Source organism: Rhizobium sp. F40D2, from assembly GCF_051810745.2.
Taxonomy (GTDB): domain Bacteria; phylum Pseudomonadota; class Alphaproteobacteria; order Rhizobiales; family Rhizobiaceae; genus Rhizobium.
The window spans coordinates 575,306-802,181 of record NZ_JBPWQX020000002.1 but is presented as its reverse complement, the minus strand read 5'-3'; the positions used below and the strand labels follow the sequence as shown (position 1 = coordinate 802,181).

General features: G+C 62.1%; 207 protein-coding genes and 11 pseudogenes (2 of these 218 cut by a window edge). 101 read left to right on the top strand and 117 right to left on the bottom strand.

Annotated features, from left to right (window positions below):
* The 5 genes from ACS4RS_RS28495 to ACS4RS_RS28475 all read left to right on the top strand — a co-directional run.
* Nucleotides 1-26 carry the 3' end of a substrate-binding domain-containing protein gene (locus tag ACS4RS_RS28495; RefSeq protein WP_439012718.1) on the top strand. It extends 1,048 nt beyond the left edge of the window, so 26 of the gene's 1,074 nt are visible here — the last part of the coding sequence; its start codon lies off the left edge, out of view; the stop codon is at nt 24-26.
* A gap of 68 nt (nt 27-94) precedes the next feature.
* Complete coding sequence (locus tag ACS4RS_RS28490; protein WP_439012717.1) at nt 95-916, top strand: ATP-binding cassette domain-containing protein; 822 nt, start codon at nt 95-97, stop codon at nt 914-916.
* Nucleotides 913-2,172, top strand: coding sequence for an ABC transporter permease subunit (locus tag ACS4RS_RS28485; protein WP_439012716.1), 1,260 nt, complete (start codon nt 913-915; stop codon nt 2,170-2,172). Before ACS4RS_RS28490 ends, ACS4RS_RS28485 begins: the two co-directional genes overlap by 4 nt.
* Nucleotides 2,173-2,197: 25 nt before the next feature.
* Nucleotides 2,198-2,926: an SDR family NAD(P)-dependent oxidoreductase gene (locus ACS4RS_RS28480; protein ID WP_439012715.1), complete on the top strand. Its 729-nt coding sequence runs from the start codon at nt 2,198-2,200 to the stop codon at nt 2,924-2,926.
* Nucleotides 2,927-2,966: 40 nt separating this feature from the next.
* Complete coding sequence (locus ACS4RS_RS28475) at nt 2,967-3,731, top strand: glucose 1-dehydrogenase (RefSeq protein WP_439012714.1); 765 nt, start codon at nt 2,967-2,969, stop codon at nt 3,729-3,731.
* A 42-nt stretch (nt 3,732-3,773) separates the two neighbouring features.
* Here the strand turns inward: ACS4RS_RS28475 and ACS4RS_RS28470 are convergent, their stop codons facing one another.
* Nucleotides 3,774-4,169: a VOC family protein gene (locus tag ACS4RS_RS28470; protein ID WP_439012713.1), complete on the bottom strand. Its 396-nt coding sequence runs from the start codon at nt 4,167-4,169 to the stop codon at nt 3,774-3,776.
* Nucleotides 4,170-4,246: 77 nt separating this feature from the next.
* The gene (locus tag ACS4RS_RS28465; protein ID WP_449314066.1) at nt 4,247-4,675 is read right to left on the bottom strand and encodes a tautomerase family protein; all 429 of its coding nucleotides are present in this window, start codon (nt 4,673-4,675) and stop codon (nt 4,247-4,249) included.
* A 119-nt stretch (nt 4,676-4,794) separates the two neighbouring features.
* Here ACS4RS_RS28465 and ACS4RS_RS28460 point away from each other — a divergent pair, with 119 nt between their 5' ends.
* The gene (locus tag ACS4RS_RS28460) at nt 4,795-5,394 is read left to right on the top strand and encodes a TetR family transcriptional regulator (protein ID WP_439012712.1); all 600 of its coding nucleotides are present in this window, start codon (nt 4,795-4,797) and stop codon (nt 5,392-5,394) included.
* An 87-nt stretch (nt 5,395-5,481) separates the two neighbouring features.
* On the opposite strand, the gene ACS4RS_RS28455 is transcribed toward ACS4RS_RS28460, so the two are convergent.
* The 5 genes and pseudogenes from ACS4RS_RS28455 to ACS4RS_RS28435 form a co-directional block, all read right to left on the bottom strand.
* Nucleotides 5,482-6,501 carry an ATP-binding protein gene (locus ACS4RS_RS28455; RefSeq protein WP_439012711.1) on the bottom strand — a complete coding sequence of 340 codons (1,020 nt, stop codon included), beginning with the start codon at nt 6,499-6,501 and terminating at the stop codon, nt 5,482-5,484.
* Nucleotides 6,501-7,205 carry a response regulator gene (locus ACS4RS_RS28450; RefSeq protein ID WP_449314065.1) on the bottom strand — a complete coding sequence of 235 codons (705 nt, stop codon included), beginning with the start codon at nt 7,203-7,205 and terminating at the stop codon, nt 6,501-6,503. The genes ACS4RS_RS28455 and ACS4RS_RS28450 overlap by 1 nt, the downstream gene beginning before the upstream one ends.
* A pseudogene (locus tag ACS4RS_RS28445) lies at nt 7,205-8,747 on the bottom strand (DUF4153 domain-containing protein). Before ACS4RS_RS28445 ends, ACS4RS_RS28450 begins: the two are co-directional and overlap by 1 nt.
* 452 nt (nt 8,748-9,199) lie before the next feature.
* Complete coding sequence (locus ACS4RS_RS28440; RefSeq protein WP_003572146.1) at nt 9,200-9,388, bottom strand: hypothetical protein; 189 nt, start codon at nt 9,386-9,388, stop codon at nt 9,200-9,202.
* Nucleotides 9,389-9,537: 149 nt separating this feature from the next.
* Complete coding sequence (locus ACS4RS_RS28435) at nt 9,538-10,245, bottom strand: Ig-like domain-containing protein (protein ID WP_439012710.1); 708 nt, start codon at nt 10,243-10,245, stop codon at nt 9,538-9,540.
* Between the two features lie 449 nt (nt 10,246-10,694).
* Between ACS4RS_RS28435 and ACS4RS_RS28430 the strand changes: the two genes are divergently transcribed.
* The 4 genes from ACS4RS_RS28430 to ACS4RS_RS28415 all read left to right on the top strand — a co-directional run bounded on the left by ACS4RS_RS28430 (nt 10,695) and on the right by ACS4RS_RS28415 (nt 12,039).
* Nucleotides 10,695-10,835, top strand: coding sequence for a hypothetical protein (locus tag ACS4RS_RS28430; RefSeq protein WP_439012709.1), 141 nt, complete (start codon nt 10,695-10,697; stop codon nt 10,833-10,835).
* Between the two features lie 38 nt (nt 10,836-10,873).
* The gene (rpsU, locus tag ACS4RS_RS28425; RefSeq protein WP_439012708.1) at nt 10,874-11,107 is read left to right on the top strand and encodes a 30S ribosomal protein S21; all 234 of its coding nucleotides are present in this window, start codon (nt 10,874-10,876) and stop codon (nt 11,105-11,107) included.
* Between the two features lie 161 nt (nt 11,108-11,268).
* Complete coding sequence (locus tag ACS4RS_RS28420) at nt 11,269-11,463, top strand: hypothetical protein (protein WP_439012707.1); 195 nt, start codon at nt 11,269-11,271, stop codon at nt 11,461-11,463.
* 96 nt (nt 11,464-11,559) lie between these two features.
* Nucleotides 11,560-12,039: a pyridoxamine 5'-phosphate oxidase family protein gene (locus tag ACS4RS_RS28415; RefSeq protein ID WP_439012706.1), complete on the top strand. Its 480-nt coding sequence runs from the start codon at nt 11,560-11,562 to the stop codon at nt 12,037-12,039.
* A 15-nt stretch (nt 12,040-12,054) separates the two neighbouring features.
* Here ACS4RS_RS28415 and ACS4RS_RS28410 read toward each other — a convergent pair whose 3' ends face one another.
* Nucleotides 12,055-12,966 carry a LysR substrate-binding domain-containing protein gene (locus ACS4RS_RS28410; protein WP_439012705.1) on the bottom strand — a complete coding sequence of 304 codons (912 nt, stop codon included), beginning with the start codon at nt 12,964-12,966 and terminating at the stop codon, nt 12,055-12,057.
* Between the two features lie 96 nt (nt 12,967-13,062).
* Here ACS4RS_RS28410 and ACS4RS_RS28405 point away from each other — a divergent pair, with 96 nt between their 5' ends.
* Entirely contained in the window at nt 13,063-13,938 is an 876-nt protein-coding gene (locus tag ACS4RS_RS28405; protein ID WP_439012704.1) for an aldo/keto reductase family oxidoreductase, read from the top strand.
* Between the two features lie 115 nt (nt 13,939-14,053).
* On the opposite strand, the gene ppk2 is transcribed toward ACS4RS_RS28405, so the two are convergent.
* The 7 genes from ppk2 to ACS4RS_RS28370 form a co-directional block, all read right to left on the bottom strand.
* Nucleotides 14,054-14,968 (bottom strand): polyphosphate kinase 2, encoded by a 915-nt coding sequence (gene ppk2, locus ACS4RS_RS28400; protein WP_439012703.1) that lies wholly within the window; start codon nt 14,966-14,968, stop codon nt 14,054-14,056.
* Between the two features lie 117 nt (nt 14,969-15,085).
* Nucleotides 15,086-16,738: a GMC oxidoreductase gene (locus ACS4RS_RS28395; RefSeq protein ID WP_439012702.1), complete on the bottom strand. Its 1,653-nt coding sequence runs from the start codon at nt 16,736-16,738 to the stop codon at nt 15,086-15,088.
* An 84-nt stretch (nt 16,739-16,822) separates the two neighbouring features.
* The gene (locus tag ACS4RS_RS28390; RefSeq protein WP_439012701.1) at nt 16,823-17,905 is read right to left on the bottom strand and encodes an ATP-binding cassette domain-containing protein; all 1,083 of its coding nucleotides are present in this window, start codon (nt 17,903-17,905) and stop codon (nt 16,823-16,825) included.
* A gap of 7 nt (nt 17,906-17,912) precedes the next feature.
* On the bottom strand, nt 17,913-18,797 hold the full coding sequence (locus ACS4RS_RS28385) for an ABC transporter permease subunit (RefSeq protein ID WP_439012700.1): 885 nt from the start codon (nt 18,795-18,797) through the stop codon (nt 17,913-17,915).
* Nucleotides 18,797-19,684 (bottom strand): ABC transporter permease subunit, encoded by an 888-nt coding sequence (locus ACS4RS_RS28380; RefSeq protein ID WP_439012699.1) that lies wholly within the window; start codon nt 19,682-19,684, stop codon nt 18,797-18,799. Before ACS4RS_RS28380 ends, ACS4RS_RS28385 begins: the two co-directional genes overlap by 1 nt.
* Nucleotides 19,685-19,776: 92 nt before the next feature.
* Entirely contained in the window at nt 19,777-21,009 is a 1,233-nt protein-coding gene (locus ACS4RS_RS28375; RefSeq protein ID WP_439012698.1) for an extracellular solute-binding protein, read from the bottom strand.
* 57 nt (nt 21,010-21,066) lie between these two features.
* Nucleotides 21,067-22,020, bottom strand: a complete 954-nt coding sequence (locus ACS4RS_RS28370; RefSeq protein ID WP_439012697.1) for a TIM barrel protein — start codon at nt 22,018-22,020, stop codon at nt 21,067-21,069.
* 223 nt (nt 22,021-22,243) lie between these two features.
* On the opposite strand from ACS4RS_RS28370, the gene ACS4RS_RS28365 reads away from it, so the two are divergent.
* Nucleotides 22,244-23,314, top strand: a complete 1,071-nt coding sequence (locus tag ACS4RS_RS28365) for a substrate-binding domain-containing protein (RefSeq protein ID WP_439012696.1) — start codon at nt 22,244-22,246, stop codon at nt 23,312-23,314.
* A gap of 41 nt (nt 23,315-23,355) precedes the next feature.
* Here the strand turns inward: ACS4RS_RS28365 and ACS4RS_RS28360 are convergent.
* Nucleotides 23,356-23,606, bottom strand: a pseudogene (locus ACS4RS_RS28360) (type II toxin-antitoxin system prevent-host-death family antitoxin).
* 264 nt (nt 23,607-23,870) lie between these two features.
* Here ACS4RS_RS28360 and ACS4RS_RS28355 point away from each other — a divergent pair.
* The 11 genes and pseudogenes from ACS4RS_RS28355 (at nt 23,871) to ACS4RS_RS28305 (ending at nt 34,539) form a co-directional block, all read left to right on the top strand.
* Complete coding sequence (locus ACS4RS_RS28355; RefSeq protein ID WP_449314064.1) at nt 23,871-25,745, top strand: TPR end-of-group domain-containing protein; 1,875 nt, start codon at nt 23,871-23,873, stop codon at nt 25,743-25,745.
* Nucleotides 25,746-25,862: 117 nt separating this feature from the next.
* A pseudogene (locus tag ACS4RS_RS28350) lies at nt 25,863-27,196 on the top strand (hypothetical protein).
* A gap of 8 nt (nt 27,197-27,204) precedes the next feature.
* The gene (locus ACS4RS_RS28345) at nt 27,205-27,807 is read left to right on the top strand and encodes a hypothetical protein (RefSeq protein ID WP_439012693.1); all 603 of its coding nucleotides are present in this window, start codon (nt 27,205-27,207) and stop codon (nt 27,805-27,807) included.
* Between the two features lie 33 nt (nt 27,808-27,840).
* Nucleotides 27,841-28,179 (top strand): hypothetical protein, encoded by a 339-nt coding sequence (locus ACS4RS_RS28340; RefSeq protein WP_439012692.1) that lies wholly within the window; start codon nt 27,841-27,843, stop codon nt 28,177-28,179.
* 246 nt (nt 28,180-28,425) lie between these two features.
* Nucleotides 28,426-28,857: a biotin/lipoyl-containing protein gene (locus ACS4RS_RS28335; RefSeq protein ID WP_439012691.1), complete on the top strand. Its 432-nt coding sequence runs from the start codon at nt 28,426-28,428 to the stop codon at nt 28,855-28,857.
* Entirely contained in the window at nt 28,857-30,251 is a 1,395-nt protein-coding gene (accC, locus tag ACS4RS_RS28330; protein WP_439012690.1) for an acetyl-CoA carboxylase biotin carboxylase subunit, read from the top strand. The genes ACS4RS_RS28335 and accC overlap by 1 nt, the downstream gene beginning before the upstream one ends.
* The gene (locus ACS4RS_RS28325) at nt 30,248-30,670 is read left to right on the top strand and encodes an acetyl-CoA carboxylase biotin carboxyl carrier protein (RefSeq protein WP_449314063.1); all 423 of its coding nucleotides are present in this window, start codon (nt 30,248-30,250) and stop codon (nt 30,668-30,670) included. Before accC ends, ACS4RS_RS28325 begins: the two co-directional genes overlap by 4 nt.
* On the top strand, nt 30,667-31,374 hold the full coding sequence (gene pxpB / locus ACS4RS_RS28320; protein ID WP_439012689.1) for a 5-oxoprolinase subunit PxpB: 708 nt from the start codon (nt 30,667-30,669) through the stop codon (nt 31,372-31,374). The genes ACS4RS_RS28325 and pxpB overlap by 4 nt, the downstream gene beginning before the upstream one ends.
* On the top strand, nt 31,371-32,366 hold the full coding sequence (locus tag ACS4RS_RS28315; RefSeq protein ID WP_439012688.1) for a 5-oxoprolinase/urea amidolyase family protein: 996 nt from the start codon (nt 31,371-31,373) through the stop codon (nt 32,364-32,366). Before pxpB ends, ACS4RS_RS28315 begins: the two co-directional genes overlap by 4 nt.
* A gap of 142 nt (nt 32,367-32,508) precedes the next feature.
* Nucleotides 32,509-33,276 (top strand): 5-oxoprolinase subunit PxpA, encoded by a 768-nt coding sequence (locus ACS4RS_RS28310; RefSeq protein WP_439012687.1) that lies wholly within the window; start codon nt 32,509-32,511, stop codon nt 33,274-33,276.
* Nucleotides 33,277-33,336: 60 nt separating this feature from the next.
* Nucleotides 33,337-34,539, top strand: a complete 1,203-nt coding sequence (locus tag ACS4RS_RS28305) for an aminotransferase class I/II-fold pyridoxal phosphate-dependent enzyme (RefSeq protein WP_439012686.1) — start codon at nt 33,337-33,339, stop codon at nt 34,537-34,539.
* A gap of 6 nt (nt 34,540-34,545) precedes the next feature.
* On the opposite strand, the gene nac is transcribed toward ACS4RS_RS28305, so the two are convergent.
* On the bottom strand, nt 34,546-35,451 hold the full coding sequence (gene nac / locus ACS4RS_RS28300) for a nitrogen assimilation transcriptional regulator NAC (RefSeq protein WP_439012685.1): 906 nt from the start codon (nt 35,449-35,451) through the stop codon (nt 34,546-34,548).
* Nucleotides 35,452-35,683: 232 nt separating this feature from the next.
* On the opposite strand from nac, the gene ACS4RS_RS28295 reads away from it, so the two are divergent.
* From ACS4RS_RS28295 to ACS4RS_RS28265, 7 genes are all read left to right on the top strand, one after another.
* Complete coding sequence (locus ACS4RS_RS28295) at nt 35,684-36,457, top strand: SDR family oxidoreductase (protein ID WP_449314062.1); 774 nt, start codon at nt 35,684-35,686, stop codon at nt 36,455-36,457.
* Nucleotides 36,454-37,161 carry an amino acid ABC transporter permease gene (locus ACS4RS_RS28290; protein WP_116409558.1) on the top strand — a complete coding sequence of 236 codons (708 nt, stop codon included), beginning with the start codon at nt 36,454-36,456 and terminating at the stop codon, nt 37,159-37,161. The genes ACS4RS_RS28295 and ACS4RS_RS28290 overlap by 4 nt, the downstream gene beginning before the upstream one ends.
* Nucleotides 37,158-37,913, top strand: a complete 756-nt coding sequence (locus ACS4RS_RS28285; RefSeq protein ID WP_449314061.1) for an amino acid ABC transporter permease — start codon at nt 37,158-37,160, stop codon at nt 37,911-37,913. Before ACS4RS_RS28290 ends, ACS4RS_RS28285 begins: the two co-directional genes overlap by 4 nt.
* Nucleotides 37,910-38,674 (top strand): ATP-binding cassette domain-containing protein, encoded by a 765-nt coding sequence (locus ACS4RS_RS28280; RefSeq protein WP_439012684.1) that lies wholly within the window; start codon nt 37,910-37,912, stop codon nt 38,672-38,674. The genes ACS4RS_RS28285 and ACS4RS_RS28280 overlap by 4 nt, the downstream gene beginning before the upstream one ends.
* A 32-nt stretch (nt 38,675-38,706) precedes the next feature.
* The gene (locus tag ACS4RS_RS28275; RefSeq protein ID WP_439012683.1) at nt 38,707-39,543 is read left to right on the top strand and encodes an ABC transporter substrate-binding protein; all 837 of its coding nucleotides are present in this window, start codon (nt 38,707-38,709) and stop codon (nt 39,541-39,543) included.
* A 91-nt stretch (nt 39,544-39,634) separates the two neighbouring features.
* Nucleotides 39,635-40,309, top strand: coding sequence for a 4-carboxy-4-hydroxy-2-oxoadipate aldolase/oxaloacetate decarboxylase (locus ACS4RS_RS28270; protein ID WP_439012682.1), 675 nt, complete (start codon nt 39,635-39,637; stop codon nt 40,307-40,309).
* Nucleotides 40,310-40,401: 92 nt separating this feature from the next.
* Nucleotides 40,402-41,586: a hypothetical protein gene (locus ACS4RS_RS28265; RefSeq protein ID WP_439012681.1), complete on the top strand. Its 1,185-nt coding sequence runs from the start codon at nt 40,402-40,404 to the stop codon at nt 41,584-41,586.
* Nucleotides 41,587-41,684: 98 nt separating this feature from the next.
* Here ACS4RS_RS28265 and ACS4RS_RS28260 read toward each other — a convergent pair whose 3' ends face one another.
* From ACS4RS_RS28260 to ACS4RS_RS28225, 8 genes and pseudogenes are all read right to left on the bottom strand, one after another.
* Entirely contained in the window at nt 41,685-42,698 is a 1,014-nt protein-coding gene (locus tag ACS4RS_RS28260) for a succinylglutamate desuccinylase/aspartoacylase family protein (protein WP_439012680.1), read from the bottom strand.
* Nucleotides 42,699-42,729: 31 nt separating this feature from the next.
* Nucleotides 42,730-43,074: a RidA family protein gene (locus ACS4RS_RS28255; RefSeq protein ID WP_439012679.1), complete on the bottom strand. Its 345-nt coding sequence runs from the start codon at nt 43,072-43,074 to the stop codon at nt 42,730-42,732.
* 35 nt (nt 43,075-43,109) lie between these two features.
* Nucleotides 43,110-44,419 (bottom strand): annotated as a pseudogene (locus tag ACS4RS_RS28250) (alanine racemase).
* Nucleotides 44,412-45,368 (bottom strand): amidohydrolase family protein, encoded by a 957-nt coding sequence (locus ACS4RS_RS28245; RefSeq protein WP_439012678.1) that lies wholly within the window; start codon nt 45,366-45,368, stop codon nt 44,412-44,414. The pseudogene ACS4RS_RS28250 and the gene ACS4RS_RS28245 overlap by 8 nt, the downstream one beginning before the upstream one ends.
* Nucleotides 45,365-46,305 (bottom strand): annotated as a pseudogene (locus ACS4RS_RS28240) (ABC transporter permease). Before ACS4RS_RS28240 ends, ACS4RS_RS28245 begins: the two are co-directional and overlap by 4 nt.
* Nucleotides 46,302-47,264, bottom strand: a complete 963-nt coding sequence (locus ACS4RS_RS28235) for an ABC transporter permease subunit (RefSeq protein WP_439012677.1) — start codon at nt 47,262-47,264, stop codon at nt 46,302-46,304. Before ACS4RS_RS28235 ends, ACS4RS_RS28240 begins: the two are co-directional and overlap by 4 nt.
* A complete protein-coding gene (locus tag ACS4RS_RS28230) occupies nt 47,261-48,775 on the bottom strand; it encodes an ATP-binding cassette domain-containing protein (protein ID WP_439012676.1) in 1,515 nt (504 codons plus the stop codon). Before ACS4RS_RS28230 ends, ACS4RS_RS28235 begins: the two co-directional genes overlap by 4 nt.
* Before the next feature lie 21 nt (nt 48,776-48,796).
* Nucleotides 48,797-49,867: an ABC transporter substrate-binding protein gene (locus tag ACS4RS_RS28225; protein WP_439012675.1), complete on the bottom strand. Its 1,071-nt coding sequence runs from the start codon at nt 49,865-49,867 to the stop codon at nt 48,797-48,799.
* Nucleotides 49,868-50,087: 220 nt separating this feature from the next.
* On the opposite strand from ACS4RS_RS28225, the gene ACS4RS_RS28220 reads away from it, so the two are divergent.
* The 5 genes from ACS4RS_RS28220 (at nt 50,088) to ACS4RS_RS28200 (ending at nt 55,172) form a co-directional block, all read left to right on the top strand.
* Nucleotides 50,088-50,873, top strand: a complete 786-nt coding sequence (locus ACS4RS_RS28220) for an IclR family transcriptional regulator domain-containing protein (RefSeq protein ID WP_439012674.1) — start codon at nt 50,088-50,090, stop codon at nt 50,871-50,873.
* Nucleotides 50,874-51,153: 280 nt separating this feature from the next.
* Nucleotides 51,154-52,506: an NtaA/DmoA family FMN-dependent monooxygenase gene (locus ACS4RS_RS28215; protein ID WP_439012673.1), complete on the top strand. Its 1,353-nt coding sequence runs from the start codon at nt 51,154-51,156 to the stop codon at nt 52,504-52,506.
* 10 nt (nt 52,507-52,516) lie between these two features.
* On the top strand, nt 52,517-53,368 hold the full coding sequence (locus tag ACS4RS_RS28210; RefSeq protein WP_439012672.1) for an ABC transporter permease subunit: 852 nt from the start codon (nt 52,517-52,519) through the stop codon (nt 53,366-53,368).
* Between the two features lie 40 nt (nt 53,369-53,408).
* Nucleotides 53,409-54,392: an ABC transporter substrate-binding protein gene (locus ACS4RS_RS28205; protein WP_449314060.1), complete on the top strand. Its 984-nt coding sequence runs from the start codon at nt 53,409-53,411 to the stop codon at nt 54,390-54,392.
* 9 nt (nt 54,393-54,401) lie between these two features.
* Nucleotides 54,402-55,172 (top strand): ATP-binding cassette domain-containing protein, encoded by a 771-nt coding sequence (locus tag ACS4RS_RS28200; protein ID WP_439012671.1) that lies wholly within the window; start codon nt 54,402-54,404, stop codon nt 55,170-55,172.
* Between the two features lie 89 nt (nt 55,173-55,261).
* Here the strand turns inward: ACS4RS_RS28200 and ACS4RS_RS28195 are convergent, their stop codons facing one another.
* Nucleotides 55,262-57,076, bottom strand: coding sequence for a chloride channel protein (locus ACS4RS_RS28195; RefSeq protein ID WP_439012670.1), 1,815 nt, complete (start codon nt 57,074-57,076; stop codon nt 55,262-55,264).
* A 247-nt stretch (nt 57,077-57,323) separates the two neighbouring features.
* Here ACS4RS_RS28195 and ACS4RS_RS28190 point away from each other — a divergent pair, with 247 nt between their 5' ends.
* Nucleotides 57,324-57,764 (top strand): MarR family transcriptional regulator, encoded by a 441-nt coding sequence (locus tag ACS4RS_RS28190; RefSeq protein WP_439012669.1) that lies wholly within the window; start codon nt 57,324-57,326, stop codon nt 57,762-57,764.
* An 18-nt stretch (nt 57,765-57,782) separates the two neighbouring features.
* Here ACS4RS_RS28190 and ACS4RS_RS28185 read toward each other — a convergent pair whose 3' ends face one another.
* The 5 genes from ACS4RS_RS28185 to ACS4RS_RS28165 all read right to left on the bottom strand — a co-directional run bounded on the left by ACS4RS_RS28185 (nt 57,783) and on the right by ACS4RS_RS28165 (nt 61,844).
* Nucleotides 57,783-58,691, bottom strand: a complete 909-nt coding sequence (locus ACS4RS_RS28185) for a homocysteine S-methyltransferase family protein (RefSeq protein WP_439012668.1) — start codon at nt 58,689-58,691, stop codon at nt 57,783-57,785.
* A gap of 112 nt (nt 58,692-58,803) precedes the next feature.
* A complete protein-coding gene (locus ACS4RS_RS28180) occupies nt 58,804-59,493 on the bottom strand; it encodes an ABC transporter permease subunit (RefSeq protein WP_439012667.1) in 690 nt (229 codons plus the stop codon).
* Nucleotides 59,494-59,505: 12 nt separating this feature from the next.
* The gene (locus ACS4RS_RS28175) at nt 59,506-60,231 is read right to left on the bottom strand and encodes an ABC transporter permease (RefSeq protein ID WP_449314059.1); all 726 of its coding nucleotides are present in this window, start codon (nt 60,229-60,231) and stop codon (nt 59,506-59,508) included.
* Nucleotides 60,232-60,243: 12 nt separating this feature from the next.
* Nucleotides 60,244-61,017: a transporter substrate-binding domain-containing protein gene (locus tag ACS4RS_RS28170; RefSeq protein WP_439012666.1), complete on the bottom strand. Its 774-nt coding sequence runs from the start codon at nt 61,015-61,017 to the stop codon at nt 60,244-60,246.
* Between the two features lie 47 nt (nt 61,018-61,064).
* Nucleotides 61,065-61,844, bottom strand: coding sequence for an ATP-binding cassette domain-containing protein (locus ACS4RS_RS28165; protein ID WP_439012665.1), 780 nt, complete (start codon nt 61,842-61,844; stop codon nt 61,065-61,067).
* 162 nt (nt 61,845-62,006) lie between these two features.
* Between ACS4RS_RS28165 and ACS4RS_RS28160 the strand changes: the two genes are divergently transcribed.
* From ACS4RS_RS28160 to mctP, 5 genes are all read left to right on the top strand, one after another.
* Complete coding sequence (locus ACS4RS_RS28160) at nt 62,007-62,471, top strand: Lrp/AsnC family transcriptional regulator (RefSeq protein ID WP_010029817.1); 465 nt, start codon at nt 62,007-62,009, stop codon at nt 62,469-62,471.
* 87 nt (nt 62,472-62,558) lie between these two features.
* On the top strand, nt 62,559-63,944 hold the full coding sequence (locus tag ACS4RS_RS28155; RefSeq protein ID WP_439012664.1) for a two-component system sensor histidine kinase MctS: 1,386 nt from the start codon (nt 62,559-62,561) through the stop codon (nt 63,942-63,944).
* Nucleotides 63,941-64,612 carry a two-component system response regulator MctR gene (locus tag ACS4RS_RS28150; protein ID WP_439012663.1) on the top strand — a complete coding sequence of 224 codons (672 nt, stop codon included), beginning with the start codon at nt 63,941-63,943 and terminating at the stop codon, nt 64,610-64,612. The genes ACS4RS_RS28155 and ACS4RS_RS28150 overlap by 4 nt, the downstream gene beginning before the upstream one ends.
* A 248-nt stretch (nt 64,613-64,860) precedes the next feature.
* Nucleotides 64,861-65,058, top strand: coding sequence for a DUF3311 domain-containing protein (locus ACS4RS_RS28145; RefSeq protein WP_003591841.1), 198 nt, complete (start codon nt 64,861-64,863; stop codon nt 65,056-65,058).
* Nucleotides 65,048-66,523, top strand: coding sequence for a sodium:solute symporter family monocarboxylate transporter (gene mctP / locus ACS4RS_RS28140; RefSeq protein WP_439012662.1), 1,476 nt, complete (start codon nt 65,048-65,050; stop codon nt 66,521-66,523). The genes ACS4RS_RS28145 and mctP overlap by 11 nt, the downstream gene beginning before the upstream one ends.
* Before the next feature lie 78 nt (nt 66,524-66,601).
* Here the strand turns inward: mctP and ACS4RS_RS28135 are convergent, their stop codons facing one another.
* From ACS4RS_RS28135 to ACS4RS_RS28100, 8 genes and pseudogenes are all read right to left on the bottom strand, one after another.
* Nucleotides 66,602-68,584, bottom strand: coding sequence for a methyl-accepting chemotaxis protein (locus tag ACS4RS_RS28135; RefSeq protein ID WP_439012661.1), 1,983 nt, complete (start codon nt 68,582-68,584; stop codon nt 66,602-66,604).
* A 783-nt stretch (nt 68,585-69,367) separates the two neighbouring features.
* Nucleotides 69,368-69,706, bottom strand: coding sequence for a hypothetical protein (locus ACS4RS_RS28130; protein WP_439012660.1), 339 nt, complete (start codon nt 69,704-69,706; stop codon nt 69,368-69,370).
* Between the two features lie 88 nt (nt 69,707-69,794).
* A complete protein-coding gene (locus tag ACS4RS_RS28125; protein ID WP_439012659.1) occupies nt 69,795-70,892 on the bottom strand; it encodes a substrate-binding domain-containing protein in 1,098 nt (365 codons plus the stop codon).
* A gap of 49 nt (nt 70,893-70,941) precedes the next feature.
* Nucleotides 70,942-71,982 carry an ABC transporter permease subunit gene (locus ACS4RS_RS28120; RefSeq protein ID WP_439012658.1) on the bottom strand — a complete coding sequence of 347 codons (1,041 nt, stop codon included), beginning with the start codon at nt 71,980-71,982 and terminating at the stop codon, nt 70,942-70,944.
* 18 nt (nt 71,983-72,000) lie between these two features.
* A complete protein-coding gene (locus ACS4RS_RS28115; RefSeq protein ID WP_439012657.1) occupies nt 72,001-73,497 on the bottom strand; it encodes an ATP-binding cassette domain-containing protein in 1,497 nt (498 codons plus the stop codon).
* A 108-nt stretch (nt 73,498-73,605) separates the two neighbouring features.
* Nucleotides 73,606-74,498: pseudogene (locus tag ACS4RS_RS28110) on the bottom strand (NAD(P)-dependent oxidoreductase).
* Entirely contained in the window at nt 74,488-75,045 is a 558-nt protein-coding gene (locus ACS4RS_RS28105; protein WP_439012655.1) for a gluconokinase, GntK/IdnK-type, read from the bottom strand. The pseudogene ACS4RS_RS28110 and the gene ACS4RS_RS28105 overlap by 11 nt, the downstream one beginning before the upstream one ends.
* 13 nt (nt 75,046-75,058) lie before the next feature.
* Nucleotides 75,059-75,823 (bottom strand): SDR family oxidoreductase, encoded by a 765-nt coding sequence (locus tag ACS4RS_RS28100; protein ID WP_439012654.1) that lies wholly within the window; start codon nt 75,821-75,823, stop codon nt 75,059-75,061.
* Nucleotides 75,824-75,958: 135 nt separating this feature from the next.
* Here ACS4RS_RS28100 and ACS4RS_RS28095 point away from each other — a divergent pair, with 135 nt between their 5' ends.
* Together ACS4RS_RS28095 and ACS4RS_RS28090 are read left to right on the top strand one after the other, a co-directional pair.
* Nucleotides 75,959-76,900 (top strand): 2-hydroxyacid dehydrogenase, encoded by a 942-nt coding sequence (locus ACS4RS_RS28095; protein WP_439012653.1) that lies wholly within the window; start codon nt 75,959-75,961, stop codon nt 76,898-76,900.
* Between the two features lie 10 nt (nt 76,901-76,910).
* Nucleotides 76,911-77,942 (top strand): L-idonate 5-dehydrogenase, encoded by a 1,032-nt coding sequence (locus ACS4RS_RS28090; protein ID WP_449314058.1) that lies wholly within the window; start codon nt 76,911-76,913, stop codon nt 77,940-77,942.
* A 12-nt stretch (nt 77,943-77,954) separates the two neighbouring features.
* On the opposite strand, the gene ACS4RS_RS28085 is transcribed toward ACS4RS_RS28090, so the two are convergent.
* Complete coding sequence (locus ACS4RS_RS28085; RefSeq protein WP_439012652.1) at nt 77,955-79,025, bottom strand: LacI family DNA-binding transcriptional regulator; 1,071 nt, start codon at nt 79,023-79,025, stop codon at nt 77,955-77,957.
* Between the two features lie 181 nt (nt 79,026-79,206).
* Between ACS4RS_RS28085 and ACS4RS_RS28080 the strand changes: the two genes are divergently transcribed.
* The gene (locus ACS4RS_RS28080; protein ID WP_439012651.1) at nt 79,207-80,133 is read left to right on the top strand and encodes an SMP-30/gluconolactonase/LRE family protein; all 927 of its coding nucleotides are present in this window, start codon (nt 79,207-79,209) and stop codon (nt 80,131-80,133) included.
* A gap of 62 nt (nt 80,134-80,195) precedes the next feature.
* Here the strand turns inward: ACS4RS_RS28080 and ACS4RS_RS28075 are convergent, their stop codons facing one another.
* Together ACS4RS_RS28075 and ACS4RS_RS28070 are read right to left on the bottom strand one after the other, a co-directional pair.
* On the bottom strand, nt 80,196-82,292 hold the full coding sequence (locus tag ACS4RS_RS28075; protein WP_439012650.1) for a vWA domain-containing protein: 2,097 nt from the start codon (nt 82,290-82,292) through the stop codon (nt 80,196-80,198).
* Entirely contained in the window at nt 82,289-82,813 is a 525-nt protein-coding gene (locus ACS4RS_RS28070; RefSeq protein WP_439012649.1) for a sigma-70 family RNA polymerase sigma factor, read from the bottom strand. Before ACS4RS_RS28070 ends, ACS4RS_RS28075 begins: the two co-directional genes overlap by 4 nt.
* Before the next feature lie 262 nt (nt 82,814-83,075).
* On the opposite strand from ACS4RS_RS28070, the gene ACS4RS_RS28065 reads away from it, so the two are divergent.
* On the top strand, nt 83,076-83,987 hold the full coding sequence (locus ACS4RS_RS28065; protein ID WP_439012648.1) for an alpha/beta hydrolase fold domain-containing protein: 912 nt from the start codon (nt 83,076-83,078) through the stop codon (nt 83,985-83,987).
* 3 nt (nt 83,988-83,990) lie between these two features.
* On the opposite strand, the gene ACS4RS_RS28060 is transcribed toward ACS4RS_RS28065, so the two are convergent.
* The 10 genes and pseudogenes from ACS4RS_RS28060 to ACS4RS_RS28015 all read right to left on the bottom strand — a co-directional run bounded on the left by ACS4RS_RS28060 (nt 83,991) and on the right by ACS4RS_RS28015 (nt 97,677).
* The gene (locus ACS4RS_RS28060) at nt 83,991-85,994 is read right to left on the bottom strand and encodes a CocE/NonD family hydrolase (protein WP_439012647.1); all 2,004 of its coding nucleotides are present in this window, start codon (nt 85,992-85,994) and stop codon (nt 83,991-83,993) included.
* Between the two features lie 11 nt (nt 85,995-86,005).
* Nucleotides 86,006-87,638: pseudogene (locus ACS4RS_RS28055) on the bottom strand (ABC transporter ATP-binding protein).
* A complete protein-coding gene (locus tag ACS4RS_RS28050; RefSeq protein ID WP_439012646.1) occupies nt 87,631-88,458 on the bottom strand; it encodes an ABC transporter permease subunit in 828 nt (275 codons plus the stop codon). Before ACS4RS_RS28050 ends, ACS4RS_RS28055 begins: the two are co-directional and overlap by 8 nt.
* Nucleotides 88,455-89,462: an ABC transporter permease gene (locus tag ACS4RS_RS28045; protein ID WP_184377460.1), complete on the bottom strand. Its 1,008-nt coding sequence runs from the start codon at nt 89,460-89,462 to the stop codon at nt 88,455-88,457. Before ACS4RS_RS28045 ends, ACS4RS_RS28050 begins: the two co-directional genes overlap by 4 nt.
* 88 nt (nt 89,463-89,550) lie before the next feature.
* Nucleotides 89,551-91,140 (bottom strand): ABC transporter substrate-binding protein, encoded by a 1,590-nt coding sequence (locus ACS4RS_RS28040; protein WP_449314057.1) that lies wholly within the window; start codon nt 91,138-91,140, stop codon nt 89,551-89,553.
* Nucleotides 91,141-91,257: 117 nt separating this feature from the next.
* Entirely contained in the window at nt 91,258-92,040 is a 783-nt protein-coding gene (locus ACS4RS_RS28035; protein ID WP_439012645.1) for a carnitinyl-CoA dehydratase, read from the bottom strand.
* 6 nt (nt 92,041-92,046) lie between these two features.
* Complete coding sequence (locus ACS4RS_RS28030; RefSeq protein ID WP_439012644.1) at nt 92,047-94,101, bottom strand: acetate--CoA ligase family protein; 2,055 nt, start codon at nt 94,099-94,101, stop codon at nt 92,047-92,049.
* A gap of 4 nt (nt 94,102-94,105) precedes the next feature.
* Nucleotides 94,106-95,266 carry an acyl-CoA dehydrogenase family protein gene (locus ACS4RS_RS28025; RefSeq protein WP_439012643.1) on the bottom strand — a complete coding sequence of 387 codons (1,161 nt, stop codon included), beginning with the start codon at nt 95,264-95,266 and terminating at the stop codon, nt 94,106-94,108.
* Between the two features lie 10 nt (nt 95,267-95,276).
* Nucleotides 95,277-96,767: a carnitine 3-dehydrogenase gene (locus ACS4RS_RS28020; RefSeq protein WP_439012642.1), complete on the bottom strand. Its 1,491-nt coding sequence runs from the start codon at nt 96,765-96,767 to the stop codon at nt 95,277-95,279.
* A 7-nt stretch (nt 96,768-96,774) separates the two neighbouring features.
* Nucleotides 96,775-97,677, bottom strand: coding sequence for a 3-keto-5-aminohexanoate cleavage protein (locus ACS4RS_RS28015; RefSeq protein ID WP_439012641.1), 903 nt, complete (start codon nt 97,675-97,677; stop codon nt 96,775-96,777).
* A gap of 105 nt (nt 97,678-97,782) precedes the next feature.
* Between ACS4RS_RS28015 and ACS4RS_RS28010 the strand changes: the two genes are divergently transcribed.
* Nucleotides 97,783-98,775 (top strand): helix-turn-helix domain-containing protein, encoded by a 993-nt coding sequence (locus ACS4RS_RS28010; RefSeq protein WP_439012640.1) that lies wholly within the window; start codon nt 97,783-97,785, stop codon nt 98,773-98,775.
* Here ACS4RS_RS28010 and ACS4RS_RS28005 read toward each other — a convergent pair.
* Entirely contained in the window at nt 98,750-99,625 is an 876-nt protein-coding gene (locus ACS4RS_RS28005) for a LysR substrate-binding domain-containing protein (protein ID WP_041672096.1), read from the bottom strand. The two genes, ACS4RS_RS28010 and ACS4RS_RS28005, sit on opposite strands and share 26 nt — an antisense overlap.
* 112 nt (nt 99,626-99,737) lie before the next feature.
* Between ACS4RS_RS28005 and ACS4RS_RS28000 the strand changes: the two genes are divergently transcribed.
* Complete coding sequence (locus tag ACS4RS_RS28000; RefSeq protein WP_439012639.1) at nt 99,738-100,643, top strand: EamA family transporter; 906 nt, start codon at nt 99,738-99,740, stop codon at nt 100,641-100,643.
* A gap of 37 nt (nt 100,644-100,680) precedes the next feature.
* Here ACS4RS_RS28000 and ACS4RS_RS27995 read toward each other — a convergent pair whose 3' ends face one another.
* Nucleotides 100,681-101,115 carry a hypothetical protein gene (locus tag ACS4RS_RS27995; RefSeq protein ID WP_439012638.1) on the bottom strand — a complete coding sequence of 145 codons (435 nt, stop codon included), beginning with the start codon at nt 101,113-101,115 and terminating at the stop codon, nt 100,681-100,683.
* 631 nt (nt 101,116-101,746) lie between these two features.
* On the opposite strand from ACS4RS_RS27995, the gene fdhA reads away from it, so the two are divergent.
* Nucleotides 101,747-102,937, top strand: coding sequence for a formaldehyde dehydrogenase, glutathione-independent (gene fdhA, locus ACS4RS_RS27990; protein WP_439012637.1), 1,191 nt, complete (start codon nt 101,747-101,749; stop codon nt 102,935-102,937).
* A gap of 196 nt (nt 102,938-103,133) precedes the next feature.
* Here fdhA and ACS4RS_RS27985 read toward each other — a convergent pair whose 3' ends face one another.
* Nucleotides 103,134-103,940 (bottom strand): transporter substrate-binding domain-containing protein, encoded by an 807-nt coding sequence (locus tag ACS4RS_RS27985; RefSeq protein ID WP_449314056.1) that lies wholly within the window; start codon nt 103,938-103,940, stop codon nt 103,134-103,136.
* 124 nt (nt 103,941-104,064) lie between these two features.
* Between ACS4RS_RS27985 and ACS4RS_RS27980 the strand changes: the two genes are divergently transcribed.
* Nucleotides 104,065-106,431, top strand: a complete 2,367-nt coding sequence (locus ACS4RS_RS27980) for a putative bifunctional diguanylate cyclase/phosphodiesterase (RefSeq protein WP_449314055.1) — start codon at nt 104,065-104,067, stop codon at nt 106,429-106,431.
* A 74-nt stretch (nt 106,432-106,505) separates the two neighbouring features.
* Entirely contained in the window at nt 106,506-107,090 is a 585-nt protein-coding gene (locus ACS4RS_RS27975; RefSeq protein ID WP_439012635.1) for an isochorismatase family protein, read from the top strand.
* A gap of 258 nt (nt 107,091-107,348) precedes the next feature.
* Here the strand turns inward: ACS4RS_RS27975 and ACS4RS_RS27970 are convergent, their stop codons facing one another.
* The gene (locus tag ACS4RS_RS27970) at nt 107,349-108,536 is read right to left on the bottom strand and encodes an alpha-hydroxy-acid oxidizing protein (protein ID WP_439012634.1); all 1,188 of its coding nucleotides are present in this window, start codon (nt 108,534-108,536) and stop codon (nt 107,349-107,351) included.
* Between the two features lie 382 nt (nt 108,537-108,918).
* On the opposite strand from ACS4RS_RS27970, the gene hpaR reads away from it, so the two are divergent.
* The 10 genes from hpaR (at nt 108,919) to ACS4RS_RS27920 (ending at nt 119,287) form a co-directional block, all read left to right on the top strand.
* Nucleotides 108,919-109,422: a homoprotocatechuate degradation operon regulator HpaR gene (gene hpaR, locus ACS4RS_RS27965; protein ID WP_439012633.1), complete on the top strand. Its 504-nt coding sequence runs from the start codon at nt 108,919-108,921 to the stop codon at nt 109,420-109,422.
* 110 nt (nt 109,423-109,532) lie between these two features.
* Complete coding sequence (locus ACS4RS_RS27960; protein WP_439012632.1) at nt 109,533-110,519, top strand: helix-turn-helix domain-containing protein; 987 nt, start codon at nt 109,533-109,535, stop codon at nt 110,517-110,519.
* Nucleotides 110,520-110,621: 102 nt separating this feature from the next.
* Nucleotides 110,622-112,028: an aldehyde dehydrogenase family protein gene (locus ACS4RS_RS27955; protein ID WP_439012631.1), complete on the top strand. Its 1,407-nt coding sequence runs from the start codon at nt 110,622-110,624 to the stop codon at nt 112,026-112,028.
* 3 nt (nt 112,029-112,031) lie between these two features.
* Nucleotides 112,032-113,627, top strand: coding sequence for a GMC family oxidoreductase N-terminal domain-containing protein (locus ACS4RS_RS27950; protein ID WP_439012630.1), 1,596 nt, complete (start codon nt 112,032-112,034; stop codon nt 113,625-113,627).
* Between the two features lie 59 nt (nt 113,628-113,686).
* Nucleotides 113,687-114,940 carry an ABC transporter substrate-binding protein gene (locus tag ACS4RS_RS27945; RefSeq protein ID WP_439013256.1) on the top strand — a complete coding sequence of 418 codons (1,254 nt, stop codon included), beginning with the start codon at nt 113,687-113,689 and terminating at the stop codon, nt 114,938-114,940.
* 67 nt (nt 114,941-115,007) lie between these two features.
* Nucleotides 115,008-115,874, top strand: coding sequence for an ABC transporter permease subunit (locus ACS4RS_RS27940; protein ID WP_439012629.1), 867 nt, complete (start codon nt 115,008-115,010; stop codon nt 115,872-115,874).
* Nucleotides 115,871-116,908 (top strand): ABC transporter permease subunit, encoded by a 1,038-nt coding sequence (locus ACS4RS_RS27935; protein WP_439013255.1) that lies wholly within the window; start codon nt 115,871-115,873, stop codon nt 116,906-116,908. Before ACS4RS_RS27940 ends, ACS4RS_RS27935 begins: the two co-directional genes overlap by 4 nt.
* Nucleotides 116,905-117,609, top strand: coding sequence for an ATP-binding cassette domain-containing protein (locus tag ACS4RS_RS27930; protein WP_439013254.1), 705 nt, complete (start codon nt 116,905-116,907; stop codon nt 117,607-117,609). The genes ACS4RS_RS27935 and ACS4RS_RS27930 overlap by 4 nt, the downstream gene beginning before the upstream one ends.
* Nucleotide 117,610: 1 nt before the next feature.
* The gene (locus ACS4RS_RS27925; protein WP_439013253.1) at nt 117,611-118,327 is read left to right on the top strand and encodes an ATP-binding cassette domain-containing protein; all 717 of its coding nucleotides are present in this window, start codon (nt 117,611-117,613) and stop codon (nt 118,325-118,327) included.
* 15 nt (nt 118,328-118,342) lie between these two features.
* Nucleotides 118,343-119,287, top strand: coding sequence for an AraC-like ligand-binding domain-containing protein (locus ACS4RS_RS27920; protein WP_439013252.1), 945 nt, complete (start codon nt 118,343-118,345; stop codon nt 119,285-119,287).
* A gap of 33 nt (nt 119,288-119,320) precedes the next feature.
* Here ACS4RS_RS27920 and ACS4RS_RS27915 read toward each other — a convergent pair whose 3' ends face one another.
* The 16 genes from ACS4RS_RS27915 to ACS4RS_RS27840 all read right to left on the bottom strand — a co-directional run bounded on the left by ACS4RS_RS27915 (nt 119,321) and on the right by ACS4RS_RS27840 (nt 134,823).
* Entirely contained in the window at nt 119,321-119,710 is a 390-nt protein-coding gene (locus ACS4RS_RS27915; protein WP_439013251.1) for a nuclear transport factor 2 family protein, read from the bottom strand.
* Nucleotides 119,711-119,721: 11 nt separating this feature from the next.
* Nucleotides 119,722-120,501 (bottom strand): MoaF C-terminal domain-containing protein, encoded by a 780-nt coding sequence (locus ACS4RS_RS27910; protein ID WP_439013250.1) that lies wholly within the window; start codon nt 120,499-120,501, stop codon nt 119,722-119,724.
* Between the two features lie 15 nt (nt 120,502-120,516).
* Complete coding sequence (locus ACS4RS_RS27905; protein WP_449314054.1) at nt 120,517-121,305, bottom strand: SDR family NAD(P)-dependent oxidoreductase; 789 nt, start codon at nt 121,303-121,305, stop codon at nt 120,517-120,519.
* A gap of 104 nt (nt 121,306-121,409) precedes the next feature.
* Entirely contained in the window at nt 121,410-122,216 is an 807-nt protein-coding gene (gene hpaI, locus ACS4RS_RS27900) for a 4-hydroxy-2-oxoheptanedioate aldolase (RefSeq protein WP_439013248.1), read from the bottom strand.
* 12 nt (nt 122,217-122,228) lie between these two features.
* Nucleotides 122,229-123,032 (bottom strand): 2-oxo-hept-4-ene-1,7-dioate hydratase, encoded by an 804-nt coding sequence (hpaH, locus tag ACS4RS_RS27895; RefSeq protein WP_439013247.1) that lies wholly within the window; start codon nt 123,030-123,032, stop codon nt 122,229-122,231.
* Nucleotides 123,032-123,904 carry a fumarylacetoacetate hydrolase family protein gene (locus ACS4RS_RS27890; RefSeq protein WP_439013246.1) on the bottom strand — a complete coding sequence of 291 codons (873 nt, stop codon included), beginning with the start codon at nt 123,902-123,904 and terminating at the stop codon, nt 123,032-123,034. Before ACS4RS_RS27890 ends, hpaH begins: the two co-directional genes overlap by 1 nt.
* 25 nt (nt 123,905-123,929) lie before the next feature.
* On the bottom strand, nt 123,930-125,381 hold the full coding sequence (gene gabD, locus ACS4RS_RS27885; RefSeq protein WP_439013245.1) for an NADP-dependent succinate-semialdehyde dehydrogenase: 1,452 nt from the start codon (nt 125,379-125,381) through the stop codon (nt 123,930-123,932).
* 59 nt (nt 125,382-125,440) lie between these two features.
* Entirely contained in the window at nt 125,441-126,421 is a 981-nt protein-coding gene (hpaD, locus tag ACS4RS_RS27880; RefSeq protein WP_439013244.1) for a 3,4-dihydroxyphenylacetate 2,3-dioxygenase, read from the bottom strand.
* A gap of 30 nt (nt 126,422-126,451) precedes the next feature.
* On the bottom strand, nt 126,452-127,969 hold the full coding sequence (gene hpaE / locus ACS4RS_RS27875) for a 5-carboxymethyl-2-hydroxymuconate semialdehyde dehydrogenase (protein ID WP_439013243.1): 1,518 nt from the start codon (nt 127,967-127,969) through the stop codon (nt 126,452-126,454).
* Nucleotides 127,970-128,012: 43 nt separating this feature from the next.
* Complete coding sequence (locus tag ACS4RS_RS27870; protein ID WP_439013242.1) at nt 128,013-128,399, bottom strand: 5-carboxymethyl-2-hydroxymuconate Delta-isomerase; 387 nt, start codon at nt 128,397-128,399, stop codon at nt 128,013-128,015.
* Between the two features lie 52 nt (nt 128,400-128,451).
* Nucleotides 128,452-129,471, bottom strand: coding sequence for a phosphotransferase (locus ACS4RS_RS27865; RefSeq protein WP_439013241.1), 1,020 nt, complete (start codon nt 129,469-129,471; stop codon nt 128,452-128,454).
* Nucleotides 129,472-129,478: 7 nt separating this feature from the next.
* Nucleotides 129,479-130,762 (bottom strand): aminotransferase class III-fold pyridoxal phosphate-dependent enzyme, encoded by a 1,284-nt coding sequence (locus tag ACS4RS_RS27860; RefSeq protein ID WP_439013240.1) that lies wholly within the window; start codon nt 130,760-130,762, stop codon nt 129,479-129,481.
* Nucleotides 130,763-130,764: 2 nt separating this feature from the next.
* The gene (locus ACS4RS_RS27855) at nt 130,765-132,120 is read right to left on the bottom strand and encodes an aspartate aminotransferase family protein (protein ID WP_439013239.1); all 1,356 of its coding nucleotides are present in this window, start codon (nt 132,118-132,120) and stop codon (nt 130,765-130,767) included.
* Nucleotides 132,121-132,137: 17 nt separating this feature from the next.
* Complete coding sequence (locus tag ACS4RS_RS27850; RefSeq protein ID WP_449314053.1) at nt 132,138-132,788, bottom strand: HAD family hydrolase; 651 nt, start codon at nt 132,786-132,788, stop codon at nt 132,138-132,140.
* On the bottom strand, nt 132,785-134,038 hold the full coding sequence (locus ACS4RS_RS27845; RefSeq protein WP_439013238.1) for a Tm-1-like ATP-binding domain-containing protein: 1,254 nt from the start codon (nt 134,036-134,038) through the stop codon (nt 132,785-132,787). The genes ACS4RS_RS27850 and ACS4RS_RS27845 overlap by 4 nt, the downstream gene beginning before the upstream one ends.
* A complete protein-coding gene (locus ACS4RS_RS27840) occupies nt 134,038-134,823 on the bottom strand; it encodes an IclR family transcriptional regulator domain-containing protein (RefSeq protein ID WP_439013237.1) in 786 nt (261 codons plus the stop codon). The genes ACS4RS_RS27845 and ACS4RS_RS27840 overlap by 1 nt, the downstream gene beginning before the upstream one ends.
* Before the next feature lie 320 nt (nt 134,824-135,143).
* Here ACS4RS_RS27840 and ACS4RS_RS27835 point away from each other — a divergent pair, with 320 nt between their 5' ends.
* Both ACS4RS_RS27835 and ACS4RS_RS27830 read left to right on the top strand, forming a co-directional pair.
* Nucleotides 135,144-136,598: an amino acid permease gene (locus ACS4RS_RS27835; RefSeq protein WP_439013236.1), complete on the top strand. Its 1,455-nt coding sequence runs from the start codon at nt 135,144-135,146 to the stop codon at nt 136,596-136,598.
* Between the two features lie 59 nt (nt 136,599-136,657).
* Nucleotides 136,658-138,136, top strand: coding sequence for an aldehyde dehydrogenase (locus ACS4RS_RS27830; protein ID WP_439013235.1), 1,479 nt, complete (start codon nt 136,658-136,660; stop codon nt 138,134-138,136).
* A 117-nt stretch (nt 138,137-138,253) separates the two neighbouring features.
* Here ACS4RS_RS27830 and ACS4RS_RS27825 read toward each other — a convergent pair whose 3' ends face one another.
* Nucleotides 138,254-138,766, bottom strand: a complete 513-nt coding sequence (locus ACS4RS_RS27825; protein WP_439013234.1) for a flavin reductase — start codon at nt 138,764-138,766, stop codon at nt 138,254-138,256.
* Between the two features lie 10 nt (nt 138,767-138,776).
* Entirely contained in the window at nt 138,777-140,339 is a 1,563-nt protein-coding gene (locus ACS4RS_RS27820; protein ID WP_439013233.1) for a 4-hydroxyphenylacetate 3-hydroxylase N-terminal domain-containing protein, read from the bottom strand.
* Nucleotides 140,340-140,434: 95 nt separating this feature from the next.
* On the opposite strand from ACS4RS_RS27820, the gene ACS4RS_RS27815 reads away from it, so the two are divergent.
* Complete coding sequence (locus ACS4RS_RS27815; RefSeq protein ID WP_439013232.1) at nt 140,435-141,310, top strand: helix-turn-helix domain-containing protein; 876 nt, start codon at nt 140,435-140,437, stop codon at nt 141,308-141,310.
* 27 nt (nt 141,311-141,337) lie between these two features.
* Here ACS4RS_RS27815 and ACS4RS_RS27810 read toward each other — a convergent pair.
* Both ACS4RS_RS27810 and ACS4RS_RS27805 read right to left on the bottom strand, forming a co-directional pair.
* Nucleotides 141,338-141,646: pseudogene (locus ACS4RS_RS27810) on the bottom strand (EamA family transporter); the annotation flags it as partial.
* A gap of 313 nt (nt 141,647-141,959) precedes the next feature.
* Nucleotides 141,960-142,835, bottom strand: coding sequence for a GNAT family N-acetyltransferase (locus ACS4RS_RS27805; RefSeq protein ID WP_439013231.1), 876 nt, complete (start codon nt 142,833-142,835; stop codon nt 141,960-141,962).
* Nucleotides 142,836-143,075: 240 nt separating this feature from the next.
* Here ACS4RS_RS27805 and argE point away from each other — a divergent pair, with 240 nt between their 5' ends.
* From argE to ACS4RS_RS27790, 3 genes are read left to right on the top strand one after another with little or no spacing between them, the layout of a single operon-like run.
* Nucleotides 143,076-144,203: an acetylornithine deacetylase gene (argE, locus tag ACS4RS_RS27800; protein WP_439013230.1), complete on the top strand. Its 1,128-nt coding sequence runs from the start codon at nt 143,076-143,078 to the stop codon at nt 144,201-144,203.
* A gap of 16 nt (nt 144,204-144,219) precedes the next feature.
* A complete protein-coding gene (locus ACS4RS_RS27795; protein ID WP_439013229.1) occupies nt 144,220-145,143 on the top strand; it encodes an NAD(P)-dependent oxidoreductase in 924 nt (307 codons plus the stop codon).
* Nucleotides 145,144-145,157: 14 nt separating this feature from the next.
* Nucleotides 145,158-145,514: a cupin domain-containing protein gene (locus tag ACS4RS_RS27790; protein ID WP_003591738.1), complete on the top strand. Its 357-nt coding sequence runs from the start codon at nt 145,158-145,160 to the stop codon at nt 145,512-145,514.
* Between the two features lie 51 nt (nt 145,515-145,565).
* Here the strand turns inward: ACS4RS_RS27790 and ACS4RS_RS27785 are convergent, their stop codons facing one another.
* The 3 genes from ACS4RS_RS27785 to ACS4RS_RS27775 all read right to left on the bottom strand — a co-directional run bounded on the left by ACS4RS_RS27785 (nt 145,566) and on the right by ACS4RS_RS27775 (nt 147,321).
* Nucleotides 145,566-145,751, bottom strand: a complete 186-nt coding sequence (locus tag ACS4RS_RS27785) for a cupin domain-containing protein (RefSeq protein ID WP_439013282.1) — start codon at nt 145,749-145,751, stop codon at nt 145,566-145,568.
* Entirely contained in the window at nt 145,721-146,275 is a 555-nt protein-coding gene (locus ACS4RS_RS27780; RefSeq protein WP_439013286.1) for a hypothetical protein, read from the bottom strand. Before ACS4RS_RS27780 ends, ACS4RS_RS27785 begins: the two co-directional genes overlap by 31 nt.
* Nucleotides 146,276-146,349: 74 nt before the next feature.
* The gene (locus tag ACS4RS_RS27775; protein ID WP_439013228.1) at nt 146,350-147,321 is read right to left on the bottom strand and encodes an ornithine cyclodeaminase family protein; all 972 of its coding nucleotides are present in this window, start codon (nt 147,319-147,321) and stop codon (nt 146,350-146,352) included.
* Between the two features lie 222 nt (nt 147,322-147,543).
* Between ACS4RS_RS27775 and ACS4RS_RS27770 the strand changes: the two are divergent.
* The 6 genes and pseudogenes from ACS4RS_RS27770 to ACS4RS_RS27745 all read left to right on the top strand — a co-directional run bounded on the left by ACS4RS_RS27770 (nt 147,544) and on the right by ACS4RS_RS27745 (nt 156,155).
* A pseudogene (locus ACS4RS_RS27770) lies at nt 147,544-148,820 on the top strand (NAD(P)/FAD-dependent oxidoreductase).
* 141 nt (nt 148,821-148,961) lie between these two features.
* Nucleotides 148,962-150,131: an alanine racemase gene (locus tag ACS4RS_RS27765; protein ID WP_439013227.1), complete on the top strand. Its 1,170-nt coding sequence runs from the start codon at nt 148,962-148,964 to the stop codon at nt 150,129-150,131.
* A 158-nt stretch (nt 150,132-150,289) separates the two neighbouring features.
* On the top strand, nt 150,290-151,744 hold the full coding sequence (locus ACS4RS_RS27760; protein ID WP_439013226.1) for an aldehyde dehydrogenase family protein: 1,455 nt from the start codon (nt 150,290-150,292) through the stop codon (nt 151,742-151,744).
* Between the two features lie 556 nt (nt 151,745-152,300).
* The gene (locus ACS4RS_RS27755; protein ID WP_439013225.1) at nt 152,301-153,296 is read left to right on the top strand and encodes an ornithine cyclodeaminase family protein; all 996 of its coding nucleotides are present in this window, start codon (nt 152,301-152,303) and stop codon (nt 153,294-153,296) included.
* A gap of 138 nt (nt 153,297-153,434) precedes the next feature.
* A complete protein-coding gene (locus ACS4RS_RS27750) occupies nt 153,435-154,406 on the top strand; it encodes a threonine/serine dehydratase (protein ID WP_439013224.1) in 972 nt (323 codons plus the stop codon).
* 291 nt (nt 154,407-154,697) lie between these two features.
* Nucleotides 154,698-156,155 carry an NAD-dependent succinate-semialdehyde dehydrogenase gene (locus tag ACS4RS_RS27745; RefSeq protein ID WP_439013223.1) on the top strand — a complete coding sequence of 486 codons (1,458 nt, stop codon included), beginning with the start codon at nt 154,698-154,700 and terminating at the stop codon, nt 156,153-156,155.
* 312 nt (nt 156,156-156,467) lie between these two features.
* On the opposite strand, the gene ACS4RS_RS27740 is transcribed toward ACS4RS_RS27745, so the two are convergent.
* Nucleotides 156,468-157,136 carry a haloacid dehalogenase type II gene (locus tag ACS4RS_RS27740; protein ID WP_439013222.1) on the bottom strand — a complete coding sequence of 223 codons (669 nt, stop codon included), beginning with the start codon at nt 157,134-157,136 and terminating at the stop codon, nt 156,468-156,470.
* A 414-nt stretch (nt 157,137-157,550) separates the two neighbouring features.
* Here ACS4RS_RS27740 and ACS4RS_RS27735 point away from each other — a divergent pair, with 414 nt between their 5' ends.
* The gene (locus tag ACS4RS_RS27735) at nt 157,551-158,384 is read left to right on the top strand and encodes a GNAT family N-acetyltransferase (protein WP_439013221.1); all 834 of its coding nucleotides are present in this window, start codon (nt 157,551-157,553) and stop codon (nt 158,382-158,384) included.
* A 13-nt stretch (nt 158,385-158,397) separates the two neighbouring features.
* Entirely contained in the window at nt 158,398-159,774 is a 1,377-nt protein-coding gene (locus ACS4RS_RS27730) for an aspartate aminotransferase family protein (protein ID WP_439013220.1), read from the top strand.
* Nucleotides 159,775-159,919: 145 nt separating this feature from the next.
* On the opposite strand, the gene ACS4RS_RS27725 is transcribed toward ACS4RS_RS27730, so the two are convergent.
* Nucleotides 159,920-160,396, bottom strand: a complete 477-nt coding sequence (locus ACS4RS_RS27725; RefSeq protein WP_003577877.1) for an Lrp/AsnC family transcriptional regulator — start codon at nt 160,394-160,396, stop codon at nt 159,920-159,922.
* Nucleotides 160,397-160,594: 198 nt separating this feature from the next.
* The gene (locus ACS4RS_RS27720; RefSeq protein ID WP_439013219.1) at nt 160,595-161,668 is read right to left on the bottom strand and encodes a tartrate dehydrogenase; all 1,074 of its coding nucleotides are present in this window, start codon (nt 161,666-161,668) and stop codon (nt 160,595-160,597) included.
* A gap of 118 nt (nt 161,669-161,786) precedes the next feature.
* On the opposite strand from ACS4RS_RS27720, the gene ACS4RS_RS27715 reads away from it, so the two are divergent.
* Entirely contained in the window at nt 161,787-162,701 is a 915-nt protein-coding gene (locus ACS4RS_RS27715; protein WP_439013218.1) for a LysR substrate-binding domain-containing protein, read from the top strand.
* A 186-nt stretch (nt 162,702-162,887) separates the two neighbouring features.
* Here ACS4RS_RS27715 and repC read toward each other — a convergent pair whose 3' ends face one another.
* The 6 genes from repC to ACS4RS_RS27685 all read right to left on the bottom strand — a co-directional run bounded on the left by repC (nt 162,888) and on the right by ACS4RS_RS27685 (nt 169,727).
* Nucleotides 162,888-164,177, bottom strand: coding sequence for a plasmid replication protein RepC (gene repC / locus ACS4RS_RS27710; protein ID WP_439013217.1), 1,290 nt, complete (start codon nt 164,175-164,177; stop codon nt 162,888-162,890).
* A 149-nt stretch (nt 164,178-164,326) separates the two neighbouring features.
* Nucleotides 164,327-165,379, bottom strand: a complete 1,053-nt coding sequence (gene repB / locus ACS4RS_RS27705; protein WP_439013216.1) for a plasmid partitioning protein RepB — start codon at nt 165,377-165,379, stop codon at nt 164,327-164,329.
* A 21-nt stretch (nt 165,380-165,400) separates the two neighbouring features.
* Entirely contained in the window at nt 165,401-166,615 is a 1,215-nt protein-coding gene (repA, locus tag ACS4RS_RS27700; RefSeq protein ID WP_439013215.1) for a plasmid partitioning protein RepA, read from the bottom strand.
* Nucleotides 166,616-166,917: 302 nt separating this feature from the next.
* Nucleotides 166,918-167,157, bottom strand: coding sequence for a hypothetical protein (locus ACS4RS_RS27695; protein WP_439013214.1), 240 nt, complete (start codon nt 167,155-167,157; stop codon nt 166,918-166,920).
* Nucleotides 167,158-167,288: 131 nt separating this feature from the next.
* Entirely contained in the window at nt 167,289-169,241 is a 1,953-nt protein-coding gene (locus tag ACS4RS_RS27690; RefSeq protein ID WP_439013213.1) for an SARP family transcriptional regulator, read from the bottom strand.
* Nucleotides 169,242-169,268: 27 nt separating this feature from the next.
* Nucleotides 169,269-169,727, bottom strand: a complete 459-nt coding sequence (locus ACS4RS_RS27685; RefSeq protein WP_439013212.1) for a helix-turn-helix domain-containing protein — start codon at nt 169,725-169,727, stop codon at nt 169,269-169,271.
* Between the two features lie 353 nt (nt 169,728-170,080).
* On the opposite strand from ACS4RS_RS27685, the gene ACS4RS_RS27680 reads away from it, so the two are divergent.
* From ACS4RS_RS27680 to ACS4RS_RS27660, 5 genes are all read left to right on the top strand, one after another.
* Complete coding sequence (locus ACS4RS_RS27680; RefSeq protein WP_439013211.1) at nt 170,081-171,283, top strand: MFS transporter; 1,203 nt, start codon at nt 170,081-170,083, stop codon at nt 171,281-171,283.
* A 216-nt stretch (nt 171,284-171,499) separates the two neighbouring features.
* Nucleotides 171,500-172,060 carry an FMN reductase gene (gene msuE / locus ACS4RS_RS27675; protein ID WP_439013210.1) on the top strand — a complete coding sequence of 187 codons (561 nt, stop codon included), beginning with the start codon at nt 171,500-171,502 and terminating at the stop codon, nt 172,058-172,060.
* A 242-nt stretch (nt 172,061-172,302) separates the two neighbouring features.
* Nucleotides 172,303-173,142: a MetQ/NlpA family lipoprotein gene (locus tag ACS4RS_RS27670; protein WP_439013209.1), complete on the top strand. Its 840-nt coding sequence runs from the start codon at nt 172,303-172,305 to the stop codon at nt 173,140-173,142.
* An 88-nt stretch (nt 173,143-173,230) separates the two neighbouring features.
* Entirely contained in the window at nt 173,231-174,319 is a 1,089-nt protein-coding gene (locus tag ACS4RS_RS27665; RefSeq protein WP_439013208.1) for an ATP-binding cassette domain-containing protein, read from the top strand.
* Entirely contained in the window at nt 174,300-174,953 is a 654-nt protein-coding gene (locus ACS4RS_RS27660; protein WP_439013207.1) for a methionine ABC transporter permease MetI, read from the top strand. Before ACS4RS_RS27665 ends, ACS4RS_RS27660 begins: the two co-directional genes overlap by 20 nt.
* Nucleotide 174,954: 1 nt before the next feature.
* Here ACS4RS_RS27660 and ACS4RS_RS27655 read toward each other — a convergent pair whose 3' ends face one another.
* On the bottom strand, nt 174,955-176,313 hold the full coding sequence (locus ACS4RS_RS27655; protein ID WP_439013206.1) for an NtaA/DmoA family FMN-dependent monooxygenase: 1,359 nt from the start codon (nt 176,311-176,313) through the stop codon (nt 174,955-174,957).
* Between the two features lie 97 nt (nt 176,314-176,410).
* Between ACS4RS_RS27655 and scpA the strand changes: the two genes are divergently transcribed.
* The gene (gene scpA / locus ACS4RS_RS27650; RefSeq protein WP_449314052.1) at nt 176,411-178,549 is read left to right on the top strand and encodes a methylmalonyl-CoA mutase; all 2,139 of its coding nucleotides are present in this window, start codon (nt 176,411-176,413) and stop codon (nt 178,547-178,549) included.
* A gap of 62 nt (nt 178,550-178,611) precedes the next feature.
* Here the strand turns inward: scpA and ACS4RS_RS27645 are convergent, their stop codons facing one another.
* Nucleotides 178,612-179,772, bottom strand: a complete 1,161-nt coding sequence (locus tag ACS4RS_RS27645) for a fumarylacetoacetate hydrolase family protein (RefSeq protein WP_439013204.1) — start codon at nt 179,770-179,772, stop codon at nt 178,612-178,614.
* A gap of 368 nt (nt 179,773-180,140) precedes the next feature.
* On the opposite strand from ACS4RS_RS27645, the gene ACS4RS_RS27640 reads away from it, so the two are divergent.
* Genes ACS4RS_RS27640 through ACS4RS_RS27630 form a run of 3 tightly spaced genes read left to right on the top strand, consistent with a single transcriptional unit; the run spans nt 180,141 to nt 182,672 of the window.
* Complete coding sequence (locus ACS4RS_RS27640) at nt 180,141-181,151, top strand: Gfo/Idh/MocA family protein (protein ID WP_439013203.1); 1,011 nt, start codon at nt 180,141-180,143, stop codon at nt 181,149-181,151.
* A gap of 10 nt (nt 181,152-181,161) precedes the next feature.
* Nucleotides 181,162-182,256: a Gfo/Idh/MocA family oxidoreductase gene (locus ACS4RS_RS27635; protein WP_439013202.1), complete on the top strand. Its 1,095-nt coding sequence runs from the start codon at nt 181,162-181,164 to the stop codon at nt 182,254-182,256.
* 17 nt (nt 182,257-182,273) lie between these two features.
* Nucleotides 182,274-182,672 (top strand): VOC family protein, encoded by a 399-nt coding sequence (locus ACS4RS_RS27630; protein ID WP_439013201.1) that lies wholly within the window; start codon nt 182,274-182,276, stop codon nt 182,670-182,672.
* 163 nt (nt 182,673-182,835) lie between these two features.
* Here the strand turns inward: ACS4RS_RS27630 and ACS4RS_RS27625 are convergent, their stop codons facing one another.
* Nucleotides 182,836-183,477: a DsbA family protein gene (locus ACS4RS_RS27625; protein WP_439013200.1), complete on the bottom strand. Its 642-nt coding sequence runs from the start codon at nt 183,475-183,477 to the stop codon at nt 182,836-182,838.
* 13 nt (nt 183,478-183,490) lie between these two features.
* Nucleotides 183,491-184,216 (bottom strand): SDR family NAD(P)-dependent oxidoreductase, encoded by a 726-nt coding sequence (locus tag ACS4RS_RS27620; RefSeq protein ID WP_439013199.1) that lies wholly within the window; start codon nt 184,214-184,216, stop codon nt 183,491-183,493.
* A gap of 91 nt (nt 184,217-184,307) precedes the next feature.
* Between ACS4RS_RS27620 and ACS4RS_RS27615 the strand changes: the two genes are divergently transcribed.
* Nucleotides 184,308-184,712, top strand: a complete 405-nt coding sequence (locus ACS4RS_RS27615) for a winged helix-turn-helix transcriptional regulator (protein WP_439013198.1) — start codon at nt 184,308-184,310, stop codon at nt 184,710-184,712.
* A gap of 20 nt (nt 184,713-184,732) precedes the next feature.
* Here ACS4RS_RS27615 and ACS4RS_RS27610 read toward each other — a convergent pair whose 3' ends face one another.
* Complete coding sequence (locus ACS4RS_RS27610) at nt 184,733-185,650, bottom strand: helix-turn-helix domain-containing protein (RefSeq protein ID WP_449314051.1); 918 nt, start codon at nt 185,648-185,650, stop codon at nt 184,733-184,735.
* A gap of 86 nt (nt 185,651-185,736) precedes the next feature.
* Here ACS4RS_RS27610 and ACS4RS_RS27605 point away from each other — a divergent pair, with 86 nt between their 5' ends.
* From ACS4RS_RS27605 to ACS4RS_RS27585, 5 genes are all read left to right on the top strand, one after another.
* The gene (locus ACS4RS_RS27605; RefSeq protein WP_012560129.1) at nt 185,737-187,011 is read left to right on the top strand and encodes an extracellular solute-binding protein; all 1,275 of its coding nucleotides are present in this window, start codon (nt 185,737-185,739) and stop codon (nt 187,009-187,011) included.
* Nucleotides 187,012-187,093: 82 nt separating this feature from the next.
* Complete coding sequence (locus ACS4RS_RS27600) at nt 187,094-187,954, top strand: carbohydrate ABC transporter permease (RefSeq protein ID WP_088936888.1); 861 nt, start codon at nt 187,094-187,096, stop codon at nt 187,952-187,954.
* Nucleotides 187,951-188,787 carry an ABC transporter permease subunit gene (locus ACS4RS_RS27595; RefSeq protein WP_439013197.1) on the top strand — a complete coding sequence of 279 codons (837 nt, stop codon included), beginning with the start codon at nt 187,951-187,953 and terminating at the stop codon, nt 188,785-188,787. The genes ACS4RS_RS27600 and ACS4RS_RS27595 overlap by 4 nt, the downstream gene beginning before the upstream one ends.
* A gap of 12 nt (nt 188,788-188,799) precedes the next feature.
* Nucleotides 188,800-189,882 carry a sn-glycerol-3-phosphate ABC transporter ATP-binding protein UgpC gene (locus ACS4RS_RS27590; protein ID WP_439013196.1) on the top strand — a complete coding sequence of 361 codons (1,083 nt, stop codon included), beginning with the start codon at nt 188,800-188,802 and terminating at the stop codon, nt 189,880-189,882.
* Between the two features lie 38 nt (nt 189,883-189,920).
* Entirely contained in the window at nt 189,921-191,924 is a 2,004-nt protein-coding gene (locus ACS4RS_RS27585) for an aldo/keto reductase (RefSeq protein WP_439013195.1), read from the top strand.
* A gap of 99 nt (nt 191,925-192,023) precedes the next feature.
* On the opposite strand, the gene ACS4RS_RS27580 is transcribed toward ACS4RS_RS27585, so the two are convergent.
* Both ACS4RS_RS27580 and ACS4RS_RS27575 read right to left on the bottom strand, forming a co-directional pair.
* A complete protein-coding gene (locus ACS4RS_RS27580; RefSeq protein ID WP_449314050.1) occupies nt 192,024-192,887 on the bottom strand; it encodes a class I SAM-dependent methyltransferase in 864 nt (287 codons plus the stop codon).
* Between the two features lie 34 nt (nt 192,888-192,921).
* Nucleotides 192,922-193,572 carry a TetR family transcriptional regulator gene (locus ACS4RS_RS27575; protein WP_179612949.1) on the bottom strand — a complete coding sequence of 217 codons (651 nt, stop codon included), beginning with the start codon at nt 193,570-193,572 and terminating at the stop codon, nt 192,922-192,924.
* 125 nt (nt 193,573-193,697) lie between these two features.
* Between ACS4RS_RS27575 and ACS4RS_RS27570 the strand changes: the two genes are divergently transcribed.
* Nucleotides 193,698-194,591, top strand: a complete 894-nt coding sequence (locus ACS4RS_RS27570; protein WP_439013194.1) for an FAD-dependent oxidoreductase — start codon at nt 193,698-193,700, stop codon at nt 194,589-194,591.
* Nucleotides 194,592-194,777: 186 nt separating this feature from the next.
* On the opposite strand, the gene cydX is transcribed toward ACS4RS_RS27570, so the two are convergent.
* The 7 genes from cydX to ACS4RS_RS27535 all read right to left on the bottom strand — a co-directional run bounded on the left by cydX (nt 194,778) and on the right by ACS4RS_RS27535 (nt 202,618).
* Entirely contained in the window at nt 194,778-194,900 is a 123-nt protein-coding gene (cydX, locus tag ACS4RS_RS27565) for a cytochrome bd-I oxidase subunit CydX (protein ID WP_003595707.1), read from the bottom strand.
* A gap of 13 nt (nt 194,901-194,913) precedes the next feature.
* Complete coding sequence (cydB, locus tag ACS4RS_RS27560) at nt 194,914-196,068, bottom strand: cytochrome d ubiquinol oxidase subunit II (RefSeq protein WP_439013193.1); 1,155 nt, start codon at nt 196,066-196,068, stop codon at nt 194,914-194,916.
* Between the two features lie 6 nt (nt 196,069-196,074).
* Entirely contained in the window at nt 196,075-197,655 is a 1,581-nt protein-coding gene (locus ACS4RS_RS27555; protein ID WP_439013192.1) for a cytochrome ubiquinol oxidase subunit I, read from the bottom strand.
* Between the two features lie 77 nt (nt 197,656-197,732).
* Nucleotides 197,733-199,421, bottom strand: coding sequence for an ATP-binding cassette domain-containing protein (locus ACS4RS_RS27550; RefSeq protein ID WP_439013191.1), 1,689 nt, complete (start codon nt 199,419-199,421; stop codon nt 197,733-197,735).
* A complete protein-coding gene (gene cydD / locus ACS4RS_RS27545) occupies nt 199,418-201,148 on the bottom strand; it encodes a thiol reductant ABC exporter subunit CydD (protein ID WP_439013190.1) in 1,731 nt (576 codons plus the stop codon). Before cydD ends, ACS4RS_RS27550 begins: the two co-directional genes overlap by 4 nt.
* Before the next feature lie 4 nt (nt 201,149-201,152).
* Nucleotides 201,153-201,731 carry a MarR family transcriptional regulator gene (locus tag ACS4RS_RS27540; protein WP_439013189.1) on the bottom strand — a complete coding sequence of 193 codons (579 nt, stop codon included), beginning with the start codon at nt 201,729-201,731 and terminating at the stop codon, nt 201,153-201,155.
* 287 nt (nt 201,732-202,018) lie between these two features.
* The gene (locus ACS4RS_RS27535) at nt 202,019-202,618 is read right to left on the bottom strand and encodes a HupE/UreJ family protein (RefSeq protein WP_439013188.1); all 600 of its coding nucleotides are present in this window, start codon (nt 202,616-202,618) and stop codon (nt 202,019-202,021) included.
* 271 nt (nt 202,619-202,889) lie between these two features.
* Between ACS4RS_RS27535 and ACS4RS_RS27530 the strand changes: the two genes are divergently transcribed.
* The gene (locus ACS4RS_RS27530; RefSeq protein ID WP_439013187.1) at nt 202,890-203,921 is read left to right on the top strand and encodes a hydroxyacid dehydrogenase; all 1,032 of its coding nucleotides are present in this window, start codon (nt 202,890-202,892) and stop codon (nt 203,919-203,921) included.
* A 20-nt stretch (nt 203,922-203,941) separates the two neighbouring features.
* Here ACS4RS_RS27530 and ACS4RS_RS27525 read toward each other — a convergent pair whose 3' ends face one another.
* A complete protein-coding gene (locus ACS4RS_RS27525; protein ID WP_439013186.1) occupies nt 203,942-204,952 on the bottom strand; it encodes a TIM44-like domain-containing protein in 1,011 nt (336 codons plus the stop codon).
* An 83-nt stretch (nt 204,953-205,035) separates the two neighbouring features.
* Complete coding sequence (locus ACS4RS_RS27520) at nt 205,036-205,494, bottom strand: YbaK/EbsC family protein (RefSeq protein ID WP_439013185.1); 459 nt, start codon at nt 205,492-205,494, stop codon at nt 205,036-205,038.
* 337 nt (nt 205,495-205,831) lie between these two features.
* Between ACS4RS_RS27520 and ACS4RS_RS27515 the strand changes: the two genes are divergently transcribed.
* The 7 genes and pseudogenes from ACS4RS_RS27515 (at nt 205,832) to ACS4RS_RS27485 (ending at nt 213,026) form a co-directional block, all read left to right on the top strand.
* A complete protein-coding gene (locus tag ACS4RS_RS27515) occupies nt 205,832-207,178 on the top strand; it encodes an extracellular solute-binding protein (RefSeq protein WP_439013184.1) in 1,347 nt (448 codons plus the stop codon).
* A 59-nt stretch (nt 207,179-207,237) separates the two neighbouring features.
* Nucleotides 207,238-208,539, top strand: a complete 1,302-nt coding sequence (locus ACS4RS_RS27510; RefSeq protein WP_439013183.1) for an ABC transporter permease subunit — start codon at nt 207,238-207,240, stop codon at nt 208,537-208,539.
* Nucleotides 208,540-208,541: 2 nt separating this feature from the next.
* A complete protein-coding gene (locus ACS4RS_RS27505; RefSeq protein ID WP_439013182.1) occupies nt 208,542-209,384 on the top strand; it encodes an ABC transporter permease subunit in 843 nt (280 codons plus the stop codon).
* A complete protein-coding gene (locus ACS4RS_RS27500; protein ID WP_439013181.1) occupies nt 209,384-210,439 on the top strand; it encodes an ATP-binding cassette domain-containing protein in 1,056 nt (351 codons plus the stop codon). The genes ACS4RS_RS27505 and ACS4RS_RS27500 overlap by 1 nt, the downstream gene beginning before the upstream one ends.
* Nucleotides 210,439-211,217, top strand: a pseudogene (locus ACS4RS_RS27495) (glycerophosphodiester phosphodiesterase). Before ACS4RS_RS27500 ends, ACS4RS_RS27495 begins: the two are co-directional and overlap by 1 nt.
* Nucleotides 211,201-212,205: a LacI family DNA-binding transcriptional regulator gene (locus tag ACS4RS_RS27490; protein ID WP_439013179.1), complete on the top strand. Its 1,005-nt coding sequence runs from the start codon at nt 211,201-211,203 to the stop codon at nt 212,203-212,205. Before ACS4RS_RS27495 ends, ACS4RS_RS27490 begins: the two are co-directional and overlap by 17 nt.
* Nucleotides 212,205-213,026 carry an inositol monophosphatase family protein gene (locus tag ACS4RS_RS27485; RefSeq protein WP_439013178.1) on the top strand — a complete coding sequence of 274 codons (822 nt, stop codon included), beginning with the start codon at nt 212,205-212,207 and terminating at the stop codon, nt 213,024-213,026. The genes ACS4RS_RS27490 and ACS4RS_RS27485 overlap by 1 nt, the downstream gene beginning before the upstream one ends.
* Here ACS4RS_RS27485 and ACS4RS_RS27480 read toward each other — a convergent pair.
* The 7 genes from ACS4RS_RS27480 to ACS4RS_RS27450 all read right to left on the bottom strand — a co-directional run bounded on the left by ACS4RS_RS27480 (nt 213,023) and on the right by ACS4RS_RS27450 (nt 219,490).
* Nucleotides 213,023-213,886 (bottom strand): glycerophosphodiester phosphodiesterase family protein, encoded by an 864-nt coding sequence (locus tag ACS4RS_RS27480; RefSeq protein ID WP_439013177.1) that lies wholly within the window; start codon nt 213,884-213,886, stop codon nt 213,023-213,025. The genes ACS4RS_RS27485 and ACS4RS_RS27480 overlap by 4 nt on opposite strands.
* A 103-nt stretch (nt 213,887-213,989) precedes the next feature.
* Nucleotides 213,990-214,715: an ATP-binding cassette domain-containing protein gene (locus ACS4RS_RS27475; protein ID WP_439013176.1), complete on the bottom strand. Its 726-nt coding sequence runs from the start codon at nt 214,713-214,715 to the stop codon at nt 213,990-213,992.
* The gene (locus tag ACS4RS_RS27470) at nt 214,712-215,461 is read right to left on the bottom strand and encodes an ATP-binding cassette domain-containing protein (RefSeq protein WP_439013175.1); all 750 of its coding nucleotides are present in this window, start codon (nt 215,459-215,461) and stop codon (nt 214,712-214,714) included. Before ACS4RS_RS27470 ends, ACS4RS_RS27475 begins: the two co-directional genes overlap by 4 nt.
* A complete protein-coding gene (locus ACS4RS_RS27465) occupies nt 215,458-216,504 on the bottom strand; it encodes an ABC transporter permease subunit (RefSeq protein WP_439013174.1) in 1,047 nt (348 codons plus the stop codon). Before ACS4RS_RS27465 ends, ACS4RS_RS27470 begins: the two co-directional genes overlap by 4 nt.
* Nucleotides 216,501-217,361 carry an ABC transporter permease subunit gene (locus ACS4RS_RS27460; RefSeq protein WP_439013173.1) on the bottom strand — a complete coding sequence of 287 codons (861 nt, stop codon included), beginning with the start codon at nt 217,359-217,361 and terminating at the stop codon, nt 216,501-216,503. Before ACS4RS_RS27460 ends, ACS4RS_RS27465 begins: the two co-directional genes overlap by 4 nt.
* A gap of 79 nt (nt 217,362-217,440) precedes the next feature.
* Nucleotides 217,441-218,619 carry an ABC transporter substrate-binding protein gene (locus tag ACS4RS_RS27455; protein WP_439013172.1) on the bottom strand — a complete coding sequence of 393 codons (1,179 nt, stop codon included), beginning with the start codon at nt 218,617-218,619 and terminating at the stop codon, nt 217,441-217,443.
* A gap of 118 nt (nt 218,620-218,737) precedes the next feature.
* A complete protein-coding gene (locus tag ACS4RS_RS27450) occupies nt 218,738-219,490 on the bottom strand; it encodes an FCD domain-containing protein (protein WP_439013171.1) in 753 nt (250 codons plus the stop codon).
* A 255-nt stretch (nt 219,491-219,745) separates the two neighbouring features.
* On the opposite strand from ACS4RS_RS27450, the gene ACS4RS_RS27445 reads away from it, so the two are divergent.
* Complete coding sequence (locus ACS4RS_RS27445; RefSeq protein ID WP_439013170.1) at nt 219,746-220,621, top strand: methylenetetrahydrofolate reductase; 876 nt, start codon at nt 219,746-219,748, stop codon at nt 220,619-220,621.
* Nucleotides 220,622-220,670: 49 nt separating this feature from the next.
* Nucleotides 220,671-222,074: a vanillate/3-O-methylgallate O-demethylase gene (gene ligM / locus ACS4RS_RS27440; RefSeq protein WP_439013169.1), complete on the top strand. Its 1,404-nt coding sequence runs from the start codon at nt 220,671-220,673 to the stop codon at nt 222,072-222,074.
* 85 nt (nt 222,075-222,159) lie between these two features.
* Here the strand turns inward: ligM and ACS4RS_RS27435 are convergent.
* From ACS4RS_RS27435 to ACS4RS_RS27410, 6 genes and pseudogenes are all read right to left on the bottom strand, one after another.
* A pseudogene (locus tag ACS4RS_RS27435) lies at nt 222,160-222,493 on the bottom strand (alanine--glyoxylate aminotransferase family protein); the annotation flags it as partial.
* Between the two features lie 75 nt (nt 222,494-222,568).
* Nucleotides 222,569-223,348, bottom strand: coding sequence for an ATP-binding cassette domain-containing protein (locus ACS4RS_RS27430; protein WP_439013168.1), 780 nt, complete (start codon nt 223,346-223,348; stop codon nt 222,569-222,571).
* A complete protein-coding gene (locus ACS4RS_RS27425; RefSeq protein ID WP_439013167.1) occupies nt 223,345-224,139 on the bottom strand; it encodes an ATP-binding cassette domain-containing protein in 795 nt (264 codons plus the stop codon). The genes ACS4RS_RS27430 and ACS4RS_RS27425 overlap by 4 nt, the downstream gene beginning before the upstream one ends.
* The gene (locus ACS4RS_RS27420; RefSeq protein WP_439013165.1) at nt 224,136-224,969 is read right to left on the bottom strand and encodes an ABC transporter permease subunit; all 834 of its coding nucleotides are present in this window, start codon (nt 224,967-224,969) and stop codon (nt 224,136-224,138) included. Before ACS4RS_RS27420 ends, ACS4RS_RS27425 begins: the two co-directional genes overlap by 4 nt.
* Nucleotides 224,966-225,955 (bottom strand): ABC transporter permease subunit, encoded by a 990-nt coding sequence (locus ACS4RS_RS27415; RefSeq protein WP_439013164.1) that lies wholly within the window; start codon nt 225,953-225,955, stop codon nt 224,966-224,968. Before ACS4RS_RS27415 ends, ACS4RS_RS27420 begins: the two co-directional genes overlap by 4 nt.
* Nucleotides 225,956-225,995: 40 nt before the next feature.
* On the bottom strand, nt 225,996-226,876 hold the 3' portion of the coding sequence (locus ACS4RS_RS27410; protein ID WP_439013163.1) for an ABC transporter substrate-binding protein. 730 nt of this gene lie beyond the right edge of the window; only the last 881 of its 1,611 coding nucleotides appear in the window; the start codon falls outside the window, past its right edge; it ends in the stop codon at nt 225,996-225,998.

Sequence of the window (226,876 nt, the reverse complement as noted above, 5' to 3'; positions counted from 1 at the left end):
GCAAGAAACTCGGCATCACCAAGTAATCGCACCAAGGGGAAGCGCGGGCGGCCGCCGGTCGCGCTTCCGGTTTTCGCTTCGGAAAGGCCAGGCGATGTCTGAAACCGCTCATATTCCTGATGGCTCCCGCGGGCCTGTTCTCAGCCTGCGCGCAATATCGAAGAACTTCGGGGCCGTGTCGGCGCTCACCGATATCGAACTCGACGTGCATGCCGGCGAGGTCGTGGCACTCGTCGGCGACAATGGCGCCGGCAAATCGACGCTGGTCAAGATCCTGGCCGGCGTGCATCAGCCGAGCTCGGGCACCATCCTGTTCGAGGGAAAACAGGCGAATCTGTCGAGCCCAAGTGCTGCCCTCAACCTCGGCATTGCGACCGTCTTCCAGGATTTGGCCCTTTGCGAAAATCTCGACGTCGTCGCCAATATCTTTCTCGGAAAGGAGCTCAATCCCTTCCAGCTCGACGAGGTCGCGATGGAGATCCGAGCCTGGAAGCTGCTGAACGAGCTTTCGGCCCGAATCCCCAGCGTGCGCGAACCTGTCGCCTCGCTCTCCGGCGGACAGCGCCAGACCGTGGCGATCGCCCGGTCCCTGCTGCTCGAGCCGAAACTGATCATGCTCGACGAACCAACGGCAGCACTCGGTGTCGCCCAGACCGCCGAGGTGCTGGACCTGATCGAGCGCGTGCGTGAACGCGGCCTCGCCGTCATCATGATCAGCCACAATATGGAAGATGTGCGTGCGGTCGCCGACCGCATCGTCGTCCTTCGGCTGGGACGCAACAACGGCACCTTCATGCCCGACGCCTCCAACGAAGAGCTCGTCAGCGCGATCACCGGCGCATCCAACAATTCCGTCTCCCGTCGCGCCACGCGCCGCAAGGCGCAAAGCCGAGAGAACGAGGAGGGCAGGGCATGATAGAGACCTTGCAGAATGAACCGGCAGCACCCACGCTCCTCGACCGGCGCGACGAGAGGGTGCGCCATGACGATAGCCTTGCCGGCTCGATCCGCGCCTTTTGGGATCGCATCCGCTCCGGCGACCTCGGCTCGCTGCCGGTCATTGTCGGCCTGGCGATCATCTGGACGGTGTTCCAGGCGCTCAATCCGGTGTTTCTCTCCAGCGCCAATCTTGTCAACATGCTGTTCGACTGCTCGACGGTCGGCGTCATCTCGCTCGGAATCGTCTGCATCCTGATGGTGGGTGAGATCGATCTTTCCGTCGGCTCGGTCAGCGGCTTCGCCTCGGCGCTGGTCGGCGTCTTCTGGGTCAACCAGGGCTGGCCGGTGGTGCTCGCGGTTCTCGCCGCGATGATCGTCGGCGCCCTGATCGGCTCGCTCTATGCCTTCCTGTTCAACCGCTTCGGCATGCCGAGCTTCGTCTCCACCCTGTCAGGCCTGCTCGCGGTTCTTGGCCTGCAGCTCTATATTCTGGGAGCCACCGGCTCGATCAATCTCCCCTATGGCTCCTGGCTGGTGAATTTCGGCCAGATCATGGTCATGCCGGATCCGGTCGCCTATCTGCTGGTGGCGCTTGCCGGCATTGCCTTCTTCTTCGCGAGCCACCGCACATCGGCGCGCCGGCGGGCAGCCGGACTGTCGGCGAAATCGATGGGCGGATTGCTTCTGCGTGCCGTCATCATCACCGTCGCCCTGGAAGCGGTTGCTTTCTACCTCAACCAGTCGCGCGGCATTCCCTGGATGTTCGGTCTCTTCGTCGGTCTCGTCGTCGCCATGAATTATGCGCTGACGCGCACCAAATGGGGACGATCCATGCAAGCCGTCGGCGGCAACAGAGAGGCCGCCCGCCGCTCGGGCATCAATGTGTCGCGCATCTATGCGAGCGCCTTCATCACCTGCGCCCTGCTTGCGGCGACCGGCGGCGTGCTTTCGGCAGCGCGGCTGGCAACCGCAAGCCAGCAGGCCGGCACCGGCGACGTCAATCTCAACGCCATCGCCGCAGCGGTCATCGGCGGCACCAGCCTGTTCGGCGGGCGGGGCAGTGCCTATTCGGCGCTTCTCGGCATCATCGTCATCCAGTCGATCGCCAGCGGCCTGACGCTTCTCGATCTGTCGTCGTCGCTTCGATACATGATCACCGGCGCCGTCCTCGCCGTCGCCGTCATCGTCGACTCGCTGGCACGCCGATCGCGGATTTCGCACGGCCGCGCTTAACCACTTGAGAAAACAGAGGAAGAACATGAGACAGGATCTGTCTGGAAAAGTCGCGGCCGTCACCGGAGCGGCATCGGGTATCGGCCTGGAATGCGCCAGGGCCCTGCTTGCCGCCGGCGCCCGGGTGGTATTGGTCGACCGCAATGAGGAGGCCTTGCAGGAAATCTGCTCAAGGCTTGGCGCCAATGCCATTCCGCTGCTCATCGATCTCACCGATCCGGAAAGCGTGGCGCGGATGATGCCGGAGATCCTGGCGAAGGCCGGCCAACTGGATATTTTCCACGCCAATGCCGGCTCCTATATCGGCGGCGAGGTACTTGGCGGCGACCCCGACGCCTGGGACCGGATGCTCAATCTGAACGTCAACGCCGCATTCCGTTCGGTGCATGCCGTCTTGCCCCATATGGTCGAGCGCAAGACCGGGGATATCATCCTGACGAGCTCCGTCGCCGGTCTGGTTCCCGTGGTGTGGGAGCCGATCTACACAGCCTCCAAACATGCGGTGCAGGCCTTCGTCCATACGCTGCGGCGGCAGGTGTCAAAGCATGGCCTCCGCGTCGGGGCGGTCGCACCAGGCCCCGTGGTCACTGCCCTTTTGAGCGATTGGCCGCAGGAGAAGCTGGATGAGGCACTTGCCGCCGGCGGTTTGATGGAGCCGAAGGAAGTGGCCGAGGCGGTGCTCTTCATGCTGACGCGCCCGCGCAACGTTACAATCCGCGATCTCGTCATCCTGCCGCAGAGTACCGACATATGACGAGCGCTTGCCGCTTTCGCAAAACCAGAAAGGAACCGCCATGATCTTCGATAGATTTCGCCTGGGCGGGCAGGTGGCGCTGGTAACCGGCGGCACGCGCGGCATCGGGCTTGCGATAGCCGAAGCGCTCGGCGAGGCCGGCGCCAAAGTTGTCATCACGGGAAGGACCCGCAATGCGGCGGCGGAAGACCGGCTCGCCAAGGCCGGTGTCGATTGCGATTTCATCGCCGCCGACCTGACGAAAGACGATGCCGCCGACGCGCTCGTCACCGAGACGCTCTCAAGGGCGGGCCGGCTCGACATCCTCGTCAACAATGCCGGCATCGCCGTTCATGGCGACAGCGGCGAATTCTCCGATGCCATCTGGCGCGAGATCATGACCGTCAATGTCGACGCCGTCTTCCGCGCCTGCCGCGCGGCACTCGCCCCGATGCGGCGCCAGGGCGGCGGCGTTATCCTCAATATCGGCTCGATTTCGGGCATCGTCTCCAACATTCCGCAGAACCAGGTCGCCTACAACAGCTCCAAGGCGGCGGTTCATATGATGACCAAGAGCCTGGCAAGCGAAGTCGCCGCCGAGAATATCCGCGTCAACGCCATCGCGCCCGGCTATATCGAGACTGATCTGTCGCGCGGCGGCATCGATAATCCCGACTGGTTTCCGATCTGGCGCAACATGACCCCAATGGGACGCGTCGGGCAGCCGGAGGAGGTTGCCAGTGCTGCCCTGTTTCTCTGCTCGGCGGCGGCAAGCTACGTGACCGGCGAAGTGCTTGTCATTGATGGCGGCTATACCACGCGGTGATGACCGGACATTGAGCGGGAGGGCGCCCGCCGCTGCATATGCTCACGCCAGACAATCGAGCATCCACTGGACGCCAAAACGATCGGTGAGCTTGCCGTAATAGCTCCCCCATGGCTGGACCGCCAGCGTCGTCGTTATCCTGCCGCCGTCGGCAAGCCGGGCGAAAAGCCACTCGGTCTTGTCGCGGTGATCCATGATCAGCATATGGGCGGAGCCTCGCATCGGCTCGGCATCGTGATTGTCGGAGGCGAAGAACAGAATGCCTGGTCCTTCGAAACGCGCATGCATCACCTTGCCCCACATGGCTTCGCTGGCAACGGGCATTTCATCTGCGCCGTGGCGCTTCAATAGCGTGACCCGGCCAAGCCCGCATTCGGCATAAAAGGCGAGCGCCTCCTCGCAGCCAGTGGAAAAGAACAGATAGTTGGCAAGTTGCATGGGCTGGCTCCGTCGCGCCGCCGGATGGCGGCGCATTGCTGTGTCAGGTCTGAGGTTTCACAGATGCGCCGCAATCATTACAACGCGGTGGCCGCACCCTGGATGGCGCCGACGAAGTCGGCATTGCTGTAACTGTCGCCGGCAATTCCCCACGCACCCTCGGGGGCATAAACGATGTTCGACCATATATGCTCGCGCTTGAGCCGGCCTTCGGCGGCCTGCTCGACGACATCGGCGGCTTTTTCGATGAAGGCCTGCTTCGCTTCGGCGCTCGCCAGCGCGACCTCCGGCAATTTAAGTTCGACGAACGCTGCGGCGATCGGCTTTCCCGCCGCCAGCACGTGCTCGCGCGGCAGCACGTTGATGGTGCCAATGACATTGGCGGTCATGAAAGCGTTGCCGGTCAAACCGGCGACATCAAGCAAGGCGTCCGTCAATCCGGCAAAGGCTTGCGCCTGGGCCTCCGGCGAGAGCAGCCCTTCCGGCACGGTGAGTGTGATAGGCATCGGATATCTCCCTCTTTGAATCGTGACGGCTTCTGATATACCGATCACTCTTTATGAATACACACCGATCACTCTCTTAGCAAGCAATAAAGAGTGTTCACTCTCTAAATGGGGTTTTCATGCGTTATAGCGCCGAACACAAACTGGAAACCCGGGCTCGCGTCATCGCAGCCGCGGGACAGATCTTTCGCAAGGACGGTTATGGCGGCGCCGGAATCGACGCCCTGACGAAAGCCGCCGGCGTGACGAATGGCGCTTTCTACGGACATTTCAAATCGAAGGCCGAAGCCTTTCGCACAGCCGTGCTGGAGGGGCTCGAAGAGCTGCGGCACGGTATCGCCGCGCTGAAGACCAATCAGCCGAAAGACTGGCTGCCGACGTTCGTCAGCTACTATCTCGGCTATAAAAGAACCTGCGATTTAGGCGAGAGCTGTGCTCTGCCGAGCCTTTCACCCGACGTGATGCGCGCTGATGATGAAACGCGAAGCGCCTATACGGCAGAGATCAAACGCCTCGTCGAAGAAGTCGCCGCCGGCCTGCCGGAGCACAAGATGGAGGGCCGATCCGAAACAAGCCGGGAAGATCAGGCGATCCTGCTTCTCGCTATGCTGAGCGGCGGTGTCACTCTTGCGCGCGCCGTGTCCGACCCGGCGCTGTCCGAACGCATTGCAGATATCATCGCGCAGGCGGCGTTGACGGCAATAAAACCTCACGACTGATCCGCTTGCTTACGAGCCTGCGGTCGGCATCAGGTCCAGAAGGCCAACGTGGGAACAACCTTCGGACACAAGGGAATCTCTTCCCAATCATGCGAGAACTATACGGGGTATGGTGATTTCGAACTCGGCTCCTGCGCCGGCCGTCTGCAGCAGGCGGATCGTACCGCCATGGGCGCCCAGCATGGCGCGAACGATGCCGAGGCCCATGCCGGTGCCGCCTTGTTCGCGGCGGGTTGAAAAGAACGGCTGAAAGATACGTTGGCGATTTGCCTCGGAAATACCGCCGCCGTCGTCACGGACTAGGATAACGGTTGTCCGGTCATCGGCCGACACGCTCAGTTCCAACAGCGTGGCGCCTTGCTGAAGGGCATTCTCGGCGAGGTTGGCGAAGACGATACCGGCCGCTTCCCGGGGAAGAGCAACTGATATCTCCGTATCGCCTTTCCCGGAAATATTAAGGGCGGGGAATTGACCGCGCAGCGCGGGCAGGATGTCCATGATGCTGCTTTTGCCCTCGGCTACTGGGGTTTCCGCTTGCGCAAGTTCTCTCAACCGCTGCAACAGCGCATCGAGCCGGGCTGCATCGGCGACGATATTATCGAGAAAGTGCAAACGCTGCGCCTTCGTCATCGGCCTATCGACATCGTCGTCGCGCAAAAGCTCCGCCGCACCGCGAATGGCCGTCAGCGGCGATTTCAGTTCGTGGGAGACATGGGCGGCAAAGGAGCCGACATATTCGGTGCGATCGACCAGTTTTCCGGCAAGATCGAGGAAGCTTTGCGACAGCACTGCGATCTCGCGCGTTCCATAGCTTTCAAGCGGCCGGATTGCCCCCTTGCCGCCGCGGGCGATCTCTTCCGTGCGGGCGATCAAGGCGTCGATCGGGCCGGTGATCGTGCGCGTCAACACATAGGCAATGGCGAGCGTCAGCATGGCGACAACCGCGAGAGCGGCGATTTCCGCCGGCGCCATCCGGTGCGAACTCGCCTCGACGGCGCGAAACCAGATGACGATCAGGATCGGCAGCGCCATGACGGCGAGAAGTACGACATAGACGATCAGCGCCAGCGTCGGGCGCCATTTCGTCCTGACTTTCAGTGCCGGCATCAGGCCTTCCTCCCGTTTTCACTGCCGAGTTTGAAGCCGATGCCGTGAACCGTCGCGATGATCCCCTGGCCGCCGGCCGCCAGGAACTTGGCCCTGATGTTGCGGATATGGCTGTCGATCGTCCGGTCGGCGACATAGGTTCCGGTGCCATAGGCCGCCTCCATCAGTCGTTCGCGGCTGAAGACCATGTCGGGGCGTGACAACAATGCCTCCAGGATGGCGAATTCGAGCACCGTCATCGAGATGGCGCTGTCCCCGAACATGACCGTCCTGCCTTGGCGATCCAGGCTGAGTTCGCCGGCGACAAGGATGGCGCCGCGCCGCTCAGGCCCCGCTTCATTGCCGCTGCGCTTCAAGATCGCCTTGACCCTGGCGACGAGTTCGCGCGGGCTGAACGGCTTGGTGACATAATCATCCCCGCCGATTTCCAAACCCAGCACCCTGTCGATCTCCTCGTCGCGCGCAGAAAGAAACAGGATCGGCAATCCCGATGTCTTGCGGATCTGGCGGCAGACCTCAAGACCATCCATATCGGCCATGCCGATATCGAGAATGATTAGATCGATATTGCCCCGGCGGAAGGCCGCCATCGCGTCGGTGCCGTTGCGAACGGCTGTCGATATCAGACCGGCACGCTCAAGAGCGAAGCAGATCACATCGCGGATGTGAGGTTCGTCATCGACGACAAGAATGCGGGGCGCCATCAGCGGTCCTGTGTTGGTTTGTCCTGCTTGTTGTCATCGTTCTCGTTCCCTCTTGCAATGGCTGCAGGGGGTAGAAGATAGGTCTCAAGCCGTGCAGACCGAAAGGTCCAGCTCCGCCAGTCGCGCGGGTGCATCTCAAAATCCCTGACGAGGTAAAAGCGAACTGTCACCGCTTTGCTCCTTTGGTCGATCAGGTGGCTCGGCAGCTTCTGGAGATAGAGATCGAGGTCCGGAATGACGGAGGGACCGAGCGAGGAGAGATAAAAAAGGTCGAGCGGCGGACCTTCCTGGCTGATCTCCTGGCTGTGGGCGACATTGAAACGAGCGATGAAAGCCGAAAAATCGACGAAGGAACCGATGTAGAGAAACAAAAGGAGAGAGGCAAGGTTCGCAGCGACCAGCCACTCATTGGATCGGTTGAGCAGAATGCGCAGCAGGATCAAGACAAGGCCGATGGCGACGATACCCATCCAGAGACCGGCGGCGACACGCAGTTCGGTCAGCGAATAGACCTCGACATAAAGCCCGAGCCGCAGCATCGAGGACAGGCAGAGCAGGACATTCTGGCCGATCCAGGCGTGAACGAGCCCGCGGATCAGCGCGCTATGATCACCGGGGCCGCCGCGCCGCATGGCGACGAGGACGAAAGCTGCGGCAAGAAGCGCTGTGGCAATCAGCGGATAGGCGCCGCGATGAGCATATTCGGCATGGCTCATGTGCTCGGGCAGATCTGCGCCGCCCCAGAGATAGACGAGATCGAGAAGCGTCTGCACGGCAAAGATCGCGTTGAACAGGAAGAGCGACCGCAGGAGCGAGGCATGGCCGAACGGCGCATTCCTGGTGGGCACGGTCATCAACGTCCTGCCGGCCGGCGACCTCTTGGCGCGACGCTTCAGGCGCGGCCGCAACATCGCCCAGACGACAGCGGCTGTTATCATCCAGAAGCCGATCCGCCAAAGATCGAGATACTGCAGCAGAACGGCAAAATCAATACTGCGCAGCGCGACTTCAATAAGCGGGTTTGCCGTTGCAAAGAGAGATACGAAGACCGCCGCAAGGATGAGCGGCATGGTCCAGAGGCCGACGCCCTGTCGGACCACGGTGAAAGAGAAACGTTTGGCGGGTCTCGAAAGATATTGCCTGACATCCCCCGCAAGCCGCAGGGGAATGATGAGGGCGAAACGGAAGAAGACCAGGGGCAGGCGGGTGAGGCCGCGGCAGGAGCCTGGCTGCGGCGAGGGCAACCGACAGCAGAGCACCGAGGCAAAGGGCAACGCCCGTGAATGAGGGCGCTTCCAGCAACGGTGCCGAAGCCAGGATCGAAAAGCCGAGCAGCAGCGCCGCCGTCAAAGGCGGCGGCCTCTTCTTTGCCGAGAGCAGAATGCCGGCGCAGACGGCAAGTGCCAGGAGGAAAAGGCCTATGCCGGGCTGCCGGCCGAAGATCAGAAAATCTGCCAGTGCCATGATTGCAAACAACGTGGCAATGCGGCCGCTGCCACGCCTAGCGGGCATCGGTTCTATCAGGGTTTGGGTTGTGTCCATCGGCGCTCCTCTCGTGCATGCCGCTTTTCGATCACGACGAGCATGTTGACCAGCGCCGGCGCGGAAGGGTTCGCATGCGGCCCGCCCGTGGCCGTCAACCACCATCCGTCATTGCGGAGGCGATCCGGCAAAGCGGTTACTGTGACGCGAGGCGGGATGTCGTTCTTGCTCATGGCGGAAACATGCCGCGCCGGATTGCAGATTTTGTGCAGAGGGTGAGGAGCAATTCAGGAATCTTCGGGGACGTGAAGATACGGAAAGGCTCACGGCCGATCGTGAAGACGGCTTGTCATTCACGCTTCTCGCGGCAGGCGCTGCCCATTCGCGTGGAATGGCGCCGCGCTTTTTTCAGCAGTCGGAGTGGCCGGGCGTCACCCAGTCACGCGATGTCTGGCAGCCTCGTTCGCCGACGAGTTGGCGTGTGCGAGAAGATCAAATGGAATAGACAAGACTCATCTAAATCGTGGTGCGCGCTTGGCATTGTGAAGCAGTTCGCAGGCTGTAGCGAATGGCCCGAAGAGTTTGAGCAACAGCGCCTGTTCCTCGGCATCTATCCGATGGCGCGCGCAGTACTCGGTTACCGACCAGACTTTCGTCAAATCATCGGTCTCAATTTGCTTGGGTTCGATGTGTTCGGTCAAGGGCGTGTCCTCCGAACTTCGAGACTACGCTTCCCCGGCATTTATAAGAACTAGCTAAAAAGAATTATACCCGGCCGAATAAGCCAAGCATACGAAAACGCCCGCCGATTGCGCGGCAGGCGTCATGTCTACTGACCTATCGCCGCTGATCAGGCGATATGAGCGTCCGTGCCGGTGATGTTGAGCGTCACCTTGGCAGTGTCCGTGTGGCCTTCGCCGTCGGAGATCTTGTAGTAACGGAGAACTTCCGTGTAGGTCTGACCGTCATTCAGATCGGTGTTCAGATCGTAGGTGAACGTGCCATCCGACTTGACATGGAACGTGCCGTAGGTGCCGGCAACGTCTGTTACAGCGTCAGCCTTGGCGTCGACCTGGGTGGTCAGGAACTGACGGAGAAACATCTTGCCGTTGTCGCCGGCAATGTCGTTGTCCAGAACGTTGCCACCAATGGCATGGCCTTCGGTGAAGCTGTAGACATCATCAACCGCGATCGGCTTGACCTGGGTTACACCCTGGATGTTCAGGGTGAACAGGCCGACATCGGTGTGACCGCTGCCGTCGGAGATCTTGTAGGAGACCTTTTCCTGGTACGATTCGCCGTTGGCGAAGCCGATTTTGGCGGCGTCGCTCAGGACATAGGTATAGCTGCCGTCCGGCTTGACGAAGAACGTGCCGTAGTCGCCATGGATCTCGGTGATCTGGCTGTTGCCGCTCTTGGCCCCAACGGTCTCGCCGTCGAAGGCGCGCAGGAACAGGTGGCCATTATCGGATGTATCGTTGGAAAGCAGATTTCCGGAAATAACGTCTGTTTCTAGAAATGTTGCACTATCATCGGTTGCGTGTATCGGCGAAGCCATCGCTCTCTCCTAAAATTATTATAAACGCGTCAGTTTCGACCTCAGCGAGCGGCTCCTTTAACAACCTATTAATACTGCAAGTCAATGGGCTATTTAACGAAAGGTTAATTTCATCACCGATTTGGGCGTTGCTTAATTCGTGGGCGAATAATTTCGATTTCATGCCAAATTGAAGAAAAATCGAGCGAATCTATACCCGGCTAACTTGAACATCGGCAATGAATATATCTAAGGATGATTCCGGGCCCTGAAACCGAGCCGTTGGGTCAGCTGTTGCAATCGCACGCTCCGCCAACTATTTTAGGGCTAAAGCGGATATCGAAGCTGTCGCCGGCTTGTGAACGAGACGCTTGTACATCGGCTGAATCGGCGCACGCCCTTGAGGCAGCGCGATGGTCAAATCCACAACAATCGATGAAGCCCGGCAATGGCCCGTAAAGGATTTCTTTTTGAACGATACAAATATAGCCACCGCAATTGCGGCGGTGAAGTCGCGTGAGGGTGACGAGGCCGACCGCCGCGTTGCCAAGGCTTGGAAGCCATCTCCCTGCCTTCTCACCCGCCGCGAATTGCAGGCGCTTATCGCCTAGCAGCTCGGCTAAGCGTCCCTTACATAGGAGAATTCGAATTGCAGGTACTTGTCAGAGACAACAACGTCGATCAGGCCCTCAGGGTTTTGAAAAAGAAAATGCAGCGCGAAGGGCTGTTCCGCGAAATGAAGGAACGGCGCGCCTATGAGAAGCCCTCCGAACGGCGCGTCAGGGAAAAGGCGCAAGCCGTCAGCCGGCAGCGCAAGGCGGAACGCAAAAAGTTGCAGCGTGAAGGCCTGATCGCCGGGCCGAAGCGGAGGGCCGCCGGTTAGCGAAATTCCAGAAAGTGCGTAGCAGTTTTGCGTCCGGAGTTGCGTGAGAACAGAAAAATTAGAGCGTCTCCGTGATTCGGAGAAAAACGGAAATGCTCTAGCGGCCATCTTGGCCGGCCTTGCCGAGCTCCGACAGTTACATTCCCCGGAAAGGACAGACAATGGACGAATTGAATAGCCTCACCGTTTCAGAAGAGCGCCTCGAGGATTGCCGCGATGTCGTGGAGCCGGATCTGCAAGATCTTATTCAACGCGCATTGACCTCAGGCTTTTCCCGCGAGGAAATCCTCATCGCCGTCAGCGAACTGGTCGCTGAAGACTTCGCAATGGCCATGGAAACCCCAAGCGTGCATTGAGGAACAAGCGCAGGGACGGTGTCAGTGGCCGAGTAAGCGGAACATTGGCCCCGGCAAATGGTTACCTCGTCTCCTCTTGCACAAATGGAGATGACGATGGCCGAGCATAATGATGCGACACGGGTATGGGAACTGATCGACAGAATAGGGTTTTGCATGCTGACGACCCGCAGCGGTGACGATCTGCGTGCCCGCCCGATGTCCGCCTATACTGCACAGCTAGAGAACGCGGTCTATTTTCTGACCGATGTGGCTAGCCACAAAGACGAGGAGATTGCCCGCTGGCCAAATGTGGGCCTCGCCTTTGCCGACACCAAGGGGCAGAAATACGTTTCCGTGTCGGGTACTGCCGAGGTGCAAAACGACCGCGAGAAGATCAGGGAATTATGGGCGACGCCGGCCAAGGCGTGGTGGGACAATCCCGACGATCCCTCCATCCGCATCCTCAAGATTACTCCGTCCTCGGCGGAATATTGGGACAGCCCGGGCACCATCATCAGCTATATCAAAATGGCAGCTGCAGCGGTCTCGAACAGCAAGCCCGATATGGGCGATAACGCCGAGGTCAAGCTTTGACGGATCAAGCGCTGTTCAAGCCTGCTTGGCCGAGGCCTTGACGAAATCGATAAATGCCCTGAGTGGCGCTGGCACCAGCCGGCGTCCGGGGTAATAGAGGAACGGCCCGGAAAAGCGCTGCCACCATGGTTCGAGGATGGGCTCGAGAGCGCCGCTCTCGAAATACGGGCGCAGCCAGTCCTCGAAAACGCAGATGATTCCTGTGCCTGAGATCGCTGCGTCGATGGTCAGATCGGTCGCCCCGCCGACCCTGACGATCAGTGGTCCTGATGGCTCGACCCGCACTACCTCACCCTCTCGCTCGAACTCCCATGGCGTCGTCAGCGCGCCACTGCCAAAACGGCCCAACAGACAGGCATGGCCGAGCAGCTCGCTCGGATGCTGGGGCCGGCCATGGCGGTCGAGATAGACAGGAGAGGCGGCGGTGGCGAAGCGCTGGACACGCGGCCCGATCGGCACGGCAATCATATCCTGCTCCAGCCGCTCGTCGTAGCGGATGCCGGCATCGCACCCGGCAGCCAGCACGTCCACGAAACTTTCCTCGGTAATCACCTCGAGGCGAATGTCGGGATAGGCGGCAAGGAATGGCGAAACGATGGCGGGCAGCACCAGCCGCGCCGCGCTGACCGGCACATTGAGCCGCAACGAGCCAGCCGGCCTATCGCGAAATCCGTTGACCACGTCGAGCGCAGACTCCACCTCGGTCAGCGCAGGGCCGAGCCGCTCCAGCAAGCCTTTGCCCGCTTCGGTCGGAACGACGCTGCGTGTCGTGCGGTTGAAGAGCCTGACACCGAGCTCAGCCTCCAGACGGCGGACCGCCTCGCTGAGAAAGGAGGCGCTGTTGCCGCTTGCGCGCGCGCCCTCGCGAAAACCGCCGGCCCGCGCCACCGCAACGAAGGCATTGAGATCGCCCAAATCGACTTTCACTGTTCGCCACTCCGCACAGCCCGTGCGGATTGTAGCGAATTATCACGCGCGCCGACAACGCCTATCTTCGCGTCATCTCTTGAAAGGAGTGAGATCATGTCCATCATCGATCAGTCCGGAACCTTCAAACTCGGTGACCGCAACGTGAAGCGGCTCGGCTACGGCGCCATGCAGCTTGCCGGGCCCGGCGTCTTTGGCCCGCCCAAAGATCATGGCGCGGCCTTGGCCGTGTTGCGCGAGGCGTTTGAGAGCGGCGTAAACCACGTCGACACCAGCGATTTCTATGGTCCGCACGTCACCAACCAGCTCATCCGTGAAGCGTTGCACCCCTATCGCGACGACCTCGTCATCGTCACCAAGCTCGGCGCACGGCGCGGCGCGGATGGATCATGGATCCCTGCCTTTTCGCCGGAAGAGCTGACGGCGGCAGTCCACGACAATCTTCGCAATTTAGGGCTTGAGATGCTTGACGTCGTCAACCTCAGGATCATGTTCGACGTTCATGGGCCTGCCGAAGGCTCGATAGAAGCACCCCTGACGGTGCTTGCCGATCTCCAGCGGCAGGGCTTGGTCCGTCACGTGGGCTTGAGCAACGCCACATCGAAGCAGATCGCCGAAGGCCGCGGGATTACCGAGATCGTCTGCGTGCAGAACCAGTATAATCTTGCGCATCGGGCCGACGATCGCCTGATCGACGAGCTCGCCCGCGATGGCACCGCTTACGTGCCCTTCTTCCCGCTCGGCGGCTTCACCCCGCTGCAGTCCTCCACCCTGTCCGATGTCGCCGCACGCCTTGATGCCACGCCCATGCAGGTGGCACTCGCCTGGCTGCTACGCCGCGCGCCGAACATCCTGCTGATCCCCGGCACCTCGTCCGTCGGCCATCTGAAGGAGAACCTCGCCGCTCCCGCGCTTGTTCTGCCGGATGAGGCTATCGACGAACTCAACCAAATCGGAAACATCGCCGCCTGATCGCATTCAAACGCCGCGCGCTATCGCTACACGTGGTGTAGCGATAGCCGAAAGCATCGGCGAAGCTGGAATCCGCGCATCATCTCCGACCGTGAAGGCCGGTAGAGTTATACCTTCAATAGCGCTCCGGCACGAGCATTTCAGACGGAACCGGCGCCCTGTTGTAATCTGCATGGCGGATGCGATCCGGCAGCTCGATTTGCGGTTTGGGGACATCCTCGTAAGGGATCTGTTCGAGAAGATGGGCGATGCAATTCAACCGCGCCCGTTTCTTGTCCACCGCCTGTACCACCCACCAGGGTGCATCCTTGCTGTGCGTGCGGGTCAGCATTTCTTCCTTGGCCTTGGTGTATTCCTCCCAATGGACACGGCTTTCCATGTCCATCGGCGAAAGCTTCCATTGCTTCAGCGGGTCGTGGATGCGCATCTTGAAACGGAATTCCTGCTCCTCGTCGGTGATCGAAAACCAGTATTTGATCAGCACGATTCCGGAACGGACCAGCATCCGCTCGAATTCGGGCACCGAGCGGAAGAACTCCTCAAGTTCGTCAGGGGTGCAAAACCCCATCACGCGCTCGACGCCGGCGCGGTTGTACCAGCTTCGGTCGAAGAGCACGATCTCGCCGGCGGTCGGGAGATGCGGGACATAGCGCTGGAAATACCATTGATGGCGCTCGCGCTCCGTCGGGGCAGGCAGCGCAACCGTCCTGCAGACGCGCGGATTGAGCCTCTGGGTGACGCGTTTGATCGCGCCGCCCTTGCCAGCCGAATCCCGGCCCTCGAAAAGCACGACGACCTTCAGCTTCTTGTGCTGAACCCAATCCTGCAGCCGCACCAGTTCGTGCTGCAGCCGGAAAAGTTCGCGGAAGTAGATCTTTCGCTCGAGCGTCTGCTCGGCCGGTTCCGACATTCCTTCGGCGACCAGATCGTCCAGCCGGTCCTCCTCCAGCTGCATCTCCAGCTCCTCATCGAAGCTGTCGGCGATTTCGGCCTTTATCCGGTTGAGCTGGTCCTGATGTGATTGCGACATGAGTTTTTCCTTCCTGCTTCCGTTGACAGGAGCATGTCAGTGCGAAGGTTATATGACGACCACTGATCGAAGCTGAAACGATTACCCGCGTCTGTCGTTCCAAGCGTTCCAAGCGCCTTAGAGCTGCCCAGCCCGATACCGGTCGACAAGATTTCGGCACGCGCGGATCGTCAGGGCCATGACGGTGAGCGTCGTGCCGGCGATGCCGCTGCCGGGGAAGGCGCTGGCGTCGGTCACGATCAGGTTAGGGGCATCCCAGACCTGGCTGTAGGGGTTGAGCACCGACGCCTCCGGGTTTTCGCCCATGCGCGCACCGCCGGTTTCATGGATTGCCGCGCCCATGCACATGGTCTTGCGGAACCATGTGCGAAACACGAAGCGGCTGAAGGCATCGGCGTCGGGAAAGGCGCCCTTGCCCATCTCCTTGAGACCGGTGGGCGAGCCGATGAATTCGAGCTCGCCGCCGACGTCCCCGATCATGGCGATCAATGTCTCCTCCTGCCGGCGAAGCAGCGCCTGCTCCTCCGCATGCATGACGCAGCGGATATGCGGCACGGGAATGTTCCAGGCGTCCTTGCGCCTGCCATCCAGCGTGATGCGATTGTCGGCATAGGGCAGCATTCGGCCGAAGCCGAAAAAGGCGAGACGAGCATCGGCATTATCGGAGACCGGCGCCCGGCCAACGCTGCCCTGGTAATCGAAATCGCCGCGGGCGGCATCACCCTCGCCGAAGCGGGGGATGAAGATCCCGCCCGACGGATTGTAGAACGGGTCGATCGGAGCGGATTCATCGTGCGCCCAGCCCCTCGCCTTCGAAAAGGAACCGAAGGCGAGGCAGGGAAGCTGGTCCATGAAATAGCGGCCGAGGACGCCCGAGCTGTTTCCAAGCCCATCAGGATGTCTTGCCGAAGCCGAATTGAGGAGCAGCCGCACGCTCTCGATCGGCGATGCGGAGAGAACCACCGTCGCGGCACGGGCGGTCGATACTTGCCCCGTATTGCGATCGATGAATTCCGCGCCGGTGGCGCGGCCGGTTTTCTCGTCGGTGGTGATGCGGCGAACGACGGCGTCGTAGCGGACCGTCAGCCGGCCGGTGGCCTTGGCGTCCCTGAGCGAAAGCGGCATGCGTTCGGCGTCCGGCGCGATGTAGCGCCAGGAAACGACATGCCGCTCCGGCCAGCGGCTTTCGACCGCCTGCTTGAAGACCTCCTCGGCGGGCGTCAGGCCTGCAGGCCTAGCATAGATGCCATCCGGTAGGGTCGGCACATCATCCTTGTTGCCGTAGAGCCCGAGATAGGTTTCCACCTCGTCGTAAAAAGGCGTGAGCTCGTCATAGGAGAGCGGCCAGTCCACGCCCTTTCCGGAGCGCGACCGGATCTTGAAGTCGTCATCGGTCCAGCGCAGCAGCACGCGGCCGAAACTGTGCAGACGCCCGCCGCCCTGGCGACCGCGGATCCACAGGAAAGGCTCGCCCTTCGGCGTCGTATAGGGATTCTTGCGGTCGTTGACGAAGAAGTGGCTGAAGCGCTCGGTAAAAAAGGCGGCCCGCGCCTGGATCGGCTGGCCCTTGATGGTGGCCCGCGCGCGCTCCCAGATATTGATGCTGCTGGCGGGCGCCTTCTTGCGCGCAGGGTCGAAATCTTGAGGTCCGACGGCAGGCCCGGCCTCCAGAAGCAGCACCGAAAGTCCGTGCGCCGTCAGTTCTTTAACCGCGAAAGAACCCGCCGCGCCGGAGCCGATCACCAGCGCATCATAAACGATCTCAGACATGTCTTTCCAAATCCTGTCCTGGAGCAATTGCTCAAAACGGCGCGCAGCGCGGCGGCAATTGCGAGAAACCAAAGGCGCGGCGCATCAGAGCCGCGATCCATCGGCGCCGAAGAGCGACGCCTTGGCGATATCGAGCCCGGGAGCCACGGCGTCGCCCGGCTGCAGATCCACGTCGCCCATCAGCCTCAGCGAGAGGCTTTGATCGGCCCAGTCGAACCAGATGACGGCGTCCGACCCCATCGGCTCGACGACGGAAACGCGGCCGGGAATGATGGGCAGGCGGCTTGCTGCCCCATCGAGTACGAGGTGCTCAGGGCGAAAGCCGAGTGTGGCCGGTCCTTCCGCCGCGCCGGCGCTAAAGGCATAGCCGGAGAGCTCGACGGCGAGCCCCTTGCTCCGGAAGACCGGCGAGACGCCGCTGCCCTCGATCCGGCCCTCGACGAAATTCATCGCTGGCGCGCCGATGAAACCGGCGACGAAGAGATTGGCCGGGCGGCGGTAGATCTCGGCCGGCGAGGCGAGCTGCTGGATCAGGCCGTCGCGCATGATGGCGATACGGTCGGCAAGCGTCAGCGCCTCGACCTGGTCATGGGTCACGTAGATCATGGTGTTGCCGAGGCGCTGATGCAGCTTCTTGATCTCGACGCGCAATTCGTTGCGCAGCTTGGCGTCGAGGTTCGACAGCGGTTCGTCGAAGAGGAAGACATCGACTTCCCGCACCAGCGCCCGGCCGATGGCGACACGCTGTCGCTGGCCGCCGGAGAGCTCGGCGGGGCGCCTGTCGAGCAGCGCGTCGAGATGGAGGAGGGCGGCGGTGCGGGCGACACGCGCTTCGATCTCGGCCTTCGGGAGACCGGCGACACGAAGCCCGAAGGAAAGGTTCTTGCGGACCGACATGCGTGGGTAAAGCGCATAGGACTGGAAGACCATGCCGATGCCGCGGTCCTTCGGCTCCTCCCAGCTGACGTTCTTGCCTGAGATCCAAACCTCGCCTGATGTAATGTCCTGGAGGCCGGCAATTGCGCTCAGAAGCGTTGACTTTCCGCAGCCGGAAGGACCGAGCAGCACCAGGAATTCCTGCGGGGCGATATCGATCGACAGCTTCTCGATCACCGTATGGTCGCCATAGGCGATCTTCAGGTCCTTGACGGAGACGGCAGATTGCATGGAAGCGTTACCCCTTGACTGCGCCGGCGGCGATGCCGCGCACGAACCAGCGGCCGGACAGGAAATAGATGGCGAGCGGAACGACGGCGGTCAGGATCGTCGCCGCCATGTTCACGTTGTAGGTCCGCTCGCCCATCGTGGTGTTGACGATATTGTTGAGCTGCACGGTCATCGGCAGGTTGTCGCGCCCGGCAAAGACGAGCCCCAGCAGGAAGTCGTTCCAGATACCGGTGAACTGCAGCATGGAGACCACCACCACCATCGGCACGGCGATCGGCAGCATGATCTCGAAAAAGATGCGCCAGAAGCCCGCGCCATCGACGCGTGCGGCCTTGCAGAGCTCCTCCGGTACGCTGACGAAATAGTTGCGGAAGAGCAGCGTCACCAGCGGCAGGCCGAAGATGACATGCACGAGAATGATGCCGGCGAGCGAATTATAGAGGTCGATATTCGCCATCACCCGGACCATCGGATAGAGGAAGATCTGATAGGGGATGAGACCGCCGGCCATCAGCAGGCCGAAGAGCAGATTTGCCCCGCGCGGCCGCCAGAGCGACAGCGCATAGCCGTTGACGGCGCCGATGAAGACCGAGAGCGCCATCGCGGGAAGGGTGATCGCCACCGAATTCCAGAAGCCGCTGCGAATACCGACACAGACGGTTCCCATGCAGGCGCCCGACCAGGCGGTGGCCCAGGCAGAGAAATCTAGCCTCGCCGGCAGGGCAAAGATCTGACCGAGCCGGATTTCGTCCATCGATTTCAGCGAGGTGACGACCATCGTATAGAGCGGCAGCAGGAAGAAAAGTGCTGCGACGACCAGGAAGGCATAGAGGCCGATGCGCCCGGCCGTCAGGCGCGCAGGCTTCGGGCCGTTCGGATGGAGACCGGCCATCACGCGGCTCCCTTCGCTCTGGCGCGCATATGCATCGCGTAGCGGAACGGAGCGACGGCGATGATGACGCCGAGGACAAGCACCGTGGCGCCTGCCGTGGCGAGGCCGAGGTTCTGGCGCCCGAACAGATTGTCCATGATGAATTTTGCCGGCACCTCCGTCGCATTGCCGGGGCCGCCATTCGTCATGGCGACGACGATGTCGTAGGTCTTGATCACTCCCATGGCGAGCAGCATGCCGGCAGCCGCCAGCGCCGGCCCGAGCTGCGGCAGGATGATCGAGACATAGATGCGCCAGACGGGAATGCCGTCGATGCGCGCCGCCTTCCATTGCTCGGCCTCGATGCCGCGCATGCCGGCAAGCGCAATGACCATCACCAGTCCCGCACCCTGCCATACGCCGGCGAGCACCAGCGCATAGATCGCCATGTCGCGATTGACCACCCAGTCGAGGACGAAGCTTTCCCAACCAAGCGAACGCACGCTCGCCTGGATGCCGAGCGTCGGATTGAGCATCCATTGCCAGATCAGCCCGGTCACCACGAAGGACATGGCGTAGGGATAAAGAAATATGGTTCTGAAGGCGCTCTCAAAGCGGATCTTGCGATCCAGCGCCGCGGCCAGCAGAAAGCCGAGCAAAAGGCAGCCTGCGACGTAAAGCACGCCGAAGATCAACACGTTTTGCAACGATGCGAGCCACTTGGCGGAAGAGAACAGCTTCGAATACTGCGCAAATCCGACATAGGTCGAGGATGGAAAAAGCGTCGAGTTGGTGAAGGACAGGCGGATCGACCAGGCCATGGTGCCAATGAAGACCGCGACCGCGGCGAACCAAGTCGGCAGCAGGGCGATGGTGGCGGAAAGATTGGGTTTGCGTCTGATGGGCATCGGCCAGCTCGTTGACGGAAAGCGGGGCACACGGCGCGAGGCAGCGGCGGCGGCCGCGGCGCCGAGACTAGCCCGACGCCGCAGGCACTATTCTACTCGAAGACAGCGAAGAAATTCTCAGCCGCAGAGGCCGCATCGTTCGAGCCGCCGCTCCAGTATTCGTCAACGAAATCGTCGAGCGCGCCGACCTGTTGGGGGGTAAGCACGATTGCCTGATCCGGGACGATCGCACCGGAAGCCATCAGTTCGACACCCTTCTGGGCACAGACATCCAGCTTCGACTTGTCGACATCGGTGCGCATCGGAACCGAGCCCTTCTTCAAAGCGAATTCGACCTGGACCTCGGGATCCATGACGACTTCGGCGAGAAGTTTCTGCGCCTTGTCGGTCGCAGCATTGCCGGTCTTCGGGAACCAGAGGGAATCGGCGATGTACACCATGCCCTTGGACTCCGGCACGATCATGCAGCCATAATCCTTGCCCGGTTCCTTGCCGGCGACGGTGAATTCGCCCTTTGCCCAGTCGCCCATGAACTGGACGCCGGCCTTGGCGGTGATCAGCATGGCTGTTGCGTCGTTCCAGTTGCGGCCGGCAGCCCCCGCATCGACATAGCCGCGCAGCTTGCCGAGAATTTCGAGGGTGTTCTTGACGCCGTCAATGGAGGCCTGGCTCTTGTCCTTGTCGACGTAGATCTTCAGGAAGCCGTCGATCCCAACCTGCGAGAGCAGGATCATGTTGAAGACCTTGGTCTGCTGCCAGGGCTGGCCGCCCCAGGCAACGGGAACGATGCCGGCAGCCTTCAGCTTGTCGAAGTCGGCGAAGAACTCGTCCCAGGTTTTGGGCTCCTCGGCGATGCCGGCCTTGCCGAAGGCTTCCTTTGAATAAAAGACCCAGCTCTCGCCATGGGCGCCGGTCGGCGCGAGATAGACCTTGCCGTCATAAGAGATGAGATCATGGATCGATTTCGGCAACACGTCGGCCCATTTGCCGGCAGTGGCGACATCGTCGATCGGATTGAACAGTCCCTGGCCGAGGAAATCCGCAGCTGCAAGACCGATGACGCCCTGCTTGGCGCCGGGCGCGTCACCGGCGACAATACGGTTCTGGAACGCCGCATCGGCGGCGCCGAAGCCGGCGATCGAGGAATCCTTCCAGACGCCGCCGCGCTTTTCGAACTCGGTCTTGATGACATTGAGGGCCGCCGCTTCGCCGCCCGACGTCCAGGACGACATGATCTCGATCGTCGGCTTGTCTTCAGCATGCGCCGAAGCGAAGAGACCGGCGAATGCCACACCGGCAAGAAAAAGCTTCATCATTGTCTTCATTGTTCCACCTCTTGAAAATGCCCTCTTTGCGGGGCGTTCGTTGTCTTGGGAGTCTTATCAACGATAAATCGGCAGGAGAGCCTGCCGGACGAGCGTCAGCCCGTTGGCGATGTCGCGGACGGGATCCGGCGCGGCATCGAGTTCGAGGATCGCCCAGCCTTCATAGGCCCGGTCGCGCAGCAGCCGGATCCAGGCCGGCCAGTCGACTCGCCCGAGCCCGAATCCGCAGAAATAGGGACGGTGGCGATCGTGGATATGCTTGTCGATCGGCGTGTCGGCGGGCATGGGGCCGATCGCATCCTTCCAGTGGGCGATGATCATCCGCTCGTGATGGCGATCGACGAGTTGGACGGGATCGGAGCCGGCAACGATGATATGGGCCGTGTCAGGGCACATATGCACGTAGGCCGGGTCGGTCAGAAGCATCATCAGGTCGACGTCACGTGCAGCGGCAAAGATCGAATGTGCCTCGGTATGCAGCGCCAGCCGCACGCCCCTGGCGTAGAGGGTCGCACCGAGCCGGTTCAGAAAATCGGCAATCACCTTGGCGCGGTCGAAATCATAAAACTGCACCGGCTGGGCGCCGAGCGTCTGGCGAAGCGGGGCGCCGATCACCATGATGTCGCTGCCGCAGGCTTTCAGGAAGTCGGCATAGCGTTCCGCCTTGTCGATCAGCGCGCGCTGAGCCTCGGGGTCGGCAAAGTCGCCCGCCGCCTCCAGTTCCGCGAAGAAGCCGCTGCAGAGCGTCAGGCCGCGTTTTGCCAGCTCGGCTGCGAAAGCGTCGACCGAACCATAGGTCTTGATCGCATCCTGCCAGTTGAAGGGCGAAAAAGTCAGTTCTACGCCGGTTACGCCGGAGGCCTGGACGCTGTCGAGGATCTTGTTCCAGAAGGCGCGCGGTTCTTCGCGCGAATAGGCGACGATCGCATCATCGGTATCGACGCCCCAGAAGCCGGGATGAAAGAACGTCACGAGATCGACGCCGAAACGCAGCCTGTCGCCAGTAGCCATAATCTATCCCATTTCTCGAGGCACAACCCACCGGCGTGCGGAACAGCAGTTCCGCATCCAATAAGTCATGATTTTTCAACGCATTAAGAAATGGCAATCGTTTGCCATGCGAAGATGATAGCCAAGCTGGTTTTTTTGGCAAGCGTTTTTTGGCAAACGTTTGCTATCGTCCACTGCCTGTCTTAAAGTTGCAAATCGAAGCATCCGTGGGAACAAAATAAACGTGAATAAAAACAATGATGTGGTCGGCGAGGATCAATCGGGCGCGCTGATGGCCGATGTCGCGCGGCTCGCCGGCGTTGCGATATCGACGGTCAGCCGTGCGCTCGCCAACCCGGGGCGGGTCAACGAAAAGACACGCGCCAAGATCAACGCGGCGGCCAAGCAGCTCGGCTATACGCCGAATGCGATGGCGCGTGGCCTGAGGGTCGGCAAATCCAACATCATCATGATCATTCTGCCGGGATCGCTTTATTACGGCGTCTCCCAGATCATTCCGCAGGTCCTGCAGAGCATCAACAAATCGCTGATCCAGGGCGGCTACAATCTGATGATCGCCAACCTCGATCGCGACGAGATTTCCGAGCGGCACATTCTCGATCTCGCCTTCGGCGGCAGCGTCCGCGGCGCCATTATTCTGTCGTCGAAGCTTCCGGAGGTCGATGGGCGCTCGCTGGCAAATTCCGGCCTGCCGATCGTTTCGATGCTGCTCGACATGAGCGATGCAGGCCTGCAGAGCGTCGTGACCAACGACCGCGAAGCTGTGCGCGATGTCACCGCCGAACTGATCCGGCTCGGCCATCGGCGGTTCTTCTATCTTGCCGGACCTGAAGGCAACTATCACGACGTCGAGCGTTATGGCGGCGTGCTCGAGGCGCTTCAGGCAGCCGGCTTACCAAAGGAGTCCGTGCATCGCTCGGGTGGTCGCCTCGATTATCAGCACGGTTTCGATATCGGCGTGCAGGCGGCAGACGATTTCGCGGAGTTGGCCGAAAAGCCGACGGCGGTCATCGCCACCAGCGATGACATGGCCATTTCATTCGTCAGCCGCATCAAGCGCGCAGGCTTGAGCATTCCCGACGATCTATCCGTCGTCTCCTTCGACGGCTCCCCGGTCTGCGAATTCTCCGCGCCGCCGCTCTCAACGATCGAACAGCCGGTGGAAGAGATGGGCCGGGCCGCCGTGGAACTTCTGCTCGACGCCATCGGTCAGCGGCAAAACCCGGCCTCCGTGCGCACCATCATCCGCAGCAAGCTCATCTTGCGAGAGAGCGTCGCCCCTCCGAAGAGCTGACGAGGCCGGAACCGGCCGCGCATCCCAGATAGAAACGCCGCTCAAGACAGGTCAACTCCGCGGATCTTGATCTCGGCTCGCGTTGGCATGAAGTCAGTCTCCGATAGGCCGGGCATGGAAAGTCCGTCGACCAGGCTTTTGCGCTTGCCGGAAAGACGCTGAAACTCCTCATATGTCAGAAGGACATGGGAAGTTTGCCGCGGTCAGTGATGGTGACCGGCCCTTTTCTTGCAGCTTTCGCACTGTTGATACCGTGATTGAATTCACGGCTGGTAAGCGTGGTAATGGTCATGGCATGCCTCATGTCGATATTTACCTACGTGTAACACTGTCAGCCGTCAGAATAAGCATTGTTCCTTGGTTGAATTCCTTCATCGACAGCATCAGCCATATCTTTGACCCCATGGCATCGCCGGCCTTGCCGTGACCTTGCGGCTCCGGGAGTTCTTACAGCCGAGAGGGAGATTTTAGTTGTCAGTAATACAATCGTCCGGCAACATTACCGGCTAGCTTCTAGAATTAACTATATTGCCACCAGCACGTTGGGGAGACGGGCATGTGTGCAGAGCTTCTTGAACGTCGGCTGTCGGCCATCTTGGCTGCCGATGTGGTGGGCTACAGCCGTCTTTTGGAAGCAAACGAAGAGGAGACGCTCAACGCCCTTCGGCAACATCGCCGGGAGCTCTTCGATCCTGCCGTCGCAACCCATGGCGGGCATATCATCAAGATAATGGGCGACGGTTTCCTGGTCGAGTTCGGCAGCGTGCTGAGTGCTGCACGTTGTGCGGTCGAGATCCAGCGCGGCATGCTGGAGCGCAACATCGGCATTCCTGCGGACAGGCATTTTGCGTTCCGAATAGGCTTAAATCTGGGCGACATCGTCTTCGACGAGGACGACTTTCATGGGGACGGCATCAATGTGGCGGTCCGGCTGCAAGCCCTTGCGGCGCCTGGGGGTATTGCCTGTTCGGCCGCCGTGCGCCACGAAGTCGCAAACAAGCTCGGCCTCGATTTCGCAGACCAGGGCGAAAAGACCGTCAAGAACATCTCCCGTCCGGTGCACGTCTATTTTGCCGATTGGGGCAATGTTGCCTCCGGTGAAGGCGTGCCGCTTGCCACAAACGGCCACACGCAGGCGCCCCTCAACAAGCCATCCGTAGCAATCCTGCCCTTTGCCAACATAAGCGACGATCCCGCCCAGGAGTTTTTCAGCGACGGCATCACCGAGGACATCATCACTGATCTATCGAATGTTTCAGGCCTGTTTGTCCTGAGCCGCAACACCGTCTTCACATGGAAAGGCCGCAGCGAGAACCTGCAGCGCATCGCCAGGGAGCTCGGGGTTGCCTATGTCGTAGAGGGCAGCGTCCGCAAGGCCGGCAACCATGTGAGGATCAATGCCGAATTGATCGACGCAGCTAGCGACGGTCACGTCTGGGCCGCGCGTTACGACCGCGACCTCACCGATATCTTCGAAGTGCAGGACGAGATCACCAAGGCAATTGTCGAGCAACTAAAGGTCAAGCTGCTCCCGGAGGAAAAGGAGGCAATCGAGCAAGCGCCGACAGAGAGTGTCGAAGCTTATACGCACTTCCTCAGAGGGCGGGAATACTACCATATCGCCTCGCGCTCGAACCATCTGATGGCCAGGCAGAGCTTCGCCCGAGCCATCGAATTGGATCCCAATTATGCCCGCGCCTATGCGGGAATCGCGGTTTGCGATGCGCGCCTGCGGTCCCAGTTCGGCACCGAGATCCCGGTGGAGGACATTCTGGCGAATACGACGATGGCGCTCATTATCGATCCCAATCTGGCGGAGGCCCATGCGGCCAAGGGATTTGCGTTGGCGGTGGCCGGCAAACGCACCGAGGCAGTTTCTGCATTCGAGCAGGCTTTGTCGCTCGACGCCAATTGCCACGAGGCAAATCGGTACTATGCCGAATTCTGCGTCACCGAAGGTCAATTCGAACTCGCAGCTACGCACTTCCAGCGTGCGATGGAAATCAAGCCTGCCGATTATGGTGCGCCGATCATGCTTGTGAACGTCCTTCGTTCGCTCGGGCAAATAGACAAGGCCAGCAGCTATGCGCGGATCGCGTTGAAAAAGGCGGAGGAAGAACTGCGACTACATCCGGAGAATGCCAATGTTGCCTGCCTGGGAGCGACGGCGCTGGCCTTTCTCGGTGTCCGCGATCAGGCTCTGGAGTGGTTGGCTCGTTCTCTGGCGACGGATCCGGACGATATCAACATTCAGTACAACGCGGCTTGCACTTATGCACTGCTTGGCGAGATTGAGCGAGCGATAGACTTGCTCGAGGTCTGGATGCCTCAGGTCGGCATCGAGATGCGGCTGTGGTTCAAGAACGATTCCGACCTCGATCCGATCTGCAGTCACCCCCGCTATCTAGGCTTGGTTGAACTGTCAGAATAACGCCCCGTACATTATTGCAGGCTGCTTCTAATTCTATTTTACTACTTGCTAAAATTCTCACGAGCGCCGATCGTCAACTTAAACTGGCAGCATAAAAGTCTTTTGAGGGGGGAGCGGATGGGCACCCGGTTCAGACTTTTTGTACAGCCTCCATTTGAAGATCCCCGGTCTAGTCCCGAGATCGTCAAAGTTTCGCCTCCGTTGGGTAGCGTGACAGCCGGCCCGGCCGATGATCGCATGTTCGTCGTGGAGCCGGTCGGCAAGACCGGTCCTTACGGTGTGAACCGCGGGCCGCTCGGAACGCCTTACATTTATCTGCCGCCCTGGACCGGGAAAATCCTTGAGCCCGCCACCCCCGACGCGTGCGGCAATTTCGACTATCTCCGACCTTCGATGGCTGGCTTCGAAGCCGCGCATGTTTTTGGATGCGTGCGGTTCACACTGGATGTGTGGGAGCGCTATCTCGGCCAGCGGCTCACCTGGCATTTTCGTGATCATTATGACCGTCTGGAGATCTCGATTCTGCGGCGCTGGGACAACGCACAGTATGGCTATGGTTTCCTCGAAGTCGGCAGCCAGTTCGAGAGCGACGGCCGCGTCCTTCCTTTCAGCCTGGATTTCGACGTCATCGCGCATGAGGTGGGGCACGCAATCATCTTCAGCGTTTTGGGCGTGCCGCACCCCGAAGCTGAGTATCCCGAATATCTTGGTTTTCAGGAGGCCTTCTCCGACTGCGTGTCGCTGATCGCCGCCATGCATTTTCCGTCCGTGATCGACAATGTTCTCGCGGAGACGCGCGGGAACCTCTACCGGGCAAACCGCCTGTCACGCTTTTCGGAATTTTCGCCGCATCGCCAGATACGCTCGGCAAACAATAAACGGACGATGGCCGAGTTTGCGCGTCGGGGTGGAAGAACGAACATGAACTCTCGCAACCGCTGACCGGTGCGATATTCGACATCCTCGTCGACATCTTTCATGAGAGCCTGGTGGCGCGCGGCTTGATCTCCCATGCGGTAGAAGATCTGGCAGATATAGCCGAGTTCGATCCGACTGCCGAGGCGCCGGTTCAGCATGCTTTCGACCGTGCTTTCGCGCGGGACTCACATGGGTTTGTCGAAGCACTGCTCGACGCCCGCGATATCGTCGGAACGTATCTGGCGGAAACCTTGTGGGCTCTCGCTCCCGACTTTCTCGATTACGGCGACGCCGCGAGAACGATGCTTGCGATTGATCAGGACGAAAGTGGCGGTCAGTTCGCACGGATCATCAACAGGAACTTCAGGCGACGGGCGATTGGTGAGATGCACGCTGGCCCGCACATCAAAGGCGGCGAGCATCACAGTCACGTCCACTCTGCGCGGACGTTGCTGCCGATAGATTATCTGGAGCTTCCAAAAATGACCTTTCGCGAGAAAGTTTTGCTGTCGAGATCAGGCATCGGTCAATAACCAGATAGATGGAGGCGGACGTGGCAGACAACGAAACCTTATTAGGTGTATCAGCGGTGTATCTCTTCGGGCGCGAACTTAGTGACCTTCTTCTGAGAGGCGACGTTTATCAGCCCCTGATCGGAAATCCGTTAGGCGCGAACAGTTTTCTGAGGGGCCAGCTCAGCGCGAACGAAGCGACTCTCGCGCAGATCTATGCTTTCTCTTTCGAGGGAACTTTCGTTGAACTGAGCCCACCGGCTATTTTCGTTGTCCACGGCAGCGGCCTGAATCCCGACGATCCCCCTCCGCGGAACGTCGATGGTGACATCGAATACGACAGGCTGTCTCGGTCCCCAGGTTCGAGTGCACGAACAGGCCTCGGCTCCCAAATCGGAGCTCTCGCCAGGGATATGAAGGTCTGGATCTATGACAAGGACGATATCTCGATGAGGCTTGACGCCCAAACGGGAACCCTTGAGCAAATCCTGCTTTCGGCCGAGGCCACGGCTGATCCTCGAGGAATGGCGAGCGGCGGATTGTCCCGATCGGGCGGTGCCTTGTCCCGCTCCGGCGGTGTGATGTCGAGATCAGGCGGATTCATCCCGCGCAGATCGGGCGACGGTGACTAATTTTACGGATAAGGATGGACCAGGGAGGCTATCATGGCCGCGAAAACCACTCTCGAAATTGTGCGTTTGGACCCCAAGCCGGTGCAAGCTCCGTTACGCATACGGACGCCGTTTACACTCATCGGCCACGGCTTTGGTGAAGGTGTGGAGGTATATGTTTCTACTAAGGAGGACGGCAGCGACAGAGTTGACGTCGAAGTAGTCCCAGATGATTCGGCTACGAGCACTGACAAGGTATGGCCCGTCGTCGCCAAACCGGCGCTTGGCGCCAAGCTTACCGATACTACCAAAAAGCCACCCGACCCACCCTTGTGGGTTGTGATAAAACTGAATGGACAAAAGAGCGCCATCCAAGGATTTTTGATCGTCTGATTGTTGGAGAGCTCACATCAAACCGAGACGATGGTCCATGACTTGGCCGGCCGCTATCCTCATGCGCAGTCCGTCGCTGGCTGCAATCCGGGCCGTCCGGTGACATGTCCCGATGGGGCGCCGATTGCGCTCCATCAAAACTTCGTCTGACCCCATCAGCCCATACGTCGTGCTACGAAAATCACGACACCGGGCGATCTGAAACTTCAGGTCTACGCGGTGGAATTTGAAATTCCGAGCACCCACATGGACCTCTCGAAGATCAAGACGCTGATCGACTTTGTCGGACGATCGAATATTACCGAGCTGACCGTAACCGAAAAGGACGTGACGGTTCGGATTTTCCGCACGTCGCCGGGAGAGTCAGGTTCTGCCGAGTCCTGGCAAAAACCGGAATCGACCATAGGCCTCGTCTCCGATCCGCCTTCGAGCGCCAACAAAACCTCCCACGCGGTGAGGGCGCCCGTCTTCGGCGTTCTGCACCGGGCGTCGGCACCCGGCGAGCCGCCATTCGTCGCGATCGGCGATGCGGTGGAAGAGGGGCAAACCCTTTTCATCATCGAGGCGATGAAGGTCTTCAACACGATCGCTGCGCCGCGGTCCGGGCGCATCATCCACCTGACCGATATCGACAATGGCGAGGTCGAGACCGGCAACCTGCTGGCGGAGATCGCCTGATGCCGGAAACATCTGAGCAATCTGCCGCTTCAGGGCGCCGTTTCGACACCGTCCTCATCGCCAATCGCGGCGAGATCGCCGCCCGGATAGAGCGCGCCTGCCGCGAACTCGGCTTGAAGACGGTCGCCATCTGCTCCGAGGCGGACCGGCAGGCGCCCTACACCAAGACCGCCGACCATTTTCTCTGCATCGGCCCGTCGGCTGCGTGCAGGAGCTATCTCAATCAGGATGCCATTCTTCTCGCCGCCCGCCTGACCGGCGCGGGCGCCGTCCATCCCGGTTACGGCTTTCTGTCTGAGAACGCTGCATTCGCCGATGCCGTCGAAAAGGCCGGGCTCACCTTCATCGGCCCGACGGCTTCATCGATCGCGACCATGGGCGACAAGATCGCGGCAAAGCGGGCGATGATGGCGGCAGGCGTTCCCTGCGTTCCCGGTCCCGACAGCGCGCTGCCCGACGACCCGGCCGCAATCGAGCGCATTGCGCTGGAGATCGGCTATCCCGTCATCGTCAAGGCGTCAGGCGGCGGTGGCGGGCGCGGCATGCGCGTCGTGCTAAAGGCCGATCAGCTGCATGAAGCGATTGCGTTGACACGGGAAGAGGCGCGCAAGGCCTTCGGCTCGCCCGCGCTCTACATGGAGAAATTCTTAGAGCATCCGCGCCATATCGAGATCCAGGTCATTTGCGACGATCACGGCAATGCCGTGTGGCTCGGACATCGGGATTGCTCGATGCAGCGCCGCCATCAGAAAGTGGTGGAAGAGGCGCCGGCGCCCGGGATCGCGCCCGACATCATCCAACCGGTCGGCATGGCCTGCGTGCAGGCCTGCCGCCAGATCGGCTACCGCGGCGTCGGCACCTTCGAATTCCTCTATGAGGACGGCGCTTTCTATTTCATCGAAATGAACACGCGGCTTCAGGTCGAGCATCCCGTCACCGAACTGACGAGCGGGGTCGATATCGTCCAGGCGCAGATAAAGGCGGCCCAGGGCGACGTTCTGGATCTCGCCCAGGGCGATGTCACCTGCGAAGGCCACTCGTTTGAATGCCGGATCAACGCCGAGGATCCCGACACCTTCCTGCCGTCGGCAGGTGTCATCACGCATCTGGCTTTGCCGCAGGGGCCGGGCATCCGGGTCGATACGCATATTCATCCCGGTTACAGGGTCTCGCCCTATTACGACTCGCTGATCGCCAAGCTGATCGTCCACGCACCGACGCGTGCGAAAGCGATGGCCAGAATGTGCGAGGCGCTTGCCGGCATCGAGATCGAGGGCATCGCCACCAATGTCCCCTTCCTGCGCGCCCTGTTCGAGGACCACGCATTCGCGCGCGGTGAGACCGATATCCACTATCTCGAGCAATGGCTGAAGCTGAGGAGGACGGCGGCATGAGTGCCACCGATTTCAGCGATCCCGCAACGATTGCATTCCTCACCGACGCGCTGACGGCCGCCGGAGTGGCAGGCCTCGAAATCTCGCGGCCGGACGGGCAGATCCGCATCGTCATTTCAGGGGAGGGCGGCGCCCGGATCGGTTCGAGCGAAGCCACACCCCGCGCTTCGGGTTCTGCACCTGAAGTCGTGAAGGCGCCGCTGGCGGGGCATTTCTGCGCCGAACATCCGGCCGCAGTCACGCCCCAAACTCTGCCGCGCTCCGTATCCGCGGCCGACATCCTCGGCTTCGTCAGGGTGGGGCATGTGCTGCTTCCCCTTCGCGCCGGCCGTTCCGGTGTTTTGACCAGGCTGCTCGCCGAGCCCGGCGTGCTGGTCGGCTTCGGCGACCCTCTGTTCGAAATCGAGCTGCCATCATGATCGTCACGACGAACAGACATGCCTCGCAACACGAAATCGTTCCGGCCACCCAAAGCCGGGCGCGGGTTTCCTCGATCGGCGCCAGATCCTTTCTGCTCGAGGCGCCAGGCGATTTCGATCTCATCGCGCAGCGGCGGATCTGGGCACTGTCCCAGACGGTGAGAGGCTGGAGTGACCTTGCCGAAAATATTCCCGGGATGACCAACCTGCTGGTGATCTTCAAGGAGACGCCCGAAGATCCCGATGCGGTGGTCGCCCGGCTGCTGGAGGCATGGGAGAATGCGCAGAGCATCGATCTCGACGGCAAGACCATCGAGATCCCCGTCCATTACGGCGGCGAACATGCGACCGATCTTCCGGCTCTTTGCGATCTCTCGGGCTTAAGCGACCGCGAAGTCGTCCGCATCCATCATGAAGCCACCTATCGTGTCTTCGCCTTGGGCAGCGCGCCAGGTTTCGGCTATCTGCATGGCCTCGATCCGCGCATCTATATGCCGCGAAAGACCGTGCCGTCGCTGAAGATGGCGAAGGGCTGCGTGACCATCGGCGGCATGCAGACCGGCGTCGCCATGCTGACCGGCCCGAATGGCTGGAACTCCATCGGTTTCGCGACGCTTGACATGTTCGACCCAACCTCGCCGACCCCCGCGATGATGGCACCCGGAGATACGGTGCGGTTCCTGCCGGCAAGGATCGAGCTATGATCGAGATTTGCGAAAGCGGCCCTTTCAACACGGTGCAGGATCTCGGACGTCCCGGCTATCGCGACATCGGCGTATCGGCGAGCGGCGCGATGGACCCATTTGCGCTCAGGATCGGCAATATTCTCGTCGGCAATGACGAGAATGCGGCTGTGATCGAAGTGCAGACCTTTCCGTTCAGCGTACGTTTCGAGCGGCGCACCGTCTTTGCCGTGACCGGCGCCGACGGCCATATCAATCTCGACGGATCGGAACTCATTCCCTGGTGCGCCCATACGGCAGAGCCCGGACAGGTTCTCCAGTTGCAGCAGCCCCCGCGGCTGGCGCGCTCCTATATTTCGGTCGGAGGCGGGCTGGACATTCCTGTTGTCATGGGGTCGCGAAGCACGTCGCTGCGCGGCGGCTTCGGCGGCAATGCCGGCCGGCCTCTGGCGAAGGGCGATCGGATCGCAGTCGGCGAGGACGCGGAGATCGCCATGCTGCCGGCCATGGGCCTCGCCGTCGTCGAGCCGGCGGTGGCGCTGCGCGAGGTGTTCCCGGGACCCGTCGACGGCGCCTTGCCGATCCGCGCCCTGCCTGCCGGCGAGCATGATCTTTTCACCGGAGACGGCGAAGCCTTCTGGAGCCAGACCTGGAGGATTTCCTCCCGCAGCGACCGGACGGGTTACCGCCTGTCCGGCGAGTCGATCACGCCGACCGCCTCCATCGAGATGCGCTCCCATGGCGTCGTGCCCGGCGTCATTCAAGTTCCGCCGGGCGGCGAACCGATCGTGCAGATGAGCGAAGCGAACACCGCCGGCGGATATCCGAAGATTGCCGGCGTGATCGAGTGCGACCTCTGGCGGCTCGGGCAGGCCCGCATCGGCGCCCGCCTGAAATTCGTCCGGTCGACGCATGCGGAAGCGCGCGCGGTCGAACAGGCCGTCGCCCGCTATGTCGAGGATGTCAGGCAGACATCTCTCATGGTCAAGCGCGCCCTGAAGGCGATGGTCTAGAGCATGTCTCGCAAAAGTGTGCAGCGGTTTTGCGATAAAGACATGCGCAAACAAAGACCTAAAGCGTGACAAGCGGAATCTGAAAGATCGCGACACGCTTTAGATCGTGCCAGCAGAGAGCGGCCGTCAAAAGGAGGAACTGATGAAGATCGATCTGAATTCCGACATGGGCGAAGGATTTGGTCCCTACCGGCTGTGCGACGACGAAGCGATGATGAAAATCGTCTCGTCGGCCAATATCGCCTGCGGTTTCCACGGCGGCGACCCGGATACGATGGGGCGCATGGTGCGGCTGGCGAAACTGAACGGCGTCGGCATCGGCGCCCATCCCGGCCTGCCCGACCGGCTGGGTTTCGGCCGGCGCGAAATACCCTTTCAGGCAGACGAGCTTCGCCAGCAGATGCTCTACCAGCTCGGCGCCCTTGTGGCGATCGCCAGAGCCGAGCGCGTCGCCGTCTCCCATATCAGCTTCCATGCGGCCATGGGCAATATGGTCAACCGCGATCCTCTGCTGGCCAACCTGATGATGGATGCGATCGCCACCGTCGACGCCAATCTCGTCGTCTTCGTCACGTCAGGCAGCGAGATTGAGCAGGCGGCGAAACGCGCCCGCCTGAAGACACTGGCGCTTTTCCTTGCCGACCGGGCCTATGACGCCCACGGCAGGCTTGTCACGCGCGGCCTGCCGGGTGCGGTCATCAAGGATGAAGCCTCGGTGCGCGCCCGTGTTCGAAAATTCCTCCTCGACGGAAGCGTCGAGACCATCGACGGCGCCGTGATCGCCATGCCGGCGCGCTCCATCCTCGTTCACAGCGATACACCAGGCGCCCTCGAGATTGCCGGCATCGTGCGCGGCGAGATCGAAGCCACGGGCGCGACACTCGCTCCCGCCGCCGAACTCGCCGACTGACGCAATTCCGATCGCCTTCGGCGATCGACCACTTCAATCCCTTATCGAAGGACCATGCCGATGTCCGTCATCGCAGACCGCCTGAAAAATGTATCCATATCCGCCTCCGCCGCCATGACCCAGCGCGCCCGGGAATTGGCCGCCAAGGGGATCAAGGTCGTCAGCCTCTCCTCCGGCGAGCCGGATTTCCCCACCCCGGTACACGCGATCGAGGCGGCCCATGCCGCAGCGCTTGCCGGCGATACGAAATATCCGCCGATGGACGGCACGCCGGCGCTCAAATCCGCCATCATCAGGAAGTTCAAGCGCGACAACAATCTCGACTACGACGCCAGCCAGATCGTCGTCTCGGCCGGCGGCAAGCAGGTGATCTTCAACGCCATGCTGGCAACCTGCAATCCGGGCGACGAGGTCGTCATCCCCACGCCCTCCTGGGTCAGCTATGCCGACATCGTCAAATTCGCCGGCGGCGTCCCGGTTCCGGTCCCATGCCACGAGCAGGCCGGCTTCAAGCTGCGCGCCGAAGATCTGGAGGCGGCGATCACGCCGCGCACCAAATGGCTCTTCCTGAATTTTCCGAACAATCCGACTGGGGCAGCCTGCTCCCGGGCGGAGATGGCCGCCATTGTCGAAGTCATGCTGCGCCACCCCAATGTCTGGATCATGACCGACGACATCTACGAGCACCTCGTCTATGACGACTTCCAGTTCTGCACGATCGCGGAAGTCGAGCCGAGACTGTACGACCGCGTCCTGACGATGAACGGCGTCTCCAAGGCTTACGCGATGACCGGCTGGCGGCTCGGGTTTTGCGCCGGGCCGAAAGAGCTGATCTCCGCCGTCAGCAACGTCAACGGCCAAAACGGCGGCGGCATCGCGACGCTTACCCAGGCGGCGGCAACCGCGGCGCTCGACGGACCTCAGGACCTGCTGAAGGAGCGTGCGGCGATCTACAAGGAAAGACGCGACTTCGTCCTCGACAAATTGTCGGAGGTGGAAGGGCTGCGCTGCCATCGGCCCGAGGGCGCCTTCTATATCTATCCCAACATATCCGGGCTAATCGGCAAGACCAGCAAGGGCGGGCGCAAGATCGAGACCGACGTCGATTTCGTCATGGCGTTGGTGGACGAGCATCACGTCGCGACCGTGCAAGGCGCTGCTTACGGAATGAGCCCGTTCTTTCGCATTTCCTACGCGACAAGCATGGAAAAACTGGGCGAGGGCTGCGCGCGGATCGCCCAGTTCTGCAAGGATATGCACTGATCGATTTTAACCCTTCAGCCGCGCCGTCAGTTCGAGAAGGATGTCCCGGACGGCAAGCGCCGGCTCCGACAGGGGATTCTGGTCGGAAACGCAAAGCGACAGGGTTTCCTCGATCCGCGGCGAGACGAGCCGGCAAATCAGCGGCTCGCTCGATTCCGAGACGATGCGATCGGCGATGGCCTTCGGCATCATCGTCGCGCCGAGACCGCTGCCGACCGCGCGGGCGAGCGTGCGCACGATTTCGACTTCCGCCACGACCTTCAAATTGGTGCGCGTGCGGGTAAAGGCGGTATCGACCGCGCGGCGGACGAAATTATAGGCGGGCGGCAGGAGCAGCGGTATTCCGTCAAGCGTGTTGACCGGAACGGGTTTCGCATCGGCTTCGATGGCAAAGTCGCGATGGGCGACCAGGAAAAACTCTTCGCTGAGGATCGGTTCGAACCGCACGCCCTTGATCGGCCCGGTCCCATGCAGAAGCGCCATCTCCAGCCGGCCGTTCATGATCATCTGGCTATAGGTCTGTCCGACACTTTCGGTCAGATGCAGCAGAATACCGGGATGCCGTTTGCGGGTTTCCGCCAGCAGATCGACCGAGAGCGTCGCCGCGCTGCTGAACGGCACGAGGCCGACGGACACGCGCCCGGCAAGCGAATTGCCGGCTGCCGATGCATCGGCTTGCGCCTGCTCCATCTGCCGAAGGATGATCTGCGCATGGCGATATACCGCATGTCCGGCATCGGTCATGCTAACGCCCTGCTGGCTGCGGATCAGCAGCTTGTGGCCGAAATGTTCTTCCAGCGCCGCAAGCTGCTGGCTGAGAGCCGGCTGGGCGATATGCAAAAGATCCGCCGCTCGCGTGATGCTGCCGCTGTCGACGATCACGATGAAAGATTTGAGGCGTCTGATGTCCATGGGGATCGGGGTACCATTCTAATCTGCAGATGGCATGTTTGCAGAGGCGCATTGCTTTTGCAACGCGAGGCCGCCTGAAACGAGGCCGCGAGAGCATACCGGCATCGCCGCTTTCTCTTCTTCGGCAGACCGCGCCTGCTCCATAACCGTTGCTTATTGCTCCAGAGATAATCGGTCTTAGGCAAGGGGTTGAAGCTTCGCTACTGTCTCCATCAACAACAAGGGAACGACAATGCCATTCTCCGACTACAAGACCGCACTGGTGACCGGCGCATCCTCCGGGATCGGCGCAGCCGTGGTTGAGCGGCTCCGCCGGGAGAACATTGAGGTCCATGCCGTTGCCCGCAATGCCCAAGCCCTGCAGCAGTTGGCCGAGCGTACGGGCTGCATCGCCCACGCCATCGATGTGACCGACCGGCCGGCGATCGCCGAACTCGCGCGTCAGGTGGAATTCGACATTCTCGTCAACAATGCCGGCGTCGACCGGCCGAAGAAGTTCCTCGAAGCCGACGAGGGCGATATCGATCTCCTCGTCGACGTCAATCTCAGGGCGGTTCTGCACATCTGCCGCCTGGTCGTGCCGGGTATGGTGGCGCGCGACCGCGGCCACGTCATCAACATCTCGTCGATCGCCGGCGCCTATAATTTCGGCGGCAACTCCTCCTATCACGCCACCAAGGCCGGCGTGAGGATGCTGTCCAACCAGTTGCGCATCGACGCTTTCGGCAAGCGGGTGCGGGTCACCGAAATTTGCCCCGGCCGGGTCGCCACGGATATTTTCAATCACGTCCACGGCAATGATCCCAGCATCCGGGAACGGTTCATCGACGGTTTCGAACTGCCTGAAGCGACCGATATCGCCGACGCGATCGCCTTCGCCATCTCGGCTCCCGTCGCCGTCAACATCGGACATATGGAGATCACGCCGACGTTGCAGGTCATGGGCGGCCTGCAGACCGCAAGGCCGCAGCCGAAGACAGATCCATCCGGGGAGCCAACGCCGTGAGCGGTTTCGACCTTTCGGCAATTTTGGGAAATCCCGATTATGCCGCCATGCTGCTGCATGGCATCGAGATGACCTTCATCATCTATGCCGGATCCTGGTCGCTGGCGATGGCGCTGGCACTGCTGCTGCTCGGTATACGCCTGTCGCCCTTTCGCTTCGGCGATCCGTTGGTCGCCGCTTACGTATCCTATCACCGCAACGTCCCCACCCTGGTTCAGCTCATGCTGTGGTATTTCGGGATTTTCACCCTGATGCCGAACGGGGTGGCGACATGGCTCGCCAGCCACAATGCCGAGGCGATCTTCGCGGTGATCGGGCTCGGCCTCTGCCAGGCAGCCTATTTCAGCGAAGATCTTCGTTCGGGCGTGCGCTCGGTCGGTCCCGGCCAGATGGAGGCAGCCCGGGCGCTCGGCCACGGTTATGTCTCGGCGATGCGGTTCGTCATCATGCCGCAGGGGGTGCGCAACGCGCTGCCGCCGCTCATCAATCACAGCGTTTCCCTGTTCAAGAACAGCAGTCTCGCCGTCGTCATCGGCGCGTCGGAACTGACGCATGCCGTCAAGGAAATCGAAAATCTCAGCTTCCGCACCTTCGAGATCTACCTGATCGGCACGGTTCTCTATCTCTTCTTCTCGCTCGTGATCATGAGCATCGGCGCCTACCTCTCGATGCGCGCCGATCCTGCCAGGAGTGCGCGCGCATGATCCAGGACATGATCGCCATCGTCCGAGACTACTGGCTGCTGCTCTTGATCGGCCAATATCCGAACGGACCACTCGGCGGGCTCGCCAATACGCTGATCCTGTCGGCGCTCAGCATCACCCTCGCTTTTCCGGCCAGCATCCTCTTCGCCTTAGCGCGGCTTTCCAAGTCGCCGCTGCTGCGCTGGCCGGTCACGGCCCTTGTCTATTTCACCCGAGGCGTGCCGCTCCTGATGCTCATCCTGTGGAGCTACTTTCTGGTTCCGCTGCTGACCGGCGCCGACGTGCCGAGCTTCGTCACCATGCTGACGACGCTCGTGGTCTATCAAAGCGCCTTCCTCAGCGAAGTCGTTCGTGCCGGCATCGTCGCCCTCGGTCCCGGTCAGATGGATGCGGCACGCGCGCTCGGCCACGGTTACCTGGGCGCCATGCGCTACATCATCCTGCCGCAGGCGCTCTATAACATGATCCCGAGCATCCTCTCGACCTTCGTCTCGACGATCAAGGACACGACACTCGGCTATGTGATCAACGTGCCGGATCTGACCTTTGCGGCAAGCCAGGTCAACAATCGGCTGCTGACGCAGCCCTTCCAGGTCTTCCTTATCCTGGCGATCGTCTACTTCGCCATCTGCTGGACGCTGACCTACTTCGCAAATCGCCTCGAGCGGCGCATCACGCGGCGGCGCGCGGGACTTCTCAACGTCTCCGCCGCCGTGGTCACGCCGTCGAAAATCGTATCGGAGCAGCTATGACCATGTCCGTTTCAACGCAGGTATCGCAGATGATCCGGCTTTCGCAGGTCTGCAAGAGCTATGGCGACTATCCGGTTCTGAAGGACATCGACGCTGAGGTCGCCCGCGGCGAAGTCGTGGTCATCTGCGGACCGTCCGGTTCGGGGAAATCGACGCTGATCCGCACGATCAATCGCCTCGAGGAGATCAACAGCGGATCGATCACGCTCGACGGGCAGAACATTCACGCCTCCATGCGGGCAAAGGCCCTCAACGCGATGCGCAGCCGGATCGGCTTCGTATTTCAGAACTTCAACCTGTTTCCGCATCTCTCGGTGGCCGAAAACGTCTCGATGTCGCCGATCCGGGTGAAGGGCGTCGCGGCCGATGTCGCGCACGAAAAGGCGTTCAAGCTTCTCGACCGGGTCGGCCTTGCCGACAAGGCCCGCGCCTATCCCGGCCAGCTGTCGGGCGGCCAGCAGCAGCGGGTGGCGATCGCCCGGGCTCTTGCCATGGAACCGCCGGTGATGCTGTTCGACGAACCGACCAGCGCGCTCGATCCCGAAATGGTCGGCGAAGTGCTCGCCGTCATGAAGAGCCTGGCCTCCGAAGGCATGACGATGCTCTGCGTCACCCACGAAATGGGTTTCGCCCGCGATGTCGCCGATCGGATCTGGTTCATCGATGCCGGCCAGATCATCGAAACGGCGAGCCCCGAGGACTTCTTCAGCAATCCGACCCATCCCCGGGCTCAGCGTTTCCTCGCTGATCTCAGGCATTGATACCCAACCACCAAAAACAAAGGAGAACAGCAATGAACTGGAAATATCTAGGCCTCACCGTCGCGTTTGCCGGCCTGGCGGCCGCCTTGCCCGCGAAAGCCGATCAGCTCGACACCATCATGTCGGCAAAGACCCTGCGCTGCGCGACTTTCGCCGACGTTCCTCCCTTCGCTTCCCCGGATCCGAAGACCCGCGAAATGGCCGGTTTCGACGTCGATCTCTGCGGCGCCATCGCCAAGGAATTGGGCGTCAAGGCCGAGATCAAGCCGGTTTCCGTCGAGGCGCGCGTGCCCGAAGTCAAGCTCGGCCGCGTCGACATCACCGTTGCCAACCTTGCCTATACGCTGAGCCGCGCCGAGCAGATCCAGTTCAGCGATCCCTATTACCTCGCCAAGGAAATGCTGATCGTGCCGGCGGACGATGCCGGCAAGCAGAAGGCCGATTACGCCGGCCAGCGCCTCGCCTCGACCAAGGGCTCGACATCTGAGATGTCGATCAAGCTCAACAAATCCGACCCGCTGACATTCCAGGATACTGCTTCTGCCTATCTCGCCGTCCAGCAGGGCAAGGCGCGCGGCATGGTCGCCAACACCATGACGACGACCAAGTTCGTCAACGAATCGAAGAGCAAGGGCAAGGAAATGCGGATGATCGAGGAGCCGATGCTCTACCAGCCGATCGGCATCGGCATGGCCAAGGATCAGCCGGCCCTGACCGCCAAGGTCAACGAAATCCTCCACAAGCTCGACACCTCCGGCGAGATCAACAAGATCTGGGACAAGTGGCTCGGCCCGAATACCGAATACAAGATGACCCGTACCGATAAGGTCGTGCCGCTCACCGAGCTGAAGTTCGACCCGATCCCGTGAGGCCAGCCGGCCTCGACGTCCTCAAGTGACGATTTCCAACGAAATCAGACGGCGGGACATGCCCGCCGTCGACCAACGATGTGAGGCATCCATGATCCATATAAAAGATATCCCCGAACGGCCTGATAAAGCCGATATCGACGCCGTTTCCAAATTTTCCCCGGCGACGATCCACGAGGCTCAGGGCCGCCGAGGCGCGCTTTCCTCCCGCCTCAAGCCCGTCGACTACCGGATGAAACTGTGCGGTCCGGCCTTTACGGTCAAATGCGCGCCGCGCGACAACATCATGCTGCAGCTCGCCATCAACTATGCAAAGCCCGGCGATATCATCGTCGTCTCGGCGGGCGAGTACGAGGAGGCGGGGTCCTTCGGCGATGTGCTCGCCAATGCCTGCGTTGCCAAGGGCATCGGCGGCCTCGTCACCGACACCGGCGTGCGCGACACGCTGCAGCTTAGAGAACTCGGTTTCCCTGTCTTCTCGCTCAGCGTCTGCATCAAGGGCACGGTGAAGGAGACCATTGCGGCGGTGAACGACCCGATCATCGTCGGCGGCGAAACCATCAATCCAGGCGACATCATCGTCGGCGATGCCGACGGCCTGGTGGTCGTGCGCAGGGAGGAAGCGCAGGAAGCAGCCAGACTTTCGCAGGCCCGCGAAGATGCCGAAGCCGGCTATATCGCCGCCTACAAGGCAGGGAAATCGATCATCGAGGTCAGCAATCTGGCGCCGGTGCTGAAAGCCAAGGGTCTTGTCGTCGACATTTGACGGAGGAAGCAAAGGCACGCGCTCCAAGATCGGCCTGGACACTATTATGGACACATGTTCTATAAAGTGGACAGATTTGACGGGAGCGCGCCATGCATCTTTCCATGTGGACTTACCCTTGGGATATCCAGGATCAGGGGCTCGATACCTTTGCCGCCGAGCTGCGCGGTCGCGCCGGCCTCACGACGGTCAGCCTGGCAACCTCCTATCATGCCGGCCGCTTTCTCCAGCCGCGCAGTCCGCAGCAGAAGGCCTATTTTCCCGAAGACGGGACGGTCTATTTCAAGCCGGATGAAAGCCTGTGGCGGGACAAGCTGATTCGGCCGCTGATGGCCCGAAATGTGACCGAGCGCGGCGACATGCTGGAAGCGCTGATCCAGGCGCGGGAGGCGACGGGGCTCAAGGTTTCCTGCTGGACGGTCTGCCTCCACAATACCCGCCTCGGCATGCTGTATCCCGATCATGTGACGCGCAACGCCTTCGGCAATCCCAACTATTACAATCTCTGCCCCTCCAGCCCGGCGGCGCGCGCCTATGCCGTCACCCTTGTCCGCGACATCACCACGAACTATCGGCCCGACATGGTGGAACTCGAAAGCCCGAACTTCATGGGCTTCGCGCATGAATATCATCACGAGAAAGACGGCGTCGGCCTTAACCCCGAAGACGATTTCCTCCTGTCGCTCTGCTTCTGCGACCATTGCACGGCGCGCGCCGCAAAGGCCGGCGTGCCGGTCGAAGGTGCGCGCCGGACGGTGGCGCGCTTCATTGCGGAACTCTGCGAACGGGCCGTGCCGGAACGACAGTTCTCGGATTTCCCGGCAGCCGGCATCGATGCCTTCCGCGACCATCCCGATCTCTATGCCTATCTCGCCTGGCGCAGCGAACCGGTGACCAGCCTGATCGGCGAGATCGAGGCGGCGGCCGATCCGGCGACCCGCATCGTGCTCATCGATTTGAAGGACGGCTGGCTCGGCGGCGTCGATCTCTCGGCCGTCGGTGCGCTCTGCGACGGGGCGATCCTCTGCTGCTACGACATGGAGCCCAATGCCATCGGCGATGTCATCCGCGCCGGCCGGGCGGCACTCGGATCGGAAAAATTGCTCGGCATCGGCCTGCGCGTCTTCTATCCCGAGGTCGGTGAAGCCGCAGTGCTGGCGGCCCGCGCCAAGGCCGCCGTCGATGCCGGCGCCGATGGCGTGAACTTCTACAATTACGGCCTCATCCCGGCTAAGCGTCTCGACTGGGTCAAGGCGGCGGTCGGCGTCATCATCTAGAGCAATTCCAGGAAAAGTGCGAAGCGGTTTTCCGTCCGGAATTGCGTTAAAACAAAAGCTTAGAGCGGTTCTGCGCTTCCGTGAAAAGCTGAACCGCTCTAAGCAGCAATCGGTTCGGCGACCTGGATCAGGCAGTCCCCGGCCTGGCTGTCGCAATGCAGCCGGTGGGAAATGACGATGCCGTCCTCGGCAAAGCGCAGCTCTTCCTCCGGCTGCTCCAGCCGTTCCAGATCGTGATACCACCCGGCGAGATCGCCGGCCGAAACGGCGGCACCCAGGGGTGCGGCCGGCTCGAACCAGCCTCTACGGGTGGCATAGATGCCCTGGCTGTGCCGGGAGAGCGAGAGAAGCTGCAACGGCCCCGGCTCAGGCAGCGGTGCGCGGGAGAGGACCGGACGCCCGACGATGCCGAGCGTCACAAGCAGCCGGTCGATCGCCGCCGCCGTGAAGGCCATCGTCGCGGGCGTCACGGTTCCGCCGCCGCCGAACTCGCCGGAAAGACCGATGATGCCGGCCCTTGCCGCAGCCCCCATCGATGTCGGCGCCGCGGGGCCATTGTCGGCGATGAAGGCATGCGACGCGCCCATCGCCCGCATCAGCAAGACCGACCGCTCGAAGCGGGCGGCATGGGCCTGCCGCTCGATCAGCGTGCAGGGCAGATGCGCCATCGACGTGCCGCCCGAATGCAGGTCGAGCATGACGTCATGGCGCGGAAGGAGCTCGTATTCGAGGAAATGCGCCAGGCGCGCCGTCGGCGACCCCATGGGATCGCCGGGAAAGGCCCGGTTGAGGTTGCCGCCGTCGAAGGGCGAGCAGCGCTTGGCCGCCATCACCGCCGGCAGGTTCGCCATCGGCAAAATGGTGACGGCGCCGCGGATCTCAGTTATATCGAGCAGGCGCATCAACCGACCGAGCTGCAGTTCGCCCTCGTATTCGTCGCCATGATTGCCGGCCATCATCAGCAAGGACGGCCCGTCACCATTTCTGAGGCGAAGGATCGGAATGCGGATCTGATAGTAGGGCGAACGGTCGATCGAATAGGGGATGGCGAGATGGCCGGTCTGCCGGCCCTGGCGCGAAAAATCGATCGGATTGACGAGGCCGCTATGCATGATCTCTCCAGTGCGGGCGGTGGCCGCGCGGTTACAGCGCCGCGACCGCGGTCATTTCGACGCGCAGGTCCGGGTCGGCAAGGCGGGCTTCGGTGCAGGCGCGGGCCGGCGGGTTTTCGATATCGATCCAGCTGTCATAGACGCCGTTCATCGCCTCGAAATCGACGATCGCCGGCAGGAAGACGTTGACGGCGATGAGGCGCGAGCGATCGGTTCCGGCTTCCTTCAAAAGGGCGTCGATCTTGCCGAGCACGTCGCGGGTCTGCTCCTCGATATCCGCCTTGCGGTTTTCCGCGACCTGGCCGGCAATATAGACGAGACCGCCATAGCTGACGGCCTGGCTCATGCGCGAACCCTTCTGGTAACGCTGGATCATGCAGGTTTTCCTTTTCTCGCTCTTGAAGGGAAAATTCAGCCGAAGCTGGTCAGATAGGCCGCCGTCACCGAATGATCCGGGTCGAGGCCATAGAGGATCGCATGCCGGTCGAGGCAGGTGCAGGGATGCGAGATGCCGAACTCGATGACGTCGCCGACCGAGACGTCGCTGCCATCGGCAAGTCTTAGAAAGGCGTGCTGATCGTTGAGGCGGAAAACGTCGGCGGTTTCGAGATCGGTGAGATACGCGCCATTGCGATAGAGCGCCAAGGGCCGCGGCAGGCCCTGGTCCATCGCCACGTCGCGCATGCCCAGGCCTGCGATCGCAAGCCTTGGCTCCGGCCGGGAGAGAACCTCGGCCCAGGCCCTCAGCGCCGGGTGGAAACCGGCCGTCGCCGAAACCGTCTTATCGCCGATGCGCAAGCCGCCGCGCGCATCGAGGCCGGCAAGGCCGCGCTCATAGATGCCGTGATCATAAAGAAGATCGCGCCGCTGCGCAGCACGAGCCGGCAGGCTGGATCGGCGGCGACGGCAGCTGAGAGCCGCGCCACCACGATGTCGAAAAACACCGAACCGCCTGATGTAACGAGGAGCGGCCGTTCCCTGCCGATGCGGGCGCGGATCTTCGGCAGGAAATCGGCGGTCATCGCCATCAGCGCGTCGATGCGAAGCATCGTCTCTTCCGCATCGGCGGTGGCGGCCGCACCCTCATAGGCGGCGATGCCGGTCAGCCGGAAGGCCGGCGTCTCCACTGCCAGGATCGCGTCGAGAATTGCCGCCGCGGCTTCGGCGCTGCGGAGACCGGCGCGGCCGGCGCCGAATTCCACCATCAGGCCGAGAGGCGGCAGATCCGCACGCTCCTGCCATGCGGAGCGAAGCGCATCGACGAGCGCCGTCGAATCCACGAAGACATGGAACTCCGCATCCGGATAATGGCTGACGAGCGCCGCAAGCCGGCGGGCGGCGGCGGCCCCGCCGATTTCGTTGGCAAGGATCAGCCGGCGCTGCCCCGCCTTCAGCAGAACGGCGGCCTGGCGGATGTCGGCAACGGTCGTGCCCCAGGCGCCCGCCGCCAGAAGCGCCTCTGCCAGCGCCGTCGACATCGGGGTCTTGGCATGCGGCGCGATTTCGGCGCCATGGCTTTTCACATAAGCCATCATCAGTTCGACATTCCCGGCGAAGGCCTGCCGGTCGAGCGACATCAGCGGCAGCGCCATGCTGCCGTCATAGGGCTTCCACCCCTGCATTCCCACTACCGCAAGCGGCAGCGGCGGATGGCCCGGCGGAAAGCCGCGCACCCGCTCGTCGATCAGGACGTTTTCCGTCGCGCTATGAAGATCAGACATGGCGGCCTCTGGCGATCTCGGCCGGATCGGCCAAACCGAGGCGATAGGTGTCGTTGGCAGTGGCAAAGAACAAAGCGCGCTGCTCGTCGAGAGAGAGCTCGGCGGCAACCATACGGAAAACCCGATACACCTCGTCGAAAGAAGCGTGCAGGCCGGCGACCGGGAAGTCGCTCGCAAACATCGCACGTTCAGGGCCGAAACAATCGAGGCAATGTTCGATCACCGGCCGCAGGCTTTCGAGCGTCCATCCATGGTCATAGGCGACAAGGTCGGAAATCTTCACGCGCACGTTGGGCGCGCCGCCGAGCGCCCGCAGGCCGCGATGCCAGAGCGCCATGCCGTCCTCCGTCCGGTCGACGGGGCTGCCGCCGTGGTTGAGCACGAAAAGCGTTTCGGGAAAGGCCTGCACGAGATCGAGCGCCTCGGCCATCTGCCAGGGATAGAGCATCAGGTCGAAGACCAGCCCGAGCCGCGTGGCATGGGCAAGCCCCACGCGCCAGGCGGGATCGCCCATGCAATCCGGGCGCGGCGCAAAACGCTTCGCCGCATCGGGATGCCAGCTTAAAATATCGCGGATGCCGACGACGTTGCGGTTTTCCGCCTCCGCCTCGAGCAGGCGCGGGGCATCCGGCCCATCGAGGGGAACACGCGCGATATAACGATGCGCCACCCCGGAGCTGCGGTCGAGACCCTCCAGCCAGCGGCTCTCTTCCACCGGGTAGGCAACCGACCAGCCGGCCTCCACATGCACCGTCGCAACGACGTTCTGGCGCGCGGCATCGGCGCGATAATCGTCGATGCCGTAATCGCGCAGGATCGGCGCGAGGCTGCCGAACACCATCTCCCCGCCGGTAGCCCGCGCCTTTTGAAGCCAGGGATGGCGTTGCAGGCTGAGATCCCAGAGATGGTGATGCGGGTCGATCACCGGCCCGTTGTAGCGCTCGGTCATCTGCGCGCCTCGCGGCCCGAAACGAGCAGGAGGGCGAGGATCAGCGTGCCGAACATGATCGACCGCCAGCCGGGCGAGGCGTTGACGACGGTGATCAGCGCCGTCGTGGTGACGAGTAGGATCGCCCCCGGGATGGTGCCAGCATAGGTGCCGCGGCCGCCAAGGATGGAGGTGCCGCCGAGCACGACGGCGGCGATCGAGGTCAACAGATAGGGATCGCCGATGCCGACATAACCCTGCCGGTTCATGCCCAGCACCAGAATGCCCGCAAACCCGGCGAAGAAGCCGGACAGGGTATGGACGACCAGCGTATTGCGGGTGACGCTGACGCCGGAAAGCCGGGCGGCGAGCGGGTTTGCCCCGAGCGCCAGAAAGCGAGCGCCGATCGGCATGCGGTGGATCAGCAGCAAACGACGATCGAGACGGCGAGCCATAGCAGAATGCCCGAGGGAATGCCGAACGGCCGCGCCTGCCCGAGCAGGATGACGGCCGGATTGCTGACGGTGACGGCGCTGCCACCGGCGACGATGACGAGCAGCCCCTGCAGGAAGGTCGCCATGGCAAGTGTCATGATGATCGGCGGCACGCGAAGATAGGCAGCACCCGCGCCATTCATCAAGCCGATGCTGGTGGCGATGGCAAGGGCTGCCGCGATGCCGGCAAGGCCGGTCGGATCCCAGGCGGGCGAAATCAGCGGCAGCAGGATTGCCGTGACGGTGATGACAGCACCGACGGAAAGATCGATGCCGCCCATCAGGATGACGAGTGTCTGCCCTGCAGCGACGATGCCGATCACCGCGGCGAGTTCGAGCAGGTAGCGCAGATGGCCGTAGGCGCCGAACCCGCGCAGCGTGAAGCCTGCGACGATCCAGACGAGCGCGACCAGAAGAAAGGTCAGGAGCGGCGGATTGCGGAACGCGGATCGGATGATGTTCATCGCCTTGCCCTCCAACCCTTGAGAAGTTCCGGAACGGCGACCGCGCCGACAATGATCAATCCTTGAGCGACGTATTGCGCGACCGGCGGGAAGCCGAGGAAGAACATCACGTTGATCATCACCGAGAGCAGCAGGCTGCCGCAGATCGCGCCGCGCATCGTGCCCTTGCCGCCGAGGAAACCGACGCCGCCGAGCACGGCCGCAGCGATCGAGTTCAGCGTGAAGGGTGTGCCGATCACAGGATCGCCCGAGCCGGTCAGCGCCGCGACGAAAAGGCCGGTCAGCGCCGCAAGCAGACCGGAGAGCGCGAAGGCTGCAACCTTCACCCGTTCGACCGGAACACCGGAGCGGAATGCGCCGACCGGGTTGTCGCCGGCCGCATAGATGCCGAGGCCGAGCGGCGTTGCGAGAAAGGCTTTCCAGAGCGCCAGGATGACGAGAAGCAGCAGGAAGGCGACGGGCGTGTGGCCGGCAAGCGCCGTCGACAGCCAATCGGGAATGAATCCGCCCGGCCGCGGCAGCAGAATGAGCGCGACGCCGCTGATGATGAAGGAGCCGGCCAGCGTGACGATGATCGCCGGCAATCTCAGATGCGTCACGATGGCGCCGATGACGGCGCCGATCAAAAGGCCGGCGAGCGCGACAGCCAGAATGCCGCCCGGCACGCCGAGCACCCCTTGCATCGTCGTCGCCGCGATCACGGCGCCGAGGCTGACGAGCGGGCCGATCGCCAGCGTGATGCCGCCGTTCAGCATGAGCAGCGCCTGCGCCATGGTGACGAGCGCGAGCGGGAACCAGTTCTGCGTGAACTTGGAAAAGCCGCCGATCGAAAGAATGCCGGGAAAGAGCACCGCATAGAGGATGAGAAAGGCGGCGACGACGAGATATAGGCCGGCGAGGCCTCGGTTGCGGCGGAGCTGGATCGAGCCGTAGAGCCGGGATGATGAAATCGTGCTCATGCCGCCTCTCCCTGCGTCGCGGCCGCAATACCCATGGCCGCGCCGACGATCGCGCCTTCGCTGATCGTATCCTGCGACAGTGTTGCCGCGATGCGCCCCTCGCGCAGAACCACGACGCGGTCGCAGAGATGCACGAGTTCCGGCGTATCGGAACTGGCGAGAACGACGAGCCGTCCCTCGGCGGCGAAGGCGCGCAGCATCAGGTAAATCTCACGCTTGGTTTCGATGTCGACGCCGCGCGTCGGATCGTTGAGGAGCAGAATGGACGGATCGAGCGGCAGCCATTTAGCCAGCGCCACCTTCTGCTGGTTGCCGCCGGAAAGCGCCTGCACCGGGCGGGCCGTATCGCCCTTGATCGTCAGGCGACGCGCGAGATCGGCGACCAGGCTGCTTTCCGCCGTCAGCTCGCGCAATCCCTTGCGGGCAAGCCGTCCGAGCGAGGGCAGGATCAGATTGGAAGCGATGGAGTGGGGCAGCACCAGTCCCTCATGTTTGCGGTCGGCCGGCACATAGACGATGCCCGCCGCATTCGCCGCCCCGACATCTGCGGGCAGGCCGGGTTTTCCCGAGACCTCGGCCTGAGCGGCAGACGCGGCAATCGCGCCGTAGAGGCCGAGCAGCAGGTCTTCCTGGCCTTGCCCCACCAGCCCGCCGATGCCGACGATCTCGCCGGCGCGGGCGGAGAAGCCGATATGGCGCACCATGCCGGCGGAAAAATCTTCGACGCTGATGCGCATCACGCCGGGCCTGGCGGTTGGGCGCGGCGGGAACAGGTCGCCGGTCTCGCGGCCGACCATCAGGCGGACCAGCCCCTCGCCATCGATGCCGGAGAGCGACTGGTCGGCCGTGACGCCGCCATCCTTCAGCACCGTGACATGCGAGCAGAGCGCCTGCACCTCGTTGAGGCGGTGGGAAATATAAAGAAGTGCGGTGCCGCGGCCCTTGAGCGCCTCGATCAGCCGGGCAAGGATGCCGGCTTCGTGGGCGGAGAGCGACGAGGTCGGTTCGTCCAGAATGAGCACACGCGGATTGCGGAACAGCGCCTTGGCGATCTCCACCATCTGACGGCGACCGAGCGCGAGATCGGCGACCGGCATGTCGAGCGGTTCGGTGAGCCCGACCATGTCGCAGACCTCTCGCACGCCGCGATGCAGCGCTCGATAGTCGATGAGGCCGAACCGGCGCGGAAAGGCGCCGGTCCCGATGTTTTCGGCAATCGACAGGCTGGCCGTCAGGCTCAGCTCCTGTTGAACCACGGCGATGCCGGCCGCGCGCGCCGCCGCCGGGCTGAAACGCCCGACGGGCCTGTCGTCGACGAGGATGGAGCCGCTATCCGGCTGAAGGGCACCGGACAGGAGATTGATCAACGTCGACTTGCCGGCGCCGTTTTCGCCGAGCAGGGCGTGAACCCTGCCCGGCAGAAGGGCGATATCGACGCCCTTCAAAACGGGATTGCCGAAAAATCCCTTGAACACCTGCCGGGCTTGCAGCAGGGGCCTTTCTTCCGTCATGACGGTATCCTCAGCTAGGGATTACTTGGCCAGCAGCTTGTCGAAGAGCGCCTGGTCGTAATCCGAGTAGATATAGCCGTCGGCCGGGAACTTGTCGGCACGGGCGAGATAGCTGCCGATGGTGCTGTCGTCGATGACGGGCAGCGGCACCTTGACGAAAGCGGGCACGTCCTTGCCTTGCAGCGCCTGCACGGCGGTATAGACGGAAAGCGCACCGAGCCAGTTCGGCTGCATGGTCGCCCAGCCCTTCAGGCCTTTCTCCTTCCAGAGTTCCAGGAATTGCCGGGCGTTTTCGCCGGTCGTCGGCACCTGGTCGCGGCCCTGGCGCTCGAAGGCGAGGACGGAACCCGCAGACAGCGCGCCGCCGAGCGACAGCACGCCGTCGATTTCCGGATTGGCGAAGAGGAGGCTGGTCATCGCTTCCTGCGCGGGTGCGACGTTATATTCCGTGTTCGTCTCGGTGATCACCTTAAGACCCGGATTGGCATCGAGGACCGGCTGGGCGCCCTTGCGGCGATCATCGCTCACCGAAATGCCGGCCGGGCCGTTCATGATGATGATCTTGCCCTTGCCGCCGAGCTGGCTGACCATCCACTTGGCAGCGGTCGCGCCCCATTCGTTGGAATCGGTATTGATCTTCGCCGTCACCTTGTCGGTGTTGACCAGGCTGTCGAAATTGACGACGGCGATGCCCTTGTCGCAGGCATCCGAAATGACGCGATCGAGGGCGTTGGAGGAGCCGGCAATGACGACGATGGCGTCGACATTGGCGTCGATCATCGACTGAATATGCTGGATCTGCGTCTGGGCATTGCCCTGCGCGTCGGTAATCATCAGGTCCTTCACAAGACCCGCTTTCTTCAGCTCTTCCACCTCGGCCGTGATCGTGCCTTCGGTCTGCTTCATCCAGGTCGGCACCGAATAGATGTTCGCCCAGCCGATCGTATAGGGCGCTTTCCTGTCGCCCTTGATGCAATTGGCGGCGGCCGAAGCCGTGCCGGTGGAAAAGACGAGGAGGGCTGCCGCGGCGGCGGCACCCGCCAGAAGGCGGCGGCGCAGTGACGCGGAAATGCTGTTTTCAGAATTCTTCATGTCGATCCCCTTTTTTGTGCGGCAGCCTTGACGGCTTACCATCTATGTCCAATATATCGTACATGTGATCTATATACCGGACGAGGCGATCTTATGCCGATTTTTCTACCTCGCAAGTGGGGGAGAAAAATTTCATTCGCGATTGAATGACGGCGTCGATTGACAGATGCGGCAGACGGCTTGAAAAGCTTGGCCGGGCAAAGAATGAGGACCGATAGCGATGGATGCAGTTCAGGACGAAGCAGCCGGCAAGCGCGCCCGAGGGCTCGACCGCGCCTTCGAGATCCTCGATTTCCTGCGCCAGAAACGGCAGGCCTTGAAGCCGAACGAAATCGCCGCCCAGATCGGCGCGCCGCGCTCGTCGGTGTACGAGCTCGTCAACCTGCTGCTGAGCAATGGCATTCTCGAATTCACCGGCGGCGAGGGGCGCGTCTACCTCGGCCGCAAACTCTATTTCCTCGGCGCCGCCTATGAGAACCATTTCGATTTCACCCGCGAATGCGAGGCAACGCTGGAACAGCTTGCCGACGAGACGCGGGAGACGGCACAGTTCTGCATGCTGGATGGAAACAGATATACGGTCGTACGCATGCGCGAAGGCGCTCGGCCCTTCCGCATTTCGACGGATGTCGGCCAGTCGGTGCCGATCCCGTGGACGGCGTCGGGCCGCCTGCTCGTCGCGCATCTGTCGGATCAGGACATCCTGAATTTCATTCCGTCGCAGGATTTCCGTCTGCCGGGCGGTGAATGGCTGGAGCCTCAGACCTTCATCGCCGAGGTACGCCAGGCCGAGCGGGAAGGCTTCTTCACCTTCAACAGCATCGTCGACAGCTTCACCCATTGTTTTGCCGTGCCGGTGCGCGGCGAGGAAGGTCACGCCGCCGCAACGCTCTGCCTCGTCACTCCACGCGACGACGGCATCGCAAACCGGGAGCGCTATCTCGACTGTCTGAAGAAGGCCGCCGCCGGCCTGGAGCATGCCCCGGCCCGGCCCAAACGAGGCTGACGCCACAAATCATTGTCACGCTGAAGCAGGACACCGCTCGCCGACCTGTCCGACGTGAAAAGCATTAAGATCGCAGCGAGACATACTCTTGTTGGCCGCCGCGATCGCCGATTTCCAGATTCAAGCCAATCCCGCAAAACTATTCACGCTTCCTCCTAAATTATGAAATGCAGTTTCTCTATAAAATTTATGGATAACGTAGTTTAGCGTCCTGACAGCCGATCTATAGCTTGGCCTGGAAGAAGACCAGGCGATCAACGGCAAACGGAGAGGACGCGAAATGACACGGAAAATTAGGCTTGGAGCATTTCTTCCTGGTGGCGGACAGCATGTCGCCTCGTGGCGGCATCCGGACCAGCCGGCCGATGGCGCCACCAGTTTCGAGTTTCACAAGCAACTCGCTCTGACAGCCGAGCGCGGCCTTTTCGATGCTTATTTCCTGGCCGATGGACTTGCTGTCGGTTTTGGCGGCGCACGCGAAGGCGGTAATGCCCGCGTCGCCGGCTTCGAACCCGTCACATTGTTCTCCGCACTTGCGTCTCTGACCACCCATCTCGGTTTTATCGCGACCTCGTCGACCACCTACGAGGAGCCCTACACCACCGCCCGCAAATTCGCTTCGCTCGACCTGATCTCGAACGGCCGCGCCGGCTGGAATGTAGTCACCACCACGGGCGACCTCACCGCACAGAACTTCAACCGTGATACACAGCTTCCACATGCCGATCGCTATCGCCGCGCCGCCGAGCATGTCGATGTCGTCCGCAAACTCTGGGAAAGCTTCGAGGACGACGCGTTCATCCGCGATAAGGAATCCGGCGTGTTCTTCGATCCGGCGAAGCTGCACGACACCGACCACCGTGGCGAGCATTTCAGCGTGCGCGGTCCGCTTAACGTCTCACGCTCGCCTCAGGGCCATCCTGTTATCGTCCAGGCCGGGCAGTCGGACGACGGGCGCGGGCTTGCCGCAGCAACGGCGGAGGTGATTTTCACCGCCCATCAGCACATAGAAACTGCCCAGGAATTCTACCGGGATATCAAGGCACGCGCCCGCAGCCTCGGCCGCAACCCCGATCATATCCTCGTCATGCCCGGCGTCTCCGCCTTCGTCGGCAGGACCGAAGCGGAGGCGCGCGAAAAATACGACCGCCTGACGTCGCTGATTGTCGAAGAGGATGGGATCGGCCTCCTCAACGGCCTGACGGGTGGCACGCTCGACCTTCATGGCTACGACCTCGACGGGCCACTTCCGCCGGCGCCGCCGACGGAAGGCATGAAGAGCCGCCAGGCCCTCATCCGCCAGATCGCCGACGAAAACAACTTCACCATCCGCCAGCTCTATCAGTGGATCGCATCGGCCCGCGGTCACTACACCATCGTCGGCACGGCCGAGCAGATCGCCGATACGCTGCAGACCTGGTTCGAGAACGAAGCGGCCGACGGCTTCAACATTCTGCCGCCCTGGCTGCCGACGGCGCTCGACGATTTCGTCGATCTGGTCATTCCGGAACTGCAGCGCCGCGGCCTGTTCCGCACCGCCTATGAGGGCAGGACGCTTCGGGAAAACCTCGGCCTGCCTTTCCCCGCCAATCGCTGGGCCGCGGGACGCGCAGCTCTCCAGGCAGCAGAGTGAGGAGCAATCCATGGCCTATGAAGTCAACCAGACCCTCCCGAGAAGCTTCGGCCGCCTGAAGAGCAGCGAAAGCACGACTTCCACTCTCGGCTCCCATCTGCGCAGGCTGGTCGCATCGTTCTTGCCGCGCTATGGATTGCTTCTCGCCTTCCTCGCGTTCTGGCAGGTATCGAGCACCGAAGGCTGGATCAATCCGGCCATCTTTCCGCCGTTGAACGTGATCCTGTCTGCTCTTTGGACCAACCTTGCCAACGGCGCGCTGCTGGATGACATCGCCATCAGCCTGCAGCGAGCCGGAACCGCCTTTGCCTTTGCCGTGGTAATCGGCATTCCGCTTGGCCTGTTCATGGGCCAGGTTCGTGCGGTCGAGCAGGCGCTCGATCCGATCCTGCAGCTCTTCCGGCAAACCTCGGCGTTGGCGCTCTACCCGATCTTCATCCTGCTGCTCGGCCTCGGGGAAACCTCCAAGATCTTCGTGATTTTCTGGGCGACGCTTTTCCCGGTGCTGCTCGCGACGATCGGCGGCGTCAAGGAGGTGGACCAGAAGCTTATCGAGATGGCGCGAACCTATGGCGCGGGACCTCTGACCGTCTTTCGCCGCGTCATTCTGCCGGCGTCCGTCCCTGCAATCTTCGTCGGCCTGCGTCTCTCGGCGACGACCGCGCTGCTCCTTTTGATCGCCGCCGAGATGATCGGCGCCAACAAGGGCATCGGCTTCCAGGTCATGAACGCCCAGTACAATTTCCAGATCCCGCTGATGTTTGCGGCGATCCTGCTGCTCGCCTTTCTCGGGCTTGCCGCCAATGCCCTGCTGGTTCTCCTGCAGCACCGGCTCTGCCGCTGGTCTCAGCCGAGCGCCTGACCCGCTTCCACCGATTTTCCTCTTCCGAAAGGGACACCCCATGACCTTCCACCCCCGCAATCTCCTCCTGCCGGCCGTGCTCGCTCTCGGTCTTGCGACGCCGGCCGCCGCCGCCGACACGGTGAAGCTGCGCTACCTCGCAAGCCAGGGCGGCCTTGCCGCCCATGAGCTCGCAGACGCGCTCGGCTATTTCAAGGACACCGGCATCACGTTCGAAAATGTCGGCTATGCCCAAGGCGGCCCGGCCTCTCTGATCGCGCTGGCATCCGGTGATGTCGAGATCGGCAGTGCGGCCACCTCCGCGGTGCTGAATTCGATCATCGGCGGCAATGATTTCGTCGCCGCCTATCCGTCGAACGGCATCAATGACGAAGTGCAGTCGACCTTCTATGTGCTGGAAGACAGCCCGATCAAGAGCATCAAGGACATTGCCGGCAAGAGCATCGCGGTCAATACGCTCGGCGCGCATCTCGACTATACGATCCGCGAAGCCCTGCATTCGGTCGGCCTGCCGATCGACGCCGCCAATCAGATCGTCGTGCCCGGTCCGCAGCTCGAGCAGGTGCTGCGCTCCAAGCAGGTCGATATTGCCGCCTTCGGCTATTGGCAGACGACCTTCGAGGGTGCGGCGCTCAAGAACGGCGGTCTGCGCGCGGTCTTCGACGATACCGACGTGCTCGGCGACATCGCCGGCGGCTTTGTGGTCCTGCGTCGCGATTTTATTCAGCAGCATCCGGAAGCCGTAAAGATCTTCGTCGAGCAATCGGCCCGCGCCCTCGATTATGCCCGCGAACATCCTGAGGAAACCAAGAAGGTCCTGGCCAAGGCGCTCAGCGAGCGCGGAGAGAACCCGGATATCGCGCAGTATTTCCGCGGCTACGGCGTGCGCGCCGGCGGCCTGCCGGTCGAGCGCGACATCCAGTTCTGGATCGACGTCCTGGTTCGCGAGGGAAAGCTGAAGCAAGGTCAGCTGGCGGCCAAGGACATCATCTTCGCCGCCGATGCCAAGCCGGCAAGCAACTGAGGAGCCGTGATGAGCGTCGCTGAGGGCATTCGCCGCGGAGAGGTGACGATCCGTCACCTTTCAAAATCCTACACGCTGAACGGCAGCCATCTGCAGGTTCTCAAGGAGATCAATCTTCATATCCGCTCCGGCGAAAGCCTCGCCATCGTCGGCGCCAGCGGCTCGGGCAAGACGACCCTGCTCAGGGTTCTGGCCGGCCTTGAGGAATCCGACGCCGGAGAAGTGCTGGTCGACGGCAAGGCGATACGCGGCGTCGGCGTGGAACGCGCCGTCATCTTCCAGGAGCCACGTCTTCTTCCCTGGCTCGATGTGCTCGACAATGTCGCCTTCGGACTGGAAACGCGGGGCCTGTCGCGCGAGCAGGCGAGGGGGCGGGCACGCCACTATGTCAAGCTCGTTGGCCTGCAGCAGTTCGAGGCGGCCTATCCCCGCCAGCTCTCCGGCGGCATGGCGCAACGCGTCGGCATCGCCCGGGCGCTTGCCGTCCAGCCGGAAATCCTGCTGCTCGATGAGCCGCTCGGTGCGCTCGACGCGATGACCAAGATCGGAATGCAACAGGAGCTCGCCCGGATCTGGCGCGATGAAGATGTGACGACCATTCTGGTCACCCACGATCTCGAGGAGGCGATCTACCTCGCAGACCGGATCCTGATCCTGCCGCGGGAAAAGGGAGCCGAACTGCGCCTGATCGACATCGATCTGCCGCGCCCGCGCGACCGCAGCGCACCGGAATTCGTCAGGCATCGCGAAGAGCTGCTGAACCTGTTCGGGCTGCATTAACGGTGTCCAGACGTAAACACGCGCCGCATGGGACCTGACACATGCGACGCGCGGCAGTTGCGGCAGCGATGCGGAAGAACCGCAGAACGTTACTGCAACTTGCTCCTCGGACCAGCAGTCAGATAAGGCCGCCGATCGAGTTCCGCCGACCTCAAGGAACTGCGCAGCCGCAGCAGATCTTTGCGGGCGATCAGGCCGCACAGTTTGCCGGAAGCGGGCTCGACGATCGGAATGCGGCCGTCGCCGGTCGACAGCATCAGGTCGGCGATGAAGGCGACGGTATCGTCCGGATGCCCGACGGGAACGGAGCCGTCCGCGACGTTTTCGCCGAGCGTCTGGACGGCGAGATCCGCTTTCCCCTGCCAGAGCAGGGCATCCGCGCGCGAGACGATGCCGGCCAGCCTGCCTGAAGCATCGATCACCGGGTAGATCCGATGGGTTTTCTCTTGGGAGGCGAAGAAATCGCAGGCTTCTCCGACCGTCATGGTGACGGGAAGCGTGTCGACATCGCCGATCATGATCTCCCTTGCCCGGGAGAGTTCGAACGGATCGACGCCATATTCGCGGGTTATGTGCTGGCCGCGGCGCGCAATCTTCTCGGTGAGGATCGAGCGGCGCAGCAGCAGCACCGTGACGGCATAGGCCACGACCGTTGCGGCGAGCAGCGGAACAAGCGTGCCGATGTCGCCGGTGATCTCCATCGCAAAGAAGGTGCCGGTGAGCGGGGCACGCATGGTTCCGCCCATCATGGCGGCCATTCCGAGCAGCGCCCAGAAACCCGGATCGTTGCCCGGCATAACGAGCCCGACCAGCCATCCGAGAGCGCCGCCGAAGATGAGCAGCGGAGCGAGCACGCCGCCCGAAGTGCCCGACGACAAGGCAAACAGCCAGATGACGGTCTTCACCAGCAGGATCAACATGACAGCCGGTGCGAGCAGGCGGTTGTTGAGCAGGCCATCGATGATGTCGTAGCCGACGCCCATCGCCCGCGGTTCGACCAGTCCGCCGAGGCCGATGACGAGACCGCCGAGCATGGGCCACCACATCCAGTGGATCGGCAGCGCCTCGAACAGGTCCTCGATCCGATAGAGCAGCGTCGTCAGCAATCCCGATTGCAGCCCCGATATGATGCCCATCGCCGCACAGGCGAAAATCCCCCACCAAGGCAAATCAACCTGGAAATGGGTCGGGAACAGCGGGCCTGTGCCGAAGAACAGCGGACGCCAGTAGATCGACACGCAGGCGGCAACGGCGACGGGGATGAAGCTGCGCGGCTTCCATTCGAACAATAGGAGTTCGACCGCCAGCATGACCGCGGCGATCGGCGAGCCGAAGATTGCCGTCATGCCCGCGGCGGCACCCGCAACGAGCAGCGTCTTCCGCTCGGCCGCGCTCATGTGGAAGAATTGCGCAAAGAGCGATCCGATCGCCCCACCCGTCATGATGATCGGTCCTTCGGCGCCGAACGGGCCGCCGGTTCCGATCGAGATTGCCGAGGACAGCGGCTTCAGGACCGCGACCTTCGGCGACATCCGGCTGCCGCCGATCAGGATGGCTTCGATCGCCTCGGGAATGCCGTGGCCGCGGATCTTCTCCGATCCGAAGCGGGCCATCAGGCCGATCACCAGCCCGCCGAGCGGCGGCACCAGCACCACCCACAGCGAGCGCGGCACGGCGGCCAGAGAAGCGGACTGAATGCCGATCTGCCCGAACCAGATGACATTGGTCACAAGCGCGATCAGGCTGACGAGACACCAGGCCGCAAAGGCGCCCGCACTGCCGACGATGATGGACATCCCGACCAGCAGGAGAACCCGCCTGTCGGTGGTGAAATCGCCGGCCTCGCGCCGGGAAAGACCGCCGGTGAAATCATGCGGCCGGTTGCTGGGTTGATGCTGCGCCATGGAAGCCTCTGCTACGCGGGAGTGGGGTATACTTGAGCGGTGTCATTATATCGTGATACGATATAAATCAATGGACGAAAGCAGGACGGCGAAAATGTCTCAGATGATGCCTCACTTGACCGGCTGGCGGCTGCCCATCTATTCGGGATCGGCGAAGAGTTCGCGCGCAGAAGCTGGTTCCGCCCGTTACCTGGACAGCGAGACACGGCAGCCGAGCACCGTCGCTTCGCGCAAGCGGCAGAGGAGAATGAGTGTGAAGAAAATCCCCTCGCTGAGACAGGAGGATTACGAGGCGCTCGCCGATCTGAGGTTCGCGCTTCGCCAGTTCATGGACTTCAGCGCCTCCGCCGCCCAGTCGGAAGGACTGCCCGTGCAGCAGCATCAGGCGCTGCTGGCGATCAAGGGGCAACGCGACGGCGAAGCGATGACCATCGGCATGCTGGCCGAGCGGCTGATCATCGCGCCCCACACGGCGACCGAGCTCGTCGGACGGCTGTCGGATGCCGGGCTGGTCGAACGCCATGCAGACCCGGCCGACAGGCGGCGTCAGACGCTGCTCCTGACCGAAAAGGCCGACGAGCTTCTGACGCGGCTGAGCGCCGTCCATCTTTCTGAAATCAGGGTGATGGCGCCGAAGCTGATCGAGCTTCTGCTCGAGCTTCAGAAGACGGCTCTGAAAGCGCAATGAACGAAGCCGCGCCGCGGCTTATCTTGAAAGTGTCTTGCCGAGACGATGGATATGGGCGGCGCCGATGCCGCAGCAGCCGCCAATGATCGTCGCGCCGGCCTCGGCCCAGGAGCAGGCAAAACGCGAATAGGCATCGTCGTTCAGATCGTCGCGGGTTTCGTGCAGGCCTTCATTGGCGGCCGATGCGCCCTGCTCCCCTTCGAAGGCGTTGGCATAAACCCCGATTTCGATCCGAGCGTCCGCCTGGCGGAACACGCGCGCCGCCGTCTCGACGGCGCCTCGCATGACTTCAGGCTTGCTGCAGTTGAACAGAAAGGCTTCCGCACCTGACGAGATCGCCCAGGAGGCAGCCGCCTCGACACTTTCGCCGGAGCGGAGCTTCGCTTCGCCGCTTTCGATGTCCGCCTCGTCATCCGCCAATGTGAAGGAGATCCAGAACGGTTTGCCGGTTGTTGCCACGGCCTCGCGGACGGCCTCGCCCTCGGCGATCAGGCTCAGCGTCTCGCCGAGCCATATGTCGACGAAGGGCGCGAGGTTGTCGACAAGCACCTTCAGATAGTCCTGCACCCGCGCCGGCTGAAAATTCTGCGGCTCGTAGGAGCCGAAGATCGGCGGCAGCGAACCGGCGACCAGCACCTTGCGATCGGTGACACATTCGGCGGCCTCGCGCGCCAGGCGGCCGGCAAGACGGATCAGCGCCGCCCCCTCCTTCTCGAAACGGTCCTCGCCGATATGGAAAGGCACCAGCGCATAGCTGTTGGTCGTAATGACCTCAGAGCCGGCGGCGATGAATTCCTTATGCACCTCGCGGACGATATCCGGCGCATTGATCAGCGCCAGGGCCGACCATTCCGGTTGTTTCAATTCGGCGCCGAGCCGCAGCAGCTCGCGGCTCATGCCGCCATCGAGGATTCGTGTCGTGCTCATCAAGGGTCTCCATTCAGGCTGCCGCGCCGTTACCGGCGGCGGGCTTTTCATAACAAACGGGGTAAGGTGCGCGTCGATACGCGCCGGGGTTCATGGCGGGTCCATCTCTCGGCTACCGCCGCACCGGCACCTGCGCTTCGAGACCTCGAAAGACGCGGGCGATGACTGCGGTCAAAGCGAGATAGAAGAGGGTGACGACGAGCAAAGGTTCGTAGACGAGCAGCGTGTCCTGGCGGACCTTGTTCGCCACGGCATAGAGATCCATCACCGTCACCGTGAAGGCAAGCGGCGTCGCCTTGAGCTGCATGACGATTTCGCCGGCAATGGTCGGCAGGGCGATGCGGATGGCGCGCGGCAGCCAGATGCGCCGGACGAGCTTCCACGGCGACAGCCCAAAGGCCCGGCCGGCTTCGAGCTCGCCCTTGGGCACGGCAAGCAGGGCGCCGCGCAAAACCTCCGCCTCATAGGCAGCATAGTTCAGCGTAAAGCTGACGGCGGCAAAGAAGAAGCCTTCGCGCAGGATCGGCCAGAACAGGCTCTGGCGGATGCCGGGAACCATGGGCAGCAGCGAGCCGACGCCGTAATAGAGAAGCCAGAGCTGGATCAGCAGCGGCGTGCCGCGGAAGAAGGTGCAGTAGCCGCGGGCAAGCAGCCGCGTTACCCTGCCGCCGCTGACCTGCGCGAAGGCGAGACCGATGGCGATGATGAAACCGAACACCACCGAGATGACCAGCAGCGACACCGTCTGCCAGGCGCCGGTCAGAAGAAGCGGCCAGTAGGAAGAGATCCAGGTGAAACTCATGGGGCGCTTTCTTCAGGCATGGCGAGGCTGTCCCCGCCGCACCCGCCCCTCGATCACTTTGAAGGCGACGTTGGAAACGAGCGTGATGGCGAGATAGAGAAGGGCGGAAGCCAGGAAAAACACAAAGTAATGTTTGGTGCTTGCCCCGGCGAGGCGGGTGGCGAGCGCCAGTTCCTGGTAGCCGACGACCGCGACCAGCGCGCTGTCCTTGGTGACAGACATCCATAGATTGGCAAGCCCCGGCAGCGCGTTCGGCAAAAGCGCCGGCAGCAGGACACGGCGGAACCGCAGCATCGGTTCCATGCCGAAGGCCTTGGCCGCCTCGATCTGGCCGAGGGGAATGGCGAGGATCGCGCCGCGCAGCACCTCCGTCATATAGGCGCCCTGCACGAAGCCGAGCACGGCGACGGCCGCGACGAAGCCGTTGACGTTGACCGGCGGCAGCTCCAATGCCGCGAGCAGCCGATTGAGGCCGTCGGTGCCGGCATAATAGAGCCCGACGATCAGGATCAGCTCGGGAACCGCGCGGATGACGGTGGTGTAGCAATCGAGCAGCAGCCGGAGCAGGCGATTGCCGGAAAGCTTTCCAAGCGCGCCGCCGGTGCCGAGCAAAAGTCCGACCGCAAAGGCGCAGGCCGAGATGGCGACCGTGGAGACAGCGCCTGCCAGAAGAACGCCGCCCCATCCCGGAGGATAGGGAGACAGCAGGTCGAGAATGCCTTGTTGTGCGGTCGCCATCTTTTGGACTGCTTACTTCGCGCCGTAGATGTCGAAGTCGAAGTATTTCTTGGTGATGGCGTCATACTGGCCGTTGGCGCGAACCGCAGCGATCGCCGCATTCAGCTTGGCTTTCAGCTCCGTGTCTTCCTTGCGCAGACCACCCGAAACGCCGGCTCCGAGAATTTCCTTGTCGTCGGCGACATCGCCCATCTTGGCGCAGCAATCCATGCCGCCGTCGCTTTTCAGGAACGCGTCGAGCGCCAGCGAATCGCCGAAGACGTAGTCGATACGGCCGGATGCCAGATCCTGGAAAGCCTCGTCGAGCGTCTGGTAGGTCTTCTCCTCGGCAGCATTGGCAAAATACTTCTTGTAATATTCAGACTGGATCGTCGACACCTGGATGCCGATGGTCTTGCCCTTCACGTCTTCGGCAGTGGCGCCCGGCTTCTGGTCCTTGGGGCCGATCAGGGTGCTCGGCGTGTTGTAGTATTTGTCGGTGAAGTCGATCACCTTCGAGCGTTCTGCCGTGTTCGACATCGACGACCAGATCACGTCGAACTTCTTGCTCTGGAGAGCCGGAATGAGACCATCCCAGGAAATGTCGACGATCGAGCATTTCTCCTTCATCTCCGTGCAGACGGCGTTCATGAAGTCGATTTCCCATCCGTGCCACTCACCCGAGGCGTCCTTGGCAAAGAAGGGAGGATAGGATTCGTTCATGACACCGAAGCGGACTTCGGCCTGCGCGGTGACCGCGGAAAGCGCAAGGGCCGCGCCGGCAAAAAGCATGGGGAGCAGTTTCATTCGCAGGATTCTCCTGGTTCGTGGGTGTCGATGATGGCTGGTGTGGATCAATGGGCGCTGAGACGGGTGAATTCCCGGCAGCGGGCGCTGACCGGCGCCCCGAAAACCTGTTCCGGCGGCCCTTCCTCCTCGATCCGTCCCTGATGCAGAAAGAGGACGCGGCTCGAAACATCCCGGGCGAAGCGCATTTCATGGGTGACGATCAGCATGGTCCGGCCTTCTTCCGCGAGATCGCGGATGACTTTCAGGACCTCGCCGACCAGCTCCGGATCGAGCGCCGATGTCGGCTCGTCGAACAGCATGACGGCGGGATCGACGCAGAGGGCTCTAGCAATCGCCGCGCGCTGCTGCTGGCCGCCGGAGAGGAAGGCGGGATAGGTGTCGCGCTTGTCGAAGAGCCCGACCTTGTGGAGCAGGGCTTCGGCCTTTTCGATCGCCTCGCGCTTGGACATGCCCATGACATGCACCGGCGCCTCGATGACGTTTTCCAGCACGGTGCGATGAGCCCAGAGATTGAAGCTCTGAAAGACCATGCCGAGCCCCGCCCGCAGCCGCTCGATCTGCCGCCAGCTTTGCGGCTGCAGCCGCCCGCCGCGACCGGCTTTCAGCACGACGTCCTCACCGTTGACGGCAATGCGGCCGCGATCCGGCGTTTCCAGGAAATTGATGCATCTGAGAAACGTGCTCTTGCCGGAGCCTGACGAGCCGATGATCGAAATCACATCGGACTTGTGGGCCTCCGTCGAGATACCCTTGAGAACCTGTTGCGAGCCGAAGCTTTTATGGAGATCTTCGACGCGAAGAGCAGGAAAGGGCTGATCCGACATGCAGGGGTCCGGCTGAACTGAGTTTGCGAAGGATAATGATAAAACAACGCGGTTTTTTCGCGCAATTATCACCCATTTTGCATATTATGCGCAAAATAATCTTCCTCGCGCATCGAATGCGGCGAAATCTATTAAATGCCATAAGCGGAATTGGACTGGACAATGGAACAGCTGGATCGTTTTGACCGTGACATTCTCGATATCGTTCAGCGCGACTGCCAGCTGAAGGCCGAAACGATCGCCGAGCGGATCGGCCTGTCGGTCTCGGCCGTGCAGCGGCGGCTGAAACGCCTGCGCGAGGAGGGGATCATCAAGGCGGAGGTCGCCGTCGTCGACCGGAAGGCGACGGGGACATCGATGGTGTTCATCGTCGGGATGGAGATCGAGCGGGACAATTACGACGCGCTGGCGAAATTCCGCGTCTGGGCCGAGAAGCAGGATCATATCCAGCAGGTCTATTACGTCACCGGCGCGGTCGATCTGATCGCCATCGTCACCGCCCGCGACGTCGAACATTATGACGATATCGCCGCCCTGATCATGGCGGACAATCCGCAGATCCGTCGCATGCACACCAATGTCGTGCTGCGCGACGTCAAGCTCGGCCTGTTCGTGCCCCTGGAATAGCGATCATCCTGTCTCAGCGGCAAGCGACTGGACTCATATAGGACAAAGGGCATAATTCCGGGCGCAAATTCTCGGGAGGAACGAGCCTTGACGTTACGACACCAGATCATCGCATTGGCGATCGTCCCGCTCGTCATCTCGATCCTCGCGATCACCACCTTCATCACCTGGCAATCGGCAAACCTCGCCAAGAACAGCATCGATACCTTCGAGCAGAACATGCTGAAGACCAAGGAAGCCGAGATCCTCAACCTGACCAATCTTGCCCTCTCCGCCATCCAGACCATCTATGACAAGGCCGGCGCCGACGACGAAGCCGCCAAGCAGCAGGTGGCTGAGATTCTGACCTCGCTCGACTACGGCAAGGACGGATATTTCTTCGTCTACGATTATGACGGCAACAATATCGTCCATCCGCGCCAGAGTTTCCGGCATGGGCACAATTGGCTCGATCTCACTGATCCGGATGGCGACAAGGTCATTGCCGAGCTGATCGCCACGGCCCGCGCGGGCGGCGGCCTGCATCAGTACAAATGGCAGAAGCCGTCGACCGGGCAGATCGCCGACAAGCTCTCCTTCGTCGTCAGCCTCGACAAATGGCACTGGGTGGTGGGCACCGGCGTCTACCTGGATGACGTCTTTGCCCAAAGTGCGGCCGCCAACAAGGTGATGCGCGCCAACATCAGACGGACCTTCGTCATCGTTGCGCTGATCGCCGTGCCTTCGGTGCTCGTGGTGTTCACCACCTGCATGCTGCTGACGTTCCACGAGCGCCGCATGGCCGATGGCCGGCTCAAGGCGCTGACGCAGCGGGTGATCGACACCCAGGAAGAGGAGCGCACGCGGCTGGCTCGCGAGCTGCATGACGGCATCTCCCAAACTCTTCTCGGCGTGCGTTATGCAATGGACCTCGCCGGCCGCAAGGTCAGGACCAATGTCGATGAGGCTGCGTTGACCATCGAGCGCGGCGTCGAAGCGCTGAACGGCGCCATCAAGGAAATCCGGCTGCTCTCGCATGATCTGCGGCCCCGCGTGCTTGACGATCTCGGCCTCAAGGCCGCGCTCGAAGCGCTCTGTCACCATTTTGCCGAGCGAACGGGGATCGAGACGGAAATCGACGCTTCGGCGTTCACCGACACGCTGAAGGCCGAAGCCAACACCGCGCTTTATCGCGTGGCGCAGGAAGCCTTCAACAATGTCGAGCGGCATTCGGGCGCCTCGAAGCTTTCGGTCAAGCTCTGGAGTGACAGTGGCCGCGCCCGCATGACGATATCCGACAATGGCGCCGGCTTCGATGGCAGCAGGGACGGGGCATCCGGCAGGTCGGGCCTCGGCCTGCGCAACATGCAGGAGCGGATGGCCCACTTCCGCGGCCTGCTGCTGATCAACAGCAGCGAGGCCGGCACGACGCTGACGGCGATGATGCCGAGATCGGCCAATCTTGCCGCCGGCAAGCAGTCGGAAGCCGCATGACGAAACGACCCAAAATCAGGGTGCTCTTGATCGACAATCATCCGCTGGTGCTGGACGGGCTGAAAGCCGTGCTCGACACCTTCGACCATATCGAAGTCGCCGGCACCGCGGGCCTCGCGCAAACCGGGCTCGACATTGCCCGGCAGATCCAGCCGCAGGTGGTGCTGATGGACATCAACATGCCGAAGCTCAGCGGCATCGATGCGATCGAATTGTTTCGAAGCGAATTTCCTGAGGCCCGCGTCGTGATGCTCTCGATGCATGACATCCGCGAGTATATTTCCTCCTCCGTCATGCATGGCGCCGCCGGCTACGTCCTCAAGGACGTTTCGACGGACGAGATCGTCGCGGCCATCGAAACCGTCGCCGGCGGCGGCACCTATTTTTCCTCCGGCGTCTTCGATGCGCTGATGGGAGAACGCGCGGAGGAGGGGAGCGATCCCTTGACGCCGCGCGAGCGTGACATTCTCGGGCTGATCGTTGCCGGCAGGAGCAACCGCGAGATCGCCGAAATGCTCGGGATAAGCTCCGCCACCGCCGAAACCCATCGCAAAAACCTCAAGAAAAAGCTCGGCATCGCCACCACGGCTGGCCTTATCCGCTATGCCCTCGACCACGGCATCGCCTCGGGCGTCGGGGGAAATCCGCGCCTACCCACTTCTGGGTAGACCCTGGTATTTCGCCTCTGCGCCCATCTTGTGGGGATAAAACCAACGCCCTAGGACTCCAGTCACGGCTGGCCAAGCGCCAAGCCGTTGGGAGGAATTCACATGCGTTACATCAGCTTCCGATCCGCCGGAAAAGCTCGAGCGACCCGAACCGGGCCTGCTGCCGCCGCCGGCTGACAGACCTGCCTTCCACGCCCGACAACTGGAACATGGCGACCGCTATTGCGGCGCCTGAAAGGTATTCCGACATGGAAAAACCACGTAGCAAGGCAGCGCTCTGGCTGCTGATCATCCCGTATATAGGTCTGCTCTGGCCGGCATTTTACAATCTCCGCGAGCCATCGCTTTTCGGCTTTCCCTTCTTCTACTGGTATCAGCTTCTCTGGGTGCCGATCACGGCGACATTGACCTGGATCGCTTACCGGAGCGTTCGCCATGACGACTGACATCAATGGCACGGCGCTTGCCGTCTTCATCTTCTTTTTCGTCCTCGTCACGGTCATGGGTTTCGTCGCCAGCCGCTGGCGCAAGCCCGAGACGCTCGCCCACATCGATGAATGGGGTCTCGGCGGCCGCAACTTCGGCACCTGGATCACCTGGTTCCTCGTCGGCGGCGATTTCTATACCGCCTATACCGTGATCGCCGTCCCGGCGCTGGTCTATACGGTCGGCGCCTACGGCTTCTTCGCGCTGCCCTATACCATCGTCGTCTATCCCTTCGTCTTCATGGTCATGCCAGTCCTGTGGAAACGCGCCAAGGAGTTCGGCTATGTGACCGCCGCCGACGTCGTCCATGGCCAATACGGATCGCGCGGCCTCGAACTCGCGGTCGCAGCAACGGGCGTCATCGCCACCATGCCTTACATCGCCCTCCAGCTCGTCGGCATGACGGCGGTCCTGAAGGCACTCGGGCTGCATGGCGAACTGCCGCTTGCGATCGCCTTCATCGTGCTGGCGCTATACACTTACTCCGCGGGCCTGCGCGCCCCGGCTCTGATCGCCTTCGTCAAGGACATCATGATCTATATCGTGGTGATCGCAGCCGTCGCGCTCATCCCGTCGAAGCTCGGGGGCTATGCCAATGTCTTCGCCTCGGCCGATGCGGCCTTCCAGGCCAAGGGCTCCGGCAACCTGTTGCTCGGCGGCAATCAATATGTCGCCTATGCCACGCTCGCTCTTGGGTCGGCGCTTGCGGCCTTCATGTATCCGCATACGCTGACCGGCATCTTTGCCTCCAACAGCGGCAAGACGATCCGCAAGAATGCGATCATGCTGCCAGCCTATACGCTGCTGCTCGGCCTTCTGGCGCTGCTCGGCTATATGGGCCATGCCGCCAACCTGAAGCTCGACAGCGCCAATGACGTCGTTCCGACCCTGTTCAAGACGCTGTTTTCGGGCTGGTTCTCCGGCTTCGCCTTTGCGGCGATCGCCATCGGGGCATTGGTGCCGGCAGCTGTGATGAGCATTGGTGCCGCCAATCTCTTCACCCGCAATTTCTGGAAGGCCTATGTCGATCCGAAAGTCAGCGATGCCGGCGAAGCCAAGGTCGCAAAGGTGACGTCGCTGGTGGTGAAGGTCGGGGCACTGCTCGTCATCATCTTCCTGCCGACGCAGTTCGCACTCGACCTGCAGCTGCTCGGCGGCATCTGGATCCTGCAGACGCTTCCGGCCCTGGTCTTCGGCCTCTATACTAACTGGTTCCGTGCACCCGGGCTGCTCGCCGGCTGGTTCGTCGGCTTCTGCGGCGGCACCTTCCTCGTCTGGGATGCCGGCTGGAAGCCGCTGCACCTGATCAGCCTCGGCGGCGAACCCTTCACCGTCTATACCGGACTGCTGGCGCTTGCGGCAAATATCGGCGTTGCCGTCGTCGTCAACGCCCTGCTTCCGGCCAAGGCTCCGGCTCGGGCCTAGGACAGAAATACGAAGGGCAGCAAACGCTGCCCTTCGTGCTTTTACTTTTTCAGTAGAGGCTGAGGAGAGGTCGGGCGATCAAAATTCTTCCCAATCGCCGGCCAAAGCTGCATTACCTTGGGCCGCATTCTGGGTCGCATTCCCCTGGAACGACCTGCCCACCTTGGCGATCATCTGGCGTGCCGGCGAGGCCACGGGTTGAGCATGCTGTGCCACGGCGACCGGCTGCGATATGCGCTTGGATGCCGCCGCTCCGCCAATGTTGAACTGGCTGACCAACTGGAACAATGCATCGGCTTCCTTGGCGAGGTTATGAGAGGCGGCTGTGGCTTCTTCCACCATGGCGGCGTTCTGCTGTGTACCCTGGTCCATCCTGTTGACGGCGGTATTGATCTCTTTCAGTCCTGTCGCCTGCTCCTGGGAAGCACCGACGATGGCGCCGACATTACCATCGACCTGCTGCACCTGCGCTGCAATCTCCTGCAGGGCTTTTCCGGTCTCGCCAACCAGGGCGACGCCGTTTTTCACATGGCCGTTCGAAGCGTTGATCAGTTCCTTGATTTCCTTTGCCGCCTTGGCGGAACGCTGCGCCAGCTCGCGCACTTCCTGGGCGACGACGGCAAAACCCTTGCCTGCTTCACCGGCACGGGCGGCTTCGACGCCGGCATTCAGCGCCAGCAGGTTGGTCTGGAACGCGATCTCGTCGATGACGCCGATGATGCTGCCGATTTCGGTGGCGGAGGATTCGATCTTGCCCATGGCGTCGACCGCATCCCGGACGACGCTGCCCGAGCGTTCCGCATTGTCCTTGGTCTTGCGAACGAGTTGCCCTGCTTCCTGAGCCTTGTTGCTCGAGTCGGCGACGGTGGTGGTGATCTCTTCAAGGGCGGCGGCGGTTTCCTCGACGGAGGCGGCCTGCTGTTCGGTCCGCTTGGCGAGATCGTCCGAAGCGGAGCGGATCTCCTGCGCGCCGGCGGCGATGGCGCTGGCGTTCTGGGAAACCTTCTGCATGGCGGCGCGCAGCTTTTCGACCGCGGCATTGAAGTCGGCTCTGAGCTTTTCCAGGGACGGAATGAACGGCGTGCCGATCTGCTGCGTGAGATCGCCGTCGGCCAGCGCCTGCAATGCAGCGCCAAGCTGGCCGACCGCCCGGTCCGTCTGCTCGGCAAGGGTGCGGCGTTCATCGGCATCCTGTTCGAGCCGATGCCGTTCTGCGACCGCCCGCTTGGCTTCCGTGTCGGCTTCCCGCTCCGCCTTTGCCGAAATGGCGTCGCGCAGGCCGGCCACGGCTCGCGCAAGCTTGCCGATCTCATCGCCGCGTGCTTCGAGGCGACGGTCGCCGTCGAGATTGCCTTCCGCCATCGCCTTCAGCGAAAGCTGCAGTTTTGCCAGCGGGCCGACGATTGTGCGCGCGGTGATCGCCGCGGCAACGATCGAAAGAAGAGCCGCGATGCCGAGCGCCGTCAGGACCATCGGCTTGAAGCCGCTTGCCGTGCTGCGAACCTCACCGCCAATCGATTTGTTCAATGCTTCCTGGTAGTCGATGAATTTGTTGATGGCGCCGAGCCAGGCCACGAAGGCCGGCCTTGCCTGTTCGAGCAGGATCTTGCGGGCTGCCTCGCCATCGCCCTTCTCCTGCAGCGCAATGATCTGGGCGACCAGGGGATTGGTTTTCGCCTGGATGTCGGCGATTTCGCTCAGAATGGTCTTTTCCTGATCCGTGGCACCCGCCGGCGACGCAACCATCTCCGCCATGCGTTTTTCGTTTTCGGCGTAGGAAGCGGCGAGCTTTTCGATCAGTGCCTCGGCCGCCTTGCGTTCATCGGCGGAGGTCACCAGGGTCACGTCGCGAATGGCGATCGCCCGATCGTGCACGCTGCCGCGGTAGTTGATGGCAAAGCGCTGCTTGACGCTGTTGACGTCGTTGATCGTCCCCAGATTGTTGTTGATCTCCGCGACCTGCACCGCCGCGTAGATGCTGAGGCCGGCCATCAGCACGATCAGAAAGCTGAAACCAAGGGCGAGACGCATCGCGATCCCGAAACTCTTAATGCTGTTCATTCGCGCGCTCCGTCGTGCTGGCGAGGTTTAAAGGTGTCTGTGACCAGGATCTGTCCCCGAATGCGTCGCCGGGCACCACCGCGCACGTCGCGTCTAAGGCCCACGCGAGCGTCAGGGTAACAACGTCGATTTCATGCGGGATTTCGGGATACCTGGCCGGCCATCATGGCGTAGGTGACGATTCTTAGAACGTCACTCCGATATCCTTAAACGTAGAAGGAGATATTTTAGAGAGTGTAAACGAAGCCGACAGGGCGTTATTCTGCTGCGCTTTTTGGATATTTCTTCGCATTTTTGGTTTTAATGACACCAACGCCCGCGCCGGAAAGAGTACACCAAGTTGTTGGTTTGAGTTGGCACAAATTTCCTGTTGCAAACGGGCGGTTTGAATTCGCCTGCCAGCATCGATGTTCAGCGGTCAAGTTCGCCGTTAAGCGCAACTCTTTGAGAATAGTTAGAAGTTCTCGCAGACGATGCGGTGCGGAAAGCAATAGGGCAGAGGTGGCACAACAGGCGTCTTCCAAGTCAAGGCACGATCGGAACCTCGCAGCAAGCTGGCAGGAACTGCTGGACAGTGCCGTGCGCGTGGACTGGTAATGCCGCACCAGCGAAGCGCTCGAGGTGAGAGACTGCCTACGAGGTAGCACTCGAGCGTCGACGTTGCCGGAGCGTTGCGCGCCTCGCATCGGCTGGTGCTCATCCATTTCAACAAGGAGACGCTGGCTGAAGGCCTGAAATTCTACCCTCCAGCCCAGCCGTCGCCGAAGTTCGGGCCGCAGGATATCAGGCAGCGGCCGGCGGGTATTCGTTGGCCTGGAATACGTGATGATGCACCTTGCCGGTGAAGAGCTGCAGGAGCTCGCCGGTGACCTCGCGGCTCTCGAAGCGCACATCGGAGCTTAGCGCTGCGCTCACCGCATCCATATCGGGATAACGGATCGCCAGGGCCATGGCATAGACCGGCGCGCCGTCGTCGCGCTCAATCCCGTCCAGAACCCGGATTTCCTCGGCGCCTGGAAATTTCGTCCAGAGAGGGACGAGCCGCTCTCTGACAAAGGCGCGGAATTCCTCTTCTCTGCCGGGATGGATTTCGCCTTCAAACAAAGCATAACGAATGATCATAGGTTCTCTTTTCCAAAACTCGCCGGAGCCGGATCGATGTGATGCGGGGAGGTGAGGGCGTATCGATCGATACGCCCTGATTGGAGGCTTATTTGCCCCAGATTTTCTTATATTGATCGCGATAGCCGTTATCGGGATCGAAGCTGTTCTTCGGTCCGCCGTCGAACTCGACGTTCGCGCTGGTCACCACATGCAGCGGCGACACATAGCCCGACCACGGGGCGCCGGCGAAAGCGCGGTTCAGCTCATCGACGAGCTGCCATCCCTGGAGGTTGAGCGGCTCGGCAACGGTGACCGCCTGGAACTGCTTGGCGCGGATACGCTGATAGGCGCTCTCCGAACCGTCGCCGGCTGCGACGTTCACCGGCTTCCCGTCGCCGGCAATGCCGGCCGAGGCGAGCGACGGTCCCATGAAGTCGTAGTAGAGGTCGTTGATCGCCAGCGAATGCGTCCATTTGGCGCCATACTTCTGCAGCAGCGACGTGGTCAGCTGCGGCATGCGCTGGGAGGTTTCGGCGATGGGCGTGTCGACATATTCCAGCACGGTACCGCCGAGATCCTCGATCTCCTTCTTCATGCGGTCGGCCTTGGCAATTGCAATCGCGTAGGTCGAGTCGGTGAAGATGATGACCCCCGGCTTGCCGTTGGCATCGACGAAAGCCCAATCCGCTGCGGATTTCGAGACTTCCATCGCATCGGTGGTGACGTTGGCGAAAACGCCGACTTCGGGAACCGGACCGACGGCCGAGGCGGCGTGCCAGGAAACCATCGGAATGCCGGCCGCCTTTGCCGCTTCCATCGCCGGCTTCTGCTCGACCGCGTCGAAGCCGTTGATGATGATGCCGTCGGGCTTCAGCGCCATGGCCTGGCCGAAAGCCGCCGTCCGTCCGCCGATCGAGCCTGCGCCGTCAAGCGCCTTGACCGTCCAGCCCAGAGCACCTGCCGCTTCCTGAACGCCGTTGACCACGCCGAGAATGCCGCCGTTCTTCATATCGCCGGCAAGGATGACGATGTTCTTTCCGCTAGCGCCCTTGGGGCCGCTCGTCGGGCCATCCCATGCGCTCACCTTGGACGCATACTTGTCGACCACGGCCTTGGCGTCGGCCATGGAATCGGCCATTGCCGGCATGCTGAGCATAACGGCGACGGTTGCGACCGTTGCCTGCAATAAAGTCCTGCGCTTCATGTTCACTCCTCCATATTGTTTGTTGTGGAATGCCGGTGAGCCGGCATCCTCATTTGGATGCGGGTGTGATCCTCCTCACAGCTCCGCGCTTGCGCTGGGCATAACCTGCTATGCCGATGGCAATCAGCAGGGTCACGCCGTTGAACAGCGGTTCGACGAAGAACGACCCGCCGAATTGCTGAATTCCTGATATGCCGACCGCGAGGATGATGACGCCGATCAAAGTGCCCCAGACGTTCACGCGGCCCGGCTTGATCGTCGTCGATCCCAGAAATGCGCCGACCAGCGCCGGCAGCAGATATTCAAGACCGACGCTCGCCTGGCCGATGCGCAGCTTCGAGGCGAGAAGGACCCCGGTCAGAGCAGCCAGCAGGCCGGAGGTGACGAATGCGCCGATCACGAACTTGCGGACCGGAATGCCATTGAGGGCCGCAGCCTTGGGATTGGCGCCGATCGCGTAGAGATACCGGCCGATTGGCAGGTATTCGAGCACGATCCACATGCAGATGGCGATTAAGAGCACATAGAAGCCGGTGATCGGCAGGCCGAACAGCATGGTGCCGTTCAGCGCATAAAAACCTTCAGGCAGGACACCGACCACCTGCCGCCCGCCGGTGTGCCAAAGGGCAAGCGCGTAAAGAACCGTGCCGGTGCCGAGCGTGGCGATGAAGCTGTCGATCTTGGCGACTTCGACCAGCAGGCCGTTGATGAAGCCCGTGAGGACGCCAAGCGCGAGAACGATGAGGACGGCGACCGGCCAGGGCAGGCCGTAGGCCGTCTGCAAGCTGATGGCGAGGATGTGCCAGAGTACGATGCCGTAGCCGACTGTCAGATCGATGCGGCCCGATGCCATCGGGATCATTGCAGCCAGGGACAGAAGCGCGATGATCGCCTTGTCGGAGACGATCGAGCGAACGTTCAGCACGGTCGGGAACGTATCCGGCAGCAGGATCGAGAAGATCACGATCAGGCCGAGGGTCAGGATCACCAGTCCGTAGACCGGGATCAGGCGGCCGATCTTCTGGCCAATGGACAGGCCGGCCATTTCGCTCTTGGTCGGCTCCAGCGCGGTGGATTCAATGGATTGCATGGCTGTTCTCCCGATGGCTCAAGCCGCTTCCGATGCGGAGGCGGCTGTGATGACCGCCTCCGTCGTCAGAGCGCTTCCAGTCAGTTCGCTGACGATTTTGCCGCGCGAGAAAACCAGCGCGCGGTGGCAGATATGGGCGATTTCCTCGAAGTCCGTCGAGACGACGACAACCGCCAGACCGGCTTCCAGCGCCTGGGTGATCAGGCGGTAGATCTCGGCGCGTGCGCCGATGTCGACGCCGGCGGTCGGATCTTCGGCGACCAGCAGCTTGCGGCCGGTCGCCAGCCAGCGGCCGACGACGACTTTCTGCTGGTTGCCGCCCGACAGCGCCTCCACCGGCAGATCCGGGTCATTCGGACGCAAGCCGACGGTGTGGCCGATCGCATGGGCAAGATCGGCCTCGCCGCGCGGCGACAGAACGGAGAAAAGTCCGCGGCCGACGGCGCCTGGATTGAGGTAAGTGTTTTCCCGAATGGAAAGCGAGAGCGCAACGGATTCCTCCGTCCGATCACGGGCGATCAATCCGATACCCGAGGCCATGGCCTGCCGCGGGCTGGAAAGATCCGGTACCTGGCCACGCAGCAGAACCGAGCCGTTGAAAGGCTCGCAGCCGAACAGCGCCCGGCCGATCCGTTCCTGGCCGGCACCGCGCAATCCAACCAGCCCAAGCAGCTCACCCTCGCGGATATCGAAGGAAATCGGGCTTGTGCCGGCACAGACGAGGTCGCGAACCTCGACGATCGCCTTGCCGGGCCTGATCTCGCTTTTGGAGAAGAGACTGTCGCCGCTGCGGCCGATGATCATCGTCACCAGTTCGTCGGGCGTGGTCTCGCTGACAGGTTTCTGTCCCACCATGCATCCGTCGCGCAGCACGGCGACGCGATCGGCGATGCGGAAAATCTCGTCCAGCCTGTGGGAAACGTAGATCATGCCGACGCCGCGCTCCTTCAGGGGGCGGATGGCATTGAACAGCCGATCGACTTCGTCGGCGGGAAGGCTCGCCGTCGGCTCGTCGAGCACCAGAACGTCGGCCTCGACGGCAAGCGCGCGGGCAATGGCGACAAGCGATTTTTCGGTGCGCGACAGGGCCGAGACCCGCGTCGTCGGATCGAAATCGCAGCCGACCAGTTTCAAGGCTTCCTTGGCACGCGCCTGTGTCCTGTTCCAATCGATCACGCCGCGACGCATCGAGAAGCCCTGTGACAGGCCCATGTTCTCGCCGACCGTCATCCACTCGATCAAACCGAGATCCTGGTGGATGAAGGCAACCGGCTGCCGCTCGTTTGGCTTCGGCGGTCGATGATGGTAGCTCTGGCCGCGGAACAGGATGTCGCCGGTATCCGGCTTGTAAATGCCGGCGAGCGTCTTGATCAGCGTCGACTTGCCGGCGCCGTTTTCTCCCAGCAGCGCAAGAATCTCGCCCTCGCGCAGATCGATCGAGACGTCACGCAGGGCCTGCGTGCCGCCGAAGCTTTTGGTGATCGATTGGAACTCCAGCAGTCTCTTGGCTTCCACTGTGGCTCCTCCCAAAGCTGCGGTTGTCATTGGCTGTATGTTATCGATAACATTCGGGGATGGTCAAGCGGAAAGATGACAATCTCGAATTTGGAATGAAGATTGACGTCAGCCGGCCTGAAGCCCGTCGAGAAGGCGCATCATTTCGGCAGAGTCCTTCGGCCCAAGCCCGGCCGCGCAGAGCAGTCGGTGAATTTCGACCACCGCCCCGGTCATCGGCAGCGGCGTCTTCGTCTTCAGCGCAAACGCCTGGAGCGAATCCAGGTCCTTCAGCATGTTGTCAATCCGTCCGGTCGGGGAGAAATCCCGGGCGGCGAATTTTACCATAAATTCCTGCAATATCCGACTGTCCGCCCTGCCGCCGGCAAGGGCTGACGGAATGGCTGAGGGATCGACGCCACCGGCCTCGGCAAGTTTGACGGCTTCAGCGACGGCCTGAAACAGCACGGCGCAGAACAGCTGATTGATCAGCTTGGTGGTCTGCCCGGCGCCGGAGGCGCCCATCAGCGTGTAATTGGCGGCAAGATGCCGCATCACCACGCGCGCCCGCTCGAAATCCTCAGGGCTGCCGCCGGCCATGATCGTCAGCTTTCCGCCGAGAGCGCCCGGCACACCGCCGGACAACGGGCAATCCACCCATGCCATGCCCGTTTCCGCACGCAGCCGCTTCGCCATGTCGGCCGTCTCGGCCGGATCGATGGAGGACATGTCGATCAGCAGCTTGTCAGCGCTGGCCGCCGCCGCAACCCCCTTCTCGCCGAAGACGACGGCGCGCACGATGCTGGCGTGATTGAGGCTGAGAACGCAGAATTCTGACGCTGCGACGGCATTCTCCACGGAAGGCGCCGCGTGGGCACCCTGGCTGTGAGTGCCGCGACCTTTTCGGCATCGAGATCGAAGACCGATACTTTGTGCCCGGTTTCGATCAGTCGCGTGACGATCGCCGTTCCCATGATGCCCGCGCCGATGACGGCGACGTCTGCTCTATAGTCATCCTGCATGATTATCTCCTCCCTTGACCGCCACGCCGCTCAGCCCTTTGCAAGCCAGCGCCACAATATCCTCCAACACATTCTCGATCGCCACCGTCACGACGCCGGCTTCACCGGTCGGCGGCTCCAGCGTCTGCAACTGGCTGTCAAGCAGCGACGCCGGCATGAAGTGGCCCTGACGGGCCTGCATCCGCGACAGCAACAGATCGCGCGTCCCCTCCAGGAAAACGAAGGCCAGGCGCCCGCCCGCCGCCTGACGCAGCCTGTCCCGATAGGTTTTCTTCAGCGCCGAACAGGAAATCACCAATCCCTGCGACGCCTTTTGCGCGGTATTAATTTCCTCGCCGATCCGGTCGAGCCAGGGCAGCCGGTCGGCGTCGGTGAGCGGTATGCCCTCAGCCATCTTCTCGACATTGCGAGGCGGGTGGAGTTGGTCGCCCTCCACAAAACGCATGCCGTTTCGAGCGGCGATGCCCGCTCCGACTGAGGATTTGCCGCAACCGCTCACCCCCATGACCACGACGGCCAGAGGCAGCGCTTCTTTTTCGAGCTCCATCGGCGCGTCTCTGTCAGAGGCAGGTCGTGATGCCGCCGTCGACATACAGCGTGTGGCCGTTGATGAAGGACGAGCCGCGACCCGCCAGGAAAACGGCAGCACCCACCAATTCTTCGACATTGCCCCAGCGCCCGGCCGGCGTCCGCTTCTCGAGCCAGGACGAGAATTCTGGATTGTCGACAAGCGCCTGGTTGAGCGGCGTCTTGAAATAACCGGGCGCAATCGCGTTGATCTGCAGGCCGTGCTTGGCCCAGTCGGCGCACATGCCGCGCGTCAGATTGCGCACCGCACCCTTGGTCGCCGTATAGGGGGCGATGCCCGGGCGGGCGAGCTCGCTCTGAACCGAGGCAATGTTGATGATCTTGCCCTGACCGCGGGCAATCATGGCTTTGGCGGCTGCCTGGCCGACGTAAAACACGCTCGAAATATTGGTGGTCAGCAGCAGTTCCCATTTGTCCGCCGGAAAGTCTTCCAGCGGCGTGCGAAACTGCATGCCGGCATTGTTGATCAGGATGTCGAGCGGCCCGATATCGGCCTCGATCGCATCGATGCCCGCTTTGGCGTCATCCTTGCTGGTCACGTCGAAGATGGCGGCATGGGCAGACAGGCCTCGAGCCTTGAGACTTTCCACTGCGCGTTTGACGCTTTCGGGCGTGCGGCCGTTGATGATGACCTCGGCGCCGTGCTGCGCCAGACCCTCGGCCAGCGCATAACCGATCCCCTGGCTCGAGCCGGTGATCAGGGCAAGCTGCCCGGTCAGATCAAACAGGTTCTTCATGCAAATAACTCCTCCGGTGTCGCTGCGAATGACGGCTTATACCGCCACTCGCGGTGAAACTCACTTGACATCGCTTCTCCGGATTATATGTTATCGATAACATAATCAACTGCCAAAATGCGGGACGGAGACGGAATGCCTGACGTAGAGATCTTGATGACCGGAGCTTATCCGGAATGGGACATGGTCGATCTGGAGGCGAAGTATCGCGTTCACCGCCTGTGGGAAGCGGCAGACCGGCAGGAACTGATTGCAAGGATCGACAAGGATATTCGCGCCATCGCGACGCGTGGCGAACTCGGCGCCTCCGCCGAGCTGATGAAGCAATTGCCGAGGCTGGAGATCGTCTCCTGTTACGGCGTTGGCACCGACGCCATCGACCTCTCCTATGCCCGCGCCAACGGCATTCGCGTCACCAACACACCTGATGTGCTGACCGAAGATGTCGCCGATATCGCCATCGGACTGCTGCTTGCCACAGCGCGGCAGATCCCGCAGGCCGATGTCTTCGTCCGCGCCGGCCAGTGGGGCAATGTCGCCATGCCGTTGGTGACGCGGGTCTCCGGCAAGAAGGTCGGACTTGCCGGCATGGGTCGGATCGGCAAGGCGATCGCCAAGCGGGCTGCCGCTTTCGGCTGCGACATCTCCTATTTCGCCCGCAATGAGCACACGGATGTTGCTTATGCCTACCAGCCGGACCTGGTCGCACTTGCCGATTGGGCCGATTTTCTGATCGTCATCGTCCCCGGCGGGCAAGCGACCATGAAGATCATCAACGCCGATGTGCTGAAAGCGCTCGGTCCAAACGGCATGTTGATCAACGTTTCGCGCGGAACGACGGTCGATGAAGAGGCGCTGATCACAGCCCTTCAAGACGGCACCATCCAGGCCGCCGGCCTCGACGTCTTTTTGAACGAACCGAAGATCGATGCGCGTTTCCTGACGCTCCAGAACGTGGTGTTGCAGCCCCATCATGGCTCCGGTACGGTCGAAACTCGCAAGGCCATGGGCCAGCTGGTCAGAGACAACCTCGCAGCGCATTTTGCCGGCAGCCCGCTTCCAACTCCCGTCGTGTGAGGGTTTCGATATGAAAGCCATCGTCATTCATGCCGCCAAGGATCTCAGGATCGAGGAGCGCGAGCCGGAGGCTGCGGGAGAGGGGCAGGTGGAGATCGCCATCGAAGCCGGCGGCATTTGCGGCTCCGACCTGCATTATTACAATCATGGCGGCTTCGGCACGGTTCGCCTGCGCGAGCCGATGATCCTCGGCCACGAGATCGCCGGCACGGTCAAGGCGCTCGGTGCCGGTGTGAGCGACCTTGTCGTCGGCGACCGCGTTGCGGTTTCTCCGAGCCGGCCGTGCAATCATTGCCAATATTGCCTGAAGGGACAGCAGAACCACTGCCTCAACATGCGGTTTTACGGCAGCGCCATGCCGATGCCGCATATTCAGGGCGGCTTTCGCCAGCGGCTGGTGGCGGAGCGCTGGCAATGCCACAAGGTCGCCGACGGCGTTTCCATTCACGAGGCCGCCTTCGCCGAACCCTTTGCCGTGACGCTGCATGCGGCCAGCCGCGCAGGGTCGCTACTGGGCAAACGGGTGCTCGTCACCGGCTGCGGCCCGATCGGCATGCTGGCGATCGTTGCCGCGCGTGTTCTCGGCGCCCGCGAAATCGTCGCGACCGATGTGACCGACAGCGTTCTGGCGATCGCCCGCACCAGCGGCGCGGATCGGACGATCAATGTCGCCACGCATGCCGCCGATCTTGCCGCTTACGGCGCCGACAAGGGATATTTCGACGTCATGTTCGAGGCGTCGGGCAATGAGCGGGCGGTGCGCGCCGGCCTGGAGGCACTGAAGCCCCGCGCCGTTCTCGTGCAGCTCGGCCTTGGCGGCGATGTCTCCATCCCGCAGAACATGATCGTCGCCAAGGAAATCGAGATGCGCGGGACATTCCGCTTTCACGAGGAATTTGCCCTTGCCGTCGAACTGATCAACGCGCGCCGCGTCGATCTGAAGCCGCTGCTGACAGGTGTTTTTGCCATCGAAGAGGCCGTCGCCGCCTTCGAATTGGCCAGCGACCGCAGCAAGTCGATGAAGGTGCAGATCGCCTTCTGACATCGGCGCCCATTATTGGGCGCCGCGATCCGTGCTTTCGCGGAGGACGACCCTGTAGCCCGTCAATGTGATCTCGTCGCCGGTCGCCTCGCCGCTGCCCTGCAAGGCATCGAGCAGGCGGGCGGCGGCCTGGCGGCCGATGCCGTAACAGTCGACATTGATGGTGGTGATGCTGGGGTGACAGATCGACGAGATCTCGTAATCGCCGAAGCCGGCAATGGCGATATCCCCCGGCACGCGCATTCCCCGGCGTTTGCATTCCATGATCGCGCCGAAGGCGGACAGGTCGGAGACGCAGAGAACGACCTCGGTATCCGGCCAACGCTCCAGGAGGCTGACGATCGCCTGGCCGCCCTGTTCCATACTGATCGGCGGCACGCCGAAGGAAATCGCACGCCCCGGTCCCAAACCCAGTTCCTCGACGGTCCTCAGAAAACCGCTTCGTCGCTGGCTGCCGCGCGTATCGCGCGCCGTCGTACCTCCGATATAGCCGAACCTGCGATAGCCCTGGCCCGCTAGCGCCCGCACCAGCAGGGACATCGCCTCGCTGTTGGAAAAGCCGACGACATGATTGATCGGCTCTTCCGGAATTTCCCAGGTTTCAACCACCGGAATGCCGGCCTTATTAAGCATGCGCCGCGCCCGGTCGGTATGCGAACCGCCTGTCAGGATGATGCCTTCGGGGCGCCGGCGCAGCATCGCCTCGATCAGCTTTTCTTCTTTCTCGGCGGAATAGTCGGTATAGCCGAGAAGAAGCTGAAGGCCGGTATCTTCCAAGGCATCCGTGATGCCGCGGGCGGTGTCGGAAAAATTCGAATTGTTGATCGAGGGCACCAGAGCCGCGATGAACCCGCTGCGACGAGAGGAAAGACTGCCGGCCGACAAGTCGAGTACGTAACCGAGCGCATCGACGGCTTCCATGATGCGCTTTCGGGTCTCTTCGGAAACGCTCGCATCCTGCCGAAAGGCGCGCGAAACGGTCATGGCCGATACGCCGACATATTTGGCGACCTCAGCCATCGTCAGCTTTTGGGCGTCGCCTCCCTTGAGACGCTTGTCTTTTGGCTCATCCTCGTTTTTCACTGGGCTCCGCTTTCAAAACAGCTTCCGAGTTGGGCAACTCAGCACACGATAAAGTTATCGCTATCATCGCACAATCGATATTATTGCAGGAATGCCGCGTTCCACAGTTCGCCGATCTCTGTACGAAGAGCGAAAAACAGAGCATTATGATATCGATAACAAATTGAGGTGAGGAAGCATGATGTTCGGAGAGATCGAGGGGACGGGGTTCGAGGTTCTCGACCCGCGCTTTGAAAACTGTTTCGTCGGCCATGCCCGCGTCGAGCGGCTTTGGACGGGCGGGCGCTGGCTGGAAGGACCGGCCTGGTTTGCCGCCGGGCGCTATCTGGTCTTCTCGGATATCCCCAACAATCGCATGATGCGTTATGACGATACCAGCGGGCATACATCGGTCTTCCGCTCGCCCAGCAACAACTCGAACGGCAACACGGTCGACAATCAGGGACGGCTGATCACCTGCGAGCATCTGGCGCGCCGTGTCACGCGAACGAATTTCGACGGCGGGATCACCGTGCTGGCCGATCGCATTGCCGGCAAGCGGCTCAATTCGCCCAACGACGTCGCCGTCAAATCCGACGGGACGATCTGGTTCACCGACCCGAGCTACGGCATCCTCCACGATTATGAGGGCGACTACGGGGAAGAGGAAATCGGCGGATGCCATGTCTATCGGCACGATCCGGCGACAGGCGCAACCGAGCGGGTGGCCTCCGATTTCGTCAAGCCGAACGGCCTGGCTTTCTCCCCCGACGAAACGATGCTCTATATCGCCGATACCGGAGGGACGCATCTGCCCGGCGGCCCGCGTCATATTCGAAAGCTCGCCGTATCCGGCGACGGAACGCTGACCGACCTCGGCATCTTTGCCGAATGCACCTCGGGCTTTTTCGACGGCTTTCGTGTCGACCGGAAGGGCAGGATCTGGACGAGCGCCGGCGACGGTGTGCACGCCTACGATCCGGATGGCACGCTGCTCGGCAAGATCCATATTCCCGAGATCGTCTCCAATGTGGCTTTCGGCGGCGAGAAATTGAACCGCCTCTTTATCACTGCCACCACGTCGCTCTATGCCGTCTATCTCACGGCCAACGGGTCGAGAGCCGGGTAAGCGCTCTCCGCAGCAGCGGCCGCCTTCCCAGGCGGCCGCTGCTTTGCGATGCTCCTTCTTCATCACTGGCTAAGTCCGTCGGCCAACCTGACGAGACCGAGGAAATCCGACCTGTAGCCGAAGGGATCGGTTCCCCGCGATGCCGCGGCGAGATCGGCAATCGCCTGATAGGAATAGGCATCCAGCGCCGCGATCCGGCTCAGTTTCTGGCCGAAGGCGGCGACGGCCACCGAGAAGCGGACGTCCCCGGGCGCGGCGTCGACGGTGGTGACCGTGTTGCCGTCGCCGACCGGCGTGGTGATCAGGGCGCTCTTGTCCTCGCCCGGCCGCTTGTAACGCATCTTGACGAAGGCAAGCTCGCCCTGATGCGTGCCGTCCGATGTCTCGGCCGGCGCCTTGCCGGCTGCGCCGTAACGCAGGTCATCATTCATGACCGCGGGGCTTCCCTTGGGCGTGATCTCGTAGATCGCCGTGACGCTGTGGCCGGAGCCGATATCGCCGGCATCGACACGGTCATTGTTGAAATCCTCGCGGTTGAGGGCGCGCGTCTCGTAGCCGATCAGCCGGTATTCGGCGATCCGTTCCGGGTTGAACTCGACCTGGAACTTGACGTCCTTGGCGATCGGAAACAGCGTCGACCCGGCCTCTTCCACCAGCGCCTTCTGCGCCTCCGCCAGCGTGTCGATATAGGCGGCACTGCCATTGCCGTTCTGCGCCAGCGTCTGCATCAGGGAATCGTTGAGATTGCCGCGCCCGAAGCCGAGAACGGTGAGGAAGATGCCGTCCTTGCGCTTCTCTTCGATGATGCGCTTCAGATCCTCGTCGCTCGACGGGCCGACATTGAAGTCGCCGTCCGTCGCCAGCATCACCCGGTTGACGCCGTCCTTGACGAAGGCCTGTTTGGCAAGATTATAGGCCGCCTCGATGCCTTCGGCGCCGCCGGTCGAGCCTCCGGCCTCCAGCCTGTCGATGGCCGAGAGGATCTTCGGTTTCTCCGCCACCCGCGTCGGCTCGAGCACCGTGCCGGCATTGCCGGCATAGGTGACGATCGAGACTGTATCGTCGGCCTTCAGCTTGCTGACCAGAAGACGGAAGGCGCTCTTCAGCAGCGGCAGCTTGTCTGGCTCGTCCATCGAGCCCGAGACGTCGATCAGGAAGACGAGATTGGCATGCGGCGCGGTCGCCGGCGCAATGTCATAGCCCTTGATCGCCACATGCATCAGTTCCGTGTCGTGATTCCAGGGTGTCGGCATCACCGTCACGGTCGCCTTGAAGGGCTGATCGGCCTTCTCGGGAGCCGGCCAGTCATAGGGGAAATAATTGATCATCTCCTCGACACGAACCGATTGCGGATCCGGCATCACCCCGCCCGTCAACGACCGGCGGACGAAGGAATAAGAGGCGCTGTCGACATCGGCGGAGAAGGTCGAGACTGGATCGGTCGCCACACTCTTGATCGGATTTGCCGCGGCATTGGCAAACCGCTCGCGGCTGGGATCGAGCTGGATCTGCATACGCCCATCTGCAGGCAAAACAGGCGAGGGGGCAACGGCCATCGGTTCAGCCAATAGCTGGCCCTGAGCAACCACGCCGGGAGCAGCCGGCGCAGCCCGTTTTGCCATGCCAAGTGCCGCGGCGGATTCCTCCGACTTGTTCTTAAGACCGGCAATCTCGCCGGCATCGAATTCAGCGCGCAACTCCGCAGCGGACTTTGCGGCCTGAGGCTCCTTGTCCTGCAAGACTTGAGTGCTATCAGCCGCCGACGATTGAGCCGGCCGATTCTCTTCGGCTGGCGCTTCGGAAAGCCGAGGTTCGGTCGGTTTCGGCAATTCGTTTTTCGAAACAGTGCCGGCGATCTTTTCCTGGTCGACGATCGGTTGGTTGCGGGCCAGCTCGAGGGTGAGGTAACCGGCGGCGGGAATGACGAGCAGCGTCGCAAGGGCTGAACCGGCGAGGAATTTCTTATTCACAGCAGAGCTCCATATCCAGTTGATGATGGAGCTTGGACGCCAGTCTTTCGCATTTCCTTGGGCTGCCCCTGCATTATTTTCTGCGTTGTCGAAGGCCTGCATCGCCGCGGCAAGGGCGCGTGCACGCGCTTCCGGATCGGTTGCCGGCGGGGTGAGGCGGGAGAGTTTTTCGAGTTCCTTGTCCATCATACCTCTTCCTTGCCGAGCATGGCCTTCAACCGCTTGCGCGCCGCGTGGACCTGCCAGGACACGGTCGTTTCCGAGCAGCCCATAACATCGGCGGCGGCCGAATGGCTGAGGCCTTCGCCATAGACGAGCAGCACGGCGTCGCATTGGCGTTCCGGCAAAGCGCGCACGGCCGCCCATAATTCGCTCGACAGCTCGTCGTCGTTTCCGCCCGGTGCATCCTGCTGCGGTTCGGCGGCGTAAGCCCGGAATGTCTGCTCTTCCCGCGCAAGTTTGCGTCGATGGTCGCGGGCGGCGTTGAGCGTCAGCGTGTAGAGCCATGTCCTGAAGCGACTGGTGCCGCGAAAGCCGCGGATCGCCGCACCGAGCTTGACGCAGACCTCCTGGGCGATGTCGTCGGCGTCGGCGGAACTGCCCGACCATCGCCATGCCGTCGCGTGGACGAAATCATAATGGCGCGAGACCAGTTGCCCGAAGGCCTCCCGGTCGCCGCCCTGCGCTCGTTCTATGAGCTCCGCATCCAATGCGCACCTACCCCCAAGCTATCAAGCAAGATGCTATTTCGGGATTGAGACGTTTCTCCAGTGGCTTTCCTTGGGTCGACGACGAAAAAATATCGGATTTTTTGAAAAAGCGGCAAAGCCTTGAAATGCAGGATCAAAATAAGGAAGCATCGCGACATCCATGGGTCGCGGCCAGACAGATTGCCTCCGCCGCAAAGGCGCATGATGGGGTGAGAGTCGGCCAGGGACGTCAATCCGCAGTCCCAAATCGAAAGGACCCTGCATGTCCGCTCCACCGCCTGTCCCCACCGAAAAAGGCATTCTGCAGTTTCTCCAGATTTGCGATAGCTTCTATCCCACTGAGGCCGTCGAAGCGTCGGTCGAGCAGCAGCGGCGTTGGTACGATGCGCTTTGCGCCCGCTTCGACCGCCCGCTGCCCCCGGATTTGATCTTTGCGGACGGCATGGTCCAGCGCATACCGATCCGGCGCTACCGTCCGCGGAAAATCGTCACCCGGACCATCCTGCTCTATATCCATGGCGGCGGCTTCGTCGTCGGTTCGCTCGAGAGCCATCATGCCATCTGCGCCGAGATCGCCGATTTTGCCGGCGCCGAACTCGTTTCCGTCGATTACCGGCTGGCCCCTGAATATCGCTGGCCGGCACAGACGGATGACGGCTTCGCCGTGCTCAAACATCTGCTTGCCGCCAATAACAAGGTCGTGCTGATCGGCGACAGCGCCGGCGGCAACCTTGCGGCGGGGCTTGCATTGCGGGCGCGCGACGAGGACCTCTCCGGCGTCGTTGGCCAGGTGCTGATCTATCCCGCGCTCGGCGGCGACCTCAATGCAGGCTCCTATGTCGAAATGGCCGCCGCACCCGGCCTGACGACGGCCGATGTCGCCTATTATCGCGAGATTCTGCAGGCGCCAGAAGGAAATGGGATCGCCGAGCCACTCCAGGCGTCTTCGCTTTCCGGGCTGCCGCCGGCCTTCATCACGGTCGCGCATTTCGACCCTTTGAGAGATGACGGCCGGCATTATGCCGCCCGGCTTTCCGAAGCGGGCGGCGAAGTCTGGTTCCGGGAGGAGCCGCAGATGGTGCATGCCTGGCTGCGCGCCCGTCATATGAGCGATGGCGCTCGCGATGGCTTTCATGCCGTCTGCGAAGCCGTCCGGCATTTCGCCGCGCCCTGACGATCACATCAGGTCGCGTGAGATCCGCTTTTCCGCAAAGATCTTTTCGAAGATCTGCACGTCGTCCTCGAAAGCGGTAACGACGGCGCTGACGATCCAATGGGTGGCGGTGCAAGCAATCCGCGCCGTTGCCACGGTCCGCACGAACCAGCCGGGGCGGCGCATGTCGCAGGTCCAAGTCGACACACCGGTCATCGACAACGGATCATCGGGTGAAATCGACCAGACTTCCTCGCGCAATTGCCGGGTCGACAGGCCCGTCTCAGGATGTTCGTAGAGCCCGGTATCCTCGTGGATGCGATAGTCCGTCCGGTTGCCCGAGAGGTTGCGAACGACCTGGCGCTCCGTCGCCGCCGCGGCATGCTCGATATATCGAGGCAGGGGATCGGGATTGGCCGGCTCCTTGATTTCGATCCGGCGATGGTCGCCGAGCATCGGTAGCCCCAGGCCGAGCGATGCCATATCGATCTCGATTCCCTCATCCTCAGGCGGTGGAAGGATCATCGGCCAATAGGCGGTGGAAAGTGAAAGGCGGATGCGATGTCCCTTGCGGAAGCGATAGCCGCAGGCGTCGAGCACGAGACGGATCGACACCATCTCGCCCGGGATCAGCGGTTTCGGATCGGCATTGCCGTCGCGTTGGGTGAGATTGACGACGCCGAAGGCGACCCGCATTGCCGTACCATCAGGATGGACGTCGATCAGCCGGGCGCAGAGATTGCCGCCCGACGTCCGGGAGCGCAGCGCAAGCGTCAGCACCGGCCGGCCGAGATAGTCGCAATCGCCGGAAAGCGGCATGGTATCGAAGACTAGCGAACCGGCATCGTCCGAGCGCTGATCGATCGCCATTTCGGCGTCGGGCTTCAGCGTGAAATATTCACCGGATGCCGTGCCGGTATCAAGCGGAGAGTGGAGATAGACGGGATGTTCGGGCGCATGCGGGATCGGCATGCCTTCCGTCAGCCTGCCGAATTGCTCGACGTAAAAACACTGCATGCGCGGCGGCGTCCAAACGTCCCTGGCGATCCAGAAACCAGTGTCGCTGTCGCGGCGCGGAGCGGGCCTGATGGCATCGAGAATATAGGCGCGGGCCTGCGGCAGCCTTTCGATGCCATTGTCCTCGCCACGCAGCCATCTGTTCCACCAGGCGATCGCTTCGCCATGGAAATCCGCACGCGGTTTCGGCCAGGCGAAGTGCGGATATTTGTGCACCCAAGGGCCGATCAGCGCCTTGGCCTTATCGCCGAGGCCTTCGACCGCCATCAGCGGCGTGTTGCGGTAACCGTCGGCCCAGCCGGCAATGACCAGCGTTGGGATCTCGACGCTGGAAAAATCCTCCGAGATCGAGCCGTGGCGCCAGAAATCGTCTCGCCGCTGATGGCTCAGCCACTCCTCCATGAAAAAGGGTTCGCCCGCGAGACGCTCCAGCCACATCGCCTTCCAGCGCTCGCCGGCAAGCGCTGGATCGGGCGGGCGCGACTGGTAGCCGAGCATCGTCGCCGCCCATGAGAGCTGGGCGGAGAGATGGCAGCCGTTCTTATAATGGATGTCGTCATTGTAGCGGTCGACGGTCGAGGCGATCGAGATGACGGCCTTCAGGGCCGGCGGGCGCAGGGCTGCGACCTGCAGACTGTTGAAGCCGCCCCAGGAGATGCCCATCATGCCGACCGCGCCGTTCGACCACGGCTGCGCGGCAATCCAGGCGATCAGCTCACAGGCATCGGCAAGCTCCCGCTCGGTATATTCGCCGTCGATGACACCGTCGGATTCTCCCGATCCGCGGATATCGACGCGTACGCCGGCAATGCCGGCGGCGGCAAATACCGGATAGGTCGACTCGTCGCGGGGGCTGGTGCCGTCGCGCTTGCGATAGGGCAGGAATTCGAAGACGGTGGGAACCGGATCCTGCTCGGCGCCGTCGGGCATCCAGATGCGCGCGGCAAGCCGCGTCCCATCCTTCAGCGTGATCCATTCATTCTCGATGGTGGTGAAGCCGCGCGACGTCATGTCTGTTCCTTTCAATGACCGGCGCTTTCCATGCGCCGGGTCGCAAGCACGCGTTCCAGCCAGCCGATCTCCATCTCCGGCACCGATTTCAGAAGCAGATCGGTGTAATCGTCGAAAGGCGGCGACAGCGCCGTCGATTTCGGCCCGAACCGCACCAGCTTGCCGCGATGCATGACCGCCACGCTGTCGGCGATCGCCCGGACGATCGCGATATCATGGGTGATGAAGATATAGGACAGCTGCTCCTCCTCCTGCAGGCGAAGCAGCAGCTTGAGGATACCCTCCGCCACCAGCGGATCGAGCGCCGAAGTCGGCTCGTCGCAGAGGATGAGTTCGGGCTTGGCAGCAAGCGCTCTCGCGATCGCCACGCGTTGCTTCTGGCCGCCGGACAGTTCAGCCGGATAACGATCGACGAAGCCGTTGCCCATTTCGATCTGGTCGAGCAGCTCCTTCACCCGGGCGGTTTTTTGAGCGCCTCTCAGGCCATAATAGAAGGTCAGCGGCCGCCCGATGATGTCGCGAACCGTCTGCCGCGGGTTCATCGCCGTATCGGCCATCTGGTAGATCAGCTGGATGCGCCTCAGGTCGTCGTTCGCCCGGCTCTTCAAGCCGGGCATCAGCGGCTTGCCGTCAAAGACGATGCGTCCGCTGCTCGGCGGCAACAAACCGGTAATGACGCGCGCCAGGGTCGACTTGCCGGAACCCGATCTCGCCGACGACGGCGAGCGTCTGCCCCCTTGGCACATGCAGCGAGACATCGTGCAGCACCTTGAAGCCGTTAGAATATTCGGCGCTGACATGTTCCACCTTGAGCAGAGCCGCGGACTGGTCGGCGGCCTCCTCGCGATAGGCCTGCCTGACATTGACCAGCGCCCGGGTATAATCTTCCCGCGGCGCTTCGATGATCTGCCGCACGCTGCCATATTCCACCTGCTTGCCGTGGCGCAGCACCATGATGTCGTCGGAGACCTGGGCAACGACGGCAAGGTCATGGGTGATGTAGAGGGCGGCCGTGTGGGTTTCTTCGATGGCGTGCTTGATCGCCGCCAGCACGTCGATCTGGGTGGTGACGTCAAGGGCCGTGGTCGGCTCGTCGAAGACGATGAGTTCAGGGTTTGGGCAGAGCGCCATTGCCGTCATCGCGCGCTGCAGCTGGCCGCCGGAAACCTGATGGGCAAAGCGCTCGCCGAAGGTCTCCGGATTGGGCAGGCCGAGCACGCGGAACAGATAAAGCGCCCGTTTGCGCGCCTCCTCCCTGGTCATCAGACCATGTTTGAGCGAGGCTTCGATCACCTGATCGCCAAGCCTGTGCGCCGGGTTGAAGGCGGCGGCGGCCGATTGCGCGACATAGCAGACCCGGGCGCCGCGGATTTTCCGGATGCCGTTCTTCGAGAGCGTCAGGATGTCGGCGCCGTCGAGCCGCACCTCGCCGCCGGTGATTTCAGCGCCACCCCGGCCATAGGCCAGCGCGGAAAGGCCGATCGTCGACTTGCCGGCGCCCGATTCGCCGATCAGGCCGAGAACCTTGCCCTTCTGGAGATCGAAAGACACACCGTCGACGATCGTCACCCGCTTGGGCGGCTCGCCAGGCGGATAGCTGGTTGCTTCGATCTTCAGATTGCGGACGGAAAGAAGCTCAGGCATCGCCGCGCCCTCCCTTGAGGCTGGATGTGCGTTTCAGGAGCCAGTCGACGACGAGGTTGACACAGACGGCGAGCACCGCGATCGCCGTGCCCGGCACCAGCGCTGCCGATATGCCGAAGATGATGCCGTCCTTGTTGTCCTTGACCATGCCGCCCCAATCGGCCGCCGGCGGCTGAATGCCGAGGCCGAGGAAGGAAAGCGTCGACAGGAAGAGAATCGAGAAGGCGAAACGCAGCCCGAATTCGGCAAGCAGCGGCGACAGCGTGTTCGGCAGGATTTCGCGGAAGATGATCCAGAGCTTGCCTTCGCCGCGCAACTTAGCCGCCTCGACGAATTCCATCACCGCCACATCGAGCGCCACGGCACGGCCGAGACGGTAGACACGGGTGGAATCGAGGATCGCCATCACCAGGATCAGGACGACGATGTTTTGCGGCAGGACCGCAAGCACCACCAGCGCGAAGATCAGCGTCGGGATCGACATCATCAGATCGTTGAAGCGCGACAATGCCGTGTCGATGATGCCGCGCGAGACGGCGGCGGTAAAACTCAGGATGATGCCGAGCGAGAAGGAGATGATGGTGGCGGCTGATGAGACCAGGAGCGTCGTTCGCGCTCCGTAGATCAGGCGCGAGAGGATATCGCGGCCGAGATTGTCGAGCCCGAAAATATAGTGATCATCCGGCAGCTGCCAGACGTCGCCGACGACCTGCGTCTCGCCATAGGGGGCAATCCAGGGTGCGAAGAGCGCGAAGATGAAGGCTATGGCGATGCCGGTCATGCCGATCCATGCGGTGATGGGGATGTCTCTTGCTCTCATCGCGGATGCCTCAGCCGGGGATTGGCGACAATCGCGAGGATATCGGCCGTCATGTTGAGGAAGATGTAGACGGCCGCAAAGATCAGGCCGCAGGCCTGCACCACAGGCATGTCGCGCACGGTGACCGCGTCGACCATATATTGCCCCATGCCGGGATAGACGAAGACCACTTCGACGACGACGACGCCGACCACGAGATAGGCGAGGTTCAAGGCGACGACATTGATGATCGGCGCCAGCGCATTGGGGGCGGCGTGCTTCACGATCGAGCGGAAGCCGCTCAGGCCCTTCAGCTCTGCGGTCTCCATATAGGCCGACGACATGACCGATAGGATCGCGGCCCGGGTCATGCGCATCATATGCGCGAGGACGACGAGCACGAGCGTCGCGGTCGGCAGCGCGATCGCCTTCAGCCGCTCGACGAAACCCATGCTGTCATAAACGGTCGCCGGAAAGGTCGCCATGCCGAACTTCACGGCGAAGAAGAGGATCAGCAGATAGCCGATGAAGAATTCCGGCAGCGAGATCGCCGCAAGCGAGATCACATTGATGATCTTGTCCGGCATGCGGTTGCGGAAATGCACCGAGAACATGCCGAGACCGACGGCGAGCGGCACGGAAATCACTGCCGCAAAACCTGCCAGAAACAGCGAATTGCCGAGACGCTTGCCGATCTGTTCGCTCACCGAGTTCTTGCTTGCCCAGGAGGTGCCGAAATCCCCCTGAACGGCATTGCCGAGCCATTCGACGTAACGCGTCGTGACCGGACGGTTCAGCCCGAGATCCTGACGGATGTTGGCGACGGCCTGCGGTGTCGCCGACTGGCCGAGATAGGTGGTGGCGAAATCGCCGGGAAGGGCTTCCAGGCCGCCGAAGATCAGGATGGAGACAGCGAAAAGCAGGACGATACTGAGCACGAAGCGCTCGAGGATGAGGGCAAGCAGCGGAAAACGCTGCCGGAACCTCAAGCCGGGCAAGATATTGCTCGGGGCAGGATTGGTCATGGCGGAGGCCTCTCGTAAAACGTCGGGAGGACCGCGGGAGTTGATCCCACGGTCCCGGCTTCGTCGGAGATCGAAGGGCGTTGGCCCCTCAGGCGTCCAGCCAGACGCGGGTCGCGACATAACCGTTCGACATGTCGTTGCCGATGTCGTGGACGTAACCCTTCACCTGCTTGGTGGAGGCGTTCACGAAGTCGTTGAACATCGGCAGGATCACGCCGCCCTCGTCGCGCACCATCATCGCCATGGTCCGGTACATGTCCTTGCGCTTGGCTTCATCAAGCTCGGAGCGGGCCTGCAGCAGCAGCTTGTCGAAGTCGGGACGCTTAAACCGGGTATCGTTCCAGTCCGCCGTCGAGAGATAGGCGGTGGAATACATCTGGTCCTGCGTCGGCCGGCCGCCCCAGTAGGAGGTAGAGAAGGGCTGGACGTTCCAGACATTGGTCCAATAGCCGTCGCCCGGTTCGCGCTTGACCTCGATCTCGATCCCGGCCTTCTTGCAGCTTTCCTGATAGAGCACGGCCGCGTCGACGCCGCCGGGGAAGGCGACTTCGGACGTGCGCAGAAGAACCGAGCCGCTATGGCCTGATTTCTTGTAGTGGAAGGCGGCCTTGTCGGGATCGTAAACGCGCTGCTCGATGCCCTCGGGAAACAGCGCATAGGTGCTGTTGATCGGGAAGTCGTTGCCGACCTTGCCGTAACCGCCGAGGATCTTCTGCACCATGGTCTCGCGGTCCATGGCGTATTTGAGCGCCAGGCGCAGGTCGTTATTGTCGAACGGCGCCTTGTCGCAGTGCATGATGAAGACGTAATGGCCGCGGCCGGCGGTCGAGAGGATCTCGACATTGGGCGCGCGTTTCAGCAGATTGACGGTCTTCGGATCGACGCGGTTGATATAGTGCACCTGGCCGGACGAAAGTGCTGCGATGCGGGCGGTGGCGTCATTCATGCCGATAACTTCGATCGAATCGACGTAACCCCGGTCGCTGCGCCAGTCGTCCTTGTTCTTTTCGAAGGTGGCGCGAACGCCGGCCTCGAAGCTGGTGAGCTTATAGGGACCGGTGCCGATCGAGGCGAGCGGGTCGTCGACGCCGCCATTCGGCTGGATGACCAGGTGGTAGTCGGACAGCAAAAGCGGCATATCGGCATTGCCTTCGCTGAGCGTCAGGACGAGATTGCCGCCGTCGGCCTTGATCTCCTTGATCGAGCCAAGCACACCGAGCGCGCCGGATTCCGATTTTTTATCGGTGTGGCGCTTCAGCGTCGCAACGACGTCGTCGATCGTCAGTTCCTTGCCGTCGTGGAATTTGACGCCCTTGCGGATCTTGAAGGTCCAGGTGACCGCGTCTTTCGAGGCTTCCCAGGATTCGGCAAGCGCCGGCACGGCAGCACCGGTCAGCGGGTCGGATTCAACCAGCATGTCGCCCCAGCAGCGGCCGACGCAGAACATGAACTGCGACAGGAATTTCGCCGGGTCCTTGGAATCGGTTGCGGCACCGCCTTCGAGGCCGAGCTTCAGGTGGCCGCCGCGCTTCGGTTCGGCGGCTTCGGCACTTTCGGTGAAGAGCTTGTCGGCGACGGCAAGTGTGATGCCCGCCGCCATGGCGCGTCCCATGAATTCGCGGCGGCTGAGACCGCCCGCGGTGACGCGGCCTGCGAGATATTTGCTATAGTCGTTCATTCCCCAGTTCCTTCTTTGTGGTGCGTTGACAGAACTTCCGGGCAGGATCGCAGGCGGTTTCCTCTCCACCTCCGGTGCCCGCATCATGCGGGAAACATTGCGGTTGCTGCCGCCTCCTTATTGTCCTTTCCAGATAGGGCTTCGCTTCTCGGCAAAGGCCCGTGCGCCTTCCAATTGGTCTTCGCTCGAATAGAGCCTGTCGACGGTCGCAAACTGCCGCTTGGTGATCTTGTTCATGGCAGTCTGGAACGTCGAACCCTCCGCTTCGCGCACGATTTCCTTGATGGCCGCATAGACGAGCGGCGGCCCGCTTGCGAGCAGGCGGGCAAGCTCCCAGGCTCTCTCCATCAGCCTGTCGGCCGGCAGGATCTCGTTGACGAAGCCCCAGCGATGCGCCTCGTGAACGTCAAGCCAGCGTCCCGTCAAAAGCATGTCCATGGCGATGTGATAGGGGATGCGCTTCGGCAGCTTGATAGACGCCGCATCGGCAACCGTGCCCGAGCGGATTTCCGGCAGGGCGAAACTCGCATGTTCGGCGGCGATGATCAGATCGGCCGAAAGGGCGATCTCCAATCCCCCGCCGCAACAGATGCCGTTGACCGCTGCAATGACCGGCTTGTTGAGGTCGCGCAGTTCCTGCAGGCCGCCGAAGCCGCCGACACCGTAATCACCGTCGACCGCATCGCCTGATGCGGCCGCCTTGAGGTCCCATCCGGCGCAAAAGAACTTTTCGCCCCCACCCGTCACGATGGCGACGCGCAATTCCGGATCGTCGCGGAAATCCCGGAAGATCAATCCCATGGCACGGCTGGTCGCAAGGTCGATGGCGTTCGCCTTCGGCCGGTCGATGACGACTTCGAGCACCCCGCCGTTATGTCGTGTGCGAATGTGGTCGCTCAACCTATGCTACCTCCTCCGCCGTATAAGGGTATCGACCGCGGCAACACCTTGCCCTTCGGGAAGAACCATCAATGGATTAATGTCCAGTTCCTCCAGGCATGCCGCATTCTTTACGACATAATCTGCCGCTGCTGCGATAGCCGCAACCGCGGCGTCGAGATCGCCTCTCGGCCGCCCGCGATAGCCATAGATCAATTTTGCCTGTCTGAGGCGCGAGATCGCCGTGCGGATCTCGGTTTTCGTCGCCGGAAGCGGCAGGATGACGGAATCCTCGATCAATTCGACGAAGATTCCGCCCGCTCCCAAGGTGAGCGACAATCCGAAAACCGGGTCGCGGACGGCGCCGACAATGAGCTCAGCGACCGGCAGATCGATCATCTTTTCGACAAGATAGCCGGCATTCGGTGGCATTTCCGCCGCCGCGTTCGAGACCGCCTGACTATCCCTGAGGTTGAGTGCAACGGCACCGGCTTCGGTTTTGTGTGCAATGCCGAGACCCTTCAGCACGACGGGGAAACCGAGCCGTTCGGCCTGCTCGGCCGCCTGATGGGGAGAAAAAGCCTGCAGCCCCCGGGGAACGGGGAGGCCGCAGGCAGCAAGCTCCGCCTTTGCATCGGCTTCCGTCAAAGTCTCGATCTCACCGTCCATGGACGGCACGTCGAGCAGCGGCGGGGGAGGCGGGGCTTGCCAAGCTTGGCCGATGCCGGCTGCGACCACAGCTGCAACTATGGTTTCGTCGATGCCCGAGAAGGCGACGATGCCATTGGCCATCAGCCGATCGGCGACAAGTTCGGGCATATTCTCCGGAAGCGTCGCGAGAAGGCCGGCCAGCGCGCCGGTCGCAGAGGCAGCAGTGATGACCGCATCTGCCGTCATTGCCCATTCGGACGCATCGCAGCGGTCACTCCGCGGGAAGTCGAGGACGACCAGATTGAGGGCACAACCGCCTTCGAACATGGCGCTGAAGGCTTCGGTCTGGCGGGCGAAATCACCCCACACGAAAGTGTGGTAGTCGAGCGGATTGGAGAGTGTCACCATCTCGCCGAGAACCCGCCGCAGACGCGGCAGTTGCTGCGGCTGCAGCTCAGAGAATTCGACATTGCGGCCGACGGCGGCATCCGCCATCAGCGAAGCCTCGCCGCCCGAGCAGCTCATCGACGATATCGACCGGCTTGGCAGGGGGCCGGCGACATGCAGTAGCTTCAGGGTTTCGAGCAGCGCCGGCAGGCTCTGGACACGGCCGATGCCAAGGCGGGCGAGCACGGCATCCGCCACCGCATCGCTGCCGGCGAGCGAAGCGGTGTGCGACACCGCCGCCCGTTTTGCCTGTTCGGATCTGCCGACCTTCATCACGACCACCGGCTTCTTCGACCGGCGGGCAATGGCGGCAAGGCGTTCGAGGCCGGAGAGATCGCCGAAACCTTCGACATGAAGGCCGACCGCGGTGACGCGCGGATCCTCGATCAATGCGCAGGCGACATCGGCAAGCGATGTCTGCGCCTGGTTGCCTGCCGTGACCATATAGGCGATCGGTAGTCCACGGGTCTGCATGGTCAGGTTGATGGCGATATTGGAAGACTGCGTCAGGATCGCCACGCCGCATTCGATCCGCTTCATGCCGTGCTGATCGGGCCAGAGCAGCGCGCCGTCGAGACCGTTGATCAGCCCGTAGCAATTGGGGCCAAGGATCGGCATGTCGCCGGCCGCTGAAAGCAGCGCCTGCTGCAGGTCGGCGCCATCGGCAAGTTCCGCCGTCGCCTCGCTGAAGCCCGATGCATAACAGACCGCGCCGCCGGCCCCGGCTGCAGAAAGGTTGCGCACGATCTCGACGGTGAGCGTCCTGTTGACGCCGACGAAGGCGGCGTCCGGAACCGAAGGCAGATCGGCGACCGAGCGATAACACGGCCGTCCGAGCACCTCGTCGAGTTTGGGATGGACGGGCCAGATCTTGCCTGAAAAGCCCATGCGGTCGCACTGCTCGATCACCCTGCGCGCCTCGCGGCCGCCGAAGACGGCGATCGTTTGCGGTCTGAGCAGGCGGTCGAGCGGGCTGGATGTCATCGGCTCATGCTCCCAGAGGCCGAAGCAGGTCGCGGCTGATGATATGACGCTGTATTTCGGAGGTGCCGTCCCAGATGCGCTCGACGCGGGCATCGCGCCAGAAGCGGGCAAGCGGCAGGTCGTCCATCAGGCCCATGCCGCCGAAGATCTGGATCGCCTCATCCGTCACGCGTCCCAGCATTTCGGAGGCATAGAGCTTGGCAGAAGCGATCTGCCGGTCTGCCGGAAGGCCGGCATCGAGCCGCCAGGCGGCTGAAAGTGTCAGCCACTCGGCCGCGTCGATCTCGGTGATCATGTCGGCAAGCTTGAAAGACACACCCTGATTGGCGCCGATCGGCTTGCCGAACTGCTTGCGCTCGGCGGCATAGGGCAGAGCCATCTCGAAGACGCGCCGTGCTCGGCCGACGCAGGTGGCGGCCACCGTCAGCCGCGTGCCGTAAAGCCATTGATTGGCGATATCGAAACCGCGATGCACCTCGCCCAGCACCTGGGCTTGGGGTATCCGGCAATCTTCGAAGCTGAGCGTTGAGTTATGGTAACCGCGATGCGAAACGGAATCGTAGCCCTTGCGGATCTCGAAGCCCGGCGTGCCGCGATCGACGAGGAAGGCGGTGATCTTCTTCTTGATGCCCTTCGGCGTTTCCTCTTCGCCCGTCGCAGCAAAGACGATGACGAAATCGGCGACATCGGCATGGGAGATGAAGTGTTTCGTGCCGTTCAACACGAAGTCGCCGCCGTCGCGGCGGGCAGCACATTTCATGCCGCGCATATCGGAACCGGCATCCGGCTCGGTGATGGCGAGCGCGTCGATCTTGTCGCCGCGCACTGCCGGCAGCAGATAACGCTCGCGCTGCTCGCCCTCGCAGGCCATCAGGATGCCGGAGGGCCGGCCGAAGAAAACCGTCAGGCCGAGCGAACCGCGCCCGAGCTCCCGTTCGACCAGCGTGAAGGTGACATGGTCGAGCCCGGCGCCGCCGATCTCCTCCGGAAAATTGCAGGCGTAGAAACCGAGATCGATGCATTTGCGCTGGATCTCGCGGCCAAGCTCCGGCGGGACGATGCCGGTCCGCTCGACCTCGTTCTCATGCGGATAGATCTCGGCTTCGACGAAGGCGCGAACCGTCTTGACGATCATTTCCTGTTCTTGGCTGAGACCGAAATCCATGCCCTATCTCCTACCGCTTCTGGCCGACGTAACGGCCAGCACCTTCGGGCAGCGCCAACGCCGCGTGGGCGCTGGCGATCGCCTTCACCTTGTCGAGCACCGCGGCCGGCGCCGGCACCGCTTTGCCCGCCTTGCTGTCGACATGCAGCAGCATCTGCTCGGCGGTTGCGAGAGCTTCGCCCGTCGCCGTGTCGTAGAGAGTATGGAAGAGATGCAGCCGCTTTTCATCGACGGACAAAATCCGGCAGGTCGAATGGATCGCCTGGCCGAGCTTCGCCTCGCCGAGATGGCGGATGTGGCTTTCTACCGTATAGTAGCTCTGTCCCGCCTCGACATAGGCGAGATCGACGCCGATCAGGCGCAGCAATGCATCTGATGTATCGCCGAAAGCCTGCAGGTAGCGGTGCTCGGTCATATGGCCATTATAGTCGACCCAGGCGGGGCTGACCTTCGTCTCGACGAGCCTCAGCGGCTTCGACGGGTCGAACGACTTCGTCGCGCTGCCGCCCTCCGCCCAGAGCGATTGCTCGAAATCCTTCAACAGCTTGCCGGCGCCCCAGCCCTTGCCGCCGTCGCCGCCCTTCAGCGCCTGCAGGATGCCGACGAGGTTTTCGTCGCGGATGCGTTCGAGCGCGCGGATCGAGAGGCCCGCCGCCTGCTCGTCGGATTGCCGGCCGATCTTTTCGATCAGGGCGTCGTCGAGATCGACGACATCGGTGAGCTTGGTCCAGGGCCAGGCAAGGCAGGGACCGAACTGGGCGAGGAAGTGACGCATCCCGGCCTCGCCGCCGGCGATACGGTAGGTCTGGAACAGGCCCATCTGCGCCCAGCGCAGGCCGAAGGAGTAGCGGATGACATCATCGAGCGTCTCGACGGTGCAGATATCGTCATGGATGAGCCACAGGGCCTCGCGCCAGAGCGCTTCGAGCAGCCGGTCGCCGACGAAGGCTTCGATCTCCTTGGCGATGTGGACGCCCTTCATGCCGATCGGCAGCAGTCTTTCCATAGCCGCCTGGATGGTCGCAACCGAGGTCTTTGCGCCGCCGACGATTTCGACCAGCGGCAACAGATAGACGGGATTATAAGGGTGGGCGACGAAGAGGCGTTCGGGATGCGTCATGTCGCGCTGCAGATCGGTCGGCAGCAGCCCCGACGTGGACGAGCCGATCAGCGCGTCCGGGCGGGCCGCAGCATCGATCTCGGTCAGCACGCGGCGCTTGAGGTCGAGCCTCTCCGGCACGCTTTCCTGGATCCAGTCGGCAGCGGCGACGGCTTCCGCGAGCGTCGGGCAGAAGCGTAGCCTGCCTCGCGGCGGCAGCGGTGCACCGGTCAGCATGGCGTAGGCTTTTTCAGCATTGGCGATTACCTCGCCGACGATGCGGTCTGCTTCCGGATGCGGGTCGAACACATCGACGTCGATGCCGGCCAGCAGGAAACGGGCGATCCATCCGCCACCGATGACGCCGCCGCCGATACAAGCCGCCTTGCTGATCTTGGTCATGATATCCTCAGCGTTTCGTCAGCTTCAGCTTCTTGCGCACATCTTCCGGTCCGATGATGCGCGCGCCCATACCCTCGACCACCTGCACGGCCTTTTCGACGAGCTGCGCATTGGTAGCGAGCCGGCCCTTGCCGACGAAGAGGTTGTCCTCCAGGCCGACACGCACATTGCCGCCGGCCAGAACCGCCGCGGCCGGATACGCCATGGCGTTGCGGCCGATCGAAAAGGCCGAGAAAGTCCAGCTCTGGGGCAGGTTGTTGACCATCGCCATGAAGGTGTTGAGGTCGTCGGGCGCGCCCCATGGAATGCCCATGCAGAGCTGGATCAGCACCGGGTCTTCGATCAGGCCTTCCTCGGCAAGCTGCTTGGCGAACCAGAGATGGCCGGTGTCGAAGGCCTCGATCTCCGGCCGCACGCCGAGATCCGTCATCTTCCTCGCCATGGCCCGCAGCATCGCCGGCGTATTGGTCATGACATAGTCGCCGAGGTTGAAGTTCATCGTGCCGCAATCGAGCGTGCAGATCTCGGGCAGGCATTCGGCGAGATGGCTGACGCGCTCGCTGGCGCCCGCCATATCAGTGCCTCTCGGATTGAGGGGAAGGGGGCTTTCGACATTGCCGAAAACCAGGTCCCCGCCCATGCCAGCGGTGAGATTGAGGACGACATCGATATCGGCCGAGCGGATGCGCTCGGTGACTTCCCTGTAGAGATCGTTGCGGCGGCTGGCGGCCCCCGTTTCCGGATCGCGGACATGGCAGTGAACAACGGCCGCCCCAGCCTTGGCGGCGTCGATCGCGGAGTCCGCGATCTGCTTGGGAGTAATGGGAACATGGCTGGATTTGGAAACCGTATCGCCGGCGCCGGTGACGGCGCAGGTGATGAAGACATCGCGGTTCATCGCAAGAGGCATGATTTTGTTCTCCCCGTCTTGTCAGGCATTACGCGGCAGGATCGGCGAAGATGCTTTGCATTATCAGAAGTCTTTGATACATTATCGGAACTGGAGGAGGTGACCTTGCTGCAGCGATCAACGGAACGGCTCGATATCGACCTTCTCGTCCTGCCGGAGACGAACCTGATCCTGATCGCGTCTGTCATCGAGCCGCTGCGCGGCGCCAACCGCATCGCCGGCAGCGAACTCTATCGCTGGCGGTTGTTGACGCCGGACGGCGCGCCGGTGCCGACCACCAGCGCGATCGCCATCCCGGCCGAGGGCACCTTCCGGGCGACGACCGAGGAGACGCCGCTTTTCGTGCTGGCCAGTTACAACTGGCGCCGCAGCGCGACGCCGGCGCTGAAGATGCAGCTCTCGCAGGCGGCCCGTCACCGCACGATCGTTGCCGGCATCGAGTCCGGCACATGGCTGCTGGCCGAGGCAAGCCTGCTCGACGGGCTGCCGGCGACCGTCCACTGGGAGGATTACGAGGATTTTGCGTTGGCTTATCCCGAGGTCAGAGCCGTCAAGGATCGTTTCGTCATCGACGGCAAGCGGCTGACGACTTCAGGCTCACTGCCGACCGTCGACCTGATGCTGGAAGTGATCCGGCAGCGGCAGGGTTATTCGCTGGCGCTCGAGGTCAGCCGGCTGTTCCGTTATGAGCAGCCCTCCTTCCATGTCGACGAAGCGCTATCCGCGGCCTCGGCGGGACTGCGCATGCATGATCCCCGCGTGACACAGGCGGTGCGGCTGATGGAGGAGCATATCGAGCAGCCGCTGATTTTGGCGCGGCTCGCCCGCAGGGTGGGCGTCAGCGCCCGGCATCTACAGGATCTTTTCCAGCAGAGTATCGGCGCACCGCCGCATGTGCATTATCTGGCGCTGCGGCTGAATGCGGCGCGGCGCAAGGTGATCGAAACGACGGCCTCCTTCGCCGACATCGCGGCGGCGACCGGCTTCAATTCGGCCTCGGCCTTTGCAAGAAGCTACCGGGCGAGTTTTTCCGAGAGCCCATCCGAAACCCGGCGCCGCCTGCGCCGCCGCATCACGCCATTGCCGGCGCCGCCATAGGCTGGAAGGCCTCGCGCACCATTTCGGCGAGTTCCCGGACGGCCTCGCTGGAACGGAAGGTGCTCCGGCGAAGCACGACCTTCGAGGAATCGACCGGCGGAAAACCGTCTTCGGCCGTCAGTTCCCGGCAGCCGGGCGGAATGCTGCTGCGGGAAAGGGTGGTGACGGCAAGGCCTGCGGTCACGGCGTTCTTCAGCCCCGAGCCAGTATCGGCGATGAATGCGATCCGGTAGCTGCGGCCGATCTGTTCCAGCGAGCGGAGCGCAAAATCGCGTGACCAGGTGGAATTGCGATAGGTCGCAACGGGCAGGGGATCAATGTCGTGCAGCCGGTGGACCATCGATGTGACCCAGACTGTGGGATCAATGCAGAGAACCTCGCCCTTGTTCTGGTCGCTCCAGTCGAAAACGACGGCGAGATCGAGTTCGTCTCGTTCCAGGGCGGCGAGATTGCGGACCGTATAGTCGCAGGACACCGTGACCTCGACCGCCGGATGGCGCACGGCGAAAGCCGCAAGGGCTGCCGGCAGCACCGTCTGGCTGTATTCCTCGGGAATTCCGATCCGCACCGGCCCGTCGAGTGGCTTGCTGCGGATCGTCGCGGCAGCCTCGTTGAGGAGATCGATCACCCTACGGGCATAGGGCACCAGTTGGATGCCTTGGCGGGTGAGCAGCACGCCGCGGGCGCCGCGCTCGAAAAGGATCTCGCCGATCGCCGCCTCGAGCCTCTTGATCTGGGTGCTGACCGCCGACTGCGTCCGCCCGATGCGCTGGGCAGCCGCGGAGAAATTCGAGGTCTCGGCGACGACCAGGAAGGTCCTCAGAAGGTCGCTTTCGATTGGTTCATGCATGAGATAGCCATAGAAAAAATCGATAAGAGCTATCTCTACTATTCGTTTGTCTTATGTCAATTGCTGGCGCAGAAATGAGCGGCGTTCGACTTCCTTCTTTGAGACCATCTGCGTGACCATTGAAAATCCGACCACGCGCCTCGCAGGCAGCGAGCACGAGAAGGGTGTGCTTCTCATCGTTGCCGCGACGCTCGCCTGGAGTGCGAGCGGCGTTTACTCGCGGCTGCTCACGACCGACGTATGGACGGCGATCGCCTGGCGGTCGTTGTTCGGAGGCTTGTTCCTGCTGATCCCCTGCCTTTTCCTCGAAGGGGGCATCTCGCAGCGGCAATGGCGTTCCGTTTTCCATCCCTCCGGTCTTGCGATGATCGCATGCCAGACCTTCAGTCAGGGATGCTTCATCGGGGCGCTCTACATGACCACCGTCGCCAATGTGACGATGATCTATGCGACCACGCCCTTCATTGCGGCGCTATTCGGCTGGCTTATCCTCAAAGAGAGGGTCGCCAGGCGGACGCTGATCGCCGGCGCCGTGTCCCTCTTCGGCGTCGGCGTCATCGTCGCCTCGTCGATCGGCGGCGGCACCGGCTGGGGCGACCTCTTAGCGCTCGGCATGACCGCGTCCTTCGCGCTCGTCATCATCATTCCGCGCGTCAGTCCCGGCGTGCCGAGCCTGCCGCCGACCGTCGTCAGCGCTTTCCTGACCCTCGTCATCTTCGCGCCGTTCGGTTCGGTCGGCTCGCTCGACCTGCACAACTGGATCGTTCTTGCCGCCTTCGGCGCCACCAATTTCTCGCTGGCGCTTGTGCTCTTCCTCGCCGGCGCAAAGCGGATGCCGCCGGCAGAAGCCGCGCTGATCGGTACGATGGAAATCGTGCTGACGCCCTTCTGGGTCTGGCTGCTGTTTTCCGAGCAGCCGCCAGTCGCCACCTATTTCGGCGGCGCGATCATCCTTGGCGCCGTGCTCTGGCACACGGCAATCGACTTCAACCGCAGCCAGCGGTCACGCGACCGCTAGACCCGGCTTTACAGCGTCATGTGCTCTTTAGCCTCGATTAGCCGAAGAACGCACGAATCTGCGCGAAAAATCCGCTTGGTTTGGGATCTGCCATCTTCCGCACGCGACGAGCGACTGTTGCCGCGCTGACGCGTTCACCAAAATGACAGAAGCAGACAAGCTCGTGCAATTCCCCGTCGCTGAGTTCGAAGAACCGTTTGGCTTCTCCGTAACTATCATTTTCCATTCCTGCCGCCCGCAGAATGGGATCAGCGAATGCAACCGAGATCGGCGTGTCGTCATCCCGCATGGCAATGCGATCTGCGATCGGCTGATATTCTGTTTCGTGAAGCGTCTTAAGAAACGGCCTGGGGCTGCGTTCGAGACTTTCGGCCCACCGTTCAATCCGTTCGCGCCGCGTTAATTCAAGGCGCTTGCAGGTCGTGCTGACCTTCGCAATCGTTTTCAATTGCTCGAGTGCATACTGTTCCATTTCGGCCTCCTATCTCCGAGAAAAATAGATGGTCCGCTCCCAAAAATAGCGTGGCTCAGGTCGCAGCCGATGTCCAATCACGATTGGCAACGGCATCTGCCGCGGGCAGGCAGAGAAACCCTGCTATTTGATCGGAGAGTTGCAATCAAATCTTCTAAACCGATCCGGAAAACCGCCCTATTCCGGGGATCAACTACTACCCGCCAGCGGTATGCTATCGCGACTTTCCGACTGTCGTCTTTGAGTTGCGCCCATGTCGTTTTTTCGGGCGCTGTTTTCCGCCGGGCGTGGTTTGCTTGTGGCGTTCAAGGCGCTCGTCACTGGCGACAGAACCGTTGGAACGCCGACCGAAGATTCCAAGATGAATCGAAAGGAGGTTCTGGAGCCCGAAACCAGCTCTTTGCGCAGCAAATCGGCGGATTGCGGCGGTGATGACGAGCGGAAACGACAGGCCAGACCTATCGTCTTCACTCTTCCCCTCCATCCAATCTGTCCCCGCCTATTTGCGAAATTCGAATATCGCCCGGTGCGGCGTTGTGAATACCGGGCTGCAGAGGAGGCAGGCCGGAGGAAAAATTGCCATCGATTGCATCGGTTGCAGATCGAGGCATTCAACGAATGGGAGGAATCCATGAGCAAGAATAGAGGCGTCGTTTATCTGAGGCCGGGCAAGGTCGAAGTTCGCGACATCGACGACCCGAAGCTGGAAGCGCCCGACGGTCGCCGCATCGAGCACGGTGTCATCCTGAAGGTGATCTCCACCAATATCTGCGGCTCCGACCAGCATATGGTCCGCGGCCGCACGACGGCGATGCCGGGCCTGGTCCTCGGTCATGAAATCACCGGCGAGATCATCGAGAAAGGCGTCGACGTCGAGATGCTCGACATCGGCGATATCGTCTCGGTGCCGTTCAATGTCGCCTGCGGCCGTTGCCGCTGCTGCAAGTCCCAGGATACCGGCGTCTGCCTGACAGTCAATCCGGCCCGCGCCGGCGGCGCTTACGGTTATGTCGACATGGGCGGCTGGATCGGTGGGCAGGCGCGCTACGTCACCATTCCCTACGCCGATTTCAACCTGCTCAAAATCCCCGATCGGGACAAGGCAATGGCGAAGATCCGCGATCTGACCATGCTCTCCGACATTCTGCCCACCGGCTTCCATGGCGCGGTGCGTGCAGGCGTCGGGGTCGGATCGACCGTCTACGTCGCAGGCGCCGGCCCTGTCGGGCTTGCGGCTGCCGCTTCGGCGCGCATCCTCGGCGCCGCGGTCGTGATGATCGGCGACTTCAACAAAGATCGCCTGGCGCATGCGGCAAGGGTCGGTTTCGAACCGATCGATCTCTCGAAGAGCGACCGCCTTGGCGACATGATCGCCCAGGTCGTCGGCACCAACGAAGTGGACAGCGCCATCGACGCGGTCGGCTTCGAAGCGCGCGGCCATTCGGGCGGCGAACAGCCGGCGATCGTGCTCAATCAGATGATGGAGATCACCCGCGCCGCAGGCTCGATCGGTATTCCCGGCCTTTACGTCACCGAGGATCCGGGCGCCGTCGACAATGCCGCCAAACACGGCAATCTGTCGCTCCGCTTCGGCCTCGGCTGGGCCAAGGCGCAGTCTTTCCATACTGGCCAGACGCCGGTGCTCAAATACAATCGGCAGCTCATGCAGGCGATCCTGCACGACCGGCTGCCGATTGCCGATATCGTCAACGCCAAGGTCATTCCGCTCGACGAGGCCGCCGCCGGATATGAGAGCTTCGACCACGGAGCGGCGACGAAATTCGTCCTCGATCCGCATGGGGACGTCGCGAAAGCCGCCTAGAACAGGATGATTTTAGGCCGGATCGGCCTAAAATCTGAATCCTGTTCTAAATTAAAGAGTTAGAGCATGATGTCGTCCGAAAACCGCTCACACTTTTCGGCATCATGCTTTAGCGGTTACGATCGAACACTCGACGTGATGGGATGGCCGGCCGCAAGCCGGCCATCCTGCATTCATCAGGAATTTACCGGCGGAATTACTGGATGCTGAACGGGAAATATTTTGCGTTGATCATGTCATAGGTCCCGTCCGCCTTGATGCTCTTCAACGCTTCGTTCAAGCGTGTAAGACGCTCCTTGTCGTCCAGGCGCAGCGCGATGCCGGCACCCTCACCGAAGTATGTGACGTCGACCAGATCCGGCCCTTTGAACTCGCAGCAGGTTCCTGCCTTGGTGTTGGCGATCCAGTCGTAGATGGCGAGTTTGTCCTCCAGGATGATATCGACGCTGCCGTCCGACAACCCCTTGTACAATTCAGGCGAGGACCGGAAGACCTTCTTTTTCATCTCCGGATAGAGATGGTTGGCGTAGGATTCCTGCGCCGTCGACGACGTCACCCCGAGAATCTTGCCGCTGAGGCCAGCGGGGCTGATATCGCTAATCGGCGAATCCTTCCGAGCGATGAACACGGAGGGGCTGTTGTAGTATTTCTCAGTGAAGGCAACCTTTTGGCGCCGCTCGAGGCTCATGGACATGGACGAGATGATCGCGTCGTATTTATCGGCAACGAGATCGGGAATTATGTCGTCCCATTTCTCGATGATGAACTGGCATTCGAACTTGCCGACCTCGCAAAGCGCATTGGCAATATCGATGTCGAAGCCCTGAAGCTTGTTGTTTGCATCGAGATAGTTGAAGGGCGGAAACGCGCCTTCGACGGCAATTCGCATCGGGATGCGATCTTGCGCGGCCGCCTGGATTGGCGCCGCCGCGGCCAACACCATACCCAAGCCCCCCGCCACCAGCGCTCCGCGCAACATAGTCTGAAGAGATATGCGCAGCATCGTCGTGAGCTCCTTGGGGCTATTCGATCCTGCCAATAATACGCCTTAGCCTTTAATTCTACGTGAACGCTTCTTTGGTAGCGTCGACGCATGCGCCCATGTCGCGGTGTTCAGGGGTCTAGGCTTGCACATCATTGTTCCTTCCAGCTCCAATACGTTTCAGAAATCCTGGATCGCCTCGGGAAGGATTCTCTTTCTGATCGCCGTGAGCGGGCTTGGAGCGATTGGACTCGTCGTGCTTTCGGCGCTCTGGGCAGGAACCGAGAGTGACGCTGCTGCCCTCGATCGCCAGCGCCAGCTTGTGAATGCGCGGCTGCGCGAGCAGGTCGATCAAGTCGCACATGTTATCGGCCAGTTCGGCAACGGCTACCTCACACGCGTTTATCCTGCCGCCCGGTCAACCGGAGGTTCCTCCAGCCTCGACGCCGTCCTGACGGCGGCGGCCGGCAGTGCGATCAGCCAGACCGCAATGTCCGCCTTCGGTTACGACCAGGCTTTCGTCGTCGACGAGAAGGCCCAACTGCTCATGCTGGCGGATGCCCAGACAGAAAAACGTTATCGCTGGATGAAGCCCCTGTTTGCGCCTCTCCTTCGGGATGCCCGCCTGGGGGTGAGACAAGGGACGGCGTCCGAACGAACGCCGTCTTCGATGGAAAGCCGCCTTGCGAGCGCGGCCCAGTCCAACCGTGCGTTGGCCAATCTGATGCGTTTGGAAGGTCGCCCGACGATCGTCGGCGTCGTCGCCATCAACGACGCCGCCCAGGGACGGCAGCAGCCGATGCGGCAATTCCTGATCGTCGTTCGGTTCATCGATGGTGCTGCGCTCGACGAATTGAGCCGGCAGCAGGGGCTCAACGGCGCGCGCTTCGCGCGCACCGCCGATGCCGACGAGAACGAGGTCGCGTTTCAGATCGACGCGACGGCAAACGGCGAACCGATCGGCTTCATCGTCTGGCGGCCAGATCTTCCCGGGTCGCGGGTCATCGGGCGCTTGATGCCGGCGCTTTCGATCGCGGCCCTGTTGATCGCGGTCCTGTTCTCGGTTCTGCTGGTGCGCCTGCGAAGCAGTCTCGGCGAGTTGAAGAAGAGCGAGCTGCATGCACGGCAGCTTGCCTTGCATGATGTGCTGACCGACCTTCCCAATCGCGCCTTGTTCGCGATGCGGTTCGACGAGTGCCTGGCCGAGACGCGCAATTCGGTCGAACGCTCGGCCGTTGCGCTTCTCGACCTCGACCGTTTTAAAGCCGTGAACGACACGTTCGGCCATGCAGCCGGCGATGAACTCATCAGGATGGCTGCGGAGCGGATCCGCGCCATACTGCGTCCAGGCGACACCCTTGCCCGGCTCGGAGGCGACGAATTTGCCCTGCTTCTGCGGGACATCAAAGATCATGACCAAGTTTTGCCGGCGATCTGCGAAGCGATCGTTGCAGAACTTGGCAAGCCCTTCCCGCTTTTGCGCGGCGAGGCGGTCGCCCGCGTCGGCGGCTCGATCGGCGTGACCGTCGTGCCGGATGCCGGCCGGAATGCCGACGACATCATGCGCTACGCCGATGTCGCGCTTTACGAGGCAAAAATGGGCGGCAGAGGTCAATGGCGCCTCTATTCGCCGTCCATGGACGGCGGCAGGAACGCACGCGACATTCTCAAGAACGAATTGCGCGAAGTTCTGGCCAGAGGCATGGCTTCATCGGCTGGCCCACATTCGGATCCCATTGCAACCAGGCCGGACTTCGGATCGCTCGAGGTTCATTACCAAACGGTGCACCGCGCCGAGGGCGGATACGCGGCCTCGGGCGCAGAGGCCCTCGTGCGCTGGCGTCACAGCCAGCGCGGCCTGTTGACGCCCGCCGGCTTCATCCCTGTCGCCGAGGAGGGCGGCCTCATCGACGCTCTCGGTTTCTGGGTGCTGCGCGAAGCCTGTCGAGCCGCCTGCAAATGGCCAGACGATACGTTTGTTGCCGTCAACGTGTCTCCCGCCCAGTTGCGGCGGCCGAATTTTGCCGAGGAAGTCTTCGCCGTGCTTGAAGAGAGCAGACTGCCGCCATCCCGGCTGGAGCTCGAGCTTACCGAGTCCTCGCTCATCGAGGATAATTCGGACGTCTATTCTGTGTTGAAGTCGCTGCGCGGCGGAGGTGTTCAGATTTCGCTCGATGATTTCGGAACCGGCTTTTCATGCCTCAGCCACCTGATGCGCTTCGACATCGACCGCATCAAGATCGATCGGTCGTTCGTGTCGCTGCTCGGCACGAAGGCTAACGGGGCAGCGATCATCGGCGCCATCGTCACGCTCAGCCGCAACCTCGGCATCTCGACGACGGCAGAAGGCGTTGAGACCGAATATCAACGTGACCTCCTGGCCGCCCTCGGCTGCACCGACCTCCAAGGCTATTTCTTCTCCAAACCGGTTCCTCTTCGCGAACTTGATTGTTTCCGGGAAGCTGAGAGCGCCGCCGGATTGCTGACGATCGCTCCAGACGCCGTCGCCTGAGGTTTCCGATCTTCCACAGGTCACGGGAACTTTCGCCGCAGGCGGCGGTTGACGCCCGGAGAACGGAGGATGGGATGGGCGAGATCGGCGAGTGGCGGCACCTCTGCGTCGACATGCAGCGGATGTTTGCCGAAGACACACCCTGGCACGTTCCCTGGATGGCGCGGGTCTCTCCGCAGATCGAGGAACTCGCCGGACGGCACCCGTCTCGAACGATCTTCACCCGCTTCCTGCCACCCGAGCATGCCGACGAGATGCCGGGGAAATGGCGTGATTATTATCGGAAATGGTGGATGATGACCGGCGAGCACCTTCCCCGCGACCTCGTCGATCTGGCCTCGTCGCTGGCGTCGCTGGTTCCGCCGGCAAGGCACTTCGACAAACGCACCTATTCCCCCTGGATCGACGGCCGCCTTCATCCTATCCTTCAATCGGAGCGGGTCGATACTCTGGTCATCACCGGCGGAGAAACCGATGTCTGCGTGCTTGCCACCACGCTCGGCGCCATCGATCTCGGCTATCGCGTCATCGTGCTGAAAGACGCCGTCTGCAGCGGCGCCGACGATACGCACGACGCCTCGCTGGAACTTCTGCACGATCGGTTTTCCGTGCAGGTCGAACTTATGCAAACCGACGAATTTTTGCGGGTTTCTGGCTGAACCAGTTGTCCCTCAGCGCACGCCCAGTTCGCGATGCGATCTGCGGAGTTTTGCAGGCGCGACCTGATCGGCGTATCCGGCGCCAATATTCGCCGGGAGCGAAAGGCGGATTGTAGATCGCCATGCTGATGCCCGGTACAGTCATCGGCATGTGCACCAGTCGCTCAGAATGGCTTCTCAGAGAGCAAAAGAAGGCGTTGGCCAGCTAGCCGCATCCAGGGGCACCATTGCGCTGGCGAGAGATCACGGCTTGTCACGTCAAGTCGGAATGAGGTGGCCGCTTGAAATCTGCTCGATTGTTGTAACACCGAGCAGGGCCATATCGCTATGGAGCTCGGCCTTCAGGATGTCTGCCGCCCGCAATACGCCAGGCAGACCGGCTACAGCAGCCGCGTAGAGAAACGGCCGGCCGACGAACACGAAACGTGCCCCGAGCGCCAAGGCCTTGATAACATCGGTTCCGCGGCGAAAGCCGCCATCGATCATGATTGGGATCCTGTCGCCCAGACGTTCGACGATCTCGGGAAGCGCCGCGATGGGAGAGATGGCGCCATCCAGCTGGCGGCCACCGTGGTTGGAGACGATCACCCCGTCAGCCCCTGTCTCAGCCGCACGCGCCGCATCGTCCGGATGAAGAATGCCCTTGACGATCAGCTTGCCGCTCCAGCGGTTGCGAATGCGCTCGAGATGGCTCCAGTTCAGATGGTCTCTTCGGCCAAAGTCCCGCATGACGTTCGAGGCGATGATGGGTGCGCCTCTGGTTGCGTAGGAGTTTTCAAAATGCGGGATGCCGTGGCGCGCGATCGTGCGCAGAAACGTCCTGATGGTCCATTGCGGGTGCGAAACACCCTGCCAGGCCAAAGCAAGGCTGGGCCGCAGAGGCGTCGAGAAGCCGGCCCGGATATTGTTTTCCCGGTTCGCGAGAACAGCCGTATCGACGGTAAGCAACAAGGTGGTGAAGCCCGCCGCAGCAACGCGGTCCACCAGCGCATCGATGCGCTCGGGCTCTCCGGGCAGGTAGGCTTGGAACCAGGTCGCGGGCGCGGTGGCAACAACCTCTTCGAGCCGAATGAGCGAGGATCCGCTCATGATCATCGGAATCCCGACCTGCGCTGCGCCAGCGGCAAGAACAATGTCGCCGCGATAGGCCATGAGCGCGCTGATTCCCATTGGGGCGATACCGAAGGGTGCGGCATAAGTCTGGCCGAATAAGGTGGTTTGCGTGCTTCGCGTCGATACGTCCTGCAGAATACGCGGTCGCAACGCATAGGTCTGAAAGGCTTCGAGATTATTTCGCAGCGATGCGTTGGTTTCAGTGCCACCGGAAATATAGGCGTAGAGCGGCTTTGGCAGATGCCGCTTTGCCTTTGGCTCGAAGTCATCGAGGCAGAGCATAGCCTGCGCCAGCCGGGTCGAACGGCGGGAGTCGAGGCTGCTTACTTTCATGGCTTGCTCCGTTCAATTACAGACGAATTTGTTTCTGGGAGAGGGCGGTGAAGCCATTGCATCCATCGCTACCGACTGCTTCAAATCTTCGCTTGCCTCGAATGCTTCCTTGCGACCCATTCCGAATGGACGGAAGTATCAAGGTTACCAGCATACCGGCGGTAATCAACAGCGGGGCGGCGCTGATCGGGCGTTCCAGGAATCCCAGCGGATCGCCTTGGGAAAGACGCAGAGCCCGGCGGAGGGCAATCAGCCCAGATGTCGTCCCGGATGGGCTTGTGGTTGGTCGTTGCTGTGTTAACTAGCTGTCTTGCGATTTTCAGCCGGCTGCTCAAGGCCAACGGAAAATCCCGCATTCAACAGCTGCGCGATCGGAACCCGCATGAAGAATGGACAGCAGGATAAACGTGAAATACCCTCGTCGCCGGCCAGCCGGTCGCCGCATGAGCGCCAGCGGTCCCTGGCGATCGGGCTTTTGCGTGCGCGCGAAGCAGTGATGAGCCATTTTCGGCCGATCCTGGCGGCGCATGATGTAACCGAGCAGCAGTGGCGGGTCATCCGTGTGCTCTCGGAAGCGGGAACGCTCGATGCGAGCGAAGTGGCGGACAAGGCCTCGATCCTGGCGCCAAGCCTGACGCGCATGATCCGCTCGCTCGAGGAGCGCGGCTTCATCACCAAACATAAGGACAAGGCCGACGGCCGGCGGGTGCTGCTGCGGATTACGCCCACAGGGCGGGCAATGGTCGACGAAGTCATGCCGGAGAGCCTGAAGGTCTACGCCGACATAGGTGCGCGCTTCGGTGGGGAGCGGGTCGAGCAACTCTTGGACATGCTTGACGAACTGACGGCGCTGAGGCTCGAAGGCGCGACCAGCGGTGAAGAGTGACGGCTTTCGGGCCCCCGCAAAGCCTCTTTATTAATGTGTTAAATATATAATTGACGGCCGGCCCGGTCTGCGGCAGTCTTCAGCGGTATTGACACTGTTGGGAGGCAGAGTTGGACCTGTTGCAGAACCGCAGCCTCGTCGATCGCGCCTGGGCGCCGACACCTTACGATCAATGGGCGGACGACCTTTATAACATCTGCGGGAATTTCAACCCGCACACGATGGAACGCGGCGACAAGGTGGTCGGCACGGCAAGCCGCATCGACGTCTGCGGCATGGAATTTGCTCATGTCTCCAACGATCTGGATTATGTCCATCGCGGCTGGGAGGATATTCGCCGCGACGCTCACGAACATCTGTTTCTGATCCTGCAGCTCGAGGGGGCCTGCGGGGTGGAGCATTCCGGCCAGCAGAATATCCTCGACGTCGGTGAATGCATTCTGGTCGATTCCACGCGGCCGACCACTCTCTATTTTCGCGGACACTTCTCCAATCATCTCTCCCTGCATTTGCCGCGGCAATTGATGTATTCGGACAGCAAGGTGGATTTCGACGTGGCCCGCAAGCTTTCGGCCGGCGATCCGATGGCGGTGATGCTGCGCGCGCTGATCGCCAAGATGATGACGGCTCCGGAAAGCGAGGCGGCCTCGCCGCATCTGCGCCAGCTGATGTTCGATGCGACGCGCCAGGCATTTCTGTCGACCGACATCCAGACGCCAAGCCTGAATTCGTTGCATGACAGTGCCGGCAGGCGCCTGCAGATGGTCGATATCCTGATCGACAAACACCTGACCGAAAGCGATCTCAGCGCCAGATGGCTGGCGACGAGGCTCGGCGTATCGATCCGCACGCTGCAGCAGGATTTCCAGGGATTGGGCATGACCTGCACTACCGTCATCCGCGACAAGCGCCTGCGCTTCGCCCGGCAAAAAATTGAGCAGATCAAGGAGCAGCGCCACGCCGGAACGATCGCCGAAGTCGCGTATTCGGCCGGCTTCAACGACATTTCCTATTTCAACCGCAGCTTCAAGGAACTGTTCGATTGTGCGCCGAGCGAACTGCTTCGCGCCGGCGAACCGGTGCCAAAGATGGTCTGACGCGCAATTTGCGCTTCCGTCCAAGACGAGGCGCGTTTCTCCCCAAGACGGTTTTTCCGGCGAAAGTCATAGTCCTCCCTGATGTCACGGGAGGAGAATATCGTGAAGCAGTCTACCCTGCTCATTGGTGGCGAAACTGTCGCCACGACCCAATATGCGCCGGTTACAAATCCGTCGAACGGCGAAATCGTCGGCTATATGCCGCTTGCCGGGCAAGCCGATCTCGACCAGGCCGTTGCCGCCGCAGCCGCGGCTTTCAAAAGCTGGTCGGTGACGTCAAACGAAGAGCGCGCGGCCGCTTGCCGGGCCATCGCCGAAAAAATCAACGAACACGCCGAGGAATTGGCGCATCTCCTGACCCGGGAGCAGGGTAAGCCGCTCAATGGCCTCGGGTCGCGTTTTGAAATCGGCGGCGCGCTCGCCTGGACGCGCCATACGGCGGAACTCGATCTGCCGGTCGAGATCCTGCAGGATGACAATGAAGGCCGCGTCGAGCTGCATCGCAAGCCGATCGGTGTCGTCGGCTCGATCACACCCTGGAACTGGCCTGTCATGATCGCTTGCTGGCACATCGTTCCAGCGGTGCGGGCCGGCAATACCGTGGTCATCAAGCCGTCGCCCCTGACGCCGCTCTCGACCATCCGCCTGGTCGAGATCATCAACGAGGTGCTGCCCCCCGGCGTCGTCAATGTGATCACCGGCGAAAACAGCATTGGGGCCGCGCTTTCGGCCCATCCCGGTATTGCCAAGATGACCTTCACCGGTTCCACCGAGACCGGCAAAAAAATTATGGCCTCGGCCGTCGCCACCTTGAAACGGCTGACGCTGGAACTCGGCGGCAACGATGCGGGCATCGTGCTGCCCGACGTCGATCCGAAAGGCATTGTCGAGGGCCTGTTCTGGGGCGCCTTCATCAATAACGGCCAGACCTGCGCGGCGCTGAAACGCCTCTATGTGCATGACAGCATCTATGAGGAGGTCTGCAGCGCACTTGCCGATTATGCCGGCAAGATCACTGTCGGCGACGGCCTGGATGAGGCCAGCATCCTCGGCCCGATACAAAACGAAATGCAGTTCAACAAGGTGCGCGATCTGGTCGATGATGCGCGCACACAAGGCGGCCGCATTCTGACCGGCGGCACGCCGATGGACCGGCCCGGCTATTTCTATCCGATCACGCTGGTTGCCGATGTCGATCATGGTGTCCGGCTGGTCGATGAGGAGCAGTTCGGTCCGGCCCTGCCGATCATCCGTTACAGTGATCTCGACGAGGTGATCGCCCGCGCCAACCAGAATCCGGCGGGTCTCGGCGGTTCGGTCTGGTCTGCCGATGTCGAGAAGGCCAAGCGCTATGCAAGGCAGCTCGAATGCGGCTCGGTCTGGATCAACAAGCACGGCACGATTCAACCCAATGCACCCTTCGGGGGCGTCAAACAATCCGGCATCGGCGTCGAATTCGGCGCCGAAGGACTGAAGGAATTCACCACGATCCAGACGGTGTTGAGCTGAGCCATGACGACTTACGATTATATCATCGTCGGAGGCGGATCCTCGGGCTGCGTGCTGGCGAACCGCCTGTCGGAAAATCCGGCGCATAAGGTCCTGCTGATCGAGTCCGGCCGTCGCGACGCCGATCCGTGGATCCATATACCCGCGACCTTCTTCAAGGTGCTGGGCAAGGGCATCGACATCCATCCCTACGCATCGAACCCCGACAAGGGCCTGAACGGCCGGCCGTGCATCGTGCCGCAGGGAAATGTGCTCGGCGGCGGCAGCTCGGTGAATGCGATGATCTATATTCGCGGCCATCGCAACGACTACGATACCTGGTCGCAAATGGGCTGCCAGGGGTGGTCCTATGACGACGTGCTTCCAGCCTTCCGCTCGCTGGAACAGAACGAGCGGCTGAACGGCCATTTCCACGGCAAGAGGGGTGGGCTGCACGTCTCCGACCCGCGCCACCGCCACCCGCTGAGCGAGGCCTTCGTCAAGGCGGCGACTGAAATCGGCATTCCCCAGAACGACGATTTCAACGGCGCCGATCAGGCAGGTGCCGGCTTCTATCAGAGTACCACCCGTGGCGGCCGGCGCTGGAGCTCTGCCCAGGCCTTCCTGCGCGAGGCGGAGAAGCGGCCGAACCTCACCGTGCTGACCGAGCGCAAGGTGGCGCGTGTCCTGTTCGAGGGGCGGAGGGCGGCCGGCGTCGAACTGCTCGACGGCACGACTTTCAAGGCCTCGCGCGAAATCGCCCTCACATCAGGGGCTATCGCCACGCCGAAGATCCTGCAATTGTCCGGGATCGGCGACGGCGCGCTTCTTTCCTCGCTTGGCATCCAGGTGGTTGCCGACCTGCCGGGCGTCGGCGCCAACTATCAGGATCATCTCGAGGTGCCGGTGCAGGGCGAAACGCGCGAGCCGATCTCGATCCTCGGCCAAGACAAGGGTCTGCGGGCTGCCGGCCATATGCTGCGTTATCTGACATCACGTCGCGGGCTGCTGTCATCCAACGTCGTCGAATGCGGCGGCTTCGTCGATACCGCAGGCACCGGCCAGCCGGATGTGCAGTTCCATGTCCTGCCCGTTCTGATCGGTTTCGTCGATCGCGAACCGGAGCCCGGCCATGGTATCAGCATCGGGCCGTGTTATCTCCGGCCGCGGTCGCGTGGCTGGATCAGGCTGAAGAGCGCCGATCCCCGGGAGCAGACGGATTTCAACGCCAATCTGCTCTCCGATCCCGCCGACATCGAGACCCTGGTGCGCGGTGTCGAAACGGCGATCCGCATTCTCGATGCGCCGGCACTCGCCAAACTGGTGAAGCGCCGCGTGCTGCCGAAGCCCGGCGTCGAGAAAGATCCGGAGGCCCTGCACGACTACATCAGGCAATCGGCCAAGACCGTATTCCATCCGGCGGGAACGGCCCGCATGGGCCGCGCCGACGATCGCATGGCGGTCGTCGGACCGGACCTGAAGGTGCGCGGCATCGAGGGACTGCGCGTCTGCGACGCCTCGGTGATGCCGACTCTGGTGTCGGGCAATACCAACGCGCCGACGATGATGATTGCGGCAAAGGCTGCCGCGTTCATGACAGGGAAGGTGATTTCCGGCTGAGCCTGATATCGCCGATCGCAATATCCCGTGGGGAGCGGGACAACACACTGGAGGAGACAATGCCTATCAATCCAAAAGGGCTGGTAATCGGCCTTTTCCTGACGCTCGTTTCGGCGTTCAGCGCACATGCCGCAGCATCCTGCGGCGACAATAGCGGCAGGCCGGCAACCGGCGAACCAATTGTGATCGGCGCGATTACCGGCAAGACGGGACCGGACGATTTTTCCAATTCCACCAAGGCGGCCAAGGCGTATTTCGATTGCCTGAACGCCAACGGCGGGATCAAGGGACGGCCAGTGAGATATCTGGTCGAGGACGACCAGTGGAACCCCGAGATAGCAGCACAGCTCGCCGCCAAGCTCGTCAATGACGAGAAGTCCGTGCTGATGGTCGGCAATTCGAGTTTCGTCGAATGCGGCGCCAATGCCGATTTCTACAAGAAGTCAGGCATTCTCGTCGTCGCCGGCGTCGGTGTTCCCCGCGAATGTTTCTTCGCGGCAAACTACGCGCCGACCAATGCCGGTCCTCGCGTCTCGATGCTCGGCGCCATGGGTTATGCGCTCGATCAACTGAAGGCAAAGTCGGTCGTCTGCATCGGGCCGAATATCCCGAATGTCGGCACCTGGTCGTGCGATGGCGTTGTTCAGCTCGCCAAGGAAAAAGGCCTGACGGCCGAGACGATCTTGATGGATCCCGGGACCGCCGATTCCACGTCGACCATCCTGCAGGCGGCAGCTTCCAGACCGGATGTGATCATCCTCGGCCTGCCAAAGGGCGTCACCGTGCCGCTCTTGACCGCCGCGGAAGAACAGGGGCTGAACCAGAGCATCAAGTTCCTGAGCGCCGCCTCGGCCTATGATCTCTCCATGCCCGGCACGATCGGCGTCGGCTGGGATGGCAATTTCATCGTCAATATGGAATTCAACGACCTCGAGGCGACGACGCCTGATAATCAGAACTGGCTCGCCGTCATGGATCAATACGGCCAGAAATCCGATCCGCGTGACACCTTCGCCCAGGCCGGCTATCTCGCGGCACGGATCGCCGAGACGGCACTGATGACGCTCGATCCCGCCAATATCAATCGCGACACGGCATCGGCCGCCGTGCGGGGGATAAAGGGTTTCAAGAGCGATATTTTCTGCGCGCCCTGGTACTTCGGCGACGGCCAGACCCGCCACAACGCCAATTCGACCACGCGCATGGCGGTCAGCGAAGGCGGCAAATGGAAAGTCGTCTCCGACTGCGCGCCGTCGCCGGATCCGGAGCTGAAGGACATTCGCGCCTTCGAAAAGTCCGCCGGCATCAACTGAGCCTGCGTCTGACATCGTGCTCCGCGGCATCACCCGCGGAGCCGGGCAAGCCCCGGAGGATCGGCTTATGAACATACTTCCTTTCATCATATCAGGGTTCGGGATCGGCGCCGTCTATGCCCTATCGGGCGTCGGCCTCGTCGTGCTGTTTCGCGCGACCGGCGTTCTCAATTTCGCTTTCGGTGCTTTTGGTGCGATGGGCGCGCATTGCGCCTGGCAGCTTCTCGAGTGGAAGATGCCGCTCGCCATCGCCATCCTTGCCGCCGTTGCCGTCTCGACGGCGATCAGCTTTCTCTACGGGCGGATCTTCGCTCCGATGCTGTCGCATCGCGACACCGTCGTGCGCGCCGTCGGAACGCTGGCGCCGGCGCTCGTCCTGATCGCTGTCATGGGTGTCACATGGGGCGAGCTGCCGCGCCGTCTGCAGTTTCCGACCGACCAGATATTCGTCTCGCTCTTTGCCGTCCGCCTGACCTATACGCGCATCATCGCCCTTCTTCTTGCCGTCGCCATGGTCGTCGCGATCACCTTGCTGCTTTCCCGCACGCGGCTTGGCCTCGATATGCGGGCGCTTGCCAACGACCGCGATCTCAGCGCCGTGCTCGGCGTGCGCGTCCTCCACACCGAAACGGCAGCCTGGATCATCACCGGCATCTTCTCAGGCCTCGCCGGCCTGCTGCTGGCCGATCTCGTGCGACTGCAGGGTACGTTTCTGACCCTGCTGGTCATTCCCGCCATTGCCGCGGCGATCCTCGGCCAGTTGCGCTCGCTCTGGGAAACCGCGGCTGCCGGCATTCTGATCGGTATTGCCGAGGCGGCGCTGACGCCGATTGCCTGGATATCGCCCTATCGCGCGGCCGCACCCTTCATCATCGCGCTTGCCGCCGTCACGATCCTCGGAGGCACGGCGAAAGCCGCGTTGAAAGACCGATGAGCGTTCAGCAGCAAACAATCGCCTCCAACGCCGAAGGCCTGTCGATGATGCGCCTGCCGAAACAGATTCTGCATGTCCCCGTGACGATGGCGCTCTTCGCAGCAGTGGTCGCTTTCCTCGCAAATTCCTTCTGGCTTTCGGCGGCAACCTCCGCCGTCGCCCTGTCATTATCGGTTGCCGGCCTTGCCATTCTCTATGGCCAGCTCGGCCTGGTTTCGCTCTGCCAGTTCGCCCTCGTCGGCGTCGGCGGCTGGGTGACGCTGCGCATCGGGCACGCCTTTCATTCGCCCTTCGAGGTGAGCCTTCTTGCCGGCGGTATCGTCGCCTCGGCGGTCGGGCTCGCCTTCGGCGTGCCGGCGCTGCGGCTGCGCGGTCTCTACCTCGCGCTCGTCACCCTGATGCTCGCCGGCGGCTTCCAGATCGTCATCAGCGCCTGGGGCTTTCCCGATGGCGGTCCTGGTTTCCTCGGCCGAGCGGACGGTTCCGGCCGGGAGATGCTGGCGAGACCTGCCGTGGCCGACGGCGAGGTCGCCTATTTTCTCTATGTCTGCACGGCAGCTGCGATCGGCCTCTCGATCGCGCAATGGCATAAGCTTGCGCGTCCCGGCAGGGCCTGGGCGCTAATCCGCAAGGGTGAGACCGTGGCGGTTGCAAGCGGCGTCAACGTTCTCATCTACAAGGCCTGGGCCTTTGCGCTCAGCGGCCTGCTTGCCGGCCTTGCCGGCGGGCTGCTGGCCGGCAATGTCGGCCAGCTCGACGGGCGCGCCTTCGGCGCCTTCGAGAGCCTCAACCTCTTTGCGCTCGCCATCGTCGGCGGTGTGTTCAACTGGTATGGCGCCCTGATCGCCGGCCTTCTGTTGCGCGCGGTGCCGGCGCTGCTGACCGATCTCGGTATCGACGGTTATGTCACGATCGGCATTTTCGGCGTCGCGCTGTTCCATGCGCTGGCAACGGCGCCGACCGGCATCGCCGGCCAGATCGCCACCTTGCTCGCCCGTCTGAACAGCGGCCTATCAAGGGGGAGGGCACGATGATCACCATCGACAATCTCGTCGTTCAGTTCGGTGGGGTGAAGCCGATCAACGAACTCAGCGCCGTGCTTGCGGCGCCGGTCGCGGGCCTCATCGGCCCGAATGGAGCCGGCAAGACGACGTTGCTCAACGTGCTCTCCGGCTTCGTTCGGCCGGCTCAGGGGACCGTGTCGCTCGGCGCTCAGGCGCTGTTGCCGATGACGCCGCTGCAGCGCGTGCGCGCCGGCCTGCGCCGCTCGTTCCAGACCGAGCAGGTGGTCGAGGACCTGACCGTCGCCGGCAATATCGCGGCGATCGCCGATCATGTGGTTGGCGCGCCGCATCGCTCCGAAGCCGTGGACGAGGCGCTTTCCTTCGTCGGTCTCAGCGCGGTTGCCGACCGGCTGGGGCAATCGCTCAATCTCTTCCAGCGCCGCTTGGTCGAACTGGCGAAATGTGTTGTCGGCAAGCCGAAGCTGATCCTGCTGGACGAGCCGGCCGCCGGTCTGACCGAGGAAGAGGGAAAGGCGTTTCGCGAGTTGGTGCTGCGCATCCCCGCGGAATTCCGAGCGCAGGTTCTGGTCATCGATCACGACGTCGATCTTATCCGCTCCATGTGCAGCGAAACCATGGTGCTCGACTACGGCAAGCTGCTGGCGCTCGGCCCGACGCAGACCGTGCTTGCCGATCCGAACGTGCGGCGCGCCTATCTGGGGGAGTTCTGAGATGAGCGGGAATTCCGAGGTCCGCGTCGAAAACATGGTCGTCGAACGCGGTGGCAAACGCGTCATCCACGACATTTCCTTTTCGGTCGCAGCCGGCAAGGTGACGACCCTGCTCGGCGCCAATGGGGCGGGAAAATCGAGCACGGTCATGGCCATGGCAGGTGTTCTGCCGCGCGGCGGCGCGGTGCGGCTGGGAGACATCGCACTCGAAGGATTTGTGCCCGATCGCATCCGCCGGGCAGGCCTTGCGCTCGTTCCGGAAGGGCACCGCGTGCTGGGGCAATTGTCGGTGGAGGACAATATCCTCGTCGCCGCGCTCGATCCTGCGGCAGCGGCCCGCCGGCAGGGGCTGGAGCGCGCCTATGAGATCTTTCCCGAGCTTGCCGAGCGCCGACGTCAGTCGGCTTCCGATCTCTCCGGCGGCCAGAAGCAGATGGTGGCGATGGCGCAGGCTTTCGTCGCAAAGCCACGTTTCATGATCGTCGACGAGCTTTCGCTCGGCTTGGCGCCTGCCGTCGTCAAGCGTCTGGCCGAGGCGCTGAAGATTGCCGCTGCCGGCGGCATCGGCGTGCTGCTGATCGAGCAATTCGCCAATCTCGCGCTGGATCTTGCCGAGAGGGCGCTCGTGCTGGAGCGCGGCCGCCTCGTCTTCGACGGTCCCGCCGCGACGCTGAAAGCCCAGCCGGACATCCTCCATGGCGCCTATCTGGCGAGCTGAAGCGAGGAGGTTGTCGTGCGTTTTTCCGCTGGTCACCGCCCTATCGAGACGGCCCGGGGCCAGGAATTTGCCGGGCTTGTCCGCACGCTGTTCGGCAATGTCAGGCTCGATTTCACCGCGGCCGACGAAGAGAAGAGTTCGATGCTCTCCGCCATGTTGGGAGCCTGCCGGCTGACCCGGCTGGAAGCCGATCGGCATGTGGTTTTCGGCGAGCGCGTGACGGTGGGACCTGACGATCCCGACGCAATCAAGCTGATCCTGCAGACCGAAGGCAGCGCCTCGATCACCCAGGGTGGCTTGCACGCCCCCGTCTCCACCAATGCGCTTGTGATCTATGATCCGCGCCGGCCCTATGTGCTGACCAACAGCACGCCGGTCCGCCAATTGCTGCTGCAACTGCCGCGGCAGGCATTGCCGCAGGCCGCGGTTGAGCGGCTGGCAGCACCCTTCACTGCGCATGCCGAGTATGACGGCATGTGCGGCATTCTACTGTCGCTGATGGAAACGACCATGCGCGAGATCGGCCATCTCGACGAAGCGCGGCGTTCGAGCGTCGGCCAGACGATGATCGATCTCGTTCGCACCATGATCGGCGGGGGGCGGCCGGAGAAACTGGTCGCCAATCCGCTCGATCTGCTGCTGGCGCGCATCAAGGATTTCATCGCCGGGAATATCGCCCGGCCGGATCTGACCGTGGCCATGATCGCGCGGCGCATGGGCTGCTCGGTGCGTTACGTCTATCGCGCCTTCGAGGCCGAACGGCTGACACCGTCCGATTATATCTGGGATTTGCGCCTGCAGCGGGCAGCGGCCAAGCTGCGCGAAGCCGGCGGCCATAGCGGCGAGATATCGGAGATCGCCTTTGCGCTCGGCTTTTCCTCCAGCGCGCATTTTTCGCGCGCTTTCCGCGCCCGCTACGCCGTTTCACCGTCGCAATGGCGCAAGGCTGCGCTTTCGTAGGGCGGCCCGGTCTGCGCCGAGCCGCCCAGATTCTTATCGCATCGATTCCGCGACGCGCAGCGTATCGGTAAACTGCTCGAAGCGCCGGATCTTGCCGTCCGCGACACGCCAGGCATGGACGACGCGGGCCTTGAAAGATTTACCGGTCTGCCGGTGGGTGCCGCTATAGTCGCCGATGGCGATGACGTCGTCGCCGGCGTGGAGAAGACGTTCCAGCTTGAAGGTGTAGTCATCGAATGCCTCACCGAGCGCCTGGAAAACGTGTCTGAAGACCTCCTGCGGGCCGACATAGGTGCCGGCGCAGGGAAAGCCGTCCATCTCCGTCCAGCGGCAGTCGGGGGCGATGTCGGCCAGCATGCCGTCTATATCGCGGCGGCCGTTGGCGTCGTAATGCGCCTTGACGATGTCGAAAGCTGTTTTCATGGTTTTGTCCCTCAAACCGGTTCCTGGCCCGGCAGGTAATAGGTTATCGAGGCCTTGCGGATGAAAGCGCCGGCCGGGCTGTTCTGGATGCGTCCGTCGCCGGTGATGCCGAGGAATTTGCCGGTCGAGCGCATATCGTCGAAATTGTAGAAGAAGGTGGAGGCGACCGCGATTTTGAACTCCCGGAAGGTGAAGACGTACTGGTTCTCGTCGAACTTGTAGGTGGTTGTCAGGTCGACATCGCCATGGCCGCGCTGGACGCCGACCAGGCACTGCCAGGCGTAGCGCTCAGCGGAAAGGTAAGTGTGTTCGTAGACATGGTTGGGGCTGTAGGTGAAATGCGCCCTAAGCCCGATGAGATCGCGGCTTTCGGCCGGCGCCGGCCCGCCGGCAGCACCGCCCTCGATGACGCCGGGCCGGAAGATTTGCGCCACCTGCGGTTCGCCGACGGCGTCGCTCGCATCGCGGACGATCGAATAGATCGAAAGCGCTCGGCGGGTCGCAACATTGAGGATCAACGTTTCGGCTTCTCTCGGGCGGCCGGCGAAGACGATCTCGATGAAATAGGTGTTCGGCGCGACCTCGATCACCTCAGCCTTGTCGGTTGCGCTTTCCTTGCCGTCGGACCATCTGGCCTCGCCTCTGCCGAAGGCAAGGTCGAGCAGGCGGCCGTCGTCGAAGCCGATCTTATAGGACGAGCCGGAAAGCGCCTCCGTCGCCGGCAGGCGGTTCGTGGCGATGCCATAGGCGAATTCGTCGTAGGTTTTCCAATCCTTCGGATTTTCGTTCATCGTTGTCTCCTCCTATCATTCTGCAAAGGCGAGGGTCGGCAGATCGACCGTGCCGGCTCCGCCGTCGACGGTCAGGATCGCGCCGTTGATCATCGAGGCGTCCGACGAGGCCAGGAAGCAGACGGCGTTGGCGACATCCTCGGCGCTCGCGGGCCGACCGAGCGGCACGTCCCTGGTGACGAGCGCATAAGCCTCCTCGATGCCCTTCAGCCTGAACTTCTCGACGATCATCTGCATCTGCTCGTCGGCCATCGCCGTCGTCACCCATCCCGGGCAGACGGTATTCGTGCGCACGCCCTTGCGGCCGTAGTCGCGCGCCAGCGATTTTGCGAGCCCGATGCAGGCATGCTTCATGGTGACGTAGCCCGCCGCATCCGGCCCGGCGAACAGCCCGGCAATCGAGGCGAGAACGACGATGTTGCCCTTGCTCCGGATCAGATGCGGCAGAGATCTGCGGGCGCTGACGAAGGCGGTGTTCAAATTGAGCCGAACCGCGAGATCCCAGGTCTCATCGGACATGCTGATCGTCGGCCCGACGCCGTGGCCGCCGGCATTGGCAATCAGGATATCGAGCCCGCCAAAAGTTTCGGCGACCGTTTCGATTGCTTTCCGCATCGCAACGCCGTCGGCCGCATCGGCGGCGATGACGGTGGCGCCGATCTCATCGGCAACAGCTCGAAGCGGCTCGGGGCGCCGTCCGACGAGCGCGACATTACCGCCTTCCTCCCGGATGCGGCGGGCGACCGCGGCGCCGATGCCGGTGCCGCCGCCCGTGATCAGGGCTGTCTTCTTGTTGAAGCGCATACTTCTTTCTCCTGGGCTTTCGATCATCATGATCGAAAGCCCAGGAGGCGTCCTGTCCAGCTCTGCAGTCCGTTTTGACTGAGCGTGCAAAACAACGCAGGAGATCAGTAGACCTTCACGTCGCCCGCCGGCCTGGCGGCTTCGGTCTTGTGAAAATCTTCAAGCAGCTTGGCCGTGGCATTGGCGAGCAGCATGACGTCGTTGCCGATCGCGACGAAGGTGGTGCCGAGTTCGAGGTAGCGCTTGGAGAGGGCGAGATCGCCGATCAGGATGCCGGCGGCCTTGCCGTGCGACTGGATCCTGGCAAGCGCCTTTTCGACTTCGGCCTGCACTTCGGGCGCGCCCGGCCTGCCGAGATAACCCATGTCGGCGGCGAGATCGGACGGGCCGATGAAAACGCCGTCGACGCCTTCGGTCGTTGCGATCGCGTCGAGCGCTGCGAGCCCCGCCCGGCTTTCCACCTGCAGCAGCAGGCAGATCTCGTCATTGGCGGTCTGGAGATAATCGGGGATGCGGTTGAAATCGGAAGCGCGGGCAAGGGCAGCACCAACGCCGCGCACACCCTGCGGCGGATAACGCACGGCGCGGACGATGGCTTCTGCCATCTCCTTGCTGTCGACCATCGGAATGAGCAGCGTCTGCGCGCCGATATCGAGCATCTGCTTGATGATCCAGGTCTCGCCGACCGGCGGACGGATCACCGCATGACTTGCCGATCCCTTCATCGCCTGCAGCTGCGAGGCGAGCAGCGGCACGTCGTTCGGCGCATGTTCGGCATCGAGCAGCAGCCAGTCGTAACCGGCGCCGGCGCAGATTTCGACCGTGTAAGGGCTGGCGAGCGCCTGCCAGAGACCGATCTGGGCCCGCCCCTCTTTCAGGGCTTGCTTGAAGAGGTTCTTTGGCGCCGGCATGGTTTTACTCCTTCATGCAAAATAGAGGCTGGCCGAGCCGTAAGGGCCGAAATCGGCGTTGATGGTATCGCCGTGCCGCGCCTCGATCGGACGGATGAATGAACCAGCCAGCACGATCTGTCCAGCCTCGATGCCATCGCCATATTGCGCCAGCCGATTGGCGAGCCAGGCAACGCCGCGGGCAGGCTGGTTGAGGACGCCGGCCCCAAGCCCCGTTTCCTCGACCTCGGCATTGCGGCTGACGATCGCCCCCATCCAGCGCATGTCGATTTCACCGGGCCGCACGGCGCGGCCGCCGGTGACGATGCCGGCATTGGCGGCATTGTCGGAGATGGTGTCGACGATGGTGCGCGGCTTCTTCGTCTCCGGATCAACGCGCAGGATGCGGGTGTCGAGGATTTCGAGCGCCGGCGTCACATAATCGGTGGCGTTCAGTACGTCGAAGATCGAGATGCCGGGCCCGCGCAAAGGCGCCTTCATGACGAAGGCGATTTCCGCCTCGATGCGCGGCTGGATGAAGCGGTCCGCCGGCACGGTCGCGCCGTCTTCGAAGACCATATCATCGAAGAGCACACCGGAATCAGGAATGTCGATGTTGAGCGCATATTGCATCGCCTTCGACGTCAGCCCGATCTTCCAGCCGATCGGTTTGCGGCCGTCCGCAATCTTCTTCTTCACCCAGGCGCTTTGGACGGCATAGGCGTCGTCCATGTTCATCTGGGGATGTCTCAGCGACAGGAGCCCGGTCTGGATGCGGGTGCGCTCGGCCTGGTCGAGGCTTTCGGCGGCCGCCTGGATTTCATCCTCAGACAGCATCAGAACACCTCGTCGGCGATGGTGTTTTTCAGGATGCCGAGGCCGTCGGCCTCGACTTCGACGACATCCCCTGGTCTCAGCCAGATCGGCGGATCGAAGCGCGCACCGGCGCCGGTCGGCGTGCCGGTGATGATGACGTCGCCGGGAACGAGGGTGGTGAAGGTCGAGATGTAATTGATGATCTTGCGGAAGGAGAAGATCATCCGGCTGGTGCGGTCGCTCTGGCGGACCTCGCCGTTGACGCGGGATTCGAGCTTGATGTCCTCGAGCTGGGCGGCGTCGGTGAAGGGGATCAGCCAGGGGCCGATCGCGCCGGTGCGATCGAAGTTCTTGCCCTGGGTGACGTTGAACTTCGCATGGCGCACCCAGTCGCGGATCGTGCCCTCGTTGCAGAGCGACAGGGCGGCGATGTGGGAGAAGGCATCCGCCTCGGCAATCCGCCGGCCGCCCTTGCCGATGACGATGACGATCTCGCCTTCATAGTCGAGCTGCGGGCTTTCCGGCGGCCGGATCAGCGCTTCGCCATGGCCGGTGAAGGAACGGGGAAAACGGATGAACAGCGAGGGGTTGGAGGGGGCTGCCTGGCCGTCCTTGTATTCCTCGTTGCGGTCGGGGAAGTTGACCCCGACGCAGATGATCTTTTCCGGCGACGGAATGGGAATTTCGAAGCGGATTTCGTCGAGCGCAAAATCCGGCTTCAATGCTTTGCTTTCCTCGGCGAGGTGAACGAGGCGGCCCGCCTCGATCACGTCGCTGAGGTTCGCCCAGCTTGCGCCGTGGCGAGCCGACAGGTCGATGACGCCGCCCTCGACAGCAAGCCCATAGCCATGATGGCCGTTTCTGGAAAAAGACAGGAATCGTGGATGGGTCATGCTTGTCTCGGGCCTTCTCTTGGCCTCAGGCGATGCCGCCGAGGCAGACATATTTGATTTCGGTGAATTCCTCGATGCCGTATTTCGAACCCTCGCGGCCGAGGCCGGAAAGCTTGACGCCGCCGAAGGGGGCTTCGGCCGTCGAGATCAGCCCGGTATTGACGCCGACCATGCCGTATTCCAGCGCCTCGGCGACCCGGAAGACCCGGGCGAGATCCTTGGCGTAGAAATAGGAGGCAAGACCGAACTCGGTGTCGTTGGCCTGGGCGATCACATCGGCTTCGTCCTTGAAGCGGAAGAGCGGCGCCACCGGTCCGAAAGTCTCTTCCTTGGCGACAGCCATGGCAGGGGTGACGTCGGCCAGCACGGTCGCTTCGTAGAAGCGTCCGCCGAGTGGGTGGCGGTGGCCGCCGGCAACGACACGGCCGCCCTTGGACAGCGCATCGGCGACATGCTCCTCGACCTTGGCAAGGGCGGACTCGTCTATCAGCGGGCCGAGATTGATGCCCTCGTCGAAGCCGTTGCCGGTCTTCAACGTGGCCACGGCCTTCGAGAGCTTCTCGGCAAAGGCGTCATAAACGCCCTCCTGCACATAGAGGCGGTTGGCGCAGACGCAGGTCTGGCCGTTGTTGCGGAATTTGGCGATCAGCGCGCCTTCCACGGCCGCATCGAGATCGGCGTCGTCGAAGACGATGAAGGGCGCATTGCCGCCGAGCTCCAGCCCAAGTTTCTTGATGGTCGGGGCACTCTGCCGGTAGAGTTCGGCGCCGACTTCGGTCGAACCGGTAAAGGTCAGCTTGCGCACGACGGGGCTTGCTGTCATCTCGCCGCCGATTGCGCGCGCCGAACCTGTGAGAACGCTGAAGAGGCCCTTGGGAAAACCGGCACGCTCGGCGAGGATGGCGATGGCGATCGCCGAAAACGGCGTCTGCGAGGCCGGCTTCAGCACCATGGCGCAGCCGGCGGCAAAGGCGGGTCCTGCCTTGCGGGTGATCATCGCATTGGGGAAATTCCACGGAGTGATGGCGGCAACGACGCCGATCGGCTGCTTCATCACCAGGATGCGCTTATCCTTCTGATGACCGGGAACGATGTCGCCATAGACGCGCCGCGCCTCCTCGGCAAACCATTCGATGAAGCTCGCGCCGTAGGCGATCTCGCCCTTGGCCTCGGCGAGCGGCTTGCCCTGTTCCGCCGTCAGGATGCGGCCAAGATCGTCCTGATTGTCCATCATCAGCTGGAACCAGCGCCTGAGAATGACCGACCGTTCCTTGGCGGTGCGAGCGGCCCATTCCTTCTGCGCAATCTCGGCAGCGGCAATTGCCGCCTTGGTCTCGGCTGCGCCGAGATTGGGAACGCGGCCGATGATCTCGCCGGTCGCGGGGTTGTCCACCGCGATCCCATTGTCCCCCGCCTCGATCCAATCGCCGCCAACCAATGCGGCCTGCCGGAACAATGTTGCGTCTTTCAATTCCATGACTCTATCCTCGCCAACGTTGAAAAGCGGGCGATTTCGCCCGCTTTCGGGGTAAACGTTCAAGGCGCGATGATCGGCTGTGCCTTCAGATCAGGCTCGGCCACGTCGGCGCCGGCAAACAGGCTACCATGTTCGAACCAGGATTTGGGAGCCGGTGCGCCCCAAAGTGTCTGGCGCTGCGGATCCTTGAGGTCCCACTTGATCGGCTCCAGGTCGGGATCGACCGTCTGGTAGTCCGAGCAGTAGATCTCGATGCGGTGGCCGTCGGGATCGAGGATGTAGAGGAAGAAGGCGTTGGAGATGCCGTGGCGGCCGGGGCCGCGCTCGATGTTGGAGACCCAGCCGGTGGTCGCCATCAGATCCAGCAGGTCGATGATGTTGAGGGGCGTCGGCACCCAGAAGGCGGTGTGGTGCAGGCGCGGGCCGCGGCCGTTGGTGAAGGCGATGTCGTGCACGCCGCCCTTGCGGTGCGTCCAGGCGGCCCAGAGACGGCCGGTCTCGGCATCCTCGGTATATTCGGCGACGCGGAAGCCGAGCTCGTTATAGAAGGCGACACTTTCATCGACATTGGGCGAGAAGCAGTTGAAGTGGTCGATGCGCAGCGGCTTGACGCCCTTGTAGAGCGCATATTTCTGGTGGATCGGCGGCAGGCGGTCCATCTTCGAATAGAATTCGAGCGGAATGCCGTGGGGATCGCGGGTGCGGAAGGTGCGCGCCTGATAGGGGCGCTCGACCCATTCGACCGGCAGGCCCTTGTCCCTGAAGAAGTGGGCGGCCTTCTCGAGATCCTCGTCGCCGAAGACCTTGAAACCAAGGTCGCGGGCTTCGGCCTTGCCGGATTTCTTCAGCACGATGCAGTGATGGCCGCGTTCTTCGAGCGCCCTGAGATAGATGGTATCGGCGGTCTCATCCGTCACCTGCAGGCCGAGCGTGTCGACATAGAAGGCGCGGGACTTGGCGAGATCGGTAACGCCGAGTTCGACATGGCTGAGACGCACGATGTTGAAGGGCGGATAGAGATTGGGTGTCGGCAGGGGCATGGGTTCCTCCTCTTTATCAGTGCGGTCGGCTCAGCCGCCGAGTTTCTGGATGGCGTGCGGCTTGGTGGCGAAGGCGACGTTCTTGGTTTCCATGTAGAAATCGAAGGACCAGTCGCCGCCGTCGCGGCCGATACCGGAATTCTTGACGCCGCCGAAAGGCGTCGGCAGGTGGCGGACGTTTTCCGAGTTCACCCAGATCATGCCGGCATCGAGATGGTCGGTGAAACGGAAGGCGCGGGTGACGTCGGAGGTCCAAAGATAGCCGGTGAGCCCGTACTGGACGTCGTTGGCAAGAGCGAGCGCGTCGGCTTCGTCCTTGAAGGGGATGGCTGTCAGCACCGGCCCGAAGATTTCCTCCTGGGCGATGCGCATCGTGTTGTCGGCGCCGGTAAAGAGAGTAGGGGAGACATAGCAGCCGCCGCCCGGACCATCGAATTTCTCTCCGCCGGCGGCAAGCGTTGCGCCTTCGGAGCGGCCGATCGCGATATATTCCAGCACCTTCTTTTCGTGCACGGGGTGGATGAGCGGGCCGATGACCGTCTCGGGATCGAGGGGGTGGCCGACCTTGATGCGTCTTGCCTTTTCGGCGACGAGGGCGGTGAACCTGTCATAGACGCTGTCTTCGACCAGCAGGCGCGAGGACGAGGTGCAGCGCTCGCCGTTCAGTGAGTAGATCATGAAGACGGCGGCATCGGCGGCACGCTCGATATCGGCATCGGCAAAGACGACGACCGGGTTCTTGCCGCCAAGTTCGAAATGCACCCGCTTCAGCGTGTCAGCGCCCTGTTTCATGATCATCGAGCCGGTGCGGCTCTCGCCGACGAAGCCGATCGCCTTGATCAGCGGATGTTCGGTCAGCGCCTTGCCGGCGTCCTCGCCGAAGCCGTTGACGAGGTTCCACACACCCTTGGGCAGGCCGGCCTCTTCGGCGATTTCGACGAGCAGGCGGGCCGTCAGCGGCGAGAATTCGGCCGGCTTGTGGACGATGGTGCAGCCGGCGGCAAGGGCGGGCGCGATCTTCCAAGTCGACAGCATGAAGGGCGTGTTCCACGGCGTGATGATGCCGACCGGGCCGATCGGCACACGCGTCGTCAGGTTCACCTGACCGTCGGCGCGCAGCGCCTTGCCGTCACGGGCCTCCGGCGCGCGATCTGCGAAGAAGCGGAAATTTTCCGCACCGCGCAGCGCCGCCTTCGCCATGAACTTCAGCGACTGGCCGGTGTCCATGCATTCGACGAAGGCGATCTCTTCGGCGCGCGCGACGATCGCGTCGGCTATTCTGTGCAGGAGCTTCTTGCGCGCATCGCCCGGCATGGCGGCCCATTCGCCAAAGGCTGATTTGGCGGCCCTGACCGCGCGGTCGATATCGGCGGCATTGCCGCGGGCGACGCTGGCGAGCGGCTTCAGATCGACCGGCGAGAGTGTCTCGAAGGTCGCGCCGTCACCGCCTCCCACATCCTCGCCGCCGATGCGGTTGAGGACGCCGCGCTCCTTGAAGCGGGCAAGGTAGGTTTCCGCCTTCGCGATGTTTTCCTGCAGTTTGGACATCGTCTATTTCCTTTGGTGTTCTGTCGTCCCGCGAAGGGAGGTGTCACTTGCCGCGAAGCCGCGGATGGATGGCGTTCTTCTTCCAGCTCAGCTCCGCATCGATCTCGCGGATCTCCAGCGACAGCGCAAAATGCGGCGTCTCGAAGAGCGGGCCGAGGACGCCCGCTGCCGCCGCAAAGATCGCTTCACCGGTGCGCTTCTTCTCCTCAGCCGTGCGGCCCTTGCCGATGCGGAAGTTCAGATCGACGAAAGCGTTTTCCGGGAGCCGGTCGGCAATCGCATAGTGATCGGCGCAAAGGGCACGTACGCGCACCGCGCCGAGTTCGAAAAGGCCCGTCTCCAGCACGGTCTTCAGCAGCGTCTCGCAGAGCGCGCCGATGTCGGCCCGGCCATCGAGATTAGCCGAATATTCGATGGTGAGATGTGGCATCGATCCTCCCGATCCGTATTTACTTAACACGTTAATAAATTTGCCGTGGATGTCAAGCGCCGATATCGAGCTTTCTTGCGAGCTCCAGACTTTCGGCGACATAGCGCGACAGGCGCTCGCCGGCGTTTGGGATTTCGGGCCGCTCGGCAAGCCAGCCGATATAGGTGAGGCTCCTCAGCACCATGAACAACGGCAGGCTTTGCAGCGCCGCATCGGAAAGACCGCGCCGACTGCGATAACCTGCGATCAAGGCGTTCTCGATGTCGGCATAGGCAGGCTCCTGGCGGTTCTTGAGCAGGGCCGTGGCGAGATCGAACAGGCGGAAGCCATATCCCGCATCGTCGAAGTCGATAAAGGCGACACGATCTTCATTTCCCGTCAGGAAGATGTTTTCGCGGACGAGATCGGCATGGATCAGGCCATAGTCGAGGCCGTGTATCTGCGCATCGGCGAGGCGATGCAGCAAGTCGTCGCGCAGCACCGAGAGCGCCGAGGTCTCATCGTCTGAAATCCCCGGGCAATCCCAGAAGCGGCCCCAGAGGGGTTTTTCTCCGAGCAGGCCTTCAGCGTCCCATGCCGGGCGACGGAAATCTGCCGGCAGAGCCCACGCGTCGGCAAGATCATGCATGGTCGCCATGGCGTGGCCGATGCGAAAGAAGATATCGGCCTGTGTTTCGGACGATTGCGACAGCGGGGTTCCGCTATGCCCGAGCGCCGCGCCGTCGATCCAGCTTACGACGTCGGCATATTGCTCGGGAAACCGGCCGCTCTCGGGGAGGCAAATGAGGTTTTTCCCGTTTCCGGTCGGCACGGGGCTCGGCACACTGAGGCCGCCAAGCCGTAGTGCTGCCATGAGATCCAGTTCCGAGCGCAGGCTCGTCGCGTCATGATAGCCCGGCCGATGCAGCCGCAGGGCGGCGGATTGTCCATCGGCAAGGGTGATGCGGAAGACGGCGTTTTCCCGGTATTTCAGCAGAACGGGTTCGTCCGCAAGAGCCGCCCAGTGGCCGAGCCCTTCCAGCGCCCGTTCCTGCAGCCCATCCCGGATGGTTTGCGGCAGTTGATCGCCCATATCTGCCTCACAGGCCCGACAGCACGTCGTCGAAGACCGACAACATCAGATCGGCATTTTCCAGCGAGAAGGGCATCGGCGGCCGGATCTTCGTGGCGCATTGGTGGAGGCCGATCTTGCCCATCAGCACGCCGCGTTCGCGCATTTCGTTGACGATCCGGCTTGCCTCAGCGGTGGCCGGTTCCTTCGTCGCCCGGTGCAGCACGAATTCCATACCCATGAAAAGGCCGCTGCCGCGCACGTCGCCGATGATCGCATGTTTTTGCGCGAGCCGCTTGAAGGCGTCGCGCGCATATTCGCCGACGTCGCGGGCGTTCTCGACGAGCTTCTCATCCTCGATCACGTCGAGGACCGCCATGGCCGCGGCGCAGGAGACCGGATTGCCGCCGAAGGTATTGAAATAGCGGAAGGCCTTGCGGAAGGCGTTCACCACATCGGCATTGGCAACGACGCCGCCGACGGGATGGCCGTTCGCCATCGGCTTGCCGAGCGTCACGATGTCGGGAACGATGCCGGCGCGCTGATGGCCCCACATATGCGAGCCGGTGCGGCCGAATCCCGGCTGCACTTCGTCGGTGATGATGAGGCCGCCGGCCTTGCGCACTGAAGCCACCGTCTTGTCCAGGAAGCCCGGCGGCAGATCCGGAAAGCCTTCATTGGCAAAGAACGGATCGATGATCAGTGCGGAAAACCCATGCGGGCTTTCCTGCAGCGAGGCGATCGCCGCCTCGACTTCGGCCGCGAAGGCCTCAGCAAAAGCCTCGCCGCTTTCACCCCCGAGCGGCCGGTAGCTGTCGGGCGCCGGCACGTGCCTGACATGGCCGCCGAAGCCGCCGACCGGCGGCATGCGGGTCGAGAGCTGCGACACGGCAGCGGTATTGCCGTGATAGGTATGGTTGGTGGCGATCACGCCGGTCTTGCCGGTCACGGCCTGGGCCATGCGCAATGCCACGTCGTTCGCCTCGCTGCCGGTACAGGTGAGGATCGCCGCGTTAAGGCTCCTGTCGAAAGTTGCGGTCAGGCGTTCGACATAATCGAGAATGCCCTCGTGCAGATAACGCGTGTGCGTATTGAGCGTCGAAGCCTGCCGGGTGATCGCCTCGACCACGCGCGGATGACAATGGCCGACATGCGGCACATTGTTGTAACAATCGAGATATCGCCGGCCTTCGGCATCCCAGAGCCAGACGCCTTCGCCGCGCACCAGATGGACCGGGTCGTCATAGAAAAGCGACATATTGTGGCCGAGAAGCCGCTCGCGGCGCGCGATAAGGGCTGCGTGATCGGCCATGATCATGCTCCCGCCGCGGCTAGGCCGGCGTCGAGCGCCGTCAGGATCGTCTGCACATCCCCCGCCGTGACGATCAGCGGCGGCGACATAATGACGTTGGCGCCGGAGGTACGCACGAGCGCGCCGGCGTCAAAGGCGGCATCCTGCACTTTCTGCAGGACGTCCTTCGATGCCGCGCTCTTCTTCTTCCGATCGCTGACGAGTTCGAGCGCACACATCAGGCCCTTGCCGCGCACGTCGCCGATCAGCTCATGTTTGTCCTGCAGCTTCCTCAGGCCGGCAATCAGTTCTTCTCCGCGAGCCGCAGCATTGTCGGCGACGTTCAGCCGCTTTGTTTCCTTGAGCGTCGCAAGGGCGGCAGCCGCGCCGGCCGGATGGCCGGAATAGGTGTAGCCGTGGCCGATGCTGCCGAATGCGCCCTTGCTGCTTTCGAAGACCTCCGCCACCTTGTCGGCGATCATGACGGCGCCGAATGGGAAATAGCCGTTGGTGATTGCCTTGGCGGTCGACATCAGATCCGGCTTGACGTCCCACAGGCGCGACCCTGTCCAGGCGCCGGTCCGGCCGAAGGCGGTGATCACCTCGTCGGCGATCAGCAGGATGCCGTGACGGTCGCAGATCTCGCGCATCAGCGGCAGGAAGGTCTCATGGGGAACGATGACGCCGCCGGCGCCGAGCACCGGTTCGACGATCAGGGCGGCGATGGTATCAGCACCCTGGAAAGCGATCTCATCCTCGAAGAGCCGGCCGATGGCGGCAGCGATCTCCGCACCGTCATTGGTGCCGAACGGATTACGATACGAGAATGGCGCCGGCAGATGGATGACGCCCGGAAGCAGCGGCTCGTAATTGCGGCGGAAATTCTGGTTGCCGTTGACGGAGGCGCCGCCGAAATGCGTGCCGTGATACCCCTTCTTAAGCGCAACGAATTTGGTGCGCTCCGGCTGCCCGGCGATCTTGTGGTATTGCCGGGCAAGCCGCAGACAGGTCTCGACCGAATCCGAGCCGCCCGAGGTGAAAAAGGAGCGGCTCAATCCATCCGGCCTGAACCATTCGGCAAGCTCGTAGGACAGCTCGATCAGCGGTGAGTTCGTCGTGCCGCGGAATGTCGAATAATAGGGCAGCTCGTCGAGCTGGTCGCGGATCGCCTTCTTCACCGGCTCGCAGGAATAGCCGAGATTGACGTTCCACAGGCCGCCCACCGCATCCAGCACCTTCTTTCCCTGAATGTCGACGATTTCGACGCCTTCGCCCGCAGTGATGATGCGCGGCGGCTGAGCCTGCATTTCGGCCGGATGGGCCATCGGGTGCCACATGTGGCGGGCGTTGTTTTCGATTATGAAGTTGGTTTCACGCATCTCAATTCCTCTCGGGTTCAGAGGCCCAGCATCGCAAGTGCGCGGGCATAACTTTCGGCAGGGCTGGTGACGTCGAAATGCACATGCGGCAATCCGACGGCTTCGGCGCCTTCAATGTTCTTCTTCTGGTCGTCGACGAAAACGCAGGCTTCGCGCGGCAGCCCTAGCTCGGAAAGCACCTGCTCATAGGCGCGCGGATCGGGTTTGAGGATCTTGGTGTAGGTGGCGTCGACGATGATGTCGAAGAGCTCGATCAGCGGGAAGCGCTTGCGGAATTCGGCTCCGTAAAAAAGGTCGAGTTCGTTCGACAGGATCGCAAGCTTCAAGCCTGCCTCCTTGGCCCGCAGGATGGCGTCGCGGGCTTCCGGCCGCAGCACCAGCTCGGGTTCGGCGCCGCGGGCGCGGCGCACGAAGGTCTGCATGTCGCCCCAGCTCTCGCCGACCTTTCGGCCGACCTCGCCGGCCCGCGTCAACCAGTAATCGCGCTCGGTGATCTCGCGATTCTGCATCGCCACCCAGAGCGGGTCGGTCGCCGTGTCGAACGGCCCGAGCCAAGTGAGCGAGCCTTTGGGAAGGCCGAGCGTGCGCTCGGTGATCTCATGCGTCTCGAACAGGGTGCGGGTGACCACGCCGCCGAAATCGAGAATGAGGGCGCGTTCGCTTGTCATGGCCGTCCTTCCGGAATGATGCCTTCGGCCACCCATGTGTCGAAAACGGCAAGGGCTGCGGCCGAAAAAGAGGGAGCATTGATGTGAGCGTCGACCTCCTGGAAGGTGACGGACGCAGGCACGGCGCGGCGCATCTCGTCGAGGAAGGCGGCGAGGCCTTCTGGATCATGCAGCGGCTCGTCCGGCTTGTCCCATTCCTGCAGCCCTTCGGTCGGCAGCAGGAAGGCGACCTTGGCGTCGGCCTGCGCCAGTTTCTGCCCGATCAGCCGGGCGACTTCCCGCCGACCTTCAGGCGATGTCGTCACCGATCCAATCAACCTGTTATGGGCATGGTACGGACGGTCGACGAAAATTTCAGGCAGCGTCTGCCATGCCTGGAGATCGACCATGTCGATGGCGCCTGGTGCGACGATCTGCGGAATGCCGGCGCGGCCGGCATTTTCGAGCCTGTCTGGGCCCGAGGTTACCACCGTGCCGTAATAGTGATTGCTGACCTCCTGCATGCAGAAGTCGAAGACGGCGGCAAAGCCTGACTGCGCGGCGATGGCTTCGAAGGCGCGGCCGCCCATGCCGGTGGAATGGAAGACGGCGACGTCATAGCCGCGCTTTTCCAGTTCGGGCCGCAGATGCTTCATGTATTTCAGGCAGGAGGAGCCGAGCGAGGTCATGCCGATCAACGGACGGGCCCGATCGGGTTTGGTTCCGTGCCTGGCGGCGCCGACGACGGCGCCGCAGGCCTGCGATAGCACCGAACGGCAGATGCTGTTGAGGCCGTAGAGGCCGCCGGCCCAGAGGATCATCATCAGGTCGGGCGCGATGCGTTCGGGCGGGATCAGGTGGGAATAGGCGATGGTCGAAACCACGAATTTCGGCACGCCGAGCGGCAGGACGGCGGCGACGTCGAGGGCCAGATCCGTGCCCATCGAGCCGCCGAGCACGATGATGCCGTCGACGAGCCCGTCCTTGTATAGCCGGAGGGTCAGCGCCGCCGCACCCTGGGCCATCGCCGCCATGGCGCTGTTTTCATCGCCTCTTTCTGTAATGGCCGCAATCGAGGTGGCAGCGGCCTTGGCGATGTCGTGCTTGGAATAGTCGGGAACATAGGGCGGGTCGCCGAGAATGCTGACATCGACCATAACAGGCCGGCCGCCAGCTTGCGCGATGACGGACGCCATGAATTGCAGTTCGTCGCATTTGGTGTCACCGGTTCCGATGACGAGGATCCTTGGCAGGGGAGCCGCAGGGCTCATCAATCTCTCCTCCTGATGTTTGGACTGGTTCCCGTGAGCCTTTCCGACCCGTAGTATTTTTCTGAAATTCCATCGGCGGCGACGATGGCCTGCGCGCCGAATTCGTGAATGGCCGTCTTCGTCGTGCGCGAGAGCGGGGCGGCGATCGCCACGCAGCCGACCGGCCGTCCATCCGGCGCGCGCACCGGTGCCGCGGCACTGATGACGCCGGCTTCGAAACCCTGATGGCTGATCGAAAAGCCGCGCGCGGCCGTCTCGTCGAGCAGTCCGCGGATCAGCTTGGGATCGACGACGGTATTGTCGGTGAATTTTTCGAGCGGCTTTTGCAGCGCTGCGTCGATCTCCTTGGGCGGGCAGAAGGCGAGGAAGGCAAGCCCGGATGCGGTGGCGTGAAAGGGCAGGACGCTGCCGACATCGACGGTGATGCGGTGCGCCCGCGGCGGATCTTCCACATGAATGGTCGACAGCCTACCGCCGGAGAATTCCGAGAGATGCACCGTCTCTGCCGATGATTCGGCAAGCGTCTTGATGAAGGGAACGGCGACCCGCAGAAACGGATAGCGGGCCTCGCGGATGCGGGCGAGCCGAACCGGCGCCGATCCGATCCGGTAGCGGCGGCTATCGGCATCCTGCTCGACGAAACCGTGTTTTTCCAGTTCCACCAGAAAGCGTCGTGCCGTCGCCTTGTCGAGCGAACACAGGCGGGCGATGTCCGTCAGACCTACATCCTTGTCCAGCCGTGACAGGGTATCCAGCAATGAAAGCGCCTTTCCGATCGTGCTCATCGTTCTTCCTCTTGGGGTGGGTTCATGTCCCGGATTGTCGCATCCGGTTTTACGCCAGCCGCCAAATCAGCCCGCAAACCCGGTACCGCGGCACGATAGCAGCGACCCAAGATACTTAACATGCGAATTAACTTGACAGAGGCCGGCAATGTTTGCAAGTCTATATTTGAAGCTGAGGTTCAAATATTGAACCATAAGCGCTGACGGCGGCAAAATCAACAAAAGCCAAAAACACCGTTTGTCAGTCCGGTTCTGGTGGAGGTCGCTTGCGCACATCGCAGCGATGATCGGATGTTCTTAAACAAGGGGAACGAAGGCAGATGAATACGCAAAATTCGCAAGGCCCGGCTGAGAACCAGCTGCGCAAGAACAGTCTCGGCGTCGGCGCCGTGACCTTCCTGGTGGTTTCGGCCGCCGCACCGCTGACGGCGGTTGCCGGCGGCGTGCCGCTGTCGATGATGCTCGGCAACGGAGCGGGCATTCCGCTGACCTTCCTGCTGGTGACCGGCATTCTCCTGCTGTTTGCCGTCGGCTACGTCGCCATGGCGCGTCATATTCGCAATGCCGGCGCCTTCTATGCCTATACGGCCCAAGGGCTCGGCGGCCTCATGGGCGGGGCGGCGGCGCTGATCGCAATCCTCGCCTATAACGCCATGCAGGTCGGCGTTCTCGGCCTCTTCGGCGCGGCGACCAGGGGCTTTTTCGCCGAGCAGCTCGGCCTCGATCTTCCCTGGTGGGTCTGGAGCTATGTCGGCATCGCCTTCGTCGCCGTTTTCGGCTATCGCCGGGTCGATCTCTCGGCCAAGGTGCTGATGGTGCTCGTCATTCTCGAATATCTCGTCGTCCTCGTCATCGACGCTGCGATCTTCGCCAAGGGTGGCGACAGCGGCCTATCCGCCGCACCCTTCACGCCCACCGCCTTCTGGAGCGGAACGCCGGCGATCGGCATCCTGTTCTGCTTTGCCGCCTTCATTGGCTTCGAGGCGACCACCATCTACAGCGAGGAAGCCCGTGAGCCGCACAAGACCGTGCCCCGCGCCACCTATATTTCCGTGCTGATCATCGGCCTCTTCTACATGCTGACATCATGGCTGATGGTAAATGGCGCAGGCGCCGACAAGCTCGTTCCCGAGCTGCAGGGGCTCGCCGATCCCACGACCTTCCTCTTCGGTCTCGCCGAGCGCTATGTCGGCCACTGGATCACCGTCGTGATGAGTGTGCTTTTCATCACCAGCCTGTTTGCCGGCGTGCTTGCCTTCCACAACGGTGTCGCCCGCTACATGTATGTCGCCGGCCGCGAAGGCCTGCTGCCGAAGTCCGTTGGCGTGACGCATCCGGTTTTCCAGAGCCCGCATGTCGGCTCGATCATCCAGACCGTCATTGCCGTGCTCGTGATCGCGCTCTTTGCAGCGACGGGTCAGGATCCGGTGCTGGCGCTCTTCTCCTGGCTCACCAATGTCGCGACGCTCGCCATCATTCTGCTGATGGCGTTCACGGCCTTCTCGATCGTCGTCTTCTTCAGCCGCAATCCGGGGCTTGAGCAGAATGTGCTGGCCGTCAAGGTGCTGCCTGTCGTCACCGGGCTGATCCTGCTGGCGCTGGTCTATTACATCTCGGCGAATTTCGGCGCGATTGCCGGGGCCAACGGCGTGCTCGGCGTGTTCCTGCCGGGTCTCGTTCTGATTGCCGGGATCATCGGATTGCTCGCTGCGGCTCGCCTGAAGTCGGCGGATGCCATCGGCTTTGCCCGGCTGGGCGCCGGGCAGGAAGCCTGACACGAACCCTATCAACGGTGGCGGAACATATATCCGCCACCCTTTTCGTGAGAGCTGATATGCAGGACAAGATCGATCATTTGCGAACACTGCCCGTTCCCTCCCAATCGCTGTTCATCGACGGAGCGTGGCGACCGGCGGTGGACGGCGGCGCGATGGATGTCATTTCGCCGATCGACGGCGTGAGGCTGACGACGATCGCCGATGCCGGCGCCGAAGATGTCGACCAGGCGGTCAAGGCGGCGCAGCGCGCCTTCGAAAAAGGCAGCTGGTCGCGGGCGGCACCGGCCGAACGCAAGAAGGTGCTGCTGACGATCGCCGAGCTGATCGAGAAGAACGCGCTCGAACTCGCCGTGCTCGGCGTGCGCGACAACGGCACGGAAATCTCCATGGCGCTGAAGGCCGAGCCGGGAAGCGCCGCCGGCACCTTCCGCTACTATGCCGAGGCGATCGACAAGGTCTATGGCGAGATTGCTCCGACGGCCGATAATATTCTCGGTCTCGTTCACCGGGAGCCCGTCGGCGTCGTCGCCGCCATCGTGCCGTGGAATTTCCCGATGATGATTGGCGCCTGGAAGATTGCGCCGGCACTGGCGGCCGGCAATTCGGTGGTGCTGAAACCCGCCGAGGGCGCGTCGCTGACGCTGTTGAGGCTCGCCGAACTTTGCGCCGAGGCGGGATTGCCGGACGGCGTGCTCAACGTCGTCACCGGGCGCGGCGCCGTCAGCGGCGAAGCACTCGCGCTGCACATGGATATCGATGTGCTCGCCTTCACCGGTTCCGGTCCGGTCGGGCGCCGGCTGCTGGAATATTCGGCGCGCTCCAACCTGAAGCGCGTCTATCTCGAACTCGGCGGCAAATCCCCGAACATCGTCTTTGCCGATGCGCCGGATCTCGATCAGGCCGCCAAGATCTCGGCCTACGGCATCTTCCGCAACTCCGGCCAGGTCTGCGTCGCAGGCTCCCGCCTGCTTGTGGAAAAATCGATCCACGCTGAATTTTCGGAAAAAGTCGCCGGCATCGCCGCCGCCATGAGGGTCGGAGACCCGCTGCAGCTTTCCACCGAGGCCGGTGCGATCTCAAGCGAGATCCAGCTGCAGAAAGACCTCGGCCATGTCGCAGACGCTCTGTCTGAAGGTGCTTTGCTGCGCACCGGCGGCGCCCGCATCCTGGAGGAGACCGGCGGCTATTACATGCGGCCGGCAGTCTTCGACGTGACGCCATCGATGACGCTTGCCCGCGAGGAGGTCTTCGGGCCGATCCTGTCGATCATTCCGTTCGAGACGGAGGCAGAAGCCCTGCAGATCGCCAACGCCACGGAATACGGCCTTGCGTCTGCCGTCTGGACCTCGAACCTTTCGCGCGCCCACCGAATGGTGCGCGGCATCCGCGCCGGCGTCGTGCACGTCAACACCTATGGCGGCGCCGACAACAGCGTGCCGCTCGGGGGCGTTAAGCAATCGGGCAACGGCCACGACAAATCGCTGCATGCGCTCGACAAATATGTCGATCTGAAAACCGCGTGGATCCAGCTCTGAGGGAACTTCCTGCGCGCCGACGGGAAGATTTTCGTCGGTGAACACACTACAAAGAATGCCGTCCGAAGACGGCATCCTTTGTAGTCGTTTGTGCCGTGTCGAAGGGAGGCTGACCGCCTATCCGCCGAAGCTCCCGGCCTGTGTCGGGACATGCACATAATTCCGGTCGAAGTAGAGCAGCGCGTGCCCGTCCACGCGGCTGCGGATATCGATGACCTCGCCGATGAAGATATTATGCGTGCCGACGAGGCGGACTTCGATCAGGCGGCAATCGAAAGAGACGATGGCATCGCTGAGCGCCTGGCTGCCGGAGCGGAACTCGATCCATTCGGCGGCGGCGTAACGCTCGTCCATATCGGCCCGCTGGCCGGCGAAATAGCCGGCGAGATCCTTGTGCTCCTGTGTCAGCACGTTGACGCAGAAGCGCCGGTTTTCGAAAAACAGGTCCGTCTGCGCCGAACGGCTGTTCATGCAGACCAGCAGCGTCGGCGGTTCGTCGGTGACGCTGCACATGGCGGTGGCGGTGAACCCGCCGCGCCCGGCAGGTCCGTTGGTGGTGATGACGTTGACCGGCGCGCAGACCCTGGCCATCGCATTGCGGAACTCGGTTTTCGAGACTTGCTCCTCCATGGCCCTGTCCTCATTCGGCCGCGTTGCGGACGGCGGATATCTCATCGAGCGGCGGCAGCCAGGTATCGCCGGTCCAGCCGGTTTCGTCGTAGTCGCTCATGCATTGGTCGACGAGCGCTTCCATCTCCTTCAGCCGACCGCCGCGCTCGGCGCCCTTCAGCACCTGCAGCCGGACTTCCTCGGGCGCGCCGGCATAGTTGAGTTCGTAGAGCGCGTGACGCCCGCCGAATTCGGTGCCGGTCGCATCCCAAAGCAGTTTCATGATCTTGATGCGCTCGATATGGCCCATGTCGTTGGAGCCGCGCACATATTGGGCAAGATAGCGGTCGATCTCGGGATTGCCGAAATCCTTCGTCGAGGAAGGGAGATAGATCAGCCCCGAGGCCACGACCTTGCGCACCGTCTCGATGACGCGCGGATAGGCCTCCGACATGAAGGTGCGGTAGGAAAGCGCTGCCTCCATATTGGGTAGCACGGCGCCGTTTGCCCATGGCTGCGGATTGTGGGCCATGGCGTTGGAAAAGGACCAGAACATGTGCCGCAGCGCAATGACCTCGCCGAGTGCTGCCTGATTGCCGCGGAAGGCGTCGCCGCCGGTGGCGCGCAGCGCCTTGGCCAGCAGCCCCGCCATAAAGTCAAGCTTGACGGCAAAGCGCGTGCAGCCCTGGAAGCAATAGCCGTGCATGAAGCCGGAGGCCGGATGGAAGGACAGGATCTTGGCCGCATCGCGCAGAACCAGCACGTCCTCCCAGGGGACGAAGACGTTGTCGAGCACGAGGATCGCATCGTTCTCGTCAAAGCGCGACGACAAGGGATAGTCGAAGGGCTGGCCGACGGTATTGGCGGTCTGCTCGTAGGAGACACGGCAGAACATCTTGATCCCCGGCGCATTCATCGGGACGATGAACATAACCGAGAGCGAGGGATCTTCCGTCACCGTCGCCGAGCTCTGGGCAAGGAAGTTGTAATGCGTCAGCGCCGACGAGGTGGCGACCACCTTGGCACCCGAGACGTAGATGCCGGCATCCGTTTCCTTGGTGATGTGAACGAAGACATCCTTGACGGCATCGGCCGGCTTGTGCCGGTCGATCGGCGGATTGACGATCGCATGGTTCATGAACAGCGCTGCTTCCTGGGCGCGTTTGTGCCAGGCAAGTGCATTGTCCTTGAACGGTCCATACCAGTCGGCATTGGCGCCGAGAGTGTTCATCAGCGCCGCCTTGTAGTCGGCGGTGCGGCCCATCCAGCCATAGGACATGCGGGCCCAATCGGCGATGGCGCCTTGCTGGGCGACGAGCTCAGCCGAGGATTTCGCCACCCGGAAATATTTATGGGTATAGCCGCCATTGCCGGTATCGGTCGGCGACGTCAGCCGATCTTTGGTCTTTTCGTCATGCAGCGCATCATACATCCGCGCGATCGAGCGCGCCGAATTGCGCATGGAGGGATGTGTGGTGACATCGGCGATGCGTTCGCCATTGATATAGACCTCGCGCCCGTCGCGCAGGCTGGCGAGATATTCGGCGCCGGTAAACGGACGGGTCTTGTCGCTGCGGTGATCTTCAGCTCGCATGTCAGGTTCCTCCCTTGGAATATTGTCAGAATCTAAAACGGGAGCCGCAGACAAACCATGGACAAAGAAGGGAATTCGCTGGTACTTTTTCCGGTATGGCGACACGAGGCGACGTTCCGAATTTTTTCGTCTATGGCGAGCCGAGCCGCTCGCTCGACGTGGGATTTCTGCACGTCGAAACGGTCATGAAACGAAAAACCCTGCATTTCGGCCATGTTTCGCCGCACAAACATCCGCTGATGGGCCAGATCACCTATTGGTTTCAAGGCAGCGGGACCTATCGGATCGAAGAGGAGACTTGGAATTTTTCCGCCCCCGCCGTAAGCTTCGTGCCGAGCAATGTCGTGCATGGTTTCGATGTCGACGAAGAGTCCGACGCCATCGTCGTGTCGGTCTCCGATGACATGCTGAAGGCGATGGTGCCGCAGGTCGCGCTCAATCTCGATCTCCCGATCTTCCTGACCGGTCAGCCTGCAGATCCGGTATGGACCAGGCTCAAAACACTCCTCGACATGGCCGCCGAGGATTATCGCGATCGGGGCGCGGACGGCGAACAGGTGCTCAGCGGCCTGATATCGGTCGTGCTGTCGCTGATGGGCCGCATCGGCGGCCGGATGGCCTTGCCGTCGACCTCGCCGACGGTCTCGCTCGGCCTGGCGCTACGTCGTCTCGTCGATCTCCACTACAGAAAGGATTGGCCCGTCGGCGCCTATGTCAATCTGCTTGCGACCACACCGCATCTGCTCGACAAGGCCGCCCGCGAAGTCTTCGGATTATCGGTCAAGGAATTGCTGCTGGAGCGGCGCCTGCTGGAGGCCAAACGCCTGCTGATGTTCACCGTCCGCTCGGTGGAAGACATCGCACGCGAAATCGGATTCGAGGATCCAGCCTATTTCTCCCGCTTCTTCCGCAAACGCACCGGCGAGGCGCCGGCCGCCTGGCGCCGGCGGCATTCGCAGGCGATATTGTGACAAGCGACAGAACACTGTCGCTATCGATTACCGAAGAAAAATCAAAGCCATCCCGACGACAACGAGAGCAGCACCGGCCCAGGCGCCGCCGGCTGGGCGTTCGCCGGTCTTCAACCACAGCAGCGGCAGAATGATCGCAGGTGAGGTTGTCGACAATGTCGAGACGATACCGACCTAACCGCCGGCGAGCGCAAAGAGCAGGAGTGTCATGCCAATGACGAGGGCTGTGATGCCGGTCAGGGCGGTCAATGCCGCGACCTTGAAGGTGAGCGGTCCTTTCGGTTTGAGCGACTGGACAGGCAACTGGATCAGGATGCTCAGGCAAAGGGCCGCCATGCGCCGCGATTAGACCGGTGAAGGCCCAGCACGTTGCCGCTCTGAGCGCGGCAAGTTCATGAATTGGCATCGTGCTTCCATCCTCAATGCATGTCGCCCGAAAATGTGCAGCTGTTTCGGGCGACATGCATAAAACACAAGGACCAAAGCGCGGCGCATGCAGCAAGTTTGATGCGACGCGCTTTGGAATCCGGGCGCGGAGCGTTTAAACTTGATCGAAGAGCAACTGTCGAGGGCTGCTCGAAGCGACGCCACGGATGGCTCCTCAGCCACCGTTATCGACAGGACATCACGCAATATTTGTCAGTATTCTCTAACTGACGGCATGGCCGGCCAAGCCATAAACCGCCGGTTCGCCGTTCTTCCTATTCAGGAAGCGCCGCCCCTTGGACATGGTCGTCACGGTTTCCGAGACGGCCAGGCGACTTTGTTGAAGGAACTCGGCGAACAGGCCCTTCTCCCGCGTATCGACGCGCGCGAACCGACCTGCCAAATCCTTGAGGTGCACGGCTGCGAGATGGATCGCGTCCTGATCGTTGCTCGCCACGATCGGACCGACGACATGACCGCGTCCGAACTCGCGACACATGGAATAGCCGACGATTTCGTCGCCCCGCCGGAGTGTGCAAATGGCGGCACCCTCCGCAAGCAAAGCAAGCAATTTGCCGCGATCGGTGCCGAAAGCGCGCGCATCGAGAGCGTTGATCTCCTCGACATTGTCATTTGACAATTCGTGCAACTGCCCGTTCAGCTCCGGCAGGGGAGGGAGCTTGGGCGCGACATCTCCCTGGTATTGATAGACAATCGCTTCCTTGGTGAAGCCGAGCGAAACATAGAGTCTGTAAGCCGCATGGGTTGAATTCAGGCTCAGATCGCGGTCGCCGCACTGCTCGAACACCTGTTCCATCAGCCATCGGCCGGTCCCTTGCGCCTGCGTGCGCGGCGATGTGATCACCAGCCCGATCGTGGCGAAGTCATCCCCATGCGGAAACCACATCGCGCTTCCGAACACGCGTCCGATCCCATCGACGGCGACGATGCCAAGCCCAGCACGCCGCAGGATATCCCAGTCCTTCGGCCGGTGCGGCCAGCCGACGCCGATCGATAATGCGTGAAGCAGGCTGACATCGACACTGTTGATATCCTGCGCAATCAATTCGAACGATTTCAGCCGCACTGATTTTTGCATTTTCGGGTATCCGCTCCGTTCGCCAGATCACCAGACTCCCCTGGAGGTAGACAGCGTCTTTGATCCTGCGCCGATTGCAACCAAGTCACAATATCGCACACCAAGGCCGGCAGGATTGGCTTGTTCGCCGCAACAATTCGAAATCTTCAGCTGAACCGAGGCCCCACTCAGCAGGCAAAACTCCTGCCGTTGCTTAGGCTAGTTAGCATCTCGCCCACTCCAAAGGCAACTTGGTCACCCATGAACGTCATAGATATTCTCGCGAGGCTGATCGCGTTCCCTTCCGTTGTCGGAACGCCGAATGGCGCGATTGCCGACTGGATAGGCGACTATTGCCGAAAGGCGGGAGCAGAGGTGACGGTCCATCCCGGCCCGGAAGGTGACCGATACAATCTTTTCGCGACTATGGGACCGAGGGAAAGCCGAGGTTACATTCTGTCCGGGCACATGGATGTCGTGCCGGCCGGCGAACGGGAATGGAGTTCGAATCCTTTCGTCCTGCGCGCTGCGGCAGACAGGCTTTACGGACGCGGCGCCACCGATATGAAAGGTTTTCTCGCCTGCGCGCTCGCCGCATTGCCGACGCTTGCCGCCATGAACCTACGGCGGCCGATCCACCTTGCCTTCTCCTATGACGAGGAAGCAGGCAGCCGCGGCGTGCCGCATCTGATCGCAGCACTGCCGAAGCTGTGCAATGCGCCGCTCGGTGCAATCATCGGCGAACCGAGCCGGATGCAGGCGGTGCGGGGGCATAAGGGCAAGGCAGCCGTCCGGCTTGAAGTGATCGGGCGATCAGGTCACTCCTCGCGCCCCGATCTCGGACTAAACGCTATTCATGCCATGGCCAATCTGATCACAAAGGTCGCCGAATACGGCAACTCCCTGACGAGCGGGCCTTTCCACCATGATTTCGCGCCTCCCTATTCGTCATTGCAGGTTGGCGTCATTGCCGGCGGCCAGTCGGTCAACATCATTCCGGATCGCTGCACCGCCGATATCGAGGTTCGCGCCGTGCCGGGTATCTCGCCGTCATCGCTGCTCGAGCCGGTAAAGGCCAGGCTCGCTGCCCTCAGGGACCAGGGATTCGAGGTCGGCTGGCATGAGCTGAGCGCTTACCCCGGACTTGCGCTCCCCGAAGACAGCGGACTCGCAGCGCTGCTGAAGGGATTGACGGGGCAGGAGCCGCTGACCGCCGTGAGCTACGGCACGGAGGCCGGGCTTTATCAGCAAGCCGGCATCGAATCCATTATCTGCGGACCAGGGGATATCGCCCGTGCGCACCGGCCCGACGAGTATATCGAAGTTGGCGAGCTCGCCGCATGCCAGACGATGATCGAGAAGCTCGGCGCCTCCCTTGCCGAAGGCTGAAAGAAGGCGATTTTCCATGGCGTTTCTCTTCAACTCCGATGCCACGCGCGGCGCGACGTTCCAGGAGGCTTTTGCCCGCGCGCTTCCGGATCTGGAGTTCGTCGGGCAGGGCCAACCGGTGGATCCGGACAAGGTGCGCTATCTCCTGACCTGGACCGTCCCCGGCGACATCTCGCGCTACCGCAACTTGGAAGTCTTGTTTTGTATCGGCGCCGGCGTCGATCAGCTCAAACAAGACAGCCTGCCGGACCATGTCGCGCTCGTCCGTATGGTCGAGGACGGCATTATCCGGATGATGCAGGAATACGTCACGCTTGGCGTCCTGACGCTCCACCGGGAGATGCTCGCCTACCGGGAGCTGCAGAAACAGTCGGCCTGGCAGCCGCTGGCCGCACCGCAGGCTGCCCGGCGCAGAATAGGCTTTCTCGGCCTCGGCATCCTGGCGCAGGCGGCAATCGAGCGCTTGAAGCCATTCCAATTTCCCCTCGCAGGCTGGAGCCGCAGCAAAAAACAAATCGATGGCGTCACCTGCCATCATGGGCCGGATGGACTTGCCGATTTTCTGGCCGAGACGGACATTCTGGTCTGCCTGCTGCCGCTGACCGATGAGACGCGCGGCATTCTCAATGCCGAACTCTTCTCTCAGCTGCCGGCCGGTGCCAGGCTGCTGCATGTGGGCCGCGGGGCGCATCTCGACCAGACGGCGCTGATCGAGGCGCTCGATAGCGGTCGTCTTGCCGCCGCAATGCTCGACGTCACCGATCCCGAGCCGCTGCCGGCAGACCATCCGCTCTGGCAACATCCAAAAGTGGCGATCACGCCGCACATCGCCTCCGTTACCCAGCCGGAAACGGCGGCGCACTCGGTCATCGAAAACATCAGGCGCCACCGCGCCGGCGAAACACTGATCGGCCTGGTCGATCGGACACGTGGTTATTAAACGAGGAAAAAGAAATGTCGCTTCTGCTGACCATCGACACCGATCCGAACTTTACGCCAAAGCAGGCCGTGCCGGACGCGGAACGGCTGATTTCAGGCAATCCGGCCTACAAGACCTGGGCACAGGATGCCTCAAAAGGCGAAAAGGTGCTCACCGGCATCTGGGAAGCGACGCCCGGCGAGCACCATTCCATCAAGGGCACGGTCTACGAATTCTGCCACATCATTTCCGGTGTCGTTGAGATCGACGAAAAAGACGGCGAGACAAAGACGTATCGCGCCGGCGACAGTTTCGTGATGAAGCCTGGTTTTGTCGGCGTCTGGCGCACCATCGAAACCGTGCGCAAGATCTACGTCTGTGTTTACGACTGAGAAGCCGCCGCGTCGCATGGTTCATGCGACGCGCTTTTGGAGCGGCATGCATTAGCCTTCGGCGATGACAAAGATCTTCTTGAGGTCGCCGTGAATTGAAAGACGGTTCACCGTCCCGCGGCCGACGAAGATCGCGTCCCCTGGCCCGACGGATGTTTGCGTCCCGTCGCCATCGGTCACATCAGCCTGCCCCTCCAGGATGTACATCAATTCATGGGCGGGATGAGGGCGCGACAGCCGGATGTGCGGCGTCGTTGCCCAGACACCAGCCCGAAAGCCGACCGCTTCATCGGAAAATGCCCTGAAGAGACGGCACTGAGGCGTGCCGCCTTCCAGGAACTGCGCCGGAGGCGGCGGGGAGGGGCAAGCGTCACATCCCTGTCGATTGCCACGACGCCCTGCGTGCTCGAAGTCGCCGCGGTCGTTGCGCAGTAGATCCACTGCGTGCCTTCATCCGCTTGCGCCGTGACGTCCTGGCCGTGGCCGATGGCCACGCTGTCGCCGGAGGCGAGATCAAACGTCAGGCCGTCCGAATGCAGAACGAGACGCCCTGCCACGACGACCAAGCATTCCGTATGAGGAAAGCTGGCGATCGAGGCTTTTCCGTTCCAATCGACCGATCCGGCAAAAACCCCGCCCGAAGCGCTCCAGACGATATCGCGGCCGGCCGCGAATATGTCGTCTGACCCCAAGCCACTTCGTCTGCCTTCCGGGGCGGATCCGCTTTTCGCCTCGAAGAGAAAAATGATCTTGCCGGTCATCGTCTGACTCCAATTTATGCTATAGGATCAGTTGCTTGTTGCTTGTTGCTTGTGTCCATCGGCCACAAGCCGATTTACCAGGACCAAGCCAGGCTCGATCCCTGGCCTTTGGCCTCAGCCAGTTGCAGCAGCATTTCGGCAACCACAAGATCCTGAAGGGCCAATCCGGTCATATCGAAAACGGTGATATCTTCGGGATCACGTGTCAGCTGTACCTTGGCCGTCAATACGTCTCCGATCTCCGTCGCGAGGCATTCGACATCCCATTGTCCTTCGCCTATAGAACGCGATTGCGCGCGATCGTCTGTAAAGACCCGGGATCGCCGAAGAAGGCCCTCGGGAAGCTCGCGCTTGCCTTTCGTGTCGGCGCCAACGCAATTGATGTGCGTGCCGGCGCGGACAGCGGCCGGCGAAAATAATGGACCAAACCCTGGCGTTGCAGTCACGACGATGTCGCTCGCGCTGACGGCCGCATCGGCGTCTCGCGCGTGGGCGAGGGCGCATAAACCCCCGAACTCCTCCTCGAACGGCTCATCCGGCTGTCCAAGCGCTGTCAAATACCTAACCCGATCAATTTTTGGCATGTAGCGCAAGGCAAAGCTGAGCTGTATGCGCGCCTGCGTACCGGTGCCGAAAATGCACAAGGATGTGCTCTGCGGACGCGCAAGCAGCGTCAGCCCGAGCGCGCCCGCGGCGCCGGTGCGAACGGTGGTTATGGTGTTTCCGTCGATCAGGCAAACGGGTCTGCCTGTGTGCGGGTCGATCAAGAGGATGGTTGCCTGATGCGGTTCTTTTCCTACCGAGCGATTGTTTGGCCAAAACCCGGCGGCCTTGAATCCGAGCAAGTCCGCCCTCGGTATGTCTCCCGATTTGATGCCGAACACGCCGCCTGTATGGAGCTGCTCGCGGACGACCGGAAAGACCCGGCCTTCACGCTGGCTATGCAGCGTGAAGGCCCGCTTCATCGCCTCGAAGACTTTTGCCGGCTCCATGAGCTGCGCGACGTTACCGGCATCAAGCAGAAGAAGCTGAGCATCAGTGGGCATGGACTACTCCTAGAAATACCGCAGGACCGAAATCTGCATGGATCCTAGTCTGTGGCTTCAAGGGGCGCGGTGCGGAGTTGGCGCATAAACAGAATATCCTGTGGTTTGCTGCCCTCAACACAGGCAATTGTTGCGAAACAAGGTCACCTGCGCCGCACCTCTCCAGCGCAAGCAGGCCTATACTTCATGCATCGGATCAGACGAGCATAAGGGCCTGCAGCAATGAAATTTGCTTCCTACTGGCATGATACCTCGATCCCTTTCGCCGGAGGTATCGGTGAACCCGTCTCGGGGGATTTCGAGGTTGTGGTGATCGGTGCCGGCTTCACGGGGCTCAACGCCGCGCGCACACTGGCGCAATCCGGTGCGAAGATCGCTCTGTTGGAAGCCGAGCACGTCGGGTATGGTGCGTCCGGCCGCAATGGTGGGCACCTCAACAGCGGTCATTTCGCAAGCTTCGGCGCCGCCAAGCAGCATCTCGGGGAAGACCGGGCACGTCGCCTGTGGCGAGCTTACGATGACTCGATCGACATGATCGAACGGATCATCGAGGAAGAAAAGATCGCTTGCGACTTCCGCAGGGGAGGCAAGCTCAAACTTGCCTCGAAGTCCTCCCATGTCGGCAAGCTGCAGGCGATGTCCGAAGAAATCCGTCGTGAGGTTGACCCGTCAGTCGAATGGCTCACGCGTGAGGACCTCCGCAAGGAGGTGCTATCGGATGGCTTCCATGGCGGGATTCTTTATCCGAAATCTGCCATGATGCACATGGGGCGCTACGCCAACGGTGTGGCGGAGGCGGCCCGCCGCCATGGCGCTGCGATCTGGGAGCGGAACCCGGTTACCGGCCGCGAACGCGTGCCGAATGGATGGCGGCTAACCACGCCGACCGGCTCGCTGACCGCGCGCCAGATCATCCTGGCGACCGATGCTTATACGCCAAGCGTCTTCAATTATTTCCGCCGAAGGCTGATGCCGATCGCTTCCTTCATCATTGCGACACGCCCGCTCACCGCCCAGGAGGTCGCCGCCACGGTTCCGGGCAACCGCAACTTCACCAACTCCCTCAACATCGCCAACTATTTCCGCCTGACGCCCGACAACCGCATGCTGTTCGGGGGAGAGCGAGATTTTCGGCTGTGTCGAACCAGAAAACCGACGTCAGCTCTGGCCAGCTTCTGCGCCAGCAAATGGTCGGCATGTTTCCGCAGCTTGCAGACGTCGGGATCGACTATTGTTGGGGCGGCCTCGTCGGGTGCACACAAGACCGTTATCCCCGCGCGGGCAGCGCCGAGGGTGTCATCTACAGCATGGGCTATTCCGGGCACGGCGCCCAGTTGTCGACCTTCATGGGTAACGCGCTGGCCAATATGGCGATGGGGCGCAAGGACGCCAATCCCCTCGACGGCTTCGCGTGGCCGGCCGTTCCGATGCACACCGGAAACCCATGGTTCCTGCCCATGGTGGGCACCTATTACCGCGTCAAGGACCTGCTGCCCTGACCGATCTTCGCGCCGCGAGCCGGTCGCCGCTTGGAGGACCTCGCCCACGTACCGCCGCATTTCCGGCTCCGCACGTGGGTGGACAAGCCAAATCAAAAATTTGGCAATCAGTCGTTCGGTTAGGAAATGAGGAACGGGCAGATGGAGACAAAACTGGATATGCGTAGAGCGGCGAAAGTGATCGACACCCTCATAACGCCCTCGCTGCTTCTGGATCGTGGAAAATTAGAGCGCAACGTTCGGCGTCTGGCCGAGCACGCCAAGAAACTGGGTGTGGTATTACGCCCCCACATGAAAACGGCGAAGAGTATCGAGGTTGCTCGACGCTTGTTTCCCGGCGAACCCGGCCCGATCACGGTTTCAACCATCGCCGAGGCGGAATATTTCGCGGGCCACGGCTTTCGAGACATGACTTATGCAGTTGGCATGTCGCCGGCTGCGGCCAATCGTGCCATGGAGCTTTGTCGCCGCACGGGTGTGGATCTGAAGCTGCTGCTTGATACTGTCGAGCAGGCCGATGCTTTGGCCGTTGTGCGCGAGACCACCGGCGTGACGCCGTCCGTCTTTATCGAACTCGACTGCGATGAGCATCGCGGTGGATTGAAGCCGGATGATCCCAAGCTGATAGAGGTGGCCGACAGGATCGTCGCAGCGGGCGCCAATCTCGTCGGCGTCCTCGCCCATGCCGGAGAATCCTATGGTTTGACCACGTCCGATGCACTGATCGAAGCCGCTGAGAATGAACGTTCGGCCACCGTGGGCGCCGCCGAAATTCTGCGCGCTCACGGCCATGCTTGTCCGATCGTCAGCCTCGGCTCTACGCCAACGGCGCACTTCGCCGCAAACCTCGAAGGCGTTACAGAATTGCGCGCCGGGGTCTACATGTTCTTCGATCTCGTTCAACACGGGGTAGGGGTTTGTGCCATCGACGATATCGCAATTTCCGTGTTGGCTACCGTGATCGGCGCCAAGCCGGAAAAGGGATGGGTGCTGGTGGACGCCGGGTGGATGGCGCTTTCCCGCGATCGCGGGACCGCAAATCAGCGGCTCGACCAGGGCTACGGCGTGGTTTGCGACGAACAGGGGCGGGTGCTCGAAGACGTCGTCGTTTCACAGGCCAGCCAAGAGCACGGCATCCTCGCCATTCGCCCCGGTTCAAGCAGGGCGATGCCTGAGCTTCCGGTCGGTACGCAGATCCGGATCCTGCCAAACCATGCCTGTGCGATGGGTGCTCAGCATGACTTCTATAGCGTCATCAATGGTCAGAGCCCTGAGATTGAAGCGCGGTGGGAGCGGATACGCGGCTGGTAGGCGTCGACGCTTTGCATGGCGCCCATGCAATACCCTGGTGGCGCAAAATGAAGTTTACCCGACCTGAACCCGCGGAAGGTTTCAATCGGCCGGCGACCCCCTGATATTTCGGTCCCTGCCGATCCTCACGCCTATTATCGTATGAAAGGCCTTGTAAGATGATCACGCCTCTCGAACACCTGTCCTCCAGCGGTCGTCTGGACAAGTTCTTTATTGACGGTCGATGGCTGGAACCCAGCGGCACCGCCAAGGGCGTTTTGGTGAATCCTGCCACGGAAGACGTGGTGACCCACTTTGCGCTCGGAAACGTCGAGGATGTCGATGCGGCTGTTTCCGCCGCCCGACGGGCCTTCGCCACCTGGAGCCGCACCAAACAGGAATACCGCGCGGGCCTGCTTGAGCGCCTGCAGGCGCTACTCGAAGCCCGGAGCGAACTGTTTGCGCAATGCCTCAGTCTCGAAATGGGCGCGGCGATCGGATATTCGCGCACCGCGCAGGTGCCGCTGGCGATCGCCCATGTCAAAGTCGCTCGTGAGGTCCTGGAAGCATTCCCCTTCGTCAAGCAGCGCGGCCACACCGCGGTCACCCACGAACCGATCGGTGTCTGCGCGCTGATCACGCCATGGAACTGGCCGCTCTACCAGATCACCGCCAAAGTTTCGCCGGCGCTCGCCGCGGGCTGCACGGTCGTGCTGAAGCCGAGCGAGCTTTCTCCTCTCTGCTCGCTGCTGTTTGCAGAGACGATTGAGGAAGCCGGCTTCCCTGCCGGCGTCTTCAACCTCGTCAATGGTGACGGCCCGTCCGTCGGGTCGGTTCTCGCGTCGCATCCGGATGTCGACATGATTTCCATTACCGGCTCCACCCGTGCGGGTATCGCGGTGGCTCAAGCAGCCGCACCGACTGTCAAGCGCGTCGCGCAGGAGCTTGGCGGCAAGTCGCCGAACGTGATCCTGCCGGACGCCGATCTCCACCGCGCCGTTTCCATCGGCGTCGCGGCTGCGTTCCGCAATCTCGGCCAATCATGCAGCGCGCCGACGCGTATGATTGTGCCGCGCGCGCTGTTGTCCGAAAGTGAGTCCATTGCCAGGAGAGCCGCAGGTGAGATCGTGGTCGGTGATCCCTTTTCAGAAGCCAGCACGCATGGCGCGATCGCCAACCGCGCCCAGTTCGATCGGATCCAAACCATGATCGACGTCGGGATTGCCGAAGGCGCGACGCTCGTCGCCGGCGGCGCGGGGCGCCCCGCCGGTCAGAATGCCGGATTCTACGTTAAACCGACGATTTTCTCGGAGGTGCGCACGGACATGCGCATCGCCCAGGAGGAAATCTTCGGCCCGGTTCTGTGCCTCATTCCCTACGATGCGGTGGACGAAGCCATCACCATCGCCAACGACACTGTCTACGGCCTGGGTGCGCATGTGCAGGGGAAAAACATGGACGTCGTCAAAAATGTCGCATCACAGATCCGCTGCGGTCAAGTGCATCTCAACTACCCTGCCTGGGATCCACACGCGCCTTTTGGCGGCTTCAAACAATCTGGAAATGGACGCGAGTATGGCATTGAGGGCATGCTGGAATACCTCGAGGTCAAATCCATTCTCGGCTATTTCTAGCATCACGCCGTGGCGCCATCCCGGATGGATTTGGCATTGCCAACGGCACCCTCGAGGTTTCGCTCAATAGTCGACATGACGAAATAACAGATGCAGAGCGAGTGCGATGGAAGAGCCCAGAATTGCGGCCGCCGGCTTCCATTCCGTTCTACACCGGCAATCCCTAAATCATGCCGGCTGTCATCCAGACCTACAGGATGCAGGACCGCATCGCGCTCTGCCGCGCCAGCCGCTAATACTCGCACCCATCAATAAACCCGGTGCGAAGTGCTTGTGCGTGGATCTGGAAATCGATGCCACGAGTATTTCTACAATTCTTGCTTTGTGGATGTTCCCGGCGACAGTCGGTCACCGAAGCTGCAAAAACAAGATGTGCTGTTGAGATGCGGAAAACGGTATCTCCGACCGCGCCGGCAGGGACCGTCGATGCATGCTGCTTTTCCCGTTCCACTAAATTTAAATGTACCGTGGGCACCGATAGCGGCACCAAAACGGCATGCATCATAACGGCTGCAATAGCACCGCCAGGTATGCTCCAGCTCGAGAGATAGCGATCATGAAAACACTCCTGCTTACGAAAGAAGAAGTAGACGGGCTGATCTGTATGCACGAAGTCATTGGTGCAGTGGAAGAAGCGTACAAAGCCTTCAACAGCGATCAGGTGGTGCAGCCCGATTATATGGGGATACATCTCCCGTCACCTCGTGGGGAAGTGGACTTCAAGCTTGGCTATAACAAAGCCAATGAAGTGATTTCCATGAAAGCTTCTTCCGGAGGTTTCATCGACAACCCGACCGCCCATGGGGTTCCTAACGGCATGGGCACGATCCTCCTGTTCGATGCCAGAAGCTGCGCGCTGACCTGCGTCATGGACGGAAGCCTGATCACCGGCCTCAGAACCGGAGCGGCTGGAGCTGTTTCCGTGAAAGCATTGGCACGGAAAAACGCCAGGACAGTCTCTTCGATGGGCACAGGAAACCAGGCGAGAATGCAGATCCGGGCAATCAACGAGATCATGACGATCGAAGAGGTCCGCGCCTGGGATAGTCATCCGGATACGCTTGCCAGATACAAGACGGATATCGAGAGCGAGTTCGGTATTCCCGTCGTCACGGCAAATTCCAAAAGGGAGGCCGTTGAGCAGGCCGATATCCTGGTTACGACGACCCGCGGGAAAGGGTCGCTTGTGGAAGCGGATTGGGTGAAAGCCGGCACGCACATCGTGGCCATCGGCACCGATCAGCAGGGTAAACAGGAACTGGACCCGGAGATATTCAGGAACGCCAAGGTGGTCGTCGATTCAATGGCGCAGTGTGCCGAGAAGGGTGAGACCTGGCATCCGCTGAATAAAAAAATCATCGCCAAAGACGACATTCATGGAGAGATCGGCGAGATTTTGGTGGGCAAAAAACCGGGCAGAGAAAACGATCATGAGGTTACCATTTTTGACTCCACGGGAATGGCTATCCAAGACAATGTTGCAGCGAGCAGGATTTACCAGAACGCAATAGATAAGGGCGTCGGAACGTTCTTTGAATTCTTCAGATCATGACCTGCGGGTCGTGCGCTGTTCCAGTCGCCTTGTGAGCCGATCAAAGGCTTGGCGCACAATATCAAACAACCATCGATCAGCGCTCTGCACCCATGTTCAGAAGAATATCGGCCTGGAAGCGGAAACCCGAGGAGCACCATGCGCAACCATCCCACCATTCAGGACATACGCGAAGCCCAGGAAAGGCTTAAGCCCCACATCAGGCACACGCCGCTGCTTCGTGCGGAAAAAATCGAGAAGGCCGTTGGCTGCCAGCTCTACCTCAAACCTGAGACCCTGCAGATCACTGGCGCGTTCAAAATTCGCGGCGCTCTCAACAAGGTGCTTTCGCTTCCGCGAGAAGAGATTGCAAACGGCGTCATCGCCAGTTCTTCGGGCAACCACGCCCAAGGGCTTTCCTACGTGGCGAGGATGCTTGGTGTGAAAGTGATCCTGGTGCTCCCGGTCACCACGCCGAAAATCAAGATCGCCAACACGAGAGCGCTCGGCGCGGAAGTCATTCTGTTTGACGGTGATACCGCAGCCAGATGGAAAAAGGTCTATGAAATCGCCGAGGAAAATAACTACGCGACCATTCACGGGTTTGAGGATCCCCTGGTCATGGCCGGCCAAGGCACGATCGGATGCGAAATACTGGAGGATCTGGATGATGTGGATACGGTTATCGTGCCCGTGGGTGGCGGAGGGCTTATCTCAGGCATCGCCACCGCTATCAAAGAAACGAAACCCTCGGTGCGGGTTGTTGGTGCCGAGCCAGCCTTAACACCGAAGTATTTCCACAGCCGGATCAACAAGGAACGCACCTCGTTGCCGTTGAAGAATACCATCGCCGACGGCTTGAGAATAAGCGTGCCAGGTCAGAACCCGTATCCGATTATCGAAAAATATGTAGACGAGATCGTCCTCGTTGATGACGAAGATATCATTGCAGGCATGCGTAGCCTGGCAAGAGATGCGAAGCTGATCACTGAACCGGCCGCGTCGATCGGTATCGGAGCCTTGCTCGCCGGCTCGATAGAAGTCAGGCCGGATGAAAAGGTCTGTGCGGTTTTGACTGGAGGAAACTGGGACCTGTGCGATCTTGCCGAGATATACAAGGTTTTTCAATAATCGTTTCATCTGGCCATTACCCCGACGTTCCGGAATGACGATCCCATTCTTGCTTTGATGCTGCGACCGATGGCGCAAAGCGCCCAAGCACCCACGGTCGAAGATGGCTGTCAGGTCGCCCAAAACGTTATTTTCCACCGCGCCGCCCCCCGCAGTCGATGCATGCTGCTTCCTCTGTTTCGCTAGGCTTGGCCTAGGAACACGTCGAGGCCAGCGATGACGACGCAAGACGGAATCCATGCAACGCGGTGGCTTTTGCGGCCAGCGACTGATGGTTAGAGAGGAAACGATATGCTCGAGTTGAACGACAAAGACCTTTTCCAGCAGGCCGGCCTGATCGACGGGATCTGGTCGCGTGCGGCGTCGGGCAAGACGGTGAACGTCGTCAATCCCGCCACCCAGGAGAACCTCGGCACCGTTCCGGATATGGGAACTGCCGAGACCCGAGCGGCGATCGATGCAGCCCAGGCCGCTTTCACCCCATGGAAGAAGAGGACGCATGCCGAGCGTGCGCTTCTGCTTGAGCGCTGGTATGCGCTGATGATCGAAAATCTAGAGGATCTGGCGCTGCTCATCACCCTTGAACAGGGCAAGCCTCTCGATGAATCGCGCGCCGAAATCCGTTACGGTGCTTCCTTCGTCAAATGGTTTGCCGAAGAAGCCCGCCGCATCGGCGGCCATACCATTCCCTCGCCGACGCCGGATCGCCGCATCGTCGTGCTCAAGGAAGCGGTCGGCGTCTGCGCCATCGTGACACCCTGGAATTTCCCGATCGCCATGATCACCCGAAAGGTGGCGCCCGCCCTGGCGGCCGGCTGTACGGTTGTCGTCAAGCCTTCGGAGTTCACCCCCTATTCGGCGCTCGCCATGGGTGTCCTTGCCGCGCGCGCCGGTATCCCGGCAGGTGTGATCAATATTGTCACCGGCATGCCGACGGAGATCGGCAACGAGTTCATGGCAAACGCGACGGTGCGCAAGATCTCCTTCACCGGCTCGACCCGGATCGGATCGCTTCTGATGCGCGGCGCCGCCGACAGCGTCAAGCGGCTCTCCCTCGAACTCGGCGGCAATGCGCCGTTCATCGTTTTTAACGACGCCGATCTCGATCTGGCGGTCGAGGGCGCAATCCTGTCCAAGTTCCGCAACGGCGGCCAGACCTGCGTCTGCGCCAACCGCATCCTGGTGCAGGCCGGAGTCTATGAGGCCTTCGCCGAAAAGCTTGGCGCCCGCGTCAACGCCATGAAGGTCGGCCCCGGCATGGAGCCGGGCAATGTCATCGGCCCGATGATCAACATGGCGGCGATCGAGAAGATCAACCGACATGTCGACGACGCTCTGGCCAGAGGCGCCAAGATCGCCGCGCGCGGCAGCTCCGTGGCGGAGGGCTCGCAATACGCTGCGCCGATGGTGCTGACCGGCGCGACGACCGACATGCTGCTCGCCAGTGAAGAAACCTTCGGCCCGGTTGCTCCGCTCTTCCGCTTCGAGACCGAGGACGAGGCGATCGCCATCGCCAACGGCACGCCTTTCGGTCTTGCCGCCTATTTCTACACCGAAAACCTGAAGCGCTCCTGGCGGGTTGGCGAAGCCCTAGAATTCGGCATGATCGGGCTCAATACCGGCGCAATCTCCACCGAAGTCGCCCCTTTCGGCGGCGTCAAGCAATCCGGCCTCGGGCGCGAAGGTGCACAAGTGGGCATTGAGGAATATCTCGAGATGAAGAGCTTCCACATTGGTGGGCTGAGCTGAGCCTGAAGCGATTATGAGATGATGACCGAGCAATGTGGCGTACGGGCGTGCGCCATTTGTTCATAGCCATCGCGACACACGAGCGTTGGCAAGCCTTCGGCTTCGGTCGATCCGGCAGCAGGGCGCGCCCTTAAACGCTAGGTCTCTGGAGAGTTCGCCCGGTCAGAGAAGCCGTTAAGCAGGCTTAAAGCGTTGGGGGAGGGCAATCCATTGCGGGGCACTATGGCTGGAATTGACTGCTGGTCCGCGAACACGGCGGACCACTTCAAAAAAGCGCGGGCGGACACGCGCGCGCTTTCCTTCGTCCCCCTTTTAGAGACCAAATACGCCGGGGAGGCCGGAGATGTCGGGTATCTCGACGTAGCCATAGAATGGGTTGGCGGGTTCATGGCGGCGGTTCACCCACACCTTGTTCTTGATGCCGATATCGTTGGCCGACATATGGTCATAGCGGAACGACGAGGAGCAGTGCACGACATCCTCAGGCGCGCAGCCGAGCATGTCGAACATATATTCAAAGGCCTGCAGGCGCGGCTTGTAGGCCTGTGCCTGTTCAGCCGTGTAGACCGCATGGAAGGGCGCGCCGAGCTTTTCGACATTCGACATGATCTGCGAATTCATCGCGTTCGACAGGATCACCAGCGGGATCTCCTTGGCGACCTTCGCGAGGCCAGCCGGCACGTCGGCGTGCGGCCCCCAGGTTGGCACCCGTTCATAGACCGTGCGGGCGTCTTCGTCCCTGAATTTGATGCCGTTACGTTTGCAGCTGCGCTCGATCGAATTGTAAACGACCTCGGCATAGGGCTTCCAGTCACCCAGAACCTCATCGAGGCGATAGGCGGCGAAGTTGCGGACGAACTCGGCCATGCGCGGCTCGTCGAGCTGGTCGCCGTAAAGGTCGCGGGCCGCCTCCGCCATCTGGAAATTGGTCAGCGTGCCGTAGCAGTCGAAAGTGATGTATTTCGGACGCGAGAAGGTCATGGACATATCCTTTGGAGGGTGGACCGGGGCATTTGACGTCATGATAGACGCGGCCCGCCCCCCGCCTCGCCTGAATGTGGCGGCTATCGAAGCAGATTATTTCGTATCGAAAGGTGGCTTTGGCAGATGGTTGTGGATGCCCCACCGGCTGGCGGCGGCTGAACGACGGGGAGGATGGCTGTGTCGCCCTCCATTATACCCCTCGATTTGATCAGTTCGCCGCACTCATTCACCCGCCTTGCCCCCGGGTGCAGCCAATGTTGCTCGCGATCCGCCCGGCGACGCCCACATGCCAGCATAAGATGCGGCGAGCGACAAAGGGAAAACGATAAGATACTGCACAGGGCGTAGCCTTCAGACGATCATCCAACCCGCACTCCTTCACACTTCCAGATACGAAACGAAGGAAGTGTCATGCAGACAAGTCAGATCGACTTTGCCGCGTTCGGCCACGAACACCTGGGTGCCGCCCTCAAGCTGTCGCGGCAGGCGGGCTGGCCCCATCGACCTGAAGACTGGGAGATGGCGCTCGCCTTGAGCGAGGGTGTCGTCGCGATCGAGGGCGACCGGGTGGTGGGCACCGTGCTCGTCACCCCCTACAAGCAAGATTGCGCGACGATCAACATGGTCATCGTCGATGAAGCCATGCGCGGCCGCGGTCTCGGCCGCAAGCTCATGCATGCCGCAATAGAGCTTGCCGGCGATCGCCCGCTCCGGCTTGTGGCGACCGTCGATGGCCTTCCGCTTTACGAGAAGCTCGGCTTCCGCCAGACCGGCCGCATTCTGCAACATCAAGGCATCGCAGCAGAACGCGCCGCGCCGACGGCAACGTCAGCCGCCGCCACGACCGACTTCTCGGCGATCACAGAACTCGATCGGCAGGCCTTCGGCGCCGATCGCGCCGATCTGATCGCATATCTCGCCAAGGTCGGTGAACTCGCCGTGGTCCGCCGCAGCGGACGCGTCACCGGTTTTGGGGTTATTCGCAGCTTCGGCCGGGGCGAGGTCATCGGCCCCGTCATTGCCGGCAACGTGGAGGACGCCAAAGCGCTCGTCACGCATTTCATCGCACGGCGCCCCGGCATGTTCCTCAGGGTCGATACCACGGCTGCCGCCGGCCTGTCCGACTGGCTGGCCGAACAGGGCTTCGCCCATGTCGGCGGCGGCATCGCGATGATGAAGCCATCGATCCCAGCTGCCGATTCCGTCGCCACCATCTTCGCCCTCGCCAACCAGGCGCTCGGCTGATCCGGAGAGCATCATGTACAGCAATTCCCTTGTCGAACTCGACCGCGCCCATCTCGTGCACCCCGTCGCCTCCTACCGCAACCACGAAAAGCTCGGTGTCCGTGTCCTCGCTTCGGCCAAAGGGGCGACGGTGACCGATGCTTCGGGCAAGCAGCTGGTCGATGGCTTCGCCGGTCTGTGGTGCGTCAATGCCGGCTACGGTCATGAATCGATCGTCGAGGCGGCGGCGCGGCAGATGCGCGAACTGCCCTATGCCACAACCTATTTCGGTCTCGGCTCGGAACCGGCGATCCGGCTTGCCGCGGCATTGGCCGAACGGGCGCCGGGCGATCTCAACCATGTTTATTTCACCCTGGGCGGATCCGATGCAGTCGACAGCACGATCCGGTTCATCCGCTATTACTGGATCGCCCGCGGTCAGCCGCAGCGCGACCAGTTCATCTCCATCGAGCAAGGCTATCACGGTTCATCGACTGTGGGGGCAGGACTGACGGCACTTCCATTGTTCCACGCTGGCTTCGGCATCCCCTTCGACTGGCAGCATAAAATCCCTTCCCACTACGCTTACCGCAACCCGGTCGGCCAGGATCCGCAGGCGATCATCAACGCCTCCCTCGCGGCCCTGCGGCGCAAGGTCGAAGAGATCGGCCCCGAGCGCGTCGCCGCCTTTTATGCCGAACCCATCCAGGGTTCGGGCGGCGTGCTGGTGCCACCGAAGGGCTGGATGAAGGCGATGCGCGCGCTCTGCCGCGATCTCGGAATCCTCTTTGTCGCCGACGAAGTCATCACCGCTTTCGGCCGCACCGGCCCGCTCTTTGCGTGCGAAGAGGACGAGATCGTTCCCGATTTCATCACCACCGCAAAGGGTCTGACGTCGGGCTATGTGCCGATGGGCGCGGTTTTCATGGCCGATCATGTCTATCAGGCCATCGCGGATGGCGCCGGAGGTGCGGCCGTCGGTCACGGCTATACCTATTCGGCCCATCCCGTCAGCGCAGCCGTCGGTCTCGAAGTGCTGAACCTTTACGAAACCGGCCTCCTTGAAAACGGCCGGAAAGCCGGTGCACGGCTGATGCAGGGGCTTGAAAGCCTCAAGGACCATCCGCTCGTCGGCGACGTGCGCGGCCGCGGCATGTTGGCCGCCGTCGAACTGGTGGTCGACAAGGAAAAGAAAACCCCGCTGCCGGCAGCCGCCGAGCCGGCGCGCCGGGTCTTCGACCGCGCCTGGGAAAACGGCCTGGTCATCCGTGCCTTCGCCAACGGCGTCCTCGGCTATGCGCCACCGCTCTGCTGCACCGACGCCGACATCGATGCGATCATCGAGCGCACGCGCAAAACGCTTGATGATACCCTGGCTGACCCGGATGTACGCGCGGCCCTGAAGGGCTGACCGCGTCCGGCTGAGGCTTCGTAGGAACGCTAAACAAATTTGTGCCGCACCGCCTCCTGGAGCTGGTGCGGCCCTAAGGGCTCAATCGATCGCGCCGGGCAAACCTTCTGACCTTGTTGCTGCCGCGGTCGGGCCGACGACCGAACTAAAGCGGAAACAGGCTCGTCAACGGCATGTGCGATTTGACGATGGGCGACTTGAGGACGACGAAGCTGAAATACTTGTCGATGCCGATCTCCATGTCGGACAGTCGTTCCATGATCGTCTGGTATTCGCCGATCCCGGCCGTCACGAATTTCAAGAGATAGTCATAGCCGCCGGAGACAAGATGGCATTCGATCACCTGGTCGATCTTCTCGACCGTCGTCAAAAACCGGGCGAAATCGATCTGCCGGTGGTTTTTCAGGGTGATCTCCGTGAAAACCGTCAGCGTCTGGCCGAGTTTGGCGACGTTGATCTGAGCGGAATAACCCTCGATATAACCTTCCGACTGCAGCTTCTTCACCCGCATCAGGCAGGGGCTTGGCGACAGGTTGACGAGCTCGGCGAGCTCGACATTGGTAACGCGGCCGTTCTTCTGCAACTCATGCAGAATTTTTATATCGATCCGGTCGAGTTTCATCGCTTCACTCCGCCTGTCGAACCTGCCAGCGTCGCAGCATATTGTGCCGCCACCCTTGCAACACTAGCACATCGAAAGCGCGAGTCGATCGCGTTTTGCGGGCTCTGGCAGAGACGAACAGGATGCTGCCACGCCTGCAACAGAATTTTATGCCGTTCGCGGGCGACACGATGATGTGTGAGGCCGCGCAGCCCTGTTCTAGACATTGGAGGAATGGATCGCGTCGCAAACCGCATCCGTGACCTCTTTGGTCGTGGCGGTGCCGCCGACGTCGGGGGTGAGGATGCCCGCGCCTGTGACCGTTTCGACGGCGCGCATGAGACGGGCAGACGCCTCCTGCTCGCCGAGATGGTCGAGCATCTGCGCGGCGGTCCAGAAGGTCGCGATCGGGTTGGCGATGCCCTTGCCGGCGATATCGAAGGCCGAGCCATGGATCGGTTCGAACATCGAGGGAAACCGGCGCTGCGGGTCGATATTCGCGGTGGGCGCGACCCCGATGCTGCCGGCGAGGGCGCCGGCAAGGTCGGAGAGGATGTCGGCATGCAGGTTGGTCGCGACGATGGTGTCGAGGCTCTGCGGTTTCAGCGTCATCCGCACCGTCATGGCGTCGACCAGCATCTTGTCCCAGGTGACGTCAGGGAATTCTGCGGCCACCTCGGCGGCGATCTCGTCCCACATGACCATGCCGTGCCGTTGGGCATTCGACTTCGTCACGACCGTCAGCAATTTGCGCGGCCGCGCCCGCGCCAGTTTGAAGGCGTAACGCATGATGCGGGTGACGCCGACGCGCGTGAAGATGGCAACCTCGGTTCCGACTTCCTCGGGCAGGCCGCGATGGGCGCGACCGCCATGGCCGGAATATTCTCCTTCGGAATTCTCGCGGACGATCACCCAGTCGAGATCGCCGACGCCGCAATTGCGCAGCGGAGGGGTAATGCCCGGAAGGATCTTGGTCGGCCGAACATTGGCATATTGGTCGAAGCCCTGGCAGATCGGCAGCCTGAGTCCCCAGAGGGTGATATGATCGGGAACATCCGGCGCGCCGACGGCACCGAAATAAATCGCGTCGAAATTCTTCAGCCGCTCAAGCCCGTCGGACGGCATCATCACGCCGTGGCTTTTGTAGTAGTCGGACCCCCAGTCGAAGTGTTCGATGGCAAATCTCACATCACCGAGACGTTTTTCCAGACTTGCGAGCACCGTTCGCCCGGCAGCAATGACCTCAGGTCCGATCCCGTCGGCGGGGATCGCTGCAATAGAATATTCACGCATTGATTTGCTCCAGTGCCCGATGCGGCCTACGCCTTCTTCCGGAAGCGTAATGCCGCGCTCCCGGTTTACTCAATGGCAAAAGAATTATATAAATTATGAATATAATAGGGGGCTGCCTGTGGAACTGGAGCAATTGAGATGCTTCGTTGCCGTTGCCGAGGAGCTTCACTTCGGAAGGGCGGCGCAAAGGATCGGGTTGCTTCCGGCATCGCTCGGGCGCCATGTGCGCCTGCTGGAAGAGTCGGTCGGAAGTCAGCTGTTGAGCCGGACGACCCGGAGCGTCTCGTTGACCGACGACGGCGTGGCTTTGCTGGAAGAGGTCAGACCGCTTCTCACCCGGCTCGATGAGCTCGGTCGAAAATTTCGCGCCAGGCAGCACCGGCGCAACCGCATCCTTCGGATCGGCGCGATCGACAGCGCCGCCGCCGGCTTCCTTCCGACATTGATCCACGACTTTCGAGCCATCGCCCCCGATGTCAAAACCCAGCTGATGGAGGGCAAATCCATTCGGCTCGTGCCCAAACTGCTGGCCGGCGGGTTGGACCTGGCCTTCATCAGGCCGCATCCGGGGCTGAGCCGTCATCTTGCGGTCGAGAATCTGTTTTCCGAGACGACCGTCGTCGCAGTCCCGGCCTCTCACGAACTCGCTGACCATACCAGTGTCTCTGTCCTCGATCTGGCGAATGCGCCGCTGATCGTACCGGATAGACGATCCCGGCCCCATAGCTACGATTTGACGATGAACCTGTTTGCCGCAGCCGGCCTGCACCCTGATATCACCCAGGTGGCAGACGAAAAACAAACCATCGTCAGCATGGTCGCCGCCGGCCTCGGCCTTGCCATCGTCCCGCGATGGACGTCCTCTCTTTCCTCTGCCGGCGTTCGCTTTCTGCCGGTGCAGGAGGGGGCAGGGCATAAGACGCCGAAACTGCCGCTGGCTGTGGCCTGGATGAAAGCAGTCCGTGATCCGGAGCGAGATGGGCTGCTTGATCTTCTGAGGCGGAATCTCGAACGATATTCGTTGCAGGCCTGACCCTCCGACGTGCCGTGAATGCGCGGATGAGGTGTAGATCAGCTGATCTACCGGCAGTTTCGTTCGATCGCAGTCTCCTATTGTGAACGCATCGGGATGCTTGTTGCCGATATGATCCTGGAGGATAGTCTATCGGTGCGCCGACGCGATTATCCTCCTCGCCCTATGAAACGATGAAGCGGATATTCACCCCATCTTCCCTCCGATTGGCGAATTGGCGCGGACAAGTGCCATCAACATCGGACCGATGGCGAATTCCCCTCTCTCTGCGCGCCGTGTCAGATCACGCAAATACCCCCCGGCGGAATTGATATGCCCTCCCTTTTCCAGGACGCACGCCATGACGGTCGCAGCATTTTCCGGGCCCATGATTTCGCAGGCGTTCTCATAGGCCGACGGGCTGACGCCGAGCATCGAGCGAACGACGACAGCCGCCGCCATCAGATCGCGCCACGTGCCGACCGTCCCCTGGGGTCCGTAGGCCGCAATCTCAGGGCAGGCCTGCAGCACCAGCCCCAGCGGGAAGGATTTGAGTCCACCATTAGCGGAGGCAGCGCGCGCCCTGAAGACATGCTCGTTCTTCCCTTCGCTTTTGTGTGTTTCGGCTATCGGTTCGGCCCGACCTGCCGATCGATCATCCGACGTCGCGCCCTGCTTCGGTTCGAAGCTTGGTTCAAGTTCAGAATTGGAGTGTGGGTTTGAATTCTGTATGTGCCGCTCAGTCTGTTGGGCATTGCCGCCTTGATTGTCAGTTTTAACCTGCATTTCCAACCGATTGACGATCTCTTCGCGCAACAGCTCCAATTCGTCGAGCGTGTCGGCGACCTGTTCGGCGGATGGCGACCGCGGCAGGCGCTCGACGGCATTGCGAAAATGCGAATGGACCGCGCTCCAATCGCCGGCAGCCCCTTCCTCCAACGCCATTTCGATAAGCTTGGCGACGTCGCGTCGGCAAAGCGTCAGACGTTCTCTGAGCCGCTGCAGGTGCAATCGTTCCGCAACCACTTGCGCTGCCAGCCGCTCGATCTCCTCCGCGCGCGCGAGCAGCGGCGCCAGCGAGAAGCCGAATGCCTCACGCAGCTCCCCGCCCTGCTCCTTGCGGGCGTAACGCTTGCCGTTGGGGCTATCCTTGCGGATCAGCAGGCCGGCCTCGATCAAGCTCGCCAGATGCCGGCGGATCGTCTGCTCAGCCATTCCATGCGCGCGCAGGGAGAGCTGTGCATTGGAAGGAAACACGACAAGCCCGTTGTCCTCGGAGATCTCTCCTTTTGGATAGAAGCTCAGCAAGGCGTTCAGAATAGCAAGCGCCCGGTCGGTGACGCCGAGCAAGGGCCTCGCCTCGCATAACGCACGGTAGAGTTTCCACTTATCAATTGATTGGCCGGGCTCGATTTTTCGAGCCGCCGTTTGGCTTGCCAGCATGCCAAACGTCATCGACCGCCGCCCGAAGGGCGTCGTCACACTTCCGCTTTCCATTGTCTTCGCCTTCTTCAAGGCAAAAGATCGCAGCTCACCAAATTCGGTGCCGAGGACTCTTGACTATGATTCGCGGAAATGTGATTCTCTGGGTGTCTAGATCAGAGAGGGCTTCCGCGACGGCAACGTTCGGGGGCCTTTTCTTTTGCTTATTGATCTCCGTTTTTCGTCGAATTCTGTGTCTTCTCGAACGCCTCGTAAAGACGATCCAGATTGCTGGCGATATAGGCTCCAAAGGCAGACGCCTTTTCCGCCTTCAGCGCGATGGTGAACTGTTTCCCGTCATCCTTGATCTTCGCCTTGACCGCGCCGTCCTTGCGCTGCCAGGCGTGAGCCGCGGGCTGAAGCGTCGCTGCCGATGACGACGGTTGTTGCCTCCTGCTGATGAAGGCAACCAGCATATCGAAGCGGGCATCCGGCTCCGCTGTCTCGAATTCCGCCGACCTGCTGAACTCGATCGCCCGGGCAGAGATGTTTTCGGCCTCGAATTTTGCCGATAAATCGTGCCAGCGGTCGCGGCCGGTGGTCTTTGCCGCGCCGATTGCAGTCAGGACTTCGGCTGGGATCCGCTTGGCGACGGACAACATCTTGGAAACCGTCGTCTTGTCGGCGCTGAGCGCCGACATGATCGTTCCCCTGTCGAAACCCAAACTGTCGAGCTTGGAGGCGAACATCGTCCTCTCGATGAATGAGAGATCGGTACGTGCCGAGTTCTCCTGGCCCTGCGCGATGACATGGTTGCGATCGTCCAGTTTCTTAACGATCGCGCGGACGGGTATGCCGAGTTCTTCGGCGGCACGGGCACGGCGATGGCCGAAGGCCATCTGATAACGGCCGTCGATCTCCGGATGCGGGCGAACCAGGATCGGCGAATCCTGGCCGCGCAGGCGGATCGCCTCAACCAGTTCGCGAAACTGTTCGTCGGGATGCGACAGCCGGTCCCTCACGAACGAATCGTCGATCAGGGTAGGGTCTAGATCGATCACCGCCTCGCCGGTCGCCAGCTTCTCCTCGATCGCCTTGGCCGCATTCGCCTTGGCAGCCAGCGCATCGATACTTCGCGTGACGGCTCCGAGCGCGCCGATCCCCTTATAGGTGATCTGCTGTTTCTCGTCCCTCTGAAGCGGCTCGGCCTCATTGTTTACCGCAGTAAACTTCTTGGATTCGTCCATCAGAGCGGAGAGGAGATTCTTACGCGCCATCAGCCCGCTCCTTGTGCTCGATCATTTCCGCCTCCAGGCCTTGTGAATGAGATTGGCGATCTCCTGGTTGACGGCATCCATCGCCTCCATGGCGCGGTCATAGGTCGCGCGTGTGAACTGGCTCCGCTCTACCTCGTAGAGCGTCTGATTGGTCAAGGCTGCATCCGAGATTGCGACGCTGCGCAACATCGGATTGGTCAGCACATGGTTCTTGAACATCGAACGCATGAAGGCGACCATCTGCGTCTGCGGCCCGTCCTGCGGATCGTAACGGGTCACGAGGTAACGCAGCCAGTCGAGGTTCATATTGCCGCCGGCTCTTTTCAACGTATTCAGCACTTCGCCAAGCATCTGCAGAAACTGGCACATCGACATGACATCGAGCATCTGAGGATGCACGGTGATCAGAACCGCCGTCGCGCCGCAAATCGCGCTCATCGTCAAAAACCCGAGTTGGGGAGGGCAGTCGATGATGACGACATCGTAATCGTCTGCGACCGAAGACAGCGCCTCGTCCAGCCGTGCGAAGAAGACACGCCCATAGTCGCCCGCCGTGCCCTGAGCAAGCACACGCGGCGTATCATGCTCGAATTCCATCAGCTCGAGATTTCCCGGCACCAGATGCAGGTTCGGGAAATTCGTCGGCCGGATGATCTCCCTCAGCGGTCTCCGCTGATCGTCATAGCGAATGGCACCGTAGAGCGTCTCATTCTCATTGACGTCGAACTCAGGCTGGAAGCCGTGGATGGCGGAGAGAGACGCCTGTGGGTCGAGATCGACGGCAAGCACGCGGTGGCCGGTCAGGGCAAGGTGCTGGGCAAGATGCGCGGCGCTCGTGGTTTTGCCGCTGCCGCCTTTGAAATTGACGACCGCGACAACCTGCAAATGTTCGTTACCTCGGCGATGACTAAGGTAATGGGTTCCAGCGCGGGCATTCTGTTCAAGGAAGCTGCGCATCTCTTCCATCTGCCCCGCCGTATAAGACCGGCGCCCGGACGGGGTGACCTTCGGAAGAGGGCCCTTGCCCTCCAGCGACAGATTGCGGAGATAGCCGCTGGTTACGCCGAGAAAGCGCGCCACTTCAGCCAGCTGAAATGCCCTGAGCCCCTTCAGGTCGCGCGGCGGGAACATTTCGAGTCTATGCTGCTTCAGCTTGTCGGATAGCTCCTGCGCCTGACCAATAATCAGCTGGTCGACATCGCAAATTGCTTTCTCTACCTGCGGTGCCATATTCATTAAAATCTCGAAAATGCGATTTGAAAGCCCTGCGGGCCTTTAAAGCGCATTTAGTTCCGATTCTCGGAAAGTGGCAAGGCAAATAGGGTTAACAAGACCCTATCGCGACGTTATCCAATCTTTTTCGGAGGGTCTGGACATGGTGCCGGTAGCGCTGCCGGCGCAGCAATCACCTCTTTACAACCGAATAGAGAACAAGACCGCACCGGGATCATAACCGATCGACCTGTGGGAAACGCAATATTGAGTCTTGCGGCGCGTGGAAGCAAGCCAGCAACGGCAGGCACGTCGACAAAAGGCGGTTAGTGCCGCGTACCGAGCAGGTTTCCATCCGGGCCGCCTTCGTGGGAAAGGGCCACGCCGCTTCTGTCGAGGTCCTGCATCAGCGCGCCGAGCGCAAGATCCAGGCAATAGGCGGAGAATTCGGCGTTCAGGTCTCTGGCGTTCTCGCGCGCGTAGGCAACGAGCCGGGCGAGCGATACGAGTTCCTTGAGCTCTTCGTCACTTTTCGGTTTGATCGTTACTTCGGCTGCGTCATGCATTTGAGAATTCTCCTGCTTCCACTTGCCAGCACATGCCGACAGAGCAAAGGCAGCTTACTCCTCTTGAACGAAAGACGCGCGTGACACGGGCGTGACAGGAATTGCCGGCTTACACGTTTCGGCGCCAGACTTCAGAAGCCGGCCCTGCGTAACGCCTCGCGATACTGTTCCTTCTGCCATTGCTCCTTGAAGGGAACGACCGAAAGCCATTTGTCGACATCGAAATCCGGATAGATCTCGCGCACCTTGCGCATATAGATACGCGCGTTTTTCATATCGCCGAGCATCGCCCAGCAGGCCGCCGAAAGCCGGTCGGCCGGTGTGCGGTCGTCCATCATGGAAATCTGCTCGAGCGCCTCGGCATAATGGCCAAGAGCAAAATTCGCGCCGGCAGCCGTCCATAGATAATCGGTCGGGCTCAGCGGATTGAGGGAGATGGCCCGTTCGATCTTGGCCAATGCATCGGCAGGGCGCGACGCATGAACGAGCGTATCGGCATAACTTGCAATGCCGTCGGCATAATGCGGGCTCAGTTCTTCCGCAAGCTTCAACGCCACGACGCTTTCGTCAAGGTCTCCGAGATAAAGTTTGGCAACGCCGAGCTCGCGAAAGCCGGCCGCAAACGACGGATCGGCAACGATCGCCCGGTTCGCATAGTCCTCCGCAAGTCCGAGCAACTCGCTGTCGCCCCGTGCCGTCAGCAGCCATTCGACAAGAAACGTGCGCGACAATCCGCTGAGCGCAGGGGCGAAATGTGCGCTGTGCTGAAGCGCCTCGCGGAAGGCCTTCCGGGAGCGGCGCACGTCGGGAAGGGCAAGCCGCTTGATATCCCGCAGACCGAGAAGGTAGCTGTGATAGGCGGCCGAATTGCCCTCGAAGGAATCGCGCATGGTTTCATGCTGGCGGACCTGCCCGGCAAGCTCTCTGGCAATCTGCCGCGCGATGTCGCGCCGGTGGCTTATCAATTCGTATTTATCGAGGCTGAAACGCTCGGCCCAGATGACTTCATCGCTACCGGCATAAATCAGCTGGACAAAGAGCGCAGGGCTGCCTGCTCGATCGGTCAGCCTCGTGTCGAGCACATAGGAAATCGAATGGCGCAGGATCAGCTGGGCCTTGTCGGCATTCCGTGCGATAAGAGCGGCCGTGTGGGGCGCCACCACCGAAACCGTATTCAGCGCGCAAAGGCCGATGGTCACATCCTCGATCAGCGCCTCGCAGGGCACCGGCAAGGCACCGATGGCATCCGACCCGCTCGGCGGCAACAGCACCAGACGGGGGAGGGGACCGGGAAGAACTCGAACGCCGCCATCGCTGAGTGACACAGCAACGCTCTGCGATGGTTGACTGCCGGCGAAGATTTTGCGGACCTCTCCCAGTGCCTGGACGTCAAGGCCGATATCGAATGCGCTTTCCAGCTGATGCCTGCTCGTCTCGAAAAGGCGGCGCGCTTTCTCCACCTGTCCTTCGGACTCATAAGCCTCGAGAAGGATGCGACGAATGTTCTCGTCGTCCGGTGCCTCGCGGAAAATCCTGAGCGCCGCCTCCTTGATCAGGCTGACATCCTCTCGCGACCGGGCCGCCGGCAGCGCCGTCTTCAGCGCATCCACCAGCATGGCCATGTGCCGGTCGCGCTGGCCGGCGATCCATTGCCGCGTACTGGCGCTTTGATCGGCGAGCCCGGCGAGGAAATCCTGGCGAAGGATGGCAACCAGCCGCCGCAGCCTGGCAAGGGCGTCATCGCCTTCGGGATTGGCAAGCTCGAAGAGATCACCTGAAAACGCATCCGACCTGACCCGCACGCCGGTTGCCGTGAAGGCCAGAAGCTCGGCACCGAGCTCGGTCTGACGCTTCTGAATGCGGGATATGGTTTTTCGCAGGTTGGCCATGATGTCCGAATTGTCATGGCTGTCCCACAAGAATCGTGCCAGCGCCGAGCGCGGATATTCGCTCCCAGCTCCGTCGCGCAGATCACGGTCGCGCAGATAACAAATCGCCAGCAGGCCTTTTTCCGGGAACGCCGCCGGTCGCCCGGCCGGGTCGATCAGCCGCAACTCACCAAATGATTCGAGCCTGAGCTTCATGCGGATGATGCCTGCCGGTATGCCTGACTATTCGCCGAGCGGAAGGGTGATATCCGCGACAGAGGCACCCAATGTTACACCGCCGCTATCCGCCTGCGCCATCGCCTTCACCAATGCGATGATCGTTTCCCGGATATTCCGGTCGGCGATCTTCAGAAAGGCGCGATTGAGCACCAATCCCTCTTTCGATCGCAAGAATTCAGCAACCGGATCGCTATTTGCGGCCAAATCCAACCCTTGCAACGTCAACGGCTCGGAATTTTCCTGTTCGAAGAAGAAGCTCGGCGACGTGTGAAGCACATCGGCGATTCTCTGCAGACGGCTCGCGCCTATGCGGTTGATGCCCTTCTCGTATTTCTGAACCTGCTGAAAGGTCACGCCGATTTGCTCGGCAAGCCGTTCCTGGCTCATTCCAAGCAATTGCCGGCGCATTCTGATGCGCGCTCCGACATAGCCGTCTATTGCATTCGGTGTTTTGACATTCATCGCGTGTTTTCAGCCTCGATCGCATTTTAATCGGTGCAGCTGTAATATCCCCCGTCCCGGTTTTCCATGGTTGTTTTCACATCGCATGCTATATATGCGATGATCGCAACCGAGTGTGGTAGGAAAGCCCCCGTTCGGCAAGGGGTAAAGCAGCGCAGGATAGGCTTCAAATCTGCAAATCGAACAAAAGCCGTACCGATCCTGATGAAACTGGGCTGTAACTGCCCTCCGGCTTACGCTAAATGCACTCCAGCGACCGCCGCTCGATCATCTTACCTAGCCCCGATCGCCCGAAATCCATCGAATAAAGCGACGCGGCACGGCAACCAACCGGGCCGTCCAGGAGGAATCCCATGGCAACTGTTGCCGAGAGCGCGCCCCGTTTCCAGAAAACAACGATGTCCATCCTGGTGGCTGTCAGCTTCTGCCACATGCTGAATGACATCATGCAGTCGCTGCTCGCCTCGCTCTATCCGCTGTTCAAGGCGAATTACGATCTCGATTTTGTGCAGATCGGCCTGCTCACCATGACGTTCCAGGTCACGGCGTCGCTGCTGCAGCCGCTGGTCGGCATCGTCACCGACCGCTGGCCGATGCCTTATTCGCTGCCGGTCGGCATGGCCAGCACCTTTTGCGGCCTCGTCCTGCTCGGCAATGCCGGCAGTTTCGCCCTGCTGCTGGTTGCTGCCAGCCTGATCGGCTTCGGCTCGGCGGTCTTCCACCCGGAATCCTCGCGCGTCGCCCGTCTTGCCTCCGGCGGTCGCCACGGTTTTGCGCAATCCTTCTTCCAGGTCGGCGGAAATGCCGGCCAGGCGATCGGTCCGCTGCTTGCCGCCTTTATCGTGCTGCCGCTCGGCCAGCACAGCGTCTCCTGGTTTGCCGCCATCGCCATGGTCGGCATGGTCGTGCTGAGCTGGGTCGGCAACTGGTATATTGGCCATCGTCGCCAGAACGCCAGCAAGCCCGCGGTAAGCCGCGCCCTGCCGCTGCCGCAAAACAGGGTGGTCTGGGCGCTGCTGATCCTCGTGCTGCTGACGGCGACGAAAAACGTCTACATGGCCAGCGTGTCGAGCTACTTCACCTTCTATGTCATCGACAGGTTTGCGCTCAGCGTCCAGCAGGCACAGCTGATGCTCTTCCTCTTCCTCGGCTCGGTTGCCGTCGGCACCTTTCTCGGCGGGCCGATCGGCGATCGCTTCGGTGCTCGTTTCGTCATCTGGTTCTCGATCCTCGGCGTCATTCCTTTCGCGCTTCTTCTGCCCTATGCAAACCTGTTCTGGACGGGCCTACTCAGCGTCGCCATCGGGCTGATTTTTGCTTCGGCCTTCTCGGCAATCGTCGTCTTCGCGCAGGAACTGGTGCCCGGACGCGTCGGGCTGATTGCCGGCGTTTTCTTCGGTTTTGCGTTCGGGGCAGGGGGGCTCGGGGCAGCACTGCTCGGCAGTTTCGCCGATACCCACGGCATCGACTTCGTCTACCGCATCTGCTCCTACCTGCCGCTTCTCGGGCTGCTGACGATCTTCCTGCCGCGCATCCCGAAGCCAAAGCCAGTCTGAGGCGATATCGCGCTTCGACACCGCATCGACCCGGAATATCCGCCATATTCCGGGCTCCATGACTGATGCGGTGTCGCAAGCAGGCGATCACCCGCAGATGAGAATGTATTTTTCTCCTCATCATGATGAAGAGGGACAGGCTTCCTTTAATCCACTATTTTCATAGATAATATCTGTCCAATAATCGGTCGCGGCACGATATCGGAAGGAAATGGCATGTCTGCTTACAAACTGGTCGGCCTGGCGGGTAGCTTCAACCGTCCCTCGAAGACCTTCACGCTGGTCGAAAACATCGCCGGCCTTGCCGGTGAAAAATACGGCTTCGACAACACCCTCTACGATCTGACCGATGTCGGTCCGTCGCTCGGCCAGGCGCTACGCCGCGACGATCTCGACAGTCGCGCCAGGCAAGTCATCGACGATATCGTCAACGCCGATCTCCTGGTCATTGGTGCGCCGACCTATAAGGGCAGCTATCCCGGCCTGTTCAAGCACCTGATCGACATGATCGACCCGCATGAACTGCGCGCCAAGCCGATCATCATCACCGCGACAGGCGGCGGCGATCGGCATGCGCTGATGGTCGAGCATCAGCTGCGCCCGCTCTTCGGCTTCTTCATGTCTTATACGCTGCCGACGGCCGTCTACGCATCCGATCGCGACTTCACTGATTACCATGTCTCATCCGAACCGCTGTCCAAGCGGATCGGCGAGGTCATCGGCGAGCTTTCGGCCTTCTTTCCCGCCCAAAAGCAGGCTCTTATCGCTGCCGAGTGAGAAATCTCGGCACCGACTTGCAACGGCGCCCTCGAGGCGCCGTTTCCAGTTCGGGCCAATCTTGCAAGGCATTTTAATCCATCAATTTGGTGGAAATTTATCCTGCCGACATCGATGGCGGAGACAAGAGTTTTTCCAAGCCTTCCTCGACATCGGACATTCGTGCTTCGCTCGCGACGGGCGCATTTGCCATGATCGGTGCTCGGGGCGCTTGGCCTCATTCAGTCAGACGGGATAAAACAATGACCAAGAACAACAATCTTCACGGCTTCCCCCTTTCGCTCCGCGCGGCTCTTGCCGCCGTCGCCGTTTCCGCTGCCACGCTCTTTGCCTTTGCAGCACCCGCTCCTTCCTTTGCCGGGGACAAGTCGATCAAGGTCGGCATTATGGCCGGCGAGGAGGAGGACATCTGGCGCGTGGTCACCAGCGAGGCGGCCAAGAAGGGCCTCAAGATCGAAACGATCACCTTCAACGATTATACGCAGCCCAATGAAGCGCTGGAGCGCGGCGAACTTGACGCCAACGCCTTCCAGCATCAGCCCTATCTCGACAACCAGATCAAGCAGCACGGCTACCACATCACGCGCGTCGGTTACACCGGCGTTTGGCCGATCGGCCTTTACACCAAGAAGTACAAATCCGTCGCAGAGATTCCGGAAGGCGCCGTCATCGGCGTGCCGAACGATCCTTCGAACGAAGGCCGGGCGCTGCGCGTTCTTCAGAGCGAAGGGCTGATCAAACTGAAGGACGGCACCGGCATTCTCGCAACCGTCGCCGACGTCACCGACAATCCGAAGAAGATCGACATCAAGGAGCTCGACGCAGGCATCGTCGGCCGTTCGATCGACGATCTGGATGCCGGTGTCGTCAACACCGACTGGGCGCTGAAGAGCGGTCTTTCTCCGGCCGAACGCATTGCGCAGGAGCCGATTGCCGACAATCCCTATCGCAACTTCATCGCCGTGAAAGACGACAACAAAGATGCCGACTGGGTCAAGACGCTCACATCTTCCTATCAGAACGACACCGTCAAAGCCGAATTCGACAAGGTCTACAAGGGCACGGGTCTTAGCGCCTATTGATCCGAACAGGGCCGGGGTTAAGGCCTGCCGAGAGGCGGTCCGGGCGTTTCTTGCCCGGGCCGCTTTCAGTATTTGTAAGGAAAAGCACATGAATTCCGTTTTTTCCACCACAGCGATCGAGGCACAGCCGCAAGTAGCGGCAGGCGAAGAGGTGGTGAGGCTGACCGACGTGAAGCGGCGGTTCGGAACCACGCCCGCCCTCGACGGTATTTCGTTGACGGTGAGGAAAGGCGAGGTCCTTGGCATCATCGGCCGCAGCGGCGCCGGCAAATCGACGCTGATCCGCTGCCTGAACGGCCTGGAGCGCGCCGACAGCGGCCAGATCCTGATCGAAGGCCGCGAGATCACGGCGCTTGCCGAACAGGAATTGCAGCCGCTGCGCCGCCGCATCGGCATGATCTTCCAGCATTTCAACCTGCTGTCCGCCAAATCAGTCGAAGAGAATGTCGCGCTGCCGCTGAAGATCGAGGGCGTCGCCAGGAACGAACGTTTGCGAAGGGCACATGAGCTGCTCCATCTCGTCGGGCTTGCCGACAAGGCGAAGGCCTACCCCTCATCGCTCTCCGGCGGCCAGAAACAGCGTGTCGGCATCGCCCGGGCGCTCGCGGCGCGTCCGGCGCTGCTCTTGTCCGACGAGGCGACATCGGCGCTCGACCCTGAAACGACCCGGTCGATCCTGGCATTGCTCAAGGACATCAACCGCAAGCTCGGCCTGACCATTCTACTGATCACCCACGAAATGGAAGTGGTGCGCGGCATTGCCGATCGCGTGGCCGTCATCGATGCCGGGCGGATCGTCGAGGAGGGGCAGGTCTGGTCGGTCTTTGCCGATCCGCAGGAGACGATCACCAGGAGCCTGCTCGGCGGCATCCGTCCCCAGCTTCCCGATCACATCGCCGGCCGGCTGTCGGCGACGGCGGGCAGCGAAGCGATCCTCAGCGTCGATCTCGCCGGGCCGCAAGCGCAGGGTGCGCTGTTTGCCGAACTCTCGGCGGCGCTGCCGCATTCCTTCCGCCTCGTCCATGGCGGCATCGACCACATCCAGAACCAGCCCGTGGCGCGGTTCTTCATTGCCGTTCCCGCACGCGACCCCGCGCTTGCCGGAAAGGTCGAACAATTTCTGACTGCCCGGTCCGCCCTGGTGGAGGTGCTTGGTTATGACACCGATCATGCTTGAACTGCTTCTTCGCTCGCTGTGGGAGACGGTGCTGATGACCGTCGCCTCGGGCGTGATCTCGCTCGTTGCCGGCCTGCCGCTCGGTCTTGCTCTTGTCGTCACCGCACGTGGCGGCATCGCTGAAAACCTCTGGATCAGTCGCGGGCTCGGCGCCGTCATCAACGGCTTCCGGTCGGTGCCCTTCATCATCCTGCTGGTGGCGCTGATCCCGCTGACGCGGCTGATCGTCGGCACGGCGCTCGGCACTTGGGCGGCCATCGTGCCGCTCGCCATCGCAGCAACACCCTATTATGCCCGCATCGCCGAAGTGTCGCTGCGCGAAGTCGACCGCGGGCTGATCGATGCCGTGCGCGCCATGGGCGGAAACCGCTGGACGATCATCCGCGAAGTGCTGGTGCCCGAAGCGCTGCCCGGCATCGTCGCCGGTTTCACCGTCACGCTGGTGACGCTGATCGGCGCCTCGGCGATGGCCGGCGCAATCGGGGCCGGCGGCCTTGGCGACCTCGCCATCCGTTATGGTTATCAGCGCTTCGAAACCAGCGTGATGATCGCGGTGGTGGCCGTCCTCATCGTCCTCGTCTGCGGCATCCAGTGGATTGGCGACAGGCTCGTCGCCAGGCTGGACCGGAGATAAGTCAGCGACGGAAGCGCGCGGCGGGATGGGCCGCGGGCAATCTGCCGTTCCCGCCGCCGAAGAGCTTCTGCCGCAACGGTCCTTCAGAATAGTCCGCTTTGAAGACGCCGCGCTCCTGCAGCACCGGCACCACCAGCTCGACAAAATCGCGCAGGCTCTCGGGCGCCACCGTCCGCGCCAGGTTGAAACCGTCGATGTCGCCTTCCTCGATCCATGTCTGCAGACGATCGGCGATCTGTTCCGGCGAGCCCACCATCGGCTTCATCCTGCTGCCGAGTACCATCTGATCGACGATCTGTCGTTTGGTCACCGGCTTTGCCGCCTGCTTGGTGATTGCGGCAAGCGCCGATTGATTGGCATTGGTCGAACTCTGGTCGATGACCTCATCCAATTCATACTTCGACAAGTCGATGCCGATGGAAGCGGAGTAGTGCGCGAGCGAGGCTTCAACGCTAGCATGGCGGCGATAATCCTCCAGCCTGTCCTGCGCTTGGCTCTCCGTCCGCCCGACGACAACGGTGATCAGGTTCAGGATCTTCAATGCGGCTCTGCCGCGGCCGAATGCCTCCGCCTTCGCCCGGAGCGCATCGACGGTCGGCCGGGCCGCCCCAGGGTTCGAACTGGCGATGAAGACACATTCGGCGTGGCGGGCGGCGAAATCCTGCCCGCGGGCCGAAGCGCCGGCCTGGAAGAGAAGGGGCGTGCGCTGCGGCGAAGGCTCGGCAAGATGAATGCCCTCCATCCGGTAATATTTGCCCTCGTGACGGACAGCGCGCACCATCGAGGGATCGGCATAGATGCCCGATGCCTTGTCGCGCTGAACCGCATCGTCGTCCCAGCTGCCCTCCCACAGCTTGTAGAGGATCTCGAGATATTCTTCGGCTGCGTCGTAACGCGTATCATGTTCCGGCAGCTTGTCGAAACCCATGCTGCGGGCGGCGCTGTCGAGGTAACCGGTGACGATGTTCCAGCCGATCCGCCCCTTGGTCAGGTGATCGAGCGTCGACATGCGCCGCGCCAGCAGGAAGGGCGGCTCGTAAGTGGTGTTGACGGTAACGGCGAAACCCAGATGTTTCGTGACATAGGCCATCGCCGAAATCGGGATCAGCGGGTCGTTGACGGGGACCTGCGCCGCCGTCTCGATCACCGGCGCCGGACTGCCCTTGTAGACATCATAGATGCCGACGATATCGGCGAGGAAGATGCCGTCGAGCTTGCCTTGCTCGGCTGTCCTGGCGAATTCCGTCCAGTAGTCGAGATCGGTATAACGCACCGATTGGTCGCGCGGATGCGTCCACAGGCCGTGGTTGATATGCCCGACGCAATTCATGTCGAAAGCATAGATCTGCATTGTCTTCATAAGACGAGTCCTAAGCCCGGAATAAAAATCAAGGATTGGTATCGCACGGCGATCCGGTGAAATGGTAGGGTGCGGATGTAAAAGCCGGAGGAAAGGCATGACGAAGAAGACATTGTCGGATTGGGCGGAGCTGGCGCAAGAGGAGTTGCGCGCCGCGCCTGAGACGCTGACCTGGCAAACGCCTGAGGGTATTGCCGTCAAGCCGCTCTATACGGCCGAAGATCTCGAGAGCGCCGAGCATCTCGGCTCGCTTCCCGGTTTTTCGCCTTTCACCCGCGGCCCGCGCGCGACGATGTATGCCGGCCGGCCGTGGACGATCCGCCAATATGCCGGCTTTTCGACGGCGGAAGCGTCGAACGCTTTTTACCGGAAAAATCTGGCCGCCGGCCAGAAGGGCCTGTCGGTGGCCTTCGATCTTGCCACGCATCGCGGATATGACAGCGATCATCCGCGCGTCGAGGGCGATGTCGGCAAGGCCGGTGTGGCGATCGACAGCGTCGAGGACATGAAGATCCTGTTCGACGGAATCCCGCTCGGCGACATGTCCGTATCGATGACCATGAACGGCGCTGTCATCCCGATCCTCGCCTCCTTCATCGTTGCCGGCGAAGAGCAGGGCGTCTCGAAGGCCGATCTGTCGGGGACCATCCAGAACGACATCCTCAAGGAGTTCATGGTCCGCAACACCTATATCTATCCACCCGAACCCTCAATGCGGATCGTTGCCGACATCATCGAATATACGGCAAGGGAGATGCCGAAATTCAACTCGATTTCGATCTCCGGCTACCACATGCAGGAAGCCGGCGCGACGCTGGTGCAGGAGCTCGCCTTCACACTGGCCGACGGCCGCGAATATGTGCGCGCCGCGATCGCCAAGGGCCTGAACGTCGACGACTTCGCAGGAAGGCTCTCCTTCTTCTTTGCCATCGGCATGAACTTCTTCATGGAGGCGGCGAAACTGCGCGCCGCCCGGCTACTCTGGAGCCGGATCATGGAGGAGTTCCAGCCGAAAAAGGCGTCTTCGCTGATGCTGCGCACCCATTGCCAGACCTCCGGCGTCTCGCTGCAGGAGCAGGATCCCTATAACAACATCATCCGCACCGCCTTCGAGGCGATGTCGGCCGTGCTCGGCGGCACGCAGTCGCTGCACACCAATTCCTTCGACGAGGCGATTGCGCTGCCGACGGAATTTTCCGCCCGCATCGCCCGCAACACCCAGCTGATCCTGCAGCATGAAACCGGCGTCACCAAGGTGGTCGATCCACTGGCCGGCTCTTACTACGTCGAGAGCCTGACGAAGGAGCTTGCCGACACGGCCTGGGCGCTGATCGAAGAGGTGGAGGCGCTCGGCGGCATGACCAAGGCTGTCAATGACGGCCTGCCGAAACGGCTGATCGAAGAGGCCGCCGCGCGCCGCCAGGCTGCCGTCGATAAGGGCGAGGAGGTCATCGTCGGCGTCAATCGCTACAGACTCGACAGCGAGCAGCCGATCGACATTCTGGAGATCGACAACAGCGCGGTGCGCACCGCGCAGATCAAACGCATCGAGGAAACGAAGCGCCGCCGCGACGGCAACGCCGTGCGCGAGACGCTGGCCGCCCTGGTCGAGACCGCACGCAGCGGCCGCGGCAACCTGCTCGAAGCCGCCATAGAAGCGGCGCGGGCCCGCGCCACCGTCGGCGAAATATCCGATGCCATGCGCGAGGCCTTCGGCGATCATGCCGCAACGCCTGAGGTCATCGCAGGCGTCTACGGCGAGGCCTATAACGACGAGCCGGAACTCGCCGTTCTCAAGGAGCGCATGACGGAGGTTACGGAAGCGATGGGGCGCCGCCCGAAAATCATGGTCGCCAAGCTCGGGCAGGACGGGCACGACCGCGGCGCCAAGGTGATCGCCTCGGCCTTCGGCGATATCGGCTTCGATGTGCTCGCCGGCCCGCTGTTCCAGACGCCCGACGAGGCTGTCGCGTTGGCGCTTAATGAAAAGGTCAATGTCGTCGGCGTCTCGTCACTCGCGGCAGGCCACAGGACGCTGCTGCCGCAGCTGATCGACAGGCTGAGGGAAAAGGGCGGTGACGATATCATCGTCGTCTGCGGCGGCGTCATCCCGCGGCAGGATTATGAATTCCTGCACGAACACGGCGTTGCGGCCGTGTTCGGTCCGGGCACCAATGTCCTTGAGGCGGCAAACTCCGTCCTCGATTTGCTGCAGGGCAGGCGGCGAAACCAGTAGCTTAAGCATTTCAGGAAAAGTGCGAAGCGGTTTTCCGCCCGGAAATGCGCAAAATCAAAGAGTCAGAGCAATCCGCGCTTCGCCAGATTGCGCATCAGCGCCGAAATGCCGAAGGTCCAGGGCGGGCATTCGGTGGAAAGCCGTACGGTATTGACGAGCGCGCCGAGCCCGGCCGAGGAAATTTCGACGACATCGCCGAGCTTGTGGGTGAAGCCCTGCTTCGGCGCGTCGCGATCCTGGGTCGGCGCAAACAGCGTGCCGAGAAAGAGCATGAAACCGTCGGGATATTGATGATGGGTCCCAAGCGTCTGTTTGACGAGATCGGTCGGATCGCGGCTGATCTTTGACATCGAGCTCTTGCCGTTGAGCACGAAACCGTCCTGGCCCGTGACCTTCAGGTCCAGTTCGGCCTTGCGAACGTCGTCCAGACCGTAACCTGTATCGAACACGCGGATGAAAGGACCGATCGAGCAGGAGGCGTTGTTGTCCTTGGCCTTACCGAGCAGCAGCGCCGAGCGACCCTCGACGTCGCGCAGATTGACGTCATTGCCGAGCGTCGCACCCTTGATTTCACCGCGGCTGTTGACCGCGAGCACGATTTCCGGCTCGGGATTGTTCCAGGTCGAGATCGGATGCAGGCCAACATCCGCACCCCAGCCAACCGAGGAGAGCACCGGCGCCTTGGTGAAGACCTCGGCATCGGGGCCGATGCCGACTTCAAGATACTGCGACCACATGCCTTCGTCGATCAGAGCCTGCTTGACCTTGGCGGCCTCCGGCGAACCGGCCTTCAGATTGGTGAGGCTGCCGCCGATCAGCGTGCTGACGCGCTCGCGGATCGAGGCGGCGCGCTCCGGATTGCCGGCGGCCTTCTCCTCGATAACGCGCTCGATCATCGATTGGGCGAAGGTGACGCCGCAAGCCTTGACCGCCTGCAGGTCGACGGGTGCGAGCAGAAAAGGCCGTGTTTCATCCGGCGTTCCGGTGCTGTTGGCGGCGATCTCCTCCAGCGAGGCGATCGCCTTGCCACCTGCAGCGCGGACGAAGCCTACGGCATCCTCTTTCTCGAGCAGGGCGCTCAGCGTCGGCGCCTCGCGCGAGGTGATGTCGACCAGCAGACCCTCTCGGAGCGTCACGACGCTCGGCCCGGCAACCTCGGGGAACCAGACGCGGCCGACAAAAAGACCACCCGAAGCGGCGGCATCGAGAAGGGGATGAGACATGGTGATCTTCCGTCACAGCGAGCGGGGAGCGCTCTTTGAAATTTTTCGGGGTCGTTGCCGCCCTCCAGCCCGGCGGTCGCCGAAATCGATCACATTCATCGAGATCGGGCAAGATAGGCTTGGGAAAAAGACTTTCGCCCGAGAGGGTCGAACGGGCCTGATCTGGGGAAATTCCAATCGCCAAAGCCCGCAAAATAACTATTTAGATACAAATTTATCGTTATATTTCATAAGTTTAATTCGTGGTATTGGCGTTTTCATCGCTGATCTCGCCTTGACAGGCGCCGGCTTTCGTTATCTGTTTTGCCCGACATGGAGGATGCCGGCCGCAGCCGGTGCTCAGAAAATCCCGGGAGGATATTGCAGCGATGTTGAGATTTGCCGTCGTCGGAATCGACCATGGGCATACGTTCGATCACGTGAAGGGATTGCTTGCCGCGGGCGGCGAGTTCGTCGGCTATTGCCCGCAGACCTCGGTCCCGGCGTTGCGCGAAGCCTTCGAGAAGACCTATCCCGATGCGCCGCAGATCGACCGGGAGAAGCTGTTCGACGATCCGTCGATCGACGTCATCTGCATTGCCGCGATCCCGCGCGACCGCGCCGGGCTTGCCATCCGGGCGATGAAAGCGGGCAAGGACGTAATGACCGACAAGCCGGGTGTCACGACCTTCGCCCAACTCGAGGAGGTTAAGCGCACTGTCGCCGAGACCGGCAAGATTTTCTCGATCTGCTTTTCCGAGCGCCATTGCGTGCGATCCGCCGTCAAGGCCGGCAAGCTCGTCGCCGACGGAGCGATCGGCAAGGTGATCCAGACGCTCGGCGTCGGTCCCCATCGGCTGCAGTTGCCGACCCGGCCGGACTGGTTCTTCGATCCCGAAGCCTTCGGCGGCATCATCGTCGACATCGCCTCGCACCAGGTCGACCAGTTTCTGTTCTATACCGGCTCGACCTCGGGCGAGGTCGTCGCCAGCTCGATCGGCAATTTCGGCATGCCCGACAAGCCTGATTTCCAGGATTTCGGCGAAGTGCTGCTGCGCTCGGACAGGGCGGCAGGTTATGTCCGCGTCGACTGGTTTACCCCGGAGGCGCTGCCGACCTGGGGTGACGGACGCCTGACCATCCTCGGCACTGAGGGCTATATCGAACTGCGCAAATATATCGATATCGCCGGCCGGCCGGGCAAGGATCACCTCTTCCTCGTCAACGGCAAGGAGATGACCCATATCGATTGCAGCGGCGAAAAACTCGACTATTTCGATTCGTTCACCGCCGATGTCGGCAACCGCACACAGACGGCGATGACGCAGGACCATGTTTTCGAAGTCTGCCGCCTTTCGCTCGACGCCCAGGCGAAAGCCGCGCGCATCGGCGCTCGCTGAGGAGGATATCATGACCAGGAAACTACGCGTCGGCGTCATCGGCGCAGGCATTGCCGCGCGGCATCTGGCCGGCTTTGGCTGGAACAAGGATCTCTTCGAGGTTCCCGTGCTCTGCTCGCTCGATGAGGAGCGCGGCAGGGCGCTGTGCGAGGAATACGGCATTGGCGAATATACCCAGGATACGGATTCGCTGTTTGCCCGCGACGATCTCGACATCATCGACATTTCGACGCCGCCGAGCTCGCATTTCGAACTCTGCCGCAAGGGCATTGAATCCGGCAAGCATGTGATCTGCGAGAAACCGCTCTTCGGCTCGATCGCCGAGGTCGACGAGATGGGCCGCATCCTCGCCCGTTTCCCCGGCAGGAAGTTGATGCCGATCTTCCAGTATCGCTATGGCTCCGGCCTGCAGAAGCTGAAGCTGCTGATCGAAAGCGGGCTTGCCGGCAAGCCGTTCCTGACGACGATCGAGACCCATTGGTGGCGCGGGCCGGATTATTACGCCGTGCCGTGGCGCGGCAAATGGGCGACCGAACTCGGCGGCGGCCTTCTCGGCCACGCGATCCACGCCCATGACATGCTGAATTATGTGCACGGCCCCTGCGCCGAGGTGTTTTCCTATGGCGCGACGCTGGTCAACCCGATTGAGGTCGAGGATACGGCAGCCCTTTCGGTGAAGATGCAGAACGGCTCTCTGGCGACGCTGTCGATGACGCTCGGCTCGCGCAAGGAAATCTCGCGGCTGCGCTTCTGCTTCAGCGATCTCGTCGCCGAAAGCATCCTCGAACCCTATACGATGGGCCGTGATCCCTGGGTCTTCACGGCGGGAACCGAGGAGCATCAGGCGAAAATCGACGCGGCGCTCGCCGCCTATGTGCCCGGCGAGGACGGCTACACCCGTCAGTTCGAGCTCTTCCATAAGGCGATCGTCGAGGACAAGGAGCCGCCGGTGACGCTGCAGGATGCCCGCAATTCGCTGGAACTGGTGACGGCCGCTTATTTCTCGCAGCGCACCGGCCAGCCGACGCCGATGCCGATCGCCGCCGATCATCCGCTCTACCGGTCCTGGCTTCCGGAAGAAGAACGGAGCCCGGCTGCCGGCTGAACGGGGGAGGGCGTTTCATGCTGAAATCCTTCGAGCATGCCGGCATGACGGTCAGCGACATGGACCGCACGGTCGATTTCTACTGCGGCCTGCTCGGCCTGCGCCTGCATCTGCGCAAAGTCATGGCGGACGGCGCAGAGATCGCCTTCCTCGATGCCGGCGGCGGCATGCTCGAAATCGTCGCACCGTCGGGCGGTGCGGCAAGGGCGGTGGATGTGCCTGATGGTACGGCCGGCCTGCGCCATCTGACCTTCCTGTTCGACAGTGTCGATGAGACCTTCGCCCGGCTCGAAAAGGCCGGCGTCGAGATCAAGGAGCGGCCGCGCCTGGCTGTTAACGCCGAGGTGCTGCACAAGGTCGCCTTCCTGCGCGATCCCGACGGTATTCAGATCGAGCTTGCTGAGAAACGGTCATAGCGAAACGCACTCGGCGAAGCCTCGGCTACCAACCGCGATACAGCAGCCTCGAGGCCGTAGAGGATCCCTGCGGGCGCTGATCGCCTCCGGCAAAGTCATTGCCCCGAACGCGCGCTTTTGAGAGCCGTTTGACGCAGTGCATCAGGAGGTCTGCCTCTCATCGTCAGTCCGCCGCGATGGTATGAACAGTCTCCTCTATGGCCGCAGCGATCTCGTCTTCACTGCGACCACCATTGATCGCCACGCGTCCGCCGAAGACGAAGTGGGGAACCGAATGGACGCCTGCCGCGGCGGATCTGGCCGCCTCCTGCTCCACCCGCTGGTGCTGAGCCGGATCGAGGGCGATCGCGCGGCCTTCGGCGCGGTCGAAGCCGTGGTCGACTGCGATACCGGCAAGCACATCGGCATCGGCCATCTTCTTCGCCTCCAGGAAATAGGCTTCGGAGATTGCCACCGCGAGCCGATGCTGCGTGCCGCGTTCGCGGGCGGCGAGAATGAGGGCGTGAGCCGCCTGTGTGGGGTAGGTCCAAGACTGACGGCTGAGATCGAGGTCCAGCCCGGATGCGCGGGCCTCGGCCTCGGGCCGCGCAAACGCGGCCTTCGGATCGGTGGCGCCGTAGCGCCCGCGAAGCAGATCGGGAATATAAAGCCCCGCTGCCGGCGCGTCCGGCAGCAACAGGACCGGATAGTGCCGGATATCCGCGACGAGACCGGGAAAGCGCTCGGCCAGTACCTTGTCCAGCCGATGCTGGCCGATGATGCACCAGGGGCAGGTGATTTCGGTATAAAGTTCGATTTTGAGCATGATGCCCTCCCAATCACGCATGCGGCATGGGCGGCAGGATCGCCTCGACCCGGTCACGCTTCGTCACGAGGCCCCAGATCTCCTCGGCAATGTCGTCGGGGTCGATCACCGGGAACCGCGGGTCGAGCGGCGTGCCGTCGGCGGTCATGGCGCGTAATCCGGCCGAGCGCTCGATGGCCGCGCCGATATTTACCGTGCCGGCATAGACGCCCCGCGGCATTGCCTCGGCGTTGAGCGTGAAGACATAGTTGCGAGCCGCCGCCATCAGCGGGCCGACGCCGCTCTTCCCGGGCATGGCGACCACGGCGGTCAGCCCGCCGACAATGACGACCGCGCCGTCGCCGCGGGCCAGCATACCGGGCAGGACTGCATGAGACACTCCGACCGGCGAGAATGCATAGATGTCGGCCATCGACCTGAGCTTTGCGGCATCGAGTTCGATTGCGGGCACGAAGCTGACGTCGGACGGGACCGGCGCATAGACGGCGACGTCGATCGCGCCGAAGCGCTCTTCGATGGTGCGCACGAGCGCCGGGATGCCGTCGACATTGGCGAGATCGGCCGGGAATGCCGCCGCTTCGATGCCGTCTTGCGCGAGCTCGGCCACCCTTTCCTCAAGCGGACCGGCGCTGCGGGCGACCAGCGCCACGCGAAAGCCTTCACGGCCGAAGCGGGTGGCAAGCGAGGCGCCGAGCCCGGTGCCGGCGCCAAACAGGGCAATCGTTTTCTTGTCAGTCATAACCTACTCCTGGGTTGGTATGTTTTACTGACCAGATATGATATTGTGACTAGCCATCCCGCAAGAACGCATATTTTCGAGGCCTAGTCACATGCATATGCCTACCCCGCCAAACAGAGCCGTGCGGACGGCGCCGAAACAGGCCGGCACGAACCCTAGCTGCCGGAAAGTCAATGAGATCCTCGGCCGCATGGGCGACAAGTGGACGATCATGGCCATCACCATGCTCGCCGAGCGGCCGCGGCGCTTCAACGAGTTGAAGCGGCTGATCGGCGGGATTTCACAGCAGATGCTGACCCGAACGCTGAAGGCGCTCGAGCGCGACGGCATGGTGACGCGCAAGGTCTATCCGACCATACCGCCGCAGGTCGAATACAGCCTGACAGATCTGGGCCACTCGCTCGCCGCGCCCCTGTTGCAGCTCGCCATGTGGGTGCTGGATCACCTGGGAGAAATTGAGGCGCATCGCGCATCGCATGATGAGCCGGCAGGTTAGCGAGGGATGGATTTCGGATTCTAGTTCCGGAAGGCGCCGGCGGGGACCGTCGTTACCAGCCGGATATCGCGGCGGAAATCCGATGGCGACATGCCGGCGATGTGGCGGAAGGATTTGTTGAAGGCGCTGATCGAGCCGAAGCCGCTGTCCATCGCCACCTGCAGCACATTGGCGCCTTCGCTCATCAGCATCGCCTGGGCGCGCGACAACCGCAGCAGCGTCACATATTTGCTGAGCGTCATGCCGGTCGACCGCTTGAACAAATTCATCGCATATTTCGGATGCAGATCGGCGGCACGGGCGATATCGACCAAATCGATGTCCTGCAGGAAATTGGCGGCGATGAAATCGCACATGCGCGCGACACTGCGCGAGGAATGCGAATGCGGATGATCGCCATCGAGATTGATGGCCGCCTGCGACGTCATTGAATAGGGTTCGAGCGCGATGCGTTCGATGCGCAGCAGCAACTCATCGACGGCATGCTGGGCCTTGGCGGGATTGCCTGAGTTGGCATAGCGGAACCAGCGAGCGAAGTTGTCGATGTCGGCCGCATCGGTTGCCGACGTCAACAGTGTCTCGCCTTTCATCAGCCGGCTGGAAATGCTGATCGGCAGGCGCAGCCGGAAGAAATAGACGAGCGGCAGATGCGCCCCGGCATAGAGCGAATCGTCCGAGGATTCGTCCATCTGATGCGGCTGGCCGCCCCAGAAGAGGCACATTTCGCCGGCGTTCAGCCGGAATTCGTGGTCGCTCATGCGATAGTGCACGCTTCCGCGAATCACATAGTTGACCTCGACCTGCGCGTGCCAGTGCGGCATGGCCATGATGGGCGGATGGGCATGAAACATCTGCAGCGCCGTCGGCGAACCCTCGATGCTGCTCGCTCCGGGCTGATAGATTGCACGCACACCGACCTTACTTTCCGCCAAATCCATATTCCCTTTTTAGGAGACAGCTGCTCCCTGACAGTTAGTTTAACCGGGTTCGTGAAAGATCGGCAATTGAAAAGGGAGGATTTTCAATGCGCTTCAAACTTCTCGCTGCGACCGCCGCTGTCGCACTGCTTGCTTCCGGCTCTGCATTCGCTGAGTCGGCCAATCTGACCATCTGGAGCTGGAATGTCGCCGCGTCGGCATTGAAGTCCACGCTTCCGGGCTTCAACAAACAGTTCCCCGACATCAAGATCACCGTCGAGGACCTTGGCAACAGCCAGGTCTTCGACAAGACGCTGGCTGCCTGCGCCGCTGGCGGCGACGGCTTGCCCGATATCGTCAGCATCGAGAATTTCGAGGCTGAAATCTTCTGGAGCCGTTTCCCGGATTGCTTCGCTAATCTGAAGGAGCTCGGCTACACGCCGGAGATCCAGGCGAAATTCCCTGACTTCAAGCGCACCGAGCTCGAAGTCGGCGATGTTGCCTACGCCATGCCGTGGGACTCCGGTCCGGTCGCCGTCTTTTACCGCCGCGACATGTACGAAAAGGCCGGTGTCGATCCGAGCACGATTAGCACCTGGGACGATTTCATCGCCGCCGGCAAGAAGATATCCGCCGCCAATCCCGGCGTCGTCATGGCCCAGGCCGATTTCAACGGCGACAGCGAATGGTTTCGCATGATCGCCAACGAACAGGGCTGCGGCTATTACTCGACCGATGGCCAGAATATCACCATCAACCAGCCGGCCTGCGTCGCCTCGCTGCAAAAGGTGAAGGAAATGAAGGACGCCGGCACGCTGACGGCGGCCAACTGGGACGAAAAGATCCAGGCCAATACCGCCGGCAAGGCCGCTAGCCAGTTGTATGGCGGCTGGTATGAAGGCACCGTGCGCTCGACCTCTCCCGATCTCAAGGGCAAGTGGGGCGTCTACAGGATGCCGAGCCTGACGGCCGACGGCCCGCATGCAGCCAATCTCGGCGGTTCGTCGCTCGCCATTTCGGCGACCTCGGCAAACAAGGAAGCCGCCTGGAAATTCGTCAACTACGCCCTCGGCACCAATGAAGGCCAGATCACCATGCTGAAGGAATTCGGCCTGGTGCCGTCGCTGCTTTCGGCCGAGAAGGACCCCTTCATCAGCGAACCGCAGCCCTATTGGGGCGGCCAGAAGGTCTGGGCCGATATTCTGGCGACGCTGCCGAAGATCGTGCCGAGCCGCGGCACCGCTTTCCAGAGCGATGCCGAAGCCATCTTCAAGGCAACCCAGACGAAGTTTTTTGCCGGCGGTTATCCCGACGCGAAGGCAGCCCTCGACGATGCCGCCAAGCAGATCGCTTCGGCGACCGGGCTTCCAGTGGCGCAATGACTGACGACGCCGGGCGCTTCGGCGCCCGGCTTTCTCCCGCCTTGCAAGGCGGCCGGTCATTCGTGCGTGAGGAGGAGGCTCGATGCCGTTCAGAACCCGGAGCGCCTATGCGTTCCTTGCCCCGTATTTGCTGGTCTTTGCCACTTTCTGGGTCTGGCCCATCATCAATTCGTTCCTGATTTCCTTTCAGAACACCCGCATCAACCCGTGGAAGTACAGTTTCCAAGCCAATTGGGGTCGGCTCTTCTACGATCCGGCCTTCTATAATGCTCTTTACAACACGCTGATCATCCTGGTGATCCAGGTACCGGTGATGATCGCGCTTGCGACCGTCATGGCCGTGATGCTCAATTCGCCGCTCTTGAAAGCGCGCCCGCTTTTCCGCTTCGCCTTCTTTGCGCCCGTCGTCGTCGGCGAGGTCGCCTATGCCGCCGTGTTCCGGCTGATGTTCAGCCTCGATTTCGGCATCATCAACAAGCTGATCTCCGCCGTCGGCCTCAGCCCGGTTTCCTGGTTCGACAATGCCAATGCCGCCATGGCAGTGATCATCCTTGCCGTCACCTGGCGCTGGGCGGGTTATAACGCCATCATCATCTTGGCCGGCCTGCAGTCGATTCCCGACGATGTCTACGAGGCTGCGACACTCGACCGGGTGAGCAAGGTGCAGCAGTTCTTTCACATCACCCTGCCGCTCCTGAAACCGATCATCCTCTTCTGTGTGGTGCTCTCGGTGATCGGCACCATGCAGCTCTTCACCGAGCCCTTCCTCATTACCAATCGCGGCGGCCCCGGCGGCGGCACCGAGACGCTCGGCCTTTTGCTTTACCGCCAGGGCTTCACCTCGCTGAACTTCGGTTATGCCTCGGCGATCGCCTACACGATGGCTTCCCTTGCCGTGGTGATCTCGCTTCTCAATCTCTGGGTCGGGAGGGATCCGAAATGAAATCCAGGTCGCAATCCCTTCTCATGCGCCAGATCGCATTGCACGCCGCACTGGCGCCGCTTGCGCTGATCTGGCTGTTTCCGCTCTGGATGATGTTCGTCTTCTCGACGATGCCCGACAACGGCATTTTCAGCCCCGACATCGTGCTCTGGCCATCCACAAACTTCATCGCGAATTTCAAGAACCTGCAGGCCGATACCGACTTCATCGGCGCGATGACGATCTCCGTCGGCGTTGCAATCATCTATACTTTCCTGTCGGTGATGCTGACCTCGATGGCGGGCTGGGCGCTGGCGCGTTACCGTTTCGTCGGCCGCTCCATCGTCATCGCCATCATCCTCGGCACGATCACGCTGCCCTTCTCCGTGGTCGTCATCCCGCAATTCATCATGGTGGCCCGCGAGTTCCGGCTGGCCAACACCTGGGTGGCGCTGATCGTACCGCCGCTGTTCAATTCGCTCGGCGTGCTGTTCATGCGCCAGTCCTTCTCGATGATGCCGGGCGAGCTTTTCGATGCGGCCCGTGTCGAGGGCGTCAAAGAATGGCAGATCTTCCTGCGCATCGCCTTGCCGCTGGCGCGCCCGACCATGGCGGCATTGGCGATCATCCTCTTCCTCGCCTCTTGGAACAACTATCTGTGGCCGCTGCTTATCAACTCCAAACCGGGAATGATGACCGCGCCGGTGGCATTGGGAACGCTGATCGGCCTCACCAAGGTCTCCTGGGGCGGCATCATGGCCGGCGCGGTGCTGCTGACGGCGCCGATCCTCGTCGTCTTCGTGGCTCTCCAGCGCCATTTCATCGCCGGCATCGCCGCCGGCGCAATCAAGTAATCAGGAGGCCGCATGGCAGAGCTCTCACTCAGCAATATCGTCAAGCGCTTCGGCGGCTTCGAGATCATCCATGGCGCCGATCTGGAGGTCAAGGACGGCGAATTCGTCGTCTTCGTCGGCCCTTCCGGCTGCGGCAAGTCCACGCTCTTGCGGATGATCGCCGGTCTCGAGGACATCACCTCCGGTGAGCTTCGGATCGGCGGCACGGTGGTCAACGACGTCGAGCCGGCCGATCGCGGCATTGCCATGGTCTTCCAGTCCTATGCGCTCTATCCGCACCTCACCGTCGAGGAAAATTTGAGCTTCGGCCTACGGATGAACGGCAATCCGAAGGCTGATACCGAGCGGCGCGTGCGCCACGTCGCCGAGATCCTGCAGATCACCGAGCTGATGAAGCGACGGCCGAAGCAGCTTTCCGGCGGTCAGCGACAGCGCGTCGCAATCGGCCGCGCCATCGTTCGCGAACCCGAGGTTTTCCTGTTCGACGAGCCTTTGTCGAACCTCGATGCGGAACTCCGCGTGCAGATGCGCGTCGAAATCTCCAGGCTGCACAAACAGCTCGGCACGACGATGATCTATGTCACCCACGACCAGACCGAAGCAATGACGCTTGCCGACAGGATCGTCGTGCTGCGCGCCGGCAATATCGAGCAGATCGGTGCGCCGCTCGACCTTTACGACGATCCCGCCAACCAGTTCGTCGCCGGTTTCGTCGGTTCACCGAAGATGAATTTCCTCAAAGCCGTGGTGGTCGAGACGCAGCCGGGCAGAGTGGTGATCACGCTCGAAAGCGATGCCAATATGCGCCTGCCGCTGCCCGTCACCGAACCCATCGAAGCCGGCACGAAGGTGACGCTCGGCATCCGCCCCGAACATTTCGTCGATGCCGGCATGGGCAATGCCGATCTCACCGTCGCCATCGACGTCGCCGAGCATCTCGGCAACACCAGCTACATCTATGCCGCCATCGGCAGTGAGCAGCTGATCATAGAACGGCCGGAATCGCGCACCGCCGGCAATCGCGACACGCTGACCGTCGGCCTTCCCGCCAGCCACACATTCCTTTTCGACGGCGCCGGCAAACGGCTTCGCTAAACCGCAAATCCCAAGGCAGAAAGACGAAAGAGGTTTCCATGACTTCCGATCAACCGATCCGCTGGGGCATCATCGGCCCCGGCACCATCGCCCGCACCTTTGCTGACGGCGTCGCTCATTCGGGCACCGGCAAACTTGTGGCGATCGCCACCCGCAATCCTTCCAAGCCGGGACTGGCAGAAAACTTCCCCGGCGCCCGCATCGTCGAGGGTTACGAGGCGCTGCTTTCCGACCCCGAGGTCGATGCGATCTATATCTCCGTGCCCCATACCGGCCATGCCGAATGGGCGATCAAGGCCGCGCGCGCCGGCAAGCATATCCTTGTGGAAAAGCCGATCGCGCTTTCGGCCTATGATGCCGAAGCCGTTTATTACGAAGCCAGGAAGGCCGGCGTCTTTGCCGGCGAAGCCTTCATGTACCGCGTGCATCCGCAGACGGAAAAACTGGTCGAACTCATCAAGAGCGGCGTTATCGGCACCGTCCGCATCATCCGCTCGAGCTTCGGCTTCAATATGGGCAGCTACAGGCCGGAGCACCGGCTGTTCGCCAATGATACCGCCGGCGGCGGCATTCTCGATGTCGGCGGCTACCCGGTCTCGATGGCAAGGCTGATCGCCGGCGCCGCGAACGGTAAGGCCTTCCTCGACCCGGAGAAGGTTTCGGGCGTCGCCCATCTCGGTGAGAGCGGCGTCGACGAATGGGCGTCCGCCGTGCTCAAATTCCCGAACGAGATCATTGCTGAAGTCTCCTGCTCGATCATGGCGCAGCAGGACAATGTCCTGCGTATCATCGGCTCCGAGGGCCGGATCGAAGTCGCCGACTTCTGGTTCGCCTCCGGCCACAAGGGCGGCGTCGGCAAGATCGAAATCTTCAAGGGCGGCAAACAGGAGACGGTCGAGGTCAAGGAAGATCGCTGGCTTTATTCCTTCGAGGCGGACGCGGCGGGCGATGCGATCCGCGCCGGGAAAACCGAGTTCAGCTCTCCCGGCATGAGCTGGGCGGATTCGATCGCCAACCTGCGCGTGCTCGACCAGTGGCGCGCCTCGGTCGGCCTCGAATACGGCGTCGAGAAAGCGGCAAAGCGCACCACCAACATTGCCGGCGGCACGGTCACGCACGGCAGCAGCATTCCGCGGCGTGAGATACCCGGCATTTCCAAGCCGGCCTCGGTGGTGACGCTCGGCTTCGAATTCTTCCCGAACTTTGCCGCCGCCTCGCTGACGCTCGACTCCTTCTACGAGGCCGGCGGCAATACCTTCGACACGGCCTATGTCTATGGCGCCGGCAAGACGGAGGCGATCTTCGGCGACTGGCACACGAGCCGAAAGGTGCCGCGCGAGGAGATCGTGCTGATCGGCAAGGGCGCGCATTCGCCGCTCTGCTATCCCGACATGATCGCCAAGCAACTCGACCAGTCTCTCGCCCGGCTGAAGACCGACTATGTCGACATCTACTTCATGCATCGCGACAATACCGACGTGCCCGTCGGCGAGTTCGTCGATGCCATGGATGCCGAGGTCAAGCGCGGCCGTATCCGCGGCATCTTCGGCGGCTCGAACTGGACGCGGGCGCGTTTCGACGAGGCGATCGCCTATGCCGAAAAGACCGGCAAGGCAGCGCCGGCAGCACTCTCCAACAACTTCTCGCTCGCCGAGATGCTGGATCCGATCTGGGCCGGCTGCGTCGCCGCCTCCGACGACGATTGGAAGACGTGGCTGAACGAGAAGCAGATCCCGAACTTTGCCTGGTCGAGCCAGGGACGCGGTTTCTTCACCGACCGCGCCGGCCGTGACAAGCGGGATGACGAGGAGATCGTGCGGGTCTGGTATTCCGAACGCAATTTCGGACGCCGCGACCGTGCCATCGAACTGGCCAACAAGCTCGGCCGCAACCCGATCCACATCGCGCTCGCCTATGTGATCGCCCAGCCTTTCCCGGTCATTCCGCTGATCGGACCGCGTACTGTCGCCGAGTTGGAAGACAGTCTTTCGGCGCTCGACATCCGACTGACGCCCGATCAAGTGAAATGGCTGGAAGGCTGACCCAATAAAAAGGGCGCGGTTCGAGCCGCGCCCTTTTTCGATCGCGTCACGGCCGACGCCGAGCCATCGAGACGGGGCGTATACCCCTGTTAATCCCGGTCAGCTTGCAGGATTGCGCGCGGTGACGATCCACGCCGCGCCGTCGATCATCACCGACCGTTCACCGGGGCAGCCCGCGAAGGCGGCGCGAACCGCGGCCGAAGCGCGGGCGCGAATGTCGCCGGGTTGACCAACGAGTGCGCGCGACAGCGGACCGACCTCGAGTGTCATCTCCACCGCGTCGTCGATCGCCGCGTCCCGCGTCCCGCCCTCGCCGAACGGGATGGAGGCATCGAAGGGCGCGATAGCAATATCGGTGAAGCCGGCCGCCGTCAGGATACGCGCCACGCGCCCCTGATCGCCAAACGAGAATGGGCCGGGCGCTTCGGAATCAGGCGGCGCGGTCGGCGGGACGATGCCCTTGATCGCGCCCATCGGCAAGCGCACCCAATCGTTCTCGGCCATGCCGCGCCAGCAGACGAAAGCGACCCGCGCGCCCGGCTTGAGCGCACAGCGCATATGAGCGAACGCCGCTGTCGGATCGTCAAAGAACATCACACCGAAGCGCGAGAACAGGATGTCGAACGCGCCCTCGGGCAGTTCGGCGCTGCTGGCGTCGGCCACTAGGAATAGGGCCGGCGCATCCTGCGGCGCTAGCGCGAGCGCTCTGCCGATCAGCGGTTCGGATATGTCCACGCCCAGCACATGGCCCTCCGCGCCGACGCGGGCGGCCAGAGCCAGACTCGACGCTCCAGCGCCGCAGCCGACGTCCAGTACGCGCTCGCCCGTGGCGGGCGCGGCGGCTTCGATCGCGGCCTGGCCGAACACCGCCATCATGGCATCGAGCCGGGTCTGGTAAGCGACCCACCGCTCCCCGCTTGGGCCATTCCAGTCGGCTATCTGATAAACATTTTTCTCTGCCATGCCATATCCTTGTTCTGATCCGTTCTTAACCAGGCTATCTGCCCGCGTGGTCGTTGCCACCGTGCGCGGCGATGAACATGGCGACGGCCGACCGGCAATAGGATTCGATTTCGTTGTCGTCCTCTGCTCTCGCCTGATCGAAGCGTGCGATGATCAGGAGATCGGATCCTTTGAAAAGCGCGGCAAACAAGCGGGCGGACCGGAGAGGATCGGGCACGTTCAGAACCGCCTTCGCGTGCAGCTGACGCAACAGTGCCTCGATTTGGGCGATGACGTAGGCGGGGCCGGCTTCGTAATGGAGCTTGCTTGACGAGTTTTGATTCGCCCTGTCGGCCATGACCATGGCTTCGACACTGCGGACGTCTGATCTCAACAGCGTGCGAAGCAGTAAAGATCCCACCGCCATGAGCTGATCTTCGACCGAACCGTCGACGCCTTCAAGCAGGGTTTGTGGTGAAAACAACTGCTGGCAGCCGGCCGCGATGGCCGCGCTGAACAGCGCCTCCTTGTTCTCGAAGTGCCGATAGATGCTGAGCTTGGATATCTTCGCCCGCTGAGCGACCTTGTCCAATGTCGTCGCTTGAAAACCCAATTCCACAAAGAGTTCGCGCGCGGCGTCGACGATTGTTTGGCCAAGCGCTTCGTTGGCGGGCCGGCCGCGCCGGCCCTGGCTGTTTTCGGTCACGACAATTCCGATCCTTGACAGTATCGTAATTCTTGCATTACGATACCATGCAGTATCTGAAATGTGCAAGCCAATGGGTAGGTTCAACCTTAAGGTTCCCAACCCACGACACGGAGCCCATCACCATGGATGACGTCATCATCATCGGCGGTAGCTTTGCCGGTCTCGCCGGCGCCTTGCAGCTCGGCCGTGCCCGCCGCAAGGTCACGGTTCTCGATACCGGTCTGCCGCGCAACCGCTTCGCTGGCCACTCGCATGGCCTGCTCGGCCACGACCACAAGCCGCCGCTGGACATCCTGGCCGAGGCGCGGCAGCAGCTGGCGCGTTATCCCACGATCAAGCTGGTCAATGCCCGGGCCGACAGCATCTCCGGCACCATCGACGATTTCTCCGTCCTTACTGGCGATGGCGAAAGCATTGGGGCGCGCCGCCTGATCCTGAGCTATGGCATCGCCGACCAGATGCCTGATGTTCCGGGCTTTGCCGAAAGCTGGGGCACCTCCATCGTGCCCTGCCCCTATTGCGACGGCTTTGAAGTCGCCGGCCAGCATTGGGGCCTCGTCTGGTCCGGCCGGCAGTCGCACAATCAGGCCAGGCTTTTCCACGATTGGACCGACAGGTTGACGCTGTTCGCCGATGATCACGACATTCCGCCCGATATCCGGGCCGATCTGGCGCGCCGCAGCATACCTGTCGTCGAGGGCCGGATCACCGGGATCGCCCATCACGGGGGCCATAGCGCCACCATCAAACTCGATACCGGCCCCGATGTCGCGGTCGACATCCTGTTCGCTCATCCGCGCAACGAACCCTCCGCCAGCTTGCATGAATCACTGGGCCTCGCCACAGTCGGTACGCCCAGCGGCATCGCCCTCAAGGTCGATGAGCGCCGCGAGACCAGCATGCCCGGCATCTACGCCGCCGGCGACCTCGCCAACCCCGGAATGCCCTCGGTCACCACGGCATCATGGCAAGGCGCGATGGCGGGCATCTTCGCCCAGCAGTCGATGCTGGTTTGAGAGCAGACAATCTCTTCCCCAGGTGCGCGGGCTATCAAATTTTGGACGTTGCGGGCAGCGGACGAACCGGGCGCTCTCTACCTCGCTAAGACCTCCGGCCCGCCAATCCGCGCGAACCGCATCAATCCAAACAACTTCGAATTCCCTTAGCGGGTATTATTGTAGAAATGCCCACGAAGCCCCTTTCTACTTACGCGTCTCGGACGCCTTCTTTCTGGCAGCATCGTCCATCAACTCATACCACATGGCGTTGAGGACGGCGAAGGCGGCGGCCAGCGGCAGGCCGAGTATCCATGCGAAATACCACATCGTTTCGTCTCCCTCAGTAGGCGTGGCTGTTTTTGTCGGTGACGGATTTCTCGTCGACCTTGCCCCACAGAACCTTGTAGACCCAGGCCGTGTAGGCAAAGATGATCGGCAGGAAGATCGCCGACACCACCAGCATGATGAACAGCGTCATATGGCTGGAGGATGCATCCCAGACCGTCAGGCTCGATCGCGGATCGAGCGAGGAGGGCAGGATGAAGGGGAACATCGACAGGCCGACCGTCGAGATGATGCCGAGGACGGCGACCGTGCTGAAGAGCAGCGTCATCACCTCCCGCCTTGCCCGCATGGCAATGAAAGCCAGTGCCGCACCGGCAAAGCCGAGGACCGGTGCTGCGATCATCCATGAATGGGCGGTGTAATTGGCAAGCCAGGCGCTCATTTCGATCACCACCGTTTTCAGCAGCGGATTGGACGGTCCGATCGGGCTGATATCGCTGATGATGCGGTAGCCGCCGACGCCGATCCACAGGAAGACGCCGCCGAGGGCAAACAGCAAGATGGCGGCCAGGGCGGCGATGCTGCCGTAGCTTCTGGCCCGCTCCGCAACCGGACCGCTCGCCTTCAGCACCAGCCAGGCCGCACCATGCATCGTCAGCATGGCGACGGAGAGCAGGCCACAAAGCAGGGCAAAGGGATTGAGCAGGCCAAAGAACGAGCCTTCATAGAAGATCCGCATATCGTCGGCAAAGCGGAAGGGCACGCCCTGCAGCACGTTGCCGACGGCGACGCCGAAGATCAGCGACGGCACGAAACCGCCGATAAAGAGCGCCCAGTCCCAGCCGTTGCGCCAATTGGCGCTTTCCCGCTTCGACCGGTATTTGAAGCCGACCGGGCGCAGGATGAGCGCGAAGAGAATCGCGAACATCGCGAGGTAAAAGCCCGAGAAGGAGACCGCATAGAGCGGCGGCCAGGCGGCGAAGATGGCGCCGCCGCCGAGGATCAGCCAGACCTGGTTGCCTTCCCAGGTGGCGCCGATCGTGTTGATCACCACGCGCCGTTCCGTATCGGTCCTGGCGACGAAGGGCAGAAGCGTGCCGACGCCGAGATCGAAGCCGCCTGTCGCCGCAAAGGCGATCAGCACTATGCCGAGCAGCAGCCACCAGATGATGCGCAGGGTTTCATAGTCGATGAGTTCATGAAGGATCATGGCAGGTCACTCCGCGGCCGGGACGAGGGTTTCGGAAATCAGCACCGCTTCCGGCTCGTCGTCCGGTTCGGGCCCCTGGCGGATCGCCTTGATCATCAGGCCCATCTCGATGACGATCAGCACCGTGTAGAGCGCGGCAAAACCGATGATTGTCAAAAGCACGGTGCCGGCGCCGAGGCTGGAAACGGCTGCCGCCGTCGGCAGCACACCTTCGATCACCCAGGGCTGACGGCCGAACTCGGCGACGACCCAGCCAAGCTCGATGGCGACCCAGGGCAGGGGGATCGCCAGCACCGCAATCCTCAGCAGCAGCGGATATTTGTCGAGATGCCGGCGCGCCGACAGCCAGAAGAAGGTGGCGGTCAACAAGATGAAGAAGATGCCGAGGCCGACCATGATGCGGAACGACCAGAAGAGCGTCGGCACATGCGGGATCGTATCGCGCGCAGCCTGAACGATCTGCGCGTCGGTCGCCTGGCGCGGATCGTCGACGTAGCGCTTCAGAAGAAGGGCATAACCGAGATCATGGCCGAGATCCTCGAAGGAGCTGCGAACCTCCTGCGCCACCTGATCCTGCGCGGGTGCTGCACGGATCTGCATCAGCGCGTCATAGGCCTTGATGCCGTCGCGGATGCGGGTTTCGGCCTGCTGTTCGAGCTTATCGATGCCGGGGATCTCTGTCGTCAGCGACCGCGTGCCGATCAGGCCCATGACCCAGGGAATATGGACGGCGAAATGCGTCTCGCGCGCCTCCTGATCCGGGAAACCGAAGGCAGTGAAGGCAGCCGGCGCCGGCTCTGTCTTCCACATGCCTTCGATCGCGGCGAGCTTCATCTTCTGGTTTTCGGTGGCGAGATAACCGCTCTCGTCGCCGAGCACGACCACCGAGAGTGCGGAGGCGAGGCCGAAGGAGGCGGCGACCGTCATCGAGCGCTTGGCAAGCTCGATATGCCGGCCCTTCAGCAGATACCAGGCCGAAACGCCGAGCACGAAGATCGAGGCGCAGACATAACCGGCCGACACCGTATGGACGAATTTCGCTTGGGCGACCGGATTGAAGACCACGTCGAAGAAGCTTGTGATCTCCATGCGCATCGTCTGCGGATTGAGCGCCGATCCCACCGGGTTCTGCATCCAGCCATTGGCGATGAGGATCCAGAGGGCGGAAAAATTCGAGCCGAGCGCCACAGCCCAGGTGGCGACGAGATGGCCGACCTTCGACAGCTTGTCCCAGCCGAAGAAGAACAGACCGACGAAGGTCGCCTCCAGGAAGAAGGCCATCAGGCCTTCGATCGCCAGCGGCGCGCCGAAAATGTCGCCGACATAATAGCTGTAATAGCTCCAGTTCATGCCGAACTGGAATTCCATGACGATGCCGGTGGCGACGCCGATCACAAAATTGATGCCGAACAGCGTGCCCCAGAATTTCGTCATCTGCCGCCAGATCTGGCGGCCGGTCATGACATAGACGGTTTCCATGATCGCCAGAAGCACGGACAGGCCGAGCGTCAGCGGTACGAACAGGAAGTGGTACAGCGCCGTCAGCGCGAATTGGAAGCGCGAAAGCGCTACGATATCTAGTTCCATTGTCTTTCTCCCACGGTCCCACGGGGTACGGAGCGTTCCTCGAGCGCCGGCCGGCGCCTGAGGGCATGCGATCATGCTCAGTCCGGCCGAAGCCGGTCGAGCGTCTTTTCGAACGCCGCCTCTCCGCGGCGCGAAATCTCTGAAATGCGGCCGCCTTCGATGACGGCGATACGGTCTGCGATGGCAGCCTCGCGGCGGATATGCGTGGCGATCACCAAAGAGCGGCCGTCGGCCATTGCCGACAGGCGGCAGAGCACGTCGCGGGCGGTGGCGCCGTCCAGGCCCTCTGTGGGTTCATCGAGCAGCCAGAGCGGCGTGTCGCGCAGGAAGAGCCGGGCAAGCGCCAGCCGGCGCGACTGGCCGCCGGAAAGGCCGAGCCCGCCTTCGCCGAGCGGCGTATCGATCCCGCGCGGCATGGCCTCGACATCGGCAAGCAGACCGGCGGCAGCGAGCGCGTCTCGAAGACGGGCCTCGCTCGCATCCGGGTTGGCGAGAGCGAGATTGCCGCGCAGACTGTCCTCGAAGAGCTCCGTCCGTTGCGTCAGCAAGGTCGCCGGTACCGCCGCAAGACTTCCCGTTTTTGCCGGCAGTTCGCCGGAAAGCAGAGCGAGCAGGCTCGACTTGCCGGCGCCGCTGCTGCCGATGACGGCCAGACTTTCGCCCTGCTGAAGCGTGAGCGCGATGTCCTGGAGTGCCGGCACGGCGGAATTTTCATGGAAGGCGGATACATCCGCCAGCGAAAAGGCAAATCCCGGCAGCGCCGCCGCCAATGGTTCGGAGGCCTCCGCGATGGCAAGCCGCGGTCCGACGCGTTTTGCCGCAAGCAAGGTCCGGCCCAGTTCAAGGGCGCCGCGACGCAGCGCCGCGAAGGGTTCGACGGCGGCAAAGGCGACGAGCAGGCCGAAGGCTGCGACCGGCGCGGTAATCGCCTTCGTTTCCGCAAGGGCGGCGACGGCAAGCAGCGATGCCGTCAACAGCAGGGTGGAGACGAGGCCGAAGCCGAATGTCAGGCCGGTTTCGACGCGGTTCAGCCGGTCGTCGGCGCTGCCGGCATAATGATCGGCGGCAGCAATCGCGCCGCTCTGCGCGGCAAGCCGGCCGGCCATCAACAGATCGGTCTGGCCGGCGACGAGATCGATCGTCCGCGACCGCAGCGCCTCGATACCATGGGCGCGTCTGCGGGCATGTTTGCGCGCCGCCCGAGCGGCGATCAAGGGCAGGCCGAGGCCCGTGCCGACAAGAAAGAGACAAGCGAACAGGCCGAACAAGGGATGCATGAGACCCAGCGCAAGGCTTGCCGCAAGGGTAGCGCCGATCGCCACCGCGGCCGGCACGAGGATCCTGAGATAGAGCGAGTCGAGCGCATCGATATCGGCCGTAAGCCGGAAGAGCAGCCTTGCCGGGCGATGCAGCAGCGTGCGCGCCGCACCCGGTTCGGTGAAGCCGCGAAACAGTCTTTCGCGAAGAGCGGCGAGCACGCCGAGCGTCGCGTCATGGGTCGCAAGCCTTTCACCATAGCGCGCCACTGTCCTGATGATGGCGAGCAGGCGGATGCCGGCCGAAGGCGCAAAGACGTCGAAAGTGATAGCGGCCGCAGAAAGGCCGGCAAGCGAGGTGGCGGTGATGAACCAGCCGGAGAGGCCGAGCAGGGCGATGCCTGCCGTGACCGTCGCCGCTGAAAGTGCCGCGCCGAGCAGCAGCGCGCGCCGGCGCTCGGCAAAGAACAGACGCAGGATCGGCTTCAGATCTGCAGCAAATGTACTCATTCGGCGGCCTCCCTTATAACAAAGTCGGCGTCGATGCGGATGCTACGATGCATGCGCGCTGCCAGCAGCGGATCGTGGGTCGCAACGATCAAAGTGCGCCCCCTGGAGAGCGAAAGCAGGCTCTCGGTCACTTCGGCGGCGGTGGCGGCATCAAGATGCGCGGTCGGCTCGTCGGCCAGGATAATCCCCAGATGCGGATTGCAGGCCGCCCGCGCGATCGCAAGCCGCAGCGCCTCACCGCCGGAAAGCCCGATTCCGCCCTCGCCGAGCGGCCGGCCGCCATAGGCCTCAGCCACCTTGCCGAGTCTCGCGACGGCAAGCGCATTCGTGACATCGTCGCGTGCGATGCCGGTCCTGCCGATAGAAGTATTGCCTGCGATGGTGCCGGCAAAGATATGCGGCTTCTGGCCGATCCACGCCATGGCGCCGCGCAGGCTGGCGGCAGTCTCATCCGAAAGCTCGACGCCGCCGATGACGATGCGCCCGCCAGCACAGGGCGCCAGCCCTGCGATCAATGAGAGAAGCGTCGATTTGCCGGAGCCGCTGGCGCCGAGAAACGCCAGATGTTCCCCGGCGGCGATATCGAGGTTGAAACCGTCGAGGATCAGCGGTTCGTCGGCGCCGTAGCGAAAGGCGAGATTTTCGAGGCGGATGGCCGGCGCCCCGGTGCCGGCAGGCACTGTTGCCTCGGCCGATCCTCGGATCGGCAAACCGCCTGCAGCCAGAGCGTCCAGCGCTTTCAACGCCGCTTCGCCGGCCGCCCAATCGTGCCAGACAGACGAAAGCTCGCGCAGCGGCTCGAAGAAGGCCGGCGCCAGCAGCAGGATGAAGAGTCCCTCGGTCAGGTCGAGCCGGCCTGTCCAGGTGCCGAAGCGGATTTCGCCAAGCAGGCTGAAGCCGACATAGACGGCAATCATCGCCACGCCGAGTGCTGCGAAAAGCTCGAGCACGGCCGAGGAGAGAAAGGCGATCTTCAGCACCGCCACGGTCCGCAGACGCAACGATTCTGCCTCTCGGCGCAGCCGCAGTGCGGTCGTATCCACCGCGCCGAGCGCGCGGATCGTCGCCAGTCCGCGCAGCCGATCGAGCAGGAAGCCGTTGAGGCCACCGGTCGCAACGAGCTGCTTTTCGCTGGCTGCCTGGGCCCGCCAGCCGATCAGCGCCATGAAGATCGGGATCAGCGGCGCGGCGAACAGCAAAACCAGCGCGGCGATCCAGGAGACAGGAAGGAGGAAGGCAAGGATGACGAGCGGCACGAGGCTCGCCTTCATCCGCGCCGGCTGGAAACGGGCGAGATAGGGCACGATCAGCTCAGCCTGCTCGCCGATGACGCTTGCGGCTTTGCCGGAGGCCGGCCGGCCGCGATCGATCGGCGACGACAGACAAAGGGCAGCGACGGCGGCCTGCCGCCTGCGGCTGAGCTCAGAGCGCGCCACATGAAAGGCCAGCCGGCCGCCAGCTGCGTCAAGACAGCTTCTTGCCAATCCGAGGGCTAGGATGCCGAAGGCCGGCCACAGCACGTCATGCAATCCACCGCCATCGGCAATACGGCCGACCGAGATGGCGAGCAAGCCGGCCTGTGGGATCCAGATGGCAGCGGCGAGCGCCTGCAGCATCGCCGCCCTCAGCAGCCCGCCTTTCGCCGCTTCACCGCGGGGCGAAACGGCATCGCCGTCCAACGGCCGCGTCTCTTGTTTGTCTGTGGCGTGGCAGAAAGCAGTTCCCATGGCGCTAACTCTTGTTCGCAGGGTTCGGCCGGCGGCTGCGGCCAAGCGAAACAACCCGGTCCTTGGCCTCCAGAAGCTTTGTCACTTTCGCGCCGAGCGAGAGTAGCGTTGCGAGCCTTTCCGTTTCAAGTTGTTTTACGTCTTCGTACCAATGGGTCAGCTGTTCGATTAGCGTATGCATTTCGCTCATGCGCAGCTGCGCATGGCGCTCGGCCTCGCTGGCAGGACGCTGCATCAGGATTTCGCGCAGAACCGACAGCGTCGGATCGACCTCACGCTTCTTTCGTTCCTCGGCAAGCGTCCGCAAGATGAGCCAGACATCATCCGGCGTGGTGAAGAAATCGCGGCGATCGTCCGGCTTGTGTTTGAGAAGGACGAGGTTCCAGGCCTGCAGTTCGCGCAGACTCATCGACACGTTGGAGCGCGAAATGCCGAGCGACTCGGCGATCTCCTCGGCGCAGAGCGGTGCCGGCGAGACGAAGAGCAGGGCGTAGATCTGGCCGACCGTGCGGTTGATTCCCCAGCGGGATCCCATTTCGCCGAAGTGGAGAACGAAGGACTGGACGAGAGGCGGAAGGTTCATCATTGTTTCCGTTGCGTCTGTGATTTCAGAAATTTCTGAAATCAGCATACTGACTTTCGCACATCGGCGCCAACCGGCAAGGCGGCCCTGCGTCAATTTGGATGTTCGTTCGTTGATCGAGGGTCGGATATAGCCCGGCGCGGGATGGCTGGATTTGATTTGGATCAAGTCCGCCGCACTTTGCGGCGATGACGCAGAAACGCCCGGTTTTGGCTTACCGGGCGTTCTGATCGGACTGCGATGATAGATGTGATGCCGCCTTCGCAGGCGGCTCAAATATTGTCCGCTCAGATCAAGCCGGCCAGGATGCCGACGCCTGCAATGGCGGCAACACTGCCAGCTGCGCGCGTTACGAACGCGCCCTGACGTTCGCCGGCGCGGCCGATGACATAGCCGAGGGCGAGGCCGGCGGCATGGAGTAGCGCAGTCGCGATCATAAAACCGGCGGCATAGGCGGCACCGCCGGCATCCTCCGGCATCTCCGCCCCGTGGGCATGCCCGTGAAAGATCGCGAAGAGGCCGACGACACCCATCGCAACGGCGGTCGGGGCCTTGACGTGGAGCGCAACGATCGCGCCAAGGACCACGACGGATAGCGCGATACCGGTTTCAACGAAGGGAATATTGATGCCGGCAACGCCGAGAGCACCGCCGAGCGCCATCACCAGAACGAAGGTCGTCGGCACCTGCCAGGTGGCGCGGCCGCCGAGCTGAAATGCAAAAACGCCGACCATCACCATCGCGAGGATATGATCGAGGCCGGACATCGGATGGGCAAAGCCATGGCTGAAGCCGGCAGCCTCGCCGATTGCGGGATGGGCATAGGCTGCGGCTGGAAGCGCTGTGGCAGCCAAAGCAAGCAGGCCGCCCTTGAGTGCTGATTTCATGGCTCATCCCTCGTAAGTTTTCGAATATCCTGCGGCCGCCGAACGCCGCCGCGATTCCAAGGTGCGCGCAACACGCTAATTCAACAAACTTGCGCCGTCAACGAAAACTCCATAAAATAACAAGGCAATTCAATTGCTTATCTGATAGGCAAATGCCGCTTTCGATAGCTTCTCACATTGCTCCAAGATCCGCCTGGAAACGTCGCCGCACAGGGACTATCAATCATCCGGCGGAACCAGCGCAAATCGCCCCGCGATGGAGGAGACGCCCATGACGAACACCGAGCGGCCGCTGGCGATCAGCGCGCCCGAACCGCGCACGCTCGATCTGATCTTCAGCGATCAGGCGCGCGCCGAACTGCATGCGAAATATGAGATCATCGAGGCCGATCCCGACAATATCGCCGGGCTCGGCGACGAGATCCTCGGCAGGACCCGTTACATTGTCGGCCAGCCGCCGCTTTCGGCGGAAACGCTGGCGAGAATGTCGGCCCTGCGCTCGATCCTCAACGTCGAAAGCAATCTTCTGAACAACATGCCCTATGAGGTGCTTTTTGAGCGCGGCATCCATGTCGTGACCACAGGCCAGGTCTTTGCCGAGCCGGTCGCCGAGATCGGTCTCGGCTTCGCGCTCGCCTTGGCGCGCGGCATCGTCGATGCGGATGTCGCGTTCCGCCAGGGAAACGAACTCTGGGGCGGCGAGGGCAATGCGCATGCGCGGCTGATCGCCGGCTCCGAGATCGGCATCGTCGGCTTCGGCGATCTCGGCAAGGCACTGCGCCGGCTGCTTTCCGGCTTCAGGGCCCGCATAAGAGTGTTCGATCCCTGGCTGCCCCGCTCGATCCTCAAGGAAAGCGGCGTCGAGCCCGCAAGCCTGGAGGATGTGCTGACCAAGAGCGATTTCGTCTTCGTCGTCGCGGCCGTCACCAGTGAAAACAAAGGATTTCTCGGCGCCGACGCTTTCGCCAGCATGCGCAGGGGCGCGGCCTTCATCCTGCTCAGCCGCGCCGACGTCGTCGATTTCGAGGCGCTGATGGCGGCCGTCTCGTCCGGTCATCTTGTCGCGGCAAGCGACGTCTACCCGCAGGAGCCGCTGCCGCCCGATCACCCGGTGCGGAGCCTGAAAGGCTTCATCCGCTCCGCACATCGCGCCGGCGCGCTCGACAGTGCCTTCAAGAAGATGGGCGATATGGTGCTCGAGGACATGGACCTGATGGATCGCGGCCTGCCGCCGATGCGTTGCAAGCGGGCAGAACGCGAAACGGTTTCGCGCATGCGTTCCAAACCAGTCGCAGTGAATTAAACCAGCAGACGCGCGCCGCCTCAGGCGGCGCGCTGCTCGCTTCCCTGGATCGCGGCGAGCTTCCAGTCGGTGCCGGGCTTGCGCACGAAAGTCCAGACCTCGGTGCTTTCGCTCGGGCGGCGATCGTCGCCGGAAACGACGCGGCCGCTGTCGCGTTCGACCATCGCATCGATCGAGGAGTAGCGCATGGCAAGCGTCGCATATTCCTGGCCGTCTTCGCGCCAGGCCTCGGCAATGTCGCCCTGCAGCAGCTTAACGTCGGACACGCGGTTGCGCATGCCGTTGGTGGCGTTTTCGCCGAGTTCCTCGGCCAGATAAGACATCGCCTCAGGCGTCGTCAGTCGGCGCAACGTGGCGTAATCCTCGGCACCGTAAGCGGTCTGAACGTCGGTCAGCAATTCCTCGAATTGATCGAGATCGGCCTGCGTCAGCCCGAGCTCGTCGCTCGGCCGGTTGCCGCGCGTGGACGATCCTGAACCGGCACCCGAACCGATCGCCGGGATCTGGAAGGACGAATTGTTGGCTGGCGACACGCTATAAGACCGGTTGAAGGAGCCACTCTGGCCACCGGCGCCGTAGGAAGGCTGACGGCGGTTGGAGAAATAACGCATGGCGAGCATGACGGCACCGCCGATCAGCGCGATCTGCAGCAGCATGCCGAGGAAGCCGAAGCCACCGCCGAAACCGTGACCGAGCAGCATGCCGAGGAGGCCGCCGGCAATCAGGCCGCCGATCATCGAACGGCCGAAGCCGCCGAAGAGACCGGGGCGCGGGGCGCCGAAGGGCTGCTGCGCGGTCGCTGGTGCCGTGGTTTGCGGGCGCGGCGTCATCGACCGTTCGATCGGCGCAACTGGCGCAGGCGCGGTACGGGTGACAGGCGGAGCCTGGAAGGTCCGCGTGCCGCGGCTTCCGAATCCACCGAAACTGCCGGCGCGGCGGGCATCGGCATCGCTGATCGTGGCAAAAACGGTAGCGCTCGTCAGTGCGGCAATAGCCGCGAACTTGGCAAAACGCGAAATAGCACTCGGCATTCCTGATCTCCTGTCATGCGCAGTGAGGGCATGTCGGGATAGAATATAGGTACTCTTTCCGCCGTTTGAAGTTTTTTCGCCGCTTACTGGCAGACATCGACCCAGCTGGCGCCGGTAAGCTCGGCCAGCCGTCCGGTTTCGATGCGCACGGCCGAATTCGTCGAGCCCGCCGCCGGCACGACCTCATCGAAGCGTTTCAGTGAGATATCGCAATAGATGGGCAGCGGCGAGGGTAGGCCGAACGGGCAGACGCCGCCGACCGGATGGCTGGTGACCGCCACCACCTCATCGGCGTCGAGCATGCGCCCCTTGGCGCCGAACGTGTCCTTGAACTTGCGATTGTCGAGCCTTGCCGTGCCGCCGGCAACGACCAGCATCATCTGCTCGCCGACGCGCAGGCAGATCGTCTTGGCGATCTGGGCCGGCTCGACGCCATGGGCCTCGGCAGCAAGCGCCACCGTCGAGGAGCTCTCGGCGGTTTCGATGATGTCGATATCGGGTGCGTGCGCACGCAAGAAAGCGCGGACAGATTCGAGGCTCATCCCCGCATGCTAGCGCATCGGCCCGAAAATCGGAACCGGTTTTCGGAAGTCACGATGCGAGGATTGAAAGCATTGCAGCGTCTCGAAAGACACCGCGAACCCGCAGGAGGGCAAGCATAATTTGAAATGAAAAAGGCACTCCCGAAAACCGCCGCTTGCAAGTCTGGCAGACATTGTCATAATAATTTTGCACACGTGCTCAATTTTGTCATTCGGCCGTTACATCAAACCCCTAGAGCGGACATCGTCACGTTTTCGTGGGGTTTCGGAGCGGCCATCATCAGCAGTGCTGACCCGCCAAGAGGCTTCACACTGCTCTTCTAGGGAGACGAAGAAGATGACCATTTTGCCGACACTGAAAACCCTCGCCATCGCTACTGCCATCCTGGCCTCGAGCTCTGCAATTGGGGTTGCCAAGGACGTTCACATCAGCGTCTGGGCCGGCGGCACCGGCCCGAACGACGTCTATCGCCTCGACGCCATCGAGATCGCAGCCCAGCAACTGCAGCGCGAAGCCGCCCTCAAGGGCGAAGACCTGAAGATCACCGTCGAGAAGAAGCCCTATTCCGCCTGGGAAGACTTCAAGCAGGCGCTGACCCTTGCCGCGGAAGCCAAGACCGCCCCGAACATCGTCGTCAGCGGCCACGAAGACATCGCCCCCTGGTCGCAGGCCGGCCTCATCGTCCCGATCGAGGATTACGTCGATCTCGACTCCTGGCCGCTCAGCGACATCTATGAAAACCTGCTGAAGATCGCCTCCTACAACGGGACCGTCTACGGCATTCCGCAGGATGCCGAATCCCGCCCGATGTTCTTCTGGAAGCCTTACATGAAGGCGATCGGCTACAGCGACGCCGATCTGGACGCGCTGCCGCAGAGTGTCCAGGACGGCAAGTACACCATGAAGAACCTGCTCGAAGATGCCAAGAAGATGCAGGACAAGGGGCTCGTCCAGCCCGGTTACGGCTTCTATCCACGCACCAGCAACGGCCCCGACTACTGGCAGTTCTACACCAGCTTCGGCGGCACGATGGAAGAAGACGGCAAGCTCGTCTTCGACAAGGCGGCGATGACCCGCACCTATCAGTTCTTCGCCGACGCCGTTAAATCAGGCGTCACCAAAAAGAACCACATCGGCATGCCCGGCGACCAGTGGTGGAAGGAAGTCGCCACAGGCAAGGCCGGGATCTGGGACGGCGGCACCTGGCATTATGCCCGCCTCGTCAACCAGGAAGGCCTCAAGGACTTCTTCGGCAACGTGATCTTCACGCTGATCCCCGCCGGCGAAGGCGGCAAGGCCAACACGCTGACCCATCCGCTCGTCTACCTCTTGACCGCAGGTCACGACCAGGAAGACACCGAGATCGCCGCCCAGCTGGTCAAGATCGCCTCCGAGCCGCGCACCAACGCGCTGCATGCGGTCAGATCGGCCCATCTCGGCATCTCCAAGTCGGAATCCACCGTCGACTTCTACTCGGCCGACCGCTGGACCCGCGAAGCCACCGAGCGCCTGCTGCCTTATGCCAATGCGATGCCGAACAATTCCGATTTCGGCACCTATTGGAACATCATGTGGAAGAACCTCGAAGCGTCCTGGACCGGCGCCAAGACCGTCGACGCCGCCATCAGCGACGCCGAGAGCGAGCTGAAAAGCACGCTCGGCGACAAGATTGTCATCCGCTGAAGCATCCCTCCGGGCGGCGGCAATCCCGCCGCCCGGTCGGTTCCGCGAGGAGACTTCCCATGAAATCGTCCAGAACGCTCGGACTGGTGATGATCGCGCCTGCGGCGATCATGATCGTCCTGTTCTTCCTGATGCCGGTGGTTCTGACGGCGGTCTTCTCGATGACCAACATGACGACGGCGACCGGCATTTCCGGCGGCGTCTACCAGATCGCGCCCAACTCGCTGATCGCGCTGAAATCGGCGATGCCCGAGATCGCCACCGAGATGGCCGAGCCGCGTTACACCATCGACGAGGCTGGCCTCACGGCCGTCGAGAGCCTCGGGCTTGCGCCGGGGATCGCCGCGGAATTGCGCGCCAAACATACAGGTGAGATCTTCCCGGCACGCCGCGACGTCGAGCGCATGATCAAGGATCTCGCCGAGCGACCTTCGACGCGTGAGGTCAAGCAGATCTCCGAACAGTTCAACCGCTCCGTCCTCAACACCCGCTTCGACAGCAAGGAGCAGCTGTTTTCGGCGCTGGACAGTCTGGGTTTCAAGCTGACGCCGGAGCAGAAGGAAACCGTCGCCAAGATAACCTATACCGGCTGGACCTGGACGACCGACAATTTCTCACGCATGGCCAATTCGCCCGACATGGCGCGTGTGCTTTTCAACACCGTGCTCTATGTCGCGCTGGTGCTGACGCTCTTCAACGTCGGCTATGCCCTGCTGCTGGCCATCTGGACACATTACATGCCGCCGACGCCCGCCTCGATCTTTCGCGGCATCTGGCTCCTGCCGCGCATCACGCCCGTCGTCATCTACGTCCTGCTGTGGAAGTGGCTCGCCTGGGACAGCGGCTTCATCTCTATCCTGATGGGCAAGTTCGGCTACCCGCCGAAGAACTACCTGCTTGATACCGCCTATAATGCCTGGTTCTTCGTCGTGCTGATCAACGGCTTCATCGGCGCCTCGATGGGAATGTTGGTGTTCTCCTCGGCGATGCAGGCCATTCCGAAGAGCCAGTTCTATGCAAGCGAGGTCGACGGTGCTTCGCGCTGGCAGCAGATCCGTTACATCATCCTGCCGCAGATGCGCTGGCCGATCCTCTTCGTCACCTGCTACCAGACGCTGTCGCTGCTCGCCTCCTTCAATGAAATCCTGCTTGCCACCAATGGCGGCCCCGGCAACGCCACCGAGGTCTGGGCGCTCGCCGCCTATCACACCGCGCTCAGGAATTATGCCGGCAACCTCGAATACGGGCTGGGCGCCGCGATGGCGCTGGTGCTCGTCGTCATCGGCGTGACGCTGTCGCTCCTCTATCTACGCATCTTCAATTACGGCACGCTCGTCGCCAAGCCCCTGATCGAGGATTGACCATGGCCGAACGATCGCAGCCCTCGGCAAATTATCGAAGCTGGCCTGTCATAACGGCGCTGACCATCGTCAGCCTGCCGCTGCTCCTGATGTATGTCTATCTCTTCCTCGACACAGTGACGGTGAAGCAACCGGATGCGCTGCTGCCCTCCGGCTTGACACTCAATCACTGGCGCTTCCTGTGGCAGACGACGGCTGGTAAGGCGAATATCTGGCACGTAACGCTGAATACGCTGCTCTTTTCGGCCTGCACCACCAGCCTGGTGCTCATCGTCTCGTCGATGGCCGGTTACGTGCTGTCGCGGCTGAACGTGCCAGCGCGCGGCTTCTTCCTTGCAGGCGTCATGGTGCTGCACGCCTTCCCGTCGGTGACGCTGATCATCGCCATTTTCATCGTCCTGCAGATGATCGGCCTCTATAATTCGCTGATCGGCGTCATCCTGGTGAAGGCGGCGATCGACCTGCCGCTCGGCATCTGGCTGATGAAGGGTTTCTACGACACCGTGCCCTGGGAAATCGAAATGGCCGGCGTCGTCGACGGCGCTTCGCGTTTCCGCGTCTGGCGCAGCCTCGTGCTGCCGCAGGTCAAGCCGGGCATCATGGCGCTCGGGCTGTTCTCCTTCCTCTCCGGCTGGGGCGAGTTCATTCTGCCGCAGGTGCTGGCGCCGGGCAATCAGGTGCAGGTGCTGTCTGTCTATCTCGCGGGCTTCCTCGCCGACGACAACAATTACGATTTCAATATGTTCAAGGCGGTCGGCCTCTTCTACCTCATCCCGGTGCTGATCGCTTACACGCTCTTCAACAAATATCTCATGAATATCTACGGCGGCGGGAGCAAAGGCTGATGCGCATCCTCCTCGACAATTTTTCGAAGAGCTTCGGCTCTACCAAGGTCATCGAGAACATGCAGCTCGAAGTCGGCAACGGCGAGATGCTGGCGCTACTCGGTCCTTCCGGCTGCGGCAAATCGACGACGCTTTTTGCGGTCTGCGGCATTCACCGGCCGACCAGCGGACGCATCCTCTTCGGCGACCGCGACGTCACCGACCTGCCGAGCCAGGCCCGCAATGTCGGCGTCGTCTTCCAGTCCTATGCGCTCTACCCGCACATGACGGTGGCCGAAAACATCGGGTTTCCCCTGAAGGTGAAGGGCATGCCTGCCGCCGACATCCGCAAGGAGGTCGAGCGTATTTCCGAGCTTGTTCATATCAGCAATCTCATGGAACGCCGTCCCGCGCAGCTTTCCGGTGGCCAGCAGCAGCGCGTGGCGCTGGCGCGAGCGCTGATCCGCAAGCCTGACGTGCTGCTGCTCGACGAACCGCTCGCCAATCTCGATGCCAAGCTGCGCCTCGAAATGCGCTCGGAAATCCGCCGCCTGCAGCGCGAGACCGGCATCACCGCCATTCTCGTCACCCATGACCAGGTGGAAGCGATGAGCATGTGCGACCGTATCGCCATCATGAAGGAAGGCGAGATCGTCCAGATCGCCACGCCGGCCGAAATGTACAATGATCCGAAGACCGCCTTCGTCGCCGGCTTCCTCGGCAATCCGCCGATCACCTTCCTGCGCGGCATCGTCGACAAGGGCGCTTTCGCCATCCCGGAAAGCGAAATCCGCGTGCCGCTGCCGGGATCCGTCGGCGCCGCCGAGGGCACGAAGCTGATGCTCGGCGTCCGGCCCGAGCATTTTACGCCTGCGGGCGATACACCGGTGTCCGGCAAGGTCACCTTCGCCGAAACGCAAGGGCGAGAAAACCTTTACGACGTACGTCTTGCCGGCGGCCCGCTGCTGCGCTCGATACAGCCGGTGCGCAACGATATTCACGTCGGCGACGATGTCCGCTGGGCGATCGACAGCCGCGGCGTCTTCGTCTTCGACGAAGATGGCAGGAGGCTCTGATGACCCGCGACTTCCAGGCATTTTTCAAGCGTTACGACTGGCCAACGGCCAAGGGCCGACTTCCCTTCTGCATCGGCCATCGCGGCGCCAGCGGCCATGAGCGCGAGAACACGATATCAGCTTTCCGCCGCGCCGCAGAACTCGGCGCCGAGATGTGGGAGCTCGACACGCAGCTGACCCGCGACGGCGTGGTCGTTGTCTCACATGACGACCATCTCGAGCGCGTCTTCGGCATCGACCGCCGCATTTCCGAAATGACGGCTGCCGAACTCGCGGCCCTCCACGGCGTCGACGTGCCGAGTTTTTCGGAGGTCGCCGCCCTCGGCAGGGAGACCGGAACCGGTCTCTATGTCGAGCTCAAGGCACCCGGAACCGGCCTGCTCTGCTGGCGCCATCTTGCCGAGATGAACCAGCAATTTGCCTGCCTCGGCTCCTTCGATACGGCGCAGGTGCGCGAACTCCGCGACGCGGGCTGCGAGCTCCCGCTTTCGGTGCTGATCCGGATCGGCCACGATCCGCATGCGCTGGGCGACGAGGCCGGCGCCGATATCCTGCATCTTTGCTGGGAAAAGGCGGGCGAGCGACCGCAGGATCTGGTAAGCGAGGAATTGATGCGCCGCGCCTTCGAGGCCGGCCGCGAGATCGTGCTCTGGCACGAGGAGCGGCAGAGCATTCTCGATGACATCATGAAGCTTCCGGTTCTCGGCATCTGCACGGATTTGCCCGATCTGATGCGGCCGACAGGTGAGGGGAAAAAGCAGTTGGCAGACAGGGATAAGGGACCGCGCAAGGTAACCTCCTTCGACGTGGCGCGCGTGGCTGGTGTTTCGCGTGCCGCCGTATCGCGCGCCTTCACGCCGGATGCCAGCGTCTCGCCGAAAACACGCGAGAAGGTCTTCCAGGCCGCCAAGGATCTCGGTTATCGGGTAAACTATCTTGCCAGAAGTCTCACCAACAAACGTTCCGATCTCGTCGGGGTCGTTGCCGCCGGCCTCGACAATCCGTTCCGGACGCTGCAGATCGAGAACCTGGCAAGAGTGCTAATCGCCCGCAATTTCCGCCCCATCCTGCTGCCGACCTCGCAGGAGGCGGATACCTCGACGGTCATCGGCCAGCTGCTGCATTACGCTGTCTCCGGCGTCATCGTCACCTCGGATGCGCCGCCGACCGAAATTTGCGAGCAATGTGCTGCCGAAGGCGTGCCGATCGTGCTGATCAACAAGGGCAACGATATCCCCTTCGTCGACCGCATCATCTCCGATGACCGCATGGCCGGCCACCTCGCCGCCACCCATCTGATCGACAGCGGCGCGCGACAACTGGCCGTCATGGCCGCACCCGCCATCTCCTATACGGCGCGACGGCGAAGCGAAGCCTTCATCGCGCGCTGCAAGCAGCTCGGCGTCGAGGCGCAGCTGCTGCAGGTCAGGATCAACGACTACAACAGTGGCTATGAGGCGGCCGCCGACCTTACCGCATCCGGCATCGACGGATTGTTCTGCGCCAACGACTACATGGCCTGCGGCGTTGTCGACCGGGTTATGCAGGGCCGCAGCCGCGCCGATGCGCCTCCGCTCTCCATCATCGGCCATGACGACATCCCCCAGGCGAGCTGGACCGCCTACGACCTCACGACCATCCGCCAACCCTGCGATCTCCAGGCCGAACAGACGGTCGATCTGCTGATGAGCCGGATGGCTGAACCGGACCTGACGGCGCGCGTCGAATTCACGCCGGTAACGCTGATAACAAGAAGGACTGCCTGATGAATCCCGCATTCGATGCCGCCGCCATCCGCGCACGGGCGGAGGTCGCGATCACAGTCGCCCTCGAGGCCGGACGGGAAGCGGCCCGGTTTCGGCGCGACTCCAATCCCGGCACGCTGGCCGTCGAGAACAAGGGATTGCAGGATTTCGTCACCATCGCCGACAGGAAGGCTGAACAGGCGATCCGCGACGGGCTGCTCTTACGGTTTCCGGACGATATGTTCATGGGCGAAGAAAGTGGCGGGCGATCGGGCGAGGGCGGCACCTGGGTCGTCGATCCGATCGACGGAACGACCAACTATATCAGGGGCTTCCGGCATTGGGCCGTCTCGATCGCCTTCGTCGCCGGCGGCAAGGTCGAAATCGGCGTCGTCTACGATGCCACCGAGGACAAGGTCTTTCACGCCATCCGCGGCGGCGGCGCCTTCAAGGACGGAATTCCAGTGCACGCGGCGGCGACCGCCGATCCGGCCAATGCGCTCGTCATTCTCGGCCATTCCCGCAAGACCAGTTTCGACGACCACCTCGCGCTCTCCAAGCGGCTTCACGAACGCGGCATGGACTATCGCCGCACGGGCGCGGCGGCGATTGATCTCGTTCGCGTCGCCGAGGGTGCGGCCGATCTCTATTACGAACGACATCTCAATGCCTGGGACATGCTCGCCGGCGCACTGATCGCCGAAGAGGCCGGCGCTATTGTGGCAATGCCGGATGTCGACAGGCTGCTTGCCGATGGCGGACCGGTCATCGCCCACTCGCCGGGGCTTGCCGGCGAATTCGCTTTCATCCTCGACATCGAGGGGCTCATGCCCAACGGTTAGCCTGCCATGCGGTGCCTCCAGGCGCTTTCGGTCGCCGGCGCCTCGTCGGTGGTGACCTGATCCGGCTTCAGCGCCATCAGCGCCTGGAAGCTCCGCCATTCCTCATCGCTGAAACCAGCCTCCGGATCCTTCAGGGTAAAGGTCCAGGCATCGACGTGCTTGCCGTGATCCTGGCAGAGCGCGATCATGTCGAGACCTTCCCTGGCGGCGTCAAGGATCAGCGGCCAGTGGAGATAGATCGTGTCCGGTTCGGTCGGGCCGCGCAGGTCGGCGCGCAATTCCATCTCGACAGCCTTCCAGCCGCTGTCCTGCCTGATATTGTAGAGCTTGTCTGTGGGATCAATACCGCGCAGGAGATGCGGAAGCTCCTCCTTGACCGCCACGATCAGGTCGAGGCTGCCGGCGCTGACGATCACCGAGGCGGCGATATCGCGGAAATGCGCGGCAAGGTGCTCGATGCCGCTCGCGCCGATCGCCTCATAATCATCCTTCATGTCGAACTGCAGCAATGCGGCCGGATGCGTCGATTGCATCATGGCGGCGAGATCCTCGCTGAGGATCAGCGGCCGCTCGCCCTCTTTCATCCTGATATCGCCGAGATCGCCGATGCTCATTTTGGCGATCGGTCCATGCCCGCTCGTCTCCCCGTCGAGCTCTTCATCGTGCAGCACGACGAAGCCGCCATCGGCGCGCACCCGCAGATCGAGTTCCATCGACGCGCCGGCTGCAAAACCCTCCGCCATCACTTCGGCGGAGAACAGCGGATCGGCAAACCGTTTGCGCAGCCGGTGCCATTTCAGGCGGGTGCGATGTCCCTCATGCGAAATCTCCAGGCCCTGCGCATCCAGCAATCTCGTCATCTGCACCAAATCTCCGCGATGCTATTCTCCTGCCTCCACCAGCTGGATTTATCAAGGGCCGGATACGGCATTCGGGATGCTGGCGCGTTTTCGGCCACATGCATCAAGCCGGGCTGACGGCCCTATGGTCGCCGAGCGCCAGATATTTGTCGAACATCTCGCCGTCGGCAAGCAGGGCTGCGCTCTCGCCGGCATAAGTGACAAGGCCGCGTTCCAGAACCACGGTGCGGTCGGTCAGCGGCAGTATCTTGCGCGCCTTCTGCTCGATGATGATCGCCGATATACCTTCGCCGTCGATGATCTTCGCCAGCGCCGCCAGCAGTTCGTCGACGATGATCGGCGCCAATCCTTCCAGCGGCTCGTCGAGAAGCAGCAACCTTGGATTGAGCACCAGCGCCCGTCCGAGCGCCAGCATCTGCTGCTCGCCGCCGGAAAGCTGGTTGCCGAGATTGAGGCGCCGTTCCTTCAGCCGCGGGAACATCGAATAGACGCGCTCAAGCGACCATCGGCCGGGGCGGGCGATCGCCGTCAGGTTTTCCTCCACAGTCAGCGACCGGAAGATATTGCGCTCCTGAGGCACCCAGCCGATGCCGGCGGCGGCCCGCCGTTCCGGCCGCATGTGGGTCAGATCGCTGCCGGCAAAGCTGATCGCCCCGGAATGAAAGGTGGTGACGCCGGCGATCGTATCGACCAGCGTCGTCTTGCCCGCACCGTTGCGACCGAGCAATGACAGGGACTGCCCCTCGTCGAGTTCGAAACTGACGCCGCCGAGAACCCGGGCCTCGCCATAACCGGAGACAAGCTTGTCGATCCGCAAAAGCGCCGTCATGCCACGTCCTCCCCGAGATAGACCGCCTTGACGCGCGGGTCGGCGGCGATCTCTGAGACCGTTCCCTCGGCCATAACAGCGCCGGCGACCAGAACCGAAATGCGGTCGGCAAACGAGAAGACCAGATCCATGTCATGTTCGATGAGCACCACCGTCACCTCGGCGGGCAGGCCGCGGACGATGGAAAGCACTTCGCTACGCTCCTCTTCGGCGACACCGGCCGCCGGCTCGTCGAGCAGAAGCACCCGCGGCCGGCTCGCGAAGGCAAGCGCGATTTCAAGAAGCCGCTGCTTGCCATAGGCGATCCGGCCGGTCTTCTCGCCCATGACGCCGGCAAGGCCGAACCGTTCCAGAAGATCCACCGCCTCATCGGTCGCATCCGCGTGAGCGGCGAGCGGGCGCCAGGCGGAGCGGCCGAGGCCATCCCGCTCGTTGATCGCCAGCAGAACGGATTCCAGCGGCGTGAAGACGGAAAAGAGCTGGTTGATCTGGAACGTGCGGGCAATGCCGCGCCGCACACGCCGGTGCGGCGAAAGGCCGGTAATATCCTCGCCGTCGACGATTACCTGGCCGGAGGTCGGCTTCAGCACCCCGGTCAGCAGATTGATCAGCGTCGTCTTGCCGGCGCCGTTCGGACCGATCAGCGCATGGCGGGCACCGCTTTTGATCGACAGCGAAACATCGTTGGTGGCGGTGAACCCACCAAAACGCTTGACCAGACTGCGGGTTTCCAGCGCGACGGTCATCGGCTTTCCCTCAGCTTCGTGCCAGGCCGCCAGGTCGCGAGCCGCTGAATGCCGAGCTGCAGCGAGGCCGGCAGAAAACTGTGCCAGCGGGCGATGCGCTCGCGGCCGACGAGAACGATGGCGATCAGGATCAGGCCGATCCAGAACATCCAGTATTGCGGCGTGGAGACCGACAGCCAGTCGCGCAGCACGGTGAAAATGACCGCGCCGACAATGCCGCCATAGAGATAACCGACGCCGCCGATGACCAGAACCAGAAGAACGTCAGCCGAGCGGTGGAAGGCGAGGACATCGGGCGAAACGAAACTCGTCGTATGCGTCAGCAGCGCGCCGGCAACGCCGGCATAGGCGGCGGCGACCGTATAGATGACGATGATCCGGTTCCTCGCCGGAATGGCAACCAGGGCGGCGCGCACCGGATTGGCCTTGATCGCCCTTAACGACAGGCCGAAGGAGGAATTCACCAGATGCCGCGCGACGAATGTCAGGATGAAGAGGGCAGCCAGGCTGTAGACATAACCGGTGCGGCCCCAGAGATCGAATTCGAAAGCACCAAGGATCGGCCCGATGGTGATGCCGCTGAGGCCGTCTGCACCGCCTGTCGCCCATGCCATCTGATTGGCGAGTTCGGCAAGCATCAGGGCGATGCCGAGCGTCGTCATCAGCCGCGTCAGGTCTGAACCGCGCAGGACGAGGAAGCTCGTTGCAAAGCCGGCAAGGCCGGAGACCGCGGCAGCGGCAAAGAGGCCGGTGACGGGCTCGGCGATGACATACTTGGCAAAGAGACCGGCCGCATAGGCGCCGAGGCCGAAGAAGGCGGCATGACCGAGGGAAACGATGCCGGTGTAACCGAGCACCAGATCGAGGGATATGGCAAACAACGCGGTGATGGCGATTTCGGTCAACAGCAGCATCTCCGAGGGCAGCACGAAGATGGCGGCGACCGCCGCGATCCAGAGCACGATCTCATAGAGCCGCCAGGCGTTGCCGCGACGAAGCTGTTCGGTGGCGCGTTCTCTTGCCTCGCTGCGCGCTCCGCTCATCGGCCGCCCTCCCGTGAGAACAGGCCGTGCGGACGAAGGAGAAGCACGACGACCATAACACCGTAAATGACGAAGGCGCCGATCTGCGGCACGTAATATTTGCCGGCGACATCGGCAATGCCGAGCAGCAGGGCGGCAAGAAACGGCCCGATGATCGAAGAGGTGCCGCCGACCGTCACCACGATCAGGAAATAGATCATGAACTTCAGCGGAAAGTTCGGATCGAGGCCGAGAATCTCCGTGCCCATGGCGCCGCCCAGACCGGCAAGGCCCGAGCCGACGGCAAAGGTCAGCGCAAAGACCGCCGAGACATTGATACCGAGCCCGCGGGCGACCCGCCCGTCGTCGACGGCGGCACGCAGCCGGCTGCCGAAACGGGTTTTGGTTAATAGCAGCTGCAGCACGATCGTCAGAAGGACGCAGACGAGGATAATGAAGAGCCGGTAGCGGCCGATGCCGACGCCGTAGAGATCCCAGCGGCCGGAAAGCTCCTGTGGCAACTGGATCATCTGCTGCTGGCCGCCCATGAAATAATCAGCGCCGGCGACCGACATGAAGACCAGGCCGACGGAAAACAGCACCTGGTCGAGATGCGGCTTGGAATAGAGGTGCCGGTAGAGCAGACGCTCCAGAACCAGCCCCGCAAGCGCGACTGCGAGAAAGGCGATCGGCAAACACCAATAGAAGGAGACACCGTAGCTGTTCATCAGGACGACGGTTATATAGCCGCCCGCCATGGCGAAGGCGCCATGGGCGAGGTTGATGACATTCATCAATCCAAGCGTGATGGTCAGCCCGCAGGCGAGAATGAACAGCAGCATTCCATAAGCGATGCCGTCGAACAGAATAGTCAACATGATAAACCCGACTTTCCAGGAGCAAGCGGCGAAGCGATCTCCGCCGCATCTTCCCATTCGAGCTTGCGCGGCTCCGCGCTCATTGGCCGGCTTTGACCGGGTCCTTCATATTCGTGTAGGTCTTGAATTCGACGTTCTGCAACTCGCCGTTCACGTCCTTGACTTCGCGCATGTAGATGTTCTGGATGATATCGCGGGTTTCTGGATCGATGGAGATCGGGCCACGCGGGCTCGTCCAGGCAAGGCCCTTCATCGCCTTGATCAACGCGGCGCCGTCCGCATCCCCCTTGGTGGCCTCGAGCGCGGCATAGATGGCGTGCATGCCGTCATAACCGCCTATTGCCATAAAATTCGGGCGCATGTTGTTGTTGGCGGCCTTGAAGGCCTTAACGAACTCGGCGTTCTCCGGGCTGTCATGCGCCGCCGCGTAGAAGTGAGCGGTAATGGTGCCGAGCGCAGGCTTGCCCATGCCATTCAGGATGTCGTCGTCGGTAATGTCGCCGGTGCCGATTAGCTTGATGCCGGCTTCGGCAAGGCCGCGGTCGACAAACTGCTTCATGAACAGCGAGCCGACACCGGATGGCAGGAAGACGAAGACCGCGTCCGGCTTGGCGTCGCGCACACGCTGCAGAAAAGGCGCGAAATCCGGGTTCTGCAGGGGAACGCGCACGGCTTCGACGACCTCGCCGCCCTTGGCCTTGAACTCCTTGGTGAACCAGGTTTCTGCATCAATGCCCGGGCCGTAATCGGTCACGAGGGTCACGACCTTCTTGATGTTGTTTTCATGCGCCCAGGTCGCCACCGGCACCGAATATTGCGGCAGCGTGCCGCTGGTGCGGATGAAATATTCCGATGCCTGTGTGATCGACGAGGTGGCGGCGGCCATGACGACGGCTGGCACCTTGGCCTGCGTGATCACAGGCGCAACGGAAAGCGCCAGCGGCGTCAATCCGAAACCGGCAAGTGTATTGACCTTCTCGTTGACAATCAGTTCCTGCGCGATCCGGCGGGTCTGGTCGGCGGTGCCGGCATCGTCGCGCACCACCAGTTCGATCTTCTTGCCGGCGACCGTATCGCCGTTGGCGGCGATATAGGCTTTGACACCGGCCTCGACCTGGCGGCCGGTCGATGCGAAGGGGCCGGTCATTGGCAGGATGAGACCCACCTTGAATGTATCCTCGGCCCAGGACGGCAGGCCAAGGCCGGCCGACATCAAAACCCCTGCGGAGAGGGCGATCAGACTTCTTCTGGCAATCACGGCTTTTCTCCTCCTCTTACCGGCGATCCATGCGATCCGCCGGCCTCCTCTCTTCTCCATCGGCTTTCTCAGCCGACCGGCCGGCAGGGCCTCCCCGCCCGTAATCGCCGGCCGCGTCTCACGTCGATATCAGCGTCAGTCCCGGAACGCGGGTGATCAGGCTGCGATCCTCTTCCATGACGAATTCCAGATTGTGACGCGCAAGCCGCGCATGTTCCCGCGCCAGCGCTTCGGCGCGGGTGCCTTCGCGCATCTCGATCGCCGCAACGATGTCGCGGTGCTGACGCTGCGCATGCACCAGCGACAGGCGGAAGGCGAGCACATCCTCCTGCTTCTCCAGAAACGCGCTCGGCGAGGCGAACGGCAGCTGCGCCGCCCGTTCCACCTCGCGCCGCATCATCTCGCTGCCGGCAAGGCCGGCGAGCATGGAATGGAATTCCGCATTGAGCTCGACATAGTGGGCAAACAGCATGTCCTCCGGCCGATCGCCAAAGCATTTGTCGAGTTCGAGGATCAGTCCTTTGATCGCCTTGAGCTTGGCAGGCGTGACGCCCCGTTCGGCGGCAAGCCGGGCTGCCGTGCCTTCAAGCACGCCACGCAGCTCGATGGCGTCGAAAACATCCGCTGTGGTGAAACCGCGCACGGCGTAACCGCCCGAGGGGATCTGCTCGAGCAGGCCCTCCTGTTCGAGACGCGCGAGGGCAGCGCGCAGCGGCGTGCGCGAAATGCCGAGCTTTTCGGCGAGCCAGACTTCCGAGAGACGCTCGCCCGGCGAGACGCCGCCACCGAGCACGAGATCACGCACGCCGAGAAGGCCCTTCAAGGCCTGGCTGTCACGCTTGCGATCCACGTTTGCCTTTTCCGCAGCCATCTCCCGTCCCCATTCTGGCGCTTGGGCGCTCACGAAATCCCGTCATGCAAGAATGGAGTACGACGTGTATACCGTCTCCTGTCAAGCGATTATTGCATGACGATCGGCATATCATCACATATCTAAAAAGTTATTTATCAAGCGATATTCATGGAATTTTCCATGATGCTCGTTATGTCACTTGCTGACGGCATGATTTTCTGCCAATTACTGTATACAGGCTGGACACACGAATCCCGAGGAGAGAGGCTTGCGATGATTGCGCCGCAAAGCGAAAGCCGGGAGAAGGCGCCTCTTGCCGATCTTCTTACGCATTATTCCATCGAAGTGACGTCGCGCGACCTCCCGTCGCTGCTGAGCATGACGGCGACCCTGCCGCCAGGCTCCGAGGTCTTTGTCGCCCATCTTCCGAAAGAGGATATCGGGCTGCTGGTGAGGGCCGCGGCGGGTTTGAGAGATGCCGGCTTCGTGCCCGTTCCCCATATCGTCGCCCGCAATATCCGCAACCGCCTGGAACTCGACACCATGCTCGCCCGGCTGTCCGAGGAGGCTGGCGTTCGTCATGCGCTCGTCCTCGGCGGTGATCGGGACGATGCCGCCGGGGCCTTCGGCTCCGCGCTGGACCTGATCGAAACAGGGCTCTTCCAGACATATAGCATCGGCCGTATCGCCATCGCCTGCTACCCGGAAGGGCATCCGCGCATCGCCGGCTCCGTCCTCGACGCCGCGCTGACGGCAAAGGTCGATGCGGCTGCCCGTGCCGGGCTCGATGTGCTATTGATGAGCCAGTTCCTGTTCGATCAGAAACCGCTCCTCGGCTTCGCACGGCGGCTTCGCGAGCGGGGCATAACGGTGCCGCTCAGGGTCGGCATCGCCGGACCCGCCAGCCGCACGAAGCTTCTTAAATACGCGCTTCGCTGCGGTGTCGGCGCATCCTTGCGGGCGCTGCGCGAAAGAAGCGAGATCGCCCGCAACGTGCTTTCGGGCGAAACGCCGGAAGAGTTGCTGATCGATATCGCCGCAGCGCAGGCCGCCGAACCGGATCTCGGCATCAGCGGCGTGCATTTCTTCACCTTCGGCGATCCGGCCCAATCCATCCGCTGGGCAGAACAGCAGCGGCCCTCTGACTGAAACCGGCCGCAAGGCCTCGACCATCATTTTGTTCAATGGGAGGAATATCATGACGAAACAGAGCTTGGAGCAGAAGCTGAACGCCGCCGGCAACACGGTGAATATGCTCCGCAATTCGCAAATCGGCGCCTACATCTATCCCGTCGTGCCGCCGGAATTCAGCAATTGGCGCGACGAGCAGCGCGCCTGGCGCGAAACAGCCGTACTCTTCGACCAGTCCCACCATATGGCCGAACTGATGATCGAGGGGCCGGAGGCGCTGAAGCTTCTCTCCCATCTCGGCATCAACAGCTTCGCCAATTTCCCGGTCAACCGCGCCAAGCAATTCGTGCCGGTCAGCCATAGCGGCCATGTCATCGGCGATGTCATTCTCTTCCATCTGGCCGAAAACCAGTATCTGATCGTCGGCCGCGCGCCGACGATCAACTGGGTAGAGTTCCACGGGCTGACCGGCGGCTACGACGTGAAGCTCGACCGCGACGACCGTTCGCCATCGCGGCCGGGCGGCAAACCGGTCGTGCGCCGGCGGTACCGTTATCAGATACAGGGGCCGAACGCCTGGAATATCCTCGAAAAGGTCAATGGCGGGCCGCTCGCCGACGTCAAATTCTTCAACATGGATACGATGAACATCGGCGGGCGCCGCGTGCGCACGCTGCGCCACGGCATGTCGGGCGCCCCCGGCCTCGAGATCTTCGGACCCTATGAAGAAGGGGACGAGATCCGCAACGTCCTCCTGGAAGCGGGTGAGGAATTTGGTCTGCGCCAGGTCGGTGCCCGCGCCTATGCGACGAATACGCTGGAGTCCGGCTGGATTCCGTCGCCGCTGCCGGCAGTCTATACCGACGAGCGGATGAAATCCTTCCGCGAATGGCTGGGCGCCGACAGCTATGAAGCAACCGGCTCGATCGGCGGCAGCTTCGTCTCCGACAATATCGAGGATTATTACCTGACCCCGTACGAGCTGGGCTACGGGCCGTTCGTCAAGTTCGATCACGACTTTATCGGCCGCGCCGCGCTGGAAAAGATAGCCGAAAAGCCGCATCGCAAAAAGGTGACATTCGCCTGGAACCGGGACGATGTCGCCAAAGTCTTCCAATCGCTGTTCGACCCGTCAGGCGATAACTACAAGTATATCGACCTGCCGCTATCGAACTACGCTTCATCAAGCTACGACCAGGTGATGAGGAACGGCAGGACGATCGGCGTGTCGATGTTCTCGGGCTACAGCCACAACGAACGCACCATGCTTTCGCTCGGCACCGTCGAGCCGGATGTTCAGGTCGGCGACGTGCTGACCCTGGTTTGGGGCGAACCCGATGGCGGAACCCGCAAGACCACAGTCGAACGTCACAAACAGCTCGAGATCCGGGTCAAGGTCGCGCCGGTGCCTTATGCACGCGATGCCCGCGAGGCCTATGCCGACAGCTGGCGCACCCGGCAGACGGCCTGAGCCAAGGCCGGCCGCCTGGCCATCCACGCCGGGCGGTCTCATGCCGCTTTCCTGATTCCGACAGCATTCTCTCAGCGGCTGTAGGTGATATCCCCTTGGCTGCAGCGGCGATATCGCAGGTATGGCCAGCCTGCATGAGGGCCGCGCCATAGGCCGCGACATTCGAGCGCGCCGTCTGGAACGCGGCGCGCGGACCCGCGTGGTTCCCACACATTCGGTCAACTTCACCTCCAGCCGCCTGGCGGCGGCAATCAGCGCATCGGGCGTCAATGCCTTTGGCACCGGCACCGCCGTCAACAGGTTCGAAGCCTTGGCTGCCCGCAGCCAGTCCGGGGCGCCGAGCGCGTTTAACCCGCCCAGGTGGCAAACGTAGCCTGCGCATGGCGGGCGACGACATTCTCCAGGCCTTCAGCCTCGATGCAAGGCGAGTGAGGAGAAGTCCAAGGGGTGCAAGGGATTCCAACCGTGATCGAACATAGGCATCTTCTTCTCCTTCAGGAGGGGTCGCTCACGAGACGAGGGACGGCTGCAACAATGGCGCGGGCCGCCTCGGATTGCGGCGCGACAACGACAGCCGCTGCCGGGCCGGTCTCGACGATCCGCCCGCTATCCATGACGGCGATGCGGTGGGAGACGGCGCGGACCACGGCAAGATCGTGCGAAATGAACAGACAGGCAATGCCCTGTTGTTTCTGCAGATCGACCAGAAATTCGAGGATCCGGCCGCGCACGGTGACGTCGAGCGCCGAGATTGCCTCGTCGAGCACCAGCAGCGACGGCCGTGTCGCGATCGCCCGGGCAATCGCGACACGCTGGCGCTGACCGCCGGACAGAGCACGAACCGGCCGGTCGGCATGGTCGGCGGTGAGGCCGACACGCTCGAGGAGCGTCACGATTTCGCCGGCACGCCGGTCATTCGACACGACGCCGTGGATGCGCAAGGGATCATCGAGCACCGAACCGACAGTCGCCAGCGGGTTGAATGCCGCCAGCGGATCCTGGAAGACCATCTGCATGCGCGCCCGTCTGCGGCGCAGGGCAGCCCCCTTCAGTGTCAGCCAATCCTCTCCTTCGAAGCGGATCGCACCGGCATCACTGGAGAGAAGCCGCAGCAGGATGCGCGACAGCGTCGATTTTCCGCTGCCGGAGGCGCCGACCAGACCGAGTATTTCCCCCGCTGCGATCGTCAGCGAGATATTGTCGAGGGCCGCGACCCGGCGGCCTGCCGACGAAAAGCCCTTCGAGATGTTTTCGATGGAAAGCAGCGGGCTCATGAGGATAACTCCGCGATCAACGGCGGCGTCGCAAGGTCGCGATGGCTGGCGATGAGAGCCGCGGTATAGCCGCTTTCGGGCGCCGAAAGCACAGAATGCACGGGGCCCGCCTCGACGAGGCGCGCATTGTGGAAGACGGCGATGCGGTCGACGAAGCCGGAGGCAAGCGCGATGTCATGGGTGATGAAGAGCAACGTCATGCCGTCCTCGCGCACCAGCCCGTCGAGCAGGCGGACGATCTCGGCCTGGACCACGACGTCAAGGGCGCTCGTCGCTTCGTCGGCGATCAACAGCGCAGGCCTTGCCGCGATTGCCGCTGCGATCGCCACGCGCTGGCGCTGGCCGCCGGAAAGCTGGTGCGGAAAGGCCCGCATCACCTTGTCCGGCTCAGGCATCCGCACCCGCCCGAGCAGTTCCTCGGCTCTGAGTGAGGCCTGTTTCCAGCTGAGGCCGAGATGGCGCCTGGCGCCTTCGGCGATCTGCTCGCCGATCGTCAGGACGGGATTAAGACTTGTGCCCGGATCCTGGAAGACGAAGCCGAAATCGCGACCCGGGCGGGGCAGGTAGCCGAGGGCGGGCCAGAGCATCTCGCCACCGACCTTCGTTCCCTCAGGCAGCAGGCCGGCGAGCGCCCGGGCAAGCGTGCTCTTGCCGGAGCCGCTTTCGCCGATGATCGCCAGCCTTTCGCCAGTCTTGATATCGAGATCGATACGATCGAGCGCGGCGGCACTGTTCCTACCGCGCCCATAGGAGACCGAAAGCTGCCGGAGGCTGCAGAAAATGCCGCTCATGCCGCCCTCCCGCCGTCATCGCCAAGCGCCTTGCCGAGACCCTCGCTGAAGAGATGCACACCGAGCACTGTCACGGCAAGTGCTGCGCCCGGCAGGACGGAGAGATAGGCGGCCGAGCGCAGCACGCTGCGGCCCTCGGCGATCATCGAACCCCAGGTGGCGATATTCGGATTGCCGAGGCCAAGAAAGGAAAGCGCCGCTTCGGTGAGGATCGCCCCGGCGACGATGGTAGCGGAAAGCGCCAACACCGGCGGCAGCGCGTTCGGCAGGATTTCCCGGAAGGCGATCTCTGCGGGATGCATGCCGATCACCCTTGCGGAGGCGATATAATCCTGCTCGCGAATGGCAAGCACCTGCGCCCGCGTCAGCCGCGCCGGATCGGCCCAGGCGCCGAGCGCGATGGCAAGCACGACGACCGGTGTCGAGACGCCGATGGCGCTGACGAAGGCAAGCGCAAGCAGGAAGGCCGGCACGATCTGGAAAGCGTCGACCAAGCGCATCAGCGCTTCGTCGACGATCCCGCCGGCAAAACCCGCCGCCATGCCGACACAGACGCCGAGGATCATCGCCGAAAAGGCCGCCGCGAGGCCGACGGCAAGCGAGGTGCGCGCACCATAAATCAGGCCGGCAAGCAGGTCGCGGCCAAGGCGATCCGTGCCGAGCGGAAAGGCTGGATCGGTGAATGGCGGCAGCAGCGCCCGGCCGGCAATTCTCAGCGGATCGCCCGGCGAGATGATGGGTGCCAGCAACCCGATCAGAAGCAGGATGACAAGGATTGCAAGCCCAACCGTGCCTTCCGGCGTGCTGAGGAGGCGACGGAGACGGCTCATGCGCCGCCCTCCGAAGCGCCGATGCGCGGGTCGAGCGCGGCATAGACGAGATCGACGAGGAAATTGACCGAAATGACAAGAACGGCGCTGGTGACGATAATGCCCATCAACAAGGGTGCGTCGCGGCCGTTGACCGCCTCCTGAGCCAAGCGCCCGAAACCCGGGATCGCAAAGACGCTTTCGATGACGACGCTGCCGCCGAGCATGGCCGCCGATTGCAGCCCGAGCATGGTGACGAGCGGCAGCAGCGCATTGCGCGCGACATGTCGCAGCACGATCCGGCTGCGAGACAGGCCTTTGGCGCGGGCGAAAAGGACGAAATCCAATTTCCAGACCTCGACCATGCCGGCGCGCATAACCCGCAGAAACAAGGCGAGATAGATCAAGGCAAGTGCGCCAACCGGCAGAACCAGATGATCCGCAATGTCAAGGGCGCGGGAAAATCCTGTCTTGCCGGAAGCGATCGTCTCGATGCCGGCGATCGGAAACCAGCGCAGCTTGACCGAAAAGGCAATGCTGAGGACGAGGCCAAGCCAGAAGCTCGGAATGGCATAGACTATCAGCGAACCGATCGACAGCAGCCGGTCGCGCCAGGTTCCCGGCCGCGCCCCGGCAAGAATGCCGAGTGCCGAGCCGAGGCCGAAGGAAAGCGCCGTCGCACTTCCCATCAACAGCAGCGTGTTGGGCAGGCGTTCGGCGATGAGTTCGCCAACCGGCCGGCCGAAGGCGACCGACCAGCCGAGATCGAAGCGCACTAGCGAGGAAAGATAGAGCCAGAGGCGGGCGAACATGGATTGGTCGAGGCCGTAGCTCTCGCGCAGCGACTGCCTGAGTGTCGCATCGCCGCCGCCGATTGCGCCGAGATAGGCATCGACGGCATCGCCCGAGGCGGATTCGAGCAGGAAAAAAGTGAAGATCACCACGATCAACAGCACCGGAATGCTGCTGATCGCCCTGCGCCTCAAGAGGATGATTGCACGTTTCACGCCGGACAGGGCCTCTGGAAGAGAATTGCCGCCGATCCTATCACGACTGCAGCGCGGTATCGCCCCAGTTCGAGACGGCCCAGCGTGGATTTTCGGAAACGTTGAGCACGGTGTCGCTGGCAACGGTGATGAAGCCCCATTCCGCGACGTTGATCAGCGGCAGATCGGCGGCGACGAGTTGCTGGAACTTGCGGTAGAGATCGGTGCGCGCCGTCGTATCGACGGTCTCGGAGGCCTGCTTGATGATCTTGTCGAGCTCCGGATTGACGTAGCCGCCCTGGTTGGAGAAGAGCACACCATCCGGCGTGCCGGATTGGACGAGAATGGTGGTGGAGATCGCCGGATCGCCGCGGAAGACCGGCGGCCCGACAGCGAGGTCGAAATCGTGGTCCGTATAAACAGCCTTTTGATGGGCAGCCGCGTCGGCATTGACGATCTCGGCATCGATGCCGATCACCGCGAGCGCCTGGCGGAGATAATCGCCGAACTGGCGGGTCTCGTTGAAATAGGGTGCAGGACGAAGCTTCAGCTTGAAGCGGTTGCCGTCCGCTCGTTGTTTGTACCCCGCCTTGTCGAGAATATCGTTGGCGGCCGCGGGGTTGAAATCATAGGTCGTGACATCGGATGTATAGAACTCCGGCGCATTCTTCGGCACCGGGCCTGTGGAGGCGGCGGCGTAACCGAGGAAGATCGTATCGACCACGAATTTCTTGTCGATCGCCTGCGCGATCGCCTGACGGACCCTGAGGTCGGCGAGCTCCTTGCGGCGGTGATTGATCTCGACGACGAGCTGATAGGTCAAGGCCTCATACCCCTTGGAGATCACCTTGATACCGTCGACTTTCGAGATGCGGTCGAGATCGGCCAGCGGCACGGCCGAGAACGCGGCGAGATGGATTTCATCGGCTTCGAGCGCCGCTC

Excerpts from the sequence above, each read along its gene's own strand:
- ACS4RS_RS28480 (WP_439012715.1), top strand. The coding sequence starts at position 2,198 with ATGAGACAGGATCTGTCTGGAAAAGTCGCGGCCGTCACCGGAGCGGCA.
- ACS4RS_RS28265 (WP_439012681.1), top strand. The coding sequence starts at position 40,402 with ATGCATCTTTCCATGTGGACTTACCCTTGGGATATCCAGGATCAGGGG.
- ACS4RS_RS27620 (WP_439013199.1), bottom strand. The coding sequence starts at position 184,216 with ATGACTGACAAGAAAACGATTGCCCTGTTTGGCGCCGGCACCGGGCTC.
- ACS4RS_RS27765 (WP_439013227.1), top strand. The coding sequence starts at position 148,962 with ATGGAGACAAAACTGGATATGCGTAGAGCGGCGAAAGTGATCGACACC.
- repC (WP_439013217.1), bottom strand. The coding sequence starts at position 164,177 with ATGGAAAGCGGAAGTGTGACGACGCCCTTCGGGCGGCGGTCGATGACG.
- ACS4RS_RS28370 (WP_439012697.1), bottom strand. The coding sequence starts at position 22,020 with ATGGCTACTGGCGACAGGCTGCGTTTCGGCGTCGATCTCGTGACGTTC.
- ACS4RS_RS27540 (WP_439013189.1), bottom strand. The coding sequence starts at position 201,731 with ATGAACCTTCCGCCTCTCGTCCAGTCCTTCGTTCTCCACTTCGGCGAA.
- ACS4RS_RS28180 (WP_439012667.1), bottom strand. The coding sequence starts at position 59,493 with ATGAGTTTCACCTGGATCTCTTCCTACTGGCCGCTTCTTCTGACCGGC.
- ACS4RS_RS28195 (WP_439012670.1), bottom strand. The coding sequence starts at position 57,076 with ATGGCGCAGCATCAACCCAGCAACCGGCCGCATGATTTCACCGGCGGT.
- ACS4RS_RS27780 (WP_439013286.1), bottom strand. The coding sequence starts at position 146,275 with ATGACCGGCAAGATCATTTTTCTCTTCGAGGCGAAAAGCGGATCCGCC.
- ACS4RS_RS27665 (WP_439013208.1), top strand. The coding sequence starts at position 173,231 with ATGAATTCCGTTTTTTCCACCACAGCGATCGAGGCACAGCCGCAAGTA.
- ACS4RS_RS27670 (WP_439013209.1), top strand. The coding sequence starts at position 172,303 with ATGACCAAGAACAACAATCTTCACGGCTTCCCCCTTTCGCTCCGCGCG.
- ACS4RS_RS28340 (WP_439012692.1), top strand. The coding sequence starts at position 27,841 with ATGGCCGCGAAAACCACTCTCGAAATTGTGCGTTTGGACCCCAAGCCG.
- ACS4RS_RS28260 (WP_439012680.1), bottom strand. The coding sequence starts at position 42,698 with ATGCATAGCGGCCTCGTCAATCCGATCGATTTTTCGCGCCAGGGCCGG.
- hpaE (WP_439013243.1), bottom strand. The coding sequence starts at position 127,969 with ATGTCCAAACTGCAGGAAAACATCGCGAAGGCGGAAACCTACCTTGCC.
- ACS4RS_RS28135 (WP_439012661.1), bottom strand. The coding sequence starts at position 68,584 with ATGAACAGCATTAAGAGTTTCGGGATCGCGATGCGTCTCGCCCTTGGT.
- ACS4RS_RS27915 (WP_439013251.1), bottom strand. The coding sequence starts at position 119,710 with ATGAAAACAGCTTTCGACATCGTCAAGGCGCATTACGACGCCAACGGC.
- ACS4RS_RS27655 (WP_439013206.1), bottom strand. The coding sequence starts at position 176,313 with ATGAAGACAATGCAGATCTATGCTTTCGACATGAATTGCGTCGGGCAT.
- ACS4RS_RS27865 (WP_439013241.1), bottom strand. The coding sequence starts at position 129,471 with ATGGGCGATCAACTGCCGCAAACCATCCGGGATGGGCTGCAGGAACGG.
- ACS4RS_RS28245 (WP_439012678.1), bottom strand. The coding sequence starts at position 45,368 with ATGACCGAGCGCTACAACGGGCCGGTGATCGACCCGCATCACCATCTC.
- ACS4RS_RS28190 (WP_439012669.1), top strand. The coding sequence starts at position 57,324 with ATGAGTGTGAAGAAAATCCCCTCGCTGAGACAGGAGGATTACGAGGCG.
- ACS4RS_RS28395 (WP_439012702.1), bottom strand. The coding sequence starts at position 16,738 with ATGTCTGAGATCGTTTATGATGCGCTGGTGATCGGCTCCGGCGCGGCG.
- ACS4RS_RS27995 (WP_439012638.1), bottom strand. The coding sequence starts at position 101,115 with ATGGAACAGTATGCACTCGAGCAATTGAAAACGATTGCGAAGGTCAGC.
- ACS4RS_RS27610 (WP_449314051.1), bottom strand. The coding sequence starts at position 185,650 with ATGGATTTGGCGGAAAGTAAGGTCGGTGTGCGTGCAATCTATCAGCCC.
- ACS4RS_RS27775 (WP_439013228.1), bottom strand. The coding sequence starts at position 147,321 with ATGCCCACTGATGCTCAGCTTCTTCTGCTTGATGCCGGTAACGTCGCG.
- ACS4RS_RS28080 (WP_439012651.1), top strand. The coding sequence starts at position 79,207 with ATGTTCGGAGAGATCGAGGGGACGGGGTTCGAGGTTCTCGACCCGCGC.
- ACS4RS_RS27930 (WP_439013254.1), top strand. The coding sequence starts at position 116,905 with ATGATCACCATCGACAATCTCGTCGTTCAGTTCGGTGGGGTGAAGCCG.
- ACS4RS_RS28385 (WP_439012700.1), bottom strand. The coding sequence starts at position 18,797 with ATGGCCGGTCTCCATCCGAACGGCCCGAAGCCTGCGCGCCTGACGGCC.
- ACS4RS_RS27625 (WP_439013200.1), bottom strand. The coding sequence starts at position 183,477 with ATGCTCAAAATCGAACTTTATACCGAAATCACCTGCCCCTGGTGCATC.
- ACS4RS_RS27860 (WP_439013240.1), bottom strand. The coding sequence starts at position 130,762 with ATGGCCGATCACGCAGCCCTTATCGCGCGCCGCGAGCGGCTTCTCGGC.
- ACS4RS_RS27580 (WP_449314050.1), bottom strand. The coding sequence starts at position 192,887 with ATGGCAGAGAAAAATGTTTATCAGATAGCCGACTGGAATGGCCCAAGC.
- ACS4RS_RS27510 (WP_439013183.1), top strand. The coding sequence starts at position 207,238 with ATGAAATCGTCCAGAACGCTCGGACTGGTGATGATCGCGCCTGCGGCG.
- ACS4RS_RS28045 (WP_184377460.1), bottom strand. The coding sequence starts at position 89,462 with ATGACCAATCCTGCCCCGAGCAATATCTTGCCCGGCTTGAGGTTCCGG.
- ACS4RS_RS27870 (WP_439013242.1), bottom strand. The coding sequence starts at position 128,399 with ATGCCACATCTCACCATCGAATATTCGGCTAATCTCGATGGCCGGGCC.
- ACS4RS_RS28170 (WP_439012666.1), bottom strand. The coding sequence starts at position 61,017 with ATGAAACTGCTCCCCATGCTTTTTGCCGGCGCGGCCCTTGCGCTTTCC.
- ACS4RS_RS28095 (WP_439012653.1), top strand. The coding sequence starts at position 75,959 with ATGCCTGACGTAGAGATCTTGATGACCGGAGCTTATCCGGAATGGGAC.
- ACS4RS_RS28415 (WP_439012706.1), top strand. The coding sequence starts at position 11,560 with ATGGCCGAGCATAATGATGCGACACGGGTATGGGAACTGATCGACAGA.
- ACS4RS_RS27890 (WP_439013246.1), bottom strand. The coding sequence starts at position 123,904 with ATGACCCATCCACGATTCCTGTCTTTTTCCAGAAACGGCCATCATGGC.
- ACS4RS_RS28015 (WP_439012641.1), bottom strand. The coding sequence starts at position 97,677 with ATGCCTCTTGCGATGAACCGCGATGTCTTCATCACCTGCGCCGTCACC.
- ACS4RS_RS28390 (WP_439012701.1), bottom strand. The coding sequence starts at position 17,905 with ATGCAATCTGCCGTCTCCGTCAAGGACCTGAAGATCGCCTATGGCGAC.
- ACS4RS_RS27840 (WP_439013237.1), bottom strand. The coding sequence starts at position 134,823 with ATGAGCACGATCGGAAAGGCGCTTTCATTGCTGGATACCCTGTCACGG.
- ACS4RS_RS27695 (WP_439013214.1), bottom strand. The coding sequence starts at position 167,157 with ATGCATGACGCAGCCGAAGTAACGATCAAACCGAAAAGTGACGAAGAG.
- ACS4RS_RS27685 (WP_439013212.1), bottom strand. The coding sequence starts at position 169,727 with ATGAATGTCAAAACACCGAATGCAATAGACGGCTATGTCGGAGCGCGC.
- ACS4RS_RS28160 (WP_010029817.1), top strand. The coding sequence starts at position 62,007 with ATGGAACAGCTGGATCGTTTTGACCGTGACATTCTCGATATCGTTCAG.
- ACS4RS_RS28040 (WP_449314057.1), bottom strand. The coding sequence starts at position 91,140 with ATGAACGACTATAGCAAATATCTCGCAGGCCGCGTCACCGCGGGCGGT.
- ACS4RS_RS27430 (WP_439013168.1), bottom strand. The coding sequence starts at position 223,348 with ATGAGCCCGCTGCTTTCCATCGAAAACATCTCGAAGGGCTTTTCGTCG.
- ACS4RS_RS27425 (WP_439013167.1), bottom strand. The coding sequence starts at position 224,139 with ATGAGCGGCATTTTCTGCAGCCTCCGGCAGCTTTCGGTCTCCTATGGG.
- ACS4RS_RS27845 (WP_439013238.1), bottom strand. The coding sequence starts at position 134,038 with ATGAGCCCTGCGGCTCCCCTGCCAAGGATCCTCGTCATCGGAACCGGT.
- ACS4RS_RS28490 (WP_439012717.1), top strand. The coding sequence starts at position 95 with ATGTCTGAAACCGCTCATATTCCTGATGGCTCCCGCGGGCCTGTTCTC.
- ACS4RS_RS27590 (WP_439013196.1), top strand. The coding sequence starts at position 188,800 with ATGGCAGAGCTCTCACTCAGCAATATCGTCAAGCGCTTCGGCGGCTTC.
- ACS4RS_RS27820 (WP_439013233.1), bottom strand. The coding sequence starts at position 140,339 with ATGCGAGCTGAAGATCACCGCAGCGACAAGACCCGTCCGTTTACCGGC.
- ACS4RS_RS28075 (WP_439012650.1), bottom strand. The coding sequence starts at position 82,292 with ATGATGGACAAGGAACTCGAAAAACTCTCCCGCCTCACCCCGCCGGCA.
- fdhA (WP_439012637.1), top strand. The coding sequence starts at position 101,747 with ATGAGCAAGAATAGAGGCGTCGTTTATCTGAGGCCGGGCAAGGTCGAA.
- ACS4RS_RS27740 (WP_439013222.1), bottom strand. The coding sequence starts at position 157,136 with ATGACCTTCTCGCGTCCGAAATACATCACTTTCGACTGCTACGGCACG.
- ACS4RS_RS28335 (WP_439012691.1), top strand. The coding sequence starts at position 28,426 with ATGGACCTCTCGAAGATCAAGACGCTGATCGACTTTGTCGGACGATCG.
- ACS4RS_RS28465 (WP_449314066.1), bottom strand. The coding sequence starts at position 4,675 with ATGCCTATCACACTCACCGTGCCGGAAGGGCTGCTCTCGCCGGAGGCC.
- ACS4RS_RS27465 (WP_439013174.1), bottom strand. The coding sequence starts at position 216,504 with ATGAGCGGAGCGCGCAGCGAGGCAAGAGAACGCGCCACCGAACAGCTT.
- cydB (WP_439013193.1), bottom strand. The coding sequence starts at position 196,068 with ATGATCCTTCATGAACTCATCGACTATGAAACCCTGCGCATCATCTGG.
- ACS4RS_RS28325 (WP_449314063.1), top strand. The coding sequence starts at position 30,248 with ATGAGTGCCACCGATTTCAGCGATCCCGCAACGATTGCATTCCTCACC.
- ACS4RS_RS28220 (WP_439012674.1), top strand. The coding sequence starts at position 50,088 with ATGGATGCAGTTCAGGACGAAGCAGCCGGCAAGCGCGCCCGAGGGCTC.
- nac (WP_439012685.1), bottom strand. The coding sequence starts at position 35,451 with ATGGACATCAGACGCCTCAAATCTTTCATCGTGATCGTCGACAGCGGC.
- ACS4RS_RS28020 (WP_439012642.1), bottom strand. The coding sequence starts at position 96,767 with ATGACCAAGATCAGCAAGGCGGCTTGTATCGGCGGCGGCGTCATCGGT.
- ACS4RS_RS28210 (WP_439012672.1), top strand. The coding sequence starts at position 52,517 with ATGGCCTATGAAGTCAACCAGACCCTCCCGAGAAGCTTCGGCCGCCTG.
- accC (WP_439012690.1), top strand. The coding sequence starts at position 28,857 with ATGCCGGAAACATCTGAGCAATCTGCCGCTTCAGGGCGCCGTTTCGAC.
- ACS4RS_RS27645 (WP_439013204.1), bottom strand. The coding sequence starts at position 179,772 with ATGTCTCATCCCCTTCTCGATGCCGCCGCTTCGGGTGGTCTTTTTGTC.
- ACS4RS_RS27530 (WP_439013187.1), top strand. The coding sequence starts at position 202,890 with ATGACGAACACCGAGCGGCCGCTGGCGATCAGCGCGCCCGAACCGCGC.
- ACS4RS_RS27660 (WP_439013207.1), top strand. The coding sequence starts at position 174,300 with ATGACACCGATCATGCTTGAACTGCTTCTTCGCTCGCTGTGGGAGACG.
- mctP (WP_439012662.1), top strand. The coding sequence starts at position 65,048 with ATGACGACTGACATCAATGGCACGGCGCTTGCCGTCTTCATCTTCTTT.
- repA (WP_439013215.1), bottom strand. The coding sequence starts at position 166,615 with ATGAATATGGCACCGCAGGTAGAGAAAGCAATTTGCGATGTCGACCAG.
- ACS4RS_RS28475 (WP_439012714.1), top strand. The coding sequence starts at position 2,967 with ATGATCTTCGATAGATTTCGCCTGGGCGGGCAGGTGGCGCTGGTAACC.
- ACS4RS_RS27750 (WP_439013224.1), top strand. The coding sequence starts at position 153,435 with ATGCGCAACCATCCCACCATTCAGGACATACGCGAAGCCCAGGAAAGG.
- ACS4RS_RS28225 (WP_439012675.1), bottom strand. The coding sequence starts at position 49,867 with ATGAAGAATTCTGAAAACAGCATTTCCGCGTCACTGCGCCGCCGCCTT.
- ACS4RS_RS27795 (WP_439013229.1), top strand. The coding sequence starts at position 144,220 with ATGGCGTTTCTCTTCAACTCCGATGCCACGCGCGGCGCGACGTTCCAG.
- ACS4RS_RS28185 (WP_439012668.1), bottom strand. The coding sequence starts at position 58,691 with ATGAGCACGACACGAATCCTCGATGGCGGCATGAGCCGCGAGCTGCTG.
- ACS4RS_RS27970 (WP_439012634.1), bottom strand. The coding sequence starts at position 108,536 with ATGAAAGTAAGCAGCCTCGACTCCCGCCGTTCGACCCGGCTGGCGCAG.
- ACS4RS_RS28100 (WP_439012654.1), bottom strand. The coding sequence starts at position 75,823 with ATGAAGAACCTGTTTGATCTGACCGGGCAGCTTGCCCTGATCACCGGC.
- ACS4RS_RS27525 (WP_439013186.1), bottom strand. The coding sequence starts at position 204,952 with ATGCCGAGTGCTATTTCGCGTTTTGCCAAGTTCGCGGCTATTGCCGCA.
- ACS4RS_RS27640 (WP_439013203.1), top strand. The coding sequence starts at position 180,141 with ATGTTGAGATTTGCCGTCGTCGGAATCGACCATGGGCATACGTTCGAT.
- ACS4RS_RS28065 (WP_439012648.1), top strand. The coding sequence starts at position 83,076 with ATGTCCGCTCCACCGCCTGTCCCCACCGAAAAAGGCATTCTGCAGTTT.
- ACS4RS_RS27830 (WP_439013235.1), top strand. The coding sequence starts at position 136,658 with ATGCAGGACAAGATCGATCATTTGCGAACACTGCCCGTTCCCTCCCAA.
- ACS4RS_RS28235 (WP_439012677.1), bottom strand. The coding sequence starts at position 47,264 with ATGAGCACGATTTCATCATCCCGGCTCTACGGCTCGATCCAGCTCCGC.
- ACS4RS_RS28025 (WP_439012643.1), bottom strand. The coding sequence starts at position 95,266 with ATGGATTTCGGTCTCAGCCAAGAACAGGAAATGATCGTCAAGACGGTT.
- ACS4RS_RS27725 (WP_003577877.1), bottom strand. The coding sequence starts at position 160,396 with ATGAAACTCGACCGGATCGATATAAAAATTCTGCATGAGTTGCAGAAG.
- ACS4RS_RS28255 (WP_439012679.1), bottom strand. The coding sequence starts at position 43,074 with ATGATCCAGCGTTACCAGAAGGGTTCGCGCATGAGCCAGGCCGTCAGC.
- ACS4RS_RS27985 (WP_449314056.1), bottom strand. The coding sequence starts at position 103,940 with ATGCTGCGCATATCTCTTCAGACTATGTTGCGCGGAGCGCTGGTGGCG.
- ACS4RS_RS28105 (WP_439012655.1), bottom strand. The coding sequence starts at position 75,045 with ATGGAGCTCGAAAAAGAAGCGCTGCCTCTGGCCGTCGTGGTCATGGGG.
- ligM (WP_439013169.1), top strand. The coding sequence starts at position 220,671 with ATGACGAAACAGAGCTTGGAGCAGAAGCTGAACGCCGCCGGCAACACG.
- ACS4RS_RS28030 (WP_439012644.1), bottom strand. The coding sequence starts at position 94,101 with ATGACATCCAGCCCGCTCGACCGCCTGCTCAGACCGCAAACGATCGCC.
- ACS4RS_RS27805 (WP_439013231.1), bottom strand. The coding sequence starts at position 142,835 with ATGCAAAAATCAGTGCGGCTGAAATCGTTCGAATTGATTGCGCAGGAT.
- ACS4RS_RS27600 (WP_088936888.1), top strand. The coding sequence starts at position 187,094 with ATGCCGTTCAGAACCCGGAGCGCCTATGCGTTCCTTGCCCCGTATTTG.
- ACS4RS_RS27595 (WP_439013197.1), top strand. The coding sequence starts at position 187,951 with ATGAAATCCAGGTCGCAATCCCTTCTCATGCGCCAGATCGCATTGCAC.
- hpaI (WP_439013248.1), bottom strand. The coding sequence starts at position 122,216 with ATGCCGGCGCCAAAGAACCTCTTCAAGCAAGCCCTGAAAGAGGGGCGG.
- ACS4RS_RS28005 (WP_041672096.1), bottom strand. The coding sequence starts at position 99,625 with ATGCATGAACCAATCGAAAGCGACCTTCTGAGGACCTTCCTGGTCGTC.
- ACS4RS_RS28125 (WP_439012659.1), bottom strand. The coding sequence starts at position 70,892 with ATGAAGCGCAGGACTTTATTGCAGGCAACGGTCGCAACCGTCGCCGTT.
- ACS4RS_RS28090 (WP_449314058.1), top strand. The coding sequence starts at position 76,911 with ATGAAAGCCATCGTCATTCATGCCGCCAAGGATCTCAGGATCGAGGAG.
- ACS4RS_RS27745 (WP_439013223.1), top strand. The coding sequence starts at position 154,698 with ATGCTCGAGTTGAACGACAAAGACCTTTTCCAGCAGGCCGGCCTGATC.
- ACS4RS_RS27680 (WP_439013211.1), top strand. The coding sequence starts at position 170,081 with ATGGCAACTGTTGCCGAGAGCGCGCCCCGTTTCCAGAAAACAACGATG.
- ACS4RS_RS27570 (WP_439013194.1), top strand. The coding sequence starts at position 193,698 with ATGGATGACGTCATCATCATCGGCGGTAGCTTTGCCGGTCTCGCCGGC.
- ACS4RS_RS27615 (WP_439013198.1), top strand. The coding sequence starts at position 184,308 with ATGCATATGCCTACCCCGCCAAACAGAGCCGTGCGGACGGCGCCGAAA.
- ACS4RS_RS28150 (WP_439012663.1), top strand. The coding sequence starts at position 63,941 with ATGACGAAACGACCCAAAATCAGGGTGCTCTTGATCGACAATCATCCG.
- hpaH (WP_439013247.1), bottom strand. The coding sequence starts at position 123,032 with ATGCTGTCTGAGGATGAAATCCAGGCGGCCGCCGAAAGCCTCGACCAG.
- ACS4RS_RS28175 (WP_449314059.1), bottom strand. The coding sequence starts at position 60,231 with ATGGCGACCGCACAACAAGGCATTCTCGACCTGCTGTCTCCCTATCCT.
- ACS4RS_RS28305 (WP_439012686.1), top strand. The coding sequence starts at position 33,337 with ATGTCCGTCATCGCAGACCGCCTGAAAAATGTATCCATATCCGCCTCC.
- ACS4RS_RS28285 (WP_449314061.1), top strand. The coding sequence starts at position 37,158 with ATGATCCAGGACATGATCGCCATCGTCCGAGACTACTGGCTGCTGCTC.
- ACS4RS_RS28470 (WP_439012713.1), bottom strand. The coding sequence starts at position 4,169 with ATGCAACTTGCCAACTATCTGTTCTTTTCCACTGGCTGCGAGGAGGCG.
- ACS4RS_RS28380 (WP_439012699.1), bottom strand. The coding sequence starts at position 19,684 with ATGCCCATCAGACGCAAACCCAATCTTTCCGCCACCATCGCCCTGCTG.
- ACS4RS_RS28215 (WP_439012673.1), top strand. The coding sequence starts at position 51,154 with ATGACACGGAAAATTAGGCTTGGAGCATTTCTTCCTGGTGGCGGACAG.
- ACS4RS_RS27515 (WP_439013184.1), top strand. The coding sequence starts at position 205,832 with ATGACCATTTTGCCGACACTGAAAACCCTCGCCATCGCTACTGCCATC.
- ACS4RS_RS27815 (WP_439013232.1), top strand. The coding sequence starts at position 140,435 with ATGGCGACACGAGGCGACGTTCCGAATTTTTTCGTCTATGGCGAGCCG.
- ACS4RS_RS27850 (WP_449314053.1), bottom strand. The coding sequence starts at position 132,788 with ATGACAAGCGAACGCGCCCTCATTCTCGATTTCGGCGGCGTGGTCACC.
- ACS4RS_RS27460 (WP_439013173.1), bottom strand. The coding sequence starts at position 217,361 with ATGTTGACTATTCTGTTCGACGGCATCGCTTATGGAATGCTGCTGTTC.
- ACS4RS_RS28145 (WP_003591841.1), top strand. The coding sequence starts at position 64,861 with ATGGAAAAACCACGTAGCAAGGCAGCGCTCTGGCTGCTGATCATCCCG.
- ACS4RS_RS28130 (WP_439012660.1), bottom strand. The coding sequence starts at position 69,706 with ATGATCATTCGTTATGCTTTGTTTGAAGGCGAAATCCATCCCGGCAGA.
- ACS4RS_RS27835 (WP_439013236.1), top strand. The coding sequence starts at position 135,144 with ATGAATACGCAAAATTCGCAAGGCCCGGCTGAGAACCAGCTGCGCAAG.
- ACS4RS_RS28355 (WP_449314064.1), top strand. The coding sequence starts at position 23,871 with ATGTGTGCAGAGCTTCTTGAACGTCGGCTGTCGGCCATCTTGGCTGCC.
- ACS4RS_RS27735 (WP_439013221.1), top strand. The coding sequence starts at position 157,551 with ATGCAGACAAGTCAGATCGACTTTGCCGCGTTCGGCCACGAACACCTG.
- ppk2 (WP_439012703.1), bottom strand. The coding sequence starts at position 14,968 with ATGTCGCAATCACATCAGGACCAGCTCAACCGGATAAAGGCCGAAATC.
- ACS4RS_RS27975 (WP_439012635.1), top strand. The coding sequence starts at position 106,506 with ATGGGCGAGATCGGCGAGTGGCGGCACCTCTGCGTCGACATGCAGCGG.
- ACS4RS_RS28295 (WP_449314062.1), top strand. The coding sequence starts at position 35,684 with ATGCCATTCTCCGACTACAAGACCGCACTGGTGACCGGCGCATCCTCC.
- ACS4RS_RS27420 (WP_439013165.1), bottom strand. The coding sequence starts at position 224,969 with ATGAGCCGTCTCCGTCGCCTCCTCAGCACGCCGGAAGGCACGGTTGGG.
- argE (WP_439013230.1), top strand. The coding sequence starts at position 143,076 with ATGAACGTCATAGATATTCTCGCGAGGCTGATCGCGTTCCCTTCCGTT.
- ACS4RS_RS27470 (WP_439013175.1), bottom strand. The coding sequence starts at position 215,461 with ATGACCGTCGCGCTGGAAACCCGCAGTCTGGTCAAGCGTTTTGGTGGG.
- ACS4RS_RS27630 (WP_439013201.1), top strand. The coding sequence starts at position 182,274 with ATGCTGAAATCCTTCGAGCATGCCGGCATGACGGTCAGCGACATGGAC.
- ACS4RS_RS28435 (WP_439012710.1), bottom strand. The coding sequence starts at position 10,245 with ATGGCTTCGCCGATACACGCAACCGATGATAGTGCAACATTTCTAGAA.
- ACS4RS_RS27550 (WP_439013191.1), bottom strand. The coding sequence starts at position 199,421 with ATGAGTACATTTGCTGCAGATCTGAAGCCGATCCTGCGTCTGTTCTTT.
- ACS4RS_RS27790 (WP_003591738.1), top strand. The coding sequence starts at position 145,158 with ATGTCGCTTCTGCTGACCATCGACACCGATCCGAACTTTACGCCAAAG.
- ACS4RS_RS28485 (WP_439012716.1), top strand. The coding sequence starts at position 913 with ATGATAGAGACCTTGCAGAATGAACCGGCAGCACCCACGCTCCTCGAC.
- ACS4RS_RS28205 (WP_449314060.1), top strand. The coding sequence starts at position 53,409 with ATGACCTTCCACCCCCGCAATCTCCTCCTGCCGGCCGTGCTCGCTCTC.
- ACS4RS_RS27950 (WP_439012630.1), top strand. The coding sequence starts at position 112,032 with ATGACGACTTACGATTATATCATCGTCGGAGGCGGATCCTCGGGCTGC.
- ACS4RS_RS27605 (WP_012560129.1), top strand. The coding sequence starts at position 185,737 with ATGCGCTTCAAACTTCTCGCTGCGACCGCCGCTGTCGCACTGCTTGCT.
- ACS4RS_RS27585 (WP_439013195.1), top strand. The coding sequence starts at position 189,921 with ATGACTTCCGATCAACCGATCCGCTGGGGCATCATCGGCCCCGGCACC.
- ACS4RS_RS27475 (WP_439013176.1), bottom strand. The coding sequence starts at position 214,715 with ATGACGGCGCTTTTGCGGATCGACAAGCTTGTCTCCGGTTATGGCGAG.
- ACS4RS_RS28200 (WP_439012671.1), top strand. The coding sequence starts at position 54,402 with ATGAGCGTCGCTGAGGGCATTCGCCGCGGAGAGGTGACGATCCGTCAC.
- ACS4RS_RS27485 (WP_439013178.1), top strand. The coding sequence starts at position 212,205 with ATGAATCCCGCATTCGATGCCGCCGCCATCCGCGCACGGGCGGAGGTC.
- ACS4RS_RS27690 (WP_439013213.1), bottom strand. The coding sequence starts at position 169,241 with ATGAAGCTCAGGCTCGAATCATTTGGTGAGTTGCGGCTGATCGACCCG.
- cydD (WP_439013190.1), bottom strand. The coding sequence starts at position 201,148 with ATGGGAACTGCTTTCTGCCACGCCACAGACAAACAAGAGACGCGGCCG.
- ACS4RS_RS28120 (WP_439012658.1), bottom strand. The coding sequence starts at position 71,982 with ATGCAATCCATTGAATCCACCGCGCTGGAGCCGACCAAGAGCGAAATG.
- ACS4RS_RS27855 (WP_439013239.1), bottom strand. The coding sequence starts at position 132,120 with ATGCGTGAAACCAACTTCATAATCGAAAACAACGCCCGCCACATGTGG.
- ACS4RS_RS27940 (WP_439012629.1), top strand. The coding sequence starts at position 115,008 with ATGAACATACTTCCTTTCATCATATCAGGGTTCGGGATCGGCGCCGTC.
- ACS4RS_RS28275 (WP_439012683.1), top strand. The coding sequence starts at position 38,707 with ATGAACTGGAAATATCTAGGCCTCACCGTCGCGTTTGCCGGCCTGGCG.
- cydX (WP_003595707.1), bottom strand. The coding sequence starts at position 194,900 with ATGTGGTATTTCGCATGGATACTCGGCCTGCCGCTGGCCGCCGCCTTC.
- hpaD (WP_439013244.1), bottom strand. The coding sequence starts at position 126,421 with ATGCCCCTGCCGACACCCAATCTCTATCCGCCCTTCAACATCGTGCGT.
- ACS4RS_RS28345 (WP_439012693.1), top strand. The coding sequence starts at position 27,205 with ATGGAGGCGGACGTGGCAGACAACGAAACCTTATTAGGTGTATCAGCG.
- ACS4RS_RS27945 (WP_439013256.1), top strand. The coding sequence starts at position 113,687 with ATGCCTATCAATCCAAAAGGGCTGGTAATCGGCCTTTTCCTGACGCTC.
- ACS4RS_RS27535 (WP_439013188.1), bottom strand. The coding sequence starts at position 202,618 with ATGAAATCAGCACTCAAGGGCGGCCTGCTTGCTTTGGCTGCCACAGCG.
- ACS4RS_RS27755 (WP_439013225.1), top strand. The coding sequence starts at position 152,301 with ATGAAAACACTCCTGCTTACGAAAGAAGAAGTAGACGGGCTGATCTGT.
- ACS4RS_RS28375 (WP_439012698.1), bottom strand. The coding sequence starts at position 21,009 with ATGAAGACAATGATGAAGCTTTTTCTTGCCGGTGTGGCATTCGCCGGT.
- ACS4RS_RS27730 (WP_439013220.1), top strand. The coding sequence starts at position 158,398 with ATGTACAGCAATTCCCTTGTCGAACTCGACCGCGCCCATCTCGTGCAC.
- ACS4RS_RS27520 (WP_439013185.1), bottom strand. The coding sequence starts at position 205,494 with ATGAGCCTCGAATCTGTCCGCGCTTTCTTGCGTGCGCACGCACCCGAT.
- ACS4RS_RS27760 (WP_439013226.1), top strand. The coding sequence starts at position 150,290 with ATGATCACGCCTCTCGAACACCTGTCCTCCAGCGGTCGTCTGGACAAG.
- ACS4RS_RS28060 (WP_439012647.1), bottom strand. The coding sequence starts at position 85,994 with ATGACGTCGCGCGGCTTCACCACCATCGAGAATGAATGGATCACGCTG.
- ACS4RS_RS28315 (WP_439012688.1), top strand. The coding sequence starts at position 31,371 with ATGATCGAGATTTGCGAAAGCGGCCCTTTCAACACGGTGCAGGATCTC.
- ACS4RS_RS28455 (WP_439012711.1), bottom strand. The coding sequence starts at position 6,501 with ATGCCGGCACTGAAAGTCAGGACGAAATGGCGCCCGACGCTGGCGCTG.
- ACS4RS_RS27505 (WP_439013182.1), top strand. The coding sequence starts at position 208,542 with ATGGCCGAACGATCGCAGCCCTCGGCAAATTATCGAAGCTGGCCTGTC.
- ACS4RS_RS27450 (WP_439013171.1), bottom strand. The coding sequence starts at position 219,490 with ATGGCTGCGGAAAAGGCAAACGTGGATCGCAAGCGTGACAGCCAGGCC.
- hpaR (WP_439012633.1), top strand. The coding sequence starts at position 108,919 with ATGAAGAATGGACAGCAGGATAAACGTGAAATACCCTCGTCGCCGGCC.
- ACS4RS_RS27720 (WP_439013219.1), bottom strand. The coding sequence starts at position 161,668 with ATGCGTGAATATTCTATTGCAGCGATCCCCGCCGACGGGATCGGACCT.
- ACS4RS_RS27635 (WP_439013202.1), top strand. The coding sequence starts at position 181,162 with ATGACCAGGAAACTACGCGTCGGCGTCATCGGCGCAGGCATTGCCGCG.
- ACS4RS_RS28405 (WP_439012704.1), top strand. The coding sequence starts at position 13,063 with ATGTCCATCATCGATCAGTCCGGAACCTTCAAACTCGGTGACCGCAAC.
- ACS4RS_RS27555 (WP_439013192.1), bottom strand. The coding sequence starts at position 197,655 with ATGGAACTAGATATCGTAGCGCTTTCGCGCTTCCAATTCGCGCTGACG.
- pxpB (WP_439012689.1), top strand. The coding sequence starts at position 30,667 with ATGATCGTCACGACGAACAGACATGCCTCGCAACACGAAATCGTTCCG.
- ACS4RS_RS27500 (WP_439013181.1), top strand. The coding sequence starts at position 209,384 with ATGCGCATCCTCCTCGACAATTTTTCGAAGAGCTTCGGCTCTACCAAG.
- ACS4RS_RS27905 (WP_449314054.1), bottom strand. The coding sequence starts at position 121,305 with ATGCGCTTCAACAAGAAGACAGCCCTGATCACGGGCGGCGGCACCGGC.
- gabD (WP_439013245.1), bottom strand. The coding sequence starts at position 125,381 with ATGGAATTGAAAGACGCAACATTGTTCCGGCAGGCCGCATTGGTTGGC.
- ACS4RS_RS28420 (WP_439012707.1), top strand. The coding sequence starts at position 11,269 with ATGGACGAATTGAATAGCCTCACCGTTTCAGAAGAGCGCCTCGAGGAT.
- ACS4RS_RS27445 (WP_439013170.1), top strand. The coding sequence starts at position 219,746 with ATGATTGCGCCGCAAAGCGAAAGCCGGGAGAAGGCGCCTCTTGCCGAT.
- ACS4RS_RS27935 (WP_439013255.1), top strand. The coding sequence starts at position 115,871 with ATGAGCGTTCAGCAGCAAACAATCGCCTCCAACGCCGAAGGCCTGTCG.
- ACS4RS_RS27825 (WP_439013234.1), bottom strand. The coding sequence starts at position 138,766 with ATGGAGGAGCAAGTCTCGAAAACCGAGTTCCGCAATGCGATGGCCAGG.
- ACS4RS_RS28165 (WP_439012665.1), bottom strand. The coding sequence starts at position 61,844 with ATGTCGGATCAGCCCTTTCCTGCTCTTCGCGTCGAAGATCTCCATAAA.
- ACS4RS_RS28270 (WP_439012682.1), top strand. The coding sequence starts at position 39,635 with ATGATCCATATAAAAGATATCCCCGAACGGCCTGATAAAGCCGATATC.
- ACS4RS_RS28230 (WP_439012676.1), bottom strand. The coding sequence starts at position 48,775 with ATGACGGAAGAAAGGCCCCTGCTGCAAGCCCGGCAGGTGTTCAAGGGA.
- ACS4RS_RS27910 (WP_439013250.1), bottom strand. The coding sequence starts at position 120,501 with ATGAACGAAAATCCGAAGGATTGGAAAACCTACGACGAATTCGCCTAT.
- ACS4RS_RS28280 (WP_439012684.1), top strand. The coding sequence starts at position 37,910 with ATGACCATGTCCGTTTCAACGCAGGTATCGCAGATGATCCGGCTTTCG.
- repB (WP_439013216.1), bottom strand. The coding sequence starts at position 165,379 with ATGGCGCGTAAGAATCTCCTCTCCGCTCTGATGGACGAATCCAAGAAG.
- msuE (WP_439013210.1), top strand. The coding sequence starts at position 171,500 with ATGTCTGCTTACAAACTGGTCGGCCTGGCGGGTAGCTTCAACCGTCCC.
- ACS4RS_RS27480 (WP_439013177.1), bottom strand. The coding sequence starts at position 213,886 with ATGACGAGATTGCTGGATGCGCAGGGCCTGGAGATTTCGCATGAGGGA.
- ACS4RS_RS28050 (WP_439012646.1), bottom strand. The coding sequence starts at position 88,458 with ATGAGAGCAAGAGACATCCCCATCACCGCATGGATCGGCATGACCGGC.
- ACS4RS_RS28450 (WP_449314065.1), bottom strand. The coding sequence starts at position 7,205 with ATGGCGCCCCGCATTCTTGTCGTCGATGACGAACCTCACATCCGCGAT.
- scpA (WP_449314052.1), top strand. The coding sequence starts at position 176,411 with ATGACGAAGAAGACATTGTCGGATTGGGCGGAGCTGGCGCAAGAGGAG.
- ACS4RS_RS27925 (WP_439013253.1), top strand. The coding sequence starts at position 117,611 with ATGAGCGGGAATTCCGAGGTCCGCGTCGAAAACATGGTCGTCGAACGC.
- ACS4RS_RS28460 (WP_439012712.1), top strand. The coding sequence starts at position 4,795 with ATGCGTTATAGCGCCGAACACAAACTGGAAACCCGGGCTCGCGTCATC.
- ACS4RS_RS28310 (WP_439012687.1), top strand. The coding sequence starts at position 32,509 with ATGAAGATCGATCTGAATTCCGACATGGGCGAAGGATTTGGTCCCTAC.